Origin of the sequence: Sphingomicrobium lutaoense (assembly GCF_014195685.1) — a bacterium.
Classification (GTDB): Bacteria; Pseudomonadota; Alphaproteobacteria; order Sphingomonadales; family Sphingomonadaceae; genus Sphingomicrobium; species Sphingomicrobium lutaoense.
In genome coordinates, this window is record NZ_JACICF010000002.1 from 1 (window position 1) to 220,949 (window position 220,949).

Sequence of the window (220,949 nt, forward strand, 5' to 3'; positions counted from 1 at the left end):
GAATTTTGACCCGACGAGGTCGACCGGTAGCCCATTGCAAAGGATTGCAATCCCGTCGCGGCCGCCTCTCTGCCTACGGCCGTAGTGCTCGCGTTATTGGCGACCGCATCGACCCCGATAGCCATAGCGTAATCACCCGTTGCCTGGGCACCATTGCTACCCAGATCGGTTCCGTCGCCACCGATGGCGATTGCGCCAATGGCGGCCGCATCGGAAAGTCGACCGATTGCGATTCCGTTGGTGGCTGCCGCGGTGACGTCGGCGGATGATCCAATGGCTATGCCGCCAGCCGCTAAAACATCGGCGTTCCATCCCAACCCGGTAGCATTGGACCCGGTTACATCAGAACCAACACCGAGCGCCACAGAGCGATCCAAGGTAGCTGACGATCCCAGTCCGATTGAAACCGTGTAGTCGCCGCTTGCGACCGCATTGCGGCCCAGAGCGTTGCTGCTGATACCCGTTGCCATTGCCTGCTGTCCCACTGCAGTACTGTTGGAGCCCGAGGCGACCGCGTCATTCCCCACTGCGGTGGTGTTGTCGTTGGTAGCTTGCGCGCCCAGCGTGTCCCCGTCTGCACCGTCACCGCCGATGGCGACGCTGTTGGATCCGGTCGCATCGCTCTGCGCACCGATAGCGATCGAATTAGCCGTGTTGGCATTGGCATCAGCGCCAACCGCTATGGCACCTACTCCACCGACATCGGCGCTACCCCCAAGCGCGACGCTGTCGATAAAGTCAGCTCGGGCGTTGTTGCCGACTGCCACAGCGCTGTTTGCAGTCGCACCGGCAGCATGGCCGACTGCTACGGCCCATTGGTCACTCGCGACCGAGAACCCGCCGACCGCCACCGACCAGCGTCCGCTCGCTGCGCTTTCCGCGCCGATCGAAATTGCATAGTCATTCGTGGCTTGCGCTCCGAAGCCATCGTTATCTTGATCGCCGCCGATTGCGACAGCTCCGACTGCAGACACGTCGGCATCATGACCGATCGCAACACCACCGGCCGCTGCGGCGGAAGCGTCAGCATTTGTACCGATTACCGTCGATCGATCCCCTGTTGCATTCGCACTGCGCCCGCAGGCCAAATTGTCGGGGCTGTTCGCGCCGTCAGTTGTCCCAACCTCCTCGGCGAGTAAGTTCTCATCTGTATCAATGAGACATTCATCCGCCGCTGCTGGCGTAACGAGAACCAAAGTCGGCACGCTCATCAGCGCCATGCCTGCCACGGTTGCTTTCAAGATCAGTTTTTTCATTGTCCGTACCCCTTTTCCGGATAGGGACGTGCGGCATCGGCGGTCGGATTAGCGACCGTCAATCAATGCGTTAACGAGGTAAGTGCCCCGGTCGACGCCCCTTGTGTGCATCGCCCTGAATTATCCGGCCAACAGGACCTACTCGCTTCTCTAGAGCGATGTCTCTTATTAATTTATGTTAACGCTGCTGGCAAGGTAAGCGGAAATTGGCGGGAAAGTGCCGATTTTCAGGGGGCGCCGCGACTCGACAATTTGGCGAATGGCCGGCGACTCGTGGGTGTCAGGCGGATTTGAAGCTAATCCAGAGCGCGCGGGACATTGCGACAGGCTCGTCCTTCGCATCGAGAAGTGCGCAGGCCGAGCGATGCTTGCGGCCCTCGCTGCCGAGCGGCCAGCCCATCACCTTGAGCGGCTCGCCGGGGCACACGGGGCGGAGAAGTTGGCCTTCGAGCTGGGCTAGGAGCGCCATCGGGCGCGGTTCGCCGAGCGCGAAGTAGCTGGGGCAATCGAGCGCGGCCCAGAAGAAGCGGGGATCGACAAGGCCACGCTCGCCCGCGAGCGCGGCATCGGGGGTCCAGAGCGCCGCCGCGATCGGACGGTCGGGATGGTTGCCGCTGTAGATGCACAGGCCATCGGGACGATCGCGCTTGGGGCCGCAAACGAAACATTCGGGCAGGATATGTTCCTCGGCGGACGGAAAATGGGGAGCGGCGCGGGCGACGTCGTCGAGGCTTGGCGGTATGGGAATGTCGAGCAACAGCGGTTCGTCCACCGGTCGGCCTTCGCCATAGATTTGCGCATCGTCGCGCAGGCGGACGGTTTCGCCGTCAAGTTCGCGGCGGAGCGGGACGTCGAGCGGGATGGGAGCAAGCAAGCGGATCGCGGCGGGGCCGTCGATCCATTCGGCGATCACCCCGCACACATAGCCGCCATTGCCCGATCGCTCGGGGCCACGGAAGCGGTGGTCGATCACCACCTGGTCGTTCCTCTGCACCATGTCGCCTCCCTATGCGCTTTTGGCCGTTAGCAGAAGGGATAGATGCCGCTGCCCCATGCGTTGCCCCGACGAAAGCGAAAGAATGAAGGAGCGAGCGATGAACATCCTGATCGTGCTGACCAGCCATGACGAACTGGGAACGACGGGGGAGAAGACCGGCTTCTGGCTCGAGGAATTCGCCGCGCCTTATTATGTCCTCAAGGACGCGGGCCACAATATCACGATCACCAGCCCCGAAGGTGGCCAGCCGCCGCTCGACCCCAAGTCCGACGAGCCGGATTCGCAGACCGATGCCACGCGCCGCTTCAAAGAAGACGAAGCCGCGCAGGCGCATCTTGCCAATAGCGAGCGCCTGTCGACCATCAATCCCAAGGATTATGACGCGGTCTTCTATCCCGGCGGGCACGGCCCGCTGTGGGACCTGGCGGTCGACGAGCATAGCAAGCGGGTGATCGAGCAGACGCTGCGTTCGGGCAAGCCCGTTGCATTGGTGTGCCATGCCCCCGCGGTCCTTAAGAATGTCGAGGCCGAAGATGGCAGCCCGATCGTCAAGGGCCGAAAGGTGACCGGCTTTACCAATGAAGAGGAAGAGGCAGTCGGGCTGACCGACGTGGTGCCTTATCTTCTCGAGGACGTGCTTAAGGAACAGGGCGCCGAATGGAGCGAAGGCGGCACCTTCCAACCGCACGTGGTGGCCGATGGCCTGCTGATTACCGGCCAGAACCCGCCGTCGAGCGAACCCGCCGCCAAAGCGCTGTTGAAGGCGCTGGAAACGAAGGAGGAATATGCCTGAGCGCGGCGCGCGAAAAATAAATGGTCGGGGAGAGAGGATTCGAACCTCCGGCCCCTGCCTCCCGAAGACAGTGCTCTACCAGGCTGAGCTACTCCCCGACTAACGCTCGATAGGTCGTGATGACCGGGGCAAGGGCGAAGGCTCCCTAGCCGCGCCGTGGGGCTTATGCAAGCACAGGATTCATGCATGGCCGAGGAGACGCAACATCTCCTCGGTCGAGATCATCTTCTCGCGCGGGCTGCCGGCGCGCGCGGCGGCTTCCTCGGCGGCTTCGATCTTGCGCCAGTCGGCGAAGCTAGTGTGCGGCACGTCGCGTGATTCGAGCAGTTTTTCGAGCCCGTCGCGCCCTTTCCTGCCCCCGTCGCTGCCGGGCGGGAGCGCGGCCTCGATCGTTGCCGCGACCTCATAGCCGTCGGGGCGGTTGGTGCCAATCGTTCCCGACGGCCCGCGCCGCGCCCAGCCGACCGCGTAGAAACCCTCCTCGATCACGCCATTCTCATTTTCATAACGGCCCCCGCGATGGTCGTAGGGAACGCCGGGGATATGGGGGCTCGAATAGCCGATGCAGCTTATGACGAGGCCTGCCGGGATCTCGTAGGTCTCGCCGGTGCCGCGCGCGCGGCCATCCTCGTCGAGACGGGTCCTCTCGACCGTGACACCCTGCGCCTTCCCCTCGCCCTCGACGCGGACGGGGCGAGCGAAGAAATCGAAGACGATTTTCTTTTCCTTGTCCCACGGACGCGAAGCGAAATCGCGCAATATCGCGACCGACTTGGCCAGCCCCCGGTCTTCCAATGCTTCATCCTCCTCGACCGGAGGGAAGTCGGCGAGATCGACGATCGGTGCGGCCGCATCGAGATGGCCCAGTTCGCCCAGTTCCTTGGGAGTCATCGCGATCTGGTGGGGGCCCCGCCGCCCGAGGATGGTGATGGTGCGGATGTTCGAGGCCATGAGCGCTTCGAGCGCGTGGCGGACGATGTCCGAACCTTCGAACTCCTCTTCGGTCTTGGCGAGGATCCGCGCGCAGTCGAGCGCGACATTGCCATTGCCGACGATCACCGCATGGTCACTGTCCAGCGGCGGTTCGATATCGGCAAAGTCGGGATGGCCATTATACCAGCCGACGAAGGCCGCCGAGCCGAAGACACCGGGCAGTTCCTCGCTCGGGATGCCGAGCTTGCGGTCGTGCGGGGCGCCGGTGGCCATGATCACTGCATCGTAAAGCTCGCGCAGTTCGGCGATCGAGACGGCATCGCCCACCGAGACATTGCCGGCAAAGCGCACGGTATCGAGCGCGGCGACCTTGTCGTAGCGAAGCGCGACCTTCTTGATCGACTGGTGATCGGGCGCGACCCCGAAACGGATGAGGCCATAGGGCACGGGCAGCCGGTCGATGATGTCGATGCGGGCATTTTCGCCATAGGCCTTGGCCAGCGCCTCGGCAGTGTAGAAACCCGCCGGACCCGAACCCACGATCGCAAAATGCCGCATGCCCCTACCTCCCGCCTGTTGTCGGCGGTGAGACTAGCAGCCGAGCCGCGCTTGCCTAGTCGTCGCTTCGATCTTCGAGAAGGAGGTCGCTGCCCTTGCGGTTCAATGCGGCCTGGATCGCCCCCGCGAACAAGGCAAGCATGGGCGGCAGGGTGACGGTGACATGGACGCTGTCTTCGCGCACGTCGATATCGCCGAGCACTTCCTGTCCCATCGCGCCCAGCGTGAGCTTGAGCGTGTCGCCTTCCCAGCGATGCGCGACATCGGCGACATTGCCGGGCAGATGCTCGGGCAGGCTGCCGATATTGCCGGCGATGCGGCGGCGCGCTTCTTCGCGGCCGAGATTGTGGTTCAGGTCCACTTCAACTGATTGTGTCATGCCATTAAGGTGGAAGGACGACGGAGCCTTTGCAACTGTCGTTCGTCGAAAGGACATGATGAAGCTTCTCGCCCTGTTCCTCGCCGCGACGGCCCCTGCCCATCTCGAGGCGCAATACCCCACTGCGCGCCCGTCGGATGAGTATGTCGTGGCCGGACAGGACGAAGCGGGCTTTCACCAATGGGTCGCCGCCGATCCCGAGCGCGCGGCGCGGGTCGCCTCCTATGGAGCCTATCTCGATAGCGCGGGCGTGGGCGATGTCGTCCCGACCTGGCAATTGCTGCGCACCGCGAGCGACTGGCTGAAATGCGGGCAGCCGGCCTTTGAGGTGCCGCCCACCGAATTGTGGCCGAGCATCGTCAACACGCTCCGCTATGCCAAGGAGCAGATCGTCCCCGCGGTGGGCGCGGTCGATGCGGTATCGGTCTATCGCAATCCCTATCTCAACAGCTGTGCGGGCGGGAGCGCGCGGTCCACCCATCGCAGCCATTTCGCGCTCGACCTCGTGCCCGTCTATCCCTTCGAGCGCGGCGAATTGATGAGTCGCCTGTGCACCGTCCATGCGCGGCGCGGCCGTGACTATTCGGTCGGACTGGGCTTCTATGTCGGGTTGCGCTTCCATATCGACAGCTGGAAATATCGCGTCTGGGGCGTGAGCGAAGCCGAGGGCGGGCGCCAATGCGCGATCGCGCTAGCCCGGCGCGAAAATGCCCGCGCCGACCAGCCGGGGGGCACACCGTAACCGGGGGGTAGCAAAGTTTCGCGGCCCGCACCTTGTGTTGCTGTATCGCAACACTACATCACTGGCAAAGTTTGATGTGGCGAGGGATTTATGGACCTGGAAAAACTGACCGAACGCGCGCGGGGCTTCCTGCAGGCCGCGCAGACCATCGCGGCGCGCGAGAATCATCAGCGGATCGCGCCCCAGCACCTGGTGAAGGCGCTGCTCGACGACGAACAGGGCATGGCCGCGGGCCTCATCGAACGGGCGGGCGGCAATGCCAAGGCGGCGCGGCGCAACATCGACGCGCTGGTCGAGAAACTGCCCGCGGTGACCGGATCGGGCGCGACCCAGGCGCCGGGGGTCGATGGCGACCTGATGCGTCTTCTCGACAAGGCGCAGGAAGTCGCCGAGAAATCGGGCGACAGCTATGTCACGGTCGAGCGGATGCTGCTGGGCGCCTTGCTCGCCAAGGGCGAAGTCGGCGAAGCGCTCGAGAAAGCGGGGTTGAAGGCACAGGCGCTCAATGCCGCGATCGAGGAATTGCGCGGGGGCCGCACCGCCGACACGCAGAATGCCGAGGACCGTTACGATGCGCTCAAGAAATATACCGTCGATCTCACCGCGCGGGCGCGCGAAGGCAAGCTCGATCCCGTGATCGGGCGCGACGAGGAAATCCGCCGGACGATCCAGGTTCTCGCGCGGCGGACCAAGAACAATCCCGTGCTGATCGGCGAGCCCGGCGTGGGCAAGACCGCCATCGCCGAGGGGCTCGCGCTGCGCATCGCCAATGGCGACGTTCCCGACGGTCTAAAGGACCGGCAGCTCCTTTCGCTCGACATGGGCAGCCTGATCGCGGGCGCCAAATATCGCGGCGAATTCGAGGAACGGCTCAAGGGCGTGGTCGACGAGGTCAAGCAGTCCGTTGGCCAGATCGTCCTGTTCATCGACGAAATGCACCAGATCGTGGGCGCCGGGAAGACCGAAGGGGCGATGGATGCGGGCAACCTTCTGAAGCCCGCCCTGTCGCGCGGAGAACTGCATGTCATCGGCGCGACCACGCTCGATGAATATCGCCAGCATGTCGAGAAGGATGCGGCGCTCGAACGGCGATTCCAGCCGGTGATGATCGAGGAGCCGACGGTGCCCGACACCATCTCGATCCTGCGCGGATTGAAGGAGAAATATGAGCTGCATCATGGCGTGCGGATCACCGATGCGGCGCTGGTCGCGGCGGCGACGCTGTCGCACCGATACATCACCGACCGCTTCCTTCCCGACAAGGCGATCGACCTGATGGACGAGGCAGCGAGCCGGATCCGCATGGAAGTGGAATCCAAGCCCGAGGAAATCGAGGCGCTCGACCGCAAGATCATCCAGCTCAAGATCGAGCGCGAGGCCTTGAAGAAGGAAAAGGACAAGGCGTCGAAGGACCGGCTCGAGAAGCTCGACAAGGAATTGGGCGACCTCGAGGAGCAGTCGGCCGAACTCACCCAGCGCTGGCGCGCCGAGAAGGAGAAGATCGACGCCGAGGGCGACCTCAAGAGCGCGCTCGACCAAGCACGGATCGAGCTGGAGCAGGCGCAGCGCGAAGGCGATCTCGCCAAGGCGGGCGAGCTGCAATATGGCCGCATCCCTGAACTGGAGAAGAAGCTCGAGGCCGCTTCGGCGGCGACCGAGGGCGCGATGCTGCGCGAGGAAGTGACCGACGAGGATATCGCCTCGGTGGTGTCGCGCTGGACCGGGGTTCCCGTCGAGAAGATGATGGAAGGCGAGCGCGACAAGCTCATCAACATGGAAAAGCTGATCGGCAAGCGCGTGATCGGGCAGGACCAGGCCGTGCAGGCGGTGTCCAAGGCGGTGCGCCGGTCGCGTGCGGGGCTGAAGGACCCGGGACGGCCGCTGGGCAGCTTCCTCTTTCTCGGGCCGACGGGCGTGGGCAAGACCGAGCTTACCAAGGCGCTTGCCGAATTCCTGTTCGACGATCCTTCCGCGATGGTGCGGATCGACATGAGCGAATTCATGGAGAAGCATTCGGTCGCTCGGCTGGTCGGCGCGCCGCCGGGCTATGTCGGCTATGAGGAAGGCGGCGTGCTTACCGAAGCGGTGCGGCGGCGTCCTTACCAAGTGGTGCTGTTCGACGAGGTCGAGAAAGCTCATTCGGACGTGTTCAACATCCTTCTCCAAGTGCTCGATGACGGGCGGCTGACCGACGGGCAGGGGCGCACGGTCGATTTTACCAACACCATCATCATCCTCACCTCGAACCTCGGCAGCCAATATCTTGCCGGGCTGGGCGAGGACGAGGAAGCGAGCAAGGTCGAAGAGCAGGTGATGGAAGTCGTACGCGGGCACTTCCGGCCCGAATTCCTCAACCGCCTCGACGAGATCATCCTGTTCCATCGCCTGAGCCAGTCGCACATGACCCCGATCGTCGAGATCCAGGTCAAGCGGCTCCAGAAGCTGCTCGACGACAAGCATATCACGCTCGACTTGAGCGAGGGTGCGCTGAACTGGCTGGGGCGGGTCGGATATGACCCCGTCTATGGCGCCCGGCCCTTGAAGCGGGCGGTGCAGAAATATCTGCAGGACCCGCTGGCTGACGAGATCCTTGCGGGGCGCATCGGCGACGGGATGACGGTGAAGGTCGAGGAAGGCGACGGCGAGTTGAAGCTCAGCCCAGCTTAGGGCTTCACGCCGCCGCGCCGAGGCCCTAAGCCAGCGCGATGAACAAGGCCGACATCTGGAATCATTTCTGGCAGCAGGGGGAGCAATCCTCCTGCCTGCCCAATGCCGCGGATATTCGCAGCGCCCTCGACACCTATTGGGACGAATTCACGCGCGGGCTCGATACACCCTCGTCGCTCATCGACCTCGGGTGCGGGAGCGGCGCGCTCGCCGAGCGGCTGGCACGCCGAAACGACGGATTGAGCATCACGGGCATAGACTTTGCTTCGGTGGGCGAAAGCGCGGTCGACGGCGTGACGCTGATGTCCGGGGTATCGATGGAAAAGCTGCCGATGGACGAGGGCTCATTCGACGGGGCCGTGAGCCAGTTCGGGGTGGAATATGCCGATCCCGCAACGGTCGGGCCCGAAATCGCCCGCGTGTTGCGCAAAGGCGCGCCGGTGGCATTCGTGATGCACCATGCCGACAGTCCGGTGGTGGCGCAGAACAAGGCGCGCAAGGCGATCCTCGCTTCGTTGTCGGAGGATGGCATCGGCAAGGCCTATCGCGAGGACGAGAAGCAAGTGCTTGCCCGGTCGATCTTCGAGATCCGCCAGAAAAGCGGCGTACATGCACCTCTGGTCGACCAGGTGGCGCGCGGACTGGGCCAGTCGATCGGCGAGGCCCCCGATAAGCGCGAGCGGATCTGGTCGGATTTTGCCGAAGGCGCAGCCAATGAAATCGCGATCATCGAGGCGATGGAAAAGGCCGCGATCCGCGATCCACGCGTTTGGGCGATGCGGCTGGGCGACGGCTATCGTTGGGAGAGGCCGACCTTCATCTCCACGCCGCAGGGCGAGAAAGCGGCCTGGTCGCTGACAGGACGGCGGGCCTAGCCAAGAAAAAGCGCGGCGGCGACCCGTCGGTCGCGCCGCGCATTTTCCTTTCGCCCGAGCGAAAGAGACGCCGGGTTCAACTGCCCTGGAAGGGTTTGCGCTGCATCTTGCGCAGACCGTCCTGGGTATCTTCTTCCATCATGTCCCATTCGGCCTGGGTCTTGCAGATCTGGCGAGCGCGAAGACGCGTGCCCACGGGCGGAGGCATCTTCTTGCACACATAGGCGTTCGGTCCGCCCTTTTCTTCCTGCGTCTTCTTGGCTGCTTCGGCAGCCGCGGCCTCTTCGGCCGGACCCGCCGCATAAGCCATGGCGGGAATGCCCGCGACCATGAAGGCGGCGATGATTACATTACGCATGGGGGTAGCTCCTCTTCATTGACCCGAGATCGAGTTGCGCATCTTGCGCAGCCCGTCCTGCATGTCCGTCTCCAACATCTTCCAATTCGCCTTGGTCTTGCAAATCTGCCGCGGTCCGAGGCGCGAGCCTACGGGTGGCGGGAATTTCTTGCAGACATAGGCGTTGGCATCATCATCCTTTTCCTGCGTCTTGAGCGCGGCTTCCGCAGCAGCAGCTTCCTCGACCGGGCCGGTGGCGCTGGCTAGCGCCGGAACGCCTACCAGCAACCCTGCTCCCAAGATCAGCTTTTGCATCGGTATTCTCCTTGGCTTTCACCTCGTCGAAACCGCTCCACAACCTGCAAGAATAACCATTTTAGTCTTCAGCGTCCAGAAACTGGCGCTGGACAAGGATTGCCCACCTGCCGCACGGTGCGGACATGGGGGATCAGGCAACACTCGTCCATGCAGCGTTGCAGCAGGACGACGAGGAAAAAGCAGCCGAGCTTCTGCGAAAGGCTGCGCGAAAACGACCAACGGCGCAGGCCGCCGCGCAACTGGCGCAACTGGCGCGGAGCATGGACCGCAACGACCTTGCCTTGCCGCTGGTCGATCGGCTCGCGCCGGGCCTGCAGCGCGACATGTTCGCCCTGTATTTGCGTGGCGAGATGGGCGAAGCGGTCGCCCGCCAGACCGGCCGTCGCCTTGAAGGCCATCGCCAACCCGATGGCATGATCCTGCAATATGCGGGCGCGCTGGAAGCCGAGGGGCGGCAGGACGAGGCCATCGCTCTCCTCTCCGACCTTCTCGAGGATTATCCAGACTGGATCGCGGGGCAGCAATGCCTCGCACAATTGCAATGGACCTTGCGGCATGACGACCCGGCAAGCGGATTTGCGAAGGCGGTCAAGGCGCGGCCCGACCATGAGTTGCTTCACGCGGCCTGGCTGGGAACGCTCAAGAGCATGGAGGATCATGCGCGGCTGGCAGAGCTTCTCCCGCAGATCGAAGCGGCCTTCCCTTCCTCGCAGCTGATCCGGATGGTTGCCGCCGAAGCCTATAGCGAGATGGGCCAGACCGACATGGCCGATACGCGTTTCACGGATCTCCGGAGCGTCGCCGATCCTTCCTTCGATGCCGCGCGGATGCGGCATGAAATGCGCGCCGGACGGCCGTGCGAAGCGGCCCGTATCGGTGCGGGCGCGGTGGCATCGCACGGTGCGCCCGAATGCTGGGCCTGGCTGGGCGCGGCGCTACGCGCGCTTTCCGATCCGCAGGCCGACTGGTTCTATCGCGGCGATGCGCTTTTCAGCATCCAGACGATCGCGCTCGACGAGCCGCAACGCGCTTCGCTGGCCAAACTGCTGCGCTCGATCCACCGGGGTTCGGGGCCGCCGTTCGGGCAAAGCCCGCGCGGGGGGACCCAGACGCTGGGGCCCTTATTGAAACGGCGCGACAAGCCGATCATCGCGCTACGGAGAGCCTTGAAGAAAGCGGTGCGCAGCTATGTCGATGCGTTGCCGCCCGTCGAGCCCCGTCATCCCTTCCTTGCGCGGCCTCGCGAGGCATTTCGTTTCGAGGGGGCCTGGTCGATCCGGCTGCTGCCCGAGGGTCATCATGTCGCGCATATCCACAGCCATGGCTGGATCAGCTCGGCGCTTTATGTCGACCTGCCCGAGGGCATGGGGGACGATCCGGATCGCAAGGGTTGGCTCGATATCGGGGTTCCGCCGATCAATCCCGAGGGACGCATCGAGCCGCTTGGGAGCATTGCGCCCGCGCCATTGAAGCTGGCGCTCTTTCCTTCGATCTTCTGGCACGGCACCCGCCCCTTCGACGCGGGCGAGCGGCTGACCGTCGCGTTCGACGTCGTTCCGCGCTGACTGCCTGCCGCGCGAACGGAGCGGCGGCCATCATCCGTTTCAGGCAAAGAAAAAGGGGCGGGACCGAAGTCCCACCCCCAATTCTTTCCTGTGCTGACGCTTAGAAGCGCAGCGTGCCGCTCACGAAGAGGAAGCGACCGACCGGGTCATAAGTACCGGCCCAGGTGTTGGCGTTATCCGTACCATAAGCCGACGGCACCAGCGGCGGCGACTTGTCGAGGATGTTGTTCACACCCACGCGGAAACCGAATTCGTCGGTCACGTCGAAGTTGACGCTCGCGTCGAAATAGTTGTGCGCGTCGATGTTGCCGTTGGCATCGGGCGTACCCGAGAAGGCGCGATCCGGATCGTTGATGAACTGGTCGAGTTCAACCGATCCGATGTGGCGCCAGCGGAACGAGAGGCCAACGCCGCTGTCGAAGTTGTACGCCGCACGGAACGTGTGGCGCCATTCCGGCTGCGGGAAGCCGCAGAAGGAACCGACATAGCCGGCGCAGTCGACGATCGCGTCACCACCAGCGACGGGGATGCCGCTGTTGGCAGCATATTCCATCAGGTAGGAGCCCTGCAGGTCGAGGTTCAGACGACCAGCGCCCAGACCACGATTGTAGGACACGCCAACGTCGATACCTTCAGTGGTGATACCACCGATGTTCTGCTGGGTGTTGACGATGAAGCCGTTCTGACCGGCCCAGAGCGAACCCGAGATCGGGTCACGCTGGACGAGCGAGCAGAACAGGGCGTCACCCGTCAGTGCGCACTGACGCAGGATGGTTTCCGCACCGATGCCCGAGATCGCATCTTCGACTTCGATGTCGAAATAGTCGACCGTGGCAACGAAGCCCGGAAGGATCGAACCGCCTTCGATCACCACACCGGCGGTAATCGTGTCAGCCTTTTCCGGGTTCACGTTCGGGTTACCGCCACCGATCTGGTTGTACTGATCGGCCGGCGACGGAGCGATCGAACCATACTGGCCAGCCGTCACACCGGTGTTGGCGCACTGCGCCGCGGTGAATTCAGGCGTCGGACCCGAGCAGGGGTCGGTACCCGACCAGAGGCCAAGAGCCTGCGGCGAGAACAGTTCGAGAATGTTCGCAGCACGCACCGCGCGGTTGTAGCCGCCACGGAACTTGACTTCGGGGATCGGCGAGTATTCGGCCAACAGCTTGTAAGTGTCGGTCGTCGCACCCGTCGAATAGTCGGAGTAGCGATAGCCGGCTTCGAGAGCCAGGCGGTTCACACCCGGAACGTCGGTGATGATCGGGACGAGGATTTCCGCGAAGACATCCTTCACGTCGAATTCACCCGAGACCGACGGCGAGGGACCACCCTGACCGGCGAGATCACCCGAAGCGAAAGCGACGTCCGAATCGAGCGCCAGGATTTCCTGACGATATTCGGCACCGACAACCGCCGAGACGGGCTCGTCAGCAACGATGTTGAAGAGATCGCCGGTGATGTAGCCGGTAGCGACCCATTCTTCGGTTTCACCCTTCTGGAGACCCGGCGTAAGAACATAGTTCAGAGCGCCCTGGGTCACGCCGTTACGCGGATCGTTGACAAGACCCTGACCCTGGAAGGGGTTGTAGGGAACGCAGCCGTTCGCACGAGCGATCGGATCGGCGCAAACCACCTGACCGTTGACTTCGACCGCCTGGATCGCGTCGCGCAGACGCGAGAAGCTGAAGTCGTTGGTGTAGAAGTTCGAGTAGATGGTCGTGCCATACTGCGCGCTCATGTCGTAGCTGAAGCGCTCGGTGATGTCGCCGCGCACGCCAGCAACCGCACGGTAGCCGGTGTGACGGAGGTCGGCGTTACGACCACCACCTTCGACGTTACGCTTACCGATCAGGATCGGAACAACGCGGTCAACGGCGGTATCGCCGGCACCAGCCTGGCCGTCGATGGCGGCGCAGAGCGCGTCGCCCTGAGCAGCCGTCAGCAGCGGGCTGTCGCACGAGAGGTTGTAGACTTCACCGAAGAAGGTGCCCGATTCGGCGATCTGCGCGTCCGAACGGTCATCCATGAACATGAATTCGGCATAGGCTTCCGCCGCGTCCGAGATTTCATAGTTGGCGAAGGCACCAGCGGTCCAACGGACGTCGGGACGCTGGAAGAAGTTGACCGGCGCGTAGTTGTACGGCGGGCCACCCGGCTTACCGAAGCCCGAGAAGTCATCCGAACCGTCGGCAACACCGAAGAAGAAGCCACCGAAGGTCGGGTCGACCACGGTCGCGTTCGGCGAGTTGAACGAACCACCGCAACGTCCTGCGGTGTTGATGGCGCAAGCCGAATAGTCGCGGTTGCCCTGGAGGATCGAACCGATGCGACGATAGCCAACATAGCCGACGACATTGCCGCGGCCGTCATCGAAGCCGGCGCCGATGGTCAGCTGCGCGTCGAAGGTATCACCATCGACGACGTTGCCCCGCGGATATTCGTAGCCGCGCGCGTCAAGCGCTTCGCGGATCGAACGGCCGTTGAAGCTTTCGTCGTTGCGGTTGTCATGCTGGTAGACGCCGTAGGTGGCATCGAGCTGCACGCCTTCGAAATCGGTGTCCATGATGAAGTTGACAACGCCGGCGACGGCGTCGGCACCGTAGGTCGACGAAGCGCCACCGGTGAGGACTTCAACACGGCTCACGAGCGAAGCCGGGATCTGGTTAAGGTCGGCCGCGGGCAGGAAGGGATCGCCCGGCTGCAGACGGCGGCCGTTGACGAGAACCAGCGTACGAGCAGTGCCGAGGCCGCGAAGGTCCACGGTTGCCGTACCGGTCGCGCCGTTGGCGACGAACGCGGTCTGGCCCGGAGTGACCTGCGGAAGCGAGTTGACGAGGTCTTCAACGCGGGTCGTGCCGACCTGGGCGATGGCCTCTTCGCCGACCACGGTAACCGGGCTGGCGCTTTCAACGTTCGGGCGCGCAATACGCGTACCCGTGATGACGATCGGGTCGCTGCCCTGGAGGACTTCACCCTGTGCATCGACGTCGGTCGAAACCTGTTCGACCGGGCCGGTGTCGTCATCGGCGTCTTGTGCGAACGCCGGGCTGGCAAAAGCCATGCCGGCGATCACGGTGCTCGTCAGCAACGAGCTCTTGTGAAACTTCTTCATTATGTTCCCCTTCATCTCTGCGCCCCGGGCGCAAGGAAAGTCACACGTACCGAAAATTAGCATTCGGCATCGGTGCCGCCTCTACGGTGAAGGAAAGCGCACACGCAATCATTGTATGGGGGGGGATCGGTTTTCGTGACTGCTGTGTGACTTTTGGAACACAACCCCTTTTTGGAGGCCGTGCCGTTACGGGATGGCGGAAAATTGAGTCTTTCGGGCATTCGCGAGCCTACGGGGCTCCGTTCGGCTTGCGCCTCGCGCGCGGGTGGATGATAGTGCCGCCGATCCCATCCCATTTGCCGACAGGACATGCCTTCCATGATTCGACCGTTCGCCCCCCTGATAATCGCCAGCCTTCTCGCCGTTCCGGCCGCGGCGCAATCCGATGGCTCCAAGGTGCAGCGGGTGGTGGCCTGCCGGACCATTGCCGACGATGCCGAGCGATTGGTCTGCTACGACCGGGAAAGCGCGGCGCTGGGCGCGGCTCTCGAGAGCGATGAAGTGGTGGTGGTTAGCCGCGAACAGGCGGTCGAGGCGCGGCGCGAACTGTTCGGTTTCTCTAGCCCCAATTTCGCGGGCCTCCTCGGCGATGAGGACAATCTCGACAAGGTCGAGGTCGAGGTCGCTTCGGCGCAGATGAGCGGGCATGGCGATTTGGTCGTCGCGATGAAGGACGGGAGCGTCTGGCGACAGATCGACGACCGGCAGATGGGCCGCCTGCCCAAGGCGGGCACCAGCGCGACCATCGAGAAAGCGATGATGGGAAGCTACGAGATGAAGATCGACGGTCGCCGCTCGATCAAGGTGCGGCGGATCCGCTAGCTAGAAGCTGGAGCCGCGCTGTTCGGCCGCGAGGCTGGCGGCGGCATCGACATAGGCTTCCTGGCGCGCCACCGACCAGTAGCGAAGCTGTTCGAGCGGGATTTCCACGCCGGTCACCGCACAGCGCACATGATCGCCGTTCGACAGCACCCGGAAAGTGGCGTCCATGTAATGGATTTTCGCTTCGCGGCCGCGTCCGCCCATCAACATCATTCGTCTCCGCTATCGCCGGGCGCGTCGAACAGCCCGGGCTGGTTGGCGGTGCGATAGGACTTGCGCGGCTTTCGCGCAACCGGCGCGGTCTTTCGCGGCGCGCTGCCCGCACCTTCGCTGCCTTCGGGCACGGCATGGACCTGGCCATCGGCGAAATGGAGAGATAGACGCGCGGCCTCGCGGGCATCGGCGGCTCGAGTGAGCGTGCGCCCGTCGCCATCGGTGATGCGGGCATAGCCGCGCGACAGCGGCTTGTCGGGATGCGCGAGCTGGGCAAGTCGCCAGAGCCCCGCGAGCCGTTCCTCGCCGCGATGGATCTTCTGGTCAATGAGCCGACGGTCGAGCCGACCTGCGACGGCGGCGAGGTCGCCATGCGCGCGCTGGGCCCGCGCGCCGAGCGCGCGCGACAGGCGGTCGCCGAGATCGTCCACCCTCTGTTCGCGCTGGTCGATCAGCTGGAGCGGCGAAGGAAGGCGCGCGGCGACATGGCCCAGCCGCTCGGCGCTGCGGTCGAGTCCGCGTCCCAGTGCCTTGCCTGCGCGAAAGCCCAGTTCCCCGACATAGTTGACGAGTTCGCGGCGCACCGGGACCGCCATTTCGGCAGCGGCGGTGGGCGTGGGCGCACGCTTGTCGGCGGCATGGTCGATGAGCGTGGTGTCAGTCTCATGGCCGACCGCGCTGATGAGCGGGATGGTGCAGTCGGCGGCGGCGCGCACCACCACTTCCTCGTTGAAGGCCCAGAGGTCTTCGATCGAGCCGCCGCCGCGCGCGACGATCATCAAATCGGGACGCGGCAAGGGACCATCGCCCGTCAGTGCCGCCATGCCGCGGATGGCGGCGGCGATCGCGGGGGCGGCGGCTTCGCCCTGCACCGGCACGGGCCAGACCAGCACATGGGTCGGACAACGGTCTTCGAGGCGGTGGAGAATGTCGCGGATGACCGCGCCGGTGGGACTGGTGATCACCCCGATGACGCGGGGGAAATAGGGCAGTTCGCGCTTGCGTTCGGGGGCAAAAAGCCCCTCGGCGGCGAGCGCCTTGCGGCGGCGGTCGAGCAGCGCCATCAGCGCGCCTTCGCCCGCCAGTTCCATGCTCGCGACGCTGATCTGATATTTGGAACGGCCCGGATAGGTGGTGATCTTGCCGGTCGCCACGACCTCGGCGCCGTCTTCGGGCTGGAAGGCTAGCCGCCCCGCCTGCCCGCGCCACAACACGGCATCGAGGCAGCTATTTTCGTCCTTCAAGGTGAAATAGCAATGGCCCGAGGCAGCGCGTTTCCATCCCGAGATCTCGCCGCGCACGCGCACATGAGCGAAAGTGCCTTCGACCGTTCGCTTGAGCGCGCCGGACAATTCGGACACGCTCAGCGCGGGTGCGTTGTCGCCGCGCTCCTGCTTCGCTAACAGGCCCCCGTCGGGCTGGTCGGCGCGGTCATTCTGTTCAGGGGCTACCAATGAAAATCCTTCTTATCGGTTCGGGCGGTCGCGAAGATGCGCTGTGCTGGCGACTTTCGCAATCGCCTGCCTGTGAAAAACTGGTCGCCGCGCCCGGCAATCCCGGCATGGAACGCTGGGCCGACGAATTGAAGGCGGTCAAAGTCGAGGACCCGGAAGCAATCGTCGCGCTGGCCCGTGAAGTCGAGGCCGACCTTGTTGTCATCGGACCCGAGGCACCGCTGGTGGCGGGCGCCGCCGATGCACTGGCCGAAGCGGGGATCGCCTGTTTCGGGCCCAGTGCCAAGGCCGCGCAGCTCGAGGGATCGAAGGGCTTTACCAAGGACCTGTGCAAGCACGCGGGCATTCCAACCGCCGATTATGTCCGGGTCGAGACGGTCGATGCGGCGCTGGAGGCGCTGGGCGGGTTCGGCATTCCGGTGGTGATCAAGGCGGACGGGCTGGCCGCGGGTAAGGGCGTGACCGTGGCGCAGAGCCGCGAGGAAGCCGAAGCGGCGATCCGCGCGGCGGGCGACGGACCGATGGTCATCGAGGAGTTTCTCGAGGGCGAGGAGGCCAGCTTGTTCGCACTGGTCGATGGCCGCCAGGTGCGTTTCCTTGCATCGGCGCAGGACCATAAACGCGTGGGCGAAGGCGATACCGGCCCCAATACCGGCGGGATGGGAGCCTATTCTCCTGCCCCCGTCCTTGACGACACGCTGGCGGCGCGGGCGATGATGGACATCGTCCAGCGTACCGCCGACGCGATGGTGGAGGAAGGCATGCCCTTCCGCGGCGTGCTGTACGCGGGTCTGATGCTGACCGAGACGGGCCCCAAGCTGATCGAATATAATGTCCGGTTCGGCGATCCCGAATGCGAGGCGATCATGCCGCGCATCACCGGCGATTTTGCCGAGATGCTGCACTGCGTCGCGACCGGAAAGCTGGCCGAGATGGATGAGATCATCCTTGAAAGCGCGCATGTGATGACCGTGATCATCGCCGCCAAGGGCTATCCGGGCACGCCTGCCAAGGGCGGCGCCATTTCGGGTATCGACGAAGCCGAAGAGGATGGCGCGATCGTCTTCCAGGCGGGCACCGCTCGCGACGGCGGGAAACTGGTCTCTTCGGGCGGGCGCGTGCTGGCGGTGACCGCGGCGGGCGACACGCTGGCCAGTGCGCGCGACGCGGCCTATGCGGCAGCGGAGAAGATCCGTTTTGCCGACGGCTTCTATCGGGGAGATATCGGATGGCGCGAACTGGAGCGAAAGGGATGAAGCGGTATCGCCCCGCTATTCTCGGCATCGCCATCGTCATGGCCTTTGCCGCCCTGTGGCACGGTCCGCTCGGCAATGCCGCCCAGCGCTTCACCGCCGAGACCGAGACGATCGCGCGGCTCAACCTCGAATATTATGAAATGGACGGGCAGGTCGCGGTCGCGATGGAGCGCGCGCCGCTCACGCGCAGACTGTGGCTCACCGGGCGCGCCGACGATTTCCAGCGCAGCGAACTGGTGCGCATCCTCGACGGCATCCCCGCGGTCGGCGATGTCCAATGGTGGCGTCCCGAAGGCGGCACGGTGCGCGGCGACCCCCTTCTCCCGCTGATCGTTGAGGTGGAACTTGCCGCGCTCGCGGGCTTTGGATTCGGTATGATTGTCGCATTCCTGGTCGCCTTGCGCCGGCGTGCGATCCGATGGTCTAAGATTTGAGGAAAGAATATGGACGCCCTGCTGCAAACCTATTGGCCCGTGATCGTGATTGCCATTGTCCTTGGCATCATCGCGGGCTGGATCATCTTCCGTCCGCGCCAGTCGGTCCGGCTGTCCGAGGACGAGGGCCTTCGCCGCCCCCACATGGAAGGGATCGAGAAAAGCGGCGAGGGGCGGAGCATCATCGACCAGGGCGCGGCAGCGACCGCCGATATCGCGGGCCAGGCGCTGCAGGCCGAGGTGCATGAGCAATTGCCCGGTGCGACCGGGGAGCCCGACGATCTCAAGCGGTTGAAGGGCGTGGGCCCCAAGCTGGCGGCGATGCTCAACGGCATGGGGATCACCCGTTTCGACCAGATCGCCAAGCTGACGCCCGCGCAGGTCGAGGCCATCGATGCCAAGCTGGGCGCCTTTTCCGGACGCTTCCAGCGCGACCGGATCGTCGAACAGGCCGATTATCTCGCGCGGGGCGATACCGCCGGTTACGAAGTGAAGTTCGGCAAGCTCTAGAGCTTCGCCGAACGTGGTACCGGCAGGCGGCGCTTCTTCGAGGGGCGCATCGCAATGAGCTTGTCGATCTTGCGCCCGTCCATGTCGACGATTTCGAAGATCCAGCCACCATGCTGGAAGCGCTCGCCTTCCTCGGGGAGTCGGCGCAGGACCGACAGGGCGAAGCCCGCGGCGGTGGCATAGTCGCGGTCCGCAGGCAGATCGAAGCCCAGCCGTTCCGAAAGCTGGTCGGCAGCGCAAGCGCCCGAGACCAGCCAGCTGCCGTCCTCGCGCTCGATCATCGGTTCGCCTTCGTCCTCGTCATTGGCGAACTGGCCCGCCAGCGCGACGAGAATCGAGCCCGGCGTGACGATGCCGTCGAGATGACCATATTCGTCATGAACCAGAGCGAGCGGCACATCGGCGCCGCGCAGCACCGTCAGAGCATCCATCGCGTCCATGAGATCGGGGATGATCGGCGCGGGCTTGGCGAGGCGCGCCAGGTCGAGCGGCTGCCCGTCGAGCAGCGACATTAACAGATCGCGTGAGGACACCACGCCGACGATATTGTCGACCGACCCGTCGGCGACCGGCAAGCGGCTGTGCGGCGTGAGGCGCAGCCGCTCGCGGATGTCCGCCTCTCCGGCATTGACGTGGATCCAGTCGATATCGGTGCGCGGAGTCATGATCTCGCGCACCGGGCGGTCGGCAAGGCGCACCACACCCGAGATGATCGCCCGCTCGCTTTCCTCGAGAACCCCCGCGGTCTGCGCTTCGGCGACGACGAGATGGAGTTCCTCGGCGGTGACCGCATTGTCGCCTTCGCGCTTCATCCGCAGCAGGTGGAAGATAAGAGCGCTGGTGCGGTCGAGCAGCCAGACGAGTGGCGCGGTGAGGCGCGAGAGAAAGAGCATCGGGCGCGCCACCGCGGCGGCGATGGGTTCGGGAGTGCGCAGCGCGAATTGCTTCGGCACCAATTCGCCGATCACGAGGCTGGCGTAGGTGGTAAGCGCGATCACCAGCGCGAGCGAAAGCGCCTCGGCGGTATCCGGGGCCATGCCGAAATAGACCAGCCGTTCGCTCACCGGGCCGCCGAGACTGGCGCCCGAATAGGCACCTGCGAGGATGCCGATGAGGGTGATGCCGATCTGGACGGTCGAGAGAAAGCGGCCGGGCTGCTGCGCCAGCTGGAGCGCGACCGTGGCGCCCCTGCTGCCGTCCTTTTCGAGCGCCTTCAGCCGTGCTTCGCGCGCGGAGACGATCGCCAGCTCGCTCATCGACAAGAGGCCGTTGGTCGCGACAAGCGCGAAGATGATGAAGACATCGATCCAGGGAAAGGGCGTAAGTTCGCTCATGGCGCGGCCCTCTCATGCCGTGGAAACGGCGCGGCGACAAGCATGCAAGATGAACCGAGGCGGGAGCTCGGTCAGCATCGGTTCACCTGCGGAACCATTATTCAGGGCACATGTTGGCATGACAACATCACTTTGCATCACGGGAGAACAAGGATGCTGAACAAGAAGATCATGTCCGTGGCCGCCGCGGGCGCCGCGATTGCGACGCTCGGTGCGTGCACCACCGATGCTGTCACCGGCGAACGCCGCATCTCGACCGAAGCCGCTGTCGGCACCGGCGCGGGCGCGGTGGTCGGCTATCTGCTTGGCGACCTCATCGGCGGCAAGAACGACCGTACCGAGAAGATCATCGGCGCGGGCATCGGTGCCGTCGCGGGTGGCGCGGTCGGCGCCTACATGGACAAGCAGGAACAGGAATTGCGCCGCCAGACCCAGGGCACCGGCGTCGATGTCGTGCGCGAGGGCGACAATCTTCTCCTCCGCATGCCGTCGGGGATCACCTTCGATCACAACAGCTACACGGTAAAGCCGCAGTTCCAGTCGACCCTCAACGAGGTCGCGCAGACGCTCGCGAGCTATGAGTCGACCTATATCGACATCATGGGCCACACCGATTCGACGGGTTCCGACAGCTATAACCAGCAGCTTTCGGAACGGCGCGCGCAGGCCGTCGCCAACTATCTGGCGCAGCGCGGCGTGCAGCCCCAGCGCATGGCGACCATGGGCTATGGCGAAAGCCAGCTGCTCTATCGTCCGGACGACACCGAAGCGAAGCGCGAAGCCAACCGCCGCGTCGAGATCAAGGTCGTTCCGGTGACCCAGCAGGACGCCCAGCGTTACGGCTATTAAGCCCACACGTTCGGCCTAGCTGAAGAATTGGGGCGCTTGCCTTCGGGCAGGCGCCCTTTTTCTATCGCCGGTCGCGGAAGAAATCGCGCAGAAGAAGCGCGGCTTCCTCTTCGCCGATGCCGCTCATCACCTCGGGGCGGTGGTGGCAGGTCGGCTGGTTGAAGAAGCGTGCGCCGTGGAGGATCGCTCCGCCCTTGGGATCCTCGGCCGCGAAGGCGAGCCTGGCGATGCGTGCCATAGCGATCGCGCCCGCGCACATTGCGCAGGGTTCGAGGCTGACCCACAAGGTGCATCCGTCGAGCCGGGAGGTACCCAGCTTCTCGGCGGCGGCGCGGATGGCGACCATTTCGGCATGGGCGGTGGGGTCGTTGGCGGTGCGCATGGCATTGGCGGCTTCGGCGATGATCTTACCGTCGGGGCCGGTGACGACCGCGCCGACCGGCACCTCGCCGTCACGCGCGGCGTCCTTCGCCAGCGCGAGGGCGCGGCGCATCGGTTCGGGAAGCGGAAAAGCCGTCATGCTTCAGCGGGGCTACCGCCCCGGCGGCTTCCTGTCACGCCTCAAGGGGCGGTGGGTCGCTCTTCACCAGCGGTGCCGGCAGTTTCGGCACTGCGCATTTCATTGTCGCCATCTTCGGCATCGCCGATCGTGATGGTGCCGGTCTCGACCTCGAAGGACGGGGCCTGGCCGGGTTCGGCGACGATCTTTTCATCGTCGGCCTCGACCTTGGGGAGGGTCGCGGGCCGGGTCTGGCTGACGTCGAGGAAGGGGCTCGCCACGAGGGCGATCGCGCCGATGACGAGGATGATGAGAAGGATGAGCAAACGTCGCATATGCAAAACCACCGCGATGAACAGATCAGGGGGCCAACGCGCAGACCCGTTCGGGGTTTCCCGATGGCGTCTAGCGGTTGACGTTGGACCCGTGGGACGGTAGGGGGCGGCGCTTTCCGGGACAATAGTTCCGCCAAACCAGGATTGAAGATTATGTCGCGCGTTTGCGAACTGACCGGCAAGGGCCGGCAGGTGGGCAACAATGTTTCCCACGCCAACAACAAGACCAAGCGGGTTTTCCTGCCCAATCTGCAGAATGTCACGCTGCTGAGCGAAGCGCTCGATCGCCGTGTCAAGCTGCGGGTCTCGACCCATGGCCTGCGTTCGGTCGAACATAATGGTGGCCTCGACAATTGGCTCGAGAAGACCAGCGACGACAAGCTGTCGCCGCGGGTCCAGAAGCTGAAGCGGGAAATCGCCAAGGCGAAGGCCGCGGCCAACTAAGGCCAGGCTTCGGCCTTCACGTCATAGGCGACGAGCCACTGCCTGAGATAAGGCGCGCGGTTGTCGTCCGACAACAGCCATAGGCGGCTGCCCCCAGCGATGGGGGTGGCCGCCAATGCTTCCATATTGGCCAGTCGCGAAACGGGCAGCCGCACCGGCGTACCGATTCGCACCCGTTCGCCTTCGTCATGGGCGATCGCGACCTGCGTCCCGAACCCTCCCCAATCGAGTGTGCGCATCACGACCGCGAGGCGGCCGTCGGCAAGGCGCGTCGCGCCGGTGATGCGCGAGGGGGCGCCGACGATCGGGATGGCGACGGGCGCGCCCTTGCCGATGCGGTAAGCCATCTTCGCGCTTTCCCCCAGAGCAAGGATAGCGTCACCCGAAGCGACCAACGCCTCGGCGCCGCCATTGTAGGACCAGCTGGCACCATCGAGCGTGATTTCGCGGGCCGCGGCGAGCGTCCTTGCGTCGAACAGCATGGCGCGGTGGCGGCGCTCGAACCCGACGAGCAGGCCGTTCTGCCAGGGATGCAGCGATTCGCTGTCATGGCCGCCGAGCGAGCCCCCCTCCCCGTCCCGCAGCACGGCGAAACGTGCCTCGCGGCGATCGGGGCCCGGCACGGGCAATGAGGTGCGCACCAGGCGTCCGCTGTCGCTGACCATCAGCAGTTCCCCGCCTATCACTTCCATCCCCGACAGGCCCGTGAGGCGCGGATCGTCGCTCGAAAGTGTCCAGGCGCCGTGCAATGCCCAACCCGAAGGCGCTTCCAGTTCGACCGGATCGAAACGAATCGTACGGAGCGATTCGCGGGGCGGATCGACCATGTTGTTGGCGTTGAGCAGGCTGGCCCAGAAAAGGACTGTGAAAATCAGTAGCAAACCACTGAAAAACGGGCGTTTTTTCCTGAATGATTGCTGCATGGCCCGTTCAGTACCCATGAAAGGCGAATCGGGCATAAGTCTTTGGCAAGGCGGGGTTTTCCCCCTTTTCCCCGCTGCCGCCGCGAGGTGGCCACTCTTCCCTCGCGTCGCGTATCGAGGGGGGCTCGGCACGAGACGATCGTGCCGGGCCCATTTTTTTTGTCCCTGCCAGGGGCAACCCCTTCATTCCTTAAAGATCGGCGTCGAACAGGCCGGCGAGCTGCTCGACCAGAGCGCCGCCCAGCTGCTCGGCGTCCATGATGGTGACCGCGCGGTCGTAATAGCGCGTCACGTCATGGCCGATCCCGATCGCCGCGAGTTCCACCGGCGAGCGGCTTTCGATCCAGTCGATGACCGCGCGCAGATGCGCTTCGAGATAGGTGCCGCCATTGGCAGAGCCCGTTGAATCGTCGACCGGGGCGCCATCGGAAATGACCATCAGGATGCGCCGTTCCTCGGCGCGCGCGATGAGCCGCTGGTGCGCCCAGAGAAGTGCCTCGCCGTCGATATTTTCCTTCAGCAGGCCTTCGCGCATCATCAGGCCCAATTGGCGCCGGGCGTGACGATAGGGCTCGTCGGCTTCCTTGTAGATGATGTGGCGCGTGTCGTTGAGCCGACCCGGATTGGCCGGACGCCCCGCCGCGAGCCAGTCCTCGCGGCTCTGCCCGCCTTTCCAGGCGCGGGTGGTGAAGCCCAGAATTTCGGATTTCACCGCGCACCGTTCGAGCGTGCGCGCCATGATGTCGGCGCAGATCGCTGCAATCGAGATGGGGCGCCCACGCATCGAACCGCTATTGTCGATGAGCAGGCTGACCACCGTGTCCTTGAAATCGGTGTCGCGCTCGATCTTGTAGGAAAGCGAGCGTCCCGGCGCGGTGACCACGCGAGCGAGGCGAGCGGCGTCGAGCAGCCCCTCTTCCTGATCGAAATCCCAGCTGCGCGCCTGCTGCGCCATCAGGCGGCGCTGGAGCCGATTGGCAAGCCGCGTGACCACGCCCGACAGCCCTTCCATCTGCTGGTCGAGATAGGCGCGCAGCCGTTCGAGTTCCTCGGTATCGCAAAGTTCGTCGGCGGCGATGATCTCGTCATGCGCGGTGGTGAAGACGCGATAGCCGGTCGGCTCGCTGTCGGCCCAGTTGCGGCGGGGCCCCGCGCGCGGCTGCTGGCTGTCCTCTCCCGCTTCGCCGCTGTCGGCGGGATCGTCGCTTTCGCGGCCCTCTTCCTCTTCCTGTTCCTGCTCGCCTTCCTCCTGCTCGCCGCGCTGTTCGGCGGCGCCTTCGTCGGGCTGGCTTTCGTCCTCCTCGCCTTCGTCGGCGCCCTCGTTGTCCTCGCCCTCTTCCTCCTCCTCATTCTCCTCGGGCTGGTTCTCGGCGGGATCCTCGACCTTGAGGTCGAGATCCTCGAGCAAGCGGCGCGAAAGGGTCGCGAAGGCTTTCTGGTCGTCGATCGCGAGCGCGAGCGCATCGAGTTCGGCGCCTGCCTGCTCCTCGATCCACGGGGCAATCAGCGACAGGCCGTCGCGGGTCGAGACGGGCGGCTCCTCGCCGGTGAGCCGCTGGCGGGCGAGAAGTTCGACCGCGGTTTCGAGCGGGACTTCCTCGGCAGTGCGAGCGCGGGTGATCGCGTCGCTGCGCATCCGTGCGCGGAGCGCGGCGGAAAGATTGTCCTTCACCCCCGCAAACTGGCGTGCGCCCAGGGCCTCGATCCGCGCGGTTTCGAGCGCGTCGAAGACATTGCGCGCCTCGAGATCGGAGGGCGCTCGTGCGCCGTGGAGCGAGCGGTCGTGATGGCGCAGCCTCAGAGCGAGCGCATCGGCGGCACCGCGCGCTTCGGCGACCAGCGTCTCGGCGAGGTCGGGGCCCGGCGAGACCACGGTCGCGCTGCGCCCGCTCGACTTGGCCGAGCCCGAGGCGGAGAAGCTGACCTCGACCTCCGCGTCGCGGGCAATGGCCCGCGCGGCCCCCGCAAGGGCGCGTCGGAAGATGTCGAGCTTTTCGGTCATCAGGCGCGGCTGGCGACGCTTTCGGGAAGATCGGTGCCGAACACGCGCTGGTAATATTCGGCGATCACCGGGCGCTCCGCCTCGTCGCACTTGTTGAGGAAGGAGACGCGGAAGGCAAAGCCGACATCGCCGAAGATGAGCGCATTCTGCGCCCAGCTGATCACCGTGCGCGGGCTCATCACCGTCGAGATGTCGCCATTGATGAAGCCCTGCCGCGAGAGATCGGCGACCTTGATCATCTTGGTCACCGTTTCCTTGCCTTCGGGCTTGTCATATTCGCCCGACTTGGCGAGCACGATCTGCGCCTCGGTCTCGGCGGGGAGATAGTTGAGCGTGGTGACGATGTTCCAGCGGTCCATCTGGCCCTGGTTGATCGCCTGGGTGCCGTGATAGAGGCCGGTGGTGTCGCCAAGACCCACCGTGTTGGTGGTCGCGAACAGCCGGAAATAGGGGTTGGGGCGAATGACGCGGTTCTGGTCGAGCAGCGTCAGCTTGCCCTCGGTCTCGAGCACGCGCTGGATGACGAACATCACGTCCGGGCGGCCCGCGTCATATTCGTCGAAGACGAGCGCGACCGGATGCTGAAGGCACCAGGGCAGGAGGCCTTCCTTGAACTCGGTGACCTGCTGGCCGTCCTTGAGGACGATGGCATCGCGGCCGATGAGATCGATGCGGCTGATATGGGCATCGAGATTGATGCGGATGAGCGGCCAGTTGAGGCGCGCCGCGACCTGTTCGATATGGGTCGATTTGCCGGTGCCATGATAGCCCTGCACCATCACGCGGCGGTTGAAGGCGAAGCCCGCGCAGATCGCCATCGTCGTATCGGGATCGAAGACGTAGGCGGGGTCGAGATCGGGCACCCGTTCGTCGGCCTCGGAAAAGGCGGGAACTTCCATGTCGCTGTCGATCCCGAAGGCATCGCGCAGCTTCACCATCTTGTCGGGCGCGGCGAGGATCGTCTCGGCGCGGCTCACTTCGGTCGTGTTGGGCAAATCTGTCATGCTTGGGCCTTTAGAGCAGGGGTTCGCGAGCCTCAATGCCTCGCAGGCGCACTTGGCTCCGGCGGGGCCCAATTCGCCCCGCGCGAATTGCCTAGGAGCGACTCCGCCACGGCTGGTATTACCGCCCTTGCCGAGGAGGAGAAGTGCGATGGCCTATATCGACGGTTACCTGGTTCCCGTGCCCGAGGGCAATCGCGAGAAATATCGCGAAATGGCGCAGGAAATGTCGGGCATCTTCAAGGAATATGGCGCGACCCGCGTGGTCGAGGCATTCGAGGACGACTGCCCGGCGGGAAAGCGGAATGATTTCCATACGGCGGTATTGGCCGAGGATGGCGAGCGTACCGTGTTCAGCTTCGTCGAATGGCCCTCGAAGGAAACCCGCGACCAGGCCTGGAAAAAGATGGAAGCGGACGAGCGGATGCAGCCCAAGGGCGACACCCCGTTCGATGGCAAGCGGCTGATCTATGGCGGATTCACGCCTATCGTCGACGCATGAGCTCCGCGCTTCGGCCCTGCCTCTGGTATGACGGAGATGCCGAAGAGGCGGCTCGCCTCTATGCCGGGGCGATTCCCGGCAGCCGGCTCCTGTCGCTCAACCGTGCCCCGCACGACTGGCCAGCGGGCACGAAAGGCGATGTCATCACCGTCGACATGGAGGTGGCGGGCCAGCGGGTGATGCTGCTCAATGGCGGTGATGCATTCAGGCCCTCACCCGCGACGAGCCTGATGATCGTCACCGGGGACCAGGAAGAGACTGACCGTTGCTGGGATGCCCTGCTTGCCGATGGGGGATCGGCGATGGCGTGCGGATGGTGCGTGGACCGTTTCGGCCATGCCTGGCAGGTCACGCCGCGCCGCCTGCTCGATCTGCTTGCCGACGAGAAACAGGCCGCGAACGCCTTTGCCGCGATGAACGAAATGGTGAAGATCGACATCGCCGCGCTCGACCGCGCCTGCGCGCCCTGAAAGCGGGTCAGGCGAAGGCGCTTGCCTTGCGGAGCACTTGCCAGGCCTCGATCACGCGGGTGAGCCGCGCTTCGTGGCTGCGGTCGCCGCCGTTGCGGTCGGGGTGATATTGGCGGACGAGCGCCGAATAGCGGCGGCGGACGGTATGCAGATCGGCCTGCGCATCGAGGCCGAGCGTGTCGAGCGCATGCTGCTCGCGGCCCGAAAAACGTGAAGCCGCGCGCGCCCATTCGACCGAGGCGCCGCCCTTGAAGCGTGCCGCGATGGCATCGAGCGGATCGTTGAAGTCGGCCCAGGCGGGCCCCGGATCGCCCGAGCGCATGAAGGAGAAATCGCGCGCGCGGCGGCCATGTTCGGGAATGGGCGACTGGGCGGCGAGGATCTCTTCCGCGCTCATCCCGGCGAAGAAATCGTAGCGGGCATTATGTTCGCGGATATGGTCGAGGCACATCAGACGGTAGGCGCCCGGCCCGTCGAAATCGCCCGGCGTGACGGGCGCACGATATTGGCCAGGCTCCGCGCAGCCCGGCGCGGCGCATTGACCCTCGGCATTCTCGACCCGTCCATCATAGGCTTTTCGTCCCATGCCGCATATATAGGAAGGATGAGCGACAAACCCAACGGACCCGTGGCGAGCGAGATGATCCGGCGCCTCACCGAAGCGCTGGAACCCACGCGCATGCATCTCGACGACCAGAGCGATCATCATATCGGCCATGCCGGGCATGACGGTCGCGGCGAAAGCCATTTCGCGCTGACCATCGAGAGCGCCGCGTTCGAGGGCAGGAACCGGATCGAGCGGCAGCGGCTCGTCTATCGGGCGCTGGGCGAGCTTCTCGACGAACAGGTGCATGCCCTGTCGATCCGCGCGCTCGCGCCGGGCGAAGCCTGATGGAAGGCGTGCGCGCGATCGCGCCGAGCGTGCACGACCTTGGCGATTTCAAGGTACGCCGCGTCCTGCCGAGCCGTCCGCGCACGATGGTCGGACCCTTCATCTTCGTCGATGAATTCGGGCCGGCGCAGCTCGACATCGGCAAGGGGATGGACGTGCGGCCCCATCCGCACATCAATCTCGCCACCGTCACCTATCTGTTCGAAGGGGCGATCCACCATCGCGACAGCATCGGGTCGAGCAAGGTCATTCGCCCGGGTGCGATCAACCTGATGACCGCGGGCGAAGGCATCGTCCATTCCGAGCGCTCGCCGCAGGAAGAACGTGAAAAAGGCGCCCGGCTGTACGGAATGCAGACCTGGCTCGCGCTGCCCGAAGACAAGGAAGAGATTGCGCCCGGCTTCGATCATGTCGCCGAAGAGGGCCTGCCGTTCATCGAGGACGAGGGCGTGTCGGCGCGGGTGCTGATGGGGAGCCTGTGGGGCGCGAGCGCGGCGACCCCCCAGCACAGTCCCACCATCTATGCCGATATCGTGCTGGGCGGGGGCAAGCTGCCGATCGATGCCGAGTCGGACGAGCGAGCGGTGCTAGTGACTGAAGGCGAGGTGCTGCTGGACGGCGAGCGGCTCGAACCCTTCACGCTGTATGTGCTCGCGCCCGGGCATGAAGCGAGCCTGTCGGGGCGCGGGCGGGTGATGCTGCTGGGCGGAGAGGCCTTTTCCTCGCCGCGCCACGTGTGGTGGAACTTCGTTTCTTCGCGGCGCGAGCGCATTGCGCAGGCCAAGGAGGATTGGCAGGCGCGCCGTTTCCCGCTGGTGCCCGGCGACGAGCAGGAGCGCATTCCGCTGCCCGAGGTCCCCAAGACGGTCAGCTATCCCTGATGGAGAGCAAGCGGATTGCCCTGTCGACGGGCGTGAGCCTCAATGTCGCGATGGCCGGGGCCGCGGACGGCAAGCCGGTGATTCTGTTGCACGGCTTTCCCGAATCGCACCGCACCTGGCGAAAGCTCGCTCCGCTGCTCGGCGAATTCCAGCTGGTGATGCCGGATCTTCGCGGCTTTGCCGGGTCGGACAAGCCGCAAAATCTCGACGCATATCGCACCGACGTGCTGGTCGCGGACCTGCTGGCGCTTGCCGACGCGATGGAGATCGAACGGTTCGCGCTCGTCGGGCATGACTGGGGCGGAGCGGTGGCCTGGGCGGCGACGCTGCGGGGCGGGCCGCGGATCGAGCGGCTGGCGATCATCAATTCGCCCCACCCGCTCATTTTCCAGAAAAGCATCATCGATGACGAGGCGCAGCGGGCGGCGAGCCAATATATCCGCAGCTTCCGCGAAACCGGGATGGAAGAGAAGATCCGCGCGATGGGGCTCGATGCCTTTTTCGATAAAAGTTTCGGCGCGCATGTCGACCTTGGCTCGATCAGCGCGGAGGAGCGCAAGGCCTATCTGGAAGAATGGGGCGGCGACGGCGCGCTCGAGGGGATGCTGGCATGGTATCGCGCCAGCCCGATCCTCGTCCCGGCGATGGACGAGGCGGGCGAATATCCGGCCTGGCTGATGTCGGGAGTGCCCGACGTGCATGTCCCGGTGAAGATCCTCTGGGGGATGGAGGACAAGGCGCTCCTTCCCTGCCAGCTCGAAGGGCTGGACGGATTGATCGACGATCTTTCGATCGAACGGCTCGAAGGCGTGGGGCATTTCGCGCCGTGGGAAGCGGCCGACAAGGTCGCGGCGGCGCTCAAGCCATTTCTTGCTAAGGCCGACCTTTAGGCGCTAGAGGCGCGGCCCATGTCCAGATCGCAATCGCGCAGTGCCGCCCGGCTCGCCGCCGTGCAGGCTCTCTACCAGCAGGAAATGGAAGGCACGCCCACGGCGAAGCTGATCCATGAATTCCACGAGCATCGCCTCGGCGCGACGATCGAGGACGTGACCTATGCCGAGGCCGAGGTGCTGTTCTTCGACGATATTGTCGCAGGCGTGCTGGCGCGGCGCGAGGAAATCGATGCCAAGATCCAGGGCAAGCTGGCCCAGAGGTGGAATATCGAACGGCTCGACCGGCCGATGCGCGCGATCCTGCGCGCGGGCACCTATGAACTCATTGCCCGCGCCGACGTGCCGCGCGGCAGCGTGATCGACGAATATGTCGATGTCGCCGATGCCTTCTACGACAAGAAGGAGAAGGGGTTCGTCAACGGCCTGCTCGACGCGATCGCCAAGGACGTGCGCGACTAGGGATCGTTGCGGTCGAGGAAAGCGAGCGGAATGTCGATCCGCTCGGCCCAGGCAATCTCGTCATGCTCGGCGCCGGTGTAGCGGCGGCTCATGTAATTGGCCCCTCCCCATCCGCGCGCCTCCATCATCGCATCGAAGGCATCGGCATAGGGCGGGTAATGGGCATCCAGGGTCGCGGTGCCATGATCCATGTAGATGCGGTTCGCGCCGGGGGTAAGTTCGGTGGTTTCGAAATAGGAAGCCCAGGCCGCGGTGGTGTCGGCGACATTGGCGGCGACATCCTCCTGTTCGGGTTCGCCCAGCGGATAATGGATCGAGACCGCCGCAGCCTGCCCGAAGACATGGGGATATTCGGCAATCGCATAAAGGCTCATCAGCCCGCCCATCGAGGAGCCCATCACGCCCGTGTCCTCGGGTCCCGCGAGCGTGCGATAGGTGCGATCGACCATCGGCTTCACCGTGCCGGTGAGCCATGACAGATATTCATCGCCCTTGAGTGCCTCCCGCTCGATCTTCTCGCGCTCCGACACGCTCGCCAGCGCTTCGACGCGGTGCGGCGGGAGGTGGTCGACCAGCTTTTCGGGGAAAAGAGTGAGATAGCGTTCTCTCGGGCTTTCGACCCCTACCACGATCCATTCGCGAAGGTCGCCTGCCTCGGCCATGCGCGGAACGGCCTGATCCAGCTCCCATGACTTTTTGTAATAGGTGACGCTCGGGTCGAAGAGATTCTGGCCGTCATGCATGTAGAGCACCGGATAGCGGCGCTCGGGATCGGTCCCGTAGGAAGGCGGGAGCCAGACCCACACCCGATCGATCCGCAGGTGCGGCGCGGAGAGATGGCTCTGTTCGAGCTTACCCGCCGTCACTTGCGGCATGGCGGGGGCCTCCGGCTGCTGCCAGCCGAGCAACAGGGCGATGAGCATGACTGGCATCGATCGGGTCTCCATGCGATGAACGGGAGCGAGTGATGCCTTACGGGAACCCTGCTGCCAAGCCATGACCGCCGAACTCAAGCTCATTGCCCGCCTTGCACGGATGGCGACCCATCCCGCCGCGCGCCGGCTGTCGGACGATGCCGCGCATCTCGACGGCATGGTGCTGACGCATGACAGCATTGCCGAGGGGGTGCATTACCGCGCCGACGATCCGCCCGAGAGCGTCGGGTGGAAGCTCGCCGCGGTCAACCTGTCGGACCTTGCCGCCAAGGGCGCGACGCCTGCGGGTGCGCTGCTGTCGCTCACGCTCGCCCCGCCGCAGGAAGGCGCGCTCGAAGGCGAATGGGAGGAGCGTTTCCTCAACGGGCTCGATGCGGCCTGCGAAAGCTATGGGCTACCCCTTCTCGGCGGCGACACGATCGCGCTTCCGGCGGGCGCGCCCCGCGTCCTCGGACTGACCGCGATCGGGCGCGCGGGAAGCCACAGCCCGACCCGCGACGGCGCGATGGCGGGCGATGAATTGTGGGTCGTAGGCACGCTGGGCGATGCGATGGCGGGGCTGTCGCTGCTGGTCGAGGATCGCGATGCCGAAGGAGCGCTGGTCGATATCTACCGCCGTCCCGTCCCCCAGCTCGCCGCAGGCGAAGCGCTCGCACCTGCCGCCCATGCCATGATGGACATCTCGGACGGCCTGCTGCTCGATACCGCCCGGCTCGCGCAGGCGAGCGGCGTGCATGCCCGCATCGATCTTGGCGCGCTGCCCTTGTCGGCGGCCTTCCGCTCGGCGCGGGGCGAGGATCGTACGGCGCGTCTGTTCGCGGCGACGGGGGGCGACGATTATGCGCTTCTGGCCGCCTTCCCGCCCGGAAAGGCGCGCGAATTAAGAAAGTTTTTACCACCCAAGTCCATCTTTACCCGTGTCGGGAAACTGTCGGATGGCGAGGGATTGTCCCTCGAACATGACGGCGAGCAAATCCCGCTGCCGGAGCATTTGGGACATGAACATCGCGCTTCCTAGCCTGCGTCAATGGGTCATCGGCACCGCCGGTCTGGCCTCGGGCATGGCGACCGCTCTGCTGCTCCTCTAAAGGCCGCCGACCGATTTCCTAAATCGGCGGAGCGGGTTGCGCCCGCCGAATCACCCGTTACACATCTTCCCCGGATGCCCGTCGATCTTCGGCGGGCGATCAATTGGGGGTGTTCATGAATCTGGTTCTTATTGCGATTGCCTGCGGCGTCGTGGCGGTGCTCTACGGCATCATCACCAGCCGGCAGGTGCTTGGCTCGCCCGCGGGCAATACGCGCATGGCCGAAGTGGCCGGCGCGATCCAGGAAGGCGCCAAGGCCTATCTCAAGCGTCAATATATGACGATCACCATGGTCGGCATCGTGGTCGCGGTGCTCGTTTTCCTCTTTCTCGGCCAGACCGCCGCGATCGGTTTCGTGATCGGCGCGCTCCTGTCGGGCGTGGCGGGCTTCATCGGAATGAACATTTCGGTGGGCGCCAACGTCCGCACCGCCGAAGCCGCCAACACCAGCCTCCAGAAGGGCCTCACCGTGGCGTTTCGCGCCGGGGCGGTGACGGGTCTTCTCGTCGCGGGTCTCGCGCTGCTGGCAATCGCCATCTTCTTCTATGTGCTGACCGGCCCGATGGGCATGGCCGCCAATGACCGGCTGGTGATCGATTCGCTTGTCGCGCTGGCCTTCGGCGCATCGCTCATCTCGATCTTCGCGCGTCTGGGCGGGGGAATCTTCACCAAGGCCGCCGACGTCGGCGCCGATCTCGTCGGCAAGGTCGAGGCAGGCATCCCCGAGGATGACCCGCGCAACCCCGCGGTGATCGCCGACAATGTCGGTGACAATGTCGGCGACTGCGCCGGCATGGCCGCCGACCTTTTCGAAACCTATGTCGTCACCGTGGGCGCCACCATGGTGCTCACCGCGCTGCTTCTCACCGGAGCGGGTGATCTCCTGATGCCGCTAATGGCTTTGCCGCTGCTGATCGGCGGGGCCTGCATCCTGACTTCGATCGTCGGCACCTATTTCGTCCGGCTGGGCAAGGGCAATTCGATCATGGGCGCGATGTACAAGGGCTTCCTCGTCACCGCGGTCCTGTCGATCCCGCTGATCTATCTCGTCACGCAGATGGCGCTGGGCGACATGAATGCCGAACTGGGCGGCGGCGAACTCGCCAGCTTCACCGGCATGGATCTCTTCTGGTGCTCGATGCTGGGCCTCGCCATCACCGGCCTCATCATCTGGATCACCGAATATTATACCGGCACCAACTATCGCCCGGTGAAGTCGATCGCCAAGGCATCCGAGACCGGGCATGGCACCAATGTCATCCAGGGCCTCGCGATCAGCCTCGAAGCGACAGCGCTTCCCACGCTGGTGATCGTCGCGGGCATCATCATCGCCTACCAGCTCGCCGGTCTCATGGGCATTGCCTATGGCGCCACCGCGATGCTGGCTCTGGCGGGTATGGTGGTCGCGCTCGACGCTTATGGTCCGGTCACCGACAATGCCGGCGGCATCGCCGAGATGGCGGGGCTCGATGAAAGCGTTCGCGAAAAGACCGACGCGCTCGACGCGGTGGGCAACACCACCAAGGCCGTCACCAAGGGCTATGCAATCGGTTCGGCGGGGCTTGCCGCGCTGGTTCTGTTCGCGGCCTATACGACCGATCTCGGGATCTTCTTCCCCGATGTCACGGTCGATTTCAGCCTCGAGAATCCCTACGTGATCGTCGGGCTGCTGCTGGGTGCGCTGCTGCCTTACCTGTTCGGCGCGCTGGGCATGACCGCGGTCGGCCGGGCGGCGGGCGATGTCGTCAAGGACGTGCGCGAGCAGTTCCGCGACAATCCCGGCATCATGGATGGTTCGGCGCGCCCGGCCTATGGCCGCACCGTCGATCTCGTCACTAAGGCAGCGATCAAGGAAATGATCGTTCCCTCGCTGCTTCCGGTGCTGGCCCCGATCGTCGTCTATTTCGTGATCACGCTGGTCGCGGGACAGGCGAACGGCTTTGCCGCGCTTGGCGCACTGCTTCTCGGCGTGATCGTTGGCGGCCTGTTCGTCGCCCTGTCGATGACTTCGGGCGGCGGCGCCTGGGACAATGCCAAGAAATATATCGAAGACGGTAATTTCGGCGGCAAGGGTTCCGAAGCGCACAAGGCAGCGGTCACCGGCGATACGGTGGGCGACCCGTACAAGGATACGGCGGGCCCGGCGGTCAACCCGATGATCAAGATCACCAACATCGTCGCGCTGCTGCTGCTCGCGGCGCTGGCCGGTCACGGCGCGTTGTAGGCGAACGCCTACTTCGATCCGAACGAATGGGGCGGGGGCAGCGATGCCTCCGCCCTTTTTGTATCAGGCGGCGCGATCGGCTCGAGTGGATAAAGGGGCTTCCTCTTCCAGCACAATCCGGCGCGTTGAGGCTTTCTCTTTCCATGTCAGGCGCTTCCCGCTAAGGGGAGCGCCACTCGAAACCACACGCAAAGGATGTTCATGGCCAAGGAAGAACTTCTCGAGATGCGGGGTCGGGTGGTCGAACTGCTGCCCAACGCGATGTTCCGCGTCGAGCTGGAGAATGGCCACGAGATCCTCGGACATACTGCCGGAAAGATGCGCAAGAACCGCATCCGCGTCCTGACCGGCGACGAAGTCCTCGTCGAACTGACGCCCTACGACCTGACTAAGGGCCGCATCACCTACCGGTTCAAATAAGCGCATGAAGCTGGTCCTCGCCTCGGCGAGCCCGCGACGCCGCGACCTATTGGCGCGCATCGGGGTCGTACCCGACGCTGTCGACCCCGCCGACATCGACGAGGAGCCGATGCGTGGCGAGTTGCCGCGTCCCCATGCCCTGCGCCTCGCCGAGGAAAAGGCCGCGGCAGTCGCGCCGCGCCATCCCGAGGCGCTGGTGCTTGCCGCCGACACCGTGGTCGCGGTCGGGCGGCGCATCCTCCCCAAGGTCGAGGACGAGGAGACGCTGCGTGCCTGCATGAAGCTCCTGTCGGGGCGGCGGCACAAGGTCCTAACCGGGGTCGCGATCAAGGTGCCGGGCGAGGACCGGATCAAGTCGCGCGTGGTCGAGACGATGATCGCGATGAAGCGGCTGAGCGACGAGGAAATCGACCATTATGCCGCGCATGGCGAGTGGAAGGGCAAGGCCGGGGGCTATGCGCTGCAGGGCTATGGCGAAGTCTATGTCCGGCACATTGCGGGAAGCTATTCCAACGTGGTCGGCTTGCCGCTGGCCGAGACGCGCCACATGCTGAAAAGCGCGGGCATGCCGATCCCATGAGTGCGCCCGATCCCGATGGCTGGATCATCGAGGAGGGCATTGGCGAAACCCGCGCCGCTCTCATCGAGAATGGCGAGATCGTCGAGGCGCGCGTGCGGCGCGAGGGCATCATCCCCGCCGGAACGGTGCTCGACGCCAAGCTGGTCGCGGTCGCGCCGCGCGTCACCGTCGAGGCGGACGGAGAACAATTCCTTTTGCCCCGCGGCGTGAGCGGCATCAGCGAAGGCAGTCGTCTTCGGATCGAAGTGGTGCGCGAGCGGCTGGGCGGAAGCGAGCCGTGGAAGCGCGCGCTCGCCCGTTTTACCGAGGAGGAACCGCGCCCTGCCCCGCCGCTTGCCGAGGGCCGTGCCGGGAAGATCGAGGGGTGGGACGATCTGCTCGAGGAAGCGCGCAGCGGCATGATCGGGTTCGATGGCGGCGAATTGCGGATCGAGCCCACCGCCGCGATGACCATGATCGACGTGGATGGCTGGCTCCAGCCCGACAAGTTGGCGCAGATGGCGGCCTGGGCCGCGGCGCGCGCGATCCGCAGGCTCGATATCGGCGGGCAGGTGGGGATCGACTTTCCCAATCTCGAAGGCCGCGATGCGCGGCGCGAGATCGGGGAGATCATCGACGCCTATCTTTCCAAACCCTTCGAGCGCACCGCGATGAACGGCTTCGGCTTCGTCCAGATCGTCCGGCCGCGGGAGCGCGCGTCGCTGATCGAGCTGGCGCGCGACCGGGCTGCTTTCGAGGCACGGGCGCTGTTGCGGCGAGCGGAAAAAGAGGTGGGTGCAACCCGGCTGGTCGCGCATCCCGCGGTGCTGGGCGCGATTCCCGAGGCGTGGATTGAACGGCTGTCGCGCCGGGTCGGAGGCGAGGTGACCTTGCAGCCCGACGCCACCCTCTCCATCTCGGGGGCCTATGCCCAGCAAAAGTGAACCCCGCTGCCCCAAGTGCGGCAAGAAATCCTCGCCCGACACAAGGCCTTTCTGTTCGCGCGGCTGTAAGGACCGCGACCTTCTGAATTGGTTGGGCGACGGCTATCGCATCCCCGGACCACCTGCCGACATAGAAGGGCTGGACAGCGAGGAAGACCAAGGTTAGGGAGCGCCTCGCTGAACCGCGGCGGACCCGCCGCGATGACCTGTGCCCAGGTAGCTCAGTTGGTAGAGCATGCGACTGAAAATCGCAGTGTCGGCGGTTCGATCCCGTCCCTGGGCACCACCCTCCCCCATCCTGCAAATCCGCCGCAGGTGACCCTTCGAGCAATCTTAGTTAAGAAGGCGGGATGGCTACCTTGCTCATCGGCATCCTGCTCGCTTCGCTGACGATCATCATCCATTACGAAACGCTGCGCTTCACCTCGGCGCGGCTCACGCATCTGCATATCCCGCCGCGCGCGCGGATCATCGTCGTGCTGGTCGCCGCGACGCTATCGCACCTGACGCAGGTGTTCATCTACGCGCTGGCCTTTCTCGGCATGGAGCGGATGGGCGGATTCGGCTCGATCGACGGGGGCGTGAAGCACAGCCTCGGCGATGCCTTCTATTTCTCCATTTCTTCCTACACCACGCTCGGGATCGGCGATCTCATTCCCACCGGAGGTCTTCGGATGATCTCGGGACTGGAGGCGCTCAATGGTCTCATAATGGTCGGCTGGACCGCCTCGATGACCTATCTCTACATGGAAAAATTCTGGCATCTGCAGAATCAGAATCCCCATGCCCGCAAACGCCGCTAGCCCGGAAGGCTGAGCGGCCGCGTCTCGTAATGGAGGCGCCATTGCTGCACCTCCGCGAGCATGATCTCGCCCAGCCGCCGCGAGCGTTCGGCGAGCCGCTCGATCCGCAGGGGATCGGCCTCGATGGCGATCTTGAGCTGGAGCAGGCGCTGCGCGATCACCGACGAGCGCTCGCCGGTCGAGGCGAAATCGCCTTGCATGCGGATCCCGTAAAGCGCCGCCGCGAGCGCCGGGAAGAGCGCGGTGACGAAGGTTACCAACTGGGTCATTCCGACACCGAACAGCTTGCCCACGCTGCCGGTGCCGATGGCGACGGCGAGATAGGCGACGCAGGCGAGGATCGTCCCGATGAAAAGTAGGTCGCCCGCATGGTGCAGGCGATGGTCGGCACGGTGCATCGCGCGGGCATTGGCACGGTGATAGTCGATCTGCTCGTTGATCAGGCCGATGAGCGAAGCGCGCACCTTTTCGAGATAGGCCTTGTCGACCAGCGCGGCGGGCAGTCCCAGCTCGCGTGCGCTGGCCCGCGCATACCAGCTGACCCAGCCCGGATGGGTGGTGCCATCCTCGACGTCGCGCAGTGACAGGCGGCCCAGCGTGGCGGTGAGCGCGAGAAGCCGCAGCCGTTCGGCCAGGTGGCGCCGGTCGAGCCAGCATTGGTGGAGATTGTTGCGGCGCGCGCCATGAGTGTTGGCGATGATGAGGAGAATGACGAAAAGCTCGGTGGCGATGAGCGCCTTCTTGGCATCGGGAAACAGCAGGCCCGCCAGCGCGAGAAAGACCGCGAGCCCTGCCAGCGCGTAATTGGTCACGAAGCTTGACCGGAAGCGGAGCGCGAACTGATTGGCACGCGCATCGGCTCGCCCGAAGCGTGCGAGCAGCGGGCCGTTGAGCCTTTTTCCGAAGCGGCCATGGTCATCGAACGGACCCGTATGGCGGCGGAGCCATTCGGCACTTTCTTCTTCCCCGGCCGCGCGGAATTGCAACTTTCGCCATGACTTTGCGCCCGACAGGGCCATCAGCAGCGGCCAGCCGAGATTGCGCCGCGCCTTGCGCCGGGCGGGGCTGGTGAATTGTACCAGCGCATCGCGTTCGGGCCTGGCGGGCGGCGCGCACAGGGCATTGACCAGTGCGGCGAGCACCGTCCGGGCATCGGCACGATTGATGCCGTCGAGCGAGGGACGGTCGGGCACGGCTTCATGGAGGCCGCTCCACAACAGTTCGGGGGGTGCCTTTCCTCCGGCATCGACATGGATCACCGGCATGTGCATCGCGACGGCCTCGGCAATCACCTGGGTGGTGCCGCCCCGCCCGCGCGCCGCCTCGCCGTCCCAGACCGCAATGAGGATGTCGCATTGCGAGAGCATCAGCCGCCCGGCCATCTCGTAGCCGGCTTCGTCGCCGCCCTCATATTCGGACAGCGACATCACCGTATCGGCCTGGTCGACCAGCTTCTTCGAGCGCGCCCATTTATCGTCGGTGAAATCGCGCGCGTAGATCGGTTCGGGAAAAGGAAGGCAGACCGCCAGCCGTGCGCCCGCTTCGAGCGCGGCCTCGGCGGCGAGCACGTCGGCCCCTTCGGCGACCGAGGTCACGAGTTTGATGCGCGGCGGCTGCGGGGACAGAAGGTCGCCATGGCGAGCGTGCAATTGTTCGAGCGCCTGCGCGCTATGCCTGAAGATTTCGCGGCACGCCGCCTTGATCGCTTCATGCTGGTCGGGGTCGAGGCGCGGCGGGCGATGGCCCGTGATGCCGAAACGAAGCACCAGCCGGGGTTGGAAAGGATCGGCCCTCGGGTCCACGCTCATGACGCAAAACTCCCCCTTGCGCCGTGCATGAGCGCACAAATGGCCGCCAAGCGCAAGCCGGGCGCCTTTGGGGAAAAGCGGCCAATGCGGGCGAGCGGGCGGCAAAGTGCCAAAAAAAGCGTCGTTTCCCATCGACGCGGGGCATGGCTTCTGTCTATCAGGCTGGCCATGCCCAATACGCCGCAACAGATCCAATCCGAGGAAAAGCTCGCCGGCCTGGTCCTGATCGGGGCCGCCGCGCTTGCGCTGATCTTCGCCAATACGGGCCTTGCCCATATCTATCACGCGATCCTCGAATTCAAATTCGGCCCGACCTGGCCGCGTTTCGGGACGTTCAGCGTCGAATATTGGATCGTCGACGGGCTGATGGCGATCTTCTTCCTGCTCGTCGGGCTCGAAGTGAAGCGCGAATGGTTCGAAGGGCGGCTGGCCACGCCCGAGGACCGGCGCCTGCCGATCATCGCCGCGCTGGGCGGGATGATCGTTCCCGCGCTCGTCTATCTCACCGTGATCGGCTTCGATCCCTCGCTCCAGTCGGGCTGGGCGATCCCGGCGGCGACCGACATCGCCTTCGCGATCGGCGTGCTTGCGATCCTCGGACGACATGCGCCCGCCTCGATCAAGCTATTGCTCGTCACCATCGCGATCGTCGATGACATCGGCGCGGTGGCGATCATCGCGCTCGTCTATACCGCCGATCTCAATACGCTCGCTCTCGCCGGGGCAGCGGGGATGGTCGCGATCATGTCCACCATGGCGCTCTATGGCGTGCGCAAGCTGCGCTGGTACATGATCGGTTTCTTCCTTCTCTGGTATTGCGTGCTCGCCTCGGGGGTCCATGCGACCATCGCCGGGGTGCTGGCAGCGCTCACCATTCCGCTCGGTAAGGGCGAGGAGCGCAGCCCGCTGAAGACGCTCGAGCATCGCATCCATCCCTGGGTGATGTTCGGCATCGTGCCCGTGTTCGGCTTTGCCGCCGCGGGGGTCGAACTGCCCGACAATATGGGCGCCCTGTTCCAGCCGCTTCCGCTGGCGATCATGCTGGGCCTGTTCGTGGGCAAGCAGATCGGCGTGTTCGGCACGGTCTATATCGCCTGCAAGACGCGCCTTGCGATGCGGCCGCGCGGCACACGCTGGATGCAGATCTGGGGCGCGGCGACGTTGTGTGGCATCGGCTTCACGATGAGCCTGTTCATCGGCGCGCTGGCTTTCCCGGGCAATCCCGAAGCGGTCGATGCCGCCAAGATCGGCACGCTGATGGGTTCGCTCATCTCGGCGCTTCTCGGCTTTGCCATTCTGCGGTTCTCCCACGCCCGTCCGTCGAGCGAGGGGCAGATCGAGCAGGCGGGCGAGATTTTCGGCGCCGACGACGAGACCAGTCTGCGCGAATAGGCGTTAGCGCGCCCGGGCCTGCCAGCCATTGTCGCGCGCTGCCCGTTCGGCGTCCGCATCGAAAGCTTCGCCTTCGATGAGGCCATCGACGAGTGCGCCGAGACGCGGATCGGGACCCGAGGCCATGCGATAGTCGCCGCTATCTTCGCCTTCCCTCGCGAACATGCCTTCGAGCGCCCAGTCGCCTCCCTCGTGGCAGGCAACCCCGCTGGCGGCCGGAGCCTCGAAGCTGCGGCAGGTGCGGCCGTCGCGGTCGTGGAAAGTCAGGCCGATGCGCACATCGCCGTCGGGAAGGGACGCCAGCTTCGTGTCGAGCGCTTCGTCAAGCGAGGCTGCAGCGATCATGCGGCCATCCTGTTCGACCGCGATCGCCCCCTCGCCGCCCTGCCCCAACTGCAGGCCGAGAAGCACCGCCAGCGCGAGGCTCGCGGCAACCGCGCCGCCGCGCAGCCAGCCGCGATTGTCATTGGCGGCGACGGGCGGCTTCTTCCGAAGGGGTGGCGGTGTGGCTTCCATCAGCGGAGCGAAGGCGGTGCGCAGATTGGCGCCCAACGCGCGATGATCGGCCGCGAGCGCCTGCAATTCGGGATCGGCGGCAACCCTTGCGGCCACCCTCCGGGCGGTCTCGCCGTCCAATTCGCCATCAAGCCAGGCGAAAAATTCCTCTTCCTCAGTCATCGTCTTTCTCACCCAGCAATTCCATGAGCGCCTTGCGCCCGCGCACGAGGCGGCTCGACACCGTGCCGATCGGCAGGTCGAGCAGTTCGGCGGTTTCGCGGTAGCCCATCCCGTCGATGAGGATGAGCGCCACCACTTCGCGTTGTTCCTCGGGCAGGTGGCCCATCGCCTCTAGCGCGGTCGAAAGATCGATCGCGGCTTCGGTCGCGGGACGCGGATCGTAGCCCACCGACTTTCCAGCCTCGGCATCGATCTCGCGGCTCGCTCGGCGCGAGGAAGCCCGCACCGTGTCGATCCACAGGTTGCGCGTCAGCCGGAACATCCAGCTGTCGAAGCGCGTGCCCGGCTCGAACCGGTCGCTCTTGCGCATCGCCCTTTCGCAGGCGCGCTGCACCAAATCGTCGGCATCGGCGGCCTGCGACGTCAGCCCGTAGGCGAATCGGCGCAACCTCGGGTAAACCTCGGTGAGTGCGGCTTCGAAATCGGCGTGCAACAGATTCATCGTCCTTCATGGGGATGAAACGTCAGGCGGCTGTCGTTTCATCCCTGAATATGCATAAATAGGGAAACCATCATGTCCAGACGCCGCCTTTTTCTCTTCGCATCGCTTTGCGCCGCGCTGACGCTTCCTTCGTCGGCACAGCTGATACCCGACCTGGGTTCGGTGACCGGCCCGGTGAAGGGCGTGTTGCCGCCCTTGCCGACGCGCGGAGTGCCGGTGGTCGATCAATTGCTCGGACAGGAAGAGGCCGCGCAAGAACTGGTCACGCCTTCACTCGACCGGCTGGGATCGAGCGGGCTTTCGGGCGAACTGTCAGGCGACACGCTCAAGAAGCTGCGCCGCGAACGTCTCGACCGGCTGGTTCGCGAGCATCGCGACGAACTGGAGGAGGATCGCGACGATCATCCCGTGCGACGCGGCGAACTGCTGCTGGTCGATCCCGATGCGGCGGGCCTTGCTGCCGCCACTGCCGCCGGCTTCACGCCGATCGAGGATCGAGAGCTCGAAGGCCTCGGCATCCGCATCGTGCGCGTTTCGGTGCCCGACAAGGCGGGCAACGTCCGCTCGGCGATCAAGCGGCTGCGCAAAATCGCGCCGGGCCTGACAGTCGATTACAACCATGTCTTCGAACCCGCCGGGGGCGCACTGGCCAGTTCGGCGGCGACCGTGCTTCAGGGAGGCGCTTCGGGACGCGGTGGATCGACCGTCGCGATCATCGATGGCGGCGTCGCAGCGCATCCCTCGCTGTCGGGCGCGTCGGTCCGCCAGCGTGCCTTTTCGGGCAAGGCCGTGGCGACCGGGCATGGCACCGCGGTCGCTTCGCTGCTGGTCGGCCACCAGGGCGCTTTCCATGGCGCGGCGCGCGGCGCGAACCTGCTGGTCGGCGATGTCTATGGCGGCAATCCTGCCGCCGGATCGGCCACCGCGATCGCCAGCGCAATCGGCTGGGCGGTCTCCCAAGGCGCGCATGTGGTGAACATCTCGCTCGTCGGGCCGCCCAATGCGCTGATCGAGCGCGCGGTGCGACGCGCCCGCGCCAAGGGAGCGCATATCGTTGCTGCGGTAGGCAATAACGGCCCCGCCGCGCCTGCTCCCTATCCCGCGAGCTATCAAGGCGTGCTCGCCATCACCGGGGTCGATGCCAAGGGACGCGCCCTGCGCGAAGCGGGGCGCAGCCCCAATCTCGCCTTTGCCGCGCCCGGCGCCGATATGGCGGCCGCGCTGATGGGCAAGGGCTATGGCACCGTGCGTGGCACCAGCTTTGCCGCGCCGCTCGCCAGCGCGCGTCTCCTGCGCGCGGGATCGCCCGCCGCGCTCGAGAAGGAAGCGGTCAAGGGCAAGGGCCGCGTGGGCAAGGGAATTGTCTGCGTCACTTGCCGGATCGACCCGCGAAAGGTCGGAGCGAAATAATTTTCATGGATGGCGGGATGAAGCGTCCGCCGGCTGTCGTTTTCGGGTTGTGAAGGGGGCGGTTATGGCCCCCGCCAACAAGGAGAATGACATGAAGACGCACCTCATCGCACTGGTCATGGCCAGCACCGCCACCCTCGCCGCGACCCCCGCTTCGGCGCAGCTGGTCGGCAATCTCGGCGGAACCATCAACAATACCGTCGGCGGCGCCGTGAACGGCACCGTAGGCGGCGTGACCCGCGGCACCCTTTCGGGCCAGGGCGGGCTTGTCGGCGGGATCGACAGCCGCGGCGCCCTGTCGGCGGCCGATGCCGTGACCAGCAGCGTCTCGGGCGCGGTGTCGGGCAATGCCTCGGGTTCGGCCGACGGCCGTGTCGATGCACGCGGCGGTTCGGCTTCGGGCAATGCCGGTCTTGCCGGCACGGTCGATGCGATCGCCGGTGGCGCCACGTCGGTTGCGGGCATGAATGGCAGCGGGCAGGCCTCGGGCCGTGCCTCGACCAGCAAGAATGCCGGCGTCAGCGTCAGCACGATGGGCAGCGATGCCCTCGGCAGCGCCGCCGGTTCGGCGCTGTCGGGCGCAGCGGGTTCAGCCGCTGCCGCACAGGGTGAAGCGCGCGGGCGCGCCGAAGGCGGCGCCGATGCTGCTGGCAACGCCCTGATCGCCGCGCGCCGCGAAACCGGCGCCGTTGCCGCAACCGCCCGCCAGTCGGCAAGCGGACGCGCGCAGGGCGCGGCCAGCGGCGCGGGTTCGCTCGCATCGCAGGCCAATGGTGCGAGCCTTCCGGTGTCGGGTAGCCTCGGCGCGCAGGGTTCGGGCCATGGTTCGGCCCATGCCCGCGCCGAAGCGGACGAAGAACGCCGCTAAAACTTTCCTTGCCGCAAAAAAAGGAAGGGCCCGCCGATCGGCGGGCCCTTTTGTTTGTGAAGGCTCGGGGGGCCTAGAGTTTTTCGGTCAGTTCGGGCACCGCCTTGAAGAGGTCCGCGACGAGGCCGATGTCGGCGACCTGGAAAATGGGCGCTTCCTCGTCCTTGTTGATCGCGATGATCGTCTTGCTGTCTTTCATCCCGGCAAGATGCTGGATCGCGCCCGAGATGCCGATCGCGATATAGACTTCGGGAGCAACGATCTTGCCGGTCTGGCCGACCTGATAGTCGTTGGGGGCATAGCCCGCATCGACCGCCGCGCGGCTGGCGCCCACCGCGGCATTGAGCTTGTCGGCGAGCGGGTCGAGCAGCTTGTGGAAATCTTCTTCCGAACCGAAGGCACGGCCACCCGAAACGATCACGCCCGCGCTGGTCAGCTCGGGACGGTCTCCTTCGGACAGTTCGGCTCCGACGAAGCTCGACTTGCCGCCGGACGAGCCCGCGTCGATCGTTTCCACCTCGGCGCTGCCGCCTTGCGCCGACGCCTTGTCGAAGGCGGTGCCGCGAACGGTGATCACCTTCTTGGCATCGCTCGACTTCACCCTGGCGATGGCATTGCCGGCATAGATGGGCCGAGTGAAGGTATCTTCGCCTTCGACCGAGATGATGTCGGAAATCTGCATCACGTCGAGCTTGGCGGCGACGCGCGGCGCGACATTCTTGCCCGTGGTAGTGGCGGGCGCGAGGAAAGCGTCATGATGACCCATCTGGTCGATGATGATCGGCGCGACATCCTCGGCCAGCTGATGTTCGAGATGCGCGGCGTCGGCGACATGCACCTTGCCCACGCCATCGATCGCGGCGGCGGCCTTGGCGATGTCGCCCACATTGGAGCCCGCGACGAGCAGATGGATTTCGCCCAATGCCTTGGCGGCGGTCACGGTCGAAAGGGTGGCATCCTTGATGGCGCTGCCGTCATGTTCGACGAGAACGAGCGTTTTCATGTCAGGCAACTCCCATGTCTTTGAGCTTGGCGACGAGGTCGTCGACCGAATCCACCTTGATCCCGGCTTCGCGCTTGGGCGGCTCGGTCACTTCGAGCGTCTCGAGACGCGGCGCGATGTCCACGCCATAATCCTCGGGGGTCTTGGTCGCGAGCGGCTTGGACTTGGCCTTCATGATGTTGGGAAGGCTCGGATAGCGCGGCTCGTTGAGGCGAAGATCGGTGGTGATCACCGCGGGGGTAGCGAGTTTTACCGTTTCGAGGCCGCCATCGACTTCACGGGTCACGCCGACCCTGTCGCCATCCACTTCGACCTTCGATGCGAAGGTGCCCTGGGGCCAGTCGAGCAAGGCGGCGAGCATCTGGCCGGTCTGGTTCGAATCGTCGTCGATCGCCTGCTTGCCCAGGATGAAGAGATCGGGCTGTTCTTCCTCGGCGACCTTCGCAAGCAGCTTGGCGACGCCGAGCGGTTCGACCGTTTCGTCGGTCTGGATGTGGATGGCGCGGTCGGCGCCGATCGCGATCGCGGTACGCAGCGTTTCCTGCGCCTTGGCCGGGCCGATCGAGACCGCGACGACTTCGGTCGCGACGCCCTTTTCCTTGAGCCGGACGGCTTCCTCGACGGCGATCTCGTCGAAGGGGTTCATCGACATCTTCACATTCTGGAGATCGACACCGCTGCCGTCCATCTTGACGCGCGGTTTCACATTATAATCGATCACCCGTTTCACGGCGACGAGCAGTTTCATGCGTCTCTCCTGGGAGGATTGTTTTGCCAGCGCATATGGTCGGGAGAGAAGCGCGCGTCAAATGGTCAAAGTTCCGTAGCGGCGCATCGGACCGGATTCGCAACAATCAGGCGCATCCATGGGTTGGGGCCTCATGGGTATGCACCAGGGCGATGGCATCTGCTGCGATCCGCACAGCGTGGCGGACGTCGTCGACTGTCTGTCGCGCATCGCCGAGGAACATGGATCGGTGTCGGTCGGCGACATTGTCGACGGGCTGGGGACGCGCACCTACGGCCCCTTGCTCATCATCCCCGCGCTGATCGATCTGAGCCCGCTGGGTGCGATCCCGGGACTGCCCACCATGCTCGCGATCCTGGTCGCGATCCTTGCCGTGCAGATGTTGCGCGGGGCGCATCATCTGTGGATTCCGGACGTCGTCGAAAACCGCGCGATATCTTCGCAGAAACTGGCGGCGGCGACGCGGCGGCTGCGGCCCATCGCGCGGTGGCTCGACCGCCATTTTCATGGTCGGATGACTTATCTGACGCAGGGGCGCGCGGTGCGCATCGCCGCGCTCATCATCCTCTTCTTCTGCCTGACGGTGCCGCCGCTCGAATTCCTGCCGCTCGCGGCGAGCGGGCCGATGGCGGCAATCGGCGCCTTCGGCCTGGCTCTCCTCGTGCGCGACGGAGCGCTGATGCTGTTCGCGGGCGCGGTCGGGCTTGGCACCGTGATCATTGCCGCCGTGCAATTGCTCGGCGGCTGATCGGGCTTCAGGCGGCTTCCTTCACCTGCGCGACGATTTTCTTGGCGGCATCGCCGAGATCGTCGGCGGCGATAATCGGCAGCCCCGAATTGTTGAGGATTTCCTTGCCCTTATCGACATTGGTGCCTTCGAGGCGCACCACCAGCGGAACATCGAGATCGACTTCCTTGGCCGCCGCGACGATGCCCTCGGCGATGGTGTCGCAGCGCATGATACCGCCGAAGATGTTGACGAGGATGCCCTTCACCGCGGGATCCGAGAGAATGATCTTGAAGGCCGCGGTGACCTTTTCCTTGTCGGCACCGCCGCCGACGTCGAGGAAGTTGGCGGGGAAGGCGCCATTGAGCTTGATGATGTCCATCGTCGCCATGGCGAGGCCCGCGCCGTTGACCATGCAGCCGATGTCGCCGTCGAGCTTGATGTAGGCCAGGTCATATTTGGAGGCCTCGACTTCCATCGGGTCTTCCTCGGTGAGGTCGCGCAGTTCGGCGATCTCGGGATGGCGGAACATCGCATTGCTGTCGAAGCCGACCTTGGCGTCGAGGACGACCAGTTCGTCATCCTCGGTGACGGCGAGCGGGTTGATCTCGATCTGGCTCGCATCGGTGCCCATGAAGGCCTTGTAGAGCGAGGCGGTAACCTTGGCGGCCTGCTTGGCGAGCGCACCCGAAAGGCCGAGCGCGGCGGCGACCGAGCGGCCATGGTGCGGCATCAGGCCGGTTGCGGGATCGACGATGATGGTGCGGATCTTCTCGGGCGTTTCATGCGCCACTTCCTCGATATCCATGCCGCCTTCGGTCGAGGCGACGATCGCGAGACGACCGGTGGCCCGATCGACGAGCATGGCGAGATAGAATTCCTTGGCAATGTCGACGCCATCGGTGACGTAGAGGCGCTGGACTTCCTTGCCTTCCTCGCCGGTCTGGACTGTGACCAGCGTGTTGCCGAGCATGTCCTCGGCATGGGCGCGCACTTCGTCGAGCGACTTGGCGAGGCGGACGCCGCCCTTCGACCCTTCGGGCAATTCCTTGAAGCTGCCCTTGCCACGACCGCCGGCATGGATCTGCGCCTTGACCACCCACAGCGGCCCCGGGAGCTTCTTCGCGGCCTCGACGGCTTCCTCGACGCTCATCGCGGCATGGCCGGCGGGCACGGGCGCGCCGAATTTCGCGAGCAATTCCTTGGCCTGATATTCATGGATGTTCATGGGAGAATCCTGCTGGCTGGTCTGACTTTGCGCGCCCTAAAGCATATCGAGAGCGCGAGGAAAAGCCGCTAGAGGGATAAGAGTGCCCGACGAATCCGCCCACCCCCAGCGCAAGATCATCCATATCGACATGGATGCCTTCTTCGCCAGCGTCGAACAGCGCGACGATCCGTCGCTACGCGGCCGACCGGTGGCGGTGGGGGGCGGACATCGCGGCGTGGTGGCCGCAGCAAGCTATGAAGCGCGCAAGTTCGGGGTGCGTTCGGCCATGCCCTCGGTCACCGCGCGGCGGCGCTGCCCCGACCTTGTCTTCGTGAAGCCGCGTTTCGAGGTCTATCGCGCGGTCTCGCAGCAGATCCGGGCGATTTTCGCGCATCATACCGATCTCATCGAACCCTTGAGCCTCGATGAAGCCTATCTCGACGTCAGCGAGGACCGCCACGGCCTCGGCAGCGCGCGCGCCATCGCCGAGGACATTCGCGCCCGCATCCGCGCCGAAACGGGGCTCACCGCCTCGGCGGGAGTTTCCTACTGCAAGTTCATCGCCAAGCTCGCTTCGGACCAGAACAAGCCCGATGGCACCTGCGTCATCCCGCCCTCGAAAGGCCCGGCCTTCGTCGCGGCGCTCCCGGTGAGCCGCTTTCACGGCGTTGGGCCCAAGACCGCGCAGAAGATGGAGCGGCTCGGCATCCACACGGGCGCCGATCTCGCGGCCTGGCCGCTTGCCGAACTGGAAGCGCGGTTCGGATCGTCGGGGCGCTGGTACCATCGCATCGCGCGCGGGATCGATGACCGGCCGGTGCGCGCTAGCCGCCAGCGCAAGTCGGTCTCGACCGAGGATACGTTCGGCGAGGACCTGATCGCGCATGAGCGACTGGCCGAGGAGTTGCAGCGGATCGGCGAGCGAAGCTGGGAGCGGATCGAAAAAGCCGATTTCCGGGGCCGCACGGTGACGCTCAAGGTCAAGTTCGCCGATTTCACGATCATCACCAGGTCGCGCAGCATGGCGGGAGCGGTCGGAAAAAAGGCGGATTTCCTGCGGATCGGGCAGGATCTTCTCGCCCAGCTGATGCCGCTGCCAAAGCCCGTCCGCCTGCTCGGGTTCGGGTTGCATTCGCCAGTCGTGGAGGAAGAGGACGGGCCCCTGCAACTGGGACTCGAAATCTAGGTCATTTTCTGTTATATAATATGTGCATAGCCGTCATGGTCACATGGCGGCGCTTTCTTAACGACTTAGCTGAGGACTGGCTCGGCCGTGCCGACCATCGCTATTGGGGGGCGACGACAACGGCAGGCGGGCCGGGGACAGGCGACTAACGAAAGGCAATTTTTTATGGCGAGTAAAGCGCTTAGCTTCGATGTGGGCGATTATGTCGTGTACCCCAAACATGGTGTCGGCAAGGTTGTCGAACTCCAGTCGACCGAGATCGCCGGTGCCAAGCTCGATCTTTATGTCCTGCGTTTCGAAAAGGAAAAGATGACGCTGCGGGTTCCCGTCAACAAGGCGGAATCGACCGGCATGCGCAAGCTGTCCTCGGACAAGGCGATGAAGGACGCGCTCGAGACCCTCAAGGGCAAGCCCAAGGTCAAGCGCACCATGTGGTCGCGCCGTGCGCAGGAATATGAAGCCAAGATCAACTCGGGCGATCTCATCCTGATCGCCGAAGTGACCCGCGATCTCTTCCGCGCCGACGACCAGCCCGAGCAGAGCTATTCGGAACGGCAGATCTTCGAAGCGGCTTCCTCACGCCTCGCGCGCGAACTGGCCGCGATGGAAAAGACCGACGAGCCGACCGCATTGAAGAAGATCCTCAAGATCCTCAACGAAGCCGCGGCGATCTGGAACGCGGAGAAGGAAGAAGCCTGATCTGGCTTTTCCTTCCAGCCAAAGATGAAGGGCGCGGGGAGCCGGATGGCTCCCGCGCCCTTTTTCATTCTTGCTTCCATCGATGCTTCGCTGTATTAAGTCAGCAATACAGATGGGAGAGCATCGAATGAAGATCCTTGGCATCGTTGGCGCCGCGGCATTGCTTGCAGGCTGCAACTGGGGCGACGTTCCGCTGGCCGATCCGGGCGCGGACGTAAGCGAATCGCGCAGCATCGGCGACTTCACCAGCCTTTCGGTGGGCGGCCCGCACGAAGTGACCGTTACCACCGGCCAGGCCCCTTCCCTGACCATCAGCGGCCCCGAGAAACTGGTCGAGAATAGCGAGATCAGCGAGGAAGATGGCGAACTGCGCATCCGGCAGAAGGATGGAAACTGGAATTGGCGCTCGGGCAAGGTCAAAGTCGCGATCGGGGTTCCCGCGATCGAGAAAGCAACGCTCGGCGGATCGGGCAAGATCGCCATCGACCTAATCGAAAGCGACAATTTCGAAGGTCGGGTGTCGGGATCGGGCAATCTCGAAATCGCACAGCTCAACGCCCAGCGCACCAGCCTGTCGGTCACCGGGTCGGGCGACATCAAGGCCGCCGGGTCGAGCGATGAACTTACCGTCGGCGTGACGGGATCGGGCGATGTCGACAGCCGCGACCTCGTCGCACGCACCGCCAATCTTTCGGTCACCGGATCGGGCGATATTCGCGCCCATGTCACCGAAAGCGTCGATGCGCGGGTCACCGGATCGGGCGACATTGACGTGACCGGTGGCGCGACCTGCACGCGCAAGTCGAGCGGGTCGGGCGACATTCACTGCGACTGATGCGGCTGTTGTCGAGAAATTAACCATGTCGGGCGATGATCTGTGACCATGAAGATCATCGCCCTTCTCCTTTCGCTTTGTGCCCTGGCTGCTCCCGCATCGGCGCAGCAGCGCAACTATACCGTCACCAGCTTCACCCAATTGCGCGTCGATGGCGCGATCCATGTCAAGCTGACCACCGACAGCGCGCCCTTCGCGCGGGCCAGCGGCAAGGCCGCCGCGACCAATGCGGTCGATATCCGCATGAACGGCCGGACGCTCACCATTTCCCTGCGCCGCGATGCCTGGGGCGCCTATCCCGGCGACGATGGCGGTCCGCTGCTGGTCGAAGTGGGAACCCACCGGATCGAGCGTGCATCGCTTAGCGGATCGGGTCGTCTCGATATCGACCGGCTTGAGGGAATGAAGGCGGGCCTTGCGCTTCGCGGCGCGGGATCGCTTCAGGTTGGGGCGATCGAACTGGACGAGTTTACCCTGCTGGTCGCGGGCGCGGGGAGCGCACGGATCGCGGGCAGCGCCAAGCAAGCCAGCATCAAGGTGCAGGGCCTATCGGCACTCGATGCCGCCAATTTCATGGCCGACGAATTGAGCATGGCGGTCGAGGGACCCGCGCTGGTGCGGATCGGCGCCGATGACAGCCTCGACCTGTCGGTTGCGGGAGCCGCTGATATCGTGGTGAGCGGCAATCCCGCCTGCACGATGACGGTGCGCGGCGCGGCCAGCATCTCGGGGTGCCGCCGCTAGTCAGACCAGCGCCAGCGCCGCCAGCTTTCCGTAGAGCCTCGGGGGCAGTTCGGCGATGCCCGAACCGTCGTCATCGGTGCCCGGCGCATCCTTGTCCTCAAGATAGCGCCAGCCCTGGTGGGCGCGCTTGGGCGTGGCCGCGATCGCTTCCAGCCGGTCCGAAAGCACGATGTCCCAGCGCCCGTCATTGCGCTGCTCGAACCCGAGAATCGGCGAGCGGGCCACCAGCCGATGCTTGACGATCCAGTGAAGGCAGCCGCCGCGCACTACCTCTTCATGGCGACGCGGGCGCCGCTTGGTGACGATGCGCACTTTCCCGCCATTCGAGCGCGCGGCAATGCGCTTTTCGAGCGCGGGCAGGGTCGCGCAGCCAAAGGCCACCTTGGTCATGTGAACGGGAGGAAGAGCGTCGGACACCTGCCTTCAAGTGGCGGAATCGACTGCGCTTTTCAAGGGCTTAGAGCAGGACCACGCTGGCGAGGCCGAGAAAGGCGAAGAAGCCCATCGTGTCGGTGACGGTGGTAACGAAGACCGAGGAAGCCACCGCGGGGTCGGCGCCGAAGCGGTCGAGCGTGACCGGCACGAGCACCCCGGCCAGTCCGGCGACCACGATGTTGAAAAGGATCGCAGCTGCAATCACCCAGCCGAGCGTGAAGTCGAGGAACAGCGTCACCCCTGCGCCCAGAAGGATGGCGATGGTTGCGCCGTTGAGGATCGCCACGCGGAACTCGCGGTTGACCGCGCGCCAGCGGTTGGCGCCGGTAAGCTGGTTGGTGGCGATAGCGCGCACCGTGACCGCGAGCGCCTGCGTCCCCGCATTGCCTCCCAGTGCGGCGACGATCGGCATCAGCGCGGCGAGGATCGCGAGCCTCGCGATGGTGCCTTCGAACATCGAGATCACGAAGGTCGCGATGAGCGCGGTGCCCAGATTCGCAATCAGCCAGCGCACCCGGTCGCGATAGGCTTCGCGCACGGGCTCGTTGATGTCGCCTTCGCCCGCGCCCGAGAGGAGCAGGGCGTCCTCGCCCGCTTCTTCCTGGACGATGTGGACGATGTCATCGACCGTCACCATCCCGACGAGCCGCCCCTCGGCATCGACGACAGCCGCGGAAATGAGCGCATATTTCTGGAATTTGAGCGCGACCTCTTCCTGGTCCATCTGCGCGGGGATGAGCGTCTGCTCTTCCTGCATGATCGCGTTGATCGGCACGTTGCGCGGGGTGCGCAGCAACGTAGAGAGCTTGCAGGTCCCTACCGGGTGATGGTTGGGGCCGACCACGAAAACTTCCCAGAAATCGTCGGCCAGATCGGCGTCCGAGCGCATATAGTCGATCACCTGCCCGACATTCCAATGCTCGGGCACCGCGATGAGATCGCGCTGCATGATGCGGCCCGCGCTCTCTTCGGGATAGGACAGCGCTTCCTCGACCGCGGCGCGATCATCGGGCTGCATCTCGGCGAGAATCGCCTGCTGGTCCTCTTCCTCGAGATCCTCGAGCACCGCGACCGCATCGTCGGTATCCATCTCGCTGGTCAGCTCGGCGGCGGCCTGCGGGTCCATTTCCTCGATCACGAGCTCGCGGACATGCTCGTTCATCTCGGCATAGACGTCGGCGTCGACCTCGGGGCCGAGCGCGGTAATCAGCGCGACGCGATCTTCCTCGCGCGCCAGTTCGATGAGGTCGGCGACATCGGCGGGATGGAGCGGCTCGACCAGCCGCAGCGCGTCCTCGACACGGCCTTCCTCGACCGCTTCGAGCACGTCGCGCACATATTGGGGAAGGAGGCGATCCTCCTCGTCGTGGATGCCATCCTCTTCATGGGGAAGCGTGCTTGGTTCGGTCATGCAATCCCCCCTGGCTGAACAGGCTCCTCCTATGCGCTGCCGATGGCGAGCGCAACATGGCTGGCGGCGCAGCCGATGATCGCGGGCCTAGCCTTGCGCCGCCATGCCGCCTACATGGGCGCCCAACCCAATCTCGAGGAGAAGCCTCCATGGCCGATAAATTGACCCTGACCCTTTCCACCGGCGGCGATGTCGTCATCAAGCTGCGCCCCGACCTTGCACCCGGCCATGTCGAGCGCATCACCACGCTGGTGAAGGACGGATTTTACGACGGGGTGGTTTTCCACCGCGTGATCCCGGGCTTCATGGCGCAGGGCGGCGATCCCACCGGCACCGGCACCGGCGGCAGCGACCTTCCCGACCTCAAGGCCGAATTCACCGAGGCCCCGCACGTTCGTGGCACCTGCTCGATGGCGCGGACTCCCGATCCCAACTCGGCCAACAGCCAGTTCTTCATCTGCTTCGACGATGCGCGTTTCCTCGACGGTCAATATACCGTCTGGGGCCAGGTCGAGAGCGGCATGGAATATGTCGACAAGCTGCCCACCGGCGAACCCGTGCCGAACCCGGGCAAGATCGAGAAAGCGACCATCGGCGAATGACCGCTCCGGTCACGTTGATTACCGGCGCCTCGGCGGGGCTGGGCGTGGATTTCGCGCGTCGCTATGCGGCGCGCGGACATCGGCTCGTCCTTGCCGCTCGGCGGCTCGACCGGCTCGAGGCGCTGGCGAGCGAGCTGGGCAATGCCCGCGCGGTCGCCATCGACCTGTCGCAAGCGGGTGCCGCCGAAAAGCTGCTGGCCGACGTGACGGCGGCGGGCGAGCATGTCGATCTGCTCGTCAACAATGCGGGGTTCGGCCTCGTGGGGCGGTTCGACCAGCTGAGCGGCGCCAGGCAGCGCGAAATGATCGACCTCAATGTCGGCGCGCTCACCGAGCTGGCGCATGGCGTGGTCGGCCCGATGAAGGAGCGCGGGCGCGGGACCATCATCAATGTCGCTTCGACCGCTTCCTTCCAGCCGGGGCCCGGCATGGCGGTCTATTTTGCCACCAAGGCCTATGTGCTGAGCTTCAGCGAAGCGCTGCACGAGGAATTGAAGCCCCATGGCGTGCATGTGTCGGCGCTTTGCCCGGGGCCGACCTCGACCGAATTCGGCGATGTGGCGGGCTTTGGCGGAAACAAGGCGGTCGAGACGCTGGCGGCCGAGCCCGGCGCGGTGGTCGATGCGGGGATCGCGGGAGCCGACCGCAACCGCGCGGTGGTCGTCCCGGGCATGACCAACAAGCTCAGCGCGCAGGCCAACCGCTTCCTGCCCCGTGCGGCGATCCGCAAGATCGTGGGCATCATCAAAAAGTGATGCTGCGGTGCGATTTCGCACTTGCACAATTTGTGTTGCACTGCAATAATGGCGAGGCCAGCGATGGCACTCTCCTGACTGGGTCTGGCGTCCTTCGGCGCCGGACCCTTTTTTTGTCCGCTGCCCAGCCTAAATTGAACCTCGAGCCCATCCTGCCGTTCAATCAAGCAACGGCCGCTGCGAGACAGGAGATTCCATGGCAGAAGTGGATGCCAAGCTGAACAAGGTCCAGGTCGCGAGCCTGCCGCCCGCCGACAGCGGGCGCGGCATTGCGCGCCTGCCTGACGGACTGATGCGCGAACTCGGCCTCAAGGACGGGGACCCGATCGAGATCCGCGGCAAGCGCGTCACCCCCGCGGTGGCGGTCAGCGCCTATGATGACGACAAGGGCCTCGACATCATCCGCATCGACGGCCTGCAGCGGTCGAATGCCGGAGTGGGCACGGGCGACTTCGTCAATGTCGCGCGCACCAGCGTGAAGCCTGCCACGCGCGTGGTGTTCGCCCCCGCGCAGGCCAATGTCCGCTTGCAGGGAAGCGCCGAGGCACTGCACCGCAGCTTTGCCCACCGCCCGCTGACCAAGGGCGATTTCGTTGCCACCGCAGGGCACCAGCGGGTCAATGCCGACATGCCCGAGCAGCTTCGCCGCCTGCTCAACGCACCTGCCTTCGCGCTCCAGGAAATCCGTCTCAAGGTGGTCGATACGGTTCCCGCGGGGATCGTGCAGATCGACGCCAATACCGAAGTCAGCCTTCAGCCCGCGGGCGAACGCGAGCCGTCCGACGGGCGCGCCAGCGTTACCTATGACGATCTTGGCGGGATGACCGACACGATCGACGCGCTGCGCGAGATGGTCGAACTGCCGCTGCGCCATCCCGAACTGTTCCAGCGCCTCGGGGTCGATCCGCCCAAGGGCGTGTTGCTCCACGGCCCGCCCGGGACCGGCAAGACCATGCTTGCCCGCGCGGTCGCCAATGAATCGGACGCCAAATTCTTCCATATCGCGGGGCCCGAGATCATGGGATCGGCCTATGGCGAGAGCGAGAAGAAGCTGCGCGGCCTGTTCGAGGATGCCGCCAAGAGCGCGCCTTCGATCATCTTCATCGACGAGATCGATTCGATCGCGCCCAAGCGCGACCGTGTGCAGGGCGAAGCCGAAAAGCGGCTCGTCGCCCAGCTTCTCACTCTGATGGACGGTCTAGAGCCGCGCCAGAATACCGTGGTGATCGCCGCGACCAACCGTCCGGATTCGATCGACGATGCCTTGCGCCGCCCGGGTCGTTTCGACCGCGAGATCGTGATCGGCGTCCCCGACATGACGGGTCGCCGCGAGATTTTCGGCATTCACATGCGCGGCATGCCGCTGGCCGACGACGTCGATATCGAACGGCTCGCCAAGCGCACCTATGGCTTCGTCGGGGCCGACATCGCGGCGCTCACCCGTGAGGCCGCGCTGGAAGCGGTGCGGCGGATCATGCCGCAGATCAATCTCGAAGAAGACACCATCCCGCCCGAGGTTCTCGACAATCTGTCGGTCACCACCGAGGATTTCGCCGAGGCACTCAAGCGTGTCCAGCCTTCGGCGATGCGCGAAGTGATGGTGCAGATGCCCGATGTCGAATGGGACGATATCGGCGGCCTTGACACCGCGCGAGACAAGCTGCGCGAAGGGATCGAGCTTCCGCTCACCCATCCCGACGCCTTCCGCCGGCTGGGCATCCGTCCGGCCAAGGGCTTCCTGCTCTATGGTCCGCCGGGCACCGGCAAGACGCTTCTTGCCAAGGCGACCGCGCGCGGAAGCCAGGCCAATTTCATCGCCACCAAGTCGTCCGACCTTTTGAGCAAATGGTATGGCGAGAGCGAGCAGCAGATCGCTCGCCTTTTCGCCCGGGCCCGGCAGGTCGCGCCGACGGTGATCTTCTTCGACGAGCTCGACAGCCTCGTTCCCGCGCGTGGCGGCGGACTGGGCGAGCCGCAGGTGACCGAACGGGTAGTCAACACCATCCTCGCCGAGATGGACGGCCTCGAGGAATTGAACAATGTCGTAGTGATAGGGGCAACCAACCGTCCCAATCTCATCGACCCCGCTCTCCTGCGCCCCGGGCGCTTCGACGAACTGATCTATGTCGGCCCGCCCGATGTCGCGGGACGGCGCCGCATCCTTGCCATCCATACCGACGGCATGCCGCTATCGAAGGATGTCGACCTCGAGAATCTCGCTCGCCGGGCCGAACGCTTTACGGGCGCCGATCTCGAGGATCTCACTCGCCGCGCGGGTCTTATCGCTCTTCGTCGCAACGACAAGGAGCCGGTGGTGACCATGGCCGACTTCGAAGCGGCGCTCCGCGAGACCCGCGCCTCGGTGACCGAGGAGATGATCGAGCAATATGCCAAGATCCAGGACACGCTGAAGGCGGATGCGGTCAAGCCGCGCGGCGGCATCGGTTTCCACATCCCCGACACGCCCGAGAAGGATTAGAGGCGGCGCCAACCCCAGGCGACGAGGATCAGCAGGATTGCCGCACAGACGGTAAAGGGTAGTAACGCGTCCACACCATAGGCGAGGATGCCGAGGGTCGGCGCCGCGACGAAGGCCAGCCCGTTGGCCGAAGTAACGATGCCTGCCACCCCGCCCTGTTCGGCAAGCGGCACAGCAAGGCTCGCGCCGGCGGTAAAACCGGGCCGCACAAGCCCGAAGCCCAGATGCTGGATCGCGAAACCAAGCACGATCGCATAGAGGCTGTCCGCGAGCATGGTGGCGACCATGCCCAGCGCGGCGACGAGACTGCCGACCAGCACGAGCATTCGGGGGCTCCAACCCAGACGAGGGATGAGCCCCCATTGCGCTGCCAAGGTGGCGGCCGCGCCCGCCATCATCACCAGCGAAATTTCGCGCTCCGAGCCGCGCGCATCGAGACCCAGCCGGTCAATGGTGAAAAAGCCCACTACCGTCAGGATCGCCGCCATCGCATGGTTGCTCGCCACCCCGGCGAGGATCCAGCCGCGAATACGCGGGTCGTGCCAGCGCAGCCTTTTCTTCATCCGCTGTCCGGTGGCGGCGCGGACGCTCGCGCCCGTGGGCGGACTCGCGACCGAGGGATAGCTCATTGCCGCGCCGCGCCCCCGGCGGCGACCCAGGTCGTTGGGCAGCCCCGCGAGAATGAAAGCAAACACCAATGCGCCGAGCACCGCGAAGACGAACAGCGGCCCCGACAGCCCCAGGAAGGGAAGGACGAACAGCGGTGCGAGCGCGGGACCGACGATGGTGCCGAGACTGAAGCTCGAAGCCAGGCCCGCGAGCGCGTTGACGCGCGCGCTGCGCCGCGTCTTGGCGGCCAGATAGGCTTGTGTCGCGCTGGGCGTCGCGCAACCGAAGATGCCGTAGAAGCCGCGCACCACCGCAAAAAGGATGAAGGTAAGAAGCGGCCCCACCAGCCCTTTCAGGCCCAGGAGCAGCACGATTCCGCACAAGAGCGAGGACAAGGTGAAGCCCGCCCCCACGCCGAGAAGGATGAGCGGCTTTCGTCCCTTGCCGTCGGCGAGCCGCGCCCAGATCGGTGCGAAGGCCACCCAAAGTGCCGCCGAAGTGGAAAAGGTCAGCGCGACATAGAGATCGGGCACCTCGATCGCGCGTCCGATCGCTGGCATCACCGATTGGAGCGCGGTGTTTCCGGCCGCCGCAATCAGCATCGCGGCGTAAAGCAGGAGGAACTGCCGGGTAGTCAGTGCGCTGCCCGCGATCCTGCCGAAACTGGGGGCCTGATTCATGTCCAAGGGCCTAGATTGTGCGCCGCGATAAGGACAGCCCTTGCTTGCAAGTTTAACCTGGATTTGCCATCGCCAGGGCTGGATAGTGTATTGCGTTCGGGGGAAAGCAGGTCAGATGAATTTCACGCGGACATTGGCAGGCGACTTGCGCAAGGCCGTCAACCGGCGCCGCCGCCATGGCCGGTGGAAATTCCTGCGCGGCTTTTTCAAGAACCCGGTGATGGTCGGATCGGTGGTCCCTTCGAGCCGCATCCTGATCGACAAGATGCTCGAACCCGTCGACTGGCAGACCTGCCGGCTGTTCATCGAATATGGTCCGGGCGTGGGCACCTTTACCCGCGAAATCCTCGACCGGCTGCATCCCGACGCGCGGTTGATCGCGATCGACACCAATGAGGATTTCATTGCGCACCTCAAGGAAGAGATTGACGATCCGCGGCTGATCGCGGTGCATGGCTCGGCTGCCAATGTCGAGGAGATCGTCGCCGATCACGGGTTCGACATGGCCGACTATGTCGTCTCGGGGCTGCCTTTCTCGACGCTGCCGCCCGGGCTGGGCGACACGATCGGGCGCGCCACCGCCAATGTCATCGCGCCGGGCGGGGCCTTCCTCGTCTATCAGTTCAGCCCCAAGGTGCGGCAGTTCCTCCAGCCCCATTTCGACCGCATCGACAGCGGCTTCGAATGGCGCAACATCCCGCCAGCCACTCTCTTCTGGGCGTGGCGCAGCTAGACGATCAGTCTTCCGACAGGTTGAAGTTGAGGCGCCTCGACACGGTATAGTCGATGGTGGTCACCAGCCAGTGCGACAGCGCCCATTTGAAACGGCGCCACCAATTGGCGCGGCGCCGGTGCTTCTCGGGCGTGATCTCCACGCTGTCTTCCAGTTCGCGGTCGATCCATTGGCGCATCGTGCGCGCAAAGTCGGCATCCTCGATCCGCAGCATCACCTCGAGGTTGAGCCGCAGGCTTCGGAAATCGAAATTGGACGAACCGACATGCACCGCATCGTCGATCACGAGCAGTTTGCTGTGCAGGCGGCAGCGTTGATATTCCCACATGCGCGCGCCCATCCGCAAAAGCCGCGAATAGGTATGGCGCGCCGCCGCGATGGTCGCCTCATTGTCGGACTTGGCGGCAGTAAGGATGCGCGTCTGCCCGCCCCGCCTGGCGACGCGCCCCAACCGCCAGAGCATGTGACGCGTCGGCGAGAAATAGGCCGCGACGAGATCGACGCGCTCGGCCTGGACGATCTCGCGGGCGACGGCGCCGGGCCAGGGATTGTGGCGTGGCAGGGGACCGGCGAGCACCCATTGGATCGGCCCTTCGGTCTGGCTGTAGCGGATGATCAGTTCGCGCAGCCGCCGTGCCAGCGGGCGGGGCGAGCGCGCCCAGGCATCGAGAGCATCGAAATAGGCGGCAATATGCGCCGCCGAAGGCCCGCTCAGTTCGATCCAAAGATCGCGCCATGCCCGCTCATGATCGTCGAGATAGTCGTTGCCGATATTGGCCCCTCCGACGATGACATGGCGTTCATCGGCAATCAGCAGCTTCTGGTGATTGCGGATGAAATAGCGCCGCCCGATGCGCGGGTGGAAGATGAGATAGTCGCCACCGGCCTCGCGCACCGGCCGGTAATAGTCGTCGGGCGTCTTGCTTGACCCGAAACTATCGATGATGAGCCGTACCTCGACCCCGCGCCGCGCCGCGCGCACGAGCGCTTCGAGCACCTTCTGGCCCGCTTCATCGTCGAGGAACATGTAGAACAGCAGCCGGAGGCTCTTTTGGGCGCCGTCGATCCGCTCGATCAGGGCATCGAAACGGTCCTTTCCGCTGTCGAGGAGGCGCAATTCATGGCCTGCCACCTCGTGGCGAAGCGGTGCGGCGGGATCGGGAGACTTGGGCGGCCTGGCCATGGCCCTTGTCTTTCGCCGAGCCGGTGGCTGCTGGCAAGGCGCCTGATTGACTCTTCGAGGGTTCGTCCCTATCTCGCCCCCTCGATATTTTCCACGTCCTGACAAGAAGGTAGGCACGCTATGGCGCGCGTTACAGTCGAAGATTGCGTCGACAAGGTTCCCAACCGTTTTGACCTGGTGCTGCTGTCGGCGCAGCGCGCGCGGCAGATTTCGGGCGGCGCCGACCTGACGATCGATCGCGATCGCGACAAGAATCCGGTCGTTGCCCTGCGCGAGATTGCCGAGCAGACGATCAAGCCCAAGCAGCTCGAGGAAGCGATCATCACCGGCCTGCAGCGCGTGCAGCTCGACGATGACGACGAGATCGATGAAGTGTCGAGCCTCGCGGAATCGGCCGAAGCGCTGCGTCTCACCGCTGCGGCTCCGCCGCGCCCGACGCCTTCGGCAGCTCCGGCGGACTATGATCCCAAGAGCTGATCGAGCAAATTTCGAAAAATGAAAAGGCGGTCCCTCGGGGCCGCCTTTTTCATGTCAGAGCTTGCCGTCCCAGCTGTCTCCGCGCCTGAGCGCGGTGCCGGTCCTTCGGTCGAGCCACATCAGGTCTTTCAAATCGAGTTCGCGGCCATCCTCGCTCATCAGCCGGATCCGCCGCACGGGCTTTCCGTCGCGCTGGTCGGCAAGGACGATGTCCGACTGGCCGTGGCACCAATCCTCGCCCCACTGGCGCAGGGCCACGACGACCGGGAGTAGCGCCTCGCCCTTGGGCGAAAGCGAATAGATGACCTTGCGCCGGTCGCTGGGATCGGGCTCGCGCTTCAGAATGTCGCAGCCGACGAGCTTCTGCAGGCGGTCGGACAGGATATTGCGGGCGATCCCCAGCCCCGCCTGGAACTGTTCGAAATGGCGCAGGCCGTTGAAAGCGCCACGAAGGATGAGAAAGGCCCATTTCTCGCCGATCAACTCGATCGCATGGGGCAGCGGACATTGCAGCGCCGCTTTCTTGAAATTCTCGATATCGGGTTCGATTCCGCTCAACTCGTTTCACTCCGCCCGATGGTCCAATCTTCTTTCCTTAGCGCGTCGGCGAACAAATAACAGTTGCAAATTAAAATCGACCTCCTAATGAGTTGCAAAACACAACTATAAATGAGGAGCTGACCCATGCGTATCCTTCTTGCCCTTGCCGCTTTTCTTCCCGCTTCGGCGATGGCTGCGCCGATGATGACCGCCACGCCCGAATCGCCTGCATCGGCACGCGTGATTACCAAGGGCGCGGCATGGAATTGCCGCGAAGGCCAGTGCCGCGCCGCCTCGGCCGACAGCCGCCCCGCGGTGCTGTGCCAGCGCCTTGCCAAGGAAGTGGGCACGATCAGCAGCTTTTCGGTCGACGGGCGCACCTTCGGCGAAGAGGACCTCGCCAAATGCAATGCCAAGGCGCGCTAGACGGCGGTTCGAGACCATTTTGCACTTGCGAACAGGGTAGTTCGCCCCCCATCTAGGGCCTGTGCTGAGACAATATGAACTGATCGAAAAAGTCCGGGCCTATGACCCGGAGGCGGACGAGGCGCTCATCAACCGCGCCTATGTCTTCTCGATGAAGGCGCATGGCGCCCAGGTGCGCGCCAGCGGGGATCCCTATTTCAGCCACCCTATCGAGGTGGCGGGGATCCTCACCGATCTCAAGCTCGACGATGAGACCATCGTCACCGCGATCCTCCACGACACGATCGAGGACACGGTCGCGACCCATGAGCAGATCGAGAATTTGTTCGGGGAGAATGTCGCTCGGCTGGTCGATGGCGTGACCAAGCTGTCCAAGGTCGAGGCGATGAGCGAAAGCGAGCGCGCGGCTGAGAATTTGCGCAAGTTCCTGCTCGCGCTGTCGGGCGATATCCGCGTGCTATTGGTGAAGCTCGCCGACCGCCTGCACAACATGCGCACACTCCACCATATTCCCAAGGAAGAGAAACGCCGCCGCATCGCCCGCGAGACGATGGATATCTATGCGCCGCTCGCTGAGCGCATCGGCATGTACGAGATGATGAAGGAGATGCAGACGCTCGCCTTCAAGGAACTCGAACCCGATGCCTATGCCTCGATCACCCGCCGCCTCGAGCAACTGAACGAGCAGGGCGGCGACCTGGTCAACCGGATCGGTCTCAACCTCCAGCTCCATCTCGAGGACCATGGCATGTCGGCCGAGGTCACGGGGCGCGAGAAGCACCCCTATTCGATCTGGAAGAAGATGGCCGAAAGGCACATCAGCTTCGAGCAATTGTCCGACGTGATGGCTTTCCGCGTGATCGTCGATACGGTCGATGACGTCTATCGCGCGCTTGGCCTCATTCACCAGCGCTGGCCGATGGTGCCGGGCCGCTACAAGGATTTCATCTCGACACCGAAGCGCAACGGATACCGTTCGCTCCACACCTCGGTCATCCATGACAGCAACATGCGGATCGAGATCCAGATCCGTACCCGCGAGATGCACGAGCAGGCCGAGCGTGGCCTCGCTGCCCATTGGGCCTACAAGGAAGGCAAGCCCGCCGCGGACATCAAGGTGCCGTGGATTTCCGATCTCGTCGAAATCCTCGACCATGCCGCCAGCCCCGAGGAACTGCTCGAGCATACGCGCATGGCGATGTACCAGGACCGCATTTTCGCCTTCACTCCCAAGGGGGAGCTCATCCAGCTGCCCAAGGGCGCCACGCCGGTCGATTTCGCTTATGCGGTCCATACCGACCTTGGGGACCAGACCGTTGGCGCGAAGGTCAATGGCCGCGTGGTGCCATTGCGCACCCTTCTCGACAATGGCGACCAGGTGGACATTCTCGCCTCGGAATCGCAGCATCCCCAACCAAGCTGGCTGCGCTTCGTCGCGACGGGCAAGGCGCGCTCGGCGGTTCGCCGCTTCGTGCGCCAGAAGGAAGCCGGCGAGACGATCGAACTGGGCCGCAAGATCTTTCAGGAAATCGTCGAACGGCTCGAAGGCGATCTGCCCAAGGATCCGGTCAAGACCGCTGCCCGCGCACTGATGATGGATGACGAGGATGCGCTGATGAAGGCGATTGCTCGTCGTCGCCTCACCGATGAAGCGGTGATGGAAGCACTGGTCCCGGGTTCGACCACCGAGAAGAAGGGACTGTTGGGGCGGCGGCGCAAGAAGCGCAAGACGCCGGGCCAGCGGCAGGCGATCTCGATCAAGGGGCTGACCGCCGGCGTGGCCTATGACCTCGCCGAATGTTGCCACCCCATTCCGGGCGACCGCATCGTCGGCGTGCGCGGCGAGGACGAAGCGATCGACGTCCATGTCATCGGCTGCGACAAGCTCGCCAACGGGGTCGATGCCGACTGGATCGATCTGTCATGGGGCGAAAGCGACGGCGGCACCGCGCGGATCACCGTCGTGCTGCGCGACGTCGCGGGCGCGCTGGGCGAAATGGCGGGCATCTTCGGGGCGAAGGACGCCAATATCGTCAACCTGCAGCTCGCGCACCGCGACGGCAGCTTCCACACCTTCCATGTCGATGTGGAACTGCACGACCTCGCGCACCTCCACGCGATCATCGCCGCGCTGCGCGCGTCCGACGTGGTCAGCCAGGCCGACCGGATCTAGCCGACCATTTCGCGCGCCGCGCCGCGCATCGCCGCATTGCCGCGCCGGATCGAGTCGGCACCGCCCGCCGCCAGAACCGCCAGCGTGACGAGGTCGCTCGACGAGGCGGTCATCGGGGCGATCTGCACTGGCAGGCTCATGCCGAGGAGATAGGGGCCAAGCACGTCCTCGCCGCCCACCGCGCGCAGCAGCTTGGCGGAAATGTTGGCCGACTGGAGGCCCGGCATGATGAGGATGTTGGCGGGACCGGTGAGGCGGCTGAAGCTGTAATATTTGCGCTGCGCCTCATAGTTGAGCGCGACATCGGGGCCCATTTCGCCTTCATATTCGAAATCGGTGGTCATCCGGTCGAGCAGCTTCACCGCACCGCGCAATTCCTCGATGTGGCGGCCCGGGGGGTTGCCGAAGGTGGTGTAGCTGATGAAAGCGACCCGCGGCTCGGTGCCCATGCGACGAGCGAAGGCCGCGGCCCGCACCGCGATCGCCGCCAGCTGCTCGGCACTCGGCCGCTCGCTTACCGCCGTATCGGCGATCAGCACGGTCTGCTGCTTGGTAGCGACGATGTTGACGCCAAAGGGCTCGGCACCCTGCTCGTCGTCGATTACCGTGCGCACCTGCGCGAGGCTCTGGCTGAAGGGGCGCGTGGTGCCCGTGATCATCGCATCGCCTTCTCCGAGCGCCAGCATGGCGGCGGTGAAATAGTTGCGGTCCTGGTTTACCATCCGCTCCACCTGGCGGCGCAGCATGCCGTTGCGGGCATGGCGTTCGTAGATGAAGTCGACCGCCCGGCTCACCAACGGCGAATTGCGGCTGTTAAGCACTTCATATTCGCTCGCGTCCTCGACGCCGAGCGCGCGCAGCTTGTCATGCACATCGTCGCGGCCGACCAGTACCGGCGTGCCATAGCCGCCTTCCTTGAAGGCGATCGCGGCGCGCAGGACATTGTCTTCCTCGCCCTCTGCGAACAGCACGCGCTTGGGATTGCGCTTGGCCGCTTCGAAAGCGAGGCTCATCACCGCGGCGGTGGGATTGAGACGCGCGCGCAAGGTCGCGCGATAGGCGTCCATGTCCTCGATCGGCTTCTGCGCGACGCCGCTGTCCATCGCCGCCTGCGCGACCGCTGCCGGCACGACCTCGATGAGGCGCGGATCGAAAGGCGCGGGGATGATATAGTCCGGACCGAAGCTCTTCGAGGCACCGCCATAGGCAGCGGCGACTTCCTCGGGCACCGCTTCGCGCGCCAGTTCGGCGAGCGCCTGCGCGGCGGCGATCTTCATTTCCTCGTTGATCGCGCTGGCGCGCACGTCGAGCGCACCGCGGAAGATGAAGGGGAAACCAAGGACATTGTTGACCTGGTTGGGATAGTCGGAGCGCCCGGTCGCGACGATCGCGTCGGGGCGCGCCTTCTTGGCCTCGGGCGGAGTGATCTCGGGGTCCGGGTTGGCCATCGCGAAGATGATCGGCTGCGGCGCCATCTTCTTGACCATCTCGCCATTGAGAACGTTGCCTGCCGAGAGGCCAAGGAAGACATCGGCATCGACCAGCGCTTCCTCGAGCGTACGGCGGTCGGTTTCGACCGCTTGCGCCGATTTCCACTGGTCGAGATCGTCGCGGCCAGTGTGGATGACGCCCTTGCGGTCGCACATGATGACATGGTCGCGCTTCACGCCCATCTCGCGGATGAGGTCGGCACAGGCGATCGCCGCCGCGCCCGCACCGTTCACGACGACGCGCACTTCCTCCATCTTGCGACCCGTGATCCGGCACGCGTTGATAAGCCCCGCCGCGGTGATGATCGCGGTGCCATGCTGGTCGTCATGGAAGACGGGGATCTGCATCCGCTCCTTGAGGGCCTGCTCGATCACGAAACAGTCGGGCGCGCCGATGTCCTCGAGGTTGATGCCGCCGAAGCTGGGCCCCATCAGGGCAACCGCATTGATGAAGGCGTCGCAATCCTCGGTGTCCAGCTCGAGGTCGATCGAGTCGACATCGGCGAAGCGCTTGAAGAGGACCGCCTTGCCTTCCATTACCGGCTTCGAAGCAAGCGCGCCGAGATTGCCCAGCCCGAGGATTGCCGAACCGTTGGAGATGACCGCGACCAGATTGCCCTTGGCCGTGAGTTCATAGGCGCTGCCCGGATCCTCGGCGATCGCCTTCACCGGCACCGCGACGCCCGGCGAATAAGCGAGCGCAAGGTCGCGCTGTGTCGCCATCGGCTTGGTCGGGGTGATCTCGATCTTGCCGGGACGCCCGCGGGCGTGGAAATCCAGCGCTTCGGTATCCGAAAACTTTACGTCGGTCATAACCTCTCCTCTAGGAGTGCGCCCATAATCGGATTTGCCCACAAGAGTCACGCCTTTGAAGCATGGGCAAGGCGCATCAAAGCGGCTAGCGTGACCAATCGATGGCCCGCGATGATTCTGAACCCAAAATGACGCCGATGATGGCGCAATATCGTGCGCTCAAGAAGGAAGCGGGCGATGCCCTTCTCTTCTATCGCATGGGCGATTTCTTCGAACTTTTCTTCGAGGATGCCAGGGTCGCGGCGGCCTGTCTCGACATTGCGCTGACGCGGCGCGGCAAGGAGAAGGGCGAGGAAGTGCCGATGTGCGGCGTGCCCGTCCATGCCGCCGAAAATTATCTCGCCCGGCTCATCCGCGCGGGGCATCGCGTCGCGATCGCCGAACAGGTCGAGACCCCCGCCGAAGCGAAAAAGCGCGGCGGATCGAAGGCGCTGGTCGAGCGGGCGATCATCCGCATGGTCACGCCGGGCACGCTGACCGAGGAAAATCTTCTCGAAAGCCGCGCGGCCAACTGGCTCGCTGCCATCGGCAGAGCGGGCGAGGAATGGGCGATCGCTGCTGCCGACATCTCGACCGGACGGTTCGAACTGGTGGCCTGCGGACCGGGCGACCTCGCCGCCGAACTGGCGCGCCTCGACCCCGCCGAAGTGATCGCCAAGGAAAAGGTGCCGGGCATGGATGCCGTGCCGACGGGCGAAGGCTTCGACAGCGTCGCGGGCGAAAAGGCGCTCAAGTTGCGCTTCGGCGTCAGGACGCTTGACGGCTTCGGCGCACCCGGACGCGCCGAATTGTGCGCGGCGGGTGGCCTTCTTGCCTATTTGGGCGCGACCCAGAAAGGCGCGGACACCTTCCTTGCGCCCCCGCGCCGGATCGAGCGCAGCGCGCACATGGCGATCGATCCCGCGACCCGCGAGAGCCTCGAGATCACCAGCAGCCAGTCGGGCGGGCTCAAGGGCAGTCTGCTCGAATGTGTCGACCGCTGCGTCACCGCGGGCGGGCGCCGGATGCTCGCTCAGGACCTGTCGGCGCCGCTCACCGACCGGGCGGCGATCGCGGCGCGGCTCGCGATGGTGCAGCATTTCGCCGACGACCAGCTCAGGCGCGACGATGTGCGGCGGCTCCTCAAGGCGATGCCCGACATCGCCCGAGCGTTGGGCCGGCTGGTCGCGGGGCGCGGGGGTCCGCGCGATCTGGGCCAGCTTCGCGACGGCCTTCGCGAAGCGCGGGCATTGTCTGCGCGCCTTGCCGAGGATGCCGATCTCCCCGAACTGCTCGCGAGCCTGCTTCCGCGCCTCACGGGCCATGATGCGCTGATCGACGAACTGGAACGCGCGCTCGTCCCCTCCCCGCCCGTCGAAGCGGCCAAGGGCGGCTATATCGCCGAGGGCTATGATCCCGAGCTCGATGGGCTCCGCGACGCCGCCTCGGGGGGCAAGAAGGCGATCGCGATGCTGGAGACCCGCTATCGCAAAGCGACCGGCATCAACGCCCTCAAGATCCGCCACAACAATGTGCTTGGCTATCATATCGAGGTGCCATCGCGGCACGCCGAGGCGCTGATGGCCGAGGATTCGGGCTTCACCCATCGCCAGACGATGGCAAGCGCGGTGCGTTTCAATTCACCTGACCTCCATGAGGAAGCGACACGTCTTACCGATGCCGCCGGACAGGCGCTCGAACGCGAAGCGCGCCATCTCGATGCGCTCACCCGCCGCGTGGTCGAACGCGCCGCGGCGCTGGCCGACAGCGCCGACGCCGCGCACCGGATCGATGTCGCGGCGGGCCATGCCGCCCGGGCGGTCGAGGGGGGCTGGACGCTGCCCGCGCTGGTCGAGGATCCTTGCCTCGAGATCGAGGGAGGCCGCCATCCGGTGGTCGAGGCCGCGGTCGAGGCGACCGGCGAACGCTTCATTGCCAATGATCTGGAAATGGGCCCGAACGACCGGCTGTGGCTGATCACCGGTCCCAACATGGGCGGCAAGTCGACCTTTCTGCGACAGGCCGCGATCATCGCCCTGCTCGCGCAGGCCGGAAGCTATGTCCCCGCTGCCTCGGCGCGGATCGGTCTGGTCGACCGCCTGTTCAGCCGGGTCGGCGCGGCCGACAATCTCGCACGGGGACGCTCGACCTTCATGGTCGAAATGGTCGAGACCGCCGCCATCCTCAGCCAGGCGAGCCGCAACAGCCTCGTCATCCTCGACGAGATCGGTCGCGGCACCTCAACTTATGACGGGCTGGCAATCGCCTGGGCGGTGGTCGAGGCGATGCATGACGACATCAAGGCGCGCACCCTGTTCGCCACCCATTATCATGAGCTTACCCGGCTCGCCGATCGCCTCGATGCCCTGTCGCTGCACCATGTGCGGGCGCGCGAATATAAGGGCGAACTGGTGCTCCTCCACGAAGTCGCCGACGGACCCGCCGATCGCAGCTATGGTATCGCGGTCGCCAAGCTCGCGGGCCTCGCGCCCAAGGTGCTGTCGCGCGCCCGCGCGGTGCTCGAAAAGCTCGAGGAAGGACGCGAGGCAAGCGGCGGCATTGCGGCGGGGCTCGATGCACTCCCGCTCTTTGCCGCCATGCCGGTGGCAGCCGAGGAGCCGGAGAAAGGCGATCCGCTCGCCAAGGCGCTTTCCGACATCGATCCCGACGCCCTCAGCCCGCGCGAAGCGCTCGACGCGCTTTACCGGCTCAAGCAGCTGGCGGACGACTGATGCAGCCGCTCCGCGTCGGGGATGTGGACGACCGGCGGACGATCATCGACCGCCGCGACCTCGCCGACCGGATCGCCGGACTGCCTCCGGGCCCCGACCTTCGCGACCGCGCGGTCGACCTTCTCAAGCAGGCCAACGAGGCGGGCCGCGAGGAGATCGCGCGCCGCGTGGCCGAAGAACCCTATCGCGGGCGCGTCCATGCCGCCGCTTACGGCTTCCTCGCGGACCAGCTGGTGCGGCTGGCCGATGATTTCGTCCGCCAGCGCCTCTATCCCAATGCCAATCCCTCGTCAGGCGAACGGATCGCCATCGCGGGCGTAGGCGGCACCGGGCGGGGCGAGATGGCACCGCACAGCGACCTCGATCTGATGCTGATCGTCCCCCAGCGCAAGCTGGCCTGGAACGAGCAGGTGATCGAGGCCCTGCTCTACATTCTCTGGGATCTCGGCCTGACCGTCGGCCAGTCGGTGCGCACGCCGTCCGAAATGCTGACCCTGTCGCGCGACGACATGGCGATCCGAACCGCCATTCTCGAAAGCCGCTGGATCTGGGGTGACGAGCAGCTTTACGACCAGTCGATGGCTGCTTTCCGCCGCGACATCGTCGGCGACAGCGCCGCGGAATTCGTCGCCGCCAAGATGAAGGAACGCGACGAGCGGCACGAGCGCCTCGGCGACACCCGCTATCTCGTCGAGCCCAATGTGAAGGACGGCAAGGGCGGACTGCGTGACCTGCACACCCTCTACTGGATCGGCAAATATGTGTTCGGCGTGCGCAGTCCCGCCGAACTGGTCGATGCGGGCCTTTTCGACGCGCGCGAGTTTCGCCGTTTCGAGCGCGCCGAGCGCTTCTTATGGTCGGTGCGTTGCCATCTGCACCTCGAGGCGGGCCGCGCCGAAGAACGTTTGGGCTTCGACATGCAGCGCCAGATTGCCGCGGCGATGAACTATTCGGACCGGCCGGGCAAATCAGCGGTCGAACGCTTCATGCAATTCTACTTTCTCAACGCCAAGGCGGTGGGCGACCTTACCGGCGTGTTCCTTGCCCAGCTCGACGAGCGCATGGCCAAGTCGGGCAGCCGTTTCGCCCTTCCCACCATCCGCCGACGGCCCCGCCGGCTCGAAGGTTTCCAGCTCGACCGGGGCCGGCTCACCATTCCCTCCGCCCAATTCCTGCGCGAGGAGCCGGTGCGGCTCATCCAGATGTTCCGGCTCGCCCAGAGCGAGGGCCTCGAAATCCATCCCGACGCGATGCGCGCCGCGGCGCGCGAGGCGAGGCAGGTCGACGCGGTCCGCGACGATCCGCAGGCCAATGCCCTGTTCCTCGAGATTCTCACCGGCAAGGAAGGCACCGACACGGTGCTTCGCTGGATGAACGAGGCCGGCGTCTTCGGCCGCTTCGTTCCCGATTTCGGCCGGGTCGTCGCCCAGATGCAGTTCGACATGTATCATCACTATACCGTCGACGAGCATACGATCCGCGCGATCGGGCTCCTGGCGGCGATCGACCGGGGCGAGCTGAAGTCCGACCACCCGCTCGCCACCGCGCTCATCAAGCAGATCAGCAGTCGGCGCACCCTTTATGTCGCGGTGCTCCTGCACGACATCGCCAAGGGCCGCGGAGGCGATCATAGCGAGCTCGGGGCCGAGATCGCGATGCGGCTGGGACCGCGTTTCGGGCTCGACGAAGCCGAGACCGAGACCGTGGCCTGGCTGGTGCGCTACCATCTTCTCCTGTCGGCGACTGCCTTCAAGCGCGACATCGCCGATCCCAAGACGATCGAGGATTTCGTCGGCAGGGTCAAAAGCTCGGAGCGTCTCAAGCTGCTTTTCATCCTGACCGTGGTGGATATCCGCGCGGTCGGGCCGGGCGTGTGGACCGACTGGAAGCGGACCTTGCTCAAGACCCTTTACGAGGCCGCCGAGGAAAGGCTGCGGCTGGGCCACAAGCAGCATGGCCGCACCGAACTGGTCGCCGAGAAGAAGGAAGCGCTTGGCCGCAAGCTCGGTTGGACCGGCGATGCGATGCGTGCGCATGGCAAGCGCCTGCCCGACAGCTATTGGCTCGCCGAGCCGCTCAATTGGCAGGTCGCCAATGCGCGGCAGATGGCCGAAGCAGAAGCGCGCATTGGCCCCGTCGAACCCAGCATCCGTCTGGCCAGCGACAAGGAGAGCGGGGCGACGAGGGTGAGCGTGTTCGCCGAGGACCGGCCCGGCCTCTTCTACCGCATCTGCGCGGCGCTGACCCGTGCAGGGGCGAGCATCATCGATGCGCGCATCCACACCACCAGCGACGGGATGGCGCTCGACAATCTCCTGATCTGCGACCAGCAGGGCCGCGCCTATCGCGACCGGCGCCGCAAGGACCGGTTGACCGCCGCGCTCGATGCCGTGCTTTCCGATACCGAGGTGCCCGCACCACCGCCCTTCACCGAAATGTCGGCGCGCGACGAGGCTTTCCGCATCGCGCCCGCCGCGATGGTCGCGCCCGCCGCCTCGACCCGCTTTACCGTGATCGAGGTCCATGCGCGCGATCGCCCTGCCCTGCTAGCCCGGCTGGCCCATGCGATTTTCGACAGCGGTGCGATCGTCCATTCGGCCCATGTCACTACCTATGGCGAGCGGGCGGTCGACACCTTCTATCTGACCGGTCAGGACGGTCGAAAACTGTCGGCCGATGCCGCCGAGCTTGTGCGCTCCGCGCTGCTCGGCGCCGCGAGGGCATGAAAAAAGGGGCCTGCCCGACGGCAAGCCCCTCTTTATCCATCAGAACGAACTAGCCCCGTTCTTCGACCACCGGAGGCGGCGGCGGAGGCGGCGGAGGCGGCGGCGGCGGGCACATTTCGCTCGCCAGGATCACCGATCCGTCCGGGCAGGTCTGCGTCGCCGGAGGCGGCGGCGGGGGCGGCGGAGGCGGCGGTGCGACCTCGGGCATCCGGCGCGCGGCAGGGGTCAGCTTGCCACGCAGAGTGATGCCATAGGTACGCGGTTCGCCGAGGAAGGCGCCGTAGAGGCGTGTCGCCGCGGTATCGAAGCCCGCATCCACGCCGCGCCGCGAACCGCCGCCTTGAAGCGGGGCATCGAAGCCGACCTGGATATAGTCTTCGTCGAAGATGTTCTGGGCCCACAGTTCGACCGCCCAGGCATCATCGGGTCCGCGCAGGCCGACACGGCCATTGAAGACCTGGAAGGCAGGCTGCAGCTTCTCGATGTCGAGGTCCGAACCGGTGTTGAACTGGCTCATGTGACGGCCATCGACATAGACAAGGCCGGTAAGGCCCGAGTCGCCGATCGGCGGGGTCCATGCGAACGAACCGGTCAGCGTGAACTGGTTCGAGTTTGAGATCCGGCGACCCGGCAGCTGGAACAGGCTCGGGCTGATCGGACCGCCGTCGGCACCGACGAGGTCATCCTTATATTTAGTATCGACATAGGTGCCGCCGAAATTGAGCGTCACATTGTCGATCGGCCGCGAGAAGACCTCGAATTCGACACCACGGCTACGAACGCCCGCTTCGGTGTCTCCGAGACAGGTGCCCGTGGTCGGGTCATTGTCGCTGTCGCCATTGGGATCGTCGATATTGTCGCAGCCATTGATATTCTCGACCTCGAAGGCCAGCCCGTTGAACTGGTTGAGCTGGAAGGCCGAGAAATTCTGCTGGAAGGCAGCGATGTTGATGTCGAGCCCGCGGCCATTGTATTTCAGCCCCAGCTCGAACGCATCGTTGGTCTCGCTGTCGAATTCGAGCGGATCGAGCGTCGCACCCGGCACGATCGCGCCGGTACCGCCAAAGCGTTCGAGCGGCGTACGGTCGAGGTTGAAACCGCCCGCCTTGTAGCCGCGCGAATAGCTGGCATAGGTCAGCACATCGTCGGTCAGCTTGTAGCTGAGTACCGCGGTCCCCGAGAATTCATCCTCGTTGCGCTTGATATTGCCCGTAAGGTTGCCACCGGGCGCCGCGGGAATGACGCAGGGAAGGGTCTGCAGGCCCGCCAGCGGCGACTGGCTGATCGCCGAGCAGAAGGTATTGTTGTCGTTGAGATCGACCGCCAGCTTCTTGCTTTCATTGGTGTAGCGAAGCCCGAGAGTGAGATCGAGGCGATCGGTCAGCGCGAAGATATTGTGCGTGAAGATCGCGAAGTTGGTGCTCGACTGCTCGTAGCGGTCGCGGGTGAAGACCCCCGAGAAGGGATCGATCGACCCGAAGCCGAGAACCGCCGCGGTCGAACCGAAGCCGGGGTTGGTCGGATCGGCATTGAGCGCATTGACCAGCGCCGCGGTGGGAGCGATCGCCTGAAGCTGCGCGACCAGCGCCGCGAGCTGGGCCTGGAGACCCGGGATCGCCGCGGGCGGCGTGTTGGGATCGGCCAGCGCGGCCTGGATCTGCGCGATGCCCGCCTGCAGCTGGGCGACGCCCGCATTCAGCTGGGCCTGCGCCCCGCCGATGACGGCGGGATTGATGCATGTCGAGTTGGGATCGGGATTGGGCGCCAGCGCCGCGGGCAGAGCCGACGCGGCCAGCAGGCAGTTGGCATAGCGAAGATAATCGTCGCCATAGGAGAGATTGTCGGCGAGCGTCAGATCTTCCTTGGCGAAATAGCCGCCGACCAGCCAGTCGAGCCGGTCATTCAGCGCTTCGCCCTGAAGCCGCAGTTCCTGGGTGAAGGTCTTGAACCTGGTAAAGCCCGAGCCGTCATCCGGACGATAGAGGATGTCCAGATTGTTGAAATGGGCATCCTGGCCGCGGATATATTCGTTGAAGCGATAAGCGCTGATCGAGGTCAGCTCGGCACCGCCGAAATCATAGACCAGTTCGCCCGAGATGCCATAATCCTCGACGTCCGAGCGATAGGAGCGCCCCGGGGTAATCGCGGTGCGCCGGTCGAACGTATCGTCGTTGACGAAGGCGCCGAGCGCACGCTGCAGCGCCGCGATGCTCGACGGGCTTTCACCTGCGGCGGTATAATCGACAGCCGGCAGATAGGTCGCGCCGCAGCATTCCTCGTCGCGCTTGGCATAATCACCGACCAGCCGGATCGACAGGTCGCTCGACGGTTCGAACAGCAATTGCCCGCGCACGAGATAGCGGTCGCGATCGTTGATCGACCTGCCCGAGATCACGTCTTCGAGAAAGCCGTCGCGCGTGACATAGACGCCGTCGAGACGCGCCGCGATCGTGTCGCTGAGGCCGCCGGTGGCCGACAGCTCGGCGCGGCGATAGTCATAATTGCCGAAAGTGAGCGCACCCGAGACCTGGGTCTCGAAACGCGGCTTGGCGGTGATGATCGAGATGAGGCCCGCCGAGGCGTTCCTGCCGAACAGCGTGCCTTGCGGGCCGCGCAGCACTTCGATGCGGTCAATCTGGCCCAGTTCGGTAAGGCCCACGCCCGTACGGCTGCGATAGACGCCGTCGATGAACACCGCGACCGAGCTTTCGAGGCCCGGGTTGTCGCCGACCGTGCCGACGCCGCGAATGCGCGCCACGCCGCCCGAGGCTTCCGAAGAAGTCGAGGAGACGAGCAGCGAGGGACTGACCTGCGTGAGGGCGCGGATATCGTCGGCGCCGGAATTCTTCAGGGTTTCGGCGGTCACCGCGGAAACCGCCAGGGGAACGTCGGACAGCGCCTCGTTACGGCGCGTCGCGGTGATCACGATGTCGCTGGTATCCTGATCGCGAAGATCCACTTCGGCAGTACTGTCATCGACAGCGGCTGCCTCGGCCGTGGCGCCCTGTGTGGGTTCCGCGCCCCCGTCGTCGGTATCCGTTTCCTGCGCCAGAGCAGGCGTGGAAAGGGCCATGAGCCCCGCCGAAAGCATCCAAGCTGATTTGCGGATCATGAAAATCTCCCCTGAATTTTCCCCTGTTATCCCTCCTTGCTAATCCCTCCCAAAGCGCAAGGGAAGCGAGCCTTCGTCGAATTTACATGCGTGACAGTAATTCTGCGGCAATTTCGCAACATCGTGCAGTGCAACAAAAACGCCGCCCCGAGAGGGGCGGCGTCACTGTCCTGCAACGATTTGCCGGGGCGGCACGCTTATTTGGGAGCGAGCACCATCAACATCTGCCGGCCTTCCATGCGCGGGCGCTGCTCGACCTTGGCGATCTCGACCGTGTCTTCCTCGACGCGGTTGAGAACGGCCATGCCCAGCTGGTTGTGCGCCATTTCACGACCACGGAAGCGGATGGTGAGTTTCACCTTGTCGCCATGTTCGATGAACTGGACGACCTTCTTCATCTTGGTCTGATAATCATGGTCATCGATATTGGGACGCATCTTGATCTCCTTGATCTCCTGCGTCTTCTGGGCCTTGCGCTTGGCATTGGCCTTCTTCTGCGCCTCATATTTGTGGCGCCCGATATCGAGGAATTTGGCGACGGGCGGATCGGCGTTGGGAGAAATCTCAACGAGGTTCAGGCCGATCTCGTTGGCCTGCTCCATCGCCTCACGCGTATACATGACCCCCAGATTGTCACCATTTTCGTCAATCACCCGGACCTTGGGCGACTGGATGAACTTGTCAAAACGCGGGCCGGACATCGGCGGCGGTGACATGGGGCGTCCCCTCATTGGCGGTCGTATAGCGTATTCTCCTCTTGGATTCGTTGTTCCTGTGATGCCGAGGTAAGCATTTGACCCCCTTTTGAAAAGGGGCGGCGAGCCACAATGACCGAATATTGCGCCGTTATGCGGCGTTGAGCGTCGCGAGGAAGCCCTCGACATCGCTGCGCACCGCATCGGCAAGCTGCGCCAGCTCGAGCGAGGCATTCTTGACCTGGCTCGCCGCGGCCATCGCCGAGACCGCGCCTTCGTCGACCGCGCGCGCCCGGTTGGCCACCCGGTCGGCAAGCCCCGCCGCGCTGTCCACGCTGACCGAGAGATCGGCGGTCGCGGCATTCTGCTGCTGCACCGAGGCAGCGATGGCGGCGGCGGCGCGGTTCACTTCCTGGATGGCGTGATTGACCTCGGCAAAGCCGCTCGTCGACTTTTCGATGGCAGCGATCATTTCGCTCACTTCGCGGCTTGCCTTGGCGGTGGCGTCGGCGGTCTGGTTGGATAATTGCTGAACTTCGCCCGCAACGACCGCGAACCCACGCCCGGCTTCGCCTGCGCGGGCTGCCTCGATGGTGGCGTTGAGCGCGAGAAGATTGGTCTTCTGGGCCACGCCGTCGATGATCCCGACCATCGAGCCGACCGCCTCGGTCGAACCTGACAGGCGGTTGACCGTCTGCGCGGTGGTTTCCGAACGATCGGCAGCCGCATGGGTGCTGTCGCGCTGTTCCTCGATCCGGGCCGCGACTTCGCCGATCGCGATGCGTATCTGTTCGGCGGCGCCCGCCACCGACTGGATATGGCCCGACGCGGTGCGCGTATCCTTGGCGACTTCGCCCAGTTCGCTGGTCGTGCTCGAAAGATTTTCGAGCATGAGGTCGGCGGTGGCGTTCAATTCGTCGGCAGCGGTGGCAAGCGCGGTCACCGCTTCGTGCATCTGGCCGGTGAAGCGGGCGCTGGTGTCGGCCAGCTGGCGGGCCCGCGCTTCGCGCTCGGCAATCGCCTTTTCCTCGGCATCGAGACGGAGGCGCCGCTCGTCGGCGCGCTGGCGCGCAGCCTCGGCGGCTTCGCGTTCGAGCCTTGCCCGCTCCTTGGCAGCCGATTTGAACTTGGCGAGCGTGCGGGCGATCTGGCGCAATTCGATCGAGCGGCTGTCGACCGGCAGGGGCGCATCGAGATCGCCCTCGGCAAAGCGGCGAGTGGCTTCGTCGAGCATGTCGAGCGGAGCGGCAATCTCGCGGCGCACGATCCAGATGAGCAGGACCGAGGCCATGAAAGCGGTGAACACCCCGAGGATATTGATCATCAGTCCGGCGGTGGCATCGTCGGCGACCATTTCCGCCCGTTCGGCGGCCATCGCGCGCGTCACGTCGCTGATCGCGAGAAGCGACTGGATCGCTTCGCTGCTCTCGCCGAACCACCGGTTGCTATCCAGCGGATAGGGTTCGGCGGCATCGCTCGCGGCAAAGATGCCGGTTCGGGTCTGCTCATATTCCTCGAAGAAACGGTCTCGCGCGGTGGCCATGGCGTCGGAAAGGCGCGGATCGCGCACCGAGTGGCGGGCAATGTCGGAAGCGCTTTCCCAAGCGGCCATCAACCGCCCCCGGCTTTCGGTAAGCGCGGTGCGTTCATTGGCCGATAGCGGCGCCCCCACGGCAATCGTCCGGGCGACCATCGCGCGCTCGGCGGCGGCCTGCTGGCCCATCGTCCAGGCGAGCGAGCGAAGCTGCATCAGATGGCCCATGTCGGACAGGGTGGCGAGCCTTCCAGCCTCGACCAAGCCGATTTCCTGCGCCGATTCGATGAGCGCCTGGGCCTGACCATAATAGCGGGCGGTGAGCGAACTGTCGCGCTCGGCAATGGGCCGGGTGAGCGCTTCGTCGGCCTCGATCCGAAGCGCTTCGAATTCGGCGCGGACGTCGAGATAGTCGCGATATTGCGCCTGCGCCTTGATGTCGGCGGAGCGATAGTCGGCAAGCGCCCGGTCGATCGCGGAATCGCCCGCGGCGCGCTCGGCAAGGATTGCGGCGCGTTCGGCAGCGCTGATCGGCTCGTGACGATTGAGCGCGGCATGGACGCGCCCTGCCGAAGTCGCCCAATGCTGGCTCGCCTCGACGATTTCGGCGGTAAGACCATCGACTGCACGCAGATCACGCGCCGACTGGCGTTCGTCCAGTCCGTCCGAAAGCTGCCACATGGCGGTGCCAGCAATCACCAGCGACATGATGGCAATGGTGATGATCACCGCGCGCGACAGCGAGAATTCGCCCCTCCGCACACGGCTGATCGTCAGCGAAACCTGAGAAGACGCGGTCCTGATAATCGACAAGGCTGGCCTCCGAGCGCCATGAAACCCAGGCAGACGCATGGCCTGCCTGAATTGGGCTTAACCCGGACATGGCAAACAAAGCGTTAATGCATGTCGACGAAGAAAAGCGACGCTAACGCCGGTCGGGCGGCGTACCCTCTTGCTTCATCAGCGCGACAAGCTCGTCGAGCGCCATCATCTTCTGATGCTCGTCCGACCCCAGCCGGCGGAGCGCCACGGTGCCTTCCTCGGCCTCGCGCTTGCCGACCACGAGGAGTAGCGGGACCTTGGCGAGGCTATGTTCGCGAACCTTGTAGTTGATCTTCTCGTTGCGAAGATCGGCTTCGGCGCGGAAGCCCTCGGCCTCCAGCCGCGCCAGCACGTCGCGCGCATAATCGTCGGCATCCGACACGATGGTCGCGACCACCGCCTGCGTAGGAGCGAGCCACAACGGCATCTTGCCTGCATAATGTTCGATCAGGATCCCGATGAAACGTTCGTAGGAACCGAAGATCGCGCGGTGGAGCATCACTGGGCGATGCTTTTCGCCATCCTCGCCGACATAGGTGGCATCGAGCCGTTCGGGGAGCACACGGTCGGACTGGATGGTGCCAACCTGCCAGGTTCGGCCGATGGCGTCGGTGAGATGCCATTCGAGCTTGGGCGCGTAGAAAGCACCTTCGCCCGGCAGCTCTTCCCAGCCATATTCCTCGGTCGCCATCCCGGCCTCGATGACTGCGTTGCGCAATTCTTCTTCGGCCTTGTCCCAGTCGGCATCGGAGCCGTAGCGCTGCTCGGGACGGAGCGCGAGCTTGATCGAATAGGTGAAGCCGAAGTCGCGATAGATACGGTCGGCCAGCTCGCAGAAAGCCTTCACCTCGTCGACGATCTGGTCCTCGGTGCAGAAGATATGCGCATCGTCCTGCGTGAACTGGCGAACGCGCATGAGACCATGCAGCGCACCATGCGGCTCGTTGCGGTGACAGCAGCCATTTTCATAGAGCCGCAGCGGCAGGTCGCGGTAGGACGTGATTCCCTGCTTGAAGACCAGCACATGCGCGGGGCAGTTCATCGGCTTGATCGCCATCCAGTCGGCATCGCCCGAGACGACCGGTCCCTCGTCCTCGACATTGGGGACCTCGTCGGGGACCACGAACATATTCTCGCGATATTTGCCCCAGTGGCCCGATTTTTCCCACTGACGCGCGTCCATCACCTGCGGCGTCTTGATTTCGCGATAGCCCGCACCGTCGATCGCGCGGCGCATATAGGCTTCGAGTTCGCGCCAGATGCGATAACCCTGCGGATGCCAGAAGACCGAGCCATGTGCCTCTTCCTGCAAGTGGAAGAGGTCCATTTCCTGGCCCAGCTTGCGATGGTCGCGCTTGGCGGCTTCCTCGAGGCGCAGCAGATGCTGCTTGAGCTGCTTGCGGTTGAGCCAGGCGGTCCCGTAGATGCGGCTCAGCATCGGGTTCGACTGGTCGCCGCGCCAATAAGCGCCCGACACGCGAGTGAGCTTGAAGGCCTTGGGATCGAGATAGCCGGTCGAAGGCAGGTGCGGCCCGCGGCACAGGTCGATCCAGTCGGCTTCGCCACTGCCCGTCTTGTACATGGTGATGGGCTCGTCCTCGGGAAGCTCCATCACCCATTCGGCCTTGAAGGCCTCGCCATTGTCGATGAAGAACTGGCGGACCTTCTCACGGTCCCAGACTTCGCGGACGAGCGGCTTGTCGGCGGCGATGATGCGGCGCATCTCCTCTTCGATCGCGGGCAAATCCTCCTCGGTGAACATGCCGCGTCCCGGGGCCGGCGCGAAATCATAATAGAAGCCGTCGTCGGTCGCGGGGCCGAAGGTGATCTGCGTACCGGGATAGAGATTCTGCACCGCCTCGGCGAGCACATGGGCAAAGTCGTGCCGCACCAGTTCGAGCGCGTCGGCCTCGTCGCGGCTGGTGACAAGCGAGAGTTCGGCGTCGCCTTCGAGCGGGCGCTTGAGATCGCGCAATTCGCCATCGACCCGCGCTGCCAGCGCGGCCTTGGCAAGCCCCGGTCCAATCGCCGCAGCCACGTCGGCGGGCGTCGCCCCCTCGGGCATTTCCTTCACCGTGCCATCGGGCAGGGCAATCTTCATCATCTCGGACATGTCATGTCCCCTAGGGCAGGCGGGCAAGCCATTCAACCGAAAGCGATTTCAAGCAGGCTTGTCCAAATGTAAAGGACAGTTGACAACCGCGGCGAAAGGTGTCAAATACCCTTTACACGATGGAAAGGGAGTTTGACTGATGCAGAACTTGATCAAGTCGCTGGTATGGGCCAGTGCCATCCTCGCTGCTGCGATCATCGCCAAGCAGAATGGCATGGACGACAGTGAAAGTTTCGCGCTTACGATGGGGCTGATGGCTGCCGCGATCGCGACGCTGCGCCCGGCCAAGAAATGCTCGCTGGGTTGCTGAAGATGGCGAACAGCGAAACCCGTCCTGCAGGCCGTATCTGGCCCTGGTTCATTGCCTTCCTCGTCGCCATGCTCGCGATGGGCGTCGTCATCGACATGGCCGATATCCAGAACCGGCTTCATGCGACCGCCCTCATGCTGGTGCCCATCCTCCTTCTCGTCCCCATGGTGCGCAACGCCATGGCAAGGGCCGCCAGCCGCGGCGAGGCCGGCAATGCCCAGCGCGCCTATCTTGCCCGCATGGCGGTGGTCAGCCTCGCCTATCTCGGATCGCTTTTCCTGGCCGAACATATCATCGAAGATGGCGATGCGATGACGCCGCTCACTCTTGCCCTCGCACTCGTTCCCGGGATCGCGGTGGCAGGCTATTTCTGGGCGATCGGGCGCTATCTTGTCGAATTGAAGGACGAATTTCTCAAGATGCTGATGGTGCGCCAGACGCTCATCGCCACCGCGATCGCTTTCTCGCTCGCCTCGATCTACGGCTTCCTCGAGAATTTCGAGTTCGTTCCCCATCTCGATGCCTATTGGTGGCCGATTTCCTTCTTCTTCGGCCTGGGCGTCGGCGCCATCGCCAATTACTTCCGCTATGGCACCACCGGGGATTGCGCGTGAAGAACCGCCTCAAGGTCCTGCGCGCCGAGCGCGACTGGAGCCAGGGCGACCTTGCCGAAAGGCTCGAGGTCTCGCGCCAGAGCGTCAATGCCATCGAGACCGGCAAATATGACCCTTCGCTTCCGCTGGCCTTCAAGATCGCCGAGGTCTTCGGCATGACGATCGAGGAAATCTTCCTTCGCGAATGAGCGCGACGGGATCGGCTGACGCGCATCGCCTGACCTGCTAGGCGAAGCGCATGACCGACTTGGACCTCAGCTATCACGAAATCGAAGGACGTCGCTTGGCGTGCCGGATCCGCTCCGGCAAGGCGCCCACCCTCCTCTTCCTCCCGGGCTATGCTTCCGACATGGACGGGGGCAAGGCGACCGCGATCGACGCCTTTGCCGCCGAGCAAGGCCTCGGCTGCATCCGCTTCGACTATTCGGGAACGGGGTTGTCCGATGGCGATTTCGCCGAAGGAACGCTCGCACGCTGGCTCGACGAAATGCTCAGCCTCATCGACCGTAGCGAAGGCCCGCTCATTCTCATCGGCTCCTCGATGGGGGGCTGGCTGGCGCTTCATGGCGCGATCCGCCGCCTCGACCGCGTCCAGGCCGTGCTGGGCATCGCCGCCGCTCCCGATTTCACCGAATGGGGTTTTACCGCCGACCAGAAGGCGGCCATCGAGAAAGACGGCAAATGGGAAGAGGCTAGCCCCTATGACGGCGAGCCCTTCGTCACGCATCGCGGTTTCTGGCAATCGGGCCAGGATTTGCGCCTCCTCGAAGAGCCGATCGGCTATCGCGGCCCGGTCCGCTTCGTTCATGGCGACCGCGACGAGGATGTGCCGGTCTCGGTGGCGCTGCGCGCGATGCGCCAGCTTACGAGCGAGGATGTTCAGCTCAAACTCATCAAGGGAGGCGGACACCGGCTGTCCGAACCGCGCCAGATAGCCGCGATCCTGACCGAATTGCACGAATTGGTGAACCGATGATCCCGATCCTTGTCGCCACGCTTCTCGTGCAAAGCCCCCAGATCGCCGTGCCGGGCGAACTGCTCAATTGCGGAACCGACCGTTCGGCCGAGACTCTCCTGTGCCGCGCGGTCGCCGCGCAGCGCGACGGGCGCCATGCCGATAGTGCCGCCGCCTTCGAGGATGCAGCCTCGCTGTCCGCAATCGATGATCTCGACCAGTCGGCGCGTGCGCTCGTGGCGGCGGGCAACATGTGGCTCCTGGCGGACCGTCCCGAAGCCGCCGCCAACGTGATCGACCGGGCGCTGGCGCTGAACCGGCTCGACCCCGTCCAGCGCGGGCTTGCCCTGATGGACCGCGCCCGCGCCTCGGTGGCGATGCTCGAACCCAAGGTGGCCGAAGGGTTCGCGACCGAGGCACAGGCGCTCATCCCCGAGGACCCCTTCGTCTGGTATTTTACTTCGGGCCTCGCGCTCTATGCCGGCGATCTCGAGCGCGCCAAGGAGGACATCGACCGCGCGCTTGCCCTCGCGCCCGATGCACCCGAGGTGCTGCTGCGCGCCGCCGCCATTGCCGAAGCGCGAGGCGAGGAGGGCCCGATGCGCGCCTATCTTGAAGATGCGGTGCGGCATGGCGGAGACCGACCTGCCGGAGCCAGTGCCCGGATGCTGCTGGAACAGCTGTCCGAGCCGCCGGTTGGTGGCGATGTCCCGCCCGAGAAGAAAGAGGCCCAGTGAAATATCTCCATGCCGTGCTGCGCGTGCTCGATCCCGAGCGCACGGTCGCATTTTTCAAGCTGCTCGGCCTCGAGGAACGGCGGCGCAAGGACGTGGAGGCGGGGCGGTTTACGCTGATCTTCATAGGGCTGCCCGGCGAGGATGCCGAGATCGAGCTGACCCATAATTGGGACGAGACCGAGGCCTATTCGAACGGGCGCAACTTCGGCCATCTCGCCTTCCACACCGATGAGATCTATCATCTTTGCCAACGGCTCGCCGATGCCGGCGTGACGATCAATCGCCCGCCCCGCGACGGGCGCATTGCCTTCGTCAAGTCGCCCGACGGCATCTCGATCGAGCTGCTGCAGCGCGGCGAAGCGCTGCCGCCCGCCGAACCCTGGGCCTCGATGGGGAATGAAGGGAACTGGTAATGATCACGCCCGAACAGGTCGGCCCATTCGAGATCGCTTGCGTCCCGGCGTTCAGCGACAATTATCTCTGGCTGGTGAAAAGCGGCGATGCCGTCGCGGTGGTCGATCCGGGCGACGGTGAGGCTGTCCTGAGCGCCGCCGACCAGCTCGGATGGACGATCAGCCATATCCTCAACACCCATTGGCACCCAGACCATGTCGGCGGCAATCTGCGCGTAAAGCAAGCCACCGGCGCGACCATCTACGGCCCCGCTCCCGAAGCCGAAAAGATTCCGGGCATCGACCATGCACTGGACGAAGGCGACTGCATGACGCTGGGAGGCGAGGAAGCCGAGATCTGGCACATCCCGGGCCACACACTCGGCCATATCGCCTATCTCTTCCGCGATGCCGATGTGGCTTTCGTCGGCGACACCGTCTTCGCCATGGGGTGCGGCCGGATGTTCGAGGGAACGGCGGAGCAGATGCACGCATCGCTCCAGCGCTTCCGCGACCTCCCGGGTTCGATGAAACTCTACTGCGCGCATGAATATACGCTCGCCAACGGCAAGTTCGCGGCGCACGCCTTTCCGGGCGACCCGGCGATCGCCGAGCGGCTCGAACGGACCGAGGCAATGCGCGCGCGGGATGAGCGCACGGTTCCCACTACGGTGGAACAGGAAATCGCTACGAATCCCTTCCTTCGCGCCTCCGATTCGCGTACATTTGCCGAGCTCAGGAGCGCGAAAGACCGCTTTTGACGAGTGACGCCCGCCGAAAGGGGGATTTCGGCTCGCGCCGCCTTGAATGTGAGTTTGCAAGGAGAACCGCGATGAAATTCCCGATCCTCGCCATGACGGCTCTCGCCGTGACCGCCTGCACCACCGCCGGCTATGACGAAGCGGCTTCCGAAAAGGTCCGGCTCGCCGATGCCGAAGTCGAAAAGCGTTTGACAGGCTATTCGCCCACCGGTTCGCGCAGCTGCCTGCCTTCGCGTCCCTCGGGCAGTCTCAAATTCTATGACAATGGCACCGTGCTCATCCAGCAGGGCGGCACCTATTACCGTCAGGAACTCGATCGCGGCTGTGCCCGCGCAGCCAGCCCGCATACCACCATCGTCACCGAAGGCACCTATGGCTCGATGTGCGCGGGCGAGATCGTGCGCGTGGTCGATTCCACTTCGGGCGGTTTCTACGGAAGCTGCGCTTTGGGCAAATGGACCGCCTGGGAAAAGAGCGGCAACGACGGCTAACGCTTGTAAAGCGCGGCGAGCCGGTCTCCATAGGCCGCGCCGATCACGTGGCGGCGGATCTTCATCGAGGGCGTTAGCATCTCGTTCTCGACGCTGAAGGCTTCGTCCGCGACGATGAAGCGGCGCACCTTCTCGATCACGCTGAGGTCGCGGTTCACCCGGTCGACCGCATCGCGAAGCCCCTTCTGCACGGCCTTTTCATCGCCATTCACGCTCGCCACGAACTCGGGATCGGGAACGAGCAGCGCGACCAGATAGGGCCGCCGGTCGCCATAGACCATCGCCTGCGCGATCTCATTCTTTAGCGTGAGGATGCCTTCTACCCGCTGGGGCGCGACATTGTCGCCCTTGTCGAGCACGATCAGGTCCTTCTTGCGGTCGGTGATGACGATACGGCCCTTTTCGTCGAGATGGCCGACGTCACCCGTCAACAGCCAGCCATCGTCGGTAAGCACCCGCCGCGTATCGTCCGCATTGCGGAAATAGCCTTCCATCACCAGTTCGCCGCGCACGCAGATTTCGCCGTCGGTGGCAATGCGGACCTCGGTATTCTTCATCGGTGGCCCGACGGTCTCCATGCGGATGCCTGTCTTGGGCCGGTTGCAGCTGATCACCGGTCCGGCCTCGGTCTGGCCATAGCCTTGGAGCATGGTGAGCCCCATTGCCTGGAAGAAGAGGCCGACCTCGGGATTGAGCGGCGCCCCGCCCGAGACGAGCGCCTTCATTCGCCCGCCGAACTTTTCCTGCACTTTCTTGCGCAAGGTCAGAGAGAGAAGCGCGTCCATCGGCTTGTCGATCAGGCGCGAGCGCCCCTCGTAGCGGCGCGTCTCGATTTCGATCGCCCGGTCGAGCAGATAGGCAGCCAGCCCGCCTTCCTTTTCGATGGCCTTGAGCATCTTGGTGCGCAGCATCTCGAACAGGCGCGGCACCACCACCATCAGTGTCGGCCGGACTTCCTCGATATTGGCCGCAAGCTTGTCGAGGCTCTGCGCATAATAGATCTGCGCCCCCAGCCCGACCGGGAAATGCTGCCCGCCGGTATGCTCGTAGGCGTGGCTCGCGGGCAGGAAGGACAGGAAGATTTCCTCATCCCAGCCGAAGTCGTTGGCGATGATGTCGATGCAGCCTTCGACATTGTGTAGGATCATGCCGTGATGCTGCATCACGCCGCGCGGCGCGCCGCCGGTTCCCGAGGTATAGATCAGGCAGGCAAGGTCGCGACGCCCGATCTTCTCGGCTTCGCGCTCGAACTGTTCGACATCATGCTTGCCGCTGACGAGGGCGTCCCAATGGTGGAAGCGGGCGATGTCGGGCGACTGGCCGGTGATGATGTCGTCGATCGAGATGATGTGATGGCATTCGGACGCATAAAGCACCGCGGGAAGGAGCGGCTGCGCCAGCTTCTGCGTCGAGACGATCACCGCCTTGGCGTCCGAATTGCCGAGGATATGCTGATGATCGCGCGTGGTGTTGGTGGTGTAGGTGGGAACGGTGACGCAGCCCGCCGCCATGATCGCGAGGTCGGCGATCAGCCATTCGGGCCGGTTCTCGCTTACCAGCATCACCCGGTCGCCTTTCCCGCAACCGATGTCGCGCAGGCTCTGGGCAAGGCTGGCGACCTGGCGCGCCGCTTCGGACCAGCTCACCGATTGCCATTCGCCGTCCTTCTTGGCCCAGAGAAAGGGCGCGTCCCCCCGCTCCCGCGCGCGGGTGAAGAACATGGTCACCAGATTGGGAAAATGTTCGAGCTGGCGGCGCTTCATGGTGACACATCCTTCTGCGAACGCGGATCGAACGCGGGAACCCAGCGGCCATCGATCCGGTGCACGGCATTGGCCTTGAAGCGCGGCCCGATCGGACGCACGTCCTTATGCCCCATCGCGCGCAGCGATGCCATCAAGGCCTCGCTGCCAGGCGCCTCCTCGACATAGAGCGTATCGGCGGGCGAATAGATGTTGGGAAGCTCGATAGCGTCCTGCGCGCTCAAGCCCCAGTCGATCACTGCGATCACATTCTTGGCGGTCTGGGTGATGATCGTGCTGCCCCCCGCCGCGCCGACCGCGAGGATTGCTTCGCCCTCGGGATTGAAGACGATCGTCGGGCTCATCGAACTGCGCGGACGCTTCCCGCCCGCGACCGCATTGGCGACCGGCAAACCATCCTCGCCGGTCGGGCGGAAGCTGAAATCGGTGAGTTCGTTATTGAGATAATAGCCATTGACCATCAGCCCCGAACCGAAGGCGCTTTCGATGGTCGAGGTGAGCGACACGACATTGCCCTCGGCGTCGACCGCGGCAAAATGGCTGGTGCCCTGCTCCTCGGGCTGCTCGCCCGCCGCGCGGCGCCGCGCGCCCGGCGGGGTGCCTGCCTCGACCTCGCCCATCACCCGCTCGGCGGAAATCAGCTTGGAACGCTCGGCCAGATAGGCAGGATCGACGAGGCCCGCGACCGGCACTTCGACGAAATCGCCATCGCCGAGATAAAGGCCGCGGTCGGCATAGGCGAGGCGGCTGGCTTCGGCGAAGAGGTGCCAGCTCACCGGATGGTCGGGGCCGAGCGCGCTCAGGTCGAACCGTTCGACCAGCCCGAGGATCTGCAACATGGTCGTCGCCCCCGACGAGGGCGGACCCATCGAACAGATGCGGTGCGAGCGATATTCGGCGCAGACGGGCGGCCGCTCCTTGGCCTCATAGGCGGTAATATCCGAAACCTGCATCGGCGCGGGCGCGACCGGCGCGCCGCGCACCGTCTCGGCAATCCGCGAAGCATTGGCGCCTCGGTAGAAGGCCTGCGGGCCCTCATCGGCCAGCCGCTCGAGAAAATCGGCCAGTTCGGGATTGCGAAGGATCGTGCCTTCGGGATGGGGATTGCCCCCGGCGTCATAATAGATGGCGCGTGCGGTTTCGCTGAGCCCCGCGATATCGCGATTGGCCTCGAGCATGCGGCGCAGCCGCTCGGTCATCGGGAAACCGTCGCGGGCCAGTGCAATGGCGGGCGTGAACAATTGCTTCCACGCCAGCTTGCCATGGCGATCGTGCGCACGCTTCATCATCGCGACATTGCCGGGAACGCCGACGCTCCTTCCGCCCGGCACCACGCTGCCGAAGGGCACGGGTTCGCCCGCTTCGTCGAGGAACCAGTCGGGGCTCGCCGCCATCGGCGCGGTTTCGCGCCCGTCATAGCTCACCACATTGCCCGCCGCATCGCTGCGCAGCATGAAGCCGCCGCCGCCGATGCCGCTCGACTGCGGCTCGACCACGGTGAGCGCGACCAGCGTCGCGAGCGCGGCATCGGTGGCGCTGCCGCCCAGGGCAAGCATTGCTTCGCCCGCGGCAGTCGCACGGGGTTCGGCGCTGCTGACCGCGCCCGCGGGGGCGATCGGTTGGGATGAAGGAGTGGAGGCGCAGGAGGCCAGCAACAGGGCCGCGAATGGCAGGAGTCGCATATGCATGGCGCTTGGGGCTACTCGGTTCCGACCCAGTCGGCAATGCTGTCCACGCCCTCCTCTTCCATGCGTTGGGCAAGGTCCCCCGCGATCCGCATCGCGAGGCCCGGCCCGTTATAGACCAATGCCGAATAGAGCTGGACGAGGCTGGCCCCGGCGCGGATGCGCGCTTCGGCATCGGCGCCGCTCTCGATCCCGCCGGCCGCGATCAGCGGGATCTCGCCCCCGCTCGCCGACCGGAAGGCACGCAAGGCTCCGAGCGCCTTCTTACCGAGCGGGCGACCCGACAGTCCGCCGCCCTCCTTGCGTTTGGGCGACTTCAACGAAGCGGGCCTATCGATGGTCGTGTTGCTCACGATCAGCGCATCCACCCCTTCGTCGATCGCCACCCGGGCGATGCGTTCGGGATCGCCGTCCTCGAGGTCGGGCGCGACCTTGAGGAAGATCGGCGGTCCTTCCCCGCCGCGCGCGTCGCCCACCGCCTGCAACAGATCCTTGAGCGACTGTTCGTCCTGCAACTGGCGAAGGCCCGGCGTATTGGGGCTGGAAATATTGACCGTGAGATAGTCGGCGAGCGCGCCCATCCGCTCGACCCCCCGGGCATAGTCGGCGATGCGGTCCTCGCTATCCTTGTTGGCGCCGATATTGACGCCGACGATGCCGCGTTCGGGGTTGCGCTCGGCAAGCCGCTCGGCAGCGGCATCCTGTCCCTGGTTGTTGAAGCCCATGCGATTGATGATGGCCCGGTCCTCGTTGAGACGAAAGAGGCGCGGCCGCTCGTTCCCCGCCTGCGGGCGAGGCGTGAGCGTCCCCACTTCGACGAACCCGAATCCGAAGCCGAGCATCGCCGAAAAGACCTCGGCATCCTTGTCGAACCCCGCCGCCAGCCCGACGGGCGAAGGGAAATGCAGTCCCGCCACATCCTGAGCGAGGCGGTGGTCGAAATTGGGAATCGGCCGGTCGGGCAGCATCTTGAGGCCGCCGATGGTGGCGCGGTGCGCCTGTTCGGGTTCGAGGCGAAAGATCGCGTGTTTCAAAAGTCCATACATCATGTCGAAATGCCCTCTAGCGCGCCTTTGCCCGCACTTCATGCCAAAAAGATTGGACATCGCGGTCCGGAATCGCTCGATTCGTGCGCGAGTCGCCATTTTGCGTACGCCAGGAGATGACCAGATGTTCCGTTTTGCCATGCTTGCCGCCTCGACGAGCCTCATTGCCGCCTGTGCGGCGCCCGGGGACAGCGCCCCCGCCACCGCCTCGACCGTGGCGGTCGCGAAGGACGGTGCGGCGGAGAGCGATATGCACGATGAAGACGCCAGCAAGCGGCTTGCCGCCTTGTTCGAGGAATATGACCGCGCCGAACTCGAACTCAGCCCGCTGAGCAAGGCCTATCGGGGCATCATCGACGAGGATTATGGCACCTGGGGCGATGTCAGCGAGGCCAATGACGATGCCCGCCTCGCACTCAAGCGGCAGACTGCTGCCCGGCTGCGCGCCGAATTCGATCCCTACAGGCTCGATGCGCAGGACCGCCTTTCCTACCGCCTTTTCCTGCGCGACCTCGCCGAGGACGAGAGGCTCGAGCCCTATGACCGGCACGGCTATCTGTTCAACCAGATGTTCGGCCAGCAAAGCCAGGGCCCGGCTTTCCTGATCAACATCCACCGCATCGGCGAACCCGCCCATGCCGAGGCCTATATCAGCCGCATCGCCGACACCGCGCGCGTGATTCCCGAACTCACCCGCCAGTCACGCGAACGGGCGGCCGACGGCATCATGCCACCCAAATGGGTCTATCCCTATGTCATCGGCGACATCGATAATCTGCTCGGCGCGGGCATGGATAATGCCATCCTCGAGGATTTCCGCGACAAGGTCGGCAAATTGGACATCGACGCCGCCGCCAAGGCCGACCTCATCTCCCGTGCCGATGCCGCGTGGCGCGACCAGGCGGTGCCCGCCTATCGCGCGCTCCGCGAGGAAATGGTGCGCCAGCAGGCGATCGCCCCGACAGAGGACGGCGTGTGGCGCCTGCCCGACGGTGCCAATTATTACGCCGCCAAGCTCGAGCAATATACCAACAGCAAGCTCAGTCCCGACGAAGTCCACCAGATCGGCCTCGACAATGTCGCCCGCATCCATGGCGAGATGCGCGAGATCATGGATAAGGTGGGCTTCAAGGGCAGTCTCCAGGACTTTTTCCGATATACCCGCAACGATCCGCGCTTCTTCGCCAAGAGCCGCGAGGAATATCTCGCCAAGGCCAATGCCGCGCTCGAGAAGATGAACGCCGCGCTGCCGCAATATTTCGGAATCCTCCCCAAGGACCCGCTGGTGATCAAGCCGGTCGAGGCGTTCCGGGAGAAATCGGCGGGCAAGGCCTTCTACCAATCCCCCGCACCCGACGGTTCGCGCCCGGGCATCTATTATGTGAACCTCTACGATTTGAACGCGATGAGCCTCAACGAACTGGAGGCGCTGGCCTATCATGAAGGCTCGCCCGGCCATCATTTGCAGCGTTCGATCCAGACCGCGCTCGGCGAACTGCCCGCCTTCCGCCGCTTCGGCGGGGAGACTGCCTATAGCGAAGGCTGGGGCCTCTATTCGGAGGAACTGGGCAAGGACATGGGCTTCTACACCGACCCCTATTCGGACTTCGGTCGGCTCGGGATGGAATTGTGGCGCGCCGCGCGACTCGTCGTCGACACCGGCATCCACCACAAGCGCTGGAGCCGCGAGCAAGCGATTGCCTATCTCACCGAGAACACCCCCAATCCCGACGGCGACATCCGCAAGGCGATCGAGCGCTATATCGTGATGCCCGGGCAGGCGACCGCCTACATGATCGGCAAGTTGAAGATCATAGAGCTTCGCCAGCAGGCGATGGACGAATTGGGCGACGATTTCGACTGGCGCGGCTTCCACGACACCGTGCTGGCCTCGGGTCCGGTTCCCCTCGACATGCTCGAAGAGAATGTCGAAGCCTGGATCGAGCGCAAGAAAGTGATGCGGGGTGCCATCATGGACGATCGCCGCTAGGCCAGACTCCGCTTGATTTTGCGAGGAAAAGGCCTATCTCGCCAATCGGAACGATATGGTCCGATTTAAAGATGCGCCTGACACACCTCGCTGACTATGCGGTCGTAATGATGACCGCCGCCGCCCGCCGCGAGCCGGGCGAACGGCTGTCGGCGACCATTTTGTCCGAGGAAACCGGCGTGCCCCTGCCGACCGCTCAGAAACTGATGCAGTCGCTGGGCCGCGCGGGGCTTCTCACCGGACAGCGCGGAGCGGGCGGCGGCTATCTCCTCGCCCGGCCGGTGAGCGAGATCAGCCTCGCCGACATCGTCGAAGCGGTCGAGGGCCCCATCGCGCTGACGCAATGCAGCGAAGGCGCTTCGGACTGCGCGCTCGATGCGCATTGCAAGGTCAAGCCGCACATGGGGCTGGTCGGAGAAAAGGTACGCGGCGCGCTTGGCGCCGTCAGTTTGAAGGAATTGAGCCAGTGAGCGAGCAGGATCTGACCAGCCGCGAGCAGATGAACCCCGACGCCAAGAAGGCGATCGACAAGGAATATGAATGGGGTTTCTCGACCGATATCGAGCAGGAGTTCGCGCCCAAGGGGCTCGACGAGGATACCGTGCGCTTCATTTCGGCCAAGAAGGGCGAGCCCGAGTGGATGCTCGAATGGCGATTGAAGGGCTATCGCGCCTGGCTCGAGATGGAAGAGGTCGACTGGGCCAAGCTCACCATCCCGCCGATCGATTATCAGGACGCCTATTATTACGCCGAGCCCAAGAAGAAGCCGACGCTGAAGTCGCTCGACGAGCTCGATCCCGAAATCCGGCGCACCTATGAGAAACTCGGCATCCCGATCGAGGAACAGAAGGTCCTCGCGGGCGTCGAAGGGGCGCGCAAGGTCGCGGTCGACGCGGTATTCGACAGTGTCTCGGTTGCCACCACCTTCCGCGAGGAGCTGGAAAAGGCAGGCGTGATCTTCCTGTCGATCTCCGAGGCGATCAAGAAGCATCCCGAGCTGGTGAAGAAATATCTCGGCAGCGTGGTCCCGCAGCGCGACAATTATTTTGCCTGCTTGAACAGCGCGGTCTTCTCCGACGGCACCTTCGTCTACATCCCCGAAGGTGTCCGCTGCCCGATGGAACTCAGCACCTATTTCCGCATCAATGCCGAGAATACCGGCCAGTTCGAGCGCACGCTGATCGTCGCCGACAAGGGCAGCTATGTCAGCTATCTCGAAGGCTGCACCGCCCCGATGCGCGATGAAAACCAGCTCCATGCCGCGGTCGTCGAAATCTACGCGCATGAAGATGCCGAAGTGAAATATTCCACCGTCCAGAACTGGTATCCGGGCGACAAGGACGGCAAGGGCGGCATCTACAATTTCGTCACCAAGCGCGCCCTGTGCGCGGGCGACCGCTCGAAGGTCAGCTGGACGCAGGTCGAAACCGGCAGCGCGATCACCTGGAAATATCCGAGCTGCATCCTGAAGGGCGCGGATACGGTCGGCGAATTTTATTCGGTCGCGCTCACCAACAATTACCAGCAGGCCGATACCGGCACCAAGATGGTGCATATCGGGCCGAACAGCCGCTCGACGATCATCTCCAAGGGCATCAGCGCGGGCAAGTCGGACAATACCTATCGCGGCCTCGTCCGCGTGCTGCCCAAGGCCGAGAATGTCCGCAACTTCACCCAGTGCGACAGCCTGCTTCTCGGCAGTGAATGCGGCGCGCACACCGTTCCCTATATCGAGGTTAAGAACCCCACCGCGACGATCGAGCATGAAGCCACCACCTCAAAGATCAGCGAGGACCAGATGTTCTACGCCCAGTCGCGCGGCCTCGACGAGGAGGCCGCGGTCGCGCTGATCGTCAACGGTTTTGCCAAGGAAGTGCTGAAGGAACTCCCGATGGAGTTCGCCGTCGAGGCGCAGAAGCTCCTCGCATTGTCACTGGAAGGGAGTGTCGGATGATCCGCTACGTACCTAGGGAAATCGCCAAAGATGTCCAGGCCTTCGTCGAGAAGAGCTGCAAGGACACTGGCGTCCATATCGATGATAGCTCGGGCCGCGTCGCCATTGCGACCACGTCCGAAAAGGACATCGAGAAAATCCGCAAGAAGTTCGAGAAGGAAGGCTTCGTCCTTTAGATGTTGAAGATTGAAAACCTCCATGTCGCGGTCGGCGACAAGCCCATCTTGAAGGGGCTCGACCTCGAAGTGCCCGCGGGCGAAGTCCATGCGATCATGGGCCCCAATGGCGCGGGCAAGTCGACGCTCGCCCATGCGCTCGGCGGGCGCCCGGGCTACGACGTGACCGACGGTTCGGTCGCCTTTGCGGGCGAAGACCTGTTCGACATGGAACCGCACGAACGCGCCGCCAACGGCCTGTTCCTCGGCTTCCAATATCCGGTCGAGATTCCCGGCGTGTCGATGCTCCAGTTCCTCCGCGAAAGCCTCAATGCCCAGCGCCGCACCCGCGGCGAGGAAGATCTTTCGGGCGCCGAATTCATCAAGCTCGCGCGCGGCCAAGCCGAAGCGCTGGGCCTTCCCGCCGACATGCTCAAGCGGCCCGTCAACGTGGGCTTTTCGGGCGGCGAGAAGAAGCGCGCCGAAATGGTCCAGATGGGTATCATGGATCCCAAGTTCGCGGTGCTTGACGAGACCGACAGCGGCCTCGACATCGATGCCCTCAAGGCGGTGGGCGAAGGCATCAACCGGATCATGCGGGCGCAGAACAAGGGCGTGCTGCTGATCACCCATTACCAGCGGCTCTTGAACTATGTGAAACCCGACAAGGTGCATATCCTCGTCGCGGGCCGGATCGTGAAGACCGGCGGCCCCGAACTCGCCCTCGAACTCGAAGAAGAGGGCTATGCGGAGGTGATGGCTTGACCGCGCTTCCCTCCCCCAAGGACGAGATGTGGCGCTACGCCGACCGCACGGCGCTGGCGGAGGTTTGGGACGCGCTTTCGCCGCCCGAAATGCTGCAGATTGCTGCGCACAATGAAGTGCAGCAAATCTGGCAGCCGTCGGGCGAGGAAATCGAGATCCGCCGCGCGACGATCACCCTCGAAAAGGGTGCGCGCCTGTCGCTCTACGCACTCAACAGCGCGAGCCGCTACGGTCGCATCGAGCTCGACGTGAAGCTGCACGAAGGCGCCGACTTCGCCTTCGATGCCGCCAATATCGGCGGGGGTTCGGCGACGCTCGAGATCGTTACCACGGTTCGCCATGTCGAACCTGCTGCCAATTCGCGCCAGAGCGTGCGCACCGTGCTGGGCGGCACCGCGACGGGCAGCTATGCCGGCCAGGTCGCGGTTGCGCGCGATGCCCAGCACACCACCAGCGAACAGGACATCAAGGCGATGCTCCTCGACCGGGGCGCGACCGCCAATGCCAAGCCCGAGCTGGAAATCTATGCCGATGACGTTGCCTGCGCGCATGGCGCGACGGTGGGCGAACTCGACCCGGTACAGCTTTACTACGCCGCCATGCGCGGCCTGCCCCCCGAAGAAGCCAAGGCGCTTCTTCTTGAGGGTTTTGTCGGCGGGCTGTGGGACGCGCTTGGCCCCGACAGCCCCATTTCGGTGGAGGCGCGCGAACAGCTGCGCGCGATGACCCGATGAATGCGCCTGCCAGCCTCGATGGTAACAAGGCGGCGGTACGGGACCAGTTCCCGGGCCTCCCCGAAGGCTGGCATTATCTCGACAGCGCTGCGACCGCACAGAAACCGCAGGCGGTGATCGACGCGATCACCCGCGCCTATGCGCATGATTATGCGACCGTCCATCGCGGCGTGTACGAACGTTCGGCGATGATGACGCAAAGCTATGAGGCCGCGCGAAGCGCCGCTGCCTCGCTGATCGGCGGAAAGCCCGAAGACACCGTATTCACGCGCGGCGCGACCGAGGCGATCAACCTCGTCGCGCAAAGCTGGGGCAGGGACAACCTCAAGGCGGGCGACCGCATCCTCCTCTCGACGCTCGAACATCATTCCAACATCGTGCCCTGGCAGATGCTCGCGCGCGAAGTCGGTGCGATCATCGATATCTGCCCGATCAGCGACGATGGCCGGATCGATCTCGAGGCGATGGAGAAGATGCTCACCGAAGAGCATCGGCTCGTCGCGCTCGCCCATGTGTCCAATGTCTTCGGCTCGATCCTCGATGCCCGCACCGCGACCCAGCTGGCGCATCGCGTCGGCGCGAAGATCCTGCTCGACGGGTGTCAGGCCGCGCCGCGCATCCCGGTCGACATCGGCGCGATCGGCTGCGACTTCTACGTCTGGTCCGCGCACAAGCTCTATGGCCCCACGGGCATCGGCGCGCTCACCAGCCCGCTGCTCTCCGACATGCCTCCCTACCAAGGCGGCGGATCGATGATCGACCGGGTGACCTTCGAGGAAACGACCTACGCCCCCGCCCCCACCCGCTTCGAAGCGGGAACGCCGCATATCGTCGGCGCGATCGGCCTCCATGCCGCGGTCGACTGGCTGCGCGAGCAGGATGTGTTGAACCTCCACCGCCATGAAAGCGGCCTCGTCGCTTTCGCGCGCGAGGAATTGTCGCGCATCGAGGGGCTGACGCTCTACGGCTCAGACGACAGCGCCGGGATCGTGAGTTTCAATCTGGACGGCGTGCACGGGCATGATGTCGCGACCATTCTGGATGACGCCGGGGTCGCGGTGCGCGCGGGCCACCATTGCGCCCAGCCGCTGATGGACCATCTTGGGGTCAGCGCCACCGTACGTGCCAGCTTCGCCGCCCATTCCTCGGCGGAAGATGTCGCGGCCCTCATGAAGGGCCTGGAAAAAGTGAAACGGATTTTCGGATGACCGAGCAGAAAAAGATCGAAGTGGAAAAGGTCGACAAGGTCGACACGCCGCCCCGCGCCCGCGTGGGCGAAGGCCCGCTCGATGATGGCCGGGTCCATGAAAGCGCGAGCGCGAAGCTCGAGCGCAAGAAGGATTATCTCGAAGGTTTCCTGTCGCGCGAAACCGAAAGCCCCGCACCCTCGGGCAACGCCGACGATGTCAAGGAAGCGATCGTCGAGGCGCTGTCCTCGATCTACGATCCTGAAATCCCGGTCGACATCTACAATCTGGGGCTCATCTACGACGTCGAGGTCAGCGAGGATGGCGATGCAACCGTCACCATGACGCTGACCACGCCGCATTGCCCGGTCGCCGAGTCCATGCCGGGCGAAGTCGAATTGCGCGTGCTCTCGGTCCCCGGCGTCCGCGACGCCGAGGTCAAGCTGGTGTGGGACCCGCCCTGGGACCCCTCCAAGATGTCCGATGAAGCGCGGCTCGAACTGGGGATGCTGTAATGCGCGTGAGAGAAAAACCTGCGGCGATCCGCCTGACGCCTGCTGCCGAAGCGCGGATTGCTCATCTGATGGAAAATGCGCCCGACGACGCGATTGGGGTCAAGCTGTCGACGCCGCGCCGCGGTTGTTCGGGGCTGGCCTATTCGGTCGACTATGTGTCCGAGGAATCGAGCTTCGACGAGAAGATCGAGACCCCGGGCGGGACTTTCTACGTCGACGGCGCTTCGGTTCTTTATCTCGTCGGCAGCGTGATGGACTGGAAGGAAGACGATTTCGCCGCCGGCTTCGTCTTCGACAATCCCAATGCCACCGGTGCCTGCGGCTGCGGCGAGAGCTTCACGGTCTGACGGGACCCATCAAAGCCCCAACGTGAAGCGGATCGCCGCGCCCATGTCGTCCTCGCCCGAGGCAACATGGCCCGGATCCTTGCGATAGAAGACATTGGTCGTGAGCGAGCCGCCCAACAGGCCGCGCGAGTAGCTGGCCTCGCCGCGGATCTCCCGACCCGACGGCGTGAAGGGAACCGCGACATCGCCGAAACTGGCGGTTTCGCTCTGCCAGTCCCATCCCGTCGGCATCCAGAGTTCAAGCCCGCCGCTGCGTACGCGAAGCGGCTGCGCGACCCGCAGGCCGAGACGATCCGTACCGGTAAAGATTTCCCTCACCGACAAATCGGCGCTGAACGCTTCGCTGGTGAGCGCGAGATTGTCAGCGCGGGTCCAGCCGCGACGCGCTTCCAGGTCGAGCGCGATGCGCTCGCCGAACTGCTGGTGCCAGCCGAGGAAGGCAAAGCGCGTGTCGGCGCCCCCCGAAGCGAATTGCGGATTGAGCCGCCCACCGAGAAAGGTCTCCTTCTCCTCGAGCAGCCCGAAACCCGCCCTCGCTCGACCGCCTTGGATCAGGCCCGCATCGGCGCTGACCTGCGAATAGCGATAGGGCGTATTTTCGACACCGCGTTCGAACCGCGAATAGACATTACCATTCTCGGTGGCGAAGCCGACCGCCAGCGGGCCCAGATCGTGCCGGACGGCAAAGCCTTCCTCGCGCGCTGCCGCGAAACCCAGCGTGTCGCGGCGGGCGGCGATGAAATCATCCGAGGCGACCTCGGCAAGGCGGCGCTGCATCGCGTCGGCGCCCTGGCCATAGCCGAAGGCCATCGCGGTCCGGTCGCTCAGCCGCGCGACCGCGCTGGCGGCGACGAGGCGCGCTTCGCGCCATTCCTCGCGGGCGAGGCCGAGCCGTTCGGGGCCATCGTCTGCGAGCCCGATCATCGCGGGGCGGACCGAGGTGTCGATTTCGAGATTGCCGAAGCGCGAGGCGCGGGATTCGACCGAGTTGACGAAAGCCGGACCCAGCGACGGATTGCTGTCGGCGGGATCGAGGGTGCGGGCCAAATCCAACTGGTAGGCGCGCTGGTAGCGGTCGAGGAAGATGGCGCGGGCGCCCATCGTGGTGTGGCCCGCGGCGTCGCCTGCGGCGGCAGGCAGCGTGCCGTTGCCCGAGAGCGCGATGCGTTCGCCCGTGCCCGCGAGGGCGGTAGCGCCCTGCGGCTGGAAGGCGGCTTCGATGTTGAGGCGGCCATGGCCGAAAGTGGAGTCGACGCCCGGCGCGCCGAGATCGTCGGCGCTGTTGAAGAGGATCTCGGTGATCTGGCGCCCGGTGAGATTGGGGAAGGCCTGTTTCAACAGCGCGACCGCGCCGGTGATCACCGGGGCCGAGAAGCTGGTGCCCGACCAGAGGAAGGCCTCGCCCGTATGGTCGGGGGCGCGGACGCGAAAGCCGGTGGCGCCGAGATAGGCATTCTGTGCGCCGCTGGCATTATTCGAAAAGTCGCTGAGCTTGTTGGTGTTGACGGTGCCGTTTTCGAGTATCCCGAGCGAGCCCGCGACAATCACCTGACCCGGGAAGCGCGACGCGGGCACCGCGGCAAAGCCGTCGGCGGGGACATTATTGCCGTCATTGCCCGCGGCGATGACGAGGATGATCCCCGCATTGACCGCGCGTTGCATCGCGTTGAGCAGCGGCTGGCTGGGCGCGCCCCCGCCGAGCGAGAGATTGATCACCACCGCGCCGCCCGCGACCGCCTGGTCGATGCCGGTGGCGATATTGCTTTCGAGAAGCGTGCAGCCCGAGGCGGTGCCGCAGGTGCCGGGGGAATCGGCGCGCAGCGAAATGATCGTCGCGTCGAACGCGACCCCGAGGATGCCGTCGCCGTCGCGCGCCGCCGCGGCGATCGCGGTCACCGCGGTGCCATGGCCGTCGACATCGCTGACCCCGCGATTGCCCGCGACATCGCCGCTGGCCGGATCGACGCGCCCCGCGAAATCGGACAGCGCGGGATTGAGACCGGTGTCGATGATCGCGATCTTCACGCCCGCGCCGGTGGCGCCTTCTTCATAGGCGGCGATCGCCTTGGCATCGACTGCCGCGTTCGAGCGGCGATATTCGGCATCGTCGAAATTGGTAATGGGGGGCGGGGGCGGCGGCGGTGCCGGAGGCGGCGTCGTCGGCGGGGGCGGCGAACTGACCGGCGGAGTGGGCGACCCGCCCCCGCCGCACGCCGCCACGCCGAGCGACAGCAAGGCCACGCTTATCATCCACCTCGTCTGCCTCACCGTCACTGCTCCTATCTCGACATCAATATGCGCTCCCATCCCTAGAGGATGCAAACTTACATTTTGCTGAAAGGCATGGATGCGGCTATCGCCGCGCCGAGATGGACCCGCGCTACGCCCATATCACCGACTGGATCTTCGACCTCGACAATTGCCTCTACCCGGCATCGACCGGGCTGTTCACGCTGATCGATGCGCGGATGAACGCCTATATCCGCCGCCTGCTGGGGGTCGACGAAGTCGAGGCGCACCGCGTCCAGAAGCATCATTTCCACACCCATGGCACCACGCTCGCCGGGCTGATGAAGGAGCATGGCGTCGATCCGCACGATTTCCTCGGCCATGTCCATGACATCCCGCTTGACCGGATCGACCGCGACGAGCGGCTCGCCACCGGGCTGGGCCGGCTGCCGGGGCGGCGTTTCATCTTCACCAATGGCGACGAGCCTTATGCGCGGCGGATCCTTGGGCGGCTGGGGATCGACGAGCATTTCCACGGGATGCAGGACATCCTTGCCTCCAATCTGCGCCCCAAGCCCGATCTGCATGGCTATGAGCTGATGCTCGAGCGGTTCGAGATCGAGCCGTCGCGCGCGGTACTGGTCGAGGACATGGCCAAGAATCTCAAGCCCGCCAAGCAATTGGGGCTGACCACCATCTGGGTCGACAATGGTTCGGAGCAGGCGCATGAGGCGCCTCCGACCGACCATGTCGACGAGCGCATCGACAATGTGGCCGACTGGCTGCACCGCATCCTGAGACAAGAGAGGACAAAATGAGCGACCTCAAGACGATCATCGAAGACGCCTTCGATAAACGCGATACCATTTCGCCCGACAGCGACGGCGCGGTGCGCGAAGCGGTGGAAGCCGCGATCCTGCGGCTCGACAGCGGCGAAGCGCGCATCGCCGAGAAGGTCGATGGAGAATGGCAGGTCAACCAGTGGCTCAAGAAAGCGGTTCTCCTGTCCTTCCGCCTCAACCCGATGGCGACCATCCCGGGCGGGCCGGGCGGCGCGCCCTGGTGGGACAAGGTCGACAGCAAGTTCCTCGGCTGGGGCGAGGAAGCTTTCAAGGCCGCGGGCTTCCGCGCGGTGCCGGGCGCGATCGTCCGCCGCGGCGCACATATCGCGAGAAATGCCGTCCTCATGCCGAGCTTCGTCAATTTGGGCGCCTATGTCGGCGAAGGCACGATGATCGACACCTGGGCGACGGTCGGAAGCTGCGCCCAGATCGGCGCCAACGTCCATATCTCGGGCGGCGCGGGGATCGGCGGGGTGCTCGAGCCCTTGCAGGCGGGCCCGGTGATCATCGAGGACAATGCCTTCATCGGCGCGCGCAGCGAAGTCGCCGAAGGGGTGATCGTCGGCGAAGGCGCGGTCCTGTCGATGGGGGTCTTCCTCGGCGCTTCGACCAAGATCGTCGACCGCGAAACGGGCGAGATCAGCTATGGCCGCGTCCCGCCCTATGCGGTGGTGGTGCCCGGCACGCTGCCGTCGGACAAGGGCGGGCCGAGCCTCGCCTGCGCGGTGATCGTCAAGAAAGTCGACGAACGCACCCGTTCGAAGACCGGGATCAACGAACTGCTCCGCGACTAGCCCAGTTCGGCGAGGAGGCGCGACGCTTCCTCGCCATTCCAGTCGAGATCGCCGACATAGCGCCACACTTCGCGTCCCTCGCCATCGTAAAGGACGGTGGTGGGCATGATCGTCACCGGCAGGGCATCGGTCATTGCCATGTCGGGATCCTGCCAGGCACCGAGGTCACCCACGCCATGGCCTTCGAGAAAGGCCTGCACCGATCGTTGCGGACCCATGTCCTGGTTGAGCGTGAGGACGCGGGGCGCATCCTCGCGGCCCGACAGGGCGAGCAGCGTGGGCAGTTCCTTGACGCAGGGTGCGCACCAGCTTGCCCAGAGATTGACGAGCAGGGGTTCGCCCGCGGCAATGTCGGCCAGCGTGGTTTCCCCGCCATCGGGCGCGAGCACGGCGATATCGGGCATTTCCTTACCCACATGGCAGCGATCGACGCCGCCGGCTTCGGGCGGGCGGCATTCCCCGGCCTCGGCCTTTTTGGTGGGGGATGAGGGCTGCTGGCCGCAGGCAGCGAGCATCAGGGCGAGGGAAATGACAGGCAGGGCTTTCATGGCCCCGTTCGCTAAGCGGTTGGCAGGCGCTTCGCAATGCGGCATTTGGGAGGCGATGCGGAACATCCTTCTCCTCGCGGCCGCCTGCGCCGCACTTGCCGCCTGCGGGACCACCGGGCCGCTCAAGCCCGAGAAAGGCGAGAGTCTTCCGGTCAAGCCCGCGCTGGCCGACCGCCAGCCCGATGCCGACGACCTCCTCACTCCGCCGCCATATGCGCGGCCCGAGCGGATCGACGAACTGGTCAAGCGCTCGACCCCGCGCGAGCCCGACCGTTTCGACCTGCCGCCCCCCGAAGGCGGCGCCGCGCCCGAACCCGATCCCGCGAGCGACGTCGACGATCCGGTCGACCAGGACAGCGATATCGAAGGCCCCGAGGGAGCCAGCCGATGAAGCCGATCCGCAAGGCGATCTTTCCCGTCGCGGGGCTGGGCACGCGGCTTCTTCCCGCGACCAAGACCATGCCCAAGGAGATGCTGACGATCGTCGACCGGCCGCTCATTCAATATGCGGTCGACGAAGCGCGCGAGGCAGGGGTCGAGCAGCTGATCTTCGTCACCGGACGCGGCAAGGCGAGCCTCGTCGATTATTTCGACATGGCCTATGAGCTCGAACATGTGCTCGACGAGAAGGGCAAGACCAAGGATTCGCTGAGCGCCAGTCGAGCAGGCTATGGCGAACTGGTCTCGGTGCGCCAACAGCAGCCGCTGGGCCTCGGCCATGCGATCTGGTGCGCGCGCCGCATCGTCGGAGACGAACCCTTCGCGGTGCTGCTTCCCGACGATCTGATGGTGGGCCGGCCCGGCGCTCTCAAGCAGATGGTCGAGGCCTATTCGCGGCTGGGCGGCAATCTTGTCTGCACGCAGGAAGTGGCAAGCGAGCGCACCGCCCAATATGGCATCATCGACCCGGGCAAGCGCGACGGCAATGTCACCGAAGTGCGCCACATGATCGAGAAGCCCCAGCCCGACGAGGCGCCTTCACGCCAGGCGATCGTCGGTCGCTACATCCTCCAGCCCGAGGTGATGGACAAGCTGGCGAGCCACGAGACCGGCGCGGGCGGGGAAATCCAGCTGACCGATGCGATGGTCAAGCTGGTCGGCGAGCAGCCTTTCCACGCGGTGAGCGTCGATGCGGTGCGCCATGACTGCGGCAACAAGGCGGGTTTCGTTCTCGCCAACCTGGCAATGGGGCTCGAAGACCCCGAGGTCGCCGCGTCGATCCGCGACTATCTGGACGGCCGGGCCTAGGAGCGGCGCAGCCGTTCCATTTCCTCACGCAGTTCCCCGAGCTGGAGCGAGCGTTCGACCACCCGCCGGTCGAGCGCCGCATTGTCGGCGCGCAGCCTTTTCCACGCTGCCGAACGGCGCAGCCGCTGGCGGATGCGGGCAATCAGCACGTCGCTGTCAAAGGGCTTGGCGATGACATCGTCGGCGCCGCTTTCATAGGCTTCGAGCGCGCCCTGTTCATTGCTTTGCGCGGTGATGAGGACGGTGGGGATCTCGGCGAGCCGGTTGTCGCCCTGCATGAAGCGCACGATCTCGCTTGCCGGGCGGTCGGGCAGGTCGAGTTCGGCGAGCAGGAGGTCGACCGGCTTGCGATGGAGAAGCGCCAGCCCGTCGGCGGCATTGGCGGCGGGAAGGACGGTCATCCCGGCATCGCAAAGGCGTTGGCCGAGAGCGGAAAGCGCCGAGCGGCGCGGTTCGATGAACAGGATCAGGGGACGGGGGTCACTCATGCCACTTTCCCTAGGACTCGAATGGTTAACAGCTCCTTAGGGGTCGAGCTCGACATCCCAGTAAAGATAATCGCGCCAGGTCGAGTGGAGATGGTTGGGCGGGAAGCTCTTGCCATGTTCCTGGAGCTGCCAGCTGGTGGGCCGGATCGGCGTTCCCCCCATGATCGGCATATGCGCTTCGGCAGGCGTGCGGCCGCCTTTGCGCAGATTGCAGGGCGCGCAGGCGGTGGCGACATTCTCCCAGCTCGTCCGGCCGCCCTGGCGGCGCGGGATGACATGGTCGAAGGTAAGTTCGCTCGAACTTCCGCAATAGACGCAGGAAAAGCGGTCGCGGAGGAAAAGGTTGAACCGGGTGAAGGCAGGATATTCGCTGGGTTTCACATATTGGCGCAGCGCGATCACCGAGGGCAGCTTGAGCGCCGAAGAGGGGCTGTGCACCTCGCGGTTGTAATGGGCGACCACGTCCACCCGTTCGAGGAACATGGCCTTGATGGCGGTCTGCCAGGGCCAGAGGCTCAGGGGATAATAGGACAGGGGCGTATAATCGGCATTGAGCACCAATGCCGGGCAGCTTTCCAGATGTCGCATTTGGTCATGTTGGTACAAGACAAAGGCCTCCCGCGTGTCTGACGACCCCAGACACCGCCTCCCGGCCTGATCGCACCACTCCGCGGGAGACTGGCGGCCCATGGCCCGTCTTTCCGTCTCGTGCACCCGGATGCCAACCCGGAATGACCCCTGCATGACACCATGCGATGAATCCTTGCGTCAAGAGTCCCTTTTGCAACAGTTAGGGGCAATATGGTCGCAACGCGCTTCGCCCCCTCGCCCACCGGTCGGCTGCACCTTGGCCATGCCTATTCGGCGGCGATGGCGCTGAAGGCGGCGCGCGCGGCGGGCGGGGTGATGCGGCTCCGGATCGACGATCTCGACCAGGGGCGGAGCCGTCCCGAGCATGTCGAGGGGATTTTCGAGGATCTGCGCTGGCTCGGCATCGGCTGGGACGGCGAGGTGCTGTTCGAGAGCGAGCGGAGCGACGAATATGCGTCGGGGCTCGAGAGATTGCGGGAGCGGGGGCTGGTCTATCCCTGCTTCTGTACGAGAGCCGATATCCAGGAAGCGCTGGCGGCGCCGCACGGGCCGGGCGGGGCGCATTATCCCGGGACCTGCCGGGGGAGGCCCGACGACCCGGCGCGGCGCGCGCGCGAGGCGCATAGCTGGCGGCTCGATGCGGGCAGGGCGCTCGATGTGGCGGGCGGGTTGCCGACATGGCGCGAGGAGGGGCGGTTGTTGCGCTCGGGCCGCGAGGATTTCGACGATGTCATTCTTGCGCGGAAGGATGCGCCGGCGAGCTATCACCTCGCCTGCGTGATCGACGATGCGGCGCAGGGTGTGACGCTGGTGGTGCGCGGAGCGGACCTGCGCGCCTCGACGCCGGTGCAGCGGCTGTTGCAGGAACTGCTGGGGCTTGGGGAGCCGGACTATTTGCATCATCGGCTGGTGACCTTCGAGGACGGGCGGCGGCTGGCGAAGCGCGACCTTGCGCCGACCCTGGCGGCGATGCGCGAGGAGGGAGTCGACGGGCGCGAACTGGCGGCGCGGTTGATGGACCAAAGTCTGCCCTTGGGTTTCCGCCTGACGGAGCCTACATAGTCGGCATGAACACGCTTCTCATCATCCTTCTCGTCGGTTTCATGGCGGCGACGGCCTATGTGCTCGTGCGCGGGATCATCGCCATGGCGTCGGGCACGGATATCGACGGCGCGCGGCAGCAGAGCTACATGCGCAAGCGCGTGCTATTCCAGGGCATCGCGATCCTCATCATCGCGCTTCTCCTGATGGTCGCCGGACGGGGCTGACCGCTGGTCAAGCTCAACAAGATCTACACCCGCACTGGGGACGATGGCACCGCCGGGCTGGTCGATGGCAGCCGAACCTCCAAGGCGGGGGCGCGGATGCATGCGATCGGCGAGGTGGATGAAGCCAACAGCGCCCTGGGCGTGGTGATCGCCCATCTTTCCGACAAGAAGCTGTCCGAGGCGCTGCGGCGCATCCAGAACGAATTGTTCGACCTGGGCGCCGATCTCGCCACGCCCGGCGAAGTCGAGGGCGCGCTGCGCATCGAGGAGAGTCAGGTCGAGCGGCTCGAGCAAGAGATCGACGCGATGAATGCCGATCTTGATCCGTTGACCAGCTTCATCCTGCCCGGCGGATCGGCCGCGACCGCGCAACTCTATCTTGCCCGGGCGGTGGTGCGGCGCGCCGAGCGCGCGGCAGTGGCACTGTGGGACGGGGAAGAGGTCAATCCTCACGTCCTTTCCTATCTCAACCGCCTGTCGGACCATCTGTTCGTCTCGGCGCGCGCCCATGCCGCATCGGAAGGCACGGGCGATATCCTGTGGCAGCCCGGCGCGACGCGCTGAGCGAGACCGGGAACATCTCCTGCCCATGACCGCTGAACCTGTGCTAAGTGGGAGCGTGTAGTGGCCAGAGCCGATGACCAGCCTTCATCCGACCTTCGCGATCGATATCTTTCGACGCGGCATCTCACCGATGCGCTTGCCCGGCCGCTCAGTGATGCCGATGCGGTGATCCAGCCGCACGAGGACGCTTCGCCCGCGAAATGGCACCTCGCGCACACCAGCTGGTTCTTCGAGACCTTCATCCTGCGCGACCATGTGGCGGACTATCGCCTCCATGACGAACGCTGGCCCTTTCTGTTTAACAGCTATTATGAAGGCGAAGGCGAGCGCCATGCCCGTGCCCGGCGCGGGATGATCAGCCGCCCCTCGCTCGATGAGGTGCGCGCCTATCGCGCCCATGTCGACGACGCGCTGGTGGAGGCGCTGCCCCAGCTGGGCGAGGATGTTCGCGCGCTCATTGCGCTCGGCATCGAGCATGAACAGCAGCATCAGGAACTGTTCCTCACCGATATCCTCGCCGCCTTGCACGAAAATCCGCTCGACCCCGCTTATGGCGAAGGGCCGCCCGTCGCGACGGGCGAGGCCGCGCCGATGGGCTGGACCCGCCACGAAGGCGGGACGGTCGAGATCGGCCATTCGGGCAAGGGCTTTTCCTTCGACTGCGAACGGCCCCGCCATGCGCGGCTGGTGGCGCCCTTCGAACTGGCTGACCGGCTGGTGACGCAGGGCGACTGGGCGCGCTTCATGCTCGACGGCGGCTATTCGACCCCGTCCCTATGGCTGTCCGATGGTTGGGCCTGGGTCACCGAAAATGGCATCGAGGCGCCGCTTTACTGGCGGCGCGATGATGGCGAATGGTCGCGCTTCACGCTAGCGGGCCGCCGACCGATCGAACCGTCGCTGCCCGTCACCCATGTCAGCTATTACGAAGCCGAAGCCTATGCCCGCTGGGCGGGTGCGCGGCTGCCGCGCGAGGAGGAATGGGAAATGGCCGCATCGAATGCCGATCCCGCCGCGGGCCACCAGCTCGACGAGGCAGGTGCGGTGATGCCGCTGGGCGCGGGCACGATGTTCGGCGATTGCTGGCAATGGACCGGATCGGCCTATCTCCCCTACCCCGGCTTCACCCCCGAGGAAGGGACGGTCGGCGAATATAATGGCAAGTTCATGTGCGGCCAGTTCGTCCTCAAGGGCGCGAGCTGCGCCACGCCGCGCGGCCATAGCCGCGCCTCCTATCGCAATTTCTTCTATCCTGCCCAGCGCTGGCAGTTCACCGGAGTTCGCCTTGCAAGAGATGCCTGATGCCACGACCCCCGATAGCCCGACCGACGCGGTCGATCCCGCTTTCCGCCGCGATGTCCTCGACGGGCTGAAGGCGCGCCATCGGGCAATCCCCGCGCGCTGGCTCTACGACCGGCGCGGGTCCGAACTGTTCGACGAGATCACCCGGCTCGACAGCTATTATCCGACCCGCACCGAGACGGGCATCATGACCCGCCACGCGGCAGCGATCGCGGAGAAGACGGGGACCGGAGGCGCACTGATCGAATTCGGCGCGGGGTCAGTGACCAAGACCCCGTTGATGATCCGCGCGTTGAAGCCCGACCATTATGTCCCGATCGACATTTCGGGCGACTATCTGCGCGACAGCGCCGAGAAGTTGAAAGGCGATTTTCCCGGCCTGGCGGTCGATCCGGTCGAAGCCGATTTCACCGGCCATGTCGAATTGCCCGCCGAGATCGAGGGCCTGAAGCGCACGGGCTTTTTCCCGGGATCGACGATCGGCAATTTCGTGCCGCGCAGCGCGACCGACCTGTTGCGCCATTTCCGCGACATCCTCGGCGATCATGCCAAGCTGATCATCGGGCTCGACCGGATCAAGCCGATCGACCGGCTGCGCCGCGCCTATGACGATGCCGAGGGCGTCACCGCGGCCTTCAACCGCAATCTCCTCACCCGCATCAACCGCGAGCTGGAGGGCAATATCCCGGTCGAGCTTTTCCGCCACGAAGCGCGGTGGAACGAAATGCTGGGACGGATCGAGATGCACCTCGTCGCGACCCGCGCGCTCGACTTTACCGTCGAGGGCGAGGCCTTCCATTTCGACGAAGGCGATACGATCCATACCGAGAACAGCCACAAATATGGTCCACGCGGGGGTCGAACGCTGCTGCTCGCCGGAGGCTGGACGCCGATCGCCGAATGGACCGACGAGGATGAGGATTTCGCGCTCATCCTCGCCGAGGCCCAACCGCCCCGCCACGCGCCCTGACGGATAAGGCGCCCGCCACCCGCCGAAAGCGCCGTTGCGGGCCGCCCCACCAGCCGCTAAGCCAGCGGGCATGATCTTCACAATCGTCCAAATCGTCTACATCCTGCTCACGGTCCTGTGGTGGATCATCATCGCGCAGGTCATCATGAGCTGGCTGATCGCCTTCAACGTGATCAACACCCAGTCCAATTTCGTCCGCACGCTGGGCATGGTGCTCGAGCGGATCACCGCGCCCATCTATCGGCCGATCCGCAAGATCATGCCCGATTTCGGGGGCATCGACCTGTCGCCGATGGTGGTCTTGATCGCGATCATGATCATCGAACGGGCCATCCTGCCGGGGATCCTCGCCGAGACCGGCGTCACGGTTTTCCGGTGAGCCGCATCGACGGCAAGGCGGTCGCGGCCAAGCTGCGCGACGAGGTCGCCGAAAAGGTCGAGCATTTTCGCCGGAAAGTGGGGCGCGCGCCCGGCCTTGCCGTGGTGCTGGTCGGGGACGATCCGGCGAGCAATGTCTATGTCGGGGCCAAGGGCAAGGCCACCGTCGAGGCAGGGATGGAAAGCTTCACTCACCGCTTGCCCGCCGCGACGAGCGAAGGCGAACTCATCCGGCTGGTGCGCCGGCTTAATGCCGACGAAAAGGTTGACGGCATCCTCGTCCAATTGCCGCTGCCCGACCATATCGATGCCGACCGGGTGATCGATGCCATCGACCCCAAGAAGGATGTCGACGGTTTCCATGTCATCAATGCCGGACGGTTGAGCGTCGGGCAGGATGCGCTGGTGCCCTGCACGCCCTATGGCTGCCTCCACTTGCTTAAGCAGCAATTGGGCGACCTTTCGGGCAAGCATGCGGTGGTGATCGGCCGGTCGAACATCGTCGGCAAGCCGATGGCGCAGCTTCTCCTCCAGGAAAATGCCACCGTCACCATCGCGCACAGCCGGACCAGGAATCTTCCCGAACTGGCGCGCAGCGCGGACATCCTTGTCGCCGCGGTGGGACGCCCCGAGATGGTCAAGGCCGACTGGATCAAGCCCGGCGCGACCGTAATCGACGTGGGCATCAACCGCCTGCCGCCCGCGAGCGAAGGCGAGAAGGGCCGGCTGGTCGGCGATGTCGATTTCGCGGGCGCCGAGAGCGTCGCCGAGGCAATCACTCCCGTGCCGGGCGGCGTGGGGCCGATGACCATCGCCATGCTGCTTCGCAACACGTTGGTGGCGGCCTATGCGCGCGAAGGGCTCGACGCGCCGGGGATTTGAACCTTTTGGCGCATCATGCGCTAGCCTTGCGGTAACAAGGGGGTATTGGAAACCATGAACGAGCGGGGCGAGCGATGATCGAACTTTTCACGACGGCCTTCGTCACCTTCGCGGTGATCATCGACCCGCCGGGCAATGCACCCATTTTCGCGTCGCTCACCCGTGATGCGACCCGTGACGCGCGGCGCCGAATGGCGATCCGCGCCTGTCTCGTCGCCTGGGCGATCCTCATCTTCTTCGCGCTTCTGGGCGAACCCATGCTCGAGGCGCTGGGCATCACCCTTCCCGCCTTTCGCATCGCGGGCGGGATCATGCTGTTCATGATCGCTCTCGAAATGGTGTTCGAAAAGCGCACCGAGCGGCGCGAACATCGGGCGCAGGAACTGGAAGGGACCCCCGAGGCCGAGGACGTGTCGATCTTTCCCATGGCGATCCCGATGATCGCCGGGCCGGGCACGATCGCCGCGATGATGCTGTTCACCGCGCGCGCGACCGGAACGACCGAATTCCTCGTCATTACGGGCGCGATGACCCTGGTCATCCTCATCACGCTGGGCGCGCTGCTTGCGGCGGGGCCGTTGATGCGGATGCTCGGTCACAAGGTCGAGGCGATGATCACCCGGCTGCTGGGGGTCATCCTTGCCGCGCTTGCCGCGCAATTCGTCGTCGACGGGCTCAGCGCGAGCTTTCCGATCCTTTCACCCGGAACAGCCTGAACGGGCTTTCTTCGGGTAGGTCGACCGGTTCGAGCCAGTCCGGCACCTGCCGCTCGAGCGCATCGGCAAGGCGGCGGCGTGCCCTGGTGCGCTGCTGCGCCTTGTTGTCGTCGCAGATCAGCAGATAGTCGGCGCCATAGCGATCGATGATCGGGCGGGCCTGTTCGGGCGGGCTCGACAAGGCGGTGAGCACGTCACCGATCGCCTGATGGTTGCGATGATAGGGGCCGGTGATCGCGTCATGCGGGGTCATCACGATGAGGCGGGGCCCGAGGTCGATATGCACGAACATGAGGCCCGGCGGCACTTCGCCCAGCGGCTCGAGCGCGCGGTTGGCGGTGCAGGGCGTGATGCGCTTGGAATTGGCGAGCGCCTTCTGCACTTCGTTCTTCGGTACATATTGGGCGACGATCGAGGGCAGCGCGCCGAGGCCGATCACGACCAGCGCGGCGACGCCGAGGGTGCGCACGAGGAGCGAGCCCGAGGCCGACAGGCGCGGGAGGAGGAGCCAGATCAGTCCCACCGCGCCGGGCACCGCGAGAAGCTGTGCCGCAGGGGCGGCGCGCAGCTGCCAGAAAAGCAGCCCGAGGCCGACGAAGGCGGGGACGGCGAGCGACAGGGTGGCGCGCAATTGGCGGGGATCGCGGCGGGCCGAGACGATCATGAGCGTATAGCCGATGGCACCGATCAGCGGAATCGAGAGAGCGCGCAGCTGGAGTTCGAGGCTGTGGCGGGTGACGGGGCGCGCTTCGTTGACGAGGTCGAGCCATTGGCGCGAGACCGCCTCGGGAACGCCTTCGAGCCGCGAGAGGCAATGCGGGAAGGCGAGGGCGTGGAAGGCGGCGAGGAGGAGGCCTGCTGCGGCTGCCATTGCGAGGCGGACGGTCCAGCGCTCATGGCCGCGCCAGCCGATGAGAAGGAGGAGCGCGCTTCCGAGGATCGCGTCGGCGAGCCAGACGGGTGTCAGCGCATCGCAGCGCATTGCGAGATTGTCGGCGGAGGCGAAGAGGAGGAAGCCGAACGAAGTGGTCGCCGCGAGGGTAGCGGCGAAGGCGAGCATGCGCCCGCGCTCGGCCCGGTCGGCGACCCAGCCGAGCACCATCGCGAAGCCGAGGAGCGAGAGGAAGATGATCATCTCGAGCCCGATGGTGAGCGACAGGCCCGCGGCGAGGCCCGCGGTGAGGCCGCCGCGGCGGGTATTCGGATCGACGAGGCCCGCGAAGGCGAGGAGGAGCAGCGCGAGCTGCCAGCCGTGATGGTCGATGCGCATCGGGAAGAACATTCCGAGCGCGATGCTGGCGAAGAGGAAGGCAACCATCGCCAGCGGCCAGGCGGCCTTGCCGAGAATGCGGCGGGTGATGAGCGCGAGGGCGATGAGCGCGAGCAGCATGGGAACAAGCGGGGCGGTCGCCGCTGCCCATGCCTCGGCCTTCAAGGTCGGCAGGAAAAGGTCGAAAAGGAGGATGAGGCCCGCGAGCGGCAGGTCGACGAGGCGCGACCAGTGAATGTTCGCTCCGTCGGGCGGGAGAATCCGATATTGGCGCAGGTCGTGCCATCCCTGTCCGTCGAGCAGCGCGCGGACTTGTGCGAGGCGCATATTGTCGTCGGTGTCGCGCAGGAAGAAATGGTCGATCGTGCCCGAGCGGTCGATCAGCAGCCAGGCCGAGAGGCCGAGCCAGAAAATGAGCACGCCGAGGCGCCACCGTTCTTCGGCGAGGCGGCGCACGGCCGGCGGTATCAGTTGGTCCTTGTCCCCCATGCGCGCCACGCTAGCGGCCCTGCGGGCGGGTGCAACGCCTTCCTTGCCTAAGGGCGCAAATCGTGCACTGTGCCGGCCCTGGACCATGGCCTTGGAAAGTGCGCCCCTGATGTTTCATCGCGAGAAGCTGCCGGACCGAAGAGCATGGTGAACCGCGGATCCATTTTCGATGCACTGCCGCCCGATCAGCGTGTGGTGGCGGGGCAGGTCATACGCTATGCCGCAGCGGGGCTGGGCATCACCATCGCCTTTTCCTTCGCCTATTGGGCGATCGCCGAATGGGGCGGGGTCGATCCCAACCTCTCGCTCGCGATCGCCTTCGTGCTTTTTTCGGGTATCGGCTATGTCATCCACGGGCGCTTCAGCTTTGCGGGGCACGGGAGCCGCGACCGGCCGCTGCATCGCGGCAGTCGTTTCTTCATCGTCAACCTAGCGGGTTTCTTCCTCAACCAGTTCTGGGTGTGGCTGCTGGTCAAGCAGATGGACGGAGCGACCTGGTGGCCGACCCTTCTCTTCGTGCTGGTCACGCCCTGGCTGACTTTCGCGCTGCACCGGCGCTTCGTCTATCAGTAGGGCGAGGCGGGACTAGCCCATCGCGCGGTAGCGGGCCTCGGCCTCGGCCATATAGTCGCGGGTGATCGGGAGCGCGCGGCGGTCCCGCACATATTGAACCTGGTAATTGCAGGCCGCGCCATCCTCGAACATCACGATCCCGCCCGCGAGGTAGAAGGTCCACATGCGGAAGAAGCGTTCGTCATAGAGAGCGACGATTTCCTTTTCATTCGCTTCGACCCTTTCGAGCCAGTGGCGCAGCGTATGGGCATAATGGAGCCTGAGCGTCTCGACATCGCTGGTGATCAGCCGGTGCGGTTCGGAAGCGGCGCACATCTGGCTGAGCGAGGGAATGTGATAGCCGGGGAAGATCCACTTGTCGGTGAAGGGGTCGGGCGCGCCCGCTTCCCCGAGTTTGCCGATGGTGTGCAGAAGCATCACCCCGTCGTCGGTGAGGAGTCGGCGGCAGGCGGCGAAGAATTCGTCATAATGCGCCGCGCCGACATGTTCGAACATGCCCACCGAGACGATCCGGTCGAAGCGGCCTTCGAGTTTGCGATAGTCGATGAGTCCGAAGCGCACCTTGTCGGAAACGCCTTCGCGCTCCGCCCAGGCGCGGGCATATTTGAGCTGTTCCTCCGACAGGGTGATGCCGGTGACACGGCAGCCCGAGACACGGTGGATATAGAGCGCCAGTCCACCCCAGCCCGAGCCGATGTCAAGGACATGATCGTCTTCCCGAAGATGCAGCTTGGCGGCGATATGGGCGAGCTTGTCGAGCTGTGCCTGTTCGAGGCCGTCGGCGGGATCGGTGAAATAGGCGCAGCTATATTGGCGGTTGGGATCGAGGAAGAGATCATAAAGATCGTCCGACAGATCGTAATGATGCGCGACATTGCGTTTCGAACGCGCCGGATTGTTGCGGCGCAGCCAGCGGCGCAGCCCCTTGATCTTGCCCTTCTTGTAGAAAGGCTGGAGGCTGCCGCCCGCCTCCCAGCGGTTCGATTTCTGGACGATTTCGAGAAGGTCGAGGATCGAGCCGTTCTCGATGATGATGTGCCCGTTCATATAGGCTTCGCCGAGCTTGAGCCGGGGATTGCGGGCAAGGTCCATGGGCACCTTGCGGTCGGTGAAACGCACGCGCAGCGGCTCGCCCGGACCCGAACCCACCTCTTCCTCGCGGCCATCGGCCATCACCAGCGTGAGGCGGCCCTGCGTCAGCAGCCCGTCCGCGAGCCTTCCAATCAGCGACATGTCGATCATTCCCCTGAAAACCGTGCCGATCGACACTGGCAAGCCGAGGCGCGCCGTGCAAGATGAAGCGGTACGAGGGGGAAAGATGACGCAGCGTTCCGATGGACTGACGCTCTGGGCGAGGATTGCGCTGGTACCGGGCCTCATCCTGGTCGCGGTGCTGGTCGCGATCGACTGGCAGCGTGCTGCGGACCTTGCGAGCCCGATGATCAACGGACAGGCGATCTGGGGGCGCGACTTTGCCAATGTCTGGTCGGCGGGGCGCATCCTGTTCGAGGGCAATCTGCCCATTCTCTACGACATTCCCGCCTACCAGGCGTGGCAGGCCGAGCATCTCGCGGCCGAAATGGACCAGCATAATTACAGCTATCCGCCGACGAGCCTTCTCTATGTCTGGCTGCCCGCGCTCCTGCCCTACACGGCCGCGCTCATCTTCTGGCTGGTCGCATCGGCGGCGGCTTTCTTCCTTGCCGCGCGGCCCTGGCTTCGCGAAGCGGGGCTGTCGTCGTGGATCGCGCTTCTGCTGCCAACTAGCGCGCTTTGCCTGTGGGCGGGGCATTACGGCCTTTTCTTTGGAGCGCTGTGGCTCATCGCCTGGCGCGAAGTCGATCGTCGTCCCGCGCTGTCGGGGGTGGCGACCGGCCTGATGATCATCAAGCCGCACCTTGCGCTTCTCATGCCGCTGCTGTTCGCGCTGCGCCGCCAGTGGCGCGCCTTCGGCTTCGCCGCGCTGACGGTGGGATTGCTGGTCGGCGCGTCGATCCTGCTGTTCGGGATCGGGCCCTGGCAGACCTATCTGTCGGCGACCAGCGGAGTGCAATTGTCGCTGGTCGACAATGTCGGCACCTATTTCGCGCTGATGATGCCGAGCATGGTGACCACCGCCTTTGCCTATGGCGAGGGGCCCGAACTGGCCTGGGGGCTGCAAATCGCAAGCGGGCTCATCGTACTGGCGCTGCTCATCGTCCGGCCGCCCCGCGATGCGGCGGCACTCGGCCTGCTCGCCGCGATCGCGACCTTCCTCATCCTTCCCTACGGCTTCAACTATGACATGACCGTCGTGGGATTGGCGGCACTATTGCTGGCGCACCGATCGGCGATCGAGCGCGATTGGGCGCGTTTGGTCATCGCGGCGCTGGTGGTGAGCCTGCCGCCCGCGATGCTGTTCATCGGACGGATCGACATCCGGCCCGCACCGATTCTGCTGTTTCTGCTGTTCCTCGCGGCGTGGAGCCGGCCCGAGCTATTGACCGCGCGTCGTGACGCGGTGCGCCGCTATGCCTGACCCGCGGCCTCGCGGTCGCGCTGGGCGCGGGACTTTTTCTCCGCCGCGGTCTTGAGCTGGCCGCAAGCAGCGTCGATGTCGCGTCCGCGCGGGGTGCGCACCGGAGCCGAAATGCCGCCTTCGAAGACGATGTTGCTGAACGAGCGGATCCGGTCGGGATCGCTGCATTCGTAGCGGCTCCCTTCCCAGGGATTGAAGGGAATGAGATTGACCTTCGCGGGCAGGCGATACTGGCGCAGCAGGCGCACCAGTTCGCGCGCGTCCTCGTCGCTGTCATTCTTGTCCTTGAGCATCACATATTCGAAGGTGATGCGGCGGGCATTGTTGGCGCCCGGATATTCGGCGCAGGCCTTGAGCAGTTCCTCGATGCCATATTTGCGGTTGAGCGGGACGATCTCGTCGCGCACTTCCTTGGTGACCGCGTGGAGCGAGACCGCGAGATTGACCCCGATCTCCTCGCCGCAGCGTTCGATCATCGGGACAACGCCCGAGGTCGACAGGGTGATGCGGCGCTTCGACAGGCCAAGCCCCTCGCCGTCCATCACGATGTGAAGCGCCTTTTTCACATTGTCGAAATTGTAGAGCGGTTCGCCCATGCCCATCATCACGATGTTGGTGAGCATCCGCCCTTCGGGCCGCGAAGGCCATTCGCCGAGCGCATCGCGCGCGAGCATGACCTGGCCGACGATCTCGTGCGGTTCGAGATTGCGCACCAGCTTCATCGTGCCGGTGTGGCAGAAGGTGCAGTTGAGCGTGCAGCCGACCTGGCTCGACACGCACAAGGTTCCGCGATCGGCATCGGGGATGAAGACCATTTCGAAATCATGGCCGTCGGCGGTGCGCAGCAGCCATTTGCGCGTGCCGTCAGTCGAGACCTGCGCTTCGACCACCGCGGGGCGCTCGATCGTGAAATGTTCTTCGAGCCAGGGGCGCTGTGCCTTGGCGATATCGGTCATCGCCGAAAATTCGGTCGCGCCGCGATTGTAGATCCAGTGCCAGATCTGCTTGGCTCGGAGCTTGGCCTGCTTTTCGGGCATGCCGGCTTCGGCAAGGAGCGCGCGCATTTCCGCCTTCGACAGGCCCACCAGGTTGCGCTTGCCATCGGCGCGCGCGACCGCTGCCCGTCCGGTGGGCACGGGATCGACATTGCCGGGGATCGGCATCAGGGGAGTATCGGCGCTCATGATATGGCGGGCATGTAGGGGCTAAGCGCCCGCATTGCCAGCCTTTTTCGCGGCGCAGGCGGCGGCGCCGTCGATCGCGGTCTGCACCCCGTCGGTGGGATAATAATCGGTGAAACGGCGCCCCGCCCGATCAGTGGCAGTGACACGAAGGCGGCTGGCGGTACGCAGCGCGGCGATGATCGCCTGCTCGTTTCCCTTCGACCAGGCATCGGCGCCGCGCGCTTCGAGAAGGAAGGGCTGGCCATCGACCGCGATGGTCACGGTCGAGCGCGGGCGCGAGGTGCGGCGAAGGCGGCTGTGGAGCATGACCTCGCCCCCCGGCGCGAAGGAAAAGGTGAGGCGCGGCTGTCGCTCGGGCTCGCGGACGACGCGCCAGCTACGGGTGCGTGCTTCGCAGGCCGTGTCCAGTTCGAACACCGCCCAGCGGCCCTCCGCCGCGAGGGCAGGCGCCTGGGCAAGGAGGAGGAAAGTGATCACCATAGTCCGCGTAGCGACAATGCCATCCCTGCCGCCCCGACCGCAATGGCGATGCCATAGGGAATGCCACCGCCCTTGCGGATGACGCCGATCGCGCCTTCGCCCGTGCGGCTGAAGGCCATGCGAAGTCCCATCACCAGCACGGTGAGCAGGCCGCCCGCGATCAGTACCGCGATCAGCATGTGCAGCGCGCCCGTCGGGGTGAACCAGAAGCCCGTCGCGGCGAGCAGCTTCACATCGCCGCCGCCCATCCAGCCCATCGAGTGGAGCGGCGTGCCGAGGATGAGAAGCCCGATGAGGATCGCGAAATTCTGCCACAGGGAAAGGTCGAGACCGACGAGGAAGGCCGCAAGCAGGCCGAGGAGAAGAAGGGCGAGCACGGTGCGGTTGGCGATGCGCAGGCGCCAGCCGTCTTCGGCAGCGGCGAGCGCAAGAAGGACGAAGAAGAATATCGCGGCCCATCGGGGCGCTTCGCCGATCAGATCCATGCCGCCTGTGCCCCCCCGAAATGCCCTAGTAAAGCTGCGCCGTGACCGCGCCCGCGAGGATCGCCAGCCCGAACGGCACGCGGGCTTCGCCTTTCCTTCCGCCTAGCCGTTTCCAGCCGAGCGCGACAAGCGCGATCAGCCCGCCCGCGATGAAGGTGCCGGCCGCGAAAGCGAGGATGCCGCCCAGACCCGCGGCGAAGGCGGTGGCCGAGAAGAGCTTCGCCGCGCCGCCGCCCATCGCGCCTATGCTGAACAGAACGACGGTGAGGAGCAGCGCGCCGAGCGCCACCAGACTGTTGGTCACCAGCGCGTTGAGTTCGCCTTCATTGGTGGCCCAGCCGAGGCAAAGGAGCGCGATGCCCGCCGCGAACCACCAGGAAATGCGCCCCGATACCCAATCCTGGAGTGCGGCGGCGCCGAGAAGGATGAAGAGGCCAGCAAGGATAAGGGGCGAGGCGTCGGCGAAAAAATTCACGGCCTGACCGCGTCGAGATTGCGGGCAGCCCGGCCATACCATTGCGACGACGCCTCGATCGCGCGGGTGAAGGCGGCGGCGGCGCGTGCCTTTTCGCCCTGCGCCGCAGCGATCACTCCGGCATCGTTGAGCCGTGCGGCAAAATCGGCATCGCTTTCGCCGCGTCTCCGCGCCGGGAGTTCGGCGGCATTGGCGGCGCGCGCCAGTTCCATGTTTCGGCGGATGAGCGGATCGTCGGGACGCAGCGCGGCGGCGCGTTCGAGCGGTGCGAGCGCGGCATGCCAGCTTCCGTCGAGAAGCAGCGACCAGCCGAGATTGTTGAGCAGCTTGGGCTCGTCCGGAGCGAGCATCAGGCCCTGGCGATAGGCGGCGCGTGCGCCGCGATGGTCGCCCATCCGGTCCGCCGCCACTCCGAAGGCGTTGAACAGTTGCCAGCGGTTCGGGTTGGCCATCACGCCGCGGCGGAGGAGATGGAATGCCTCTTCGTCACGGCCGTCGCGTAGCGCGGCGAGCCCCGCGATCTCGAGCATCGCGGCATCGTCGGGAGCCTCCACGAGGATCGCGCGTGCGAGCGTCAACGCGCGCTCATGCTTGCCCTCGGCAAAGGCGATGCCTGCCAGCAGGCGATCGACCGGCACTCCCGATGCGCCCGCCTCGACCGCCGAGCCGACCATCAGCCGCGCCTGTTCGGTGCGTCCCTGTCGCAGCGCATGATCGGCTTCGCCCAGCCAGCGGTCGCCTTCGCTCATCGTGGCGGCGACCGGCGGGACGGCAGGCGATGGCGACAGCGCCGCCAAGACCAGCGAGAGTGAAAGGATCACCCGTGCCGTCCCCTGAACATGGCATCGCGTCCGAGATGCAGCGTGAGCCGTTCGACCGGGCCCACCTGGTAGGCGATTTTCATCCCCAGTTCGGCGACCAGCGCCTCGGCATCCTCGCGCCGTCCCTTGGGATAGAGAAGGATGGTGCGTTCGCGAAGATGGGGGGCGACATCCAGCTCGGCCGAGCGATAGCCGCGCGTGACGAGATAGGCCTGGGCGTTGACGCCCACTGCCCCTGCCCCCGTCGCGTTGACGAGCAGCACCGGCGCGGGTTCGCGATCGAGGCGGGTATATTGCACCGTCACGCTGTCGGGGCGGGGGCGCGAGACCTCGGCCTTCCAGCGCGGAGTAGGCGTGGGCGCCTTCCACATCGGTTCGGGCGCGGTCACCAGCGCGACTTCGCCGCTGTTCATCCGTTCGATGCGCGGTCCTTCGTGATGGCGCGCCAGTTCGACCGGGACCGGCTCGGGTCGCGGAAGCGCGATCGCCGGAGCGGGCGGTGCCTGCGGCGCGGCGAGATCGGCATTGGGAATCACCGGCATTGCGGAAGCGAGCTGTGCGGGCGCGGCCGCGAGGCTTGTGACCGGCGCTTCTCCGACAATCAGCGGATTGCTTGCGGCGACAGGCCCGGCAGCCATCCTTTGCGGAGCCGCGGCGAGCCTCGCCACCGGTGCCTCGCCGACGATCAGCGGGTCGCGCGGAGCGATCGGGGCAGCCGCGATCCGTCCCGGAGCCGCGGGCGTCGCCACTGCGGCACGGCTGGCGGCGAAGGGCGCGATGGCGGGAGCGGCGGGTTCGATGCGCGCTTCGGCCTTGGGGCCTGGCGCATCAAGTGTCACCGTCACCGAGGGTGCGGCGGGCGGCGCTTCGATCGCCTCGGTGGCATCGGCCATTTCGATGGAGGCGCGGTTCCTGAGACGAAGCGCCTCTGCGCGCGCCAGCGCTTCGGCCTTCACCCGGGCGGCTTCGATCGCCTTGCCCTGCCGCGCCAGCGAGACCGCCAGCGCTTCATAAAGTTCAGGACGTTCGGGCGCGAGCGCGAGTGCCTGCTGGTAATAGCGGCTCGACAGGTCGAACCGGCCCATATGGTCATAGGCATTGGCGAGCGCGGCATGCGCTGCCGGATTGTCCGGTTCGCTGCGCAGCGCCTTACGGTAGGATTCGATCGCGAGACCGACATTGCCGAGGCGCATCTGGCCATTGCCTTCGGCGATGCGTTCATGTCCCGGCAGATTGCCTGCCTTCAATGGCGAGCGGATCTCGCGCACTTCGACCATCGGCGAGGCACAGGCCGCCAGCGCGGCAATGAGTGCCATCGCGCCTGCAATCTTTTTGTCCATCGCTCGTCCCCCTGTCGTCGTCTAGCCCAATGCCGGGATCAGCACCCGGATGAGGCGGATCATCGCCGGGACCATCAGCACTCCGATCATCACCGGCAACATGCAGCCGACCAGCGGCACCGAAAGCAGCACCGGCAAGCGGTGCGCCCTTTCCTCGGCGCGCATACGGCGCTTCTCACGCATTTCACTGGCATAGGTTCGCAAGGTCGTGGCGATCGAGCTGCCCAGCTTGGTCGACTGGATGAGCAAGGTCGCGAAGGCGCGGATTTCATCGACTCCGGCCCGGTCGGCCATGCGGCGCAGCGCATCCTCGCGGCTGCGGCCCGCGCGCAGTTCGAGCACCACCGCGCCGAACTGTTCGGCAAGCAAGGGGTGCGAGCGCGCCATTTCCTGCCCGACCCGTCCGAAGGCGGTTTCGAGCCCCAGCCCCGCTTCGACGCAGACCAGCATGAGGTCGAGCGCGTCGGGAAAGCCGTTGACGATTTCTTCCTGCCGCCGGTCCGCCTTGGCGCGGATGAAGAGACTGGGCAGGTAAAGGCCCGCGAGCATCGCGATGAGCGCGCCGAAATAGAGCTTGAACAGCCCGGGATTGGATCCCGCGAGCCACATGTAGACGATGAGGAGAACCGGCAGCGTGATCACCAGCGCAAGGCGGATCAGCGTATAGACGCGCGGCGCGGCCTCGGAGGTGAAACCCGCGGCGACGAGCCGCTTGCGCAGCGTTTCATCCTTCGTGTCGACGAGCGAAAGACCCTGTTCCTCGATCCGGTTGACGATCTTGATCCAGCGGTTGCGCGTTTCGTCCCCACGAAGCGTGCTTCCCCCCGGCACCGCGCCGGGCGCCGAGACCGTCATGTCGAGCCGTTCGCGGGTTGCCTGCCGGTCGCCGAGCACCGAGGTTACGAGCACCACCACCAGCATCACCACGAAGAAGATGACGATCAGCGCCAGGAAACGCGCAACATCATTCTGGACGAGAAAGTCGATCATCGGGTCACACCTTCAAGTCGATCATCTTGCGGATCATCATCACCCCCAGGATCCACATCAACACGAGCACCGCGAAGGAGGGAATGAAGGCGGGATCGTCGGCCACGTCGAAATAGAAATCGGGATTGCCGAAGAAGACGATCATCAGCGCGAACAGCGGCAGCACCGAGAGCATCAGCGCGGTCATCCGCCCTTCGCTCGACAATGCGCGCACCTTCATGAAGAGCGCCGCTCGGTCGCGGATCACCTTCGAGAGATTCTCGAGGATCTCGGCGAGATTGCCGCCGGTTTCGGCCTGCACCGACAGGCTGACGACGAACATGCGGATATCGTCGAGGTCCCAGCGCTCGGCCATCGCTTCGAGCGCGTCGCGGAGATCGGCGCCATAGGTGACTTCATCGACCACCAGCCCGAATTCCGAACCGATCGGATCTTCCATCTCGACCGTCAGCAGGTCGAGCGCCGCGGCGACCGGATGCCCCGCGCGCAGCCCGCGCACGAAGATGTCGAGCGCGACAGGAAACTGTTCCTGCATCTTCTTGCGGCGACGCGCGGCACGGAAGCGCAGATAGCTGACCGGCAGCAGCCCGCCGAGCACGATACCGACGATCGCCAGCAGGAAGAGCCGACCGGGCGAAATCACCGCGCCGGTAAGCACCATGAAGCCGAGGAGCAGCATGAACACCACCGCGGGTAGCGCCATGATGAACATGATGATCTGGCTGTTGGGCGCCGAGACGCCTGCCTGGATAAGCAATTGATGGAGCCGGTTGCCGATGCGCGAAAGGGGACCCGGCAATTCGCCTTTCGGATCGAAGCCCTGACGGCGCAGGATGGTCAGCGTGTCCTCGCGCGACATGCCCTTGTCGATCATCGCGAGCCGCTTGTTCACTGCCCTGCTGTCGCCTCGCCGGCTCGCGGTGGCGGCGACCAGCCGTTCGACCGCGATCAGCACCGCGGCGAAGACGAGGATGAGCACGAGGGCCCGGAAGAATGTATCGGGCATCAGTCGAATTTCCTGTCAGGGCGGAAGAGTTCGTTCGACAATTCGATGCCGAAGGACTGGGCGACATCGAGGAAGCGCGGGCGGATGCCGGTGGCTTCGAAATGACCGATGACCATGCCTTCATCGTCGAGGCCGACCTTGCGGAAGCGGAAAATTTCCTGGAGCGTGATGACATCGCCTTCCATGCCGGTAATCTCGCTCACGCTGGTGAGGCGGCGGCGACCGTCGGCGAGACGCGAGACCTGGATGATGACATTGATCGCCGAGGCGATCTGCTGCCTGGCCGAGCGTTCGGGCATGTCGATCCCGCTCATCCCGATCATCTGTTCGACGCGGCTCAGCGCATCGCGCGGCGTATTGGCGTGGATGGTGGTCATCGAGCCTTCATGGCCGGTGTTCATCGCCTGCAGCATGTCGAACGCCTCGCCGGCGCGCACTTCGCCGACGATGATCCGGTCGGGGCGCATGCGCAGCGCATTCTTCACCAGGTCGCGCGCCGCCACTTCGCCCTTGCCCTCGATATTGGGGGGGCGCGTTTCGAGCCGAGCGACATGATCCTGCTGCAATTGCAGTTCGGCCGAATCCTCGATGGTGACGATCCGCTCGCGCCCGTCGATGAAGGCCGACATGGCGTTGAGCATGGTGGTCTTGCCCGAGCCGGTGCCGCCCGAGATGAGGACGTTGCGGCGTGCGCCGACCACCGCGCGAAGCACCTCCGCGACCTCGGCGGGAACCGAGCCGATCTCGACCAGCCGGTCGAGACTGATCGGGATCTTGGCGAACTTGCGGATCGAAAGCAGCGAGCCGTCGAGCGCGAGCGGCGGAACCACCGCGTTGACGCGGCTGCCGTCGGCAAGGCGGGCATCGACCATCGGCGAGGATTCATCGACGCGCCGGCCGACCGCCGAGACGATCTTCTGGATGATCCTGAGAAGGTGGCGCTCGTCCTTGAACTTGACCGGGCTGAGTTCGAGCGTGCCGAAGCGCTCGACATAGACATTGTCATAGCCGTTGACGAGAATGTCGGTGATCTGCGTGTCCTTGAGCAACGGCTCGAGCGGGCCGAGGCCCAGCAGTTCGTCGAGCACGTCGTCGGTCAGCTGCTTTCGCTCGGCATGGTTGAGCGCATGACTCTGCTTGGCCAGTTCCTCGGCGACGATATCGCCAATCTCGTCGGCAATCTGTTCGCGCGACATATGGTCGAGCGCGGCCAGGTTGATCTGGTTGAGAAGGCTCTGGTGCAGTTCGACCTTGAGCTCGGTGTTGACGTCGCGCTTGGCGAAGGCGCCGGCATCGCCCACGCTCATCAGCCGGCGGGTCTGTTCGCGGTCGCGATCGACCGGCGGCTCCTCGGCCAGCGGCCTACCCGCTTCGACGGGCTGGGGTGCGTCCTCGCGACGTTTCTTGATGTTCCACATGGCCTACCGCTCCAACCCGAGTGTCGCGGCGATGCCCTCGTCGAGCGTGTCGAGATCTTTGCCGAGCGGGCTGCGGCGGCGGATCTCGCTGATCGGCACGCCGCGCTCGATGGCAACGGACATCGTCGCATGATCGTTGACCAGCGTGTAGCTGACGGGGCGGCCGAGGACACGCTCGGCATCCTCGCGTGTCACTTTCTTGAACAGGCCCTTTTCGAACCGGTTGACAATCACCCTGACGTCGAGATCGGCAAGATCCTGCGCGGCGATGAGATCGAGCTGGCGGCGCGCGCGATGAAGGCTGGGAATGGTGAGTTCGCAGATCATCAGCGCCAGATCCGAGCGCGCGAGCATCGACAGCGACCAGTTGGTCCAGTTGGTCGGAAGATCGACGAAAACGGTGCCGAACTCGCGCATCGCCAATTCGGCCAAGCCGAGCGCGCGGTCCGAGCCGAGCGCTTCAAGCGGGGTGATTTCATTGGGTGCCGAGATGATCTTGAGCCCGCTCGGATGATCGGCGGCGACGGTGCGCAGGAGGTCGCCATCGACCCGCCCGCCCGCCTCGATGAGGTCGGACAGGGTAAGCTTGGGCTTCAGACCGAGCTGGAAGGCGGCATCGCCGAACTGCACGTCATAGTCGATCAAGCAGCACTCGCGGCCCTGCGACCGCTCGTTCGCGGCGAAGCGGGTGGCGAGCTGGGTAAGCAAAGCGGTGGCGCCGACACCGCCTTCGGCCTTGATGACGGTGACCATCTTCGAGGTCGACGCATTGCCGCGGCGCGCGGCGGCGTCATATTCGGCGCGGATGGGCTGAAGCGAGGTTTCGAGCTCGGCCAGTTCGAGCGGCAGGGGGATGACATCATGCGCCCCTGCGCGCACCAGAGCGCGGACCATCGACAGCTTGGGGTCGAAGGCTGCGGCGAGCAGCGGGATCGGGCAATCCCGCGCCAGTTCGATGAATTGCTCGACTGCCTTCTCTTCCTCGGCGGGAAGCTGGATCACCGCGGCTGCGGCGCCTTCGACATCGCCAACTCCGACCGTTCCGCCCGGCGGCAGCATGCGCAGTTCGAGCGGGAAGCCCGCGGCTTTCTTGTTGGCAAGCGCCGCCACGTCGCCGTCGGTCGCCGTCAGGAACAGCCGGACCGGCGCGCTGCGGCCGCTGGTGCGCCACTTTCGCGTCTCGGCCGGATCGTTGCTCATGATCGACATATTACGCACTTCCTAGTTTGAATCGGACCCCGACAGGTCTTCGGCGGTCAGCGATGTCCGGAAGTCGGGCATGGTGACGGTCGCCAGAAGGAAGGTCGTGACGGGAGTGAAGGTCTTGCCGCTGAGCGACACTGTGACGATGGGTGAGATGTCGGGCCCGTTGGGATCGCCGGCAAAGCCGAGACCCGAACCCGAATAGGAGACGCGGACCTGCGCGGGCGTGATACGCGGGTCCATGAGCTGCATGCGCTGCACCAGTGCATTGAAGGCCGCGCCGTTATAGGCGCTCGCGCTCGCCAGGCAGGCGCCGGTGCAGGTGCAGCTGACGTTGGTGCAGGTGATCGTGCCGAGCGCGGCGGCGGGAATATTGTCGCCTTGCGTCAACGTGACGCCGCCGACGCTCTTGTCGACGAAATTCTCGGTGATGAGCGCGCCTTCGACCGGATCGGTGACGATCGCCCAGCGCGCGCCATATTGGGTCGCTTTCTTTGCTTCGTTGACTTCCCACATGTAGCGCCCAGCATCGATGGTCCCCAGGGTGAGGATCATCAGGAGCGGGAGCAGCAGCGCGAATTCGGCTGCGCTGGCGCCATTACGGTCGCGAAGAAGGGCGTGGATCATCGTCATATTCCCATCACCGCCGCTTCCTGCTGGGCGTTGAGCGTGAGGTTGAGCGGAATGCCGATGAAGCCGAACACGGTGCGGTGCGGCAGCGAGGCGTCGACCGCGACCGTGGGCGCGCCGCTTGGATTGTTGCCATAGATACCGCCCATCGTCTCGGTATTGCCGGCATGGGTGACCGTGGTGTCGCAACTCATCGAGACGGTGAAGCTTTCGCCGGTTTCGCCCCATCCCCAAAGGAGGTCGGCGGCAGTGGCATCGAGCGTGCCTTTCTGCGCGATGAGCTTCGTCTGGTTGACGATCGCCGCGCTCGGCGCGCCCGCGCAGGCGGCATATTCTACGAAGGGTTGGCGCCCGGCATAGCGCGCGGCATCGCGCACGCTTTCGACGAGGCGGTTCTGTTCGTAGAAATAATAGCCGACCTCGGCCGCCGCCGCGACGATCAACACCAGAAAGGGCAGGACGAGCGCCATTTCAGCGGCCGCCGCGCCGCGATCACAGCGAAGAAGGCGGCGCACCGTCATTCGATCAGATACGGCACATCGCGCCGCACCACCTGACCGACCGTACCGCCACCCGCCAGTTCGGTAGCGCCGATGATCTCGACATAGAGGTCGCCCTGGTCGGTATATTTATTGTTCGATGCATCGAAACGGTTAAGCGAGGGTTCGACGAGGAAGACATCAACCCATTCGATCACCGGCAGGTCCACCTCGGCGCCGCTGACATTATGTTCGAGGCAATTGATCACCGCAACTGAAAGCAGTCGCCGGTCGCGAACTGTGCTGTCTGGCGGCGCCCCGACTGAGCCGGCGGGGATGATGCCTGGCGAATAACCCTGTGCCGCGCTGCACACCGGCTTATCATGATCGACCAGCGTCGCGCCGCTGGCGCCAGCGGGACTGGAGGCCATCACCATCACGCCGTCGACCATCGTGTCGCGCTTATTTATCTCCCAATCATAGACCTCGTAGCGGGTAGCGTTTTCGGCAAGCCCAGTATTTTTCTGCCAGCTGCCGTCGCCCGTGCCGCTAGTCCACCGCGTTCCCACGCCGCCGTTCGCCGTGGCCACGGTGCGTACGTAGTTGGAACGGAAATAGGCATCGCGATCCCATTTGCCCTTGCCGAACGGGTCAGCCCAGCAACTCCCAGCGGTGCCCGAAGGGATATAGTGGCAGATGTCGCGCGGATGCCCCATCTGATAATTGCCCGTCATAGGCGCAGTGGTGAGCGGACGGTAGATGTTGGCCGCGGTCGGTAGTTTCCATCCATTGTTGTGCAGGCGACAGGCATTGCCGCCCGTAGCGTTCGCAGCACGGCGGACATCCTTCACCGAGTTGATCGAAGCACCGCACGATCCGCCTGCGGGGCAATCGGTGCTGCTGTCATAGATGTCGAAGCGCGTGTTGAGCGCGCCGGTAACCGTGGTGGTCACGCCCGGCTTGGTATCGACGCCGGTCTGCGGGCTGCATCTGCCCGGAGGATTTTCCCAGCCGAGCGCCTGGCGAAGGCCGGGAGCGCCATTGGGAATGTCGGTATTGAGATAGCCATAATTGCCCGGCGCCCAGCCGCCCGGGCTGCCCTGCGTCACCGCGCGCAGACCCACGCCCCTAAAGGCCCCTGCGTCGAAGGTCTTGTCGGACGCGGTCTCGGTGGGATTGCAGAACATCAGGGGCGGGACCTTGCACACAGAAGATCCGAGGCCCGCGACCGCTTTGGCCGAGGCGGTTCCCGAGCTGGCGCCCACCACTGGGGTCAGCGCGAAATTGGCGGTGCGAGCGACCGTGCGCGCGCACACGAAGCGGGCCGAGGCATCGTCGGTGACTTCGCCTACGGTCGGGCAAAGCGTGGAATCGGTCGGATGATCGGCGGTCGCGTCGGCTTCGCTCGCATAGAAGCGCACTTCGGACAGTTCGACCCCCGTGCCCGCGGCCGCGCCATCATTTCCGAAGAAGGTGAGATTGTCGATCAGCGCATTGGCCGCCGCAGTGCCGCGCGCAATCGTCCCCGCCTCCTGGTCGAGTTGGGTCGCGGCGGCAAGCGCGGCCTGGTCAGCGGCATTCTGCAATTCGGTATCGAGCCCGGCGATGCGGGCATAGTCGAAGGCGACCCCGCCGACGGCGACCAGCGCGAAAAGGGTGATTGCGACGGTCGGCGCCACGGCACCGTCATCATTGCGAAACAGATCAAGCCCTATGCGCATCGTCCTTCATCCTAGATGGGTCCGCTGGAACGGCTCGAGCCGCCGCCACCGCCGAGCGAGCCGCCGCCGCTGCTGGCGCCCGACGCGGCGGGCCGCTTGACGCGACCGGTGCGGTAGCGGCCGACCGCGTCGGTCGCCACTTCGCCATTGTCGCCGGGCTCGGCCGAGCCCTCGGCATATTGCGGGTCGGGATCGACCGTCTGGATCGCCTTGTTATAGGCGACCGCGTCGCCGAAGCCGTGGTCGACCGGCGCACAGCCGGACAGGACGAGCATCACGGGCAGCGCCCCGATGACGAGCTTATAGCGCATGTCCATACTCCTTCTCGAGGGCGCCCGGATTGACCTTCGCCATGCCGCCGCCGTTGGCAGGGGCCTGGTTCGGTTGCCGGTTTTCAGGCGCATAGGGCGTGGGTTCCTCGCCGATCGGATACCAACTCGGCATCGCCCGCTCGCCCGGGAGCGAGATGGGTGCGACCGCACCGTCGGTCTTGCCGAGAAGGAAAAAGTCGATCTCGTCGGGAGGCGTGGCCCGGTCGGTGGGCAGCACATGGCGCCCCGCCGCGACCGGACGGACCAGCCGCGGCGTCACCACGATCACCAATTCGGTATCCTGGCGCTGGAAGCCCGAGGAACGGAACAAGGAGCCGATGATCGGGATCGAGCCCAAGATCGGGAACTGCCGCACCGTATCCGAGAAGTCGCGGCGGATGAGGCCTGCGAGCGCGAAACTCTGCCCATCGCGCAACTCGACCGTCGTCATGGCGCGGCGGGTCTGGAGGCCTGGCACCACGATCCCGTTGATCGCAACCGACGCCGAGGTGTCGATCGAGCTGACTTCGGGAGCGACGATCATGTTGATCACTCCGTCGGCCAACACCGTGGGGGTGAAGGCAAGACTTACCCCGAAGGTCTTGAACTCGACCGAGATGGCGCTTCCGCCCGCATCGCTCGACTGGGCGACCGGGATCGGAAATTCGCCGCCCGCGAGGAAGCTCGCGGTTTCGCCCGAAAGTGCGACCAGCGTGGGTTCGGCGAGCGTTGTCACCACGCCCTTGCGTTCGAGCGCGTCGAGTGCCGCCGAGATGTCGGCACCGAAGGCGGTGAAGCTGCCGGTCAGGATGCCGAAACTGTCGACGATCGAGCCGATCGACAGGTCGCCATTACCGAACTGGCTGTTGCCGTCTCCCGGCGTGAGCGATGCACCTTCGCCGATCGCGCCGGCGAAATCGTCATCGCTGATGAACAGCCCGACGCCCATGTCCTTGAGCGCGCTGCGGCGCACTTCGGAGAAGCGGACTTCGAGCATCACCTGCTGCGAGGAGCCGATCGACATCATGTTGACGACCTTGCCCGGCGCATAGGTCTCGGCGACCTGGATCGCGCGGTCCGCGGCGATCGAGGAGGAGACGATGCCTTCGAGCACGATCGAATCGTTGATCATGCGCGCGCCCACCTGGTCGCCCGGAAGCAGCTGCGCGAGCTGGCGCTTGAGGCCGGTGACATCGGGGCCGACCATCACGTCGACCACCGCGATCAGCCGGTTGCGTGCATCATAAAGAGTGAGGCTGGTGGTCCCCACTGTCTTGCCGAGCACATAGAGCGACTGGTCCGACAAGGGCAGCACGTCGGCAATCTCGCTATTGCCGATGAGCGCCTTGGCGAACGGCCGGTCGGCGCGCAGCACCTGGCTCTTGTTCACCGGGACGGTCAGCTCTCCGGCATGGACGCCCTCGGCGGCGCTGATCATCTGCGCGGCGGCAGGTCCGGCCCCCAGGGCGCTTCCGGCCATCGCCAGCGCGATGAATGCGGCTTTCATGGTCCCCCTATTGATCATAGTCCCCCACCTCATAAGTGCTCGTGTTCGTTCCGCGCGTGATCTCGACCTTGGGCTGTGGCGGCGGCGTCGCCGCGGCCCGGCGCGGCGCTTGGCGGCGCACTACCCGCTGCGCCGTCGGGCGCGCCGTCGGAGCGGGCTCGGTGCCGCGTTCGTAGGCGCGCGACAGTTCGTAGCGCAGGTCTCTCAGACTGACGGTCTCGACGACCGGGATATTCTCGTCGATGCCGGGCTTGCGCAGCACGAGGCTGAGCGAGCCGAGCTGCTGGCCGAGCGCCAGTTTTTGCGCATCGACCGGCGTGACTTCGAGCGTCGCGGTCGAGGACACGGCGGGCTGGCCATTTTCCTGCGCGCGCTGGTCCATCGCGATGACGCGGACATTCTGGAGAAGGACGTCGGTGACCTGGCTTTCTGCGCCGTCGATCGGAACGCGGGTGATGAGCACGTCGACCGTGTCATTGGGCTGGATGAAACCCGCCACGCCCGAGACCGCGTTGATCCGCACCGTGGCGGCGCGCATCCCGTCGGGAAGCGTCGCGGCGATCGAGGCGCCTTCGCCTTCGCCCGTGAGGTCGGCGGCAATCAACGGCTGGTTGGTGGTGACCGGACGAAGCACGTGGCGCTTCTTTCCTTCAGGCAGGAGCTCTTCGAGCGATGCGAACGTGCCGGGCGGCAGGCTGGATGTCGGAAATTCGACGAAGCGTACCCGGTCGGGCGTAATCTCGGCTCCGTAGGCCAAGGGTACCGCGGCAACCGCGATGCGCTGGGTCTGGAGATCCCCGCGATCGATCTTGGCTTCGCGGGCCCCGAGATAGCTATTGGCGAGGAAGACGGCCACCAAGCCGACTATGACCGCAATAGCCAAGGCGATAATCGTTTGCCGTCGCATCGTCGCACACCCCCCGTGCTAATTTCCAGTTAATCTGTATCAGTTTTCAACTGTAACTCCTAGGCCTGATGGCCCTTTTCCGGCTTGGCGGATGGTGGAGATGAAAACGGCCGGCCTTATCAATGGCCGGCCGATTCCATTCGGTGGTCAACCGGCCTTACGGGCAGTTGGTACCATCCGACTCGATGCAGGTAGTGGTGTCACCGATGGCGTTGCCGATCGACGAGCCCAGCGCCACGGCAGCAACCGCGAGGGTCGCACCGATAATCGCGAGGATCAGCGCATATTCGGCAGCCGATGCACCCGACTCATCCTTCAACATATTGATAAAGTTAGTCATTTTCCCGTCCCCTAATCGTTTACATTACGACAGGCCCCCCAATGGGACCACTCGACCGAAGGGAAGTCGACGCAGGACATAGGGACTGAGGTAAACGCGTTTTACGCCGCGGGAAACTGACCCCGTCCGCCGCGACCACGACCGCATCGGATATGCATTTGCTGCGCTGCTGTTTACTTTCTGTCAAGCATATCGATTTAACTCTTATTAATATTGTCCGGAGTCTGCCCGGCAAGAAAATCAACGGGTTTCTGCCGAATTTAGCCGTTTAACCGAGAGTTAATCGATCATGATCTGTATCAATTTTGTCTCATTTTGGGCCGCTTTTGGACGTGCGTACGAGCTGGCCATTGCGCGAATCGAGCCGCGACTCGGGCGCGACTCGGGGCCCTGCGACTCGGGGATGCGGGGTCGGACGCCCTGCCGTGACGGAGGTCAGGCCTCGACGCGCTGGCGGTAGGTGACGTTCACGCGCTTCGAGAGAAGGAGATAGGGCGCCCAGAGGAAGATCGAGATCATCACCTTCTTCACATTGCCGTCGAGCAGGGTATGGAGCGGAGCGGCGACCGTGGCAGGCAGGCCTTCGGCCGAGACGACCTGGGCGACCGCGAGCTGCATCGCAAGATCGACCATCCAGATCGCGACCAAGAGACGCGGGAAGAGCGGCACCTTGCGGAGCGCGGCGACGAAGGCGATCGTATAGAGCGACGACAGGAGCACCACGTCGAGCGTCATCATGAAATGGAGCGTCGAGAGCCAGCCCGGAACGGCTTCAGTGATCGCCGGGATGGCGACCAGATATTCGGCCGAACGCACCGGCACGTTGAGCAGCGTCCCGATGAGCAGCGAGACCATGATCCCACTGGTCCCGTAGAGCGGATGCGCCCGCGCTTCCTCGGGCGACACTTTCTTCCACGCGCCCGCGCGCGCGAGGCGGATCTCGGGCTGCGGCATGTCGGCCCCGTCGCGGAACCAGCGCAGCGCCAGTCCCATCGAGACGAGCGGCATGATCGCAAGGAGGATATAGGGCAGCGCGGTCTTGAGGCTGGCCGTCCCGGCGCCCGCGGTGCCCGCGACGACGCGCAGGCTGCACGCCCCCATGGCGAGCACCAGCCAGAAGAGCATGATTTTCCGGAGGCTGCCTTCGAGCGCAGCGAGCAGCGCATGGCTTCTCTCGTGCAGGCGGGCAGCATAGGCGGTGATCATCGGGACACTTTCTTTCAACTGGCCTTGCCCCAAGGCCTAAACGCTTAATCTTGCTATCGAGTTAAGTGCGTGACGACGCAGATCGTTCCCAAAATCGTGCTTTTTTGGTGACACTCGCGCAACGATGGCCGATTTCCGGCCAAGCCCTTGATTTTACGATTTTCCGCTTACAGCATCCCCCTTCCCGACGCCGGCCGAGTATGGGCGGCGACGGGAATTGGGGCTGGCAAGGCGCTCGGCGAGCTGGCCATGTCATGGGGAGAAAAATCTGATGAAGAATATCGTACGTTTGGCTGTCGCGGGCGGCAGCGTGGCTGCTCTTGCGGCCATCACCGGTCCGGCGACCGCCAATCATGCCTGGTCGACCTATCATTGGGACACCGGCAGCACGACCGTGGTGAGCGTTCCGATCATGGATAATGTCTCGGGCGTCTGGGAACAGCATCTCGATCAGGCGATCGTCGACTGGAACAAGTCGGCGCATATCAATGCCACCGAAATGCCGGGGAGCGCCAACACCAAGCGGTGCCCGATCACCAGCGGCCAGATCGACGTCTGCAACGACACCTATGGTTCGACCGGCTGGCTGGGCATCGCCTCGATCGCCCTGTCGAACGGCCATATCTCGGGCGGCGTGACCAAGGTCAACGACACCTATTTCAACACCTCGACCTATAACAATGACACCTGGCGCCAGCTCGTCATGTGCCAGGAAATCGGTCACGACTATGGCCTTGGGCACCAGAACGAGGACTTCAACACCGACCTCACCACCAGCTGCATGGAATATACCAACCAGCCGGCGGGAAACGAAGGCCCGGATGCCCATGACTATAACATGCTCGCACAGATCTACGGGCACACGCATGGCGGCAGCGGCGGCGGCGGTGAAGAACCGTGCAAGGGCGGCTGGAAGAAGTGCGGCAGCGGCAATGGCAATGGCAAGATGATCGGTCTTACCGGTGCCGGTCCGGCCGACTGGGGCCGCGCCGTCGGCTTCGACAAGCAGGGCCGTGCGAATGTCTATTCGCGCCGTGCCGGTGGCTACACCATCATCACCCATGTGACCTGGGCGATGGGCTACCAGCCCGACCACCATTAATCGTCCGATATCGAACGATCGGGGAGGGCGTCGCATGGACATGCGGCGCCCTTCTTGCTGTGATGCATCCGTTGGGCTGCACCTGCCGCTCGAGCGAAGGATCGACGCCCTTTTCGGCTGCCGACAAAAATTCGTGAGCAACGCGCGTTCGCACTCGTGCCGACGGCGACGCTGAGCGCGGGGTTTTAGGCAAAAGCCGCCTCGAAAAAATCGTCCGGACGCGCTACGCCTCGAAGCGTGGATATCTATCTTCCCATCGCCGGAATGTCGGTCAACGCGCTGCTGATCGTCGCGCTGGGCGCGTTGGTGGGCATCTTGTCGGGACTGTTCGGCGTGGGCGGGGGCTTTCTCACCACCCCTTTTCTCATCTTCTACGGGATCAGTCCCACGGTCGCGGTGGCTTCGGCGACCACGCAGATCACCGGGACAAGCGTGTCGGGCGTCGCCGCGCACATGAAGCGGCGCGGCGTGGATTTCCACATGGGCGCGGTGCTGATTGCGGGGGGCCTTCTCGGCTCGGTCGTCGGGGCGGGACTGTTCCGACTGCTCCAGGCCTCGGGGCAAGTCGATCTGGTGATCGGCTTTCTCTACGTCATCATGCTCGGTTCGATCGGCGGGCTGATGCTGCGCGATGCGCTGGTCGCGCTAGGCTGGCTCGAACCCCGGACCAAGCGCAAGGCGCGGCGCCGGCATAACAAATGGGTGGCGAGCCTGCCGCTTCGTTGGCGCTTCTATGCCTCGGGGCTTTATATCTCGCCTCTCGCCCCGCTCATCCTCGGTTTCCTTTCGGGCATTCTTACCGTGCTGCTTGGCGTGGGCGGGGGCTTCATCGTAGTCCCGGCGATGATCTATCTTCTCGGCATGTCGCCGCGCGTAGTGGTGGGAACCAGCCTCGTCATGATGCTCGCGGTGGCGGCGGCGACCACGCTCGTTCACAGCCTCACCACGTTCGCGGTGGACATCGTGCTTGCCACCTTGCTCCTCGCGGGGAGCGTGGTGGGGGCGCAATATGGCGCCCGGCTCGCCAATGTGATCAAGCCCGACTATCTCCGCCTCGGACTGGCGCTCATGATCCTCGGGGTCGCGATCCGCATGCTGCTCGGCCTCGCCTGGCAGCCCAGCGAAGTCTATTCGATCGTGCAGCTATGATGCGCCCGCTGTTCCTTCTTGCCGCGATGTTCGCGCTGACCGGGGCGTCCCAGCCCCTTCTGGTGCCCGACATCTCGGCGCGCGAAGTGCAGATCCGCTACAGTTTCACCGGCGCGCAGCTACTCCTGTTCGGGGCGATCATCTATCCCGGCGGGCGAGTGCCCGACGAGCCCGCCGAAGTCGCGGTGGTGCTGAAAGGACCGGTCGAATCGATACTGATGCGCGAGAAGGAGAAAGTGGCGGGCATCTGGATGAATGTCGAAAGCCACCATTTCCGCTCGGCCCCCGGCTTCTATGCGGTCGCCAGTTCGGCGCCCCTCGACAGTCTTGTCGACGAGCGCACCGCCGCCATCTACGAGCTCGGCCTCGAAAATCTGCAACTGTCGCCGGGCGGCGGAGCGCGGCCCGAGAAGGAGCGCCGCTTCGAGGCGGGTCTGATCGACCTTCGCGCGCGCCAGCAGCTCTACAAGCAGGAGCCCAATGGCGTCGAGATTTCGGAAGGCGTCCTTTACCGCGCGCGCATCTCGATCCCCAGCCGCGTGCCGGTGGGCACCTATACCGCCGAGACCTATCTCATCCAAGACGGGCGCGTGCTCGCGGTGGCGACCCGCGACATCGTCATCGACAAGACGGGGTTCGAGCGGTTCATCGCGATTTCGGCGGTGCGCCACCCCTGGCTTTACGGCCTGGCGGCGGTGACCATTTCGCTGCTGCTGGGCGCCTTTGCCGCCTTCCTGTTTCGCAAAAGCGAATAAATAACGTACATAAGCCAATATTAACCGCTTTGGGGGTATGGCGATGGACAAAGGTAACCATCAGCAATCGGACAGCGTATCCATGAACGAACAGCCCAATCTCCAGCAGTTTGTCAGCGAACTGAACAGCTATAGCCGCGAGGAAGGCGATACGCCTCCTGCCGTTCGGGGCGCCGAGGCGCCGATCGGCCATGTGCTCGAGATTGCCGGTTCGGGAAGCCGCGTCGTCCTCGACGCGCGGCGGCTGATGGAATTGCAGGGCAACGAGGACCCGGCGCTGTCCATGTCGGGCCAGGTCGGCAGCCAGGTGAAGATGCCGGTGGGAAATAGCTGGCTGATCGCCAATGTCCGCACGATGCGCGCCTTCGAGGGCACCACCGTCCTTGCCCATGTCGACTTTCTCGGCGAGGGCAAGCGCGACAGCAGCGGAGGCATGTCTTCCTTCAAGCGCGGGGTGACGCGCTTTCCCATTCCGGGCTGCGAAGTCCATCCGGTGACCACGCCCGATCTCCAGTCGGTGTTCGCCGCCGACAACCGCCCGCATATCGAGATCGGCACCGTCTATCCGACCGACGACATTCGCGGCGCGCTTTATGTCGACCCGATGCTCGGCAAGCATTTCGCGGTGCTGGGCTCGACGGGTACGGGTAAGTCGACCTCGGTGTCGCTCATCCTCCACCGCATCTGCGAAGCATCGCCCGAGGGTCATATCGTGATGATCGATCCGCACGGAGAATATTCGGCGGCCTTCAAGGGCTTTGGCGAGATTTTCAACGTCGACAATCTCCAGCTGCCCTACTGGCTGATGAATTTCGAGGAGCATTGCGAAGTGATGCTGACCTCGTCGGGCAAGGACCGGCAGCGCGACGAGGACATCCTCGCCAAATGCCTTCTGGAAGCGCGCACGCGCAACAAGATGGCCGCCGAATTCGGAAAGGTCACTGTCGACAGCCCGATCCCCTATCTGCTCACCGACCTCAATCAGATCATCGTCAACGAGATGGGCAAGCTCGACCGGGCGGGCGATGCCGCGCCTTACCAGCGCCTCAAGAACAAGCTCGACGAGCTGCGCACCGACCCGCGCTTCTCGTTCATGTTCTCGGGCATGATGGTGTCCGACACGATGGGCAAGTTCCTTGCCAAGATGTTCCGCCTGCCCGCCGAGGGCCGCCCGATCTCGATCGTCGACGTCTCGGGCGTGCCGTCCGAAGTCACCTCGACCGTGGTGTCGGTGCTGGCGCGAATGGTGTTCGACTATGCCATCTGGTCGCGCACCGAAGCGCAGCGCCCGATGCTCCTCGTCTGCGAGGAAGCGCATCGCTACGTTCCCAAGGACGAAAGCGGGGGCGGCCAGGCGGTGCGCCGTATCCTCGAGCGGATCGCCAAGGAAGGCCGTAAATATGGCGTGTCGCTGGGCCTCATCACCCAGCGCCCGTCCGACCTTGCCGAAGGCGTGCTGTCGCAGTGCGGCACGATCATCTCGATGCGCCTCAACAACGAACGCGACCAGGACGTGGTGCGCGCCGCGATGCCCGAAGGCGCGCGCGGTTTCCTCGATGCCATTCCGGCTCTGCGCAACCGCGAGTGCATCGCCAGCGGCGAGGGCGTGAACATTCCGATCCGCGTCACCTTCGATACGCTCGAGGCCGAGAAGCGCCCGGCATCGTCCGATCCGAGCTTTGCCGAGATGTGGAAGCAGACCGGCGACGAAGAAGGCATCATCTCGCGCACCGTCCGCCGCTGGCGCGGTCACGGCAAATAAGGCCGGCGCGAGAAATCCTCGGGGGAAGGAAGGGCGTCCGCATCGCGGGCGCCTTTTTTCGTCGGGGTCAGGCGGTCGGTGCGGAGGTAGCCGCGACGCGCATCGGGGCAAGCGCCAGATATTCGCGCTGACGCTTCTTCAGCGCCTCGAGCGCGGGACCCGAAAGCGGGGCGCGGCGGACCATGTTGACGCTGCGCGGATCGACGCGGCGCCCGCCCACGCTGATTTCGTAGTGGAGATGCGGCCCGGTCGAGAGACCCGACGAGCCGACATAGCCGATGACCTCGCCGCGCCGCACGCGGCTGCCCGCGGGGACCGCTATGCCGCTGAGGTGCGAATAGCTGGTCACCACCCCGCCTTCATGGGCGATCTTGACGCGACGGCCATGCCCGCCATTCCAGCCCGCCAGCGCGACCTGGCCATCGGCGGCGGCGACCACGGGCGTGCCCTTGCGCGCCCCGAAATCGAGACCGCCATGCATCCGCATGTAGCGGAGGATGGGATGGCGGCGCATGCCATAGTTGGAAGTGATCGGCGCGGCGACCGGCCAGACCATGCCTTCGTCGGCCTGGCCGTCGAGGCCTTCGGTATCGATCCATTGCCGCTTGCCCGCGACCGGCCATTTCAAAAGCGACAGCGGCTCGCCGTCGGAGGGGGAGATCGCGGCGTAGAGCAGAGGGCCGGGCATGCGCTCGCCGCCTTCGCTTTGCCTTTGTTCGAAGACCAGGTCGAACAGCGCGCCATGGCCCAATGCCCCGACATCGACCCGTTCGCCGATCGCCTTGAGATAGTCGGCGGCGATGCGCGGGGTCGCGCCGGCGGCGCGCAGCGACCAGTAGAGACCGCCGTCCGAGCGGCCACGGATGCGCTGCGGCGCGCTGCGGATCGCGATCGAGGCGGTGCGCACGATGAAACGGTCTTCCCGCCTTTCGAGTTCGACCTTGAGATCCTGCCGCGCCATGAGGCTCATCGCCTCGATCGGGCGCGATCCGTCAATGCGCGTGGCGCCGAGCCGGACATTGACCCGCGTGCCCGCAGGGAGCGGAGCGGAGGCCACCGAGCGCACGGCGGCATCGGCCGCGCGGGCATCGCGCGCGGTGACGCCTGCGCGCTTCAACCCGGCTTCGAGGCGATCGCCCTTGCCGAGCGTCGCCACCAGTTCGCGATAGGGCCGTTCGGGAACCGCGCGGAGCGGTTCGACCATCGGCCCGGCGGCCATGCGCATTCCGACCTGGCTGCCGGTGCGGGCTTCGGAAATGCCCGCTGCTGCCAGTTCCTCGGCCTGCTGGCCTTCTGGGAGCGATGGGGGCGATTGTGGGAGCGGCCGCGTCATCGGAAGCGACATCGCCCCGAGAAGGAGGCCCGCACCGCACAGGGTCGCGGCGCCGCGCCACCAGCGCGCGCTGCCCACGTTCGAGCGCAGGTCGACGATCAGCCAGGCATCGTCTTCGACAATGGGGGACGCGGCGGCGCGGGCGCGCAGAGCGCGCCAATCGCTCATTCCGTCCGGGGCCATATCGTTCATACGCTCTCTTGGCGGTCTCTTCCCTGCGCGCTCCCCCGCGCGCGAATCGATCCGCTTCCTTATGCCCGATCATGGTTAACAAGCCGCTATGGCCGAAAAAAGCCACGACCATCGCCGGTTGGCCCTTGCATCGCTGCGCGGCGCGCCCCAGAATCCTTGCCATGTCCCGACACGCGGACGGCCTAGTCCGGGCCATCTTGGGCCCCACCAATACCGGCAAGACCCACTTGGCGATCGAGCGGATGTGCGCCCATTCATCGGGCGTGATCGGCTTCCCGCTGCGCCTCCTTGCGCGCGAGGTCTATGACCGGGTGGTCGCGCTGAAAGGCGAGAGCCAAGTCGCGCTGGTGACCGGCGAGGAGCGCATCGTGCCGCCAGGCGCGCGCTATGTCCTGTGCACCGCCGAATCCATGCCCGTCCCGAGCCGCCAGGGCGATCTTCTGCCCGGCGAGCCCGGCGACTTGCCGCGCGACTATGCCTTTGCCGCGATCGACGAAGCGCAACTGGGGATCGATCCCGAACGCGGCCATGTCTTTACCGACCGGATGCTGCGCGCGCGGGGACGCGAGGAGACGCTGATCCTCGGTTCGGACACGCTGCGCCCTGTGGTGCGCGAACTGCTTCCCGAGGCCGAGATCGTCTCGCGCCCGCGTTTTTCCACCTTGAGCTATGCCGGATCGACCAAGCTGTCGCGGCTGCCGCCGCGCAGTGCGATCGTCGCCTTCTCGGCCGAGCAGGTCTATGCGATCGCCGAAATGCTGCGCCGCTTCAAGGGCGGGGCAGCGGTGGTGATGGGCGCATTGTCGCCCGCGACGCGCAATGCCCAGGTCGATCTCTTCCAGCGCGGCGAAGTCGATTATCTGGTTGCCACCGATGCCATCGGCATGGGGCTCAACATGGACGTGCGCCATGTCGCCTTCGCGGGGCTGTCCAAGTTCGACGGTCGGCGCGAGAGGCGGCTGCGGATCGCCGAGATGGCGCAGATTGCGGGCCGCGCGGGGCGGCACCAAACCGACGGCACCTTCGGCTCGCTCGCGGTGGGCGATGGCGGGGCCGAATTCACCGACGAGGAAATTGCCAATATCGAGGCGCACCGCTTCCGCCCGATCGAGACGCTTTTCTGGCGCAATGCCGATCTCGATTACAGCGATGTGAGCGCGCTGATCGCGAGCCTCGAGGAAAAGAGCGAGGACCCGCTGCTGCGCTCTGCGCCGCTCGCCATCGATCTCGCGGTGCTCAAGATCCTCGCCGAGGATCCGGCGATCGCGGCGCTTCGCGGCAACAAGGCGCGCACGCTCTGGGCCTGTTGCGGGCTGCCAGATTTCCGGAAAGTGGGGGCGACCCATCATGCGCGCATGGTGCGGCGCATCTATTCCTATATCGGCGAGGGCGGGCATATCCCGCAGGATTGGTTCGCCGCCGAGGTCGCGCGGCTCGATCATGTGATGGGCGATATCGAAACGCTCGCCGACCGGCTCGCCGGAGTGCGCAGCTGGGCCTATATCGCACAGCGGTCCGACTGGCTGCAAAACCCCGCGCGCTGGGCCGAACGCACCCGCGAAGTCGAGGCGCGGCTGTCCGATGCGCTCCATGCCGGGTTGACCCAGCGCTTCGTCGACCGGCGCACCGCAGTGCTGGTACGCGACATCGGCGCGCATGGCGCCGACGCGCTGCCGGTCACGGTGGCCGCCGATGGCGAAGTATCGGTGGGTCCCGAACCGATCGGCCATTTGCAGGGCTTCGATTTTACTGTCGATCCGACCGCGCGGCTGGCCGACAAGCGGCTGCTGCTCGCAGCGGCCGAGCGGCGGCTGGGCAAGGAATTGGCGCGTCGCGCGCGCAAGCTGGTCGATGCCCCCGACACCGCATTCCAGCTGGTTGAGGATGGCGACCGGATCGGCATCGCCTGGGAAGGGCAGCTTCTTGCCCATCTCGCGCCCGGCCGCTCGCTTCTCGAGCCCGCGGTCCGGACGACCCGCGCGCTCGACCGATTGTCGGCACCGCAGCGCGCGGCGCTTCGCGGGCGGCTCGAACGCTGGCTCGAGACGATGATCGAACGGCATCTCTCGCCGCTCAAACAATTGGGCGATGCCGCCTCGGACAAGAAAAGCACGCCCGGCGTGCGCGCGGTCGCGGCGATGCTCGTCGATGCCGGCGGGCTGTTGCCGCGCAAGTCGCTGATGGCTGCGATCAAGGCGCTCGAGAAAAGCGACCGCACCGCGCTCCACAAGCTGCGGGTGCGCCTCGGCGCGCTCGACGTTTTCATCGCCACCCTCCTCAAGCCTGCCGCGCAGCAATGGCGCGCGGCCTTGCTGGCGGTGCGCGACGACCGGCCGATGCCGCGCCTTCCGGCACCCGGCGCAGCGCTGCTCGACGGTGGGGCCGACGAACATGGCGCGGCGCTGGCCTTCCGGCGAGTGGGACAGAAATGGCTGCGCGTGGACATGGCCGACCGGCTCGCCGCCCATGCGCTCAAGGCACGGTCGCGGCACGAACCCGATCCCGTCGATCTGCCGCTCGCGACCAGTCTCGGCCTCGACGAGGGGGCGATCCGCAAGCTGATGGCCGACGTGGGCTTCGTTCCCTCGGGCGAAGCGTGGAAGTGGCGCGGCCATCGGCGGCGCAAGGCGCAGGGCAAGCAGGCGCGGCGGCAGGCAAGCCGGCCCAGCAATGCCTTCGCCGACGCGCTCAAGGACCTGAAATAGGGCACGAGGCGGAGCGTTGCGGCTCGACACCTTTCTCTATCGCGTGCGCTATGCCCGAACGCGCGGGCGGGTCCAGCACCTCCTTGCCGAGGGCAAGGTGCGGATCGACGGGCGGCGGGCGGAAAAGCCTGGCCTGGCGGTGCGGGAAGGCATGGTCCTCACGCTTCCATTCCACGGCAGCGTGCGGGTGTTGCGCATCCTCTCGCTGCCCGAGCGGCGCGGCCCGGCGAGCGAAGCGCGCGGCTGTTACGAGGAGCTGGGGAAAGATGCGAACGACTCGCATCAGGCCCCTAGCGATTGACGCGGTGAATCCTGCGCCTTAGCGACAGGGCAAAGTTCAGAACGGAGCCAGTAAACCATGACCTATGTCGTCACCGACGCCTGCATCAAATGCAAATATATGGACTGCGTCGAGGTCTGTCCGGTCGACTGTTTCTACGAAGGCGAGAACATGCTCGTCATCAATCCCAACGAATGCATCGACTGCGGCGTTTGCGAACCCGAATGTCCCGCCGAGGCGATCCTGCCCGACACCGAGGCCGATACCGACAAGTGGGTCGAACTGAACAGCAAATATAGCGCCGCCTGGCCGAACATCACGGTCAAGAAGGAAAGCCCCGAGGACGCCGACGAATATAAGGGCATGGAAGGCAAGTTCGAGAAATTCTTCTCGCCCGAGCCCGGCGAAGGCGACTGATCGCCCGGGAACCCGACACAGCTTCCAATCGCTGAACCCCTCGAAGCCACCATGTTTCGAGGGGTTTTTTCATGTCCAGCCTGCGCGCCCTCCTTCTTTGTGCCGCCGCCCTTGCCGCCGCGCCTGCTCACGCGCAGGACGAGGGCAGTTCGATGGCGGTGGACGAGCCGCCCTTGCCCCCGCCTTCGGCGATGGATGCCGACAGCATCACCGTCGGGCTGGGTGCGGCCTATGGCCCCGACTATGAAGGATCCGACGATTACCGCTTCATCCCGGGCGCGCTCGTGCGCGCCAAGTTCGGCGATGTGCGTATCGTCACGCGGGGCTTGCGCCTCTACGCCACGCTGACCCCGCCCGGCGATGGCGATATGTCCTTCGATGCCGGGCCGATCGTCGGGGTGCGCCTGTCGCGCAGCGGCAAAGTCGACGATCCCGTCGTCGACCAATTGCCCGACCGCGACGTCGCGGTCGAACTGGGCGGGTTCGCAGGGCTGACCTTCAAGGGGCTCACCAATCCCTACGACCGGCTGTCCTTCCGCCTCGATGCCGTCCACGATGTCGCGGGCGCGCATGATGACTGGCTGATCGGGCCCAATGTGGATTTCTCAACCCCGCTGTCGCGCAAGACCTTCGTCGCGCTGTCGCTCGGCGCCGAGATCGTCGGGGACGATTTCGCCGCCACCTATTTCGGCGTGACACCCGCCGAGGCGGCAACGGTGCCGGCGCTGGCTCCCTACAGCCTCGATGGCGGGCTGAAGAGCATCGGCGGGGGACTGGTGCTGGGACAGAGCCTCGAGGACAATCTGCTCGAAGGCTTCTCGCTGTTCGGGACGGTCAATTACGAGCGGCTGCTCGGCGATTTCGCGGACAGTCCGCTGGTCGCCGACCGGGGCAGCGCCAACCAATGGTTCCTCGCCGCGGGCGTGGGCTACACTTTCTAGCGGCCATAAAAAAAGGGAGGAGCCGGACCCGTTAAAGTCCGAGCGTGAAGCCGACACGGGCGCCGACATCGCCGCCCTTGTTGAAGCCTGCTGCGACACCGGCATTCACCGCGGCCTTCTCGCCCACGAGAGCGCCGATCTGCAGCGCACCCGCGGCCGCGCCGCGATAATAGCCGACGTTGCCGGTGATGTTGACATCGCTGCCCGGCAGGAAGGTCCCGCCGCCCAGCGCGATCGCCACGGCGGTACCCGCCGCTGCCCGGTCATCGACCCGCTGGATGTCGTTACCGAGATCGAAGGCCATGGTCTCGAGCGAGTTCAGGCGGGCATTCTGCTGGTCGTCCATCTGCATGACGGCATAAAGCTGCGCGCCATTGACCGCATCGGTCGAGCCTGCCGACACCGAGCCGGCCGCAACGCCCGAGACGGTGCGACCGCCGACATGGACCTGGTTGTCGGCCGTGGCCGTCGTCCCGGCACCGATGGCGACGCTGTTGCTGTAGCCGCCGTCGGAGGCATTGGTGCCCGTCGCGCTGGCCGGAGTGCCCACGCCGCCGTTGAAGTTGAAGAAGGCACTATTGTTGCTGTTGGCGTTGATCGCGGCGATGGCGGCATTCTGCGCGGCATCGCTTACCTCGAGGCTGGCGATCGCCATGGCATTGGCGTTGATTGCGTCATCCTGCAGCGCATCATTGGTCTGCAGCACGGTCACGTCGGCGCGCAGGTCGCCAATGTCGGTCGCATTCTGGGCGATCGCATTGTTCTGCGTGGCGTCCGAGGCTTGGAGGACGGTAATGTCGGCCTCGTTCTGCGTCACACGGCCATCGAGCACGGTGATGTCGCTGCTGTTCTGCGCGATCGCGCCTTCGGCGGTGGTCACGCGGCCGTCGAGGACGGTGATGTCGGCCTCGTTCTGGGTGACGCGGCCGTCGAGCACGGTGATGTCCGCGCTGTTCTGCGCGATCGCGCCTTCATTGACCGTGACGCGGCCATCGAGGACCGAGATGTCGGCCTCGTTCTGGGTCACCCGGCCGTCGAGCAGCGTGATGTCCGCGCTGTTCTGGGCGATCGCGCCTTCGTTGACCGTGACGCGCCCGTCGAGAACCGTGATATCGGCTTCGGCCTGGCCGAGACGGCCGTCGAGAGCGGTGATGTCCGCAGCATTCTGCGCGATGTCGGCGGCGTTCTGCGCGATATCGCCTTCGTTGACGGTGACCCGTGCATCAAGCGAAGCGATGTCCGATTCGTTCTGCGAAACGCGCCCTTCGAGCGCGGTCACATCGCCCTGCGTCTGGCCAAGGCGGAGGTCGAGATCGGCGATGTCGGCGGCATTGGCGGTCACCCGCGCATCGAGATTGCCGATCGCGAGATTCTGGACGACGTCGCTATTTTCGAGAACGGTGACGCGTGCGTCGACATCGGCAAGCCCGTTCGCGTTGACATCGACCTGCGCCTGCAGATTGGCGTCGGCGGCGATGCGCGCCGCGGTTTCGGCGTCAATCGCGGTCTGGAGTGCCGCGTCGGCGGCGATGCGCGCCTGCTGCTCGGCATAGAGCTGGCCGCCATTGACGGCATCGGTGCTTCCTCCGGCGACGAGGCCTGCGGCGACATTGACGATCTGCCGTTCATTGCCGACCGCGCCGACCGACACGGTGTTGGCGGTGTCGGCGACCGAGCCGGTGCCGATCGCGACGCTGCCGTTGGCGGTCGCGGTCGCGCCCTGGCCAAGCGCGACGGCGCCGTCCGCAGTGGCGGTGGCGCCCTGGCCGACGGCAGTGGCGCCATTGGCGGTCGCGGTCGCGGCTTGGCCGACGGCAGTCGCGTTGGCGGCGGCGCCGACCGTCGCGGTCGTCCCGCAGGCGATGATGTCAGTGGCCAGCGAAACGATACAGTCCTGCGCCGCGGCGGGCCCCTAAAGGGCTACCGACATGGCCAGAATGCTGATGGAGGGAAGGATAGTCTTGTTCACGCTCAACTCCTCAATTGAAAGGTTACCCGAGCAAGTGGACAAGAAAATGCAAACGCCACTTCCTTTGTTCCATCAATGATTTGCGTTAACTTTCTTCCGTCTAGATTCGGCACTGAAGGAAGAATAAGGCGGCCCCCGAAGGGGCCGCCCGGTCAATCGAAAAAATTCGCGAATGCCTATTCGGCGTCCGCCTCGATCAGCAGCTTGGGCCGCGGATCGGGAAGCGGCGCATCGCGGTCGCCGGTCTTCAGATAGGTGTCGAACCAGCGCATCATCCGCAGATTGTAATCATATTGCGCCGCGGCCTTGCGGTTGCCATGACCTTCGCCCGGATAGAGCACCAGACGGACGGGCGTGTCGGTCCGCACCTTGATCGAACGGTAGAGCTCGTAGCTCTGGCTCGGGCTCACGCGGGTGTCCTCTTCGCCATGCAGGATGAGGATCGGCGTATCGGCCTTGTCGACATGATAGATGGGCGAGACCTCGAGCATCTTCTGCCAATTGTCCCACGGCCAGGCGCGCGAATGGACATTGTACATCTCGTAGGGGATGTCGGTGGTGCCGAACTTGGAGATCTGGTTCGAGATGCCGACGAACATCACCGCTGCGGCAAATTCCTCCGACAGCGCGGTCGCGGCCCAGGCCGAGGCATAGCCGCCATAGGAACCGCCGGTGATGCCGACACGGTCGCGATCGGCGATGCCGCGCTCGACCAGCGCGCGCTTGGCATCGACCAGATCGGCGAATTCGGGATCGGTATAGCGGCCCTGGTGCTGCTTGGAGAAAGCGGTGCCATAGCCGGTCGAGCCGCGATAATTGGGCAGGAACACGGCATAGCCCTTGCCCGCCGCGACCTGGCCCGGCCCGCCATAATTGGTCACCCAGCCATTCGATTCATGCGCTTCGGGACCGCCATGCACGTCCATGATGAGCGGCGCGCCGCCCTGGGGAACGCCGCCGACCGGATGGATCAGCACGCCCTCGATTTCCTGGCCGTCGCGCGCAGTGTAGCGGAAGGTCTCCTGCTTGCCCAAGTCGATGTCCTTGAGCCAGGCATTGCTTTCGGTCCAACGAGTGAAGCTGCCGCCGTCGAGCTTGAACAATTCGCTCGGGTGGCTCGGCGAGGAAGCGCGTGCGACGAGCGTGCCGCCGTCGGCTTCGATGCCGGTGAGGATGAGCGCGCCGGGATCGACTTCGCCCGCCATATTGCCCGCGGCGTCATAATAGCGAAGAACGCTCTGGGCGCCCTTGTGGATAATCACCGCGAGACGGCCGTCGTCGAGCCATTCGCCGTCGACCGCGGCCTCGGGGGCGCCGGCATTGAGCGCGCGGAATTCACCCGTCGCGGTATCGACGAGATGGATGGTGGTATCCGCGGGGTCGTTCATGTCGACGCCCGCGATCAGCGAGAGCTGGCGCCCGTCGGGCGAGATTTCGACATCGCCGACCTTGCCCGGTGTCTTCACCTCGGCGCGTACATTGCCGCTGGCAAGATCGAGGACATGGAAGCGCTTGGAGGTATAGGTGTCGTCGATCTGCGGAGTGGGCTGCGATCCGATCACCGCATAGCTGCCGTCGGGCGAGACCTTGAATTCGGTGACATAGCCCGGGATCGCGATTTCGGCCGGGTCCTTTCCGGCGTCGAGGTCGCCGATCGCGGCACGGAACAGGCGATTGAAGCGCGCCTCTTCCTCATAGACGATGGCGTCGAAACCCTTGTCCTTTTCCTTGTCGCGCGCTTCGTCCTCGGCGGCGGCGGCGAGCATGTAGATGCTCGCCCCGTCAGGCGCCCAGGCATGGCTGTTCACGCCGGCATCGCCGAGCGCCGCGATCTTGCGATAAGTGCCGCCATAGACGGGCAGCGCATAGACCGAGCGATGGTCGTCATCCTCGGCCTTGTGCAAAAAGCTCACCCAGCGGCCGTCGGGCGAGAATTTGATGTCCGAGGCGCTGATGGTCGAGGGCAGATATTCGGTCGCCTGTTGCGGGCCGGTCGCGATCATCAGCTTCGACTGGTAGCTGTCATTTTCCTCGCCGGCGACGATGTCGGGCGTGCCGCCTGACTGGTAGGCGACGCGCGCGCCGTCGGGGGAGACCGCGATCGCGCCCACGCTTTTCAGCTTCGCGACGTCCTCCGGCGTCATCGGGCGCGCGAGCGCGGGCGTGGCAATCAGAAAGGCGGAAAGCGCGGTGGCGCCGAACAGCATCTTGGTCATGGTGTCTCCCGGACATCAGGTGAATGGATTTCGCGCCACACCCTACAGATGGCGGCGGCAATGGCAATTGCGCCTTTCGCTCGACTTTCGCGGGCGGCTTCGCCAGACTTGGCCCTCCCTGTTTGCTTGACCATCGTGGAGACCCGCCATGCCCCTCACCGCGCTGACGATCGCCCTTGCCGCCCAGTCGATTTCGCAGCCCGTGCCGCGCGCCGAATATCTGGCGACGATGGACGCGCAATTCTCGGCGATGGACAGCGATGGCAATGGCTGGGTCACCTCGGGCGAAGCCGCGCGGAAGATGACCGTGGATACGCAGGCGCAGGTGATGGCCGCCAACCGCCAGATCTTCCAGCGGCTCGACAAGGATCGCAACGGCCAGCTTTCCGCCGAGGAATTTGCCGGACTCGCGGCCTCGCCGCCGCCCGCCGATCCGTCGAACTTCATGCAGCGCGTCGATCTCAACAAGGACGGGCAGGTGACGCTGGTCGAGCATCGCACCGTGATGCTCGCGACCTTCGACCGGATCGATGCCGACAAGGACGGGGTGGTGACACCCGAGGAAATGCAGGGCGCGACCGGGGGAGCCGCGGGCCAATAGGCCTTCACCTTCGCGCCCGAAAGGCCTAAGAGAAGCCCATCCCCGGGGAGCCGGCCTTGGCTGAGAGGAACGTGTGGCAGCGTTCGACCCGCAGAACCTGATCCGGCTTACCCCGGCGTAGGAAGTGGATGATGCGCGTTGCGGCAAGGCCCGCTTCCGCCCGTCCGCTCCCGGCGACAGTAGGAGCGATTATCCATGCCCGATCTCGAGCTGACCGGTTGGCTGCTTCTGGCGTTCGGTCTCTATTCGCTTGCCGCGTCGCTCGGCGAACTGCGCAATCCGGGGCAATGGAAGGCGATGGTCGAGGGCCTCAACGACAGCTATGCCCTCTCCTTCCTCGCCGGGCTGGTGGTGTTTTCGCTCGGGTTCGCGATCGCGCTTGCCCATCCACTCGACCTGTCGGCCGATCCCCGTGCGGTAATCGTCAGCTTCATCGCGTACGGAATGATCATCGAAGGCATCACCTTTTTTGCCTTCCCCCGCTCGATGAGCGCCTTCGCCACCCGTCTCCTCAGTGCGGCGAGCCCGCTCTGGGTCATCATTTCGGCGCTGCTTGGCCTCATTGCCATCGTCGCCGCTTTCCCCCTTCTCCCCTTCTAGAAAGAATTTTCCCATGGCAGACCGCGACCCCAACATCGCTTCGCAGCCCCGCGTGACCACCGGCCCCATTCGCGGATCGCGCAAGATCCATGTCGAGGGCCGCGACGGCGTGCGCGTGGCGATGCGCGAAGTCCTCCTCGAAGGCGGCGAAGCGCCGGTGCCGGTCTACGATCCGTCGGGCCCCTATACCGACCCCGATGCCAAGATCGACATCATGGCGGGCCTGCCCGAACTTCGCCGCGACTGGATCCGCTCGCGGGGCGATGTCGAGGAAGTCACCCAGCGCGAAGTGAAACCCGAGGACAATGGCCAGCTCGGCCCCGACCGTTCGGGCGGGGTCGATCCCTTCCCCAATGTCCGCCGCCGGGTGCTGCGCGCCAAGCCCGGCCATAATGTCACCCAGATGCACTATGCGCGCAAAGGCATCATCACCCCCGAGATGGAATATGTCGCGATCCGCGAGAATCTGGGTCGCGAAAAGGCGCTCGGCCTGCCGCGCGACGGCGAGAGCTTCGGTGCGTCGATCCCCGATTTCATCACCCCCGAATTCGTCCGCGACGAAGTGGCGCGCGGGCGGGCGATCATTCCCAACAATGTCAATCATCCCGAATCCGAGCCGATGGCGATCGGGCGCAATTTTCTCGTCAAGATCAACGCCAACATCGGCAACAGCGCGGTGGCATCGGACGTCGCCACCGAGGTCGACAAGATGGTCTGGGCGACCCGCTGGGGCGCCGACACGGTGATGGACCTTTCGACGGGCCGCAACATCCATGACACGCGCGAATGGATCATCCGCAATTCGCCCGTGCCGATCGGCACCGTGCCGATCTACCAGGCGCTGGAAAAGGTCGGCGGGATCGCCGAGGACCTGACCTGGGAGATCTTCCGCGACACGCTGATCGAGCAGGCCGAGCAGGGCGTCGACTATTTCACCATCCATGCGGGCGTTCGCCTGCCCTACGTCCCGATGACCGCGAAGCGCGTCACTGGCATCGTCTCGCGCGGCGGGTCGATCATGGCGAAATGGTGCCTTGCCCATCACAAGGAAAGCTTCCTCTACGAGCATTTCGACGAGATCAGCGAAATCATGAAGGCCTATGACATCGCCTATTCGCTGGGCGATGGCCTGCGGCCCGGCAGCATCGCCGATGCCAATGACGAAGCCCAGTTCGCCGAGCTATACACGCTGGGCGAACTCACCAAGCGCGCCTGGGAACAGGATGTGCAGGTGATGATCGAGGGCCCCGGCCATGTGCCGATGCACAAGATCAAGGAGAATATGGAAAAGCAGCTCGAGGCCTGTGACGAAGCGCCTTTCTATACGCTCGGGCCGCTCACCACCGACATCGCGCCCGGCTATGACCATATCACCAGCGCGATCGGCGCGGCGCAGATCGGTTGGTATGGCACCGCGATGCTCTGCTATGTCACGCCCAAGGAACATCTCGGGCTGCCCGACCGCGACGATGTGAAGGTGGGCGTGGTGACCTACAAGCTGGCTGCCCATGCGGCCGACCTCGCCAAGGGCCATCCCGCCGCCAAGGTGCGCGACGATGCGCTGTCGAAGGCGCGCTTCGAATTCCGCTGGCGCGACCAGTTCAACCTGAGCCTCGATCCCGACACGGCCGAGCAATATCACGACCAGACGCTGCCCGCCGAAGGCGCCAAGACCGCGCATTTCTGCTCGATGTGCGGGCCGAAGTTCTGCTCGATGAAGATCACCCAGGAAGTGCGCGATTTTGCCGCGAAGCAGGAAGCGGGCGTGCTCAATTCGCTTCAGCCCGAAGCCGATGCGCCGGTCGACGGCAGCCAAGTCGAAAGTGCCGAGGAAGGCATGGAAAAGATGAGCGCGGTCTACCGGGCCAAGGGCGACAAGCTCTATCTCGACGAGGAAGAGGTCGAATGATCCGCATCGCCACCGCCGCGCTCGCGGCGCTCGCTCTCGCGGGCTGTACCGACGCGTCGGGCGATGCGCCCGTTTTCACTCCCTCGAGCCTGCCCTATCCCTTCTCGAGCGCGGTGGCGGTCGATGGCGTGCTCTATCTTTCGGGCGAGATTGGCGTGCTCGACGATGGCCGGACGCTCGCGCCCGGCGGGATCGAGCCCGAGACGCGGCAGATGTTCAAGCGGATCGGCAAGTCGCTGGCGGCGCACGGCCTCGGTTTCGACGATGTGTTCAAATGCACCGTGATGCTCGCCGACATGCGCGATTGGCCGGCCTTCAACGCCATCTATGCCGAACATTTCAGGAAAGGCCGCTATCCGGCCCGCTCGGCGATGGGCGTGAACGGGCTGGCGCTGGGCGCGCGGGTCGAGATGGAATGCTGGGCCTGGCAGGGGGACTAAAATCCGCCCCCTTTCGTAGAGTTTCGCTTCCCTGCCTCCGGGATCGTCCCCTAGCCTATCGGGCATGATGCGCCGGATCGTGACATCCGCAAAATTGCTGCTTGCAGCAACGGGGGCGCTCACCCTCACCGCCACCGCCGCCGCGCAGGAAGAGCAGGAGCGCCCCTCAAAACCGCGCCCCGCGCCCGACGATCCCGACGAACGCCTCCTCCCGCTTCCTCCGGCCGAGTTCGACAATGAACTCGCCATCGGCGGCGAGGATGTCGAAGCCAAGAAGATCGAGACCCGCCTCAGCGTCGAGGTCGAGATCAATGGCACCGGCCCCTATCAATTCATCGTCGACAGCGGCGCCGATACCTCCGCGGTGGGTTTTCGCATCGCCAACGATCTCAACCTGCCTTTGTCCACTCCGGCCACCATGGTCACCATCAATTCGCGCGACATCGTCGACCGCGTTCATGTCGCCTCGCTGGGGCTGGGTCCGACAACCACGGAAAATCTCGTCCTCCCCGTGCTTCGGGAAAGCGACATGGGCGGCGAGGGCATGATCGGCATCGATGCCCTGGCCAGCAAGCGGTTGCTGATGGATTTCGACGACAAGGTCATCAAGGTCGAGGATGCGCGCAGGAAGATCCGCAGCGAACCGGGCGAGATCGTCATCACCGCGCGGCGCCAGCGCGGCCAGCTCATCCTCACCGAGGTCGATGCCTCGGGCGTCAAGCTCGACGCGATCATCGATACCGGCAGCCAGATTTCGATCGGCAATAGCGCGCTGCGCCGTGAATTCACTCGCCGCCAGACCGCCACCATCGAGAAAACCGAGATCATCGGCGTCACGGGACAGACGGCCGATATCGACATCGCGATCCTGAAAGAGTTGGAGCTTGGCCCCATCACTCTGCGCAACGTTCCCGTCGCCTTCGCCGACGTTCAGCCCTTAGCCGCCTTCGGCCTCGCCGACGAGCCCGCCTTGCTGCTCGGCACCGATATATTGGAGAAATTCCGCAGCATCTCGCTCGACTTCAAGTCGCGCAAGGTCCGCTTCCGCTTGCGCCGCTGCCACACCCAGCGCGTCGTGCTCGGCCCGGCGGCGCGTTTGTCCTCGCGGATCAAGGCCAATGACCATGCGGCTTGCCGGTAGGGGCCACGCGCGCGGACCCTTTTCTGCGCGCACACGCTGCTTGAGCGACGTCGGGAGCCCTATGGGCAGTTTTCCATCGCGCGCTTCGCCATCCGCTCCATCGCACGCGCAAGCTTTTCGTCGGTTTCCTCGGCGTCTTGGGCCATTTGGACCATGCGTTCCGCCATCGCCATTTTTTCGAGATTGCGGGCGAGGGCGATGGCAGTCTGATAGCTGACCCGTTGGGATTGCTTCGCTTTGCGCAGCGCTCCTGCCAGCGCAACGTCGCGCAGCGGGCCCCGCACGATCGTTTCGGCATCGTTGCGGGCATCCTCGAGGATTGCATTCACCCAGATATTGTTCGCCTCGCCTCGGCTTGCGTCGACTTGCTCGATGAAGTGGGCGAAAGCGTCCCGTTGCTCGGCGCTGCGACGAGCATCTTCCTCGACGATGCTTTGCATAATCTCACTTGCCAACCAGCCGCGCACCTCGGGTAGGCGCTCGGCCATTTGCCGCTCACCGTCGCACAAGTCCTGGAGCGCCATCATCAGCAGGCTGCGTGTGGTATCGACCATTGCCATCGGATCTGTCCTTTCCAATGGAGTGAACAACTGTCGGGCCGATCCTTTCCCGAAATTTTCCCCGAAGTGCGGCTCGCCCTACGGCGCGGCGCAACATGGACCAGGACCGAGGTGAAGCGGAGCTGGGAGGCAAGTGCGGCGCCTTCCCGCCGCGTCTCGCTGAACCGTGGCTCTTCCACTCCCAAACGGGCATCTTGCTACCGGCCTGTTCGTTTCCTCCATGTCCCCGGCCATCCCGCCGGGACCGAGTAGAAAGGAGTAACGACATGACCACCACCACTTATGATCGCGAACGAAATGACCTGCTTACGCGGGATGAAACGAGCATGCTGATCTCTTCCGACAAGGTCGAGGGCACGACGGTCTACGACCGCGACGGCGAGAAGCTCGGTAGCGTCAAAAAGGTGATGCTGACCAAGCATGACGGGCGCGTGCGCTACGTCGTCATGGGCTCGGGCGGCCTTTTCGGCATGGGCGAGGATTTCACTCCACTGCCGTGGGACGCGCTCGAATATGATACCGACATCAATGGCTACCGCCTCAAGACACTGTCGAAGGACGATCTTGAACGGGACGAACCCCCGCGCTTCTCGTCGCAGAAGGATCAAAATTGGGACGAGGATTATGAGCGCCGGGTTCGGCTCTATTATTTCCCGGCAGTCTGATCGAGATGATCGGATCAACGAGAAGGGCGGCCCTCGCGCCGCCCTTTTTCATGGGTTGATCACTTGCATTCCGATGTACTGGCTGGGCTGGGCCAACGGCTGGAAATTAATCGACGCGCCGCCAAGCGGGCAGGTACCGGGTTCGTGCTATCTACCGGGTAGCGTTCTGCAGGCGCCAAGTCATCGCGAAATATTGGCGGATTGCCGCAGGATGAAATTTTCCGCTCTGTGGACAATTGTTGTCGTTAATTGGATGTTCAGTTCCAAATGGTCTAGGCTGCCAGCGATGAAGTTTGCGTAATTTTGCGTTCTGTTTCAAATGGTTAACAAATAGTGAAGGAATGAGACAATGAAGACCCGTATTCTACTGACGGCTAGCGCCATTGCTCTCGCGACGACTTCCGCCACCGCCTTCTGGTCGCAGGAAGACACGCAGTTCGATTATGACGCCGACGCTGCCGAGGCACGGGCCGAATATGACGCCGAGGTCGCGGACATCGAAGCCGACCGGGTGCAGGCGATTGCCGAGCTCGAAGCCGTGCTGAACAATCCCAATTCTTCGCCCGAAGACATTGCCAAGGCGCAGGAAGACTATGCCGAGGCGATGGCCGAACTCGACGGCGAGCTGGCCGAAGCACAGGCCGAGCTTGACGAGGAACTGCGCGACATCGCGACTGACCTCGCCGAAGATCTCGAGGACGATGCCAAGGACGCGGCAGAAGACCGTGACGACGATCTCGAGGACGAAATGGAAGACGCCGCCGAAGCTGCCGAAGAAGCAGCCGAGGAAGCGGCCGAAGCCGCCGAGGAAGCTGCTGAAGAGGCCGAAGAAGCCGCTGAGGAAGCTGCCGAGGAAGCTGCTGAAGAGGCAGCCGAGGAAGACGCCGAGGACGATCACGACGACGACTGATCGCCAACGCAAATCCGAATGTTTCATGGGCGCGTCTTGGTCCCAAGGCGCGCCCATCGATTAAGCGAGGGGGAAACCTGACAATGAAGAAGATTCTGACCGGCTGCCTGATGGCCGGAACCGCAATGGCGCTGCCAGCCGCAGCGCATGCCAACGACAAATGGTCGTTCGAACTCGAGGCCGAGGCTTTCTACGACAGCCAGCTGGTGGTCGAGGAAGTCGACCTTGAGGAATCGCAGGACGATTTTGGCCTCAAGCTGGGTGCCGATGTCGAATTCCAGGCGATCGACAAGAAGGCGTTCGAACTCGAACTGGGTTATGATTTCGGCCAGACGCTCTATGCCGAGTTCGACGAATTCAACCTGCAGTCGCACGTTGCCCATGTCGAAGCGGCGACCCGCCTTGGCGGTGCCAAGCTGGGCGCGCGCTATGCCTTCGGTCATTACCGCCTCGACGGCGATGCGCTGTTCGACGTGCATAGCATCACGCCGAGCGTCGCGGGCTTTATCGCCGACCAGCTCTATGCGCGCGGCTATTACACCTATTCGGACAAGGACTTTTCCGAACGCGACGGTCGCGACGCGACCAATCACCAGGTGGGCGGCAGCCTTTTCAAATTCTTCGACGGCAATGCGAGCTATGTCTCGCTGAGCGGTCGCTGGGAACAGGAAGACGCCTTCGATCCGGCCTTCGACTATGACGGCTTTTCGATCGGGGCCGACGCGCGCATGTCTCTTAATGGCAAGCGCAGCGGCCCCTATGTGCAGGCCGGTGTCGATTACCGCGACCGCGACTATGACGCGATCACGCCCTCGATCGGCGAGATTCGCACCGAGGACCGGCTGCGCGGCAAGGCGGCGTTCGTCTATCCGCTGAGCGACAAGATGCGGCTCGAGACCGCCTATCGCTACACCGACCGCAACTCCAACCTGCCGAGCGCAGACTATGTCGAACATCGCGCCAGTGCCGGAGTGGCGTTCGAACTGTAACGCCCGCGCCGGATGATCCGGCGACAGCAAAGGAAAAGGCCCGGTGCATCATCGTCATGCACCGGGCCTTTTTTCTGCTTTCGCGCTTTTCAAATCACCGCCGCGGCGATGGCGTAGGCCGGCATGGCCAGGCTGACGAGCAGCAGGCTCGAACCCGTGGCGGCGAAAGCGGCGAGCGCGGAGCGGATCTGTTCGGTCTTCATCTTCTCTCTCCTTTTATCGAGGCGGGCCGACTGGGGGACCGGCCCTTCCTCATGCCCCTTGTTCTACTCCTTCCCGCTGCCCAAGCGTGAACACTGTTATTGCAACGCCTTTTGCAGTATTTGAGAGGGGGTTAACGGCCGGAGACAAAGGCCGATGTTCGACTGGGACGATCTACGTTTTTTCCTTGCGGTTGCCCGCTCGGGCAGCACGCTCGCCGCGTCGCGCGCGCTGCGGGTGAGCCAGGCCACCGTATCGCGCCGCGTCACCGCCTTCGAGGAACGTGTAGGCGCGACGCTTTTCGACCGAGGGCCGTCGGGTTACAGCCTCACTCCGCGTGGGCAAGCGCTGGTCGAGGAAGCCGAGCGGGTCGAGGACAGCGTCCGGCGGCTCGAGGACCGGCTCGACGCCGACAATCGCCACCTCGCGGGCGAAGTGCGGCTGACGACGGTGGAATCGGCGGCATCGGCATGGATCATTCCCGCGCTCGCCCGGCTGCGCGAAAAGCATCCCGACATTGCCGTCGATCTCATCACATCGGATGCCTATCTCGACATCGCGAGTGGCGAAGCCGATGTTGCGATCCGTTTCGGCGACCGCCCCGACGATCCGCGCCTCATCGCGCGCCATCTCGTCGAGATGGAGGAATGCCTTTATGCGGTGCGCGACATGGTGGTGCATCTCGGTCGGCCGACCGGCGCCGCCGACCTGTCGCGCTACCCGCTGATCGTGTCGAGCCATCCGCGCGAGCGCTTCGAGCGCTGGATTGCCGACAATATTCCCGAGCCCAAGATCGCGCATCGCATCAACACGCTGTCAGGCGAACTGGCGGCGGTGCGCGCGGGGCTGGGCGCGGCGATGCTGCCTTGCCTGATGGGCGACGCGGTTAAGGGTCTCGTCCGGCTGCTTCCCCCGATCGAGAGCCTGCGGACGCCCTGCTGGATGGTGACCACCGACCGCGCGCGCAAGCAGCCGCCGGTGCGCGTGGTGATCGACACGGTGGTCGACGAGATCCAGCGCCAGACCGCTCCGCCCGAGAGCGCTGCCGCGCGCTCGCACAAGCACCAAAGGAAAAGGGCGGCCCGGCATTAACCGGACCGCCCTTCCCTTCCCGCATCGGGGCGCGGGAGAATGGTCACCCCTTACGCAGGCTGCATATTGGGCATTTCATTCTTCTGCTGGCTCTTGGCATTCAGATTGACCGACTTCTCGGCAAGATCGGTCATATTCTCGTCGGCCTGGTAGATATCGGCCGTGATGCTGTCGAGCTTCGAGCAATGGTCACTCTTGCCGAGCGCTTCGGCGAAGGCCTTGGCGGTGCCGAAGCCGCAGATGCCATAGTGGCACATGCGCTGATATTGGGCGATGATCGCGACGTCGCGAACGTCGGGATCGTCGATATCGGCTTCGATGGCATGCTTGCGGGCTTCCTTCACGAGGCCTTCCATGCCCTTGCAATGTTCCTTTTCCGAAACGCCCATGTCATCGAGCAGCGACTGGACGGTCTCGGTATGCTTGCCGATGCCTTCCGAGGCCTTTTCGAGACGGCTTTTGAGCTTCTTGCAGCCGGCTTTCTGGGCCAGCTCGTCGACGACCTTCTTCATCTGGTCATTGGCCGACCAATTGTCCTTGAGCTCCGAAACATAAAGGTCTTCGAGATTCTTGGGGGTACTCATTTTACTCTCCTTTTTGACAAACGGGGAACGCGGGCGGGTGTGGTCCGCCGCCCGCACGCATGATGCCGACGCGTGGAAAATCGCTTTCGTTCCGGTCAAATCGCCTCGCCGTGCGCGTGGTGCGACGGGCTGACGAAGTCAGCTTTCCTCGTCGATGAAAAGCACGCCGCGCACGAGGTCGCGGCTGTCGCTGCGCCCGCCGAGCGAGCCCGCGAGTATGCCCATCGACGCGAGGAACAGGCTCAGCTTCACATGGTCGAGCGTCCGTACCGCGGGATCGACCGTGGGCCAGGTCTCCATGAGCTTTCCGGGAAAGACGCTGACGATGCCGAGATACATGAGGAGGCCGAAGCCCGCGAACAGGAGGAGAAGCGTGATCGCGAGGCTGAGCAAGGTCACGCTGATCGTCACCACGGTGGTTTCGGCAAGATAGCGGTCGCGGCTCATCACCGCATCGAGCGCAAAGGCACGGTAGAGGACGAACAGGGCGGCAAGCACGCTGACGAGCGCGAACAGGCTGACCTGGCCGATCGAGACCGCGCTGGCGACGTCCCAGGTCTCGGCACTGAAGAGAAGGACGATGATCACCGACAGTCCCGCCGCGACCATCGTCGGCAGGCTCATCACCAGCTTGAAGGGATTGGCGCGGATGAGAGCGCGCACGATTTCGGGCGCATCGCGCAGAAGAGTCGAGAGAATGAAGGGCAGACGCGCGCCCCGGGTGCGCCGTTCATGCGCTTCGCGCGGGAGGACGCGGTCGACCCTTGCCCATTGCTTTTCGTCGAGCCGCTCCATGCGGTCGAGATCCTCGACCCGTTCGAGGGGATGCATCGCATTGTCGGGGTCTGAAGAGGGTGGCAGGTTCACCAGCTTGCCGAAGCTATGGAGAAGAAGCGCGCTCAAGCGGCGAGCGGCGATGTCATGGTTATTGCCTTCGCCCCAGAAGCCCGGATCGAGCCGCTTGGTCGAAAGGATTGCGATATTGGTGAGCTGGCTCGGAAGCGCGAGCGTATAGGCACGGGTCGAGGCGGTAAGATCGACCTCGGTGACCACGAGCAGGAACTGGATATTTCGCTCGGCTTTTTCGGCAAAGGCGATCTGGAAGAAATCGAGCGGTGAATAAGAGCCGGCGCCCGGGGTGAGATGGGGGCCGTTAAAGGCGATGATTTCGGTCTCGAGCCGATGCTCGGCGGGAATCGTCTGCTTGAAGCGTTCGACGCCGTCACGGACGAGCGCGGAGAAGGCCTCGCTGTCCTGCCCTTCGACGTCCATGGTCATCACGCCGATGCGAAAGACGGACGGATCGCTGGTGGAGGAAAGGGGATGCGGCATCGCCCTTAAGGACGCGTGGCGGCGGCCAAAGGTTCAATCCTCGCCGGACCGCCGCCAGCGTTCCGCGCCTGCCGCTTTTCTGCTATTCGAGGGATAAATGGGGAACGAGGGGGCACGACATGACGAAATATTGGGTGGCACTGATCCCGGCGGCGCTGATCCTGCCCGGCTGCGCGGCGGCGGACGACCGCGAACGTTCACTGGCGCGCTGCGAGCGCACCCTGGCGCGCAACGCCTCCCCCGATGTCGCGGCCAAGGCCTGCAATTGCATCGTCGATGGTCTGGCCGCCGAGGGGCTGACGATCCTCGGCGCGGTCAATGACGAGCGCGGAAAGGCGATCGTCCGTTCATGCGGACGCGACGCCGGATTGCCGGTCGCTTCCTGAGTTAGTGAAAGGAATCAATATGAAATGGATTGCCGCTGCGGCCGCGCTTGCGCTGTTTCCCTCCGCGCTTCACGCGCAGGACAAGAAGATCGTCATCCCGCAGGACGAGGATGCGCGCGACTTTTTCGAGAAATATGGATTTGCCGAGGCCGTGGTGGTCGGCGACACCGCGTGGCTTTCGGGCGTGGTCGCGGGTGAAAGCGAGGGCGTGACCTTGGAACAGAGCCTCGGCTACACTTTCAAATATGCGGGCGACGTCCTCGAACGGGCGGGCTTTTCCTGGGACGATGTGGTCGACATCACCACCTATCATGTCGACCTGCCCGCCTCGATCGAAGCGGTCGCCGAGGCCAAGAAGCGGCATATCCCCGCCGCGACCCATGCATGGACCGCGATCGATGTCGATCGCCTCTATCCCGACAGCGGGCTGGTGGAAATCAAGATTACCGCGCGGCGGATGGGCGGTGACGACGAATAGGCCTATTGGCCGGGCTGATATTTTTCCATCACCTCGGCGCCGGTGAGGCGCGGGCGCTCGCCCGCGAAGCTGTAATAGCCGGGCTTGCCGTCGATGAAGATTTCTTCCTTCATGGTGAATTCGCGCGCCCCGGGGAAAAGGCCGGGCGAGAAGCTGGTCTTGTCGGCGGGCAGGTAGCGAAAGAAGAGATGGGTGCCGCACTGGTTGCAAAAGCCCCGCTCGGCCCATGTCGAGGAGCGGTAGCGCGTGACATTCTCCTCGCCATGCAGCGTGAAATCCTCGGCCATTCGGGTCGAGAGATAGGCGCCTCCGCCCCAGCGCACGCACATTCCGCAATGGCAGGCATCGACCGTTTCGTCGGGAAGGGTGAGGTCAATTTTCACCGCGCCGCACAGGCATTCACCGCTGAGGTCCACGCTCATTTGCCCACTCCTGCCTTGTCGAGTTCGGGGCCAAGCCTTCCCGTAAGCCACAGCCCCCACATGCGAAAATCGGCAAGCAGCGACCAGCCGGGATAGGTGAAGGTCGCGGGCCGGTTATGCTCGACCGTGAAATGGGCGATCCAGGCAAAGAAATAGCCTGCGAGCGGCATCAGGAGCAGCGCCAGCCAACGCCCCGTGAACAATGCGTAGATCGCGATCAGCACGACCAAGGTGGTGCCCACATAATGGAGCGCGCGGGTCAGGGGCCGCGCATGTTCGCGCAGGTAGAAGGGCCAGAATTCGGCAAAGCTCTGCATCCGCTCGGACATGGGCTCATCCTGCACCCGTGCGCCGCGCGCTGGCAAGCCTAGTTGGCGCCCCATGGCGGCGGCGGCGCGGGAACCGGCCTGGACAGGTCGAACTCGGCGCGAAAGAAGCGCCCGCTCGGTCGGCGCAGTTCATAGGCGAGCAGGTCGCCCTCGACCTCCATAGCCCAGACATTGGTGACCGAAGCGCTCAGCCCCTCTTCCTCGAACATCGCGATCGATTCGGCATCGACCGGAAATTCCTGCCGCGAGGCGGTGCCGGACGAGCGGGTATCGCCGCCATAGAAGGTCACCGCATAGGGGCTGCCGTCCTCATGGCGATGGTCATGCTTGAGGCGAAGGCCCCCGTCCGTGCGCGTGACGATCCAGGTGCGCGAACGGTCCTCGCCGACATGGAGCGGCATGCGGATGCGGTTCGCATCGCATTCACGGACATGGACGACCATCGGCTTTCCCCGCCAGTCGGCATCGGCGGGATCGTCGCTGACGATGCGGCCCGAAAAAGCCTGCCCGCACAAGGCCGACAGTCGCGCAAAGAAAGCGTCCTGCGGATCGGACCCGCCCGGCGCGGTGGCGCAAGCGGCGGTCATGGCCGCCAGCGCCGCAATGATCGCCCTGCCGATCACAGCATGCCGAGAATGACGCGCTGACCGAAGTTCGGATTGGTCGGCGACAGTTGGCGGGTCGACAGCGTGCCCTTGGCCTGGCTCATCGGGGTGCAGGCCGCAATCGTGCCGGTGCGCGCGAATTCGTCGGCCTTGCCGATCGAATCTTCGGCCACCGTGCCGAGCGGCGTGAAGATGTCGTCGCTGGCGGCGCAATTGTTGGTGAAGACGCTGGCCAGCCCGTCATAATAATCGGCGACGCCATCGGCGCTTTCGGTCTTGAACGCGAGGACGCGCAGGCGGTCGTCGCATTCCGACCGGTCGCGCGCGATCTGGCCCACGGGCTTGCCGAAGGTGTCGCGCCCGACGAGCGCGCTGTTGGTCTTGAGATAGCTGCGCATGCTGTTGGCAAGCAGTTCGCTTGCAGAGGCCGAGCTGCCGGTCGTGACGAACGCGATGCGCATCGGGTTCACCGCGTTGGGAACGGTCTGGAACAGTTCGGTGCTGTTGTTGGCCGACTTGGAAGAACGGAAGGTGGTGCGGCTGAAGACCTGACCCACCCGGCCCTTGCCGAGAAGGTCGCCGAAATATTCGGCCACGCTGACCAGCCCGCCGCCATTGTAGCGAAGGTCGATCACCAGCTTGTTCACGCCGGCGTCGTTGAACTGCTTGAAGGCGGCGGCAAGATCGGCCTCGGCGGTCGAGGAGAAGAAAGTCCGCAGGTTGATATAGCCGATCGGCGGCTCGCTGCCGTTGGGGAACAATTCGACCCCGTAGCGCGGCGAAATCGGCTGCAGCTCATATTCGGCCGAAGTCAGGCTGGCGCTGACCGTGCTGCTGCTCGAGACCGTGCGGAACTCCAGATAGACGGTGGTGCCGTCCACGGTCGGGAAGACGAGGTCGGAGAGAAAGCCGATGCCGTCCTGCGCGATGATCTGGGCGGGCGTGCGCAGATTGGACTGGCTGGTGCCGATCCGCACGATCTCGGTGCCGCGGTCGATGCCGAGCGCGAAGGCCGGACCTCTCTCATAGACTTCGCGCAGATAGAGGCGGTCACCCGAGGTGAGCACCGGGCTCCATCCGAAATCCTGCGTCGTGGCATTCTGGATGAAGTCATTCTCTTCTTGGATCGAGGTGATGTAGGTGAAGCCGCGATCGATCCCCTGGTCGCGCGCCGGTTTGACGAGCGCGTCGATATAGCTTTGCACCGTGTCATGGTTGGCCGGGTTGACGCTGGTGTCGAGAAGGTCGGGGAAAAGATACCATTCCTCCAGTTCGCCCAGCACCCAGGCCTGGCGGGCCGACAGGGCGCAGGTGTCCCCGCCTCCGCCACCACCGCCGCCACCGCCGCCGATGGGAGGAGGCGTCGTCGTGCCGCTGCTGCCGCCGCAGGAAGCGAGCATCGCCGCGATGCACAGGATCGAGGTGGAACGGATGAAACGCATGACTGGGGCCTTTCGTGGGGGGCCCGACGCCAGCCCTTGCCGGTCAAGACAAGGCCTTTCGTCGGCCTGGCGGGATTGATCGTCGGAAAAGACTGCCAGCATTGACCCCGCGCTGCTAGTAAAAAATTTCCATTGTTGGAGTAGGTTAATTGATGATCGCCCTCGCCGGCCTGCTGCTGGCCGGCCAAGCTGCCGAGCCCGCCACCTCCGCCCGTCCGGACGATCAGGACGCCATCGTCATCCGCGGCACCCTGCCCGAAACCCAGTCGGAAATGGTCCGCGAGATGGTCCGCGCCTTGGCGCCCGGAAGCGTGCGCGACACTGTGCCCCGTTTCCACGATCCGCTCTGCCCCTTCGTGGTCGGGCTGCCCGAGGAAAGCGCTTCGCTGGTCACTACCCGCATGCGCGCAGTTGCCGAAGCGGTCGGGCTGGGCGCTGCCAAGCCGGACTGCAAGGCCAATCTCCTCCTCGTCGTAGCCAGCGAGCGCGAACCCCTGTTCAAGCATTGGCGCAAGAACCATCCCGACATCTTCTTCGGCAGGGAGCCCGCCGACATCCGCCGCCTGCGCGACACCGAGGGGCCGATCGTCAGCTGGCAGATCATCCAGCCCGCCGACCGCAATCTCGATCCCCTGCCGCGCGATATCATTACCGGCGTGACCTATAATGAAAGCAGCGAGGATCCCTTGCGGCTGCGCGTCGCGACGCGTCCCGACGTGCGCGCCTCGGTGGTAGTGGTCGATAGCGAGGCGGTCGACGGCATCTCGACCTATCAGCTGGCCGACCATGTGCTGATGAGCGCATTGGCCCCGATGCGCCGCAGCGCGGCCGAGGATCTCGATGCCCCGACCATCCTCCATCTCTTCCGCGAGATCGACAGCGAGCAAGGCGCGGTCCAGTCGGTCACCGCCTGGGACTTTGCCTTCCTGCGCGCGATGCACAGCACCGAGAATACGGCCTATGCCGCAAGCTTCCGCAGCGAGGTGCAGGCCAAGATGGAGGACGAGCTTTCGCGCCGCAGCGCCGAGGAACTCGAGGAGTAGCGCGCGCCTATTTCGCCGCCAGCTTCTCGACCGCGGCGAGGGTCTTCGCGACATGATCCTGATAGTCCATGTCGCTATGGACCATCACGATCGTCCCGTCCCGCCCGATCACATAGCTGGTGCGATCGGTCATCGGGGTGACCGCATCGACCACCGGCATCGCGACATCATAGGCATCGATCAGCGCGGGAAAGGCGCGCGCCATCGGGACGATCGAACGACAGACTTCGGTCGAGAAGCGCTTGAGCGTTGGCAGATCGTCGGCGGACAGGCCGATCACCCGCGCTCCTGCCTTGCGAAACTTGGGCATGGCGTCGGCAAAGGCCTTACTTTCGAGCGTGCAGCCCTTGGTGAAGGCCTTGGGGAAGAAATAGAGAACCACCGGGCCTTCGCGCAATTGCTCGGACAGATGGAGCCGGAAGGTCTGGCCGCCCAAGGCGCCCATGGTGCGGAAATCGGGAGCCTTGGCACCGACCGGCAATTCGGCGGTCGCGGGTGCGGCAATCAGCGCCGCGAACAGGGCCATCAACCCGGTCTTGCGCATCGTCAGTCTCCCTCGGTCGGCTCCAAGGGATAGTCGGGGGACGCCAGCGGGGCAAGCGGATCGGTCGAGGGCGGCCGCGGCGCCGAGCCGCGCAGCATCGCGTCGAGGATGATGAACCGCTCGGGCCCGTAGCTGATATATTGGCGGCCGTTCTGGCGGCGCACCGACAGTTCGAAATCGGCCGAACCGTCGGCTTCCGATCCATCGGCGCCGACGAGCGTCAGCCCCTCGAAGCTCAAGGAGCGACGGTTGCCGTTGGGAAACTGGATGTCGACGATGGTCTCGACGTCATTGTCCTCGCGCACCCCCGCGGTGCAGCGAACCGAGCTGCCATAGCCCCGCCCTTCGCAATAGATCTGACTCACCGCGCGATAGTTGATGCCCGGCAGCAGCGGCGATTCCTCTTCCTCCTCCTCTTCGGATTCCTTTTGCGGGCGGCGAAGCGCGAGGATCGTGTAGCCCCCTACTTCGCCGACGATCTGCGCTTCCTTGAGCTGATTGGCATCGCGGGTGGTGGGGCAGCCGATCAGTTCGACATCCTCGCCCGCCCAAGCGGCGACCGCGGCGCTATTGCCCAGCTGGCGGCAGGGATCGCCCTTTGCGGGATAGCCTTCGCCGACGACATTGAGCTGTTCGGGCCAGCCTTCGGGGGCAAGCTGGTCGATCCGGTCCTGATCGCTCGGGCCGCAGGCGGCGAGCGTGGCGCTCGCGGCGAGAATGATCGGGAAATGCTTCATGGACGGGGACTCGCAATGGGATATTGGCCGGGATCGATGCGGGTTTTGCCCACGCCTTCGCCATCGGGGAAGATGGTCTTTTCGGGATGCGCGGGCATCAGCGATTTGAAGAAAGCGAAACCGGGCGCCATGTCCTTTTCGAAATCGCCGGTGGGATGAATGGTCGGGCCGATGATGCCGAGCTTATGCTCATAGTCGGGGCCGACGCAGACGATCGGCACGCCCGCTTCCAGCGCGATGCGGTAGAAGCCGCTTTTCCAATCCCTCGTTGCCGAGCGGGTGCCCTCGATCGCGATGACGAGCGCAAATTCCTCATGCCGCGCGAATTCGGCGGCGATCTGCCGGACGCGGTCGGCGCGCTTGCCCCGATCCACTGGAATACCCCCCATGTCGAGCATGAAGCGGCGCACCGGCCAGCGGAACAGGCTTTTCTTGCCCATATAATGTGGACGGATGCCCATCGCGTCGACGGTGCCGAGGAAGACGACGAAATCCCAGTTGGAGGTGTGCGAAGCGCCCGCCAGCACATATTTGCCCCCCGGCGGCAGCGTGCCCGCGGCGCGCCAGCCCGTCAGCCTGAACAGTCCCACGACCGCCGCGCGTGCCAGTCGCGAGAGAAGGCCGGGTCGGTGGGTCGCATCAAGCGTCGGAATGTCGCCCATGCCTTGTCATGTTCCAACCCGCCGCCCCGCGCAAGGGGAACCCGCGCGGCGTGCGAGGGTTGGAAAGCGCGAGGAGAGAGAAATGCACAAGAAACTGATGATCGCCGCCGCGCCGCTCCTGCTGCTGACGGCGTGCGACGGGGTCGATACCGACACCGACACCGCGATCGACACCACTCCCGACACGATCGACCAAGGCATGGTCGAGGAAAGCGGACCCCTGGTGAACGAGGTTCCCGCGGCCACCGCCGATGGCGACAGCGATGACGGGGTCGCCGACCCCGACGCGATCGTCGAGTAGAGACAAAGGGCGTGATGGCGCGTTCCCCGGCGCGGCGCTGGTGGACAAGCGGGTCCGTCGCGGCGTCGCTTCTGATGCTCGGCGCCTGTTCGGGCGAACGCAGCGCGCGGCTCGACGCCGGTGACGGTCGCCCCGCCTCGACCGCCGAAGCGCTCGAAAGCCAGGGCACGATCACCGAGACGCTGGCGGCCGATCCGACCATGACGATCATGCTCGCCAACCTGCGCGCCGCGGGCATGGGCGAGATCCTGTCGGACAAGGGCCCCTACACCCTGTTCGCTCCGACCAACCTTGCCTTCTCGCGGCTCGAGCCCGGCACGGTCGAAGCGCTCCGTCTGCCCGAGCGCAAGCCGCTTCTCGTGCGGACGATCGCACTTCATGTCGTTCCGGGCGAAATGAGCTCCAACGATCTCACCAACCGTATCGAACGCTCGGAAGAAGGGTCGGTCGTCCTGAAGACCGCGGGCGGGTCGCCCCTTACCGCCACGCTGGTCGATGGCCATCTGACCCTCACCGATGCACGTGGCCAGAGCGCGATCCTCGTGACCACTGACATCCCCGCCGACAATGGCGTGGTGCATGTCATCGACCGGCTGATGATGCCGGGCTGAACAAGCAGGACGGCGCGGCGCCCCGCTCAAACGCGCTGCGCGTGCCTGCTGGGCGCCGTCGGTTCCACCGGCGGCGCCTTTCCTTTTTTAAATCCTAGCGTGCGGCGGGCCGGAGGCCCGAGGCGTCGCGACCGTGGAGCCAACTTTGCGTCGCGGTCATGCTGAAGATCGGCTTGAAGCCACGCGCCGCACGATCCCTGGTGGGCAAGGGCAGGTCATCGAGATAGAGCCAGCCCTCCTCGCTGCGCATCGCCAGCAGCGCATGATCGCTGCCATCGTCGCGCTTGCCGACGAGCAGCAGCAGATCCTCCTCGGGAACCCCGAGATGAACAAGTGCGGCGCGCTTGAGGATCGCCACATCCTCGCAGTCGCCAGCGCGGCGGCCCCAGCTTTCGCGCGGATCGGCCCAATGGTCGGCCTTGCCCCACATGTCGGCATCCTCGCGATAGCGGATGATCGACTGGACCAGCGCGTTGACCAGCTCGGCCTGCTTGAGGCGGCTGGCGTCGCGCACGGGTTCGACGAGAGTGGCAAGTTGGGCGGGAGCCGGCACCTGCGCCAGCATTTCCCAACGGTCGCGATAGGGATGCGCCGAAGCCGCGAGCGCCCGCGTTCCGAGAATATCGGGGGCGAACGGCTCGGTGGCCGTTGCCCCCGCCGGACTTAAAAATGCCAATGCCCCCACCAGCAGGGCCATGCGCGAACGTCGCCGTCCGCAGCGCGATGCCATCAATTTCGTTCCCCCCGGCCGGACTGGACGCCGGACCCGAAAACAAGGTTACTCTCCAGGGGAAATCCTGCCCGAAAAGCCGCCGGAGCCTAGGGGGGCGTAAACGCGAATTTTCCGGTTGTCGCCCAGCCGAGTCTATTGCGCGACGAACCGCGCAAAGACCTTGATTCGTATCAATTTTCAAAAAGGGGCGCGCGGTCCGATCAACCGAACAGGGCGGGAATGACCCACACCAGCGTCATCGCGATGACGATCAGCACCAGTGAGACACCGAGAACCCAGCGGCCGACATGCGGCTTGACCGCACCCGTTGCCTCTTCCTCGGTGACATGAATTTCCTCGCCGTCCTTGTGCATATCGCCTCCGCTTGATCCTATATCCTGCAACCGCTGGCCGGATGATTGGTTGCCTCGCAAAGCACCGCCGAATGAAAGAAGATGATGCACCCAACTGCACGCCGCGGCAAGCACGAGGCAAGAAAAGGCTGTTGTTCGCGACAAACGCGCCATAAGTTCGCTTCCGTGACAGGAGCGCGCACCGCATGACCAGCCTTCCGACCTTGCACGCCGCTCTGGCGATGCTGGTGGCGACCGGCATGTTCGTGGCCTTCGCCAGCAACCGCTTCCGCGTCGAGATCGTCTCGCTCTTCACCATCGGCACGATCGCGCTGATGCTCTATTTCCTGCCCATTCCCGGGATGGCACCCAAGGCGGGCATCGCCATGGCGTTCGGCGGGTTCGGCCATACCGCGCTGATCACCATCGTCGCGCTGATGGTCATGGGGCGGGGCTTGGTGGTAACCGGCGCGCTGCAACCTGCCGCTCGGGCGCTGGCGAGCGTCTGGCGGGTCGGGCACCATCTCGGCCTCCTCGTCACGCTCGCGCTCGCCATGGCGGCCTCGATGGTGGTCAACGACACGCCGGTTCTGGTGCTGCTTATCCCGATCATGGTGCAGTTGGCGCAGGGCGGCGCGATGCCCGCTTCGAAGACCCTCATCCCCCTGAATGCCGCGATCCTCATTGGCGGCATGGCCACCACCATCGGCACCTCGACCAACCTCCTGGTCGTCTCGATCGCCGCCGATCTCGGGATGCCGCAGCTCGACATCTTCCACTTCACGCCGATCGTGATGATGGCGGCGCTCATCTGCCTGCCCTACATCTGGCTGGTGATGCCGCGCCTGTTGCCCGACAACAGTCCCGAGGCCGGGCACGAACCGCGCCGCTTCATCGCCAGCCTTCGCATCGGCACTTCGAGCAACTGGCTCGGCAAGACCAGCGATGAAGTGATCGACCGGCTGCCCGACGGCTTCCGCTTTCTCCATGGCGGCGAGACTTTCCAGCCCGGCACGCGCGTCGCGGTTTCGGCGACCGCGGAAGCGCTTCGCGAAGGCGCGCGCAAATTGGGAGCGACCGCCGCGCCGCGCTGGCTGATCGAGCGGATCCACCAGGACAGCGCCCAGCATGGCGAGGACCTGGTCGAAGCCGAAATGGCGATCAGCGCCGACAGCCGGCTCGTCGGCCGCACCCTCCAGACCGCGGGGATCGAGGGCGTCGCGGTGATGGGCGTGAGCCAGGCCCCCACGCGCAGCTTCGCCGCCCCGCGCGAACCGAGCGCCGAGGCGCGGCTTGCCGAAGGCGACATCCTGCTCATCCTCGGACGCGAAAGCGCGCTGCAGGAATTCGCGCAGAGCGAGGCGCTTCTGATGCTCGACGGGGCGCGCCCGCTGCCGCGCACGTCCAAGGCGCTCACCGCTGCGGCGATCATGGGGACCGCGGTGCTGCTGGCGTCGCTGGGAATTGTGCCGATCGCCATCTCGGCATTGGCGGGCGCCATCGCGATGTTCGTCACCGGCTGCGTCCATTTCGACAAGGTAGGCCGCGCATTGTCGGCCAAGGTGATCGTGCTAGTCGCTGCCTCGATCGCCATCGGTGACCTCATCTTCCGAAGCGGCGCGGCGCAATATCTGGGCGAGCTGCTCGCGTCGGGGATGGAAGGGCTGTCGGGCTCGGTGGTGCTCGCGCTCATCATGCTGTTCGTCACGCTGTTGACGAACTTCGCCTCGAACGCGACCGCCGCGGCGGTGGGGACGCCGATCGCCTTCTCGCTGGCGGGGCAATTGGGCTTGCCGGTCGAACCGTTGGTGCTCGCGGTGCTGTTCGGCTGCAACCTCTGTTATGCGACGCCGATCGCCTACCAGACCAACATGTTGATCATGGCCGAAGGCGATTATGAATTTAAGGATTATCTCAAGACAGGGATCCCGCTCGTGGTGCTGATGGTGGTCAGCCTCTCGGTGATCCTGTCGCTGGTCTACGGCCTGTGAGTTGGCCGGGACGGGGCGCTGAGGCCCCGTCCTAGCGGCCTTCGGTGGCGAGCCAGCCGGTCAGCACATAAAGCAGGATCGCGATCGGGCCGGTGATCAGCGCGCCCACCACGAAGGCCAGGCGGATGATCAGCGGGTCGGTGCCCGAATAATCGGCGAGGCCGGCGGCGACGCCCATGATCTTGCCCTTGTGGGGCTTGACGACGAAACGGTTGGACATGTCACTCTTTCTTCTCTCAGGCAGGGGGTGATGCATCGGCTTCAGGCAATCGGCATCGGGCTGACGGCGGCACTGACGAACAGCAGCGCGGAAACGAGTGAAGCGGCAACCGAGAAAAGCACGTTGCGGGCGTTGTTGGCAGAAATAAGCATTGGTCGATTTTCCCTTTTTGACGAGCCCGTGATTGGGCTCACCCTCACTATTGCAGGGGGCGTGCCAATTTGAAAAAATCGTTATGATTCAATGACACGCCCCGAAATGAGGCGCGTCGAACCAGAGTCCAATACGAAATGTTGGGAAATTTTACCGTTCGAGGGCGGCGCTGCGCGGCGCGGCCTTGCGCAGGAGAGCGGCATTGCGCTCGGTCAGCGGCTGGCATTCAACGGCGACCACCGGGGCATCGATCGCGGGCGCTGTGTAGAGCGCCTCGTCGAGCGCGGCGGTGCAGACCTCTTCATTGGCATAGAGCGTCGGAGCCGCGGTGCGGGCCGTGCAGACATCTTCGCCATGGCCGCATCCGAGGACCGCGATGATGAAAGAGGTAACCAGCACTTTGAATTCCTTTCCTATTCTCTTGTGCTGCTGAACGAGCATCGGTCCGGCCCGTTCCATTCGATACGCGCGCGAAACTTGCTCTTCCCTGCCGCTCGCCCCATGGGCGTGACTGATGGTCAAGACCGGTCCCTCCTCGGTGCGCCATGATGGCGACGGCGGCAGCCTCAGGGTGCTGCTGCGCTTCCTTCCGATGCTCTGGCCCGCGGGCGAAGCGGGGCTGAAGGCGCGGGTGATCGTCGCGCTGTTGCTCGTCCTGTTGAGCAAGGCAGCGGTCCTGTCGGTGCCCTTCGCCTACAAGGCGATCATCGACGGCATGGCGGTCGAACAACAGGTCTTCGCAATGATCGCGGGGCTGGTGCTTGCCTATGCCACGCTCAATTTTGCGAGCACGCTCATCGACAATCTGCGCAACGCGCTGTTCGAGCGGGTCGGGCAGGAAGCCGCGCGCAAGCTCACCCAGCGGCTCTTCCGCCATATCCACCGCTTGAGCCTGCGCTTCCATCTCGAACGGCGCACGGGAAGCCTGACCCGCATCGTCGAGCGTGGCACCAAGAGCGTCGACAGCATGCTCTATTTCGTGCTGTTCAACATCGCCCCCACCTTCATCGAACTGGCGGGCATCTGCATCATCTTCACCATCCAGTTCGGCGCGGGCCTCACCGGGGCGACGCTGGCAATGGTGGCCTTCTACATTGTCTTCACCTGGCGGATTACCCAATGGCGGGTCGCGATCCGGCGGCGCATGAACGATGTCGACCAGCAGGCCGCGCAGCGCGCGGTCGACAGCCTCCTCAATTACGAGACGGTCAAATATTTCGGTGCCGAGGAGCGCGAGGCGCAGCGCTACGACAAGGTGATCGCGAGCTATACCGAAGCCGCGGTCAAGACCGAGACGAGCCTGGCCTGGCTCAACATCGGGCAGGCTTTCATCACCAATGCGATGCTGGCGGGCGCGATGCTGTTCACCGTCCATGGCTGGGCGGAAGGGCGCTTCACGCCGGGCGATGTCGTGCTGGTCAATTCGCTGCTCTTGCAGCTGTTCCGGCCCCTCAACATGCTCGGCTGGGTGTATCGCTCGATCAAGCAGGGCCTCATCGACATGGAGCAGATGTTCGCGCTGCTCGACACTCCCGCCGAGATCGTCGATGCGCCGGGCGCGGTGCCGCTCCGCGTGCACGAAGGCGCGGTGCGGTTCGAGGGGTTGCGTTTCGCCTATGAGGACGGGCGCGAGATCTTGAAGGGCATCGACCTTGAGGTGCCCGCCGGGTCGAGCCTCGCGGTGGTCGGCTCTTCGGGCGCGGGCAAATCGACGCTCGCCCGCTTGCTCTACCGCTTCTACGATCCGAGCGGAGGCAGGATCCTGATCGACGGGCAGGACATCGGCCGCGTGACGCAGGACAGTCTGCGCGCCGCGATCGGCATCGTCCCGCAGGACACGGTGCTGTTCAACGACAGCATCGGCTACAATATCGCCTATGGCCGCGAGGACGCGCCGCAGGACGAAATCGAGGCCGCCGCGCGCGGCGCGAGCATCGATGGTTTCATCGCGAGGCTGCCCGACGGCTATGAAACGAAAGTGGGCGAACGGGGATTGAAGCTGTCGGGAGGCGAGAAGCAGCGCGTCGCCATTGCCCGAACGCTTCTGAAGGATCCGCCGATCCTCATTCTCGACGAAGCCACCAGCGCATTGGACAGCCGCACCGAGGAAGCGATCCAGTCCACCCTCGAGGGCGTGGCGAAAAGCCGCACCACCATCATCATCGCGCACCGCCTCTCGACGATCGTCGGCGCCGACCAGATCGTCGTGCTCGACGAAGGCCGTGTCGCCGAGCGCGGCACCCATGGCGAATTGCTGGCGAGCGGCGGGCTTTACGCCGAATTGTGGAACCGCCAGGCTGCCGAACGGGCGCTCGAGGAAGCGGTCGAATAGGCTTCGATGCGTCTCGAGAGAGCGCCAGCGGGCAGGCGGCCTGGCTGGCCAAGACTGACAAAGCCGCCTAGCCTTGCCCGCGAACGGACCGGGAGAGACCGCCATGCTCGCTGCCATTCTGCTTGCCACGACGCTGTGGAGTGACGCTCCGGCTGCGGAACCTGCCGACCTCTCCTTTCTCGAAGGAAATTGGACGATCCATTCCGCCGGGGGCGATGGACTGGGCCATGCCCGCATCGCCATCCCGCTCGACGGCGCGATGATCGAGGAGCGGCGGGTGATCGCCGACCGCGATCCTCAGCTGCTCTGGATGGCCCGGCTCGAACATCAGGACGGCTGGACCCAGCTCTTTCTCTCGCCCGGAGGCAATCGGGAATTCCCGCGCCTCTCGCCGCAGGGTCAATGGCCGATGGTCTTCGGGGGCGATGTCACGCTGGCCAACGGAAACGAAGCGCGCTTTCGACTGACGGTCGACCGGAAAAGCGACGACGAGCATCACCGCCTCCTTGAGATGTCGAGCGACGAGGGTTCATCCTGGCGCCCCGTGCTCGACTATCATTATCGCCGAGCCGCGGCCACAGACCAATAGGAAAGGCGCTCAGGCCGCCGCGGTGGCCCAGCCGAGTGCGGGGATGGCGATCGATCGCTTGCCGCCCAGATCGGTACGGCTGACGATAAGGTCGCGGCTCTCGATATAGGCAAGCAGGCGGCGCGCACGCCCCAGGCTGGCGGTGCCGTAGCTGGCGGCGATTTCCTCGTCCGACGGGCAAGGCGCGCCATCGCGCGCCGCGCGGGCAACCAGCAGGAAGGGCCCCAGCATATCCTCGGGCAGATCCTCGGCGGCCTGCATCGCCTCGGCCCATTCCTCGTCGAGCGAGGAGAAGATGCCCGCCCGCGCCGCCGACAGCCGCCGCGTGAAGCCCGCAAGGTCGAGCGGAGGCCGGCTCACTCCCGCCATCCGGCAGCGCACCGAGAAATCCTGGTAGAGGAGCGAGGCCGAGCGCACCTGCTCGCCTTCGTCGGCGACGATCGCGCGCAGCACATCGGCGATCACCGCTTCCACTTCCTCGTCGCTTTTCGAGGGCTGCTCGGGTGCCGGCGCGGCGCGCTTGGCCTCCACGCTGGCGGCCAGTTTCTCGATCATCGCTTCGGACGGAGCGACGGCAGGCTCGGGCCTCGGCGGCGGCGCGGGAACGGGCGCACCCTCGAGCCCGTCGAACAGGAGTGCCTCGGCATCCTCGGGCGGCGCATCGGGAAGCGGGGTGAGCTTGGGCGTGCCTTCGCGCGGTCCGGTCTCGACCGGGCCGATCATCACCTTGAGCGGGCGCCGCGTGATGGCGGGACCGAGGCCGAGGAACTGGCCTCGCTCGAGGTCGCGGATCTGCTCGGCCTGCCGCCGTTCCATGCCGAGAAGGTCGGCGGCGCGCGCCATGTCGATGTCGAGAAAGGTGCGGCCCATCAGGAAATTGGACGCCTCGGCCGCGACATTCTTGGCGAGCTTGGCCAGCCGCTGGGTGGCGATGATGCCCGCCAGCCCGCGCTTGCGCCCGCGGCACATCAGGTTGGTCATCGCCGACAGCGAAGCGCGGCGCACCTCTTCTGGCACTTCGCCGCCCCCGGTGGGCGCGAACATCTGCGCTTCGTCGACGACCACCAGCGCGGGGTACCAATGCTCGCGCTTGGCATCGAACAATGCGTTGAGGAAAGTCGCCGCGCAGCGCATCTGTCCGTCGGCTTCGAGCCCTTCGAGGCTCAGCACCACCGACAGGCGATGTTCGCGGATGCGCCCCGCCAGCTTTGCGATCTCGGTCTCGCTATGCGCCCCGGCCTCGATCGCGACATGGCCATATTTGTCGAGCGTGACGAATTCGCCTTCGGGGTCGATCACCACCTGCTGCACCTCGCCCGCCGACTGTTCGAGCAGGCGTCGCAAAAGGTGCGACTTGCCGCTTCCCGAATTGCCCTGGACGAGCAGACGGGTCGCGAGCAATTCTTCGAGATCGAGGGCAAGGCTCTTGCCGCCGGGGTCGGTCCCCATGTCCACGCTTACGGTCATTGGCAAGGACTGTGGCGGGGCCGAATCCCCGACGCAAGTCGCGATGGCCTGCGCGAGCGACAATCGGCCTGCATGTTGTAAGGGCGCACCGGCATCCGATCAGCGGCGGTCATAGATGCGCGCATTCGAACCTTCGCCATCGAACAGCACCAGCTCGGCATTGCCGTCGCCATCGATATCGCCCGTCGCCGCGCCCCATGTCGCCGCCATCCCCGATGTGTCCAATGGCCGCCCCTCCATCGAGCCGAGCGGACCGGAGGCCAGCCAGACCAGGCCATTCCACTGGACCAGCACCAGATCGCTCGAACCGTCGCCGTCCATGTCCCCGGTCGCCAACGCCTTGGGACCGGCAGGTCGCTCCCATTGCTGGATGACCGTTTCGAGATCGTCGTCGAGGATCGTGAGGTTCGCTCCGGCGGTCTGGGATGCAATCACCAGCTCGGCACGTCCGTCTCCATCCATGTCGTCGGCGAGGACAGCGAAGGGACCGGGTGCCGCGATGCGCCGGTCGACGACAAAATCGCCGCCATTCCGCTGTCGGACGATGGCGACATGATCGGAATGAGGCGAGGCGATGTCGAGCAGGCCGTCGCCATCGAAATCGGCGATCGCGAAGGCGAGATAGGGATCTCCGCCCACCTCGACCGGCGCGGTCTGCCACTCGCCCGGGCGGTTATAGAGAATATAGAGCCGCATTTCCTCGCGGCTGTCGACGACGAGATCGGGGCGTCCGTCTCCATCCATGTCGGCCACTTCGACGACGTGCGGATGCGGTGCCAACGACGGCGGCAGTGCGATTTGCTCCGCCGGAGCAAATCCTCCTTCGCCATCCCCCTTGAGCAGGGTGATTCTGTCCTGCTCATGATTGGGGGTCACAAGGTCGAGATGACCATCGAGATCCATGTCCGCCGAGCGAAGCCAATTGGGAAAAGGACCGCTGTCATGGGCAACGGGATCGGCAAAGCTGCCCTGCCCGTCCCCCAGCCGCACGACGATCCGCGCATGCGATTGCTGCGCCTCGACAAGATCGAGCGCGCCATCGCGATTGAGGTCGACCAGCAGCGGGAAACTCTGCCCTTCCGCGCTTGCCAGCAAACGCGTCGCGAAGCGTCCGGTCTCCACCGAAGCTTGCTGGCAGGCAGCGGCAACGAGGAGAAGGGGGACCGACAATAGCATGGGCTTTCTCTCCAACCTGCATCTCCTGCGCGAGAAGCGAGGCTATGGAAGCTGCGAACAGGACGCAACGGCTTGTGTCCCGTGCCCCACTCCTTCATCAGGCTCCTCGTGCGGCCACTCGATCAACTTCTCCACGACATCTTCGGATTTTCCTCCTTCCGCGGCGTGCAGGAGGAAGTGGTCATGCGCGTGATGCAAGCGCGCGACACGCTGGCGGTGATGCCGACCGGGGCGGGCAAGTCGCTCTGTTACCAGCTTCCCGCGGTCGCGCTCGACGGTACCGCGATCGTCATTTCCCCGCTGATCGCCTTGATGCAGGACCAGGTCCGTTCGGCGCGCGCCAACGGCATCCGCGCCGCCGCATTGACGAGCATGAGCGAGGATTGGCGCGAGACGCAGGACCGCTTCCAGTCGGGCGAGCTCGATCTTCTCTATGTCGCCCCCGAACGCGCCACCACCGATGGGTTCGGGCGGCTTCTCGAACAGGCGCGGATCAGCCTGTTCGCAGTCGACGAAGCGCATTGCGTTTCCGAATGGGGGCATGATTTCCGCCCCGACTACCGGCTCTTGCGCCCGCTGCTCGACCATTTCGGCGCACCGCGCCTCGCGCTCACCGCGACCGCCGACCGGCGCACCCGCGCCGATATCCTCAACCAGCTGGGCATCGCCGAGGACGGGCTGATCGTCGCGGGCTTCGACCGGCCCAACATCCGCTATCATGTCGTCCCGAGGCAGGGGCTGCCTGCGCAGTTGAAGGCGCTTGCCAAGGCGCATCCGGGACCCGGCATCGTCTATTGCCCGAGCCGCGCCCAGACCGAGCGGGTGGCCGAGAAGATGCGCGCCGAGGGACGCAGCGCGGCGCCCTATCATGCCGGGCTCGACAAGACGGTGCGCGCCGCCAACCAGGAAGCCTTCGTCGCGTCCGAGGACATGCTGGTCGCCGCGACCATCGCCTTCGGCATGGGGATCGACAAGCCCGACGTGCGCTTCATTGCCCATGCCGGCCTGCCCAAGTCGATCGAGGCCTATTACCAGGAGACCGGCCGCGCGGGGCGCGACGGCGATCCTGCCGAGGCCTGGCTGTTCTGGGGAGCCGAGGATTTCGCCCGCGCCCGCCGCCGGATCGAGAGTGAAGTCGAGCCGGCGCGCCGGCCTGCCGAGCGCGACCGGCTCAACGCGCTCGCCGCCTTCGTCGAGGCCGCGACCTGCCGCCGAGCGATCCTGCTGCGGCATTTCGGCGAGGACCCGCCCGAACGGTGCGGCAATTGCGACAATTGCCTTCATCCGCCCAGGACGATCGACGTCACCACCATCGCGCAGAAGATATTGTCGGCGGCCTTCCGTACCGAGATGCGCTTCGGCATCGCCTATCTTGCGCAGGTGCTTGGCGGCGACGACAATGAGAAGGTGCGGATGAACGGGCACCACGCGCTGTCGGTATTCGGGATCATGGATGGCGAGGAATTGCGCTTCGTTCGCCCGGTCGCGCGCAGCCTGATGGCGCGCGACGCGTTGCGCGCCGACGATTATGGCGGATTGAGCTTCGGGCCTGGCGCCAAGGCCATCCTGAAGGGCGAACAGGCCGTCGAGATCGCCATGCCCCCGCGCCCGCCGCGCGGGTCGCGCAGGGTCTCGGCCGACGAACCGCACGATCCCGCCTTCGAGGCCCTTCGCAACTGGCGCCGCGACGTGGCGAAGGCAGCGGGCGTACCCCCCTATGTGGTTTTCCACGATTCCACGCTGCGCGCGGTTGCGGCAATGAAACCTTCGAGCCTGTCCGCGCTTTCCACCGTGGACGGAATCGGAGAAAAGAAGCTGGAGCGATATGGCGAGTCGCTTCTCGAGGCAGTGGAGGCATTGGAACATGGACCAGCGACAGCTTGACGAGAAAATCTGGGTAGGGCCGCAAATCCGGCCCGAGGATGTTTCCTCGCTCAAGGAAAAGGGCATCGAGCTCATCATCAACAACCGCCCCGACGGCGAGGAAGCGGGCCAGCCGACGAGCGCCGAGATCGAGGCCGCCGCGAAGGAAGCCGGGATCGAATATATCCACAACCCCGTCTATCGCGGCCCCAGCTATTCGGATGTCGAGGCGATGGAAGACGCGCTCGAAAAGGCGGGCGAGAAGAAGATTTTCGCTTTCTGCCGGTCAGGCACGCGTTCGACGCTGACCTGGGCGATCGCCCGCGCCGAACAGGGCTGCGACCGGGCGCATCTCGAACGCTGCGCCGAGCAGGCGGGCTACGACCTCAAGCCGGTCGCGCACCTGCTCTAGGAACGGGAAAGCGCCTCGCGGGCGCGTGTCAGGTCTTCCTCGAGCACCATCAGGCGCACCGCGATGAGACCCGCGCCGCCGAAGACATTGTTCATGCCGCCATCGAGGATGACATGGTCGATGCCCTCGGCATCGAGCTTGTGACCGGCAAGATCGGCTTCCACCTTGGTTCCGAACCGCGCGAGTTCGGCAAGGCTCATGCCGCTTCGGTGCCGCCCACGGTAATGCCGTCGATATAGAGGCTGGGCTGGCCCACGCCTGCGGGCACCGACTGCCCGCCCTTGCCGCAGATGCCCACGCCTTCGTCGAGTGCCATGTCGTTGCCGATGCCCTTGACCCGCGTGAGCACGGTCGGCCCGTCGCCGATCAGCGTCGCGCCCTTCACGGGATCGCCCAGCTTGCCGTCCTTCACCCGATAGGCCTCGGTGCAGGAGAAGACGAACTTGCCATTGGTAATATCGACCTGGCCTCCGCCGAAACTGGCGGCGTAGATGCCGTCCTTCACTCTGCTCATCAGCTCGGCCGGATCGTCCTTGCCGCCCAGCATGAAGGTATTGGTCATGCGCGGCATCGGCGCATGGGCGAAGCTTTCGCGGCGGCCGTTGCCGGTTGGCTCCATCCCCATCAGCCGGGCATTGAGCCGGTCCTGCAGATAGCCCTTGAGGATGCCGTCCTCGATCAGCGTGGTGCGTCCCGTGGGCGTGCCTTCATCGTCGATGGTGAGCGATCCGCGCCGCCCCTCGATCGCGCCTTCGTCGATCACCGTGACGCCGGGCGCGGCGACCCGTTCGCCAATGCGCCCCGAAAAGGCGCTGGTGCCCTTGCGGTTGAAATCGCCTTCGAGCCCATGGCCGACCGCTTCATGAAGCAGCACGCCGCACCAGCCCGGGCCGAGCAGCACGTCCATCTCGCCCGCCGGTGCCGCGACGCTGCGCAGATTGACATCGGCAATCCGGATTGCCTCGTCGATGGCGCGGTTCCAGCTCTCCTCGCGGAACAATTCGTCATAAAGATAGCGCCCGCCGAGGCCATGATAGCCCGACTCGCTGCGCTCTCCATCCTTGAGAACCACCTGCACGTTCAGCCGTACGAGCGGACGGACATCGGTGGCGACGAAGCCGTCGGCACGGACGATCTCGACCACGCCCCAGCTGCCCGACAGGCTGACGCTCACCTGGTCGATGCGCGGATCGCGCTCGCGCGCGGCGGCCTCGATCCGCTGGCACAATTCGACCTTGTCCTTGAAACGGGTCTGCGACAGCGGATCGCCATCGCCATAGATCCGCGCATTGGTGCGCGGCGGAGGCGGTGCAGCCTGTCCCCTGGCGGGATCGAGCAGCTGCAATGTCTGCGCCGCCCGCTCGATCGCGGCTTCGCTGATCTCATTGGCATGGGCAAAGGCAGTGGTCTCGCCCGTCACCCCGCGCAGGCCGAAACCCGAATCGGCATGATAATCGGCCGATTTCAGCCGGCCATCGTCGAACAGGAAATTCTCACTGGTGCGATATTGGAGATAGATTTCCCCATCATCGTGCGCCGACAGGTGGCGGCGGGCAAGGCGCACCGCGCCATCGGGATCGAGAAAGCCGGGGCGATAGAGAAAGTTGCGGGGGTCCATCCCCTAACTATCGGTATCGGCAGGTCCGCCTTCAAGGACAAATCGGCGGTCGCAATAGCCGCATTCGACATATCCATCGTCGTCGATGTGCAGATAGACGCGCGGATGGCCCAGCGAAGGCTCGATGTCGCCGGCTCCGTCGCAGGCGACGCGCAGCGTGTTGACCTTGATGATTTCGGGCGGGGGAATCGTCGACATGGCGGGTCGATTAGCGCGGGCGCGCCCGCGCGGCAACGCCTTAGCGATAATCGACCGTGACGGTGAAGCTGGCTTCGTACAGCCCCTCGGGCTGGTCGGCGGCCAGCGACAGCGTGCCGCCCAGATAGACTTGCTCGCGCCCGTCAACGGGCGAAAGGGTGCGCAGGGGCGACCCGTTGAGCCACATGTTGATGACGAGGATGTCATCGCCTGCCGCGTTGGTCAGCGTGAGCGGAACCGAATGGGTGAGGATGATTTCCTGCCCCGGATTGCCGACCACAGTGAACTGCGCGCGATTGCCGGGATCGCCCGGAACGCCTTCGGCGCCGCCCGAGAAGCTGCGCGGATTGCCGTTCGACGGCATCGTCACGGTGCCGCCCTGGGTGTTCGAGATGACGACGGTGCCGAAGTCGAGGTCGTCCACCTTGAAGATCGCCAGCGGCTCGAGGATCCGAACGCGGGCGGTGCCGTCGCTATTGCTCACCGGCGCGGCATGCGCAGGCGTCGCCGCAAGAGCGGCGGTGCAAGCGGCAATGATGCAAAGTTTCTGGTCCACGCCTTATTCCATCCCCATCGTTGGCGACGGACCAGAATATCGGCGAAAAACCCGCCCAAGCGGTTAGCGTTGATGGTCAGCGGGAATTTAACCCTGTTTTTTCATGACTTTGGCGCTCAGGGATATTGGACCTGGACCTCGAACTGGCCTTCATAAGCCCCTTCGGCGGCACCCGCCGGAATGTCGATGCTCGCCCCCACGCGAAAGTCGAAATAGGTGCTCGCGGTAACGGTCCGCTGGTCGGGTCCGTCGAGCGTGAAATTGCGCACGACGAGCGTCTCGGTGCCGCCCAGCCGCGTCATCGTGATCGTGCCCTTGGGAATGCGGATCTTGATCTTCTTGGTGCGCTCGGGCGAACCGCCGAACTTGGCCGAATGGCCGTCATTTCCCGAGAGGATCGCCCCGGTCACACTGATCTCGCTGCCTTCGGGTCGGGTGGGATCGATGACCACCGTTCCCCCGGTCGAGGTCGCATCCATGTAGATCGTGCCGAAGTCGAGATCGCGGATCTTCACGATCGACATGGGAGAGACCATGGTGACCGTCGCCTTGCCATCCTCGCGGACCGGCTGGGCCAGCGCGGGCGCGGCGCCAAGCGAGACGCTGGCTATGATAGCGAGAAGGGTGGGAAGGTGGGTCCGGCTCATGGCGAGGCCTTGGCATGGTTAACCTCACCGTTACCCTAAGACTTAAGGTAAATTGGTCATTAACCCCTTACCCTTTGCGGCGGTCGGCATCGCCGCTATGGCGCTTTGCCAATGACTGACGAACCCGCCATCTCCATCGAATCGCTGTCGAAGACCTATGCCGGGGGCAAGCAGGCCCTCGACAATGTGAGCTTCGAGGTGCCGCGCGGCCAGATCTTCGGCCTCCTGGGCCCGAATGGCGCGGGCAAGTCGACTTTGATCAACATCCTTGCCGGGCTGGTTACTAAGACCAGCGGTTCGGCCACGGTGTGGGGCTTCGACATCGACAAGAGCCCGCGCAACGCCAAGCGCGCGATCGGTATCGTCCCGCAGGAAATCCTCTTCGACCCTTTCTTCACTCCGCGCGAGGCCCTCGAAAACCAGGCCGGGCTCTACGGCATTGCGAAAAGCGAGAGGCGAACCGACGAATTGCTCGAGGCGGTCCGCCTTAGCGACAAGGCCGATGCCTATGCGCGCACGCTGTCGGGCGGGATGAAACGCCGCCTGCTGGTCGCCAAGGCAATGGTCCATTCGCCGCCCATCCTCGTCCTCGACGAACCGACCGCAGGGGTCGATATCGACCTTCGCCAACAGCTCTGGGAATATGTCCGTTCGCTCCATGCACGCGGGGTGACGGTGGTGCTCACCACCCATTATCTCGAGGAAGCCGAGGAATTGTGCGACCGGATCGCGATCATCAATCACGGTCGCCTGATTGCCAACGAAGCCACCGCCGACCTGCTCGCCAAGGCGCAGGACAAGGAAGTAGTGATCACCGTCAACCGCGACCTCGACGGGCTTCCCCATCACGGCTGCTTCCGCAAGGTCGAGCAGGTCGGCCCGTGCGACATCGCCATCACCTATTCGAAGGAGGAGGCCAATGCCGGTGACGTGGTCAAGGTGCTTGCCGACGCGGGCTACGAGATGATCGACATCCGCACCCGCGAACCCGACCTGGAGGACGTCTTCCTCCGCCTCACGCGGGACGCGGCATGAGCGACTTTGACGTCCTCGTCGTCGGCACGGGCGCGGCCGGCCTGACCGCCGCGCTCGCTCTTGCCGACCAGGGAAAGTGCGTCGGCGTCCTCGCCAAGGGCAAGCTGGGCGGCGGCGCGACCGAGTGGGCGCAGGGCGGGATCGCCGCGGTGCTCGAGGAAGGTGACAGTTTCGACAATCATGTCCGCGACACGATGGTCGCGGGCGCAGGGCTCAACGACCGCGAGGTGGTTGAGATGGTGGTGTCGCGCGCCCCCGCGGCGATCGCCCGGCTGGCCGAACTGGGAGTGCCCTTCAACCTCGGCGAGGATGGCGACTGGCACCTCACCCGCGAAGGCGGGCACAGCCATCGCCGCATCGTCCATGTCCACGACGCCACCGGCTGGGCGGTCTCGCAGGCGCTCGAAAAGGCGGCGGTCGCGCATGACAATATCCGCCTGCTTCCCGACATGGTTGCGATCGACCTCGCCACCGGCCGCCATGCCTCCGAATTCTCGACCAGCGGCGCGGTGCGCGGGCTCTACGCCTTCAACCGCCACAGCCAGGAAGTCGAGGCACTGACCGCGCGTGCCACCATCCTCGCGGCGGGCGGCGCAGGGCGCAGCTATCTCTATTCGACCGCGCCGCGCGGCGCGACCGGCGATGGCATCGCGATGGCCTGGCGCGCGGGCTGCCGCATCTCGAACATGGAATTCATGCAATTCCATCCGACCTGCCTCTACAATCTCGAGGTCAAGAATTTCCTCATTACCGAGGCGGTGCGCGGCGAAGGCGGCATCCTGCGCAATCCCCAGACCGGCGAGCGCTTCATGAAGACGGTCGACGAGAGGCTCGAACTCGCGCCGCGCGACATCGTCGCCCGCGCGATCGACGCCGAGATCAAGCGCGACGGCCTCGATTATGTCCATCTCGACATCGCGCATCGCGGCCCCGAATTCGTGAAAGCCCATTTCCCGACCATCCACGAGAAATTGCTCGGCCTCGGGATCGACATCACCACCGACCCCATCCCGGTGGTGCCCGCGCAGCATTATACCTGCGGCGGAGTGGTGATCGACCGCCATGGCCGCACCGACGCACCGGGCCTCTATGCCGCGGGCGAAGTCACCCAGTCGGGCCTCCACGGCGCCAATCGCCTTGCTTCGAACAGCCTCCTCGAATGTTTCGTGTTCGGCGAAGCCGCCGCCGACCATATCGTCGCCAATTGGGACGCGCTTCCCGAATGCGGGCCGATCCGCGAATGGGACGAAAGCCGCGTCACCGACAGCGACGAGGAAGTGGTGATCCAGCAGGTGTGGGGCGAGATCCGCCGTTTCATGTGGAATTTCGTCGGCATCGTGCGCACCACCAAGCGGTTGGAGCGCGCCAAGAACCGCATCGACCTGTTGCGCCGCGAAGTGAATGATTATTACGCCCATTTCCGCGTGACCCCCGACCTCATCGAGCTGCGCAACCTCGTCGAGGTGTCGGACCTAATCATCCGCTCGGCGCTCGCTCGGCACGAAAGCCGGGGCCTCCACTTCACTCTCGATTATCCTGAGACAAGGGAAGAAGCGGTCGATACAGTGCTGGTGCCATGAAGCTCGACTGCGCCAGCTGCCCGGCGCGGCGCGGCGCTTTGACGCGGCCTGAAACGCGCTAAACATCGGACGCAGCGGTAGCAGCAGATCTAAGATAAGCTACGGAGCGAAGGAGGACCGGAGCGTCGTCTCGTTTTCCGCCCGCGCAAACAGGCATGGCAAGCGTGCGCATAGCTGCTAAAGCGCATCGGCAATGGCCGATAAGCAACCCCACCTCTACCTGGTCGACGGATCCAGCTATATCTTCCGCGCCTATCACCAGCTTCCCCCGCTGACCAACAAGGCGGGCACGCCCGCGGGCGCGGTCTATGGCTATACCGCGATGCTGTGGAAGCTCGCCGACGGGCTCAACAAGGAAGAAGGCCCGACCCATCTCGCGGTGATCCTCGACAAGTCCTCCAAGTCGCACCGCAACGACATCTATGCCGAGTACAAGGCCAACCGTCCGCCCCCGCCCGAGGACCTCGTTCCGCAATTCCCGCTGATCCGCGAAGCGACCCGAGCCTTCTCCCTTCCCTGCATCGAGGAAGAAGGGCTCGAGGCCGACGATATCATCGCTTGCTATGCCCGCGCCGCCGCCGACCAGGGCTGGAAAGTCACCATCGTCAGTTCCGACAAGGACCTGATGCAGCTGATCGAGACGCGGCCCAACGGCGCCGAGATCGACATGCTCGACACGATGAAGGACAAGCGCATCCGCGCCGCCGAGGTGGTCGAGAAATTCGGCGTCGGCCCCGAGAAGGTCGGCGACATGCTCGCGCTGATGGGCGACAAGGTCGACAATATCCCGGGCGTGCCGGGCGTCGGGCCCAAGACCGCCGCGACGCTTCTCGAACAATATGGCGACCTCGAAACCGTGCTCGCTTCGCTCGACGAAATCAGCAAGCCGGCCTTGAAGCGCAATCTCACCGAACATGCCGACGCCGCGCGGATGAGCCGCGAACTCGTCGAACTGGTGTGCGATGCACCGCTCCCCGCGCCGCTCGACGATTTCAAACTCGACGGCATCCCCGCCGAGCCGCTGCGAGCCTTTCTTGAGGAACAGGGGTTCAAGGCGTTGCTCCGCCGCATGGGTGGCGGCTCGAAAACGGCGGAAGAGCGCGAAAATTCGGGCAGTGACGTCAAGACGGCATATACGTCGGCTCCCGCCGAACCGCCCGAGCCCGAGACGATCGAGGTGGACCGCTCGGCCTACCAGACGATCGTGGATGAGGATGCGCTCGACGGCTGGATCGCCGAAGCGCGCGCCAAGGGCCTGGTCGCGGTCGATACCGAGACCACCGGTCTCGACCCGATGCGCGCCGAACTCGTCGGTATCAGCCTCGCCACCGCGCCGGGCCGCGCCTGCTACATTCCCTTCGGTCATGGCGGAAACGATCTCTTGTCCGAGCGCCCGCCCCAGCTTGACAGGAAGATCGTTCTCACGCGCCTCAAACCGCTGTTCGAGGACGCCAGCGTCCTGAAAGTAGGGCATAATCTCAAATATGACATGGTGCTCCTTGCCAAGGATGACGTCATGCTTTCACCACTCGACGATACGCTGGTCATGAGCTTCGATCTCGATGCCGGGCGCGGGATCGGGGGGCACGGGCTCGACGAACTGGCGAAGAAGCAGCTCGGCCACCAATGCCTCAGCTTCAAGGAAGTGTGCGGTACCGGCAAGAAGCAGATCTGCTTTTCCGAAGTGCCGCTCGACAAGGCCACCGAATATGCTGCCGAGGATGCCGACGTTGCGCTCCGCCTCTGGCAGCGCCTCAAGCCGCGCCTCGCCGCAGAGCGCGTGACCCGTGTCTACGAGAGTGTCGACCGGCCGATGGTCGGGGTGCTCGCGCGCATGGAAAAGCGCGGGGTGCGCGTCGATCGCGACTATCTCGCACGCCTGTCGGGCGAATTCGCCGAGGACATCGCCGCGCTCGAAAAGAAGATCCACGCCGCGGCGGGCGAGGAATTCACCATCGGTTCGCCCCAGCAGCTCGGCAACATCCTGTTCGACAAGCTTGGTGCCAAGGGCGGGCGCAAGGGCAAGACGGGCAATTATTCGACGGACGTGAACGAGCTCGAACGGCTCGCGGGCGAAGGCATGGAAGTCGCTCGGCTGGTGCTCGACTGGCGCCAGCTATCGAAGCTCAAGAGCACCTATACCGACGCGCTCCAGGGAGAGATCGACCCGCGTACGGGCCGGGTGCACACTTGCTACAGCCTCGCGGGCGCGCAGACCGGGCGCTTGTCCTCGACCGATCCCAACCTGCAGAACATCCCCATCCGCACCCCGCTCGGCGCCAAGATCCGCGATGCCTTCATCGCCAGCGACGATCATGTGCTGATGAGCGCCGACTATAGCCAGATCGAGCTGCGCCTCGCCGCGCACATGGCCGACGTGCCCCAGCTCAAGGAGGCCTTTCGCGAAGGCGCGGACATCCACGACCGCACCGCCGAGGAACTGTTCGGCTCGGCCGACAAGGATTGCCGCGCCAAGGCCAAGACGGTCAATTTCGCGATCCTCTACGGCATCTCGGCCTTCGGACTCGCCGGACGGCTGGGAATCGAGCGCAGCGAAGCACAGGACATCATCGACCGCTATTTCGACCGCTTCCCCGGCATCCGCGACTATATCGCGCGCACCCTTACCGAAGTGCGCGACTGCGGTTTCACTACCACCCTTTTCGGCCGCAAGACCCATTTTCCCAACATCCGCTCGAAGATGCAGAATGTCCGTGCGGGCGCCGAGCGCGCCGCGATCAACGCCCCCATTCAGGGCACCAGCGCCGACCTCATCAAGCGGGCGATGGCGCGGATGGACAAGGCGCTCGCCGAAGAAGGGCTGAGTGACGTCAAGATGCTGCTCCAGGTGCATGACGAACTGGTGTTCGACGTGCCCAGGGGCCGCGAGGAAGAAGCCGCGGCGGTGATCCGCACGGTGATGTCGGGCGCGGCGGCTCCTGCGCTCCCTCTTGATGTCCCGCTCGACGTCGATGTCGGCTGGGGCGACAATTGGGGCGCCGCGCATTGACCCGAAGCGAGGAACAGGCGGGCGCCCCCGCGCCCGACGGCGGCAAGAAGGATCTCGCGGCGCTCGCCCGGGGCGGCCGCATCAATTTCTTCGGCTTCGTGCTGCGCCTCGTGGCGCGCATTCCTTTCCTGCTGATCGCCGGCCAGTTCTACGGCGCCGAGGCGCTGGGGCGTTTTGCCTATGCGCTGATCGTGGTCGAATTCGCCGCCCAGCTCGGCACCTTCGGGCTGAAGCGCGGGCTAGCCCAGCAGCTCAGCCACTCGAAGGATCGCAACCATACCCATATCTGCTGGGACGCGCTTGTCGTCGCCCTGTTCGGCTCGGCGATCACCATGGGGCTCCTGTTCCTCTTCCCGCAGGCGATGTTCCCCAACAGCGAAGTGCGCGGGCTCGAACGCGCGCTTCCGGTCACCGTTCTCGCGCTTGCCTGGACCGAGATCAGCCTCGCCGCGCTCGCTTATCGCCACAATATCGGCGCGACCGTGCGCGCCCGCGCGATCGTAGAGCCCTGGGTGATCTCCATCGCGGCCTTCATCTGGGTGTTCATCAGCCTCGATGACGGGCTGATCATCGCTTATGTGCTCTCGATGCTCGCGGCGGTGATCGCCTCGATGTGGCCCTTCCTCAAGGAATATGGCCTGCCGCACGGCTGGACCCCGCATCCCGGCAAATTATGGCAGATGGCGCGCGAGAATTATCCGCTGGCGATTGCCGACACGGTCGAATGGGGGTCGCGCCGTATCGACATCGCGGTGCTCGGCCTGTTCTTCTCGCCCGCGATCGTCGGCATCTATTATGTCGCCCAGCAGGTCGCCTCGCTGCCCAGCAAACTCAAGACCAGCTTCGACCCCATCCTCGGCCCCGTGGTGTCGCGCAACGTCGCGGCAGGCAACAAGAAAGCCGTGGCGCGGCAGGTCCGGCAGGTCGGCTTCTGGATCATCGCCGCACAGGCCGCGGTGGCACTGGGTCTCGGCATCCCCGCGATGGCGGTGATGAACCTCGTCGGCCCCGAATTCGGCGTGGGCTATCTCATCCTCGGCGTGCTGCTTGCCGCCGAAGTGGTCGCGGCGATGGCGGCGGTCAGCGAAGCCGCGCTCATCTATCTCGCGCGCCATCGCAACATGCTGATCAGCCTGTTCATGATCGGGCTCGAGGTGGTTCTCGCCGCGGGCGCGATCCTCATCCTTCGCTCGATGGAGCTGCCCGATCCCATCCAGGCGATCGGTCCCGCACTGGGACTGCTGCTCGCATTGGCTTTCGGAGCCATCGCGAAGGCCTGGCTCCTGTCGCGCATCGTCGAAGCACCGGTATCGGGCTGGCGCTGGCCGATCGTCTGGGCAGCGGGCGCGGCTCTGGTGGTGGGCTATTTCGCGGTCAAGCTGCCCGACTGGGGACAGCTCGCAATCGGCGGCCCCGCGATCATGATCGCCTTCGGGGTGATCATCTGGATCAAGGGTTTCGGCCCCGAGGACCGCGAACTGTTCAAGATGCGCAAGCGCGACATCGAGATCGACCTGCCGCCACCGGGATCGAGCGGCAGCCGACCTCTCTGACTTCGCTCCGCCCTAGTGGCGGAAGTGGCGCATCCCCGTGAACAGCATCGCCAGACCGGCTTCGTCGGCGGCGGCGATAACTTCATCGTCGCGGATCGATCCGCCGGGCTGGATCACCGCGGTCGCGCCCGCATCCACCGCGGCCAACAGGCCGTCGGCAAAGGGGAAGAAGGCGTCGGAGGCCACCGCGCTTCCCACCGTGCGCGGCTCGTCCCAGCCATACGTCTCGGCGGCCTCGCGCGCCTTGATCGCGGCGATCCGCGCCGAATCGCGCCGGTTCATCTGCCCGGCGCCGATCCCGGCGGTGGCGCCGTCCTTGGCGTAGACGATGGCATTGGATTTGACATGCTTGGCGACCGTCCAGGCAAAGAGGCAGTCGGCCACTTCCTGTTCGGTCGGCTCGCGCTTGGTCACGACCTTGAGATCCTCGCGTCGCACCATCGCATTGTCGCGGTCCTGGTAGAGGAGCCCGCCCGCGATCGGCTTGACCGTCTGGCCCGGACGGCGCGGATCGGGGATCGGCCCGGTGAGCAGGAGGCGCAGGTTCTTCTTCGCCGCGAATGCCGCCTTGGCGTCATCGTCGGCATCGGGCGCGACCACCACTTCGGTGAAGATCTGCGTGATCGCCCGGGCCGTCGCTCCGTCGAGCGTGCGATTGACCGCGACGATCCCGCCGAACGCCGAGACGCTGTCGCAGGCAAGCGCCGACTGCCAGGCCTCTTCCAAGGTCTCGCCGCTTGCCACACCGCAGGGATTGGCATGCTTGACGATGACCACCGTGGGTGGCCCGTCACGAAATTCGGAGAGCAAGTCGAACGCCGCGTCGGCATCGTTGAGATTGTTGTAGCTGAGTTCCTTGCCCTGAACCTGCTCCGCGCGGGCGATGCCCCCGACCACGGCCTGCGGCAGATAGAGCGCGGCTTTCTGGTGCGGATTCTCGCCATATCGCAATTCACTCGCCTTGACCGCGGCAAGGCTGCGGCGCTCGGGATAGGCTTCTCCCTGGTCGGCAAAGGCGAACCAGCCCGAAATGGCGGCGTCATAGGATGCGGTGAGCGCGAAGGCCTTGGCCGCGAGCATCCGGCGGAATTCGAGCGTCAGCCCGCCATGGCCGTCGAGTTCGCCGATCACGGCGTCATAATCGGCAGGATCGGTGAGGATCGCGACATCGCCATGATTCTTGGCCGCCGAGCGCACCATCGACGGGCCACCGATGTCGATATTCTCGATGATCGTCGCGCGGTCGGCGCCCGAGGCGACGGTTTCCTCGAAGGGGTAGAGATTGACCACGACCATGTCGATCGGCGCGATGCCATGCTCTTCCATCGCGGCGACATGGTCTGGATTGTCGCGCACCCCGAGGATCGCGCCATGCACCTTGGGGTGAAGCGTCTTGACCCGCCCGTCCATCATCTCGGGAAAACCGGTCAGATCGCTGACGTCACGCACCTCATGACCAAGCTCGCGCAGCCGCTTGGCGGTGCCGCCGGTCGAGACGAGTTCGGCGCCATGGCGAACCAGCGCCTCGGCAAGCGGTTCGAGACCCTCCTTGTCCGACAGGGAAATCAGCGCGCGGCGGATGGGTTGATGCTCTTTCATGAAGGGTCCTTAGCTCGATCGTCGCAATTGCCAGCCAATCTCGACGCCGAGGCGCGACACCTCGCCGTTGATGACCAGCTGCTGGGTGGGATTGGGTTCGCCGCGCCCGGTCACATGGAGGCTTTCCTCGATGGTCAGCGGCGCGCCATGACAGCGGAAATTCCAGGGAGGCGCGCCTTCGGAACGCAGGATCGCGCCCATGCCGTCGGCGGTCGGAGTGGGTTCGACCCCGGGCGCGAGGTGGAATCGGATGGCAAAAGGCAGTTCGCCCTTGATCTTGCGCCGTCCCTTGGGAGTCAGCCGGTCGACGCCGCTCAATTCCTTGCCGTCATTGCCGAGCGACATCTGCCTCTCGTGCAGCATGCCATAGCGACGCAAATAGCCATCATGGCTGGCGCGGATGCGCGATGCGTCATTATCCTCGTTGCGGTCGATGATGACGTCACTCACCCCGCGCCCCAGCGGGCCGTCGGGCTGGATCGCGGTCGAATTGCTGTCGTCGAGTATCAGAGTCGAATGCGCCGCCGAACTGCGCAGCGCCTCGACGAGGCTGTGCGGCATCACGCTTTTCGCCAGCCCCGGCCCGCCGCAATTGACGATCAATCGCTGCGTCCCGTCAGACATTTCGAACGCCAGCGTCGAGGCGCTTCCCGACGCGGTCATCGCGGTGAGCGGCGGCGGCGCGGCGTCTAGCACGACCACGGTGCCCAGCGCGCCCATCCGCTGATAGCCCCAGCCGCGCGCTTCGCGCAGCGGGCGAGCGCGCATTCCGCAGCCCTCGATCAGCGCCGCCATCGCGGTCGGGCTGCCCGGATTGCCCCCCTGCCAGCTCGACAATGCGCCATCACCCATGCTCACGCCATGCAGCGCTGCCAGGGCAGCGGCGGCGGCATTTTCCAGCCCGTCGGGGATCTGCTGCTTGGCGGCGAAATAGGCCGAGCGCACGAGGCCCAACCGGTCGACGAGCAGCGCCTGCTCCTGCGGGTGGCGGCTCATCAGCCCGCCATCCTCGAACTGTCCCTGCGCCAGCGCGCGCATCAGCCCGCTTTCGGCACGCGCCACGCGCGGCAGCCCGCCCTGCAGCGTCAATGCCGCGGTGACCAGCCCCGCCCAGGCGGTGATCCGGTCGAGCCCGGGACGCGCGCGGTCGGCCTGCGCATCGAGATGCCGCGCGCCCCGTGCCAGCGTGTTGAGCAGCGCCGAGCGATAGCCGCTGTCGCGCGAGGAGAGGATATAGGGCGCATAAGCGGTCCAGAACAGCAGCCGCTCGCCCCACAATTCGGGCGCCCATGCGGCATCGGGGCGCGTGCCATGGGCAATCAGCCAGCGACCGGCCAGCGCTTCGCCGATGCGCGCGCCCTGTTCGCGGCTCGACGCCGCCGAAAGATCGCGCAGCCATGCGAAAGTCGACAACCGCCGCCCTGCCGGAGAAGCCATGTCGATGCGCGCAAAGTCGAAATCGACAAGGTCGATCTGTTCGGCGCCCCAGACCAGCGTACCGCCGAGAAGCGCGCGCCCGAGGCGGCGGTCGCCCTCGACATGGTCGCGCGGCACCGCAGTGAGGCGAAGCGGCTTGCGCTTGGGGCCGAGCAGCCGCTGGAAGAGGCTGCCGCGTGCGAGGCGGCCGACAATGTCCGCCCCCTCGGCCATCACTCGCCTTTCAGCGCCTTGATATTGTCGGCATAAGCGGACGGACCGCCGCGGAATGCCGCGGTGCCCGCGACCAGGGCGCTTGCGCCTGCATCGACGCAGCGCGGCGCGGTCTCGGGATCGACCCCGCCATCGACTTCGATGGTGACGTCAAGACCGCGCTTCGCGACCTTCTCGGCAATCGCCTCGATCTTGTTGAGCTGGGAGGGAATGAATTTCTGTCCCCCGAACCCCGGATTGACGCTCATCACCAGGACGAGGTCAGCCAGGTCGAGCAGATAGTCGAGCCCGTCCTCATGCGTTCCCGGGTTGAGGACGATCCCCGCTTTCTTCCCCAAGGCGCGGATCGCCTGCAGCGTGCGATGCGTGTGCGCGCCGGCTTCGGGATGGATGGTGATGATATCCGCGCCCGCCTCGGCAAAGGCCTCGAGATAAGTGTCGACGGGCGAAATCATCAAATGGACATCGAAAGGCTTGTCGCTGTGCGGACGAAGCGCCTTCACCACGCCGGGCCCGATGGTGATGTTGGGCACGAAATGCCCGTCCATCACGTCGATATGGATCCAGTCGGCTCCGGCGGCGTCGATGGCGCGCACCTCCTCGCCCAGCTTGGCGAAATCGGCGGACAGGATGGACGGAGAGATGATCGGTTTGGGCATGGGACCATTAGCCCTCATTCGCCGTCGCGGACAAGGTGCGCTGCAAAGAATCCGTCGAGCCCGCCGACATTTTCGAGCATTCCGGGCAGGACGCGGATCCACCCTTCCTCGCTGGCTTCCACGCCCTCGATCGGCGAAGTCGCGGGAACGACGCGAAACTGCGGAAAACGCTCCAGAAAGGCGCGCACCGCTTCCTCGCCCTCGAGCGGTTCGAGCGAGCAGGTGGCATAGACGAGGCTGCCGCCCGGACGCACCATCAAGGCCGCGCTGTCGAGCAGTTCGGCCTGCACCCGCGCCATTTCCCCGACCACCCGGTCGCGGGCGCGATAGAGAACCTCGGGATGGCGGCGGAAAGTCCCGCTCGCCGAACAGGGCGCATCGAGCAGCACCGCATCGAACATCCCGTCGGGTCGCCAGGCATTGAGATCGGCGACCACCATTTCGGCGGACAGCCCCGTGCGATCGAGATTCTGCCGCAGCCGCTTCATTCGCTGTTCCGATCGGTCGAGCGCGGTGACGTCATGCCCCGCGGCGGCGAGCTGCATGGTCTTGCCTCCCGGCGCCGCGCAGGCATCGAGCACACGCTGCGCTTCCGAAGGAACGAGCCGCGCAGGCAACGAGGCCGCAAGGTCCTGCACCCACCATTGCCCGTCGGCAAAGCCCGGCAGCATCTCGACCCGCCCGGCATCTTCGAGGCGGCGGTGAAGCGGGGCAAGGCGCGTGCCGTCGAAATCCTGCGGTTCTTCGCTGAAACTGAGGTCGAGCGGCGGGCGCTGCGGGATCGCCGCGCGCGCCGCCTCGACCACGCCATCGCCCCAGGCCTTCTCCCAGCGCCGCTCGATCGCTTCGGGCAAGCGCGCGGCATGGGGTTCGGGCAGATTCCCCTTCAAAAGATTGGACAGCACGCCATGCACCAGTCGCCTCGGCCCATTGGCGACCAGGGGAAGCGCGGTCGCGACAACGGCATGGTCGGGCGTGCCGAGCCCGATCTTCTGTGCCAGCGCCATGCGCAGCACCATCCGCGCCTTGGCATCGTCGGGCAGCGGGTCGCGCGTGCGGCTGTCGATCAGCGCATCGAGATCGGGAAGGCGGCGCAACGTCTCCCCTGCGATCGCCCGCGCCAGCGCCGCATCGGCGGGCGGCAGTCCGCGCGTCGCATAGGAGGCGCTCTGGTCAAGCGTTTCGTCGCGGCGTAATACCGCATCGAGCATGCGCAGCGCCGCGACGCGCGCTTCGCTTCCTTCGGGATCCGTTCTTGGCATGCCGCCACCTAGACCCCATTTGAGCAAGATGAAACGACCAAATCGCCCCAAGCCCCCCGAATATCTGTCCGAATCGCCGCCGGTCCCCGAACCCGAAGCGGTCGAGCTTCCCGACGCGCCGGTGGGCGAGAAGGATCGCAAGGATCCGACCCGCTATGGCGACTGGGAAGGCAAGGGCATTGCGTGGGATTTCTAGCTTTTACGCCAAAAACAAGAGTCGTCTCAGGCGACTTCGGGCTTTGGCGGACGGCTCATCAGGCTTTCCAGCGCATCGTCGACACTGACATCGCCCCGCAATAGCGACGCCACCGCGGCGACGATCGGCATCTCGATATTCTTCTCGCGCGCGAGCGCATCGAGCACGGGCGCGGTATGCGCGCCTTCGGCCACGGTCTTGCGGTCGGCCATCAGTTCGGACGCGGGCCGTCCTTCGCCGATCGCCTTGCCCAACGAGAAATTACGGCTCGCGGTCGAGGAGCAGGTCAACACCAGGTCGCCCAGCCCCGACAGCCCGGCGAGCGTTTCCGCGCGGGCACCGAGTGCTTCGCCAAAACGCAGCATTTCGGCAAATCCGCGCGCGATCAGCGCCGCCCGCGCATTCTGCCCCAAGGCCTTGCCCTCGACGATCCCGCACGCGATCGCGAGCACATTCTTGATCGCCCCGCCAACTTCGGCGCCCGCGACATCGTCCGACAGATAGGCGCGGAAGGTCGGCAGCGCGATCCTCTCGCGCAACGCTTCGGCGAGCGCGGCATCCTCGCAGGCGAGCGTCACCGCAGTGGGCAGCCCCTTGGCGACTTCATGGGCAAAGGTCGGCCCCGACAGCACCGCCACCGGCGATTCCGGACACACTTCCTTGGCGACATGGTGAAGCAGCTGGCCCGACTTTTCCTCGATCCCCTTCGAACAGAGCACCAGCGGCATCCCCGGGCAGGGCGAACGCGACAGCACCGCGCGCATATGCTGGGCAGGCGTCACCACCAGCCAGGCATCGACTTCGCGCAAGTCGGAAAAACGCTGGGTCGCGCGGATCGACTTCGAAAGCGGGATATCCTTCAGGTAGATGGGGTTCTGGTGGATCTTGTTGACCGCGTTGACGACATCGTCCTCCAACGCCCACAGAAGCACTTCGCGATCGCCGGTCGCCGCGACCTGCGCCAGCGCGGTTCCCCATGCACCGCCTCCGATCACCGCGAGTTTCTCGATCCTCATGCTTTCACTCCTGCACCCCTGACCTTTTCGGCGTCTTCGTCGAGCGGCCAGCGCGCCCGCGCGGGCACGTCGAGACCATCGACCCACCCGGCGGCAAGGCGCTGCGCCCCGGCCCAGCCGATCATCGCGGCATTATCGGTGCAAAGCCATCCCGGCGGAACCGAAAATGCCCGTCCTTCCTCGGCCGCCAGCGTCTCGAGCGCTTCGCGCACCGAGGCATTGGCGGCAACTCCGCCCGCCACGACGAGGCTTGGCGCATCGCTCTTGCGAAGTGCGATGCGCGTGCGATCGACGAAACAGTCGACCACCGCGGCCTGGAAGCTCGCGGCAATGTCGGCGGGCCGGTATTTGCCCGACTGGACCGCGCGCTGCACCGCGCTCTTGAGGCCTGCGAAACTGAAATGGGGTTCGCCCGACCCGACCAGCGGACGCGGCAACGGCACTGCCTCGGGATCCCCCTGCCCGGCCAGCTGCTCGACCGCCGGACCACCGGGGTAGCCCAGCCCCAATTGCTTGGCTGCCTTGTCGAAGGCTTCCCCTGCGGCATCGTCGATGGTCGTCGCCAGCCGCCGGTAATCGCCCACGCCGCGCACTTCGAGAAGCTGGCAATGCCCCCCGCTCGCCAGCAGGAGGAGATAGGGAAAGTCGAGCGAAGCGTCGGTCAGCCCCGGCGAAAGCGCATGGCCCTCGAGATGGTTGACCGCGATGAGCGGCTTCCCGGTGGCAAGAGACAGACCCTTGCCCGCGAGCAGCCCGACCATCACTCCGCCGACAAGGCCCGGTCCTGCGGTGGCGGCGATGGCATCGACTTCGCCAATCTCGATGGCGGCATCGCGCAGCACCTGGCGGACGAGGCCCGGAAGAATCTCGACATGGGCACGCGCGGCGATCTCGGGCACCACCCCGCCGAAGGGGCGATGCTGGTCGGCTTGCCCGACGACCGCCTGCGCGAGGATCTGCCGGTCGGACGTCACCAGCGCCGCCGCGCTGTCGTCGCACGATGATTCAAGCCCGAGGATCACAGCCATGACCGCCCTTTGCCGCACCCTGTGCAAAAGCGCCAGCCTTGCTGGGAAAGGCTTGCAGCGCGGCCCCGGCTTCGGCAGGGCTGTGACATGCAGACACTCAGGCTCGGCACACGCGGATCACCGCTCGCGCTGGCGCAGGCACGATTGGTTGCCGATGCGCTGATCAAGGCGCATGACCGGCTCGAAATCGAGATCGTCACGCTCAAGACCGGCGGCGACCGCATCCAGGACCGGCCGCTCGCCGAGATCGGTGGCAAGGCGCTCTGGACCAAGGAGCTCGACCGTGCGCTGCTGGCCGGCGAAACCCATCTCAGCGTCCATTCGATGAAGGATGTCGAAAGCTTCCGTCCCGAAGGGCTGGGCATTGCCGCGATGCTGCCGCGCGCCGACGTGCGCGACAAGCTGATCGGCGCCGCCTCGATCGACGCGCTCGGCGAGGGCGCGGTAGTCGGCACCTCGAGCCCGCGCCGCGCGGCGCAACTGCTGGCCCTCCGCCCCGATCTCGACATCCGCACTTTCCGCGGCAATGTCGCGACGCGATTGGCACGCCTCGACAAGGGCGAAGCCGATGCCACCCTGCTCGCCGCCGCGGGCCTCGACCGGCTGGGCATGTCGGAGATCGGCACCCCTATCGAGATTGACGTCATGCTGCCCGCCGCCGCGCAGGGCGCGGTCGGGATTGACGCGCGCGACGGTGACGAGGAGGTGCGCCGCCTTTTGGCCGCGATCGACCATCGCCCGACGCATCGCTGCGTGCTGGCCGAGCGCGCCTTCGTCGCCGCGCTGGGGGGCGACTGCCATTCGCCGGTCGCGGCCCATGCCACGCTCGACGGGGAGAGGCTTGTTCTGCGCGCCCAGATCCTTTCCGAAGACGGTGCCGCGACCGTCGAGGGCGAGGCCGAGATGCCGTTGGATGACGTCGCGCCCGCCGCCGCGCTGGCGCGAGAACTGCTCGACGAGGCACCCGAAAGCATCGGAAAATTGTTCGCATGAGGCCGCTCGTCATCCTGCGCCCCGAACCGGGCGCCACGCTCACCGCCGAGAAGGCCGGGCAGATGGGTTTCGACGAGGTCGTCACCGCGCCGCTCTTCAAGGTCCGCCCGGTCGAATGGTCGCCCCCCGACCCCGACCGTTTCGACGCGATCGTGCTGACCAGCGCCAATGCCGCCCGCCATGCCGGAGCGGGCCTCGAACCATTGCGCAGGCTCCCGGTCCATGCCGTGGGTGATGCGACCGCCAAGGCCGCGCGCGCCGCCGGACTGATGGTCGAGACGGTGGGCGATGGTGGGCTCGAAGATCTGCTCGTACGCCTGTCGAAGCCGCGCCGCCTTCTGCACCTGTGCGGCCAGCATCGCCGCACCGCTGACCCGGGCGAGCATGTCGTCGTTCCCGTCGCGGTCTATTCGAGCGTCGCGCGCGACGAGCCGCGCGGCCTCGACCGCCTGCCGGGAAGCGTGGTGTGCGTACACAGTCCCCGTGCCGGCAAACGGCTTGCCGAACTGGTGGAGCGCGATGGCGTGGAACGCGGCGCCACCACCATCGCGGCGATCAGCGATGCCGCTGCCGAAGCCTGCGGCACGGGTTGGGAAGCGGTAGAGGTTGCCACGAGCCCCGATGATTCGGCAGTGCTGGCGCTGGCAAAACGTCTGTGCGAGAGAGACGGGGAATGAATGACCGCTCCAACCTGAAGGCACGCATCGCCCTCACTTTCTTCCTGCTTCTGGCAGGCGCGGCGCTCGCGACCTGGGGTCTTTCGCGCTGGGAAGGCGCGGCACGTTTCTTCGGCATCGCCGAAGCGCCCCGGCCCGTCCCCGCGCTGCGCGTCGAGCGCGAACCCGATGTCGATCGGGCCGACCCGCGTCCCGCCGCCCGCGATGGAGCGACACGCGCCGCGCCCCCCGCTGCCGAAGAGGTCGCGGAGCTTGAAGCGCGGATCGCCCGGCTCGAACGCTCGCTCGAACAGGCCGAAGGCTCGGCGGGCCGTGCCGATGCGCTTCTCGTCGCCTTCGCGGCGCGCCGCGCGATCGAACGCGGTGTCGCGCTCGGCTATCTCGAACCCCTGCTCGTCGCGCGGTTCGGCGAACAGCATGAAGCCGCGGTCGCAACCATCATCACCGGCGCGCGCAATCCGGTCGCTCTCGAGCAATTGATCGAACGCTACCAGGCCTTGGGTCCGGCGCTCCGGCGCGGCGACCCCGACGAAAGCGTCTGGGCATCGGTGAAACGCGAATTTTCCAATCTCGTGGCGGTCTATCCCGCCAACCAGCCCAATCCGCGTCCCCAGGCCCGTTACGAGCGCGCTCTGGTACAGCTGCGGCTCGGCGATGTGGACGCCGCGCTCACCGAAACCCTGCGCCTGCCGGGCATCGATGCCGCGAAGGACTGGATCGAGGATGCCCGCGCTTATATTGCTACGCGGCGTGCGCTGGACCGGATCGAATCGGCCGCATTGTTGTCCCGAGGCGAAAATCGGACGAACTGAGGCCAGCCGCACGATTTGCCAGCGCTTGTTAATATACTTTTGGTTAACCTTTTATCTCTTTGATTATGGGGTAAAAAGGAGAGTGGTGAAGGCATGACGTCATTGTTCCAGGCATTATTGTGGGGCAGCTCGCTCATTGCGTCCTCGATGGCATCGACCTCGATCGGCGCGAGCGAGAAGGAACTGGTGAAGAGCAGCGCGCCGCCTGCTTCGGTGACCATCACGCTTTCACAGGGCATCACCGCTACCGATCGCGCCTATGCGCCGATGGAGCAGTCCGCCGACCAAGCCGTCCAGGCACTCAATGCCGACATCCTCGACCGGGTGCGCAGCTTCGAGGGCATTTCGGGCATTGCGGTCAAGTCGATCGACGATGGCTGGGAAGCCGGCTGGCGTCCCGAACGGCTGTTCCCGCAGCAGTCGGTGTCGAAGCTGTGGGTCGCGCTGACCGCGATGGACGCGGTCGACAAGGGCCAGATCAACCTGTCCAAACAGGTGCGCCTCGACCGCAACGACCTCACCCTCTGGAGCCGCCAGACCGCCAGCGCGGTGCTTCGCGGCAACTATGTGAAATCGCTCGACGAACTGCTCTACGACGCACTGGTGATGAGCGACAATCACGCCAACGACAAATTGATGCGCGAAGTCGGCGGACCCGAGGCGGTTCGCGCTACCATCGCCGCCAAGGGCCTCGGCCCGATCCGCTTCTACGAAGGCGAACGCGCACTCCAGTCGAAGATCGCGGGGCTCGACTGGGATCCATCCTATTCGATCGGCAACAATTTCAGCGCCGCCCGCGCGCGCCTGCCCGACACGGTGCGCCGCGCGGCCTTCGACCGCTATATCGACGATCCCTATGACGGCGCCGCGCCGATCGCGATCGCCCGCGCACTGGCGCGGCTCGAGAATGGCGAGCTTCTCTCACCCCATTCGACCGCCAAGCTGCTTACGACGATGGGCATGGCCAAGACCGGGCGCCTGCGCGTCAAGGCGGGGCTCAAGCCGGGCTGGACCTGGAACCACAAGACCGGCACCGGACAGAATTATCGTGGCCGGGTGGGCGGTCTCAACGACATCGGCATCCTCACCGCGCCCAATGGCAAGAGCTATGCGATCGCGGTGATGACCATCCCCAATTCGACCGACGGCAGCGCCCAGGACCTGATGCGCGACATCGGCCGCATGGTGATCGAGCATCATGAACGCCACGAACGCGGTGCCTACACGCTCTAGGCGCCCAGCACCGCTTCGTCGCCTTCCTCCTCGAACTTGAGCGGGATCTTGAGATAGCGCACGCCGTTCGCTTCGGCGGGCGGCAGGCGGCCCGCGCGCATATTGACCTGGATCGAGGGCATGATGAGGTCGGGCGCGCTCAAGGTCGCATCACGCGCTTCGCGCATCGCCACGAATTCATCCTCGCTCACCCCTTCATGGACATGGCGGTTGGTAGCCTTCTGTTCGGCGACGCTGCTTTCCCAGGCATATTCGTCGCGCCCCGGTGCCTTGTAGTCGTGGCACATGAACAGCCGCGTCTCGGGCGGAAGCGACAGGATCTTCTGGATCGAGCGATAAAGCGTCCGCGCATCCCCGCCCGGAAAATCGGCGCGCGCGGTGCCATAGTCGGGCATGAACAGCGTGTCGCCGACGAACACCGCATCCCCCACGCGATAGGCCATGTCGGCAGGCGTATGGCCCGGCACATGCATCACGTGGATGCGCATTTCGCCCACCTCGATGACATCGCCGTCCTTGAGCAACAGATCGAAGTCCGACCCGTCGCCCTTGACGTCATCGGCCTGGAAAATGGGGCGAAAGATGGTCTGCACCTGCTTCACCTGCTCGCCGATCGCGATCTGCGCGCCGGTCTTCGCCTTGATCAGCGGCGCGCCCGACAGGTGATCGGCATGGACATGGGTTTCCAGCGTCCATTCGATGGTGACTTGCTGTTCGCGCGCCGCCTCGAGCACTTCGTCGACCGAGTGGGTCCCCACCTTGCCCGCCGCGGCGTCATAGTCGAGCACCGGGTCGATCACCACGCCGCGCCGGCTCGCCGGATCATGTACCAGGTAGGTCACCGTCTTGGTGGCTTCGTCGAAAAAGGCCTGGATCTGCGCTTCGGACATGGGAAACCTCTCTTGACCCCGTTCAGGCAATGGCGGATTCCATCGGTCATCTTGGGGAGACCGCAGATTCACCGCTCGTACGGACAATGCAACAGGCGACCGCCGGTTGCCTCGCTCGCATCCCGCGTCAGCATAGCGCATCGCCCGTCCGGCCGACACGGGCGGAGCGGATGATCGACATGCTGCTCGCCGCATCGGGCGGACTTGCCGTCGCGTTCAGCCTCGCGCTGGTCGGCGGGGGCGGCTCGATCCTTGCCACGCCCTTTCTAGCCTATGTCATCGGCCTGCCGCCTCATGCCGCGATCGGCACCAGCGCGGTCGGAGTGGGCGCCAATGCGGCGATCGGCCTCTTCGGCAAGGCACGCGACGGCGCGGTGAGCTGGTCGTGCGGCCTGACCTTCGCCGCGGCGGGAGTGACCGGCGCAGTGGCAGGCGCGGCGGCGGGCAAGGCCACGGACGGCGAGATGCTGCTGGGATTCTTCGCGCTTCTCATGCTGGTCGTCGCCACGCTCATGCTCCGCCGCAAGGAACGGCCGCCCGGCGGAGAGATCCGCCTCGGGCGCCACAATGTGCTCCAGCTCCTCGGCTATGGCCTCGGCACTGGTCTGCTCGCCGGATTCTTCGGGATCGGCGGCGGCTTTCTCATCGTTCCCGGCCTCATGGCGGCAACCGCCATGCCGATCTTCAATGCGATGGCGACCAGCCTCGTCGGGGTGACCGCACTCGGGGCGACCACCGCGACCAGCTATGCCTTCTCGGGGCTTGTCGACTGGGGCGTTGCCGCTGCCTTCATCGCGGGCGGCTTCATCGGCAGCGCGTTGGGACAGCGGCTCGCCAAGCGCCTCGCGGTCCGCAAGGGCGCGCTGACACGGATCTTTGCCGCGCTGATCTACGCGGTGGCGGCCTATATGCTGTGGCGCTGGGCCTCTTAGGCGGCTTCGCCTGCGGCGACGCCGCTTGCCCAGGCCCATTGGAAATTATAGCCGCCGAGCCAGCCGGTGACGTCAACCGCTTCGCCGATCACGAACAGGCCGGGCACGCGCCTTGCTTCCATGGTGCGCGAGGACAGTTCGTCGGTCGAAATGCCGCCCACCGTGACTTCGGCCTTGGCAAAGCCCTCGCTGCCATTGGGAATGAAACGCCACTTCGCCAGCCGTTCGGCGAAGGTCTCGAGCTCGCGGTCGGCGATCGAGTGGAGCGGACCGTCGCGACCCAGCCTTTCGCACAGAGCCTCGGCAAGCCTTCCCGGCAGATGCTCGGACAGCAGCCGCCCGAGCGAGCGCTTGGGAAAGGCGCGCTTGGCCTCGACCAGCCAGTCGCGGGAGCAGTCGGGAAGGAAATCGACATGGATCGCTTCGCCATTGCCCCGCCAATAACTCGATACCTGCAGGATCGCGGGTCCCGACAGGCCGCGATGGGTGAACAACGCGGCTTCGCGAAAGGGCGGGCCGCGCTCGGCCACGGCTTCGACCGGCGCGGCGACGCCCGACAATTGCTTGAACATCGCCTGGTCGGGAGCGAGCTTCAGCGGGACCAACGCGGGGCGCGGCTCGACGATCTTGAGCCCGTGCGAACGCGCCAGGTCATAGGCAAAGCCGGTTGCGCCCAGCTTGGGGATCGACGGCCCGCCGGTCGCGAGGATGAGCGAATCGCAGCGAACCGATTGCGTCCCCAGCCGGACTTCGAACCCCTCTCCCTCGCGCGTGACCTCGGGTGCATCGCCGAAATGCGTCTCCACTCCGGCGGCTCGGCATTCCTCCAGGAGCATCGCGACGATCTGCTTGGCCGACCCGTCGCAGAACAGCTGCCCGAGCGTCTTCTCGTGCCAGGCTATGCCATGCCTCTCGACCAGTGCGATGAAGTCGGCGGGCGTGTAGCGCGCGAGCGCCGACTTGGCGAAATGAGGATTGGCCGAAAGATAGTTGGCGGGGCCCGCGTGGATGTTGGTGAAATTGCACCGCCCCCCGCCCGAGATCAGGATCTTGCGCCCCGGCTCGCCATTATGATCGACCAGCAGCACGCGCCGCCCGCGCGCGCCCGCCGTCATGGCAGCCATCAGCCCCGCGGCACCGGCGCCCAGCACGATGATGTCGAACCTTTTCACCGGCCGTGCCAAAGAGGCAGCGGGGCGCAAGGTCAAGGGCCGCGTCGCTGCCCCACCCTTCGATTCACTGCTTGACTTGGCCCGCCGCCGCCGCAAAGGTCGCGCCCATGTCCACGGTCAACCATCTCCCGACCCGTGCAGCCGCTTCGCTCGGCTGGTGGCGCACCATGTCCAACGACTGGCGCGCGCACGACTGATTCTGCCTCCCCATAGGCAAGCAAGTGACGCCCGCCACCGAGCGGGCTTTTTCATGCCCGCTTTCCCTCTTCCTCCCAGGAAAATGATGAAAGTGACGCCTGTGAAGATCAGCTCGCATCCGCTCCATCCCCCCGGCCTGCGATGGCCTTGGGCCTGAAGTCTCATCCAAGCGCGCCCGGCGCGCCCGCGGCGTCATGCCGTCACACCCGAATAGACTGATTTTCCAAGGATATTTCCCATGTTGCAGACCAAGATTCCCCCGCGCCAGCATCTTCCGCTCGATCGCGGGCCCGTCCCCAATCCGCTCCCCAGCCTCCTGTCGGGAGAGGATCTTCCCGCCGCCGATGCGGGGCATCTTTTCGAGCGGCTGGTGCTCGGCAAGCTCCAGCCCGCCGAAATCGCGGGCATGCTGGTCGCGCTTCGCATGAAGGGCGAAACCGCCGAGGAAATGATCGGCGCCGCCCGCGCGCTCTCCGCCGCGGCCGAGCCTTTCGACCGACCCGACTATCTGTTCGGCGACTGTTGCGGCACCGGCGGCGATGGCTCGGGCCTCATCAATGTCTCGACCGCGGCGGCCTTCGTCGCGGCAGCCTGCGGCCTGCCGGTCGCCAAGCATGGCAACCGTTCGGTAAGTTCGAAATGCGGATCGGCCGATGTCCTCGAAGCGCTGGGCTGCAATCTCGACGTAAGCGCCGCAAGAGCCCGCACCCTGCTCGACGAAACGGGCTTCTGCTTCCTCTTCGCGCCTGCCTATCACCCGGGAATGAAACATGCCGGGCCCGTGCGAAAGCAGCTGGCCGTTCCCACGGTGATGAATCTGCTTGGCCCCTGTATCAATCCGGCGCGCCCGCGGGTGCAGTTGATGGGCGTGGCCGACCCCACCGTGATGCGGCACATTGCCCGAACGCTCCAGGCGCAGGGTGTCGAGGAAGCGCTGGTGGTCCATGGCTCGGGGCTCGACGAGATTGCCCTCCATGGCAACACGAGGGCGATCCGCCTGTCGGGCGGCGAACTCACCGACCTCACCATCGCGCCCGAGGATGCGGGGATCGAACCTGCCCCGCTCAAGGTGCTCGCGGGCGGCGATGCCGGGGAAAATGCCGCTCGCCTGCGCGCATTGCTCGCGGGGCGCGGAGCTTCGGCGGACAATGACATCGTGATCATCAATGCCGCGGGGCTGCTGATGGTGGCGGGGCTGGCCGACGACTTGCGCCACGGCGCCGATATGGCCCGTGACGCGCTTCTCTCGGGCGACGCAGGCAGGGTGCTCGCTCGCTATGCCGAGGCATCGCATGGCTGACGTCCTCGACAGGATCGTCGCGCGCAAGCGCGTCGAGGTCGCCGACCGGCTGGGCGGCAGGGCGATCGACGCCCCGCCGACCCGGCGCAGCCTGCGGGCTGCGCTGGCCCGGCCCGGCGCGCGCTTCCTCATGGAGATCAAGCCGCGCAGCCCCTCGGGCCATGTCGCGGCCCACTCCCCCGCCGCTGCTCTCGAGGCCTATCGACCCGTCGCCGATGCGATCAGCATCCTCACCGACGAGCATGATTTCGGCGGCTCGCTCGAGCTGCTTCGCGTGCTGCGCGAAAAATATGACGGCCCGATCCTCGCCAAGGATTTCATCGTCAGCCCCCTGCAGGTGCGCGAGGCTCGTGCCTCGGGCGCCGATGCGGTGCTCTGTATGCTTTCGGTGCTGGGCGACGGAGAAGCCCGCGCGGTGATGGACGAAGCGGCCGGTCTCGGCATGGACGTGCTGGTCGAGGTGCATGACGAGCGGGAAAGCGCACGCGCGCTCGCGCTCGGCGCCGACCTGGTCGGCATCAACAATCGTGATCTCAAGAGCCTCGGCACCGACCTCGGCGTCACCGAACGGCTCGCTCCCTGCTTCCCCACATCCGTCTGCCTGCTCAGCGAAAGCGGCATCGCCGGCCGCGCCGACGTCGCTCGCCTCGCTCCGCTGGTCGATGGCTTTCTCGTCGGCAGCCACCTCATGGCCGCTCCCGACATCGCGCTCGCGGCAAGGAGCCTCGTCCATGGCCCGGTCAAGATCTGCGGCCATACCTGTGAGGAGGACGTCATGGCGGCAGCGCGCGCGGGTGCCACTCACGCAGGCTTCATCCTCGTGCCCGAAACCCCCCGCGCCCTTTCGCTCGAAACCGCGATCAGCCTCGCCGCCACCGCCCGCAACGCCGGCCTAAAAACCGTCGCGGTCTTCCGCGATGCGCCGACCGCCCGCGTAATCGAGAGCGCCCGGCAAATGCAGGCCGACGCGGTCCAGCTTCACGGCAGCGAGAGCCAGGAGGAGGTCGCCGCACTTCGCGAAGCGCTTCCCGCTGGCTGCGAAATCTGGGCCGCCGTCGCAGTCGAGGGCGCGACTAGCCTCTTCCGTCCGGGCGCCGACCGGCTGCTGTTCGACCATGGCAAGGGCGGCACGGGAACGCCCTTCGACTGGCGGCACATCGCGGCGCACCCCGGCCTTTCGACCGCCTTCATCGCGGGCGGGATCGGCCCGTCCAATGCACGCGCCGCCGCGCAGGTCGGAGCTTTCGGGCTCGACGTGGGTTCGAAAGTGGAGGCGCGACCGGGCCGGAAGGATGCCGATGCCCTGCGCGCCCTTTTTCACGCGTTGCGAACGCCGTGCCGGGGAGATTGCTAGATGAAGATGGACGGCCGTTTCGGCGAATATGGCGGGGCCTATGTGCCCGAGATCCTCGTGCCCGCGCTCGAACAGCTCGAGGAAGCCTATCTCGCCGCGCTCGACGATCCGGGCTTTCTCGCGGACCTCGACATTCTTTTGAAAACCTATGCCGGGCGCCCCACGCCGATCACCCGCTGCCGCAATATCGGGTCGCGCGACGTGCGCCTCTATCTCAAGCGCGAGGATCTGCTCCACGGCGGCGCGCACAAGACCAACCAGGTGCTCGCCCAGGCGCTGCTCGCCAGCCGCATGGGCAAGAAAAGGCTGATCGCCGAGACGGGCGCAGGCCAGCATGGCGTGGCGACCGCGATGGCGGGCGCGCTCATGCAGATGGAGGTCTGCATCTATATGGGCGCCGCCGATGTCGAGCGGCAGAAACTCAATGTCTTCCGCATGGAATTGATGGGCGCCAGGGTGGTGCCGGTCGAAAATGGCGGACGCACCCTCAAGGACGCGGTGGGCGAGGCGCTACGCGACTGGTCGGCAAGTTTCGAGGACAGCCATTATCTTCTCGGCACCGCGGCGGGGCCGCATCCCTTCCCCTCGATGGTGCGCGACTTCCAATCGGTGATCGGCCGCGAAGCGCGCGCCCAGCTGCACTCCTTCGAGGGGCGGCTCCCCGACCAGGTGATTGCCTGCGTGGGTGGCGGATCAAACGCGATCGGCATTTTCCACGCCTTCCGCAACGATGAGAATGTCGCCTTGATCGGCTGCGAAGCCGCGGGCAAGGGTCTCGACAGCCATGCCCATGGCGCGACTCTCGCGAGGGGACGGCGGGGCATCCTTCACGGCGCCGAGACCTTCCTCCTGCAGGACGAGGACGGCCAGGTCCGCGAAAGCTGGTCGATCTCGGCGGGGCTCGACTATCCCGCGGTCGGCCCCGAGCATGTCCACCTGATGGAAAGCGGGCGAGCTTCCTACGTGGGCGTCACCGACGAGGAAGCGCTTTCGGCCTTCCAGACCCTCGCGCGCAAGGAAGGCATTATCTGCGCCTTCGAAAGCGCCCATGCCCTCGCGCATGCCCTGAAGATGGTCGAAGAAGCCCAAGCGGCGGGAGAGGAACGGGTCATCCTCGTCAATCTCTCGGGTCGCGGCGACAAGGACATGGCGCAGGCGCAGCAACTTCTGGGAGAGAGCGAATGAGCCACCGTTACGATGCCATGTTCGCCCGTGCCGAAGCGCAAGGCGAAACCGCGCTCGGCGGCTTTCTCATGCTCGGCGATCCCAATCCCGAGCATTGCGAGCGGCTGATCGATGCGCTCGTGGAAGGCGGGGTCGACATGCTCGAACTGGGCATCCCCTTCTCCGATCCGGTTGCCGACGGCCCCGAAATCCAGGCGGCGGCGAAGCGTGCGCTCGACGCGGGCTTTCGCCCCGCCGATGCCTTTCACCTGATCGCGCGGATCCGCGAGCGGCATCCCGACATACCCATCGGCTTGCTTACCTATGCCAATCTCCTCGCCGCGCGCGGAGTGGTGCGCTTCTGCGAGGATCTGGCCGCGGCGGGTGCCGACAGCCTGCTCGTCGCCGACCTGCCGACGTTGGAGGCAAGCGATTATGCGGGGGTGTGCAAGCAGGCGGGTCTCGCTCCGGTGATGATCGCGGCCCCCAATTCGTCCGATGCCCAGCTCGACCGAATTGCCGAGATGGGTGCAGGCTATACCTATTGCGTCGCCCGCGCCGGCGTGACCGGACAGCGCGAGCGATTGGCGCTCGACCATGACCCGCTGTTCGCGGCGCTTCGCGAAAGGAACGCCGCGCCCCCGGTGCTGGGATTCGGCATCTCGACACCCGATCATGTGCGGCAGGCGGCTTCCTCGGGCGCGGCAGGGGTGATCAGCGGCTCGGCGCTCGTCGCGGCAGCGCGCAGCGAAAACGGCGTCGAGGCCGTGCGCGAACTCGCGCAGCAGCTCAAGAAAGGCGCACGCGCAAATGCGCCCCGCGAGGGGGTCGCCGAAGCGAATCTGGTCTGATGTCTTCAGGAAAATGGAGCGGGCGAAGGGATTCGAACCCTCGACCCCAACCTTGGCAAGGTTGTGCTCTACCCCTGAGCTACGCCCGCTCGGCCAGTCCCGGATTCGATTGAAACCGGTGGGGTGGAGGCGCCGCTAGCACCGCTTCTGCCCCCATGCAAGCCCCTCCTTGCGACAGCACGCCCGCAAGCCCATATGCGAGGACATAGCGCACGGACAGGAGAGACGAGGGTGGTTGAACAGCTGGGCATGAGCGAAGCGGACAAGGACGCGATCCAGCGATTCGAAAAGGACATCGTCCAACCCTCGATGGAAAAACTGGTGATCCTCCAGTTCACCGCCGGCTGGTGCGGGCCGTGCAAGCAATTGTCCCCGATCCTCGACCAGGTCGCCGCCGACTATGCCGACAAGGGCGTCATTCTGAAGCGCATCGACGTCGATAGCGAAAAGACCATCGCCGCGGCCTTCCGCATCCAGTCGGTTCCCACCGTCTATGCCTTTTTCCAGGGACAGCCGCTTGCCGATCTCACCCAGTATCGCACGCCGGGCCAGCTCGGACAGGCGATCGACCAGATCCTGAAACAGATGCCCGTGCAGGGCGAAGCGCAGGACCGCGAAGCCCAGATCGCGCCGCTGATCGAGCAGGGCAACCAGCTGCTCGACGCCAACGACCATGAACAGGCGCTCGCGCTTTTCTCGCAACTCCAGTCGCTCGATCCCGAAAATCCCAAGATCATCGGAGGCCTCGCTCGCGCGATGATCCTCGCGGGCCACAAGGACGAAGCGCGGCAGATGCTCGACGGCGTGGATGAAAAGATCGCCTCCGATTCGGCGGTCGCGCAGGCGCGCGCCATGCTCGAAGTTACCGCCGAAGGCGAAGAGGCGGTCGATACCAGCGCCTATGTCGCGCGGATCGAGGCCGAGCCCGACGATCATGAAGCGCGCTTCGAACTCGCCAAGGCGCTGATGGCCAAGGGCGAACGCGACGGCGCCGCCGATCATCTCCTCGAAATCGTGCGCCGCGATCCCGAATGGCAGGACGGCGCGGCCAAGGCCAAGTTTCTCGCACTGCTCGAGGCCGCGGGGCTCGAGGACAGCTGGTCCTCGGCGCAGCGCCGCCGCCTCTCGGCCGTCCTGTTCACATGATGGGCTCGCAACCGGCGCGGGTCCCCATCTTCCCGCTTGCCGGGGCGCTCCTTTTCCCCCGCGCCCAGCTGCCGCTCCACATTTTCGAGGATCGCTACCGCGAAATGGTGCGCGACGCGATCGACGGCGCGGGCCAGATCGCGATGATCCAGCCGCTGCATGACGGCGACAATGCCCCGCTCCACAAGGTCGGCTGCCTCGGCGACCTCGTCGGGGTGGAAGAGCTGGACGACGGGCGCTTCAACATCATTCTCCAGGGGGTCCAGCGATTCCGCTGGATCCGCGAAGCCGAAAGCAATGCGCTCTACCGCGTCGCCGATGTCGATCTCGCGGCCTTCGACGACAGCGAGCCCGATCCGCTCAGCCCCGCGATGCGCGCCGCGGTCGAGGAGGAAGCGCGCGCCTTCGGCGATGCGCTTCGGCTGCAGGTCGATTGGGAACAGGTTGCGCGGCTCGACGACGAGACCTTCGTCAATGCCATCGCGCAGGTCGCGCCTTTCGACGTGGGGGCCAAGCAGGCATTGCTCGAAGAGGAATCGCTGGCGCGCCGCGCCGAGCTGGTCACCCAGCTGATGCAGTTCCAGCGGCTCGCGCCGGGCGGCGCGGCAAGCGACCAGACGCTTCAGTAGAGAATCAGATCGGCAGGCCGCGCAGCAACAGCGGCAGATCGCCCGATGTGCCGCGCGCTTCGTCCATCAGCCGCTGCTTGATCGGCCCCACCCGGTCGATGAGCTGCATTCCGAAACGACGAACCTTCGAGGCGGTCTTGCCCGGAATGCCGTAGATGCGCGTCAATCCGTCGGTCGCCATTGCCACCATCAAGGTATCGAGGCTCCGCCAGCGCTGGTAGCGTTCGAGCAATTGCGCATCGCCCAGGTCCATGCCCAGCCGCGCGCCTTCGACCAGCACCTGCGCCAGCGCCGCAGCATCGCGATAGCCCAGATTGACCCCCTGCCCCGCGATCGGGTGGATCGCATGGGCGGCATCGCCGATGAGCGCGAGGCGGTCGTCGGTAATCCGCGCGGCATGGTGAAAGCCGAGCGGATAGGATGTGCGCGGAGCGAGCATCGACACTTGCCCGAGGAAGCCGCCCATCGCGGCCTGGGCTTCGGCGGCGAAATCCTCGTCGGACAGCTTGAGAAAGCCCGGCGCGTCCTTTTTCTTCACCGACCAGACGATTGCCGAACGATGCCCCCCGTCATCGTCGGTCATCGGCAGAAGAGCGAAGGGTCCGGCCGGATAGAAGATTTCATAGGCGATATTGTCATGGGGCTTTTCGTGACGCAGCGTCGAGACGATCGCGGCATGATCGTAGCGCCAGCTCGCCAGCTTGATCCCCGCGGCTTCGCGGGTCGGGGACTTGCGACCCTCGGCCGCGACCAGCAAAGGCGCCTCGGTCTCGCTGCCATCGTCGAGGGTGACGCGCACCCTATGGGCATCGCGCACCGTCTTCACGGGACGGCGCCCGAACCGCAGGTCGATCTTCTCTCCGGCCCGCGCCCGCGCCAGCAAGGCCATGCGCAGGTGGCGATTCTCGTGCATCCACCCGAGGGGTTCGTCGTCGTCCTGCGGATCGAAGGCGAGGCCGCCGGGCTCGAGGCCGTCGGCCACCCGGATCACGCGGATGGGGCAGCCCGGCTCGGGAAAATGCTCGCTGATCCCGACCGCATCGAACATCCGCTTCGACGAGCTACTCACCGCGCTGGTGCGCCCGTCGAATGCGCCCGTCAGGCGGCTGTCGGGATCGGCGGGATCGACGATGATCGAACGTAGTCCCGCGCTGTCGAGCGCGGCGGCAAAGGCCAGTCCCACCAGCCCCCCACCAAGGATGATCACATCGCTTCTGTCCATGCCCGCATTCCTAGCCGTTCGCGCGCTTTGCCGATAGCCCGTTGACCCGGGACTCGCCAGCGGGGCATTGTGCGCCCTCGAACCTTTAGGGAGCATCCGGACATGGCAACCGCCGCGCGCCGCGCGAAAAGTGAGGGATGGCGTGACAGCCTGCGCGAGGGAAGCCGTACCTTCGGAAGGCGGCTTCTCGGGCTGGCGGTGTTTCTCGTCGGGCTGGGGCTGGGTCTCGCGCTACTCACCCATGACAGCACCGATCCCAGCCTTTCGACCGCGGCAGGCGGGCCGCCCGCCAACTGGCTCGGAAGCGTCGGCGCCTATGTCAGCGATTTCACTCTCCTTTTCTTCGGTATCGCCTCGGCACTTCTCGTTCCGCTGCTGATGCTCGCGGGGATCCGCATGATGCGGCTTGCGGGGCCGGGCCGCCGCACCCGCAAGGGATTGCTCACGCTCGCCGCGATGCTCGTGATCGGGATCGCGATCGGTCTCTACACCCGCGACGCGGTCAGCGGGCTACCCGCCGGCTGGGGCGGAGTGATCGGCATGGCCGGCGCGGCAGGCATCGACGCGCTGATCGGGCTCATCGACAATGGCTCGGTCGAAGGCGCGTTGCGCCTCTCGCTGGTGGCGATCGGCCTGGTCGGCGGGCTCGCGCTGGGCGCGCTGGCGCTCGACCTGCGCGAAGAGGAAAAGGAATGGATCAAGACGCGCCTCGCCCGTTCCGAGCGGGGCGATGCGCCGGTGCTCAAACGCCCGCGCAAGGCGGCGGAAGAGGAGATGGGGTCGGCGCGTCCGCCCAAGTCGGCTCCGCAGGTCGCCGAGCCCTCGGGTCCGGTGGTGCGCGCCGGCGCCCAGCCCGCGAAGAAGAAGCGCAAGGGCCGCGGCAGCGCCGCCGACCAGCCGGGCCTCGCGCTCGGCGACAATTACCAGCTTCCCTCGCTCGACCTGCTCGCGCCGGTCGAGGACGGACAGGTCACGCCCGTCGACAAGGCCGCGCTCGAACGCAACGCCCGCCTGCTCGAAAGCGTGCTCGAGGATTTCCACGTGCGCGGCGATATCGTCGAGGTGCGCCCCGGCCCGGTGGTCACCATGTACGAGCTCGAACCCGCCAGCGGCATCAAGGCGAGCCGGGTCATCCAGCTCGCCGACGACATCGCCCGCAACATGAGCGCCCTGTCGGCGCGCGTCGCGACCATCCCGGGCCGCAGCGTGATCGGCATCGAACTGCCCAACAAGAAGCGCGACATGGTGATGCTGTCCGAGCTGATCGGCAGCCAGGATTTCGCCGACCAGGACATGGCGCTCCCGCTCATTCTCGGCAAGGACATCTCGGGCGATCCGGTGATCGCCGACCTCGCCCCGATGCCCCACCTTCTCGTCGCGGGCACCACCGGCTCGGGCAAGTCGGTAGGTCTCAATGCGATGATCCTGTCGCTGCTCTACCGCATGGGGCCCGACGAATGCCGCCTCATCATGATCGACCCCAAGATGCTCGAACTGAGCGTCTATGACGATATTCCGCATCTCCTTTCGCCGGTCGTGACCGAGCCCGCGAAGGCGATCCGCGCCCTCAAGTGGACGGTCGAGCAGATGGAGGAACGCTATCGCATGATGGCGAGCCTCGGGGTCCGCCAGCTTGCCAGCTTCAACAAGAAGGTCGCCGAGGCCAAGGCCAAGGGCAAGACGCTCGGCCGCCGCGTCCAGACGGGCTATGACGCCGATACCGGCCAGCCCACCTACGAGACCGAGGAACTCGACTATGACACGCTGCCGCAGATCGTGGTGGTGGTCGACGAGCTCGCCGACCTGATGATGACCGCGGGCAAGGAAGTCGAATTCCTCATCCAGCGCCTCGCGCAGAAGGCCCGCGCCGCAGGCATCCACCTCATCATGGCGACCCAGCGCCCGTCGGTCGACGTCATCACCGGCGTCATCAAGGCCAACCTCCCGACCCGAATCAGCTTCCACGTCACCTCTAAGATCGATTCGCGCACGATCCTCGGCGAACAGGGCGCCGAACAGCTGCTCGGCAAGGGCGACATGCTCTACATGGCGGGCGGCAAGCGCATCCTGCGCGTCCACGGACCCTTCGTCGCCGACGACGAGGTCCGCAAGGTCGCCGACCATTGGCGCGCGCAGGGACAGCCCGACTATATCCAGGCGGTCACCGAGGAACCCGAGGACGGCGGCTATCTCTTCGACGGCCAGCCGGTCGGAGAGGACGACGCCGAGACCCAGCAGTTCCGCCAGGCGGTGCAGATCGTCGCCGAAAGCCAGAAGGCGTCGACCAGCTATCTCCAGCGGCAGATGCGCGTCGGCTACAATACCGCCGCCCGGCTCATCGAGCGGATGGAGAAGGAAGGCCTCGTCTCGGGTCCCGACCATGTCGGCCGGCGCGAGGTGATGATCGACCCTGACGGCAACCCGCTGTGATTCCTGAACGCTTCACCTGAACGGCCCGGAACCCCGGGGTTCACGGCGCATTCAAGCCCCCACGCCCATGATCGGGTCCAAGTTTTGAAAAGATTCGGAGTGTGTTGATGAACTATACGCAATTCCTCGCGCCCGTTGCTGCCGTGGCGATGATCGCGGCCCCCGCGCCCGCCGCCGCCCAGTCGATGATCGACCGCGTCGAACAGCATCTGGCGAAGAGCAATTCGATGGTCGCGGGCTTCACCCAGACCGACGGCAAGGGCCGCTCGGTCAAGGGTACCCTGTCGATGAAGCGCCCGGGCAAGGTGCGCTTCGACTATGGCCCCAAGGCGAACATGCTGATGGTCGGCGATGGCAAGGAACTGCATTTCATCGACTATGAAGTCGGCCAGAAATCGAGCTGGAAGATCGCCGAATCGCCGCTCGCGGTGCTGCTCGACAATCGTCCCAATCTCGACCGCATCGCGCGGATCGTGAAGTCGAAGGATCCCCGCGTGGTGATCGTGCGTGCGCGCGATGCCCGCCGGCCCGAGTTCGGGACGCTGATCCTCGCCTTCACCAAGCAGGCCTCGGCGCCTGGCGGCTTGCAGCTGCAGGGCTGGACCGCGATCGACGCGCAGAATAAGCGCACCGTGGTGCAGCTCCACAACCCCAAATATAACGTCAACGTGCCCGACAGCCGTTTCCGCTACGTCGAGCCCAAGTAACTCTTTTTTCGTCCTGAATCGCAACTTGTTCATGCTGGCGAAAGCTAGGAAGCGATAGGGATGATTTGATCGCCATATTGGCTTGAGGTTTCCCCCTGTTACTCGGCCATGGTGATCACCTTGCGTGATGAACGCTCGGTCGGCCCTCGTTCCACGCCCCCGGAACGGGGGCCTTTATTTTGTCCCGTCCGCGGCGAGCCCCCAAAGGCTCCCCTTTGCGCCTTGGCGCGCGCTCGCCTAAGGGTCGCCTGAACGAGAATATGAGGCCTGTTTCTTGACCCATCTGAAAATCGCCAGCTGGAACATCAATTCGGTTCGCGCCCGCTCGCACATCGTCGAACGTTTTCTCCTCGAGGAAGCGCCCGACATCCTGTGTCTGCAGGAAACCAAGGCGCATAACGACGTCTTCCCGCGCGGCTTCTTCGAAAAGCTCGGCTATGTGCACCAGGCGCTCAATGGCCAGAAGATGCACCATGGCGTCGCCACGCTGTCCAGGGTCCCGCTCGAGGAGGATCTGCGCCACGACTGGCAGGACAATGGCGAAGCGCGCCATGTCGGGGTGCGCGTCGCGGGCCAGTTCCGGCTCGAAAATGTCTATGTCCCGGCGGGCGGCGACATTCCCGACCGCAACGAAAATCCCAAGTTCGGCCAGAAACTCGACTTCATCGACCGCATGACCCGCTGGGGCGAGGATTTGCGCGAGCCCACGCTGATCGTCGGCGATTTCAACATCGCGCCGCTCGAATGCGACGTGTGGAACCACAAGCAGCTCCTGAAAGTCGTCTCGCACACCCCGATCGAGGTCGAAACGCTCGAACGCTTCCGCCAGAGCCATGATTGGGTCGATCTCGGCCGCAAGTTCATTCCCGCGCCCGAGCGCTGCTACACCTGGTGGAGCTACCGGTCGAAGGACTGGACCGCCAACGATCGCGGCCGCCGCCTCGACCATATGTGGGCGAGCCCCGAACTCGCGCCCCAGGTCACTCGCCATCAGGTCCACGAACCCTGCCGCAGCTGGGAAAAGCCTTCGGACCATGTCCCCCTCGTGGTGGATCTGGCGCTTTGACGTCGCGGTCCATCGAACAGGCCGTTGCCGCCCTGCGCCGGGGCGAGCCCGTGGCGATTGTCGATGGACCCACCATTCTCCCGCTCGAAACCGCGACCCGGGCGATGCTCGACCATGCCGATCCGGGCGGCGAGGCCAATCTCCTGGTCAGCGGTGCGCGCGCCGCGGCGCTCGGACTGGGTAATCGCCTCGCGGCCGCCGACGAGCGGATGCCCGTGCGGATCGAGCGGTGCGACTGGCTCGACCGCGATACCGCGCAGGCGCTGTTCGACCCGGCGGGCGATTTCTCGCGCGGTCCCATCGGCCCGCTCACTCCTCTCGAAGCAGGCCCCCATGACGGCGCGGCGATCCAGCTTCTCGGCCTCGCGGGTCTTCTCCCCGCCGCCTGGCTGGTCGAAAAGGCCGCCATCGACATCGATCCCGCCGCACTCGACGAAGCGCGGCGCAGCGTGACGCTCGTTGCCCGGGCGCGCCTTCCGCTCGACGATCTTCCCGCATCGCAGATGGCGGTGTTTCGCGACGGAGCGACCGGCGAGGAACATGCCGCGCTGATCGTCGGCGCGTTCGAGGGACGCCCGCCGCTCGTCCGGCTGCATTCCGAGTGCCTGACGGGCGATGTCTTCGGCAGTCTCAAATGCGACTGCGGCCCCCAACTCCGGCACGCCCTGCGGATCATCGGAGACGAAGGCGGCGGCATCCTTCTCTACCTTCGCCAGGAAGGACGGGGCATCGGACTTGCCAACAAGATCCGCGCCTATGCGCTACAGGATCGCGGGCTCGACACGGTCGATGCCAACCGCCGCCTGGGCTTTGCCGATGACGAGCGCGACTATGGCGTCGCGGCGGCGATCCTGCGCGCGCTTGGCGCCGATGCGGTGCGCTTGCTCACCAACAATCCGAACAAGGTCGAAGGCCTCGAAGCCGAGGGCATCAGGGTCGCCGAACGGGTGCGCCACCACATGCCGCCCAATCCGCACAATGCGGCCTATCTTGAAACCAAGAAGGCCCGGTCAGGCCATCACGACTAGTCGCGCGGCCCGAACAGCGCGGTGCCGACCCGAACCAGGCTCGACCCGAGCATGACCGCGCTTTCATAGTCGTTGCTCATCCCCATCGACAGGCCATCGAGGCCGTGCCGCCGCGCCAGTTCCTCGGTCAGCGCGAAGAAGGGACTCGCCTCCAGCCCCTGCGGGGGCATCGCCATCAGCCCCGCCAGCGGCAGCGGCGTTTCGCGTACCCGGGCAAGGAAACTTTCCAGTTCGGCAATCGCCACGCCCCCCTTCTGATCCTCGGCGCCGATATTGACCTGCACATAGCAGTCGGGCGCGCGTCCCCCGTCCTCGACCGCCTTGACCAACGCCTTGAGGAGCGATTCGCGATCGAGCGAATGGATGACGTCGAAAATTTCCGCGGCCTCGGCGGCCTTGTTCGATTGCAACTGTCCGACCATGTGCAGCCGCACGTCGGGATATTGGGCCTTGAGCGCGGGCCATTTCTCCTGCGCCTCGGCGACCCGGTTCTCGCCGAAATCGCGATGCCCTTCCTCGAGAAGGGGAAGGATCTCCTCGGCGCTCCGCGTTTTGCTCACCGCGACCAGCGTCACCTGGGCGGGGTCGCGCCCGGCGCGCCGTGCGGCCCGGGCAATGCGTTCGCGGACGCGCGATAGGGGTGTTTCTGCCATGCGCCGCGCTATAGGAAAGCCCATGCTTCCCCGCCAGACCCTCTTCACCGACGAACGGATGGGCGATGCGCTCCTTCCCGCGATCGAGCGGCTGCCCCGGGGATCGGGCGTGGTGCTCCGCCACGACCGGCTGTCGCGCGAGGCCCGCCGCGCGCTCGCCGAACGGATCGCCGCGCTCGCTCGCGACAAGGGCCTGATTCTCTCGGTCGCGGGCGACATGGCTCTCGCGCGCCATGTCGGCGCGGCAATGGTCCACCGCCCGGAAAGCGATCCCGGGGGTCTGCCTTTCAGCCTGCCCGTTCATGACGAGGAAGAGGCACGCGCCGCCGCAGATCGGGGAGCGGCGCTCGTCTATGTCTCGCCGGTCCACCCGACGCGCTCGCATCCCGGTGCCCCCGCGCTCGGCGAAGCCGAAGCCATTCGCCTCGCACGGCTCAGCGGCTGCCCGGCGATCGCGCTCGGCGGCATGACGGCAGATCGCTATGCCGCGATCGAAAAGGATTTTGCCGGATGGGCGGCCATTTCGGCCTTCATGTAAGGCGGGAAGCCGTCAGAATTTGAAGGCGGTGCCGATATAGACCGCCTGGCTGTCCTGCCGGCGATCTTCGGCCAGGTTGGTGTCGATCCGTTCCTGGTCGATGCGGTAGCGCACCCCGCCGGTCACCGCGAGATTACGGGTGATCTTCACTTCGCCGCCGACGTCGAGCGCATAGCTGTCGGTCGGGCGAATCGCGGGCGCGACGGTCGAGACATCGCGGTCCGCCGCGACGGACAGGCGACCCGTAAAGCGCTTGAGATTGTAGCTCACGCCGACCACCGCGCTTTCGCGGTTGGCAATGCGCGGATCATTGGCTTCGCGCTTCTGCACGTCACCCGACACGCCGATGCGTTTCCAGCCGACCGCGACGCCCAGATTGTAGTTCGACGGATTCATCGTCGAGACCGCGTTCGAGCGCGACACCGCTTCGGCAGTGCGGTTGCCCGTCACCGCGGGCGCGTCCGAACCGCCGCGCACGACCACGCGCACCGGCGCTCCGCGCTTCTTCGAAGCAGCAGGCGTAAAACTGAAATTGGGCAGCTGCCCGCGCTTGGCGAAAGTCGCGGCAAGACGCGGATCGGCCCCGGCCGGAGTGAAACTGCGGTCGAACTTGACCGATACCGGCGGCGCCGAAGCGGCCTTTTCGCGGGCACCGGCAGGGATCGTCAGCGCGGCAGTGGCGACAGCAAGCGAGGCAAGCAGCGCCACGCGGCCCGCCTTTCCTGCGACTGTCTTTTTGCCCTGTTCACGCACCAAACGACTCCTCTCGACCGAGTCGATATAGACGCTAATGCAGGACTCTTCCACGTGTTCCGCCAACAATGCCTCGTCGGTGTTGCGGACAAGGCACAGATGGCCCGCCCGCCAGCCGCTGCCAAAGGATGCTTGGAATCGCGCGCGGCACCGTCTAGTCCAAGGGCGAAGACCATCCCAATCCTTTGAGGAAGACCGACGCATGTCCATTGCCCATCGCCCCGCCCTGACGCTGGCCCTTCTCGCGGTCGCCGGGCTCGGCCTCACCGCCTGCCAGAAGAACCGTGTCGCTCCCGTCGGCATGGCGCCCTCGGCAACCACCCAGATCGGCGTCAACGGCTATCTGTGGCGCGCCGCGGTGGACACCCTGTCCTTCGCGCCGCTCGTCACCGCCGACAGCAATGGCGGCGTGGTGATCACCGACTGGTACACCAGCCCCAACAACCCCGCCGAACGGGTGAAGATCACCGCGACCATCCTCGATGCGGACCTGCGCGCCGATGCGCTGCGCGTCGCCGCCAGCCGCCAGATCAACCGCGACGGCCTGTGGGTCGATGCCCCGGTCAGCGCCGCGACGGTGCAGAAGCTCGAAGACATCATCCTCGTTCGCGCGCGTGACATCCGCCGGACCACGGTGGCTGCCGCCAACGCCAATTGATGTCCGACCGTTTCGACGCGGGCGCCGCCGACCAGCGCTGGCAGCAGCGCTGGGAGGAGAGCCAACTCTTCGCCGCCGATTCGGCAAGCGCCAGGCCCAAGGCCTATGTGCTCGAGATGTTCCCCTATCCCTCGGGGCGCATCCACATGGGCCACGTCCGCAACTATACGATGGGTGACGTGCTGGCGCGCTACAAGCGCATGACCGGCCATGAAGTGCTGCACCCGATGGGCTGGGACGCCTTCGGCATGCCCGCCGAAAATGCCGCGATGGAGCGCAAGGTCCATCCGGGCGCCTGGACCTATGAAAATATCGCGACCATGCGCGGCCAGCTCAAGCGCCTCGGCTTCGCGCTCGACTGGACCCGCGAATTCGCGACCTGCGACCCCGAATATTACGGCCATCAGCAAGCGCTCTTCCTCGACCTCCTCGAGGCCGGGCTGGTGTTCCGCAAGGAAAGCGAGGTCAACTGGGATCCCGTCGACATGACCGTGCTCGCCAACGAGCAGGTGATCGACGGCAAGGGCTGGCGCTCGGGCGCGCCGGTCGAACGGCGCAAGCTGAACCAGTGGTTCTTCCGCATCACCCGCTTCGCCGACGATCTGCTCGACGGCCTGGGCGATCTCGAGAAATGGCCGGACAAGGTCAAGCTGATGCAGGAAAACTGGATCGGCAAGAGCCAGGGTCTCCAGTTCCGCTTCGCGCTCGACCGTCCCGCAGGCACCGCCGACTTGGACGCGGTCGAGGTCTTCACAACCCGCCCCGACACCATCTTCGGGGCCAGCTTCGTCGCCATTGCCGCCGACCATCCGCTTGCCATGGCGATCGCGGCCGACCAGCCCGATGCCGCGCGCTTCATCGAACAGTGCAAGGCGGGCGGCACCAGCGCCGCCGACATCGAGACCGCCGAAAAGCAGGGCTATGACACCGGCCTCAAGGCAGTCCATCCCTTCGATGCCGACTGGCAGCTTCCCGTCTACATCGCCAATTTCGTGCTCATGGACTATGGCACCGGCGCGGTGTTCGGCGTGCCCGGCCATGACCAGCGCGACCATGAATTCGCGACCAAGTATGGCTTGCCGATCCAGCGCGTCGTCGCGCCCTCAGCGGACGAAGCCGACGAGCCGATCGGCGAGGAAGCCGACGACCGCGAAGGCGTCGCGGTCCATTCGCGCTTCCTCGACGGCATGGAAACCGAGGCCGCCAAGGCCGAGGTCATCCGCCGCGCCGAAGCCGAAGGCTGGGGCGAAGGCAAGACCGTCTATCGCCTGCGCGACTGGGGCATCAGCCGCCAGCGCTACTGGGGCACCCCCATCCCGATCGTCCATTGCGAAAGCTGCGGCCCGGTCGGCGTGAAGCGCGAGGATCTGCCGATCCGCCTTCCCGAGGACGTCAGCTTCGATGTGCCCGGCAACCCGCTCGACCGACATCCCGACTGGAAGAAAATCGACTGTCCCCGATGCGGCCAGCCCGCGACGCGCGAGACCGATACGCTCGACACTTTTGTCGATTCGAGCTGGTATTTCGTACGCTTCGCCAGCCAGCCCGGCGATCGTCCCTTCGACAAGGAGGAAGCCAGCGCCTGGCTTCCCGTCGATCAATATATCGGCGGGGTCGAGCATGCGATCCTGCATCTCCTCTACGCGCGCTTCATCACCCGCGCGCTGCAACATGTCGGCCGGCTCGACATCGCCGAGCCCTTCGCCGGGCTGTTCACGCAGGGCATGGTCACGCATGAAACCTACCAGTCGCTCGACGGCCGCTGGCTCGGCCCCGACGAGATCGAATTGGGCGAAGACGGACAGGTGATCGAAAAGACCTCGGGCGGCGGCGTCCGCAAGGGCCGGGTCGAGAAGATGTCCAAGTCGAAGAAGAATGTGGTCGATCCGATTCCCATCGTCGATCGCTACGGCGCCGATGCCGCGCGCTGGTTCATGCTTTCGGATTCGCCCCCCGAACGCGACCTCGAATGGTCGCTCGGCGGCATCGAGGGCGCCGCCCGCTTCGTCCAGCGCGTCTGGCGCCTCGCAGGAAGCGAAAAGGGCGAAGGCGGCGAAGACAAGGCGCTCGAGCGCAAGCTGCACCGCACGATCGTCGCGGTAGGCGAAGCGATCGAGGGGCTGCAGTTCAACAAGGCAGTCGCCGCGCTCTACGAGCTCACCAGCGCGATCGAGAAGGCCGAGCCTTCCTCGGCACGCGACGCGGCGATCGACACGCTGCTGCGGCTCATCGCCCCGATGGCACCGCACCTCGCCGAAGAGGCCTGGGCCGCGCGCGGCCATCAGGGCTTCATCGCCGATGCCCCCTGGCCCGAACATGACCCCGCTCTCCTCGTCGACGACGAGGTGACGATGGTGGTGCAGGTCAATGGCAAGCTGCGCGACAAGATGCAGGTCGCGCGCGGCATCGCCCGCGACAAGGCCGAGGAAATGGCACTCAGCCTTCCCAAGGTGAGCCAGATTCTCGGCGACAATCCGCCGCGAAAGGTGATTGTGGTTCCCGATCGGCTGGTCAATATCGTCGCATGATCCGTCCCGCTCTTCTCGCGATCGCGGCGCTGGCACTCAGCGCCTGCGGGCTGCGCCCGCTCTATGGCGGGGGCGAAGCGGGGATCGCGGGAACGCGGCTTTCCGAGGTGACCGTCGGGCCGATCGACGAACGCTCGGGCTGGCTCCTTCGCAACGCGCTGGTCGACCGGCTCGGCGAGGCGTCGGCACCGCGCTACCGGCTCGATGTCGAGATCGACGATGACATCACCCGCTTCGGGATTCGCGGCGATGCCGCGACCACGCGCGAACGGCGCACCCTGCGCGCCCGTTTCCAGCTGGTCGCACTCGACAGCGGCGAGACGCTGCTCGACGCCACTGCGGGCAGCGACGCGGGCATCGACATCACCTCGAGCGAATATGCCACCGTCGCCGCCGAACAGACCGCGGTCGAACGGCTGAGCAAGGAAGTCGCCGACGACATCGTCGCTCGCCTGGCTCTCTATTTCAGCCGGCAGCAAAGGCCGTGAGGGCCAACAAGAACCGGCCCGAGCCCCAGTTCGACCGGCCCGACCCGGCCATCCGCTTCTACTGCCTCTACGGCCCCGACGAGGCCGGATCGCGTGCCCTTGCCGCGCGTCTCCTCAAGGGCCTCGATGCCGAAAAGGCCCCGCTCGATTCCGCCGCGCTCAAGGGCGATCCCGCGCTGCTCGCCGATGAAGCGGGCGCGATCAGCATGTTCGGGGGGCGCAAGCTTCTGTGGATCGAGCCTGCGGGCGACGAGATCGCCGATGCCGTCGCCGCCTTGCTCGAATCCCCGCCCGGCGAACATGTCGCGGTGGCGATCGCCGCCAATCTTCGCAAGAATGGCAAGCTGCTCAAGCTCGTGGAGACGCATCCCGAGGCGCTCGTCCATGCCAGCTATGCGCTCGAAGGCCGCAATCTCGACCAGGTGATTGCCGCGATTGCTGGGGACAAGGGACTGCGTCCCGAACCGGGCGTGGTCGAACGGCTCGCAGCGGCGAGCGGGGGCAACCGCGCGATTGCCGAACAGGAATGCGAAAAATATGCGATTTTCCTCGAGGCCAGCCCCGACGAGCCACAACCGCTGTCGCATGATGTGATCGACCGCTTGGGCGCGGCCTGGTCCGAAGACCGCTTTTTCGCGATCGGGGACGCCGCGCTTGCCGGCGAGGTGGACGAATTGCGGCTGCTCCTGCGGCAGGTCTCGCCCGGCGGAAGCGAAGCCATTTCGGTGATCCGCGCGCTCCAGCGCCGGATCCTCCAACTCCTGCCCATGCAGGCGCGCATCGCGTCAGGCGACACTTTGTCCGCCGTCATGGCGTCACAAGGCAAGGCATTGTTCTGGAAGGATAAACCGCTCATCCAGCGCTGTCTGGCCCGCTGGCCCGCACCGCTTCTCGATCGCCTGGCCCAGCGGATCGCCACGCTCGAACAGCAGCTGATTTTCTCGAAAGCCCCCGCCAAGGCGCTTCTGGGAGAGGAAATGCTCGCGATCGCCCGCGCGGGCCGCTCGCGCTAGATCGGTTCGCCCGAAAGCCGCTGGCAGATCATGTCGAGCTGGTCGAGCGTGCGATAGTTGAGCTCGACCCGGCCTCCACCCTTGCCATGCGCCACCTTGACGCGCAGCCCGAGCAAATCGCCCAATTGCCGTTCGAGCGCCTCGATATCGGCATCAACCGGTCGAGCCGATTTCTTGCTATCCGATTGATTCTTGGGCTCTTTCTGGCTCTTGGCCCGCGCTTCGGCTTCGCGCACCGACAGCCCCTGCTTGACGATTTCGCGCGCCAGTGCCGAGGGATCTTCGGCCGACAGAGCGGCACGGGCATGACCCATGCTGAGATCGCCACTCAATAGCATTTTCTGCACGTCCTGGGGCAGATCGAGCAACCGTAGCAGGTTCGCGACATGGCTACGCGACTTGCCCACGACTTCGCCAATCTCGGCCTGGCCATAGCCATAGTCATTCTTGAGCGCCTTATAGGCCTCAGCTTCCTCGATCGCGTTGAGATCCTCGCGCTGGACATTCTCGATCAGCGCGATTTCGGCGGTCTGCTGCGCATCGCTTTCGCGAACGATTGCCGGAATCTCGTGCAATTGCGCCTTTTGCGCAGCGCGCCAGCGCCGCTCGCCGGCGATGATCTGGTAGCCCTCGGCAGTCGGCCGGACGAGGATCGGCTGCAACACCCCCTTGGTCGCGATCGACTGGGCGAGTTCCTCGAGCGATTCCTCGTCGAAATGGCGCCGCGGCTGCTGAGGATTGGGCTTGATCGAAGCGATCGGCAGGCTCGATACCCCGCCTTTCTCGCTCCGCTCCTCGTTTGCCGCACTCTTGCTCGCATCGTCGAGCAGGGCCGAAAGACCCCTGCCCAGTCCGCTCGGTTTCTTCATCAGGCTGCCTCCGCCCGCGCCGGCAGGCGCTCGAGCAGTTCGCGCGCCAATTGCACATAAGCGGTCGAACCCGGGCATTTGAGATCGTAGATCAGCGCGGGAAGCCCGTGGCTCGGCGCTTCGGAAAGGCGGACGTTGCGCGGCACCACCGTGTCGAACACCGTCGCGCCGAGGCAGGCGCGCACATCGTCGGCGACCTGGCCCGAAAGATTGTTGCGACGGTCATACATGGTCAGCGCTATGCCAAGGATCGACAGGTCCGGATTGAAGCCCACCCGCACCCGTTCGACCGTCTGGAGAAGCTGGCTCAGCCCCTCCAGGGCGAAGAATTCGCACTGCAGCGGAACGATCAGCTGCCGCGCGCCGACCAGCGCATTGACCGTCAGCAGTCCCAGCGACGGGGGGCAGTCGATGAGGCAGATGTCCCAGCGCCCCGAAGGCGCGGTATCGAGCGCATCGGCAAGGCGGTGCGTACGGCGCTCGACATCGACCAGTTCGACTTCGGCGCCCGACAGGTCCACGGTCGAGCTCAACAGGTCGAGCCTCGGGACCTTGCTCGCGACCACCGCATCGGCGACGCTCTTCTCGCCCAGCAGCACGTCATAGCTCGACGCGCCGCGATCCTTGGGTCCCACGCCCAAGCCGGTCGAGGCATTACCCTGCGGATCGAGATCGATCAGCAGGACCTTCCATCCGATTGCCGCCAATGCCGTCGCGAGGTTGATTGCCGTGGTGGTCTTTCCAACTCCGCCCTTTTGGTTGGCAATGGCAATCCGGATCA

General features: G+C 65.2%; 223 protein-coding genes, 3 tRNA genes, 2 pseudogenes and 1 riboswitch (2 of these 229 only partly in view). Of the genes and pseudogenes, 126 read left to right on the forward strand and 102 right to left on the reverse strand.

Going from position 1 to position 220,949, the window contains the following annotated elements:
- A pseudogene (locus tag FHS50_RS08120) lies at window positions 1-1,256 on the reverse strand (hypothetical protein); the annotation flags it as partial.
- A 280-nt stretch (window positions 1,257-1,536) separates the two neighbouring features.
- Window positions 1,537-2,253, reverse strand: a complete 717-nt coding sequence (locus tag FHS50_RS08125; RefSeq protein WP_183933957.1) for a hypothetical protein — start codon at window positions 2,251-2,253, stop codon at window positions 1,537-1,539.
- A 97-nt stretch (window positions 2,254-2,350) separates the two neighbouring features.
- Between FHS50_RS08125 and FHS50_RS08130 the strand changes: the two genes are divergently transcribed.
- Window positions 2,351-3,046 carry a type 1 glutamine amidotransferase domain-containing protein gene (locus FHS50_RS08130; protein WP_183933958.1) on the forward strand — a complete coding sequence of 232 codons (696 nt, stop codon included), beginning with the start codon at window positions 2,351-2,353 and terminating at the stop codon, window positions 3,044-3,046.
- Window positions 3,047-3,067: 21 nt separating this feature from the next.
- Here the strand turns inward: FHS50_RS08130 and FHS50_RS08135 are convergent.
- The 3 genes from FHS50_RS08135 to FHS50_RS08145 all read right to left on the reverse strand — a co-directional run bounded on the left by FHS50_RS08135 (window position 3,068) and on the right by FHS50_RS08145 (window position 4,916).
- Window positions 3,068-3,144, reverse strand: a tRNA-Pro gene (locus FHS50_RS08135).
- An 82-nt stretch (window positions 3,145-3,226) separates the two neighbouring features.
- Window positions 3,227-4,537, reverse strand: coding sequence for an FAD-dependent oxidoreductase (locus FHS50_RS08140; RefSeq protein ID WP_183933959.1), 1,311 nt, complete (start codon window positions 4,535-4,537; stop codon window positions 3,227-3,229).
- 55 nt (window positions 4,538-4,592) lie between these two features.
- Window positions 4,593-4,916 (reverse strand): polyhydroxyalkanoic acid system family protein, encoded by a 324-nt coding sequence (locus FHS50_RS08145; protein ID WP_183933960.1) that lies wholly within the window; start codon window positions 4,914-4,916, stop codon window positions 4,593-4,595.
- A 55-nt stretch (window positions 4,917-4,971) separates the two neighbouring features.
- Here FHS50_RS08145 and FHS50_RS08150 point away from each other — a divergent pair, with 55 nt between their 5' ends.
- From FHS50_RS08150 to FHS50_RS08160, 3 genes are all read left to right on the forward strand, one after another.
- Window positions 4,972-5,658: a hypothetical protein gene (locus tag FHS50_RS08150; RefSeq protein ID WP_183933961.1), complete on the forward strand. Its 687-nt coding sequence runs from the start codon at window positions 4,972-4,974 to the stop codon at window positions 5,656-5,658.
- 90 nt (window positions 5,659-5,748) lie between these two features.
- On the forward strand, window positions 5,749-8,325 hold the full coding sequence (gene clpB, locus FHS50_RS08155; protein WP_183933962.1) for an ATP-dependent chaperone ClpB: 2,577 nt from the start codon (window positions 5,749-5,751) through the stop codon (window positions 8,323-8,325).
- A 38-nt stretch (window positions 8,326-8,363) separates the two neighbouring features.
- On the forward strand, window positions 8,364-9,200 hold the full coding sequence (locus FHS50_RS08160; protein ID WP_183933963.1) for a class I SAM-dependent methyltransferase: 837 nt from the start codon (window positions 8,364-8,366) through the stop codon (window positions 9,198-9,200).
- A 76-nt stretch (window positions 9,201-9,276) separates the two neighbouring features.
- On the opposite strand, the gene FHS50_RS08165 is transcribed toward FHS50_RS08160, so the two are convergent.
- From FHS50_RS08165 to FHS50_RS08175, 3 genes are all read right to left on the reverse strand, one after another.
- Window positions 9,277-9,558 carry a hypothetical protein gene (locus tag FHS50_RS08165; RefSeq protein WP_183933964.1) on the reverse strand — a complete coding sequence of 94 codons (282 nt, stop codon included), beginning with the start codon at window positions 9,556-9,558 and terminating at the stop codon, window positions 9,277-9,279.
- Window positions 9,559-9,573: 15 nt separating this feature from the next.
- A complete protein-coding gene (locus FHS50_RS08170; protein ID WP_183933965.1) occupies window positions 9,574-9,852 on the reverse strand; it encodes a hypothetical protein in 279 nt (92 codons plus the stop codon).
- Between the two features lie 68 nt (window positions 9,853-9,920).
- Window positions 9,921-10,253 (reverse strand): hypothetical protein, encoded by a 333-nt coding sequence (locus FHS50_RS08175; RefSeq protein ID WP_183933966.1) that lies wholly within the window; start codon window positions 10,251-10,253, stop codon window positions 9,921-9,923.
- A 15-nt stretch (window positions 10,254-10,268) separates the two neighbouring features.
- Between FHS50_RS08175 and FHS50_RS08180 the strand changes: the two genes are divergently transcribed.
- Window positions 10,269-11,420, forward strand: coding sequence for a 2OG-Fe(II) oxygenase family protein (locus FHS50_RS08180; protein WP_183933967.1), 1,152 nt, complete (start codon window positions 10,269-10,271; stop codon window positions 11,418-11,420).
- Between the two features lie 100 nt (window positions 11,421-11,520).
- On the opposite strand, the gene FHS50_RS08185 is transcribed toward FHS50_RS08180, so the two are convergent.
- The gene (locus tag FHS50_RS08185) at window positions 11,521-14,535 is read right to left on the reverse strand and encodes a TonB-dependent receptor plug domain-containing protein (RefSeq protein ID WP_183933968.1); all 3,015 of its coding nucleotides are present in this window, start codon (window positions 14,533-14,535) and stop codon (window positions 11,521-11,523) included.
- A 318-nt stretch (window positions 14,536-14,853) separates the two neighbouring features.
- Here FHS50_RS08185 and FHS50_RS08190 point away from each other — a divergent pair, with 318 nt between their 5' ends.
- On the forward strand, window positions 14,854-15,357 hold the full coding sequence (locus tag FHS50_RS08190; RefSeq protein ID WP_183933969.1) for a hypothetical protein: 504 nt from the start codon (window positions 14,854-14,856) through the stop codon (window positions 15,355-15,357).
- On the opposite strand, the gene FHS50_RS08195 is transcribed toward FHS50_RS08190, so the two are convergent.
- Together FHS50_RS08195 and xseA are read right to left on the reverse strand one after the other, a co-directional pair.
- On the reverse strand, window positions 15,358-15,567 hold the full coding sequence (locus tag FHS50_RS08195) for a DUF2093 domain-containing protein (protein ID WP_183934390.1): 210 nt from the start codon (window positions 15,565-15,567) through the stop codon (window positions 15,358-15,360).
- Window positions 15,567-17,024, reverse strand: a complete 1,458-nt coding sequence (gene xseA, locus FHS50_RS08200; RefSeq protein ID WP_183933970.1) for an exodeoxyribonuclease VII large subunit — start codon at window positions 17,022-17,024, stop codon at window positions 15,567-15,569. Before xseA ends, FHS50_RS08195 begins: the two co-directional genes overlap by 1 nt.
- Between xseA and purD the strand changes: the two genes are divergently transcribed.
- The 3 genes from purD to FHS50_RS08215 are packed head-to-tail and all read left to right on the forward strand — an operon-like array spanning window position 17,024 to window position 19,224.
- A complete protein-coding gene (gene purD, locus FHS50_RS08205) occupies window positions 17,024-18,280 on the forward strand; it encodes a phosphoribosylamine--glycine ligase (RefSeq protein WP_183933971.1) in 1,257 nt (418 codons plus the stop codon). The genes xseA and purD overlap by 1 nt on opposite strands.
- Window positions 18,277-18,714 (forward strand): hypothetical protein, encoded by a 438-nt coding sequence (locus tag FHS50_RS08210; RefSeq protein ID WP_183933972.1) that lies wholly within the window; start codon window positions 18,277-18,279, stop codon window positions 18,712-18,714. Before purD ends, FHS50_RS08210 begins: the two co-directional genes overlap by 4 nt.
- A gap of 9 nt (window positions 18,715-18,723) precedes the next feature.
- The gene (locus FHS50_RS08215; RefSeq protein WP_183933973.1) at window positions 18,724-19,224 is read left to right on the forward strand and encodes a hypothetical protein; all 501 of its coding nucleotides are present in this window, start codon (window positions 18,724-18,726) and stop codon (window positions 19,222-19,224) included.
- Here the strand turns inward: FHS50_RS08215 and FHS50_RS08220 are convergent.
- Entirely contained in the window at window positions 19,221-20,558 is a 1,338-nt protein-coding gene (locus tag FHS50_RS08220) for a hemolysin family protein (protein ID WP_183933974.1), read from the reverse strand. The genes FHS50_RS08215 and FHS50_RS08220 overlap by 4 nt on opposite strands.
- A gap of 153 nt (window positions 20,559-20,711) precedes the next feature.
- On the opposite strand from FHS50_RS08220, the gene FHS50_RS08225 reads away from it, so the two are divergent.
- On the forward strand, window positions 20,712-21,407 hold the full coding sequence (locus FHS50_RS08225) for a YiaD family glycine zipper/OmpA-like lipoprotein (RefSeq protein WP_183933975.1): 696 nt from the start codon (window positions 20,712-20,714) through the stop codon (window positions 21,405-21,407).
- A gap of 61 nt (window positions 21,408-21,468) precedes the next feature.
- On the opposite strand, the gene FHS50_RS08230 is transcribed toward FHS50_RS08225, so the two are convergent.
- Both FHS50_RS08230 and FHS50_RS08235 read right to left on the reverse strand, forming a co-directional pair.
- Entirely contained in the window at window positions 21,469-21,927 is a 459-nt protein-coding gene (locus FHS50_RS08230; RefSeq protein ID WP_183933976.1) for a nucleoside deaminase, read from the reverse strand.
- 41 nt (window positions 21,928-21,968) lie between these two features.
- The gene (locus FHS50_RS08235) at window positions 21,969-22,241 is read right to left on the reverse strand and encodes a hypothetical protein (RefSeq protein WP_183933977.1); all 273 of its coding nucleotides are present in this window, start codon (window positions 22,239-22,241) and stop codon (window positions 21,969-21,971) included.
- Between the two features lie 153 nt (window positions 22,242-22,394).
- Between FHS50_RS08235 and rpmB the strand changes: the two genes are divergently transcribed.
- A complete protein-coding gene (gene rpmB / locus FHS50_RS08240) occupies window positions 22,395-22,685 on the forward strand; it encodes a 50S ribosomal protein L28 (RefSeq protein ID WP_183933978.1) in 291 nt (96 codons plus the stop codon).
- Here the strand turns inward: rpmB and FHS50_RS08245 are convergent.
- The 3 genes from FHS50_RS08245 to cobS form a co-directional block, all read right to left on the reverse strand.
- Window positions 22,682-23,566, reverse strand: a complete 885-nt coding sequence (locus FHS50_RS08245; RefSeq protein WP_183933979.1) for an esterase-like activity of phytase family protein — start codon at window positions 23,564-23,566, stop codon at window positions 22,682-22,684. The genes rpmB and FHS50_RS08245 overlap by 4 nt on opposite strands.
- A 232-nt stretch (window positions 23,567-23,798) precedes the next feature.
- Complete coding sequence (cobT, locus tag FHS50_RS08250) at window positions 23,799-25,610, reverse strand: cobaltochelatase subunit CobT (protein WP_183933980.1); 1,812 nt, start codon at window positions 25,608-25,610, stop codon at window positions 23,799-23,801.
- Window positions 25,610-26,614: a cobaltochelatase subunit CobS gene (gene cobS / locus FHS50_RS08255; protein ID WP_183933981.1), complete on the reverse strand. Its 1,005-nt coding sequence runs from the start codon at window positions 26,612-26,614 to the stop codon at window positions 25,610-25,612. Before cobS ends, cobT begins: the two co-directional genes overlap by 1 nt.
- A 148-nt stretch (window positions 26,615-26,762) precedes the next feature.
- Here cobS and FHS50_RS08260 point away from each other — a divergent pair, with 148 nt between their 5' ends.
- Window positions 26,763-27,113, forward strand: coding sequence for a DUF1428 domain-containing protein (locus FHS50_RS08260; protein WP_183933982.1), 351 nt, complete (start codon window positions 26,763-26,765; stop codon window positions 27,111-27,113).
- A complete protein-coding gene (locus tag FHS50_RS08265; RefSeq protein ID WP_183933983.1) occupies window positions 27,110-27,583 on the forward strand; it encodes a VOC family protein in 474 nt (157 codons plus the stop codon). Before FHS50_RS08260 ends, FHS50_RS08265 begins: the two co-directional genes overlap by 4 nt.
- A gap of 7 nt (window positions 27,584-27,590) precedes the next feature.
- On the opposite strand, the gene FHS50_RS08270 is transcribed toward FHS50_RS08265, so the two are convergent.
- Window positions 27,591-28,169 carry a J domain-containing protein gene (locus FHS50_RS08270; RefSeq protein ID WP_183933984.1) on the reverse strand — a complete coding sequence of 193 codons (579 nt, stop codon included), beginning with the start codon at window positions 28,167-28,169 and terminating at the stop codon, window positions 27,591-27,593.
- A gap of 18 nt (window positions 28,170-28,187) precedes the next feature.
- Between FHS50_RS08270 and FHS50_RS08275 the strand changes: the two genes are divergently transcribed.
- Genes FHS50_RS08275 through nusB form a run of 4 tightly spaced genes read left to right on the forward strand, consistent with a single transcriptional unit; the run spans window position 28,188 to window position 30,708 of the window.
- Window positions 28,188-28,475 carry a BolA family protein gene (locus tag FHS50_RS08275; RefSeq protein ID WP_183933985.1) on the forward strand — a complete coding sequence of 96 codons (288 nt, stop codon included), beginning with the start codon at window positions 28,188-28,190 and terminating at the stop codon, window positions 28,473-28,475.
- The gene (locus tag FHS50_RS08280) at window positions 28,475-29,356 is read left to right on the forward strand and encodes a pirin family protein (RefSeq protein WP_183933986.1); all 882 of its coding nucleotides are present in this window, start codon (window positions 28,475-28,477) and stop codon (window positions 29,354-29,356) included. The genes FHS50_RS08275 and FHS50_RS08280 overlap by 1 nt, the downstream gene beginning before the upstream one ends.
- Entirely contained in the window at window positions 29,356-30,246 is an 891-nt protein-coding gene (locus tag FHS50_RS08285; protein WP_183933987.1) for an alpha/beta fold hydrolase, read from the forward strand. The genes FHS50_RS08280 and FHS50_RS08285 overlap by 1 nt, the downstream gene beginning before the upstream one ends.
- Window positions 30,247-30,264: 18 nt before the next feature.
- On the forward strand, window positions 30,265-30,708 hold the full coding sequence (nusB, locus tag FHS50_RS08290) for a transcription antitermination factor NusB (RefSeq protein WP_183933988.1): 444 nt from the start codon (window positions 30,265-30,267) through the stop codon (window positions 30,706-30,708).
- Here the strand turns inward: nusB and FHS50_RS08295 are convergent.
- On the reverse strand, window positions 30,705-31,640 hold the full coding sequence (locus tag FHS50_RS08295; protein ID WP_183933989.1) for an alpha/beta hydrolase: 936 nt from the start codon (window positions 31,638-31,640) through the stop codon (window positions 30,705-30,707). The genes nusB and FHS50_RS08295 overlap by 4 nt on opposite strands.
- 64 nt (window positions 31,641-31,704) lie before the next feature.
- Here FHS50_RS08295 and thiL point away from each other — a divergent pair, with 64 nt between their 5' ends.
- The 8 genes from thiL to FHS50_RS08335 all read left to right on the forward strand — a co-directional run bounded on the left by thiL (window position 31,705) and on the right by FHS50_RS08335 (window position 37,681).
- Window positions 31,705-32,661: a thiamine-phosphate kinase gene (gene thiL, locus FHS50_RS08300; protein WP_183933990.1), complete on the forward strand. Its 957-nt coding sequence runs from the start codon at window positions 31,705-31,707 to the stop codon at window positions 32,659-32,661.
- Between the two features lie 185 nt (window positions 32,662-32,846).
- A complete protein-coding gene (locus FHS50_RS08305; protein ID WP_183933991.1) occupies window positions 32,847-34,955 on the forward strand; it encodes a sodium-translocating pyrophosphatase in 2,109 nt (702 codons plus the stop codon).
- 201 nt (window positions 34,956-35,156) lie between these two features.
- Entirely contained in the window at window positions 35,157-35,375 is a 219-nt protein-coding gene (infA, locus tag FHS50_RS08310) for a translation initiation factor IF-1 (protein WP_147042814.1), read from the forward strand.
- Window positions 35,376-35,379: 4 nt separating this feature from the next.
- Window positions 35,380-35,955: a Maf family protein gene (locus tag FHS50_RS08315; protein WP_183933992.1), complete on the forward strand. Its 576-nt coding sequence runs from the start codon at window positions 35,380-35,382 to the stop codon at window positions 35,953-35,955.
- Window positions 35,952-36,878, forward strand: coding sequence for a ribonuclease E/G (locus FHS50_RS08320; RefSeq protein WP_183933993.1), 927 nt, complete (start codon window positions 35,952-35,954; stop codon window positions 36,876-36,878). Before FHS50_RS08315 ends, FHS50_RS08320 begins: the two co-directional genes overlap by 4 nt.
- Entirely contained in the window at window positions 36,862-37,044 is a 183-nt protein-coding gene (locus FHS50_RS08325) for a DNA gyrase inhibitor YacG (RefSeq protein ID WP_183933994.1), read from the forward strand. The genes FHS50_RS08320 and FHS50_RS08325 overlap by 17 nt, the downstream gene beginning before the upstream one ends.
- Window positions 37,045-37,088: 44 nt before the next feature.
- Window positions 37,089-37,164: transfer RNA gene (locus FHS50_RS08330), tRNA-Phe, on the forward strand.
- 64 nt (window positions 37,165-37,228) lie between these two features.
- Window positions 37,229-37,681, forward strand: coding sequence for an ion channel (locus tag FHS50_RS08335; protein ID WP_183933995.1), 453 nt, complete (start codon window positions 37,229-37,231; stop codon window positions 37,679-37,681).
- On the opposite strand, the gene FHS50_RS08340 is transcribed toward FHS50_RS08335, so the two are convergent.
- Window positions 37,678-39,489, reverse strand: a complete 1,812-nt coding sequence (locus tag FHS50_RS08340; RefSeq protein ID WP_183933996.1) for a hypothetical protein — start codon at window positions 39,487-39,489, stop codon at window positions 37,678-37,680. The genes FHS50_RS08335 and FHS50_RS08340 overlap by 4 nt on opposite strands.
- A 168-nt stretch (window positions 39,490-39,657) precedes the next feature.
- On the opposite strand from FHS50_RS08340, the gene nhaA reads away from it, so the two are divergent.
- On the forward strand, window positions 39,658-40,881 hold the full coding sequence (gene nhaA / locus FHS50_RS08345) for a Na+/H+ antiporter NhaA (RefSeq protein ID WP_183933997.1): 1,224 nt from the start codon (window positions 39,658-39,660) through the stop codon (window positions 40,879-40,881).
- Between the two features lie 3 nt (window positions 40,882-40,884).
- Here the strand turns inward: nhaA and FHS50_RS08350 are convergent, their stop codons facing one another.
- Window positions 40,885-41,571 (reverse strand): anti-sigma factor, encoded by a 687-nt coding sequence (locus tag FHS50_RS08350; protein WP_183933998.1) that lies wholly within the window; start codon window positions 41,569-41,571, stop codon window positions 40,885-40,887.
- Complete coding sequence (locus FHS50_RS08355) at window positions 41,552-42,061, reverse strand: RNA polymerase sigma factor (protein WP_183933999.1); 510 nt, start codon at window positions 42,059-42,061, stop codon at window positions 41,552-41,554. Before FHS50_RS08355 ends, FHS50_RS08350 begins: the two co-directional genes overlap by 20 nt.
- Before the next feature lie 72 nt (window positions 42,062-42,133).
- Between FHS50_RS08355 and FHS50_RS08360 the strand changes: the two genes are divergently transcribed.
- Both FHS50_RS08360 and FHS50_RS08365 read left to right on the forward strand, forming a co-directional pair.
- Window positions 42,134-43,471, forward strand: coding sequence for a S8 family serine peptidase (locus FHS50_RS08360; RefSeq protein WP_183934000.1), 1,338 nt, complete (start codon window positions 42,134-42,136; stop codon window positions 43,469-43,471).
- A 91-nt stretch (window positions 43,472-43,562) separates the two neighbouring features.
- Window positions 43,563-44,339 (forward strand): hypothetical protein, encoded by a 777-nt coding sequence (locus FHS50_RS08365; protein ID WP_183934001.1) that lies wholly within the window; start codon window positions 43,563-43,565, stop codon window positions 44,337-44,339.
- A 73-nt stretch (window positions 44,340-44,412) separates the two neighbouring features.
- Here the strand turns inward: FHS50_RS08365 and FHS50_RS08370 are convergent, their stop codons facing one another.
- Complete coding sequence (locus tag FHS50_RS08370) at window positions 44,413-45,342, reverse strand: electron transfer flavoprotein subunit alpha/FixB family protein (protein ID WP_183934002.1); 930 nt, start codon at window positions 45,340-45,342, stop codon at window positions 44,413-44,415.
- Between the two features lies 1 nt (window position 45,343).
- Window positions 45,344-46,090, reverse strand: coding sequence for an electron transfer flavoprotein subunit beta/FixA family protein (locus FHS50_RS08375; RefSeq protein ID WP_183934003.1), 747 nt, complete (start codon window positions 46,088-46,090; stop codon window positions 45,344-45,346).
- A gap of 118 nt (window positions 46,091-46,208) precedes the next feature.
- On the opposite strand from FHS50_RS08375, the gene FHS50_RS08380 reads away from it, so the two are divergent.
- Complete coding sequence (locus FHS50_RS08380) at window positions 46,209-46,838, forward strand: exopolysaccharide biosynthesis protein (protein ID WP_183934004.1); 630 nt, start codon at window positions 46,209-46,211, stop codon at window positions 46,836-46,838.
- 7 nt (window positions 46,839-46,845) lie between these two features.
- Here FHS50_RS08380 and sucC read toward each other — a convergent pair whose 3' ends face one another.
- Window positions 46,846-48,045 (reverse strand): ADP-forming succinate--CoA ligase subunit beta, encoded by a 1,200-nt coding sequence (gene sucC, locus FHS50_RS08385; RefSeq protein ID WP_183934005.1) that lies wholly within the window; start codon window positions 48,043-48,045, stop codon window positions 46,846-46,848.
- Window positions 48,046-48,127: 82 nt separating this feature from the next.
- On the opposite strand from sucC, the gene dinB reads away from it, so the two are divergent.
- The 4 genes from dinB to FHS50_RS08405 all read left to right on the forward strand — a co-directional run bounded on the left by dinB (window position 48,128) and on the right by FHS50_RS08405 (window position 51,491).
- Window positions 48,128-49,213: a DNA polymerase IV gene (dinB, locus tag FHS50_RS08390; protein WP_265569298.1), complete on the forward strand. Its 1,086-nt coding sequence runs from the start codon at window positions 48,128-48,130 to the stop codon at window positions 49,211-49,213.
- A 165-nt stretch (window positions 49,214-49,378) separates the two neighbouring features.
- Window positions 49,379-49,912, forward strand: coding sequence for a CarD family transcriptional regulator (locus tag FHS50_RS08395; RefSeq protein WP_183934006.1), 534 nt, complete (start codon window positions 49,379-49,381; stop codon window positions 49,910-49,912).
- A 127-nt stretch (window positions 49,913-50,039) separates the two neighbouring features.
- Window positions 50,040-50,747 (forward strand): head GIN domain-containing protein, encoded by a 708-nt coding sequence (locus FHS50_RS08400; RefSeq protein WP_183934007.1) that lies wholly within the window; start codon window positions 50,040-50,042, stop codon window positions 50,745-50,747.
- Window positions 50,748-50,795: 48 nt separating this feature from the next.
- Entirely contained in the window at window positions 50,796-51,491 is a 696-nt protein-coding gene (locus tag FHS50_RS08405; protein ID WP_183934008.1) for a GIN domain-containing protein, read from the forward strand.
- On the opposite strand, the gene FHS50_RS08410 is transcribed toward FHS50_RS08405, so the two are convergent.
- Window positions 51,492-51,881 (reverse strand): DUF1489 family protein, encoded by a 390-nt coding sequence (locus FHS50_RS08410; protein ID WP_183934009.1) that lies wholly within the window; start codon window positions 51,879-51,881, stop codon window positions 51,492-51,494.
- Window positions 51,882-51,948: 67 nt separating this feature from the next.
- Window positions 51,949-53,337, reverse strand: coding sequence for a magnesium transporter (gene mgtE, locus FHS50_RS08415; protein WP_183934010.1), 1,389 nt, complete (start codon window positions 53,335-53,337; stop codon window positions 51,949-51,951).
- 149 nt (window positions 53,338-53,486) lie between these two features.
- Here mgtE and FHS50_RS08420 point away from each other — a divergent pair, with 149 nt between their 5' ends.
- From FHS50_RS08420 to FHS50_RS08430, 3 genes are all read left to right on the forward strand, one after another.
- On the forward strand, window positions 53,487-53,939 hold the full coding sequence (locus tag FHS50_RS08420; protein WP_183934011.1) for a peptidylprolyl isomerase: 453 nt from the start codon (window positions 53,487-53,489) through the stop codon (window positions 53,937-53,939).
- A complete protein-coding gene (locus FHS50_RS08425; protein ID WP_183934012.1) occupies window positions 53,936-54,694 on the forward strand; it encodes an SDR family NAD(P)-dependent oxidoreductase in 759 nt (252 codons plus the stop codon). The genes FHS50_RS08420 and FHS50_RS08425 overlap by 4 nt, the downstream gene beginning before the upstream one ends.
- 196 nt (window positions 54,695-54,890) lie before the next feature.
- Window positions 54,891-57,173, forward strand: coding sequence for a CDC48 family AAA ATPase (locus tag FHS50_RS08430; protein ID WP_183934013.1), 2,283 nt, complete (start codon window positions 54,891-54,893; stop codon window positions 57,171-57,173).
- Here the strand turns inward: FHS50_RS08430 and FHS50_RS08435 are convergent.
- Window positions 57,170-58,462, reverse strand: a complete 1,293-nt coding sequence (locus tag FHS50_RS08435) for an MFS transporter (protein WP_183934014.1) — start codon at window positions 58,460-58,462, stop codon at window positions 57,170-57,172. The genes FHS50_RS08430 and FHS50_RS08435 overlap by 4 nt on opposite strands.
- Before the next feature lie 115 nt (window positions 58,463-58,577).
- On the opposite strand from FHS50_RS08435, the gene FHS50_RS08440 reads away from it, so the two are divergent.
- Complete coding sequence (locus FHS50_RS08440; RefSeq protein ID WP_183934015.1) at window positions 58,578-59,195, forward strand: class I SAM-dependent methyltransferase; 618 nt, start codon at window positions 58,578-58,580, stop codon at window positions 59,193-59,195.
- A gap of 4 nt (window positions 59,196-59,199) precedes the next feature.
- Here the strand turns inward: FHS50_RS08440 and FHS50_RS08445 are convergent, their stop codons facing one another.
- Entirely contained in the window at window positions 59,200-60,378 is a 1,179-nt protein-coding gene (locus FHS50_RS08445) for a phospholipase D-like domain-containing protein (RefSeq protein WP_183934016.1), read from the reverse strand.
- A gap of 120 nt (window positions 60,379-60,498) precedes the next feature.
- On the opposite strand from FHS50_RS08445, the gene rpoZ reads away from it, so the two are divergent.
- On the forward strand, window positions 60,499-60,855 hold the full coding sequence (gene rpoZ, locus FHS50_RS08450) for a DNA-directed RNA polymerase subunit omega (RefSeq protein ID WP_183934017.1): 357 nt from the start codon (window positions 60,499-60,501) through the stop codon (window positions 60,853-60,855).
- Window positions 60,856-60,909: 54 nt separating this feature from the next.
- On the opposite strand, the gene FHS50_RS08455 is transcribed toward rpoZ, so the two are convergent.
- On the reverse strand, window positions 60,910-61,413 hold the full coding sequence (locus FHS50_RS08455) for a winged helix-turn-helix transcriptional regulator (RefSeq protein ID WP_246333103.1): 504 nt from the start codon (window positions 61,411-61,413) through the stop codon (window positions 60,910-60,912).
- A 126-nt stretch (window positions 61,414-61,539) separates the two neighbouring features.
- Between FHS50_RS08455 and FHS50_RS08460 the strand changes: the two genes are divergently transcribed.
- Both FHS50_RS08460 and FHS50_RS08465 read left to right on the forward strand, forming a co-directional pair.
- Window positions 61,540-61,821: a CC_3452 family protein gene (locus FHS50_RS08460; protein ID WP_183934018.1), complete on the forward strand. Its 282-nt coding sequence runs from the start codon at window positions 61,540-61,542 to the stop codon at window positions 61,819-61,821.
- A gap of 61 nt (window positions 61,822-61,882) precedes the next feature.
- Window positions 61,883-63,994, forward strand: coding sequence for a RelA/SpoT family protein (locus FHS50_RS08465; protein WP_183934019.1), 2,112 nt, complete (start codon window positions 61,883-61,885; stop codon window positions 63,992-63,994).
- Here FHS50_RS08465 and FHS50_RS08470 read toward each other — a convergent pair.
- The gene (locus FHS50_RS08470) at window positions 63,991-66,297 is read right to left on the reverse strand and encodes an NADP-dependent malic enzyme (protein WP_183934020.1); all 2,307 of its coding nucleotides are present in this window, start codon (window positions 66,295-66,297) and stop codon (window positions 63,991-63,993) included. The two genes, FHS50_RS08465 and FHS50_RS08470, sit on opposite strands and share 4 nt — an antisense overlap.
- Before the next feature lie 137 nt (window positions 66,298-66,434).
- Here FHS50_RS08470 and mutS point away from each other — a divergent pair, with 137 nt between their 5' ends.
- Both mutS and FHS50_RS08480 read left to right on the forward strand, forming a co-directional pair.
- Window positions 66,435-69,008: a DNA mismatch repair protein MutS gene (gene mutS, locus FHS50_RS08475; RefSeq protein WP_246333130.1), complete on the forward strand. Its 2,574-nt coding sequence runs from the start codon at window positions 66,435-66,437 to the stop codon at window positions 69,006-69,008.
- Entirely contained in the window at window positions 69,008-71,734 is a 2,727-nt protein-coding gene (locus FHS50_RS08480; RefSeq protein WP_183934022.1) for a [protein-PII] uridylyltransferase, read from the forward strand. Before mutS ends, FHS50_RS08480 begins: the two co-directional genes overlap by 1 nt.
- A gap of 49 nt (window positions 71,735-71,783) precedes the next feature.
- Here the strand turns inward: FHS50_RS08480 and FHS50_RS08485 are convergent, their stop codons facing one another.
- The 4 genes from FHS50_RS08485 to thrS all read right to left on the reverse strand — a co-directional run bounded on the left by FHS50_RS08485 (window position 71,784) and on the right by thrS (window position 80,010).
- Window positions 71,784-74,846 carry a TonB-dependent receptor gene (locus tag FHS50_RS08485; RefSeq protein WP_221184912.1) on the reverse strand — a complete coding sequence of 1,021 codons (3,063 nt, stop codon included), beginning with the start codon at window positions 74,844-74,846 and terminating at the stop codon, window positions 71,784-71,786.
- Between the two features lie 197 nt (window positions 74,847-75,043).
- On the reverse strand, window positions 75,044-75,562 hold the full coding sequence (gene infC / locus FHS50_RS08490) for a translation initiation factor IF-3 (protein ID WP_407696067.1): 519 nt from the start codon (window positions 75,560-75,562) through the stop codon (window positions 75,044-75,046).
- Window positions 75,563-75,692: 130 nt separating this feature from the next.
- Window positions 75,693-77,888: a methyl-accepting chemotaxis protein gene (locus FHS50_RS08495; RefSeq protein WP_183934024.1), complete on the reverse strand. Its 2,196-nt coding sequence runs from the start codon at window positions 77,886-77,888 to the stop codon at window positions 75,693-75,695.
- Between the two features lie 112 nt (window positions 77,889-78,000).
- Window positions 78,001-80,010, reverse strand: a complete 2,010-nt coding sequence (thrS, locus tag FHS50_RS08500; RefSeq protein WP_183934025.1) for a threonine--tRNA ligase — start codon at window positions 80,008-80,010, stop codon at window positions 78,001-78,003.
- Between the two features lie 139 nt (window positions 80,011-80,149).
- Between thrS and FHS50_RS08505 the strand changes: the two genes are divergently transcribed.
- The 8 genes from FHS50_RS08505 to FHS50_RS08540 all read left to right on the forward strand — a co-directional run bounded on the left by FHS50_RS08505 (window position 80,150) and on the right by FHS50_RS08540 (window position 84,270).
- On the forward strand, window positions 80,150-80,320 hold the full coding sequence (locus tag FHS50_RS08505; RefSeq protein WP_183934026.1) for a hypothetical protein: 171 nt from the start codon (window positions 80,150-80,152) through the stop codon (window positions 80,318-80,320).
- 2 nt (window positions 80,321-80,322) lie between these two features.
- Window positions 80,323-80,934 (forward strand): hypothetical protein, encoded by a 612-nt coding sequence (locus tag FHS50_RS08510; RefSeq protein ID WP_183934027.1) that lies wholly within the window; start codon window positions 80,323-80,325, stop codon window positions 80,932-80,934.
- On the forward strand, window positions 80,931-81,122 hold the full coding sequence (locus FHS50_RS08515) for a helix-turn-helix transcriptional regulator (RefSeq protein ID WP_183934028.1): 192 nt from the start codon (window positions 80,931-80,933) through the stop codon (window positions 81,120-81,122). Before FHS50_RS08510 ends, FHS50_RS08515 begins: the two co-directional genes overlap by 4 nt.
- A 50-nt stretch (window positions 81,123-81,172) precedes the next feature.
- The gene (locus tag FHS50_RS08520) at window positions 81,173-81,910 is read left to right on the forward strand and encodes an alpha/beta fold hydrolase (RefSeq protein WP_183934029.1); all 738 of its coding nucleotides are present in this window, start codon (window positions 81,173-81,175) and stop codon (window positions 81,908-81,910) included.
- Window positions 81,907-82,626 carry a tetratricopeptide repeat protein gene (locus FHS50_RS08525; protein WP_183934030.1) on the forward strand — a complete coding sequence of 240 codons (720 nt, stop codon included), beginning with the start codon at window positions 81,907-81,909 and terminating at the stop codon, window positions 82,624-82,626. Before FHS50_RS08520 ends, FHS50_RS08525 begins: the two co-directional genes overlap by 4 nt.
- Window positions 82,623-83,039, forward strand: coding sequence for a VOC family protein (locus FHS50_RS08530; RefSeq protein ID WP_183934031.1), 417 nt, complete (start codon window positions 82,623-82,625; stop codon window positions 83,037-83,039). The genes FHS50_RS08525 and FHS50_RS08530 overlap by 4 nt, the downstream gene beginning before the upstream one ends.
- Window positions 83,039-83,779, forward strand: coding sequence for a hydroxyacylglutathione hydrolase (gloB, locus tag FHS50_RS08535; protein ID WP_183934032.1), 741 nt, complete (start codon window positions 83,039-83,041; stop codon window positions 83,777-83,779). Before FHS50_RS08530 ends, gloB begins: the two co-directional genes overlap by 1 nt.
- A gap of 71 nt (window positions 83,780-83,850) precedes the next feature.
- Window positions 83,851-84,270 carry a hypothetical protein gene (locus tag FHS50_RS08540; protein WP_183934033.1) on the forward strand — a complete coding sequence of 140 codons (420 nt, stop codon included), beginning with the start codon at window positions 83,851-83,853 and terminating at the stop codon, window positions 84,268-84,270.
- Here the strand turns inward: FHS50_RS08540 and FHS50_RS08545 are convergent.
- The 3 genes from FHS50_RS08545 to FHS50_RS08555 are packed head-to-tail and all read right to left on the reverse strand — an operon-like array spanning window position 84,267 to window position 88,767.
- A complete protein-coding gene (locus tag FHS50_RS08545; RefSeq protein ID WP_183934034.1) occupies window positions 84,267-86,033 on the reverse strand; it encodes an AMP-dependent synthetase/ligase in 1,767 nt (588 codons plus the stop codon). The genes FHS50_RS08540 and FHS50_RS08545 overlap by 4 nt on opposite strands.
- Entirely contained in the window at window positions 86,030-87,715 is a 1,686-nt protein-coding gene (ggt, locus tag FHS50_RS08550; protein ID WP_246333104.1) for a gamma-glutamyltransferase, read from the reverse strand. Before ggt ends, FHS50_RS08545 begins: the two co-directional genes overlap by 4 nt.
- Window positions 87,716-87,732: 17 nt before the next feature.
- Complete coding sequence (locus FHS50_RS08555) at window positions 87,733-88,767, reverse strand: quinone-dependent dihydroorotate dehydrogenase (RefSeq protein ID WP_183934036.1); 1,035 nt, start codon at window positions 88,765-88,767, stop codon at window positions 87,733-87,735.
- 121 nt (window positions 88,768-88,888) lie between these two features.
- Between FHS50_RS08555 and FHS50_RS08560 the strand changes: the two genes are divergently transcribed.
- From FHS50_RS08560 to FHS50_RS08600, 9 genes are all read left to right on the forward strand, one after another.
- Window positions 88,889-90,754, forward strand: coding sequence for a DUF885 domain-containing protein (locus FHS50_RS08560; RefSeq protein WP_183934037.1), 1,866 nt, complete (start codon window positions 88,889-88,891; stop codon window positions 90,752-90,754).
- Window positions 90,755-90,825: 71 nt separating this feature from the next.
- Window positions 90,826-91,224: an SUF system Fe-S cluster assembly regulator gene (locus FHS50_RS08565; protein ID WP_183934038.1), complete on the forward strand. Its 399-nt coding sequence runs from the start codon at window positions 90,826-90,828 to the stop codon at window positions 91,222-91,224.
- Between the two features lie 29 nt (window positions 91,225-91,253).
- On the forward strand, window positions 91,254-92,708 hold the full coding sequence (gene sufB / locus FHS50_RS08570) for a Fe-S cluster assembly protein SufB (protein ID WP_183934393.1): 1,455 nt from the start codon (window positions 91,254-91,256) through the stop codon (window positions 92,706-92,708).
- The gene (locus FHS50_RS08575) at window positions 92,705-92,884 is read left to right on the forward strand and encodes a hypothetical protein (RefSeq protein WP_183934039.1); all 180 of its coding nucleotides are present in this window, start codon (window positions 92,705-92,707) and stop codon (window positions 92,882-92,884) included. The genes sufB and FHS50_RS08575 overlap by 4 nt, the downstream gene beginning before the upstream one ends.
- Window positions 92,885-93,628 carry a Fe-S cluster assembly ATPase SufC gene (gene sufC / locus FHS50_RS08580; protein WP_183934040.1) on the forward strand — a complete coding sequence of 248 codons (744 nt, stop codon included), beginning with the start codon at window positions 92,885-92,887 and terminating at the stop codon, window positions 93,626-93,628. It begins immediately after the preceding gene.
- Window positions 93,625-94,362, forward strand: a complete 738-nt coding sequence (locus FHS50_RS08585) for a SufD family Fe-S cluster assembly protein (protein ID WP_183934041.1) — start codon at window positions 93,625-93,627, stop codon at window positions 94,360-94,362. Before sufC ends, FHS50_RS08585 begins: the two co-directional genes overlap by 4 nt.
- Window positions 94,359-95,570: a cysteine desulfurase gene (locus tag FHS50_RS08590; RefSeq protein WP_183934042.1), complete on the forward strand. Its 1,212-nt coding sequence runs from the start codon at window positions 94,359-94,361 to the stop codon at window positions 95,568-95,570. Before FHS50_RS08585 ends, FHS50_RS08590 begins: the two co-directional genes overlap by 4 nt.
- The gene (locus FHS50_RS08595) at window positions 95,567-96,064 is read left to right on the forward strand and encodes an SUF system Fe-S cluster assembly protein (RefSeq protein ID WP_183934043.1); all 498 of its coding nucleotides are present in this window, start codon (window positions 95,567-95,569) and stop codon (window positions 96,062-96,064) included. The genes FHS50_RS08590 and FHS50_RS08595 overlap by 4 nt, the downstream gene beginning before the upstream one ends.
- Complete coding sequence (locus FHS50_RS08600; protein ID WP_183934044.1) at window positions 96,064-96,411, forward strand: HesB/IscA family protein; 348 nt, start codon at window positions 96,064-96,066, stop codon at window positions 96,409-96,411. The genes FHS50_RS08595 and FHS50_RS08600 overlap by 1 nt, the downstream gene beginning before the upstream one ends.
- 9 nt (window positions 96,412-96,420) lie before the next feature.
- On the opposite strand, the gene FHS50_RS08605 is transcribed toward FHS50_RS08600, so the two are convergent.
- Entirely contained in the window at window positions 96,421-98,679 is a 2,259-nt protein-coding gene (locus FHS50_RS08605; protein ID WP_183934045.1) for a S8 family peptidase, read from the reverse strand.
- Between the two features lie 101 nt (window positions 98,680-98,780).
- Here FHS50_RS08605 and FHS50_RS08610 point away from each other — a divergent pair, with 101 nt between their 5' ends.
- Together FHS50_RS08610 and dapD are read left to right on the forward strand one after the other, a co-directional pair.
- Window positions 98,781-99,458: a pyrimidine 5'-nucleotidase gene (locus FHS50_RS08610; protein WP_183934046.1), complete on the forward strand. Its 678-nt coding sequence runs from the start codon at window positions 98,781-98,783 to the stop codon at window positions 99,456-99,458.
- Window positions 99,455-100,276 (forward strand): 2,3,4,5-tetrahydropyridine-2,6-dicarboxylate N-succinyltransferase, encoded by an 822-nt coding sequence (gene dapD / locus FHS50_RS08615; protein WP_183934047.1) that lies wholly within the window; start codon window positions 99,455-99,457, stop codon window positions 100,274-100,276. Before FHS50_RS08610 ends, dapD begins: the two co-directional genes overlap by 4 nt.
- Here dapD and FHS50_RS08620 read toward each other — a convergent pair.
- Entirely contained in the window at window positions 100,273-100,824 is a 552-nt protein-coding gene (locus FHS50_RS08620) for a TlpA family protein disulfide reductase (RefSeq protein ID WP_183934048.1), read from the reverse strand. The genes dapD and FHS50_RS08620 overlap by 4 nt on opposite strands.
- Here FHS50_RS08620 and lptM point away from each other — a divergent pair.
- Both lptM and FHS50_RS08630 read left to right on the forward strand, forming a co-directional pair.
- Window positions 100,823-101,215 (forward strand): LPS translocon maturation chaperone LptM, encoded by a 393-nt coding sequence (gene lptM, locus FHS50_RS10860; RefSeq protein WP_343050664.1) that lies wholly within the window; start codon window positions 100,823-100,825, stop codon window positions 101,213-101,215. The genes FHS50_RS08620 and lptM overlap by 2 nt on opposite strands.
- Window positions 101,212-102,072, forward strand: a complete 861-nt coding sequence (locus FHS50_RS08630) for a UTP--glucose-1-phosphate uridylyltransferase (protein WP_183934049.1) — start codon at window positions 101,212-101,214, stop codon at window positions 102,070-102,072. Before lptM ends, FHS50_RS08630 begins: the two co-directional genes overlap by 4 nt.
- On the opposite strand, the gene FHS50_RS08635 is transcribed toward FHS50_RS08630, so the two are convergent.
- On the reverse strand, window positions 102,069-102,560 hold the full coding sequence (locus FHS50_RS08635) for a response regulator transcription factor (protein WP_183934050.1): 492 nt from the start codon (window positions 102,558-102,560) through the stop codon (window positions 102,069-102,071). The genes FHS50_RS08630 and FHS50_RS08635 overlap by 4 nt on opposite strands.
- A 36-nt stretch (window positions 102,561-102,596) precedes the next feature.
- Entirely contained in the window at window positions 102,597-103,148 is a 552-nt protein-coding gene (locus FHS50_RS08640; protein ID WP_407696066.1) for an HNH endonuclease, read from the reverse strand.
- A 213-nt stretch (window positions 103,149-103,361) separates the two neighbouring features.
- Here FHS50_RS08640 and gluQRS point away from each other — a divergent pair, with 213 nt between their 5' ends.
- From gluQRS to FHS50_RS08680, 8 genes are all read left to right on the forward strand, one after another.
- Entirely contained in the window at window positions 103,362-104,213 is an 852-nt protein-coding gene (gluQRS, locus tag FHS50_RS08645; protein WP_183934052.1) for a tRNA glutamyl-Q(34) synthetase GluQRS, read from the forward strand.
- A gap of 5 nt (window positions 104,214-104,218) precedes the next feature.
- Window positions 104,219-104,419: an HIG1 domain-containing protein gene (locus FHS50_RS08650; RefSeq protein ID WP_183934053.1), complete on the forward strand. Its 201-nt coding sequence runs from the start codon at window positions 104,219-104,221 to the stop codon at window positions 104,417-104,419.
- Window positions 104,420-104,422: 3 nt separating this feature from the next.
- Window positions 104,423-104,983 (forward strand): cob(I)yrinic acid a,c-diamide adenosyltransferase, encoded by a 561-nt coding sequence (locus FHS50_RS08655; protein ID WP_183934394.1) that lies wholly within the window; start codon window positions 104,423-104,425, stop codon window positions 104,981-104,983.
- 60 nt (window positions 104,984-105,043) lie between these two features.
- A complete protein-coding gene (gene egtB, locus FHS50_RS08660; RefSeq protein ID WP_183934054.1) occupies window positions 105,044-106,285 on the forward strand; it encodes an ergothioneine biosynthesis protein EgtB in 1,242 nt (413 codons plus the stop codon).
- Window positions 106,278-107,255 carry an L-histidine N(alpha)-methyltransferase gene (egtD, locus tag FHS50_RS08665; RefSeq protein WP_183934395.1) on the forward strand — a complete coding sequence of 326 codons (978 nt, stop codon included), beginning with the start codon at window positions 106,278-106,280 and terminating at the stop codon, window positions 107,253-107,255. The genes egtB and egtD overlap by 8 nt, the downstream gene beginning before the upstream one ends.
- A 70-nt stretch (window positions 107,256-107,325) precedes the next feature.
- A complete protein-coding gene (locus FHS50_RS08670) occupies window positions 107,326-107,634 on the forward strand; it encodes a YggT family protein (protein WP_183934055.1) in 309 nt (102 codons plus the stop codon).
- Window positions 107,631-108,515, forward strand: a complete 885-nt coding sequence (gene folD, locus FHS50_RS08675) for a bifunctional methylenetetrahydrofolate dehydrogenase/methenyltetrahydrofolate cyclohydrolase FolD (RefSeq protein WP_183934056.1) — start codon at window positions 107,631-107,633, stop codon at window positions 108,513-108,515. The genes FHS50_RS08670 and folD overlap by 4 nt, the downstream gene beginning before the upstream one ends.
- A 74-nt stretch (window positions 108,516-108,589) precedes the next feature.
- Window positions 108,590-109,231, forward strand: coding sequence for a MarC family protein (locus FHS50_RS08680; RefSeq protein WP_183934057.1), 642 nt, complete (start codon window positions 108,590-108,592; stop codon window positions 109,229-109,231).
- Here the strand turns inward: FHS50_RS08680 and FHS50_RS08685 are convergent.
- Window positions 109,191-110,990, reverse strand: a complete 1,800-nt coding sequence (locus tag FHS50_RS08685; protein ID WP_183934058.1) for an AcrB/AcrD/AcrF family protein — start codon at window positions 110,988-110,990, stop codon at window positions 109,191-109,193. The two genes, FHS50_RS08680 and FHS50_RS08685, sit on opposite strands and share 41 nt — an antisense overlap.
- 144 nt (window positions 110,991-111,134) lie before the next feature.
- Between FHS50_RS08685 and FHS50_RS08690 the strand changes: the two genes are divergently transcribed.
- Window positions 111,135-111,563 carry a GtrA family protein gene (locus FHS50_RS08690; RefSeq protein ID WP_183934059.1) on the forward strand — a complete coding sequence of 143 codons (429 nt, stop codon included), beginning with the start codon at window positions 111,135-111,137 and terminating at the stop codon, window positions 111,561-111,563.
- 12 nt (window positions 111,564-111,575) lie between these two features.
- On the opposite strand, the gene FHS50_RS08695 is transcribed toward FHS50_RS08690, so the two are convergent.
- The gene (locus FHS50_RS08695) at window positions 111,576-112,796 is read right to left on the reverse strand and encodes an SAM-dependent methyltransferase (RefSeq protein ID WP_183934396.1); all 1,221 of its coding nucleotides are present in this window, start codon (window positions 112,794-112,796) and stop codon (window positions 111,576-111,578) included.
- A gap of 85 nt (window positions 112,797-112,881) precedes the next feature.
- On the opposite strand from FHS50_RS08695, the gene FHS50_RS08700 reads away from it, so the two are divergent.
- Window positions 112,882-114,081 (forward strand): glycosyltransferase family 87 protein, encoded by a 1,200-nt coding sequence (locus FHS50_RS08700; RefSeq protein ID WP_183934060.1) that lies wholly within the window; start codon window positions 112,882-112,884, stop codon window positions 114,079-114,081.
- Here the strand turns inward: FHS50_RS08700 and rlmN are convergent.
- The 18 genes from rlmN to FHS50_RS08790 form a co-directional block, all read right to left on the reverse strand.
- Entirely contained in the window at window positions 114,072-115,265 is a 1,194-nt protein-coding gene (gene rlmN / locus FHS50_RS08705) for a dual-specificity RNA methyltransferase RlmN (RefSeq protein ID WP_246333105.1), read from the reverse strand. The genes FHS50_RS08700 and rlmN overlap by 10 nt on opposite strands.
- A 21-nt stretch (window positions 115,266-115,286) precedes the next feature.
- Window positions 115,287-115,745 carry a hypothetical protein gene (locus tag FHS50_RS08710; protein WP_183934061.1) on the reverse strand — a complete coding sequence of 153 codons (459 nt, stop codon included), beginning with the start codon at window positions 115,743-115,745 and terminating at the stop codon, window positions 115,287-115,289.
- Window positions 115,739-116,230, reverse strand: coding sequence for an A24 family peptidase (locus tag FHS50_RS08715; protein WP_183934062.1), 492 nt, complete (start codon window positions 116,228-116,230; stop codon window positions 115,739-115,741). The genes FHS50_RS08710 and FHS50_RS08715 overlap by 7 nt, the downstream gene beginning before the upstream one ends.
- Window positions 116,231-116,255: 25 nt before the next feature.
- Window positions 116,256-116,705: a prepilin peptidase gene (locus FHS50_RS08720; protein ID WP_183934063.1), complete on the reverse strand. Its 450-nt coding sequence runs from the start codon at window positions 116,703-116,705 to the stop codon at window positions 116,256-116,258.
- On the reverse strand, window positions 116,702-117,526 hold the full coding sequence (locus tag FHS50_RS08725) for a tetratricopeptide repeat protein (protein WP_183934064.1): 825 nt from the start codon (window positions 117,524-117,526) through the stop codon (window positions 116,702-116,704). Before FHS50_RS08725 ends, FHS50_RS08720 begins: the two co-directional genes overlap by 4 nt.
- Window positions 117,523-118,866 carry a LytR C-terminal domain-containing protein gene (locus FHS50_RS08730; protein ID WP_183934065.1) on the reverse strand — a complete coding sequence of 448 codons (1,344 nt, stop codon included), beginning with the start codon at window positions 118,864-118,866 and terminating at the stop codon, window positions 117,523-117,525. Before FHS50_RS08730 ends, FHS50_RS08725 begins: the two co-directional genes overlap by 4 nt.
- 21 nt (window positions 118,867-118,887) lie before the next feature.
- A complete protein-coding gene (locus tag FHS50_RS08735; RefSeq protein ID WP_183934066.1) occupies window positions 118,888-119,856 on the reverse strand; it encodes a type II secretion system F family protein in 969 nt (322 codons plus the stop codon).
- Window positions 119,857-119,860: 4 nt separating this feature from the next.
- On the reverse strand, window positions 119,861-120,862 hold the full coding sequence (locus FHS50_RS08740) for a type II secretion system F family protein (protein WP_183934067.1): 1,002 nt from the start codon (window positions 120,860-120,862) through the stop codon (window positions 119,861-119,863).
- The gene (locus FHS50_RS08745; RefSeq protein ID WP_221184928.1) at window positions 120,862-122,169 is read right to left on the reverse strand and encodes a TadA family conjugal transfer-associated ATPase; all 1,308 of its coding nucleotides are present in this window, start codon (window positions 122,167-122,169) and stop codon (window positions 120,862-120,864) included. Before FHS50_RS08745 ends, FHS50_RS08740 begins: the two co-directional genes overlap by 1 nt.
- Window positions 122,170-122,283: 114 nt before the next feature.
- The gene (locus FHS50_RS08750; RefSeq protein ID WP_221184914.1) at window positions 122,284-123,489 is read right to left on the reverse strand and encodes a CpaE/TadZ family protein; all 1,206 of its coding nucleotides are present in this window, start codon (window positions 123,487-123,489) and stop codon (window positions 122,284-122,286) included.
- A gap of 12 nt (window positions 123,490-123,501) precedes the next feature.
- Entirely contained in the window at window positions 123,502-124,110 is a 609-nt protein-coding gene (locus FHS50_RS08755; protein WP_246333106.1) for a TadE/TadG family type IV pilus assembly protein, read from the reverse strand.
- 2 nt (window positions 124,111-124,112) lie between these two features.
- Window positions 124,113-124,634 (reverse strand): TadE/TadG family type IV pilus assembly protein, encoded by a 522-nt coding sequence (locus FHS50_RS08760; protein ID WP_183934071.1) that lies wholly within the window; start codon window positions 124,632-124,634, stop codon window positions 124,113-124,115.
- Complete coding sequence (locus FHS50_RS08765) at window positions 124,631-126,313, reverse strand: pilus assembly protein TadG-related protein (RefSeq protein WP_183934072.1); 1,683 nt, start codon at window positions 126,311-126,313, stop codon at window positions 124,631-124,633. The genes FHS50_RS08760 and FHS50_RS08765 overlap by 4 nt, the downstream gene beginning before the upstream one ends.
- A gap of 11 nt (window positions 126,314-126,324) precedes the next feature.
- Window positions 126,325-126,624 (reverse strand): hypothetical protein, encoded by a 300-nt coding sequence (locus tag FHS50_RS08770; RefSeq protein ID WP_183934073.1) that lies wholly within the window; start codon window positions 126,622-126,624, stop codon window positions 126,325-126,327.
- Window positions 126,614-128,131, reverse strand: a complete 1,518-nt coding sequence (locus FHS50_RS08775) for a type II and III secretion system protein family protein (protein WP_183934074.1) — start codon at window positions 128,129-128,131, stop codon at window positions 126,614-126,616. Before FHS50_RS08775 ends, FHS50_RS08770 begins: the two co-directional genes overlap by 11 nt.
- A gap of 7 nt (window positions 128,132-128,138) precedes the next feature.
- Complete coding sequence (cpaB, locus tag FHS50_RS08780) at window positions 128,139-129,038, reverse strand: Flp pilus assembly protein CpaB (RefSeq protein ID WP_246333107.1); 900 nt, start codon at window positions 129,036-129,038, stop codon at window positions 128,139-128,141.
- Between the two features lie 157 nt (window positions 129,039-129,195).
- Entirely contained in the window at window positions 129,196-129,378 is a 183-nt protein-coding gene (locus FHS50_RS08785) for a Flp family type IVb pilin (RefSeq protein WP_183934076.1), read from the reverse strand.
- 435 nt (window positions 129,379-129,813) lie between these two features.
- Window positions 129,814-130,584, reverse strand: coding sequence for a DUF2569 domain-containing protein (locus FHS50_RS08790; protein ID WP_183934077.1), 771 nt, complete (start codon window positions 130,582-130,584; stop codon window positions 129,814-129,816).
- Between the two features lie 271 nt (window positions 130,585-130,855).
- Between FHS50_RS08790 and FHS50_RS08795 the strand changes: the two genes are divergently transcribed.
- From FHS50_RS08795 to FHS50_RS08810, 4 genes are all read left to right on the forward strand, one after another.
- Complete coding sequence (locus tag FHS50_RS08795) at window positions 130,856-131,686, forward strand: hypothetical protein (RefSeq protein WP_183934078.1); 831 nt, start codon at window positions 130,856-130,858, stop codon at window positions 131,684-131,686.
- Between the two features lie 237 nt (window positions 131,687-131,923).
- The gene (locus tag FHS50_RS08800) at window positions 131,924-132,835 is read left to right on the forward strand and encodes a sulfite exporter TauE/SafE family protein (protein WP_183934079.1); all 912 of its coding nucleotides are present in this window, start codon (window positions 131,924-131,926) and stop codon (window positions 132,833-132,835) included.
- Window positions 132,832-133,590: a TIGR02186 family protein gene (locus FHS50_RS08805; protein ID WP_407696065.1), complete on the forward strand. Its 759-nt coding sequence runs from the start codon at window positions 132,832-132,834 to the stop codon at window positions 133,588-133,590. Before FHS50_RS08800 ends, FHS50_RS08805 begins: the two co-directional genes overlap by 4 nt.
- A gap of 82 nt (window positions 133,591-133,672) precedes the next feature.
- Complete coding sequence (locus tag FHS50_RS08810) at window positions 133,673-135,352, forward strand: ATP-binding protein (protein ID WP_183934399.1); 1,680 nt, start codon at window positions 133,673-133,675, stop codon at window positions 135,350-135,352.
- Between the two features lie 67 nt (window positions 135,353-135,419).
- On the opposite strand, the gene FHS50_RS08815 is transcribed toward FHS50_RS08810, so the two are convergent.
- Window positions 135,420-136,877, reverse strand: a complete 1,458-nt coding sequence (locus tag FHS50_RS08815) for a M23 family metallopeptidase (RefSeq protein WP_183934080.1) — start codon at window positions 136,875-136,877, stop codon at window positions 135,420-135,422.
- A 161-nt stretch (window positions 136,878-137,038) separates the two neighbouring features.
- Here FHS50_RS08815 and FHS50_RS08820 point away from each other — a divergent pair, with 161 nt between their 5' ends.
- The 4 genes from FHS50_RS08820 to FHS50_RS08835 all read left to right on the forward strand — a co-directional run bounded on the left by FHS50_RS08820 (window position 137,039) and on the right by FHS50_RS08835 (window position 141,220).
- The gene (locus tag FHS50_RS08820; RefSeq protein ID WP_183934081.1) at window positions 137,039-139,582 is read left to right on the forward strand and encodes a helicase-related protein; all 2,544 of its coding nucleotides are present in this window, start codon (window positions 137,039-137,041) and stop codon (window positions 139,580-139,582) included.
- Window positions 139,583-139,598: 16 nt separating this feature from the next.
- Window positions 139,599-139,883, forward strand: a complete 285-nt coding sequence (locus FHS50_RS08825; RefSeq protein ID WP_183934082.1) for a S4 domain-containing protein — start codon at window positions 139,599-139,601, stop codon at window positions 139,881-139,883.
- Window positions 139,884-139,940: 57 nt separating this feature from the next.
- Window positions 139,941-140,279: a ferredoxin FdxA gene (gene fdxA, locus FHS50_RS08830; protein ID WP_183934083.1), complete on the forward strand. Its 339-nt coding sequence runs from the start codon at window positions 139,941-139,943 to the stop codon at window positions 140,277-140,279.
- Window positions 140,280-140,350: 71 nt separating this feature from the next.
- On the forward strand, window positions 140,351-141,220 hold the full coding sequence (locus tag FHS50_RS08835; RefSeq protein ID WP_183934084.1) for a MipA/OmpV family protein: 870 nt from the start codon (window positions 140,351-140,353) through the stop codon (window positions 141,218-141,220).
- Window positions 141,221-141,251: 31 nt separating this feature from the next.
- On the opposite strand, the gene FHS50_RS08840 is transcribed toward FHS50_RS08835, so the two are convergent.
- The 3 genes and pseudogenes from FHS50_RS08840 to FHS50_RS08850 all read right to left on the reverse strand — a co-directional run bounded on the left by FHS50_RS08840 (window position 141,252) and on the right by FHS50_RS08850 (window position 145,405).
- Window positions 141,252-142,871, reverse strand: a complete 1,620-nt coding sequence (locus FHS50_RS08840; protein ID WP_183934085.1) for a YadA-like family protein — start codon at window positions 142,869-142,871, stop codon at window positions 141,252-141,254.
- Between the two features lie 33 nt (window positions 142,872-142,904).
- Window positions 142,905-143,108 (reverse strand): annotated as a pseudogene (locus FHS50_RS10885) (hypothetical protein); the annotation flags it as partial.
- Window positions 143,109-143,365: 257 nt separating this feature from the next.
- The gene (locus tag FHS50_RS08850) at window positions 143,366-145,405 is read right to left on the reverse strand and encodes a S9 family peptidase (protein WP_183934086.1); all 2,040 of its coding nucleotides are present in this window, start codon (window positions 145,403-145,405) and stop codon (window positions 143,366-143,368) included.
- Between the two features lie 148 nt (window positions 145,406-145,553).
- Here FHS50_RS08850 and FHS50_RS08855 point away from each other — a divergent pair, with 148 nt between their 5' ends.
- From FHS50_RS08855 to FHS50_RS08875, 5 genes are all read left to right on the forward strand, one after another.
- Window positions 145,554-146,006, forward strand: a complete 453-nt coding sequence (locus FHS50_RS08855; RefSeq protein ID WP_183934400.1) for an EF-hand domain-containing protein — start codon at window positions 145,554-145,556, stop codon at window positions 146,004-146,006.
- A gap of 33 nt (window positions 146,007-146,039) precedes the next feature.
- Window positions 146,040-146,148, forward strand: a riboswitch (TPP riboswitch).
- Between the two features lie 53 nt (window positions 146,149-146,201).
- Window positions 146,202-146,606, forward strand: coding sequence for a hypothetical protein (locus FHS50_RS08860; protein WP_183934087.1), 405 nt, complete (start codon window positions 146,202-146,204; stop codon window positions 146,604-146,606).
- Window positions 146,607-146,619: 13 nt separating this feature from the next.
- Window positions 146,620-148,515, forward strand: a complete 1,896-nt coding sequence (gene thiC, locus FHS50_RS08865) for a phosphomethylpyrimidine synthase ThiC (RefSeq protein WP_183934088.1) — start codon at window positions 146,620-146,622, stop codon at window positions 148,513-148,515.
- Window positions 148,512-148,955: a RidA family protein gene (locus FHS50_RS08870; RefSeq protein ID WP_183934089.1), complete on the forward strand. Its 444-nt coding sequence runs from the start codon at window positions 148,512-148,514 to the stop codon at window positions 148,953-148,955. Before thiC ends, FHS50_RS08870 begins: the two co-directional genes overlap by 4 nt.
- 64 nt (window positions 148,956-149,019) lie before the next feature.
- Window positions 149,020-150,096 carry an aspartyl protease family protein gene (locus FHS50_RS08875; RefSeq protein WP_183934090.1) on the forward strand — a complete coding sequence of 359 codons (1,077 nt, stop codon included), beginning with the start codon at window positions 149,020-149,022 and terminating at the stop codon, window positions 150,094-150,096.
- 59 nt (window positions 150,097-150,155) lie between these two features.
- Here the strand turns inward: FHS50_RS08875 and FHS50_RS08880 are convergent, their stop codons facing one another.
- Complete coding sequence (locus FHS50_RS08880; RefSeq protein ID WP_183934091.1) at window positions 150,156-150,656, reverse strand: DUF892 family protein; 501 nt, start codon at window positions 150,654-150,656, stop codon at window positions 150,156-150,158.
- 266 nt (window positions 150,657-150,922) lie between these two features.
- Between FHS50_RS08880 and FHS50_RS08885 the strand changes: the two genes are divergently transcribed.
- From FHS50_RS08885 to FHS50_RS08900, 4 genes are all read left to right on the forward strand, one after another.
- Window positions 150,923-151,321 carry a PRC-barrel domain-containing protein gene (locus FHS50_RS08885; RefSeq protein WP_183934092.1) on the forward strand — a complete coding sequence of 133 codons (399 nt, stop codon included), beginning with the start codon at window positions 150,923-150,925 and terminating at the stop codon, window positions 151,319-151,321.
- 349 nt (window positions 151,322-151,670) lie between these two features.
- Window positions 151,671-152,231 (forward strand): hypothetical protein, encoded by a 561-nt coding sequence (locus tag FHS50_RS08890; RefSeq protein ID WP_183934093.1) that lies wholly within the window; start codon window positions 151,671-151,673, stop codon window positions 152,229-152,231.
- 83 nt (window positions 152,232-152,314) lie between these two features.
- Entirely contained in the window at window positions 152,315-153,220 is a 906-nt protein-coding gene (locus tag FHS50_RS08895) for an outer membrane beta-barrel protein (RefSeq protein WP_183934094.1), read from the forward strand.
- A gap of 357 nt (window positions 153,221-153,577) precedes the next feature.
- The gene (locus FHS50_RS08900; protein ID WP_183934095.1) at window positions 153,578-154,513 is read left to right on the forward strand and encodes a LysR family transcriptional regulator; all 936 of its coding nucleotides are present in this window, start codon (window positions 153,578-153,580) and stop codon (window positions 154,511-154,513) included.
- A 50-nt stretch (window positions 154,514-154,563) separates the two neighbouring features.
- On the opposite strand, the gene FHS50_RS08905 is transcribed toward FHS50_RS08900, so the two are convergent.
- Entirely contained in the window at window positions 154,564-155,097 is a 534-nt protein-coding gene (locus FHS50_RS08905) for a YciE/YciF ferroxidase family protein (protein ID WP_183934096.1), read from the reverse strand.
- Between the two features lie 138 nt (window positions 155,098-155,235).
- The gene (locus FHS50_RS08910; protein WP_183934097.1) at window positions 155,236-156,429 is read right to left on the reverse strand and encodes a hypothetical protein; all 1,194 of its coding nucleotides are present in this window, start codon (window positions 156,427-156,429) and stop codon (window positions 155,236-155,238) included.
- 119 nt (window positions 156,430-156,548) lie between these two features.
- Here FHS50_RS08910 and FHS50_RS08915 point away from each other — a divergent pair, with 119 nt between their 5' ends.
- Together FHS50_RS08915 and FHS50_RS08920 are read left to right on the forward strand one after the other, a co-directional pair.
- Window positions 156,549-156,815: a hypothetical protein gene (locus FHS50_RS08915; protein WP_183934098.1), complete on the forward strand. Its 267-nt coding sequence runs from the start codon at window positions 156,549-156,551 to the stop codon at window positions 156,813-156,815.
- A gap of 19 nt (window positions 156,816-156,834) precedes the next feature.
- Window positions 156,835-157,293 carry a Rid family hydrolase gene (locus tag FHS50_RS08920; RefSeq protein ID WP_183934099.1) on the forward strand — a complete coding sequence of 153 codons (459 nt, stop codon included), beginning with the start codon at window positions 156,835-156,837 and terminating at the stop codon, window positions 157,291-157,293.
- A gap of 2 nt (window positions 157,294-157,295) precedes the next feature.
- Here FHS50_RS08920 and FHS50_RS08925 read toward each other — a convergent pair whose 3' ends face one another.
- The 4 genes from FHS50_RS08925 to FHS50_RS08940 are packed head-to-tail and all read right to left on the reverse strand — an operon-like array spanning window position 157,296 to window position 160,091.
- Entirely contained in the window at window positions 157,296-157,715 is a 420-nt protein-coding gene (locus tag FHS50_RS08925; protein ID WP_183934100.1) for a GFA family protein, read from the reverse strand.
- Window positions 157,712-158,044 (reverse strand): Mpo1-like protein, encoded by a 333-nt coding sequence (locus FHS50_RS08930; RefSeq protein ID WP_183934101.1) that lies wholly within the window; start codon window positions 158,042-158,044, stop codon window positions 157,712-157,714. The genes FHS50_RS08925 and FHS50_RS08930 overlap by 4 nt, the downstream gene beginning before the upstream one ends.
- Window positions 158,045-158,082: 38 nt before the next feature.
- A complete protein-coding gene (locus tag FHS50_RS08935) occupies window positions 158,083-158,667 on the reverse strand; it encodes a hypothetical protein (protein ID WP_343050671.1) in 585 nt (194 codons plus the stop codon).
- Window positions 158,664-160,091 (reverse strand): S41 family peptidase, encoded by a 1,428-nt coding sequence (locus FHS50_RS08940; RefSeq protein WP_183934102.1) that lies wholly within the window; start codon window positions 160,089-160,091, stop codon window positions 158,664-158,666. The genes FHS50_RS08935 and FHS50_RS08940 overlap by 4 nt, the downstream gene beginning before the upstream one ends.
- 152 nt (window positions 160,092-160,243) lie before the next feature.
- On the opposite strand from FHS50_RS08940, the gene FHS50_RS08945 reads away from it, so the two are divergent.
- A complete protein-coding gene (locus FHS50_RS08945) occupies window positions 160,244-161,134 on the forward strand; it encodes a hypothetical protein (RefSeq protein ID WP_183934103.1) in 891 nt (296 codons plus the stop codon).
- A gap of 7 nt (window positions 161,135-161,141) precedes the next feature.
- On the opposite strand, the gene FHS50_RS08950 is transcribed toward FHS50_RS08945, so the two are convergent.
- From FHS50_RS08950 to FHS50_RS08960, 3 genes are read right to left on the reverse strand one after another with little or no spacing between them, the layout of a single operon-like run.
- Window positions 161,142-161,678, reverse strand: coding sequence for a peroxiredoxin (locus FHS50_RS08950; RefSeq protein ID WP_183934104.1), 537 nt, complete (start codon window positions 161,676-161,678; stop codon window positions 161,142-161,144).
- Window positions 161,679-161,680: 2 nt separating this feature from the next.
- A complete protein-coding gene (locus FHS50_RS08955) occupies window positions 161,681-162,415 on the reverse strand; it encodes a hypothetical protein (RefSeq protein WP_183934105.1) in 735 nt (244 codons plus the stop codon).
- Window positions 162,412-163,077, reverse strand: coding sequence for a lysophospholipid acyltransferase family protein (locus tag FHS50_RS08960; protein WP_183934106.1), 666 nt, complete (start codon window positions 163,075-163,077; stop codon window positions 162,412-162,414). Before FHS50_RS08960 ends, FHS50_RS08955 begins: the two co-directional genes overlap by 4 nt.
- A gap of 82 nt (window positions 163,078-163,159) precedes the next feature.
- Between FHS50_RS08960 and FHS50_RS08965 the strand changes: the two genes are divergently transcribed.
- The gene (locus tag FHS50_RS08965; protein WP_183934107.1) at window positions 163,160-163,378 is read left to right on the forward strand and encodes a hypothetical protein; all 219 of its coding nucleotides are present in this window, start codon (window positions 163,160-163,162) and stop codon (window positions 163,376-163,378) included.
- Window positions 163,379-163,392: 14 nt separating this feature from the next.
- Window positions 163,393-163,989, forward strand: coding sequence for a fasciclin domain-containing protein (locus FHS50_RS08970; protein ID WP_183934108.1), 597 nt, complete (start codon window positions 163,393-163,395; stop codon window positions 163,987-163,989).
- Between the two features lie 94 nt (window positions 163,990-164,083).
- Here FHS50_RS08970 and FHS50_RS08975 read toward each other — a convergent pair whose 3' ends face one another.
- Both FHS50_RS08975 and FHS50_RS08980 read right to left on the reverse strand, forming a co-directional pair.
- Window positions 164,084-164,719, reverse strand: a complete 636-nt coding sequence (locus tag FHS50_RS08975; RefSeq protein WP_183934109.1) for a transglutaminase-like cysteine peptidase — start codon at window positions 164,717-164,719, stop codon at window positions 164,084-164,086.
- A 203-nt stretch (window positions 164,720-164,922) separates the two neighbouring features.
- A complete protein-coding gene (locus FHS50_RS08980) occupies window positions 164,923-165,075 on the reverse strand; it encodes a hypothetical protein (RefSeq protein ID WP_183934110.1) in 153 nt (50 codons plus the stop codon).
- A 185-nt stretch (window positions 165,076-165,260) separates the two neighbouring features.
- Between FHS50_RS08980 and FHS50_RS08985 the strand changes: the two genes are divergently transcribed.
- A complete protein-coding gene (locus FHS50_RS08985) occupies window positions 165,261-167,045 on the forward strand; it encodes an SLC13 family permease (protein WP_183934111.1) in 1,785 nt (594 codons plus the stop codon).
- A gap of 31 nt (window positions 167,046-167,076) precedes the next feature.
- Here FHS50_RS08985 and FHS50_RS08990 read toward each other — a convergent pair whose 3' ends face one another.
- Window positions 167,077-167,265, reverse strand: a complete 189-nt coding sequence (locus FHS50_RS08990; protein ID WP_183934112.1) for a PspC domain-containing protein — start codon at window positions 167,263-167,265, stop codon at window positions 167,077-167,079.
- Window positions 167,266-167,295: 30 nt separating this feature from the next.
- On the opposite strand from FHS50_RS08990, the gene FHS50_RS08995 reads away from it, so the two are divergent.
- Window positions 167,296-167,490, forward strand: coding sequence for a hypothetical protein (locus tag FHS50_RS08995; RefSeq protein WP_183934113.1), 195 nt, complete (start codon window positions 167,296-167,298; stop codon window positions 167,488-167,490).
- Window positions 167,491-167,568: 78 nt separating this feature from the next.
- On the opposite strand, the gene FHS50_RS09000 is transcribed toward FHS50_RS08995, so the two are convergent.
- Window positions 167,569-167,817, reverse strand: coding sequence for a hypothetical protein (locus FHS50_RS09000; RefSeq protein WP_183934114.1), 249 nt, complete (start codon window positions 167,815-167,817; stop codon window positions 167,569-167,571).
- 115 nt (window positions 167,818-167,932) lie between these two features.
- Between FHS50_RS09000 and FHS50_RS09005 the strand changes: the two genes are divergently transcribed.
- The gene (locus FHS50_RS09005; RefSeq protein WP_183934115.1) at window positions 167,933-169,750 is read left to right on the forward strand and encodes an ABCB family ABC transporter ATP-binding protein/permease; all 1,818 of its coding nucleotides are present in this window, start codon (window positions 167,933-167,935) and stop codon (window positions 169,748-169,750) included.
- A gap of 103 nt (window positions 169,751-169,853) precedes the next feature.
- Window positions 169,854-170,339, forward strand: a complete 486-nt coding sequence (locus FHS50_RS09010) for a hypothetical protein (RefSeq protein ID WP_183934116.1) — start codon at window positions 169,854-169,856, stop codon at window positions 170,337-170,339.
- Window positions 170,340-170,348: 9 nt separating this feature from the next.
- On the opposite strand, the gene FHS50_RS09015 is transcribed toward FHS50_RS09010, so the two are convergent.
- Window positions 170,349-171,806: a helicase HerA domain-containing protein gene (locus tag FHS50_RS09015; RefSeq protein WP_183934117.1), complete on the reverse strand. Its 1,458-nt coding sequence runs from the start codon at window positions 171,804-171,806 to the stop codon at window positions 170,349-170,351.
- A gap of 99 nt (window positions 171,807-171,905) precedes the next feature.
- Entirely contained in the window at window positions 171,906-172,982 is a 1,077-nt protein-coding gene (locus FHS50_RS09020) for an FG-GAP repeat domain-containing protein (protein ID WP_183934118.1), read from the reverse strand.
- Window positions 172,983-173,090: 108 nt separating this feature from the next.
- On the opposite strand from FHS50_RS09020, the gene recQ reads away from it, so the two are divergent.
- Both recQ and FHS50_RS09030 read left to right on the forward strand, forming a co-directional pair.
- Complete coding sequence (gene recQ / locus FHS50_RS09025) at window positions 173,091-174,866, forward strand: DNA helicase RecQ (RefSeq protein ID WP_183934119.1); 1,776 nt, start codon at window positions 173,091-173,093, stop codon at window positions 174,864-174,866.
- The gene (locus FHS50_RS09030; RefSeq protein ID WP_183934120.1) at window positions 174,847-175,257 is read left to right on the forward strand and encodes a protein tyrosine phosphatase family protein; all 411 of its coding nucleotides are present in this window, start codon (window positions 174,847-174,849) and stop codon (window positions 175,255-175,257) included. Before recQ ends, FHS50_RS09030 begins: the two co-directional genes overlap by 20 nt.
- On the opposite strand, the gene FHS50_RS09035 is transcribed toward FHS50_RS09030, so the two are convergent.
- The 5 genes from FHS50_RS09035 to FHS50_RS09055 all read right to left on the reverse strand — a co-directional run bounded on the left by FHS50_RS09035 (window position 175,254) and on the right by FHS50_RS09055 (window position 178,276).
- Window positions 175,254-175,457, reverse strand: coding sequence for a putative signal transducing protein (locus FHS50_RS09035; RefSeq protein ID WP_183934121.1), 204 nt, complete (start codon window positions 175,455-175,457; stop codon window positions 175,254-175,256). The genes FHS50_RS09030 and FHS50_RS09035 overlap by 4 nt on opposite strands.
- Entirely contained in the window at window positions 175,454-176,875 is a 1,422-nt protein-coding gene (gene tldD, locus FHS50_RS09040; RefSeq protein WP_183934122.1) for a metalloprotease TldD, read from the reverse strand. Before tldD ends, FHS50_RS09035 begins: the two co-directional genes overlap by 4 nt.
- A gap of 3 nt (window positions 176,876-176,878) precedes the next feature.
- Window positions 176,879-177,073, reverse strand: coding sequence for a zinc-finger domain-containing protein (locus FHS50_RS09045; RefSeq protein ID WP_183934123.1), 195 nt, complete (start codon window positions 177,071-177,073; stop codon window positions 176,879-176,881).
- Between the two features lie 40 nt (window positions 177,074-177,113).
- Window positions 177,114-177,629: a DUF4402 domain-containing protein gene (locus FHS50_RS09050; protein ID WP_183934124.1), complete on the reverse strand. Its 516-nt coding sequence runs from the start codon at window positions 177,627-177,629 to the stop codon at window positions 177,114-177,116.
- A 116-nt stretch (window positions 177,630-177,745) separates the two neighbouring features.
- A complete protein-coding gene (locus FHS50_RS09055) occupies window positions 177,746-178,276 on the reverse strand; it encodes a DUF4402 domain-containing protein (RefSeq protein ID WP_183934125.1) in 531 nt (176 codons plus the stop codon).
- Between the two features lie 111 nt (window positions 178,277-178,387).
- Between FHS50_RS09055 and FHS50_RS09060 the strand changes: the two genes are divergently transcribed.
- The 4 genes from FHS50_RS09060 (at window position 178,388) to FHS50_RS09075 (ending at window position 185,454) form a co-directional block, all read left to right on the forward strand.
- Window positions 178,388-179,311 (forward strand): ABC transporter ATP-binding protein, encoded by a 924-nt coding sequence (locus FHS50_RS09060; protein WP_183934126.1) that lies wholly within the window; start codon window positions 178,388-178,390, stop codon window positions 179,309-179,311.
- Window positions 179,308-180,891 (forward strand): L-aspartate oxidase, encoded by a 1,584-nt coding sequence (gene nadB / locus FHS50_RS09065; RefSeq protein WP_183934127.1) that lies wholly within the window; start codon window positions 179,308-179,310, stop codon window positions 180,889-180,891. Before FHS50_RS09060 ends, nadB begins: the two co-directional genes overlap by 4 nt.
- Window positions 180,892-181,084: 193 nt before the next feature.
- Window positions 181,085-183,901 (forward strand): DNA polymerase I, encoded by a 2,817-nt coding sequence (gene polA, locus FHS50_RS09070; RefSeq protein WP_183934128.1) that lies wholly within the window; start codon window positions 181,085-181,087, stop codon window positions 183,899-183,901.
- The gene (locus FHS50_RS09075) at window positions 183,898-185,454 is read left to right on the forward strand and encodes a lipopolysaccharide biosynthesis protein (RefSeq protein WP_183934129.1); all 1,557 of its coding nucleotides are present in this window, start codon (window positions 183,898-183,900) and stop codon (window positions 185,452-185,454) included. Before polA ends, FHS50_RS09075 begins: the two co-directional genes overlap by 4 nt.
- Window positions 185,455-185,466: 12 nt before the next feature.
- Here FHS50_RS09075 and purH read toward each other — a convergent pair whose 3' ends face one another.
- Genes purH through FHS50_RS09095 form a run of 4 tightly spaced genes read right to left on the reverse strand, consistent with a single transcriptional unit; the run spans window position 185,467 to window position 190,624 of the window.
- Window positions 185,467-187,053 carry a bifunctional phosphoribosylaminoimidazolecarboxamide formyltransferase/IMP cyclohydrolase gene (gene purH, locus FHS50_RS09080; protein ID WP_183934130.1) on the reverse strand — a complete coding sequence of 529 codons (1,587 nt, stop codon included), beginning with the start codon at window positions 187,051-187,053 and terminating at the stop codon, window positions 185,467-185,469.
- Window positions 187,054-187,062: 9 nt separating this feature from the next.
- Window positions 187,063-188,703, reverse strand: coding sequence for a heparinase II/III family protein (locus FHS50_RS09085; protein ID WP_183934131.1), 1,641 nt, complete (start codon window positions 188,701-188,703; stop codon window positions 187,063-187,065).
- Entirely contained in the window at window positions 188,703-189,362 is a 660-nt protein-coding gene (rpe, locus tag FHS50_RS09090; RefSeq protein WP_183934132.1) for a ribulose-phosphate 3-epimerase, read from the reverse strand. The genes FHS50_RS09085 and rpe overlap by 1 nt, the downstream gene beginning before the upstream one ends.
- Window positions 189,363-189,376: 14 nt before the next feature.
- Window positions 189,377-190,624, reverse strand: a complete 1,248-nt coding sequence (locus FHS50_RS09095; protein ID WP_183934133.1) for an RsmB/NOP family class I SAM-dependent RNA methyltransferase — start codon at window positions 190,622-190,624, stop codon at window positions 189,377-189,379.
- A 28-nt stretch (window positions 190,625-190,652) separates the two neighbouring features.
- On the opposite strand from FHS50_RS09095, the gene FHS50_RS09100 reads away from it, so the two are divergent.
- Window positions 190,653-190,820, forward strand: coding sequence for a DUF1674 domain-containing protein (locus tag FHS50_RS09100; RefSeq protein WP_183934134.1), 168 nt, complete (start codon window positions 190,653-190,655; stop codon window positions 190,818-190,820).
- Window positions 190,821-190,846: 26 nt separating this feature from the next.
- Here the strand turns inward: FHS50_RS09100 and FHS50_RS09105 are convergent, their stop codons facing one another.
- Complete coding sequence (locus tag FHS50_RS09105; RefSeq protein ID WP_183934135.1) at window positions 190,847-191,836, reverse strand: NAD(P)H-dependent glycerol-3-phosphate dehydrogenase; 990 nt, start codon at window positions 191,834-191,836, stop codon at window positions 190,847-190,849.
- On the reverse strand, window positions 191,833-192,864 hold the full coding sequence (gene tsaD / locus FHS50_RS09110; protein WP_183934136.1) for a tRNA (adenosine(37)-N6)-threonylcarbamoyltransferase complex transferase subunit TsaD: 1,032 nt from the start codon (window positions 192,862-192,864) through the stop codon (window positions 191,833-191,835). The genes FHS50_RS09105 and tsaD overlap by 4 nt, the downstream gene beginning before the upstream one ends.
- An 87-nt stretch (window positions 192,865-192,951) precedes the next feature.
- On the opposite strand from tsaD, the gene hemC reads away from it, so the two are divergent.
- The 4 genes from hemC to FHS50_RS09130 all read left to right on the forward strand — a co-directional run bounded on the left by hemC (window position 192,952) and on the right by FHS50_RS09130 (window position 196,579).
- Window positions 192,952-193,857, forward strand: a complete 906-nt coding sequence (gene hemC / locus FHS50_RS09115; protein WP_183934137.1) for a hydroxymethylbilane synthase — start codon at window positions 192,952-192,954, stop codon at window positions 193,855-193,857.
- Window positions 193,854-194,534, forward strand: a complete 681-nt coding sequence (locus FHS50_RS09120; protein ID WP_183934138.1) for a uroporphyrinogen-III synthase — start codon at window positions 193,854-193,856, stop codon at window positions 194,532-194,534. Before hemC ends, FHS50_RS09120 begins: the two co-directional genes overlap by 4 nt.
- On the forward strand, window positions 194,531-195,346 hold the full coding sequence (locus tag FHS50_RS09125) for a hypothetical protein (RefSeq protein ID WP_183934139.1): 816 nt from the start codon (window positions 194,531-194,533) through the stop codon (window positions 195,344-195,346). The genes FHS50_RS09120 and FHS50_RS09125 overlap by 4 nt, the downstream gene beginning before the upstream one ends.
- A gap of 93 nt (window positions 195,347-195,439) precedes the next feature.
- Window positions 195,440-196,579 carry a serine hydrolase gene (locus FHS50_RS09130; RefSeq protein WP_183934140.1) on the forward strand — a complete coding sequence of 380 codons (1,140 nt, stop codon included), beginning with the start codon at window positions 195,440-195,442 and terminating at the stop codon, window positions 196,577-196,579.
- Here the strand turns inward: FHS50_RS09130 and FHS50_RS09135 are convergent.
- A complete protein-coding gene (locus FHS50_RS09135) occupies window positions 196,576-197,469 on the reverse strand; it encodes an MBL fold metallo-hydrolase (protein ID WP_183934141.1) in 894 nt (297 codons plus the stop codon). The two genes, FHS50_RS09130 and FHS50_RS09135, sit on opposite strands and share 4 nt — an antisense overlap.
- Before the next feature lie 170 nt (window positions 197,470-197,639).
- Between FHS50_RS09135 and FHS50_RS09140 the strand changes: the two genes are divergently transcribed.
- Window positions 197,640-198,401, forward strand: a complete 762-nt coding sequence (locus FHS50_RS09140; protein ID WP_183934403.1) for a sulfite exporter TauE/SafE family protein — start codon at window positions 197,640-197,642, stop codon at window positions 198,399-198,401.
- Here the strand turns inward: FHS50_RS09140 and FHS50_RS09145 are convergent.
- Window positions 198,398-199,573, reverse strand: a complete 1,176-nt coding sequence (locus FHS50_RS09145) for a BaiN/RdsA family NAD(P)/FAD-dependent oxidoreductase (protein ID WP_265569293.1) — start codon at window positions 199,571-199,573, stop codon at window positions 198,398-198,400. The genes FHS50_RS09140 and FHS50_RS09145 overlap by 4 nt on opposite strands.
- Before the next feature lie 436 nt (window positions 199,574-200,009).
- Here FHS50_RS09145 and trpD point away from each other — a divergent pair, with 436 nt between their 5' ends.
- From trpD to trpA, 4 genes are read left to right on the forward strand one after another with little or no spacing between them, the layout of a single operon-like run.
- Window positions 200,010-201,071 carry an anthranilate phosphoribosyltransferase gene (gene trpD, locus FHS50_RS09150; RefSeq protein ID WP_183934142.1) on the forward strand — a complete coding sequence of 354 codons (1,062 nt, stop codon included), beginning with the start codon at window positions 200,010-200,012 and terminating at the stop codon, window positions 201,069-201,071.
- Window positions 201,064-202,425, forward strand: a complete 1,362-nt coding sequence (trpCF, locus tag FHS50_RS09155; protein WP_183934143.1) for a bifunctional indole-3-glycerol-phosphate synthase TrpC/phosphoribosylanthranilate isomerase TrpF — start codon at window positions 201,064-201,066, stop codon at window positions 202,423-202,425. Before trpD ends, trpCF begins: the two co-directional genes overlap by 8 nt.
- The gene (trpB, locus tag FHS50_RS09160; protein ID WP_183934144.1) at window positions 202,426-203,610 is read left to right on the forward strand and encodes a tryptophan synthase subunit beta; all 1,185 of its coding nucleotides are present in this window, start codon (window positions 202,426-202,428) and stop codon (window positions 203,608-203,610) included.
- Complete coding sequence (gene trpA / locus FHS50_RS09165; protein WP_183934145.1) at window positions 203,607-204,440, forward strand: tryptophan synthase subunit alpha; 834 nt, start codon at window positions 203,607-203,609, stop codon at window positions 204,438-204,440. Before trpB ends, trpA begins: the two co-directional genes overlap by 4 nt.
- A gap of 14 nt (window positions 204,441-204,454) precedes the next feature.
- Here the strand turns inward: trpA and FHS50_RS09170 are convergent.
- A tRNA-Gly gene (locus FHS50_RS09170) sits at window positions 204,455-204,529 on the reverse strand.
- 142 nt (window positions 204,530-204,671) lie between these two features.
- Here FHS50_RS09170 and FHS50_RS09175 point away from each other — a divergent pair.
- Entirely contained in the window at window positions 204,672-205,586 is a 915-nt protein-coding gene (locus FHS50_RS09175; protein ID WP_322597120.1) for a tetratricopeptide repeat protein, read from the forward strand.
- Window positions 205,583-206,215, forward strand: coding sequence for an LON peptidase substrate-binding domain-containing protein (locus tag FHS50_RS09180; protein WP_322597119.1), 633 nt, complete (start codon window positions 205,583-205,585; stop codon window positions 206,213-206,215). The genes FHS50_RS09175 and FHS50_RS09180 overlap by 4 nt, the downstream gene beginning before the upstream one ends.
- 4 nt (window positions 206,216-206,219) lie before the next feature.
- Here the strand turns inward: FHS50_RS09180 and FHS50_RS09185 are convergent, their stop codons facing one another.
- Complete coding sequence (locus FHS50_RS09185) at window positions 206,220-207,437, reverse strand: UbiH/UbiF/VisC/COQ6 family ubiquinone biosynthesis hydroxylase (protein WP_183934146.1); 1,218 nt, start codon at window positions 207,435-207,437, stop codon at window positions 206,220-206,222.
- Between the two features lie 102 nt (window positions 207,438-207,539).
- Between FHS50_RS09185 and FHS50_RS09190 the strand changes: the two genes are divergently transcribed.
- The 4 genes from FHS50_RS09190 (at window position 207,540) to ribA (ending at window position 212,668) form a co-directional block, all read left to right on the forward strand.
- The gene (locus FHS50_RS09190; protein WP_183934147.1) at window positions 207,540-209,867 is read left to right on the forward strand and encodes a DNA translocase FtsK; all 2,328 of its coding nucleotides are present in this window, start codon (window positions 207,540-207,542) and stop codon (window positions 209,865-209,867) included.
- Window positions 209,868-209,974: 107 nt separating this feature from the next.
- Entirely contained in the window at window positions 209,975-210,574 is a 600-nt protein-coding gene (locus FHS50_RS09195) for a LolA family protein (RefSeq protein ID WP_183934148.1), read from the forward strand.
- A gap of 283 nt (window positions 210,575-210,857) precedes the next feature.
- The gene (gene xth / locus FHS50_RS09200) at window positions 210,858-211,640 is read left to right on the forward strand and encodes an exodeoxyribonuclease III (RefSeq protein ID WP_183934407.1); all 783 of its coding nucleotides are present in this window, start codon (window positions 210,858-210,860) and stop codon (window positions 211,638-211,640) included.
- On the forward strand, window positions 211,637-212,668 hold the full coding sequence (gene ribA, locus FHS50_RS09205) for a GTP cyclohydrolase II (RefSeq protein ID WP_246333108.1): 1,032 nt from the start codon (window positions 211,637-211,639) through the stop codon (window positions 212,666-212,668). The genes xth and ribA overlap by 4 nt, the downstream gene beginning before the upstream one ends.
- On the opposite strand, the gene FHS50_RS09210 is transcribed toward ribA, so the two are convergent.
- Window positions 212,665-213,321, reverse strand: coding sequence for a YggS family pyridoxal phosphate-dependent enzyme (locus FHS50_RS09210; RefSeq protein ID WP_183934149.1), 657 nt, complete (start codon window positions 213,319-213,321; stop codon window positions 212,665-212,667). The two genes, ribA and FHS50_RS09210, sit on opposite strands and share 4 nt — an antisense overlap.
- Before the next feature lie 22 nt (window positions 213,322-213,343).
- Here FHS50_RS09210 and FHS50_RS09215 point away from each other — a divergent pair, with 22 nt between their 5' ends.
- Entirely contained in the window at window positions 213,344-213,859 is a 516-nt protein-coding gene (locus FHS50_RS09215; RefSeq protein ID WP_183934150.1) for a thiamine phosphate synthase, read from the forward strand.
- A 12-nt stretch (window positions 213,860-213,871) separates the two neighbouring features.
- On the opposite strand, the gene FHS50_RS09220 is transcribed toward FHS50_RS09215, so the two are convergent.
- On the reverse strand, window positions 213,872-214,612 hold the full coding sequence (locus FHS50_RS09220) for a hypothetical protein (protein WP_183934151.1): 741 nt from the start codon (window positions 214,610-214,612) through the stop codon (window positions 213,872-213,874).
- A 202-nt stretch (window positions 214,613-214,814) separates the two neighbouring features.
- Here FHS50_RS09220 and FHS50_RS09225 point away from each other — a divergent pair, with 202 nt between their 5' ends.
- The 4 genes from FHS50_RS09225 to holA are packed head-to-tail and all read left to right on the forward strand — an operon-like array spanning window position 214,815 to window position 219,299.
- Window positions 214,815-215,270 (forward strand): DUF3576 domain-containing protein, encoded by a 456-nt coding sequence (locus tag FHS50_RS09225; protein ID WP_183934152.1) that lies wholly within the window; start codon window positions 214,815-214,817, stop codon window positions 215,268-215,270.
- Complete coding sequence (gene leuS / locus FHS50_RS09230; protein ID WP_183934153.1) at window positions 215,270-217,798, forward strand: leucine--tRNA ligase; 2,529 nt, start codon at window positions 215,270-215,272, stop codon at window positions 217,796-217,798. Before FHS50_RS09225 ends, leuS begins: the two co-directional genes overlap by 1 nt.
- Window positions 217,795-218,286: an LPS assembly lipoprotein LptE gene (gene lptE / locus FHS50_RS09235; protein WP_183934154.1), complete on the forward strand. Its 492-nt coding sequence runs from the start codon at window positions 217,795-217,797 to the stop codon at window positions 218,284-218,286. Before leuS ends, lptE begins: the two co-directional genes overlap by 4 nt.
- Entirely contained in the window at window positions 218,283-219,299 is a 1,017-nt protein-coding gene (holA, locus tag FHS50_RS09240; RefSeq protein WP_183934155.1) for a DNA polymerase III subunit delta, read from the forward strand. Before lptE ends, holA begins: the two co-directional genes overlap by 4 nt.
- Here holA and FHS50_RS09245 read toward each other — a convergent pair.
- Window positions 219,296-220,168, reverse strand: a complete 873-nt coding sequence (locus FHS50_RS09245) for a ParB/RepB/Spo0J family partition protein (RefSeq protein ID WP_183934156.1) — start codon at window positions 220,166-220,168, stop codon at window positions 219,296-219,298. The two genes, holA and FHS50_RS09245, sit on opposite strands and share 4 nt — an antisense overlap.
- On the reverse strand, window positions 220,168-220,949 hold the 3' portion of the coding sequence (locus FHS50_RS09250) for a ParA family protein (RefSeq protein WP_183934157.1). 1 nt of this gene lie beyond the right edge of the window; only the last 782 of its 783 coding nucleotides appear in the window; the start codon is cut by the window's right edge — 2 of its three bases fall inside, at window positions 220,948-220,949; its stop codon occupies window positions 220,168-220,170. Before FHS50_RS09250 ends, FHS50_RS09245 begins: the two co-directional genes overlap by 1 nt.
- Window positions 220,947-220,949: the final stretch of a 16S rRNA (guanine(527)-N(7))-methyltransferase RsmG gene (gene rsmG / locus FHS50_RS09255; RefSeq protein ID WP_246333110.1), read on the reverse strand. 558 nt of this gene lie beyond the right edge of the window; only the last 3 of its 561 coding nucleotides appear in the window; its start codon lies beyond the right edge, outside the window; it ends in the stop codon at window positions 220,947-220,949. The genes FHS50_RS09250 and rsmG overlap by 4 nt, the downstream gene beginning before the upstream one ends.

Bases quoted from the DNA above. Each gene is read 5' to 3' on its own strand.
- FHS50_RS08125 (WP_183933957.1), bottom strand. From the start codon at position 2,253: ATGGTGCAGAGGAACGACCAGGTGGTGATCGACCACCGCTTCCGTGGC.
- FHS50_RS08130 (WP_183933958.1), top strand. From the start codon at position 2,351: ATGAACATCCTGATCGTGCTGACCAGCCATGACGAACTGGGAACGACG.
- FHS50_RS08140 (WP_183933959.1), bottom strand. From the start codon at position 4,537: ATGCGGCATTTTGCGATCGTGGGTTCGGGTCCGGCGGGTTTCTACACT.
- FHS50_RS08145 (WP_183933960.1), bottom strand. From the start codon at position 4,916: ATGACACAATCAGTTGAAGTGGACCTGAACCACAATCTCGGCCGCGAA.
- FHS50_RS08150 (WP_183933961.1), top strand. From the start codon at position 4,972: ATGATGAAGCTTCTCGCCCTGTTCCTCGCCGCGACGGCCCCTGCCCAT.
- clpB (WP_183933962.1), top strand. From the start codon at position 5,749: ATGGACCTGGAAAAACTGACCGAACGCGCGCGGGGCTTCCTGCAGGCC.
- FHS50_RS08160 (WP_183933963.1), top strand. From the start codon at position 8,364: ATGAACAAGGCCGACATCTGGAATCATTTCTGGCAGCAGGGGGAGCAA.
- FHS50_RS08165 (WP_183933964.1), bottom strand. From the start codon at position 9,558: ATGCGTAATGTAATCATCGCCGCCTTCATGGTCGCGGGCATTCCCGCC.
- FHS50_RS08170 (WP_183933965.1), bottom strand. From the start codon at position 9,852: ATGCAAAAGCTGATCTTGGGAGCAGGGTTGCTGGTAGGCGTTCCGGCG.
- FHS50_RS08175 (WP_183933966.1), bottom strand. From the start codon at position 10,253: ATGGCCTTCAAGGCGACGGCCGGTCTGGCGGGCGACCGCTTCGCCCAT.
- FHS50_RS08180 (WP_183933967.1), top strand. From the start codon at position 10,269: ATGATCCTGCAATATGCGGGCGCGCTGGAAGCCGAGGGGCGGCAGGAC.
- FHS50_RS08185 (WP_183933968.1), bottom strand. From the start codon at position 14,535: ATGAAGAAGTTTCACAAGAGCTCGTTGCTGACGAGCACCGTGATCGCC.
- FHS50_RS08190 (WP_183933969.1), top strand. From the start codon at position 14,854: ATGATTCGACCGTTCGCCCCCCTGATAATCGCCAGCCTTCTCGCCGTT.
- FHS50_RS08195 (WP_183934390.1), bottom strand. From the start codon at position 15,567: ATGTTGATGGGCGGACGCGGCCGCGAAGCGAAAATCCATTACATGGAC.
- purD (WP_183933971.1), top strand. From the start codon at position 17,024: ATGAAAATCCTTCTTATCGGTTCGGGCGGTCGCGAAGATGCGCTGTGC.
- FHS50_RS08210 (WP_183933972.1), top strand. From the start codon at position 18,277: ATGAAGCGGTATCGCCCCGCTATTCTCGGCATCGCCATCGTCATGGCC.
- FHS50_RS08215 (WP_183933973.1), top strand. From the start codon at position 18,724: ATGGACGCCCTGCTGCAAACCTATTGGCCCGTGATCGTGATTGCCATT.
- FHS50_RS08220 (WP_183933974.1), bottom strand. From the start codon at position 20,558: ATGAGCGAACTTACGCCCTTTCCCTGGATCGATGTCTTCATCATCTTC.
- FHS50_RS08225 (WP_183933975.1), top strand. From the start codon at position 20,712: ATGCTGAACAAGAAGATCATGTCCGTGGCCGCCGCGGGCGCCGCGATT.
- FHS50_RS08230 (WP_183933976.1), bottom strand. From the start codon at position 21,927: ATGACGGCTTTTCCGCTTCCCGAACCGATGCGCCGCGCCCTCGCGCTG.
- FHS50_RS08235 (WP_183933977.1), bottom strand. From the start codon at position 22,241: ATGCGACGTTTGCTCATCCTTCTCATCATCCTCGTCATCGGCGCGATC.
- rpmB (WP_183933978.1), top strand. From the start codon at position 22,395: ATGTCGCGCGTTTGCGAACTGACCGGCAAGGGCCGGCAGGTGGGCAAC.
- cobT (WP_183933980.1), bottom strand. From the start codon at position 25,610: ATGACCGAAAAGCTCGACATCTTCCGACGCGCCCTTGCGGGGGCCGCG.
- cobS (WP_183933981.1), bottom strand. From the start codon at position 26,614: ATGACAGATTTGCCCAACACGACCGAAGTGAGCCGCGCCGAGACGATC.
- FHS50_RS08260 (WP_183933982.1), top strand. From the start codon at position 26,763: ATGGCCTATATCGACGGTTACCTGGTTCCCGTGCCCGAGGGCAATCGC.
- FHS50_RS08265 (WP_183933983.1), top strand. From the start codon at position 27,110: ATGAGCTCCGCGCTTCGGCCCTGCCTCTGGTATGACGGAGATGCCGAA.
- FHS50_RS08270 (WP_183933984.1), bottom strand. From the start codon at position 28,169: ATGGGACGAAAAGCCTATGATGGACGGGTCGAGAATGCCGAGGGTCAA.
- FHS50_RS08275 (WP_183933985.1), top strand. From the start codon at position 28,188: ATGAGCGACAAACCCAACGGACCCGTGGCGAGCGAGATGATCCGGCGC.
- FHS50_RS08280 (WP_183933986.1), top strand. From the start codon at position 28,475: ATGGAAGGCGTGCGCGCGATCGCGCCGAGCGTGCACGACCTTGGCGAT.
- FHS50_RS08285 (WP_183933987.1), top strand. From the start codon at position 29,356: ATGGAGAGCAAGCGGATTGCCCTGTCGACGGGCGTGAGCCTCAATGTC.
- nusB (WP_183933988.1), top strand. From the start codon at position 30,265: ATGTCCAGATCGCAATCGCGCAGTGCCGCCCGGCTCGCCGCCGTGCAG.
- FHS50_RS08295 (WP_183933989.1), bottom strand. From the start codon at position 31,640: ATGCCAGTCATGCTCATCGCCCTGTTGCTCGGCTGGCAGCAGCCGGAG.
- thiL (WP_183933990.1), top strand. From the start codon at position 31,705: ATGACCGCCGAACTCAAGCTCATTGCCCGCCTTGCACGGATGGCGACC.
- FHS50_RS08305 (WP_183933991.1), top strand. From the start codon at position 32,847: ATGAATCTGGTTCTTATTGCGATTGCCTGCGGCGTCGTGGCGGTGCTC.
- infA (WP_147042814.1), top strand. From the start codon at position 35,157: ATGGCCAAGGAAGAACTTCTCGAGATGCGGGGTCGGGTGGTCGAACTG.
- FHS50_RS08315 (WP_183933992.1), top strand. From the start codon at position 35,380: ATGAAGCTGGTCCTCGCCTCGGCGAGCCCGCGACGCCGCGACCTATTG.
- FHS50_RS08320 (WP_183933993.1), top strand. From the start codon at position 35,952: ATGAGTGCGCCCGATCCCGATGGCTGGATCATCGAGGAGGGCATTGGC.
- FHS50_RS08325 (WP_183933994.1), top strand. From the start codon at position 36,862: ATGCCCAGCAAAAGTGAACCCCGCTGCCCCAAGTGCGGCAAGAAATCC.
- FHS50_RS08335 (WP_183933995.1), top strand. From the start codon at position 37,229: ATGGCTACCTTGCTCATCGGCATCCTGCTCGCTTCGCTGACGATCATC.
- FHS50_RS08340 (WP_183933996.1), bottom strand. From the start codon at position 39,489: ATGAGCGTGGACCCGAGGGCCGATCCTTTCCAACCCCGGCTGGTGCTT.
- nhaA (WP_183933997.1), top strand. From the start codon at position 39,658: ATGCCCAATACGCCGCAACAGATCCAATCCGAGGAAAAGCTCGCCGGC.
- FHS50_RS08355 (WP_183933999.1), bottom strand. From the start codon at position 42,061: ATGAATCTGTTGCACGCCGATTTCGAAGCCGCACTCACCGAGGTTTAC.
- FHS50_RS08360 (WP_183934000.1), top strand. From the start codon at position 42,134: ATGTCCAGACGCCGCCTTTTTCTCTTCGCATCGCTTTGCGCCGCGCTG.
- FHS50_RS08365 (WP_183934001.1), top strand. From the start codon at position 43,563: ATGAAGACGCACCTCATCGCACTGGTCATGGCCAGCACCGCCACCCTC.
- FHS50_RS08370 (WP_183934002.1), bottom strand. From the start codon at position 45,342: ATGAAAACGCTCGTTCTCGTCGAACATGACGGCAGCGCCATCAAGGAT.
- FHS50_RS08375 (WP_183934003.1), bottom strand. From the start codon at position 46,090: ATGAAACTGCTCGTCGCCGTGAAACGGGTGATCGATTATAATGTGAAA.
- FHS50_RS08380 (WP_183934004.1), top strand. From the start codon at position 46,209: ATGGGTTGGGGCCTCATGGGTATGCACCAGGGCGATGGCATCTGCTGC.
- sucC (WP_183934005.1), bottom strand. From the start codon at position 48,045: ATGAACATCCATGAATATCAGGCCAAGGAATTGCTCGCGAAATTCGGC.
- FHS50_RS08395 (WP_183934006.1), top strand. From the start codon at position 49,379: ATGGCGAGTAAAGCGCTTAGCTTCGATGTGGGCGATTATGTCGTGTAC.
- FHS50_RS08400 (WP_183934007.1), top strand. From the start codon at position 50,040: ATGAAGATCCTTGGCATCGTTGGCGCCGCGGCATTGCTTGCAGGCTGC.
- FHS50_RS08405 (WP_183934008.1), top strand. From the start codon at position 50,796: ATGAAGATCATCGCCCTTCTCCTTTCGCTTTGTGCCCTGGCTGCTCCC.
- FHS50_RS08410 (WP_183934009.1), bottom strand. From the start codon at position 51,881: ATGACCAAGGTGGCCTTTGGCTGCGCGACCCTGCCCGCGCTCGAAAAG.
- mgtE (WP_183934010.1), bottom strand. From the start codon at position 53,337: ATGACCGAACCAAGCACGCTTCCCCATGAAGAGGATGGCATCCACGAC.
- FHS50_RS08420 (WP_183934011.1), top strand. From the start codon at position 53,487: ATGGCCGATAAATTGACCCTGACCCTTTCCACCGGCGGCGATGTCGTC.
- FHS50_RS08425 (WP_183934012.1), top strand. From the start codon at position 53,936: ATGACCGCTCCGGTCACGTTGATTACCGGCGCCTCGGCGGGGCTGGGC.
- FHS50_RS08430 (WP_183934013.1), top strand. From the start codon at position 54,891: ATGGCAGAAGTGGATGCCAAGCTGAACAAGGTCCAGGTCGCGAGCCTG.
- FHS50_RS08435 (WP_183934014.1), bottom strand. From the start codon at position 58,462: ATGAATCAGGCCCCCAGTTTCGGCAGGATCGCGGGCAGCGCACTGACT.
- FHS50_RS08440 (WP_183934015.1), top strand. From the start codon at position 58,578: ATGAATTTCACGCGGACATTGGCAGGCGACTTGCGCAAGGCCGTCAAC.
- FHS50_RS08445 (WP_183934016.1), bottom strand. From the start codon at position 60,378: ATGGCCAGGCCGCCCAAGTCTCCCGATCCCGCCGCACCGCTTCGCCAC.
- rpoZ (WP_183934017.1), top strand. From the start codon at position 60,499: ATGGCGCGCGTTACAGTCGAAGATTGCGTCGACAAGGTTCCCAACCGT.
- FHS50_RS08460 (WP_183934018.1), top strand. From the start codon at position 61,540: ATGCGTATCCTTCTTGCCCTTGCCGCTTTTCTTCCCGCTTCGGCGATG.
- FHS50_RS08470 (WP_183934020.1), bottom strand. From the start codon at position 66,297: ATGACCGACGTAAAGTTTTCGGATACCGAAGCGCTGGATTTCCACGCC.
- mutS (WP_246333130.1), top strand. From the start codon at position 66,435: ATGATGGCGCAATATCGTGCGCTCAAGAAGGAAGCGGGCGATGCCCTT.
- FHS50_RS08480 (WP_183934022.1), top strand. From the start codon at position 69,008: ATGCAGCCGCTCCGCGTCGGGGATGTGGACGACCGGCGGACGATCATC.
- FHS50_RS08485 (WP_221184912.1), bottom strand. From the start codon at position 74,846: ATGATCCGCAAATCAGCTTGGATGCTTTCGGCGGGGCTCATGGCCCTT.
- infC (WP_407696067.1), bottom strand. From the start codon at position 75,562: ATGTCACCGCCGCCGATGTCCGGCCCGCGTTTTGACAAGTTCATCCAG.
- thrS (WP_183934025.1), bottom strand. From the start codon at position 80,010: ATGTCCGAGATGATGAAGATTGCCCTGCCCGATGGCACGGTGAAGGAA.
- FHS50_RS08505 (WP_183934026.1), top strand. From the start codon at position 80,150: ATGCAGAACTTGATCAAGTCGCTGGTATGGGCCAGTGCCATCCTCGCT.
- FHS50_RS08510 (WP_183934027.1), top strand. From the start codon at position 80,323: ATGGCGAACAGCGAAACCCGTCCTGCAGGCCGTATCTGGCCCTGGTTC.
- FHS50_RS08520 (WP_183934029.1), top strand. From the start codon at position 81,173: ATGACCGACTTGGACCTCAGCTATCACGAAATCGAAGGACGTCGCTTG.
- FHS50_RS08525 (WP_183934030.1), top strand. From the start codon at position 81,907: ATGATCCCGATCCTTGTCGCCACGCTTCTCGTGCAAAGCCCCCAGATC.
- gloB (WP_183934032.1), top strand. From the start codon at position 83,039: ATGATCACGCCCGAACAGGTCGGCCCATTCGAGATCGCTTGCGTCCCG.
- FHS50_RS08540 (WP_183934033.1), top strand. From the start codon at position 83,851: ATGAAATTCCCGATCCTCGCCATGACGGCTCTCGCCGTGACCGCCTGC.
- FHS50_RS08545 (WP_183934034.1), bottom strand. From the start codon at position 86,033: ATGAAGCGCCGCCAGCTCGAACATTTTCCCAATCTGGTGACCATGTTC.
- ggt (WP_246333104.1), bottom strand. From the start codon at position 87,715: ATGCGACTCCTGCCATTCGCGGCCCTGTTGCTGGCCTCCTGCGCCTCC.
- FHS50_RS08555 (WP_183934036.1), bottom strand. From the start codon at position 88,767: ATGATGTATGGACTTTTGAAACACGCGATCTTTCGCCTCGAACCCGAA.
- FHS50_RS08560 (WP_183934037.1), top strand. From the start codon at position 88,889: ATGTTCCGTTTTGCCATGCTTGCCGCCTCGACGAGCCTCATTGCCGCC.
- FHS50_RS08565 (WP_183934038.1), top strand. From the start codon at position 90,826: ATGCGCCTGACACACCTCGCTGACTATGCGGTCGTAATGATGACCGCC.
- sufB (WP_183934393.1), top strand. From the start codon at position 91,254: ATGAACCCCGACGCCAAGAAGGCGATCGACAAGGAATATGAATGGGGT.
- FHS50_RS08575 (WP_183934039.1), top strand. From the start codon at position 92,705: ATGATCCGCTACGTACCTAGGGAAATCGCCAAAGATGTCCAGGCCTTC.
- sufC (WP_183934040.1), top strand. From the start codon at position 92,885: ATGTTGAAGATTGAAAACCTCCATGTCGCGGTCGGCGACAAGCCCATC.
- FHS50_RS08590 (WP_183934042.1), top strand. From the start codon at position 94,359: ATGAATGCGCCTGCCAGCCTCGATGGTAACAAGGCGGCGGTACGGGAC.
- FHS50_RS08595 (WP_183934043.1), top strand. From the start codon at position 95,567: ATGACCGAGCAGAAAAAGATCGAAGTGGAAAAGGTCGACAAGGTCGAC.
- FHS50_RS08600 (WP_183934044.1), top strand. From the start codon at position 96,064: ATGCGCGTGAGAGAAAAACCTGCGGCGATCCGCCTGACGCCTGCTGCC.
- FHS50_RS08610 (WP_183934046.1), top strand. From the start codon at position 98,781: ATGGACCCGCGCTACGCCCATATCACCGACTGGATCTTCGACCTCGAC.
- dapD (WP_183934047.1), top strand. From the start codon at position 99,455: ATGAGCGACCTCAAGACGATCATCGAAGACGCCTTCGATAAACGCGAT.
- lptM (WP_343050664.1), top strand. From the start codon at position 100,823: ATGGCCCCGTTCGCTAAGCGGTTGGCAGGCGCTTCGCAATGCGGCATT.
- FHS50_RS08620 (WP_183934048.1), bottom strand. From the start codon at position 100,824: ATGAAAGCCCTGCCTGTCATTTCCCTCGCCCTGATGCTCGCTGCCTGC.
- FHS50_RS08630 (WP_183934049.1), top strand. From the start codon at position 101,212: ATGAAGCCGATCCGCAAGGCGATCTTTCCCGTCGCGGGGCTGGGCACG.
- FHS50_RS08635 (WP_183934050.1), bottom strand. From the start codon at position 102,560: ATGAGTGACCCCCGTCCCCTGATCCTGTTCATCGAACCGCGCCGCTCG.
- FHS50_RS08640 (WP_407696066.1), bottom strand. From the start codon at position 103,148: ATGCGACATCTGGAAAGCTGCCCGGCATTGGTGCTCAATGCCGATTAT.
- gluQRS (WP_183934052.1), top strand. From the start codon at position 103,362: ATGGTCGCAACGCGCTTCGCCCCCTCGCCCACCGGTCGGCTGCACCTT.
- FHS50_RS08650 (WP_183934053.1), top strand. From the start codon at position 104,219: ATGAACACGCTTCTCATCATCCTTCTCGTCGGTTTCATGGCGGCGACG.
- egtD (WP_183934395.1), top strand. From the start codon at position 106,278: ATGCCTGATGCCACGACCCCCGATAGCCCGACCGACGCGGTCGATCCC.
- FHS50_RS08670 (WP_183934055.1), top strand. From the start codon at position 107,326: ATGATCTTCACAATCGTCCAAATCGTCTACATCCTGCTCACGGTCCTG.
- FHS50_RS08680 (WP_183934057.1), top strand. From the start codon at position 108,590: ATGATCGAACTTTTCACGACGGCCTTCGTCACCTTCGCGGTGATCATC.
- FHS50_RS08685 (WP_183934058.1), bottom strand. From the start codon at position 110,990: ATGGGGGACAAGGACCAACTGATACCGCCGGCCGTGCGCCGCCTCGCC.
- FHS50_RS08690 (WP_183934059.1), top strand. From the start codon at position 111,135: ATGGTGAACCGCGGATCCATTTTCGATGCACTGCCGCCCGATCAGCGT.
- FHS50_RS08695 (WP_183934396.1), bottom strand. From the start codon at position 112,796: ATGTCGCTGATTGGAAGGCTCGCGGACGGGCTGCTGACGCAGGGCCGC.
- FHS50_RS08700 (WP_183934060.1), top strand. From the start codon at position 112,882: ATGACGCAGCGTTCCGATGGACTGACGCTCTGGGCGAGGATTGCGCTG.
- rlmN (WP_246333105.1), bottom strand. From the start codon at position 115,265: ATGAGCGCCGATACTCCCCTGATGCCGATCCCCGGCAATGTCGATCCC.
- FHS50_RS08710 (WP_183934061.1), bottom strand. From the start codon at position 115,745: ATGGTGATCACTTTCCTCCTCCTTGCCCAGGCGCCTGCCCTCGCGGCG.
- FHS50_RS08715 (WP_183934062.1), bottom strand. From the start codon at position 116,230: ATGGATCTGATCGGCGAAGCGCCCCGATGGGCCGCGATATTCTTCTTC.
- FHS50_RS08730 (WP_183934065.1), bottom strand. From the start codon at position 118,866: ATGGACAAAAAGATTGCAGGCGCGATGGCACTCATTGCCGCGCTGGCG.
- FHS50_RS08735 (WP_183934066.1), bottom strand. From the start codon at position 119,856: ATGATCGACTTTCTCGTCCAGAATGATGTTGCGCGTTTCCTGGCGCTG.
- FHS50_RS08740 (WP_183934067.1), bottom strand. From the start codon at position 120,862: ATGCCCGATACATTCTTCCGGGCCCTCGTGCTCATCCTCGTCTTCGCC.
- FHS50_RS08745 (WP_221184928.1), bottom strand. From the start codon at position 122,169: ATGAGCGTGGGCGATGCCGGCGCCTTCGCCAAGCGCGACGTCAACACC.
- FHS50_RS08750 (WP_221184914.1), bottom strand. From the start codon at position 123,489: ATGTCGATCATGAGCAACGATCCGGCCGAGACGCGAAAGTGGCGCACC.
- FHS50_RS08755 (WP_246333106.1), bottom strand. From the start codon at position 124,110: ATGATCCACGCCCTTCTTCGCGACCGTAATGGCGCCAGCGCAGCCGAA.
- FHS50_RS08760 (WP_183934071.1), bottom strand. From the start codon at position 124,634: ATGACGGTGCGCCGCCTTCTTCGCTGTGATCGCGGCGCGGCGGCCGCT.
- FHS50_RS08765 (WP_183934072.1), bottom strand. From the start codon at position 126,313: ATGCGCATAGGGCTTGATCTGTTTCGCAATGATGACGGTGCCGTGGCG.
- FHS50_RS08770 (WP_183934073.1), bottom strand. From the start codon at position 126,624: ATGCGCTATAAGCTCGTCATCGGGGCGCTGCCCGTGATGCTCGTCCTG.
- FHS50_RS08775 (WP_183934074.1), bottom strand. From the start codon at position 128,131: ATGAAAGCCGCATTCATCGCGCTGGCGATGGCCGGAAGCGCCCTGGGG.
- cpaB (WP_246333107.1), bottom strand. From the start codon at position 129,038: ATGCGACGGCAAACGATTATCGCCTTGGCTATTGCGGTCATAGTCGGC.
- FHS50_RS08785 (WP_183934076.1), bottom strand. From the start codon at position 129,378: ATGACTAACTTTATCAATATGTTGAAGGATGAGTCGGGTGCATCGGCT.
- FHS50_RS08790 (WP_183934077.1), bottom strand. From the start codon at position 130,584: ATGATCACCGCCTATGCTGCCCGCCTGCACGAGAGAAGCCATGCGCTG.
- FHS50_RS08795 (WP_183934078.1), top strand. From the start codon at position 130,856: ATGAAGAATATCGTACGTTTGGCTGTCGCGGGCGGCAGCGTGGCTGCT.
- FHS50_RS08805 (WP_407696065.1), top strand. From the start codon at position 132,832: ATGATGCGCCCGCTGTTCCTTCTTGCCGCGATGTTCGCGCTGACCGGG.
- FHS50_RS08810 (WP_183934399.1), top strand. From the start codon at position 133,673: ATGAACGAACAGCCCAATCTCCAGCAGTTTGTCAGCGAACTGAACAGC.
- FHS50_RS08815 (WP_183934080.1), bottom strand. From the start codon at position 136,877: ATGAACGATATGGCCCCGGACGGAATGAGCGATTGGCGCGCTCTGCGC.
- FHS50_RS08820 (WP_183934081.1), top strand. From the start codon at position 137,039: ATGTCCCGACACGCGGACGGCCTAGTCCGGGCCATCTTGGGCCCCACC.
- fdxA (WP_183934083.1), top strand. From the start codon at position 139,941: ATGACCTATGTCGTCACCGACGCCTGCATCAAATGCAAATATATGGAC.
- FHS50_RS08835 (WP_183934084.1), top strand. From the start codon at position 140,351: ATGTCCAGCCTGCGCGCCCTCCTTCTTTGTGCCGCCGCCCTTGCCGCC.
- FHS50_RS08850 (WP_183934086.1), bottom strand. From the start codon at position 145,405: ATGACCAAGATGCTGTTCGGCGCCACCGCGCTTTCCGCCTTTCTGATT.
- FHS50_RS08855 (WP_183934400.1), top strand. From the start codon at position 145,554: ATGCCCCTCACCGCGCTGACGATCGCCCTTGCCGCCCAGTCGATTTCG.
- FHS50_RS08860 (WP_183934087.1), top strand. From the start codon at position 146,202: ATGCCCGATCTCGAGCTGACCGGTTGGCTGCTTCTGGCGTTCGGTCTC.
- thiC (WP_183934088.1), top strand. From the start codon at position 146,620: ATGGCAGACCGCGACCCCAACATCGCTTCGCAGCCCCGCGTGACCACC.
- FHS50_RS08870 (WP_183934089.1), top strand. From the start codon at position 148,512: ATGATCCGCATCGCCACCGCCGCGCTCGCGGCGCTCGCTCTCGCGGGC.
- FHS50_RS08875 (WP_183934090.1), top strand. From the start codon at position 149,020: ATGATGCGCCGGATCGTGACATCCGCAAAATTGCTGCTTGCAGCAACG.
- FHS50_RS08880 (WP_183934091.1), bottom strand. From the start codon at position 150,656: ATGGCAATGGTCGATACCACACGCAGCCTGCTGATGATGGCGCTCCAG.
- FHS50_RS08885 (WP_183934092.1), top strand. From the start codon at position 150,923: ATGACCACCACCACTTATGATCGCGAACGAAATGACCTGCTTACGCGG.
- FHS50_RS08890 (WP_183934093.1), top strand. From the start codon at position 151,671: ATGAAGACCCGTATTCTACTGACGGCTAGCGCCATTGCTCTCGCGACG.
- FHS50_RS08895 (WP_183934094.1), top strand. From the start codon at position 152,315: ATGAAGAAGATTCTGACCGGCTGCCTGATGGCCGGAACCGCAATGGCG.
- FHS50_RS08900 (WP_183934095.1), top strand. From the start codon at position 153,578: ATGTTCGACTGGGACGATCTACGTTTTTTCCTTGCGGTTGCCCGCTCG.
- FHS50_RS08905 (WP_183934096.1), bottom strand. From the start codon at position 155,097: ATGAGTACCCCCAAGAATCTCGAAGACCTTTATGTTTCGGAGCTCAAG.
- FHS50_RS08910 (WP_183934097.1), bottom strand. From the start codon at position 156,429: ATGCCGCATCCCCTTTCCTCCACCAGCGATCCGTCCGTCTTTCGCATC.
- FHS50_RS08915 (WP_183934098.1), top strand. From the start codon at position 156,549: ATGACGAAATATTGGGTGGCACTGATCCCGGCGGCGCTGATCCTGCCC.
- FHS50_RS08920 (WP_183934099.1), top strand. From the start codon at position 156,835: ATGAAATGGATTGCCGCTGCGGCCGCGCTTGCGCTGTTTCCCTCCGCG.
- FHS50_RS08925 (WP_183934100.1), bottom strand. From the start codon at position 157,715: ATGAGCGTGGACCTCAGCGGTGAATGCCTGTGCGGCGCGGTGAAAATT.
- FHS50_RS08930 (WP_183934101.1), bottom strand. From the start codon at position 158,044: ATGTCCGAGCGGATGCAGAGCTTTGCCGAATTCTGGCCCTTCTACCTG.
- FHS50_RS08940 (WP_183934102.1), bottom strand. From the start codon at position 160,091: ATGCGTTTCATCCGTTCCACCTCGATCCTGTGCATCGCGGCGATGCTC.
- FHS50_RS08945 (WP_183934103.1), top strand. From the start codon at position 160,244: ATGATCGCCCTCGCCGGCCTGCTGCTGGCCGGCCAAGCTGCCGAGCCC.
- FHS50_RS08950 (WP_183934104.1), bottom strand. From the start codon at position 161,678: ATGCGCAAGACCGGGTTGATGGCCCTGTTCGCGGCGCTGATTGCCGCA.
- FHS50_RS08955 (WP_183934105.1), bottom strand. From the start codon at position 162,415: ATGAAGCATTTCCCGATCATTCTCGCCGCGAGCGCCACGCTCGCCGCC.
- FHS50_RS08960 (WP_183934106.1), bottom strand. From the start codon at position 163,077: ATGGGCGACATTCCGACGCTTGATGCGACCCACCGACCCGGCCTTCTC.
- FHS50_RS08965 (WP_183934107.1), top strand. From the start codon at position 163,160: ATGCACAAGAAACTGATGATCGCCGCCGCGCCGCTCCTGCTGCTGACG.
- FHS50_RS08970 (WP_183934108.1), top strand. From the start codon at position 163,393: ATGGCGCGTTCCCCGGCGCGGCGCTGGTGGACAAGCGGGTCCGTCGCG.
- FHS50_RS08975 (WP_183934109.1), bottom strand. From the start codon at position 164,719: ATGGCATCGCGCTGCGGACGGCGACGTTCGCGCATGGCCCTGCTGGTG.
- FHS50_RS08980 (WP_183934110.1), bottom strand. From the start codon at position 165,075: ATGCACAAGGACGGCGAGGAAATTCATGTCACCGAGGAAGAGGCAACG.
- FHS50_RS08985 (WP_183934111.1), top strand. From the start codon at position 165,261: ATGACCAGCCTTCCGACCTTGCACGCCGCTCTGGCGATGCTGGTGGCG.
- FHS50_RS08990 (WP_183934112.1), bottom strand. From the start codon at position 167,265: ATGTCCAACCGTTTCGTCGTCAAGCCCCACAAGGGCAAGATCATGGGC.
- FHS50_RS08995 (WP_183934113.1), top strand. From the start codon at position 167,296: ATGCATCGGCTTCAGGCAATCGGCATCGGGCTGACGGCGGCACTGACG.
- FHS50_RS09005 (WP_183934115.1), top strand. From the start codon at position 167,933: ATGGTCAAGACCGGTCCCTCCTCGGTGCGCCATGATGGCGACGGCGGC.
- FHS50_RS09010 (WP_183934116.1), top strand. From the start codon at position 169,854: ATGCTCGCTGCCATTCTGCTTGCCACGACGCTGTGGAGTGACGCTCCG.
- FHS50_RS09015 (WP_183934117.1), bottom strand. From the start codon at position 171,806: ATGACCGTAAGCGTGGACATGGGGACCGACCCCGGCGGCAAGAGCCTT.
- FHS50_RS09020 (WP_183934118.1), bottom strand. From the start codon at position 172,982: ATGCTATTGTCGGTCCCCCTTCTCCTCGTTGCCGCTGCCTGCCAGCAA.
- FHS50_RS09030 (WP_183934120.1), top strand. From the start codon at position 174,847: ATGGACCAGCGACAGCTTGACGAGAAAATCTGGGTAGGGCCGCAAATC.
- FHS50_RS09035 (WP_183934121.1), bottom strand. From the start codon at position 175,457: ATGAGCCTTGCCGAACTCGCGCGGTTCGGAACCAAGGTGGAAGCCGAT.
- tldD (WP_183934122.1), bottom strand. From the start codon at position 176,875: ATGGACCCCCGCAACTTTCTCTATCGCCCCGGCTTTCTCGATCCCGAT.
- FHS50_RS09045 (WP_183934123.1), bottom strand. From the start codon at position 177,073: ATGTCGACGATTCCCCCGCCCGAAATCATCAAGGTCAACACGCTGCGC.
- FHS50_RS09055 (WP_183934125.1), bottom strand. From the start codon at position 178,276: ATGAGCCGGACCCACCTTCCCACCCTTCTCGCTATCATAGCCAGCGTC.
- FHS50_RS09060 (WP_183934126.1), top strand. From the start codon at position 178,388: ATGACTGACGAACCCGCCATCTCCATCGAATCGCTGTCGAAGACCTAT.
- nadB (WP_183934127.1), top strand. From the start codon at position 179,308: ATGAGCGACTTTGACGTCCTCGTCGTCGGCACGGGCGCGGCCGGCCTG.
- polA (WP_183934128.1), top strand. From the start codon at position 181,085: ATGGCCGATAAGCAACCCCACCTCTACCTGGTCGACGGATCCAGCTAT.
- purH (WP_183934130.1), bottom strand. From the start codon at position 187,053: ATGAAAGAGCATCAACCCATCCGCCGCGCGCTGATTTCCCTGTCGGAC.
- FHS50_RS09085 (WP_183934131.1), bottom strand. From the start codon at position 188,703: ATGGCCGAGGGGGCGGACATTGTCGGCCGCCTCGCACGCGGCAGCCTC.
- rpe (WP_183934132.1), bottom strand. From the start codon at position 189,362: ATGCCCAAACCGATCATCTCTCCGTCCATCCTGTCCGCCGATTTCGCC.
- FHS50_RS09095 (WP_183934133.1), bottom strand. From the start codon at position 190,624: ATGCCAAGAACGGATCCCGAAGGAAGCGAAGCGCGCGTCGCGGCGCTG.
- FHS50_RS09100 (WP_183934134.1), top strand. From the start codon at position 190,653: ATGAAACGACCAAATCGCCCCAAGCCCCCCGAATATCTGTCCGAATCG.
- FHS50_RS09105 (WP_183934135.1), bottom strand. From the start codon at position 191,836: ATGAGGATCGAGAAACTCGCGGTGATCGGAGGCGGTGCATGGGGAACC.
- tsaD (WP_183934136.1), bottom strand. From the start codon at position 192,864: ATGGCTGTGATCCTCGGGCTTGAATCATCGTGCGACGACAGCGCGGCG.
- hemC (WP_183934137.1), top strand. From the start codon at position 192,952: ATGCAGACACTCAGGCTCGGCACACGCGGATCACCGCTCGCGCTGGCG.
- FHS50_RS09120 (WP_183934138.1), top strand. From the start codon at position 193,854: ATGAGGCCGCTCGTCATCCTGCGCCCCGAACCGGGCGCCACGCTCACC.
- FHS50_RS09125 (WP_183934139.1), top strand. From the start codon at position 194,531: ATGAATGACCGCTCCAACCTGAAGGCACGCATCGCCCTCACTTTCTTC.
- FHS50_RS09130 (WP_183934140.1), top strand. From the start codon at position 195,440: ATGACGTCATTGTTCCAGGCATTATTGTGGGGCAGCTCGCTCATTGCG.
- FHS50_RS09135 (WP_183934141.1), bottom strand. From the start codon at position 197,469: ATGTCCGAAGCGCAGATCCAGGCCTTTTTCGACGAAGCCACCAAGACG.
- FHS50_RS09140 (WP_183934403.1), top strand. From the start codon at position 197,640: ATGATCGACATGCTGCTCGCCGCATCGGGCGGACTTGCCGTCGCGTTC.
- trpD (WP_183934142.1), top strand. From the start codon at position 200,010: ATGTTGCAGACCAAGATTCCCCCGCGCCAGCATCTTCCGCTCGATCGC.
- trpCF (WP_183934143.1), top strand. From the start codon at position 201,064: ATGGCTGACGTCCTCGACAGGATCGTCGCGCGCAAGCGCGTCGAGGTC.
- trpB (WP_183934144.1), top strand. From the start codon at position 202,426: ATGAAGATGGACGGCCGTTTCGGCGAATATGGCGGGGCCTATGTGCCC.
- trpA (WP_183934145.1), top strand. From the start codon at position 203,607: ATGAGCCACCGTTACGATGCCATGTTCGCCCGTGCCGAAGCGCAAGGC.
- FHS50_RS09180 (WP_322597119.1), top strand. From the start codon at position 205,583: ATGATGGGCTCGCAACCGGCGCGGGTCCCCATCTTCCCGCTTGCCGGG.
- FHS50_RS09185 (WP_183934146.1), bottom strand. From the start codon at position 207,437: ATGGACAGAAGCGATGTGATCATCCTTGGTGGGGGGCTGGTGGGACTG.
- FHS50_RS09190 (WP_183934147.1), top strand. From the start codon at position 207,540: ATGGCAACCGCCGCGCGCCGCGCGAAAAGTGAGGGATGGCGTGACAGC.
- FHS50_RS09195 (WP_183934148.1), top strand. From the start codon at position 209,975: ATGAACTATACGCAATTCCTCGCGCCCGTTGCTGCCGTGGCGATGATC.
- FHS50_RS09210 (WP_183934149.1), bottom strand. From the start codon at position 213,321: ATGGCAGAAACACCCCTATCGCGCGTCCGCGAACGCATTGCCCGGGCC.
- FHS50_RS09215 (WP_183934150.1), top strand. From the start codon at position 213,344: ATGCTTCCCCGCCAGACCCTCTTCACCGACGAACGGATGGGCGATGCG.
- FHS50_RS09225 (WP_183934152.1), top strand. From the start codon at position 214,815: ATGTCCATTGCCCATCGCCCCGCCCTGACGCTGGCCCTTCTCGCGGTC.
- leuS (WP_183934153.1), top strand. From the start codon at position 215,270: ATGTCCGACCGTTTCGACGCGGGCGCCGCCGACCAGCGCTGGCAGCAG.
- lptE (WP_183934154.1), top strand. From the start codon at position 217,795: ATGATCCGTCCCGCTCTTCTCGCGATCGCGGCGCTGGCACTCAGCGCC.
- FHS50_RS09245 (WP_183934156.1), bottom strand. From the start codon at position 220,168: ATGAAGAAACCGAGCGGACTGGGCAGGGGTCTTTCGGCCCTGCTCGAC.